The organism is Erwinia sp. Eh17-17 (genome assembly GCF_039675725.1).
Lineage (GTDB): Bacteria > Pseudomonadota > Gammaproteobacteria > Enterobacterales > Enterobacteriaceae > Erwinia.
Genome location: NZ_JBDFQT010000005.1, coordinates 1 through 230686, shown reverse-complemented (window position 1 = coordinate 230686; position 230686 = coordinate 1). Strand labels below are relative to the sequence as shown.

The following is a 230686-nucleotide window of genomic DNA, read 5'->3' as shown; positions in this document are numbered from 1 at the left end:
ATTTCGCTAGTCACACTGTTCACCGTACCTCTGTAAATGCTGGCGATCGGCTTTTTCAGCCTGCTGGGCGAGGGCCGCAAAATCGTGATAGCCGTACATCAGGTCAGGAGCGGGGAGTTTCGCCATATCCTCGCCCTGCCAGATTTCCAGCCGGGCAAAATCAGCAAGAGGCTGGTGGTTAAACCGGTCGGGCAGCGTTAACCACAGTTCAGGAACCGTGTCTGCCGGGCGAGTGGGCAGTCGGCGGTCGCGGGTACTGTAGTTGCGCATGCGCAGGAGGAATTTATCCGGCAGGCGGCAGTGGCTGTTCCACCATTTGCCATCCACCATATCAAACTGAAAGCGGGTATCTTTGGGGCTGACCGCCTGCAGCTGTTTTAGCGCCTCCGCAAGCATCTGCGCCATCGACTGTTGATACTGCGCCATTGACACGCCGCCGCCGGTGTTAAGCAGGTCGATAGCAATGCGCGCACCCAGCAGATTGGAGTACAGATCTTCCAGTGAGAATGCAGACACTCCTTCAGGATACCCCGGTACCGACTGATAACCGTACCACTGAGCCACTTCATGCCAGACAGCAAGCTGGAAGGCCAGTTGCGCAGCCAGCCTGACCGCCAGATTGTAGCGATCCAGTTCGCTGTCAGGCGCGGGGAATGACGATAGCCGGATAATGCGCTGCCCAAGTTCATCGGGGAGTTTGATGGTTCCGGCATGGCCGAGCTGCGGTAAGATCTGGTTAAACAGCCAAAGCGTGTTATCGGCAGTATCCCGCACGTGGGCAAGATCGATAAATCCGCCGCGGCGCGTATAAATAATCCCGTCATGCTCGCTGTTCATGCCCGTCAGCGTCATGATCATGCTTATCCAGCTGTCGTTATAGTGATGTTCACCCGTATTATCCGGGTCCACCACATTGTTGAAATGAATAAAGGGGACGGGAATGCCCAGTAATTTAGCGCGCACCTCATAGCCGAAGGCGCAGCAGGGGCGCAGGCCATCCGGTGCCGTCAGCGAGGGAAGGGTCGGCCAGACCTGTTTCGCCTGTGCCGCAGGTAACTGTAAATCACCCTGTTTTAAATCTGACTCCGGCTGCGGCGGCGCCTGGCAGGCGCTTAATACCAGACTTAACATCAGCCATGTTTTTTTCATTAAAAGGCTTCCCCAACCTGAAAATAGAAACCTGAACTTTTCTGACCCACGCCATAGTCGAGACGTAAGTTCATTCTTTGCTTAATCTTAAAACGATAGCCGAGGCCCACGGAGGGAAGCCAGTGACCGTCTGCAACATCTCTGGCTCTGGAGGACATACTGCCTGCGCCAGCCCAGGCAACGATGCCATGGCGCCAGTTCAGTTTTTTGCGTAATTCAAGCTGTGTGCTCACCACGTTGCGATCGCGATAACGCCCCTGGTAATATCCCCGCAGATGATGGCTGTCACCCAGGGAGCCGTCCATCGTCCAGGGGACGTGCCCCCCGGCGAAGCGACCATAAAGCTCCCACGCCAGCAGGGTTGTCGGGTTGAGCGAGTGGTAAAGGTCGTACTGCATATCCCAGACATTAAGACGGTTATCACTGCCCAGCGTTGGGGTGTAATCGGTATAGCTAATATTGAGCAACTGGCCATGAGACGGATTAAGGGTGAAATCCCGTGTATCGTAGCTGAAAAGCAGGCTGACACCTACGTTCAGTTCACTGAGCCTGACCGGATGCTGAAAGAAGCTCCCTGTCGCCTTGTGTTGTAACCCGCTGGCCTTCTGATAGTTCAGGGACCCGCCGATCCCGGCATAGGTATGCGGCCTCAGCCGGTACAGGATCTGGGGGGCCATGTTGATGGCGCGCGAATTGTAGGATTGTTTGCCGCGCTTATGGTGCCCGGCGGAATATCCCTGGCCCCAGTAATCCAGCGGGCGGTGGCTGATGTCACCGAAGAGATTCAGGCGCCAGCGATCGTTGTGCAAAAAGGTGTAGTTTTCGAAACCTAATCCGAAGGCTCCCGTCGAGCTGCCAAACCCGGTCAGTGACAGCGACGATGGCGCCAGCTGCTGGCGGGAATTATCCGGCCGGTAAAACCCGACCGCCGCAACCCCAATCCCCACGCCGAGCTCGGGAGTGTAAAACGGCCCCGGCACCACGCTCCAGTCGATGCCATTACGCATATCTACATCGTGTGAGCTCAACTTACCCAGGTAGCGATCGACCGTTGCCTGGCTGGGGAAAAGCGCGGCAGGGGACAGGGGCGAGATCAGCAGCAGTGCCGTCAGTAGCCCAAGGTTAGCGCGCATATTTAGAAACGAAACTCGCCACCAACCATCAGACTGTTGCGCTTCTCAAAGCCGACTTCAGTAATAACGTTGAAATTGCGGGTGAGTTCGTATTGCCCACCGACCAGGACATTCCAGGGCGACTTGAGGTGCTGTTTAACGCGAAAGCGGCCCTCTTTATCAAGGTTAACGAAGTTCACCAGCTCAACCAGATTTTGCGGCATATGCAGGTTGCTCAGGCTGCCGTTAAAATTCTGTGTGACATCCTGATACATGCTGCCCACCCACAGGCTGGCATGAGACACCGGGATCGAAAATTTTTCAATACCGGGTACGGTAAAGCGATAGCCGACACGCGGGGTGAAGGTAAATGCTGAAGTGCTGCCGTCAAGGATATCGAACTTAGTGCGGGTATAGTTGAAGTCCAGCGTGCCAAACCAGTTGTGGTAACCGTAGGCAATCGTAGTGCCTCCGCCATAGGTCGTTCCCTTAAATTTCAGCGTAAAGTCCAGGTTTTTAAGTTCCCCCGGACACTCCCCGGACGTACAGACGGAAACATCAGACACCGAGCTGCCTTTGGTGTGGCCAATAATGCCGTAAACACTCATAAAGGGAAATAACCAGGTGTCCAGTCTGGCATTTTCGGTTTTGGATCTCTCCCTGGTGTGACCAACGTTAATATTAAACATATCGCTGGGAAGAGGGATGGGCTCCATGCCGGGATACAGTGCGGGAATTTTAAGGTTAGTAAAACCGATGCTATTTACCTTAATGTCCTGGCGCATATTCATGTAATTAAAACCAATCCCGTAAGGGTCGGGTAAATCATAACCACGCTTACGGATTTCTTCACCAAAGAAGGGCAGTGGACCGGTTGTTTCGCCAAAAAAGTCATAGCCCCTCTGCGGTTGCTCTTCTTCCTTAGCCAGAGGGGACAAGGGGTCACTGTGATAGTCCAGCGATGGGGGAGCGATAGCGTTAGGGACTTCAGCCAGTGCAGGCATGAACGGAGCAGAGGACACAATAAACCCGGCGAAAATTTTCGCCATTGTGTATGGCAGTTTCTTCATCATTACAATCCGTGTATCTAAGGAGAAGTGGTCGGGGAGCATAGCGATTCCCTGACGCATTTTCATTCCAGAAAATGCGATATTTAAGCGCCAGCATAGTATTACCTGCGATTATAACTTTTCGCTCCACGATTAAATATAGGGGGGTTCTTAATGGTCGTTGAAATACGTATATTCTTAAATGGACAGAGAGAGGATTGATAATTAATGTTTTTCACAATTTGTTGTTAAATTGTTTTTGTCAACTCCCTGACCGCCGTCAGGGAGTGATTAGCCGTCGATTGACGGACAATATCAGGCCCTGCCGGAGGGCGTTTTCAGATCTACTGCGTTAAGGCCGCCTGCGCCTCGTTGAGTTCATCGCGCGCCTCATCCAGCTTTGTCAGCTGCTTGTCGATTTTGCTCTGCCTGCCATCGGCCCTGGCCTCTGCCAGCTCCTGCTCGCGCTGCTGCACCTTGCGTTGCTTTTCTTCCACCTTCGCCTGACGCTGTTTCAGCAGGCTGCTGTCGGAACAGTGGTCAGTCACCTCCTGCAGGGCTCTGTTCAGGCCGGCGAGGCGGTGCTGGTTAGCGTGCGTTTCCGCATACTGAATTTCTTGTTTAATCTCCTGCTGCTTTGCCGCACAGCCGGTCAGCGTGCTGCTGGCCTGAGCGGTGAAGCAACTGCTGGCAATAAGAGTGGCGGTGAGCAGGACAAAATAGCGGTTCATTGTTTTTCCAAAAGTGATGTTCTGATGGACGCTATTATACCTGGAGTTCTTAAGGGATTCTTACCGTGGAAAAATGACGGCCATGCTGGCGGCTGAAGGGGGAAATGGCAGAGATAAAAAAGCCCACCCGGAGTGAACCTGGTGGGCTGGGCGACGGCAGTTACTCTTCGTCGCGTTCTTTGCTGGCCCGCTGACGTTCGTAGAACTCATCTTCGGCGGCAATGATTTCATCCATCAGAGAATCCACATCCACTTTATGAGTGGCTTCAACAAACCGGCCTGTTAGCGGCGTTTCCGGCGTTAACTTTCCATCTTCATAAAGCATCCAGATTTCTTTCGCATAGCGCGTTTTCAGTAACTGCGGAGCGAACTGGCCGTAGTAAGCGGTGATGTTATTGACATCACGCTCAAACATCGACTCAGCCAGGTTGTTAGCGGCCGCATCGACCGCCTGCGGCAGGTCGATAATCACCGGCCCCTGAGCATCGAGCAGGACGTTAAACTCCGATAAATCCCCATGTACAATGCCTGCACACAGCATGCGTACGATATTGCGGATCATCGTATTGAAATCGGCAACGGCGCTTTCTTCCGTCGAGGTGACATCACTGAGGCGTGGCGCAACGGCCCCTTCTGCATCAGTGACCAGCTCCATCAGCAGCACGCCCTCAACACAAATATAGGGCTGGGGTACACGAACGCCGGCGTTAGCCAGACGGAACAGCGCGTCAACCTCTGCATTTTGCCAGGAGTCTTCCTGCTGCTTACGTCCGAATTTTGAGCCTTTTTTCATTGCGCGGGCGTCACGCGTATTGCGAACTTTGCGCCCTTCCTGATACTGCACAGCCTGTTTAAAGCTACGCTGCGTAGCTTCTTTGTACACTTTGGCACACTGGATTTTGTCACCGCACAGCACTGTATAGACGTCTGCTTCTTTGCCGCTCTTGAGGCGTTGAAGCACATCGTCTATCAGACCATCGTCGACCAGCGGTTGGATTCGTTTTGGGATTTTCATGCGGCTTTATACCTTATTTCAGCCGCTTTTCGTATCAAAAACAATGACGGCGATACTGAACAAATGGCAGAGTCTGACTGAGATGCTTCCATTTTAGCGAAAAAATGGTTTGGCAAAAAGCCGTGTCTTGCGTGCTGTGCAATTTGTCGGAAGAAGAGAGGGGAAAAGGCACAGAAAACGCATGCAGGAACCAGCCGGCCGTCATGGGGAATGGAAACTTTACTCCATGCTCACTCGGACACCCCGATAGCGCTGATCGGGGGGACCGAAAAGCGGACGCCCGAAAATGCCATTTTTGACTGAATGTAAATGGCCCCGCATTACTTCACGGGGCCAATTTTAATTAGAGCGACGGATGGGATCCTTTCACCGGGCTGACGGCTTCAAGCCGTGAAGCGATATGTAAAATAGTGCTCTCTGCATGCCATTTTCCGACGATCTGAACGTTAATCGGCATCCCCTCCCGACTTTTTCCGAAGGGGAGTGCTATGCCGGGTAAGCCCGTAACGTTAAGCGGAACAGTCGCGCCCTGCAGATAGGTTGCATCCACCTCCTGTCCGTCAATCACAAAGCGCTCCACGCCGTGCTTGTGTGCCGGAACAGGAAGGACGTGGGTAATCAGCGCATCAAACTGTGAGAAGTATTCCGCAAAACCATCCCTCAGCCTTTCTGCTGCCTGCTCCGCATCTATAAAGTCAGACATTGACGTATCCGGCAGTGACAGCATGGTTTTTGCCATTTTATATAACTCATCAGGGTTACGGCCTGCCGTTGCCGCAGCAAATGCTGGTTTCATTTCCATCACGTGCAGCCTGTTGAACACATCCAGCGCAAAGTCCTGTTCCAGCGCCGGAATACCCACGTGCTCCACGACCACGCCGGGCCCGTGCAGGGCATCAGCCGCTGACTTAACAACGGCTGCGACCTCCGGATCAACGGGACCAAAGCCGGGACCGGTCATCCAGCCAATTCGCAGCGGACGTGATGACGCATATGTCAGCCCCTCTGTATAAAGGGGCGCGTGACTGGAAAAACCGTCGTGCCCGTCAGGACCAGCCAGCTGTGAAAAGGCCAGGGCAATATCACGCACGGAGCGGGCCATAGGGCCCACGTGCCAGAAACGGCGTGGAGCACGCGGCCAGATCCCCGTCATTGGTACGCTGCCGTGCGTGGCTTTCATCGACGTGATACCGGTCTGAGCAGCGGGCCCGCGCACGGAAATAGCCAGATCGGTACCCAGACCCAGCGGCGACATTCCCGCAGCAATAGCCGCTGATTCACCTCCGCTGGAGCCACCCGGTGTCCGGGTCAAATCCCAGGGGTTATTTGAGCGGCCGGAAAGCAGGTTATCGCTCTCGATCCAGTATGAAAACTCAGGCAGGTTGGTTTTCGCCAGCAGGATACCGCCTGCCTTTTTAAGGCGCGCTACGCTGGTCGCATCCTCATCAGGGCGACGATTTTTAAATACAGGCGAGCCACGCTGCGTGAGCACTCCGGCAGTGTCTATCGAATCTTTTACCGTGAAGGGAACGCCATGCAAGAGGCCGAGATTATCTCCCCTCATTACGGCGGCTTCCGCTGCGACTGCCTGCTTCATCGCATCATCCGCCATCGTAACGATGGCATTTACGTGCGGATCAGTGGCTGCAATTCGGTCAATGTGCGCCTGCATAACTTCAACGGGGGAAATATCACGGCTGCGGATCAGGCTGGCCAGCTGAGTTGCGTCTGCATAAAAGATGTCGTGGCTCATTATTACCTCTTTGAGAAAAAAACTAACTAACAGTTGGTAGGTAAACAGTAGGCGCAAGAGATTGCGCTGTCAATAACTAACTAACGGATGTTAGAATTAGTGCTTTCTTCAGGAGAAAAAAATGAGCAAGACATCCAGAGATGAAATTCTGAACGCCGCCCGTCTGACAGCCCAGGCCCATGGTTACACCGGCCTGAACATTCGCGCCCTGGCTGATGACGTGGGTATCAAGGCGGCAAGCATTTATTACCATTTCGCCAGCAAAGCAGATTTGGGAGCGGCAGTTGCACAACGCTACTGGGAGGACACGGCGCGGGATCTTCAGGCGTTGCGTGAAACGGAAGGGGACGCATTAAAAAGTCTCAGCCGCTATCCTCATATATTTCGGCGTTCGCTGGAAAGTCAGAACCGGCTGTGCATGGGGAGCTTCATGTCCGCCGAATATGACGACCTGCCAGATCCGGTCAAAACAGAGGTACAGAAATTTGCCGATGTCAATGTGGCGTGGCTGAATGCGCAGCTGCAAGAGGCCCAGGTTACCGGGCCCGGCGACAGTGAAACGCGGGCGCGGGCTATTTTTTCCGCGATTGCCGGCGCGCAGTTAATGGCCAGAAGCCGGAACGATATTAACCTCTTCGATGAACTTATCGAGGGGTATTCACAGGCAGGATTGCTGCCTGCCGTTCGGAAATGAGTGTGGTTTTCAGTTGTGGGAGCAGGATTTCGGGTCAGGGTCAGCCTGTGGCCTTCTCAAACAGAAACTATCGCACTCTCACAGCAGTGGCGGCGGTAGCTGACCGTTAACGCCACACCGGCAGAGAGTCTGGAGGGATGGCGTCAGGGAATGTCTCTACCGCTGCAGCTTACCACCCAGCTCAACGGCCTGGATGGCGCTGGTATCCAGCATGAGAATAAAGCGTGTTCTCATCCTGTTAGCTCTTTTTCACCTCGTAATCCGGTAGCGAGAATTGAGTGATAAAGGTATTGAGCGCGTTGGTATCAGGTAGCGCGGTCAGCGCCCCTTTGCGCGTTGTCGCGAGGGCACCACAGGCGCTGGCCTGAGCAATGGACTGGTGGAGTTGTTCAACGTTCTGCGGCATCCCGCTATGCGCAATCCAGGCCAGAAAACCTGCTACAAACGCGTCGCCAGCCCCGGTTGTATCAACACTGTTGACGGTATAACCATCGAAATGAATAACGCTGTCGCGCCAAAGCACCATGGCACCTTGCTCACCGTAGGTCACGACTTTGAGTTGCGCGGGCAGAGCGTGGAGGGCATTAAGCGCACGGGAAAAATCATGAGTACCCGTCATCCAGTGCCATTCTTCTTCCGAGAGTTTAAGAATGTCGGCCTGGGAGGCAAAATGGCGCACCGTCTCAAGCATTTCATGCTTATCGAGCCACATTTGCTCCCGTAAATTTACATCGAAACTCAGTAATCCCCCACGCTGCTTTATATGGCTGATGGCGGTGATGAGCGTATTACGACACGTTTCAGCGACCAGGGCCAGAGAGCAGAAGTGCAGAATATCGTCGCTAAAGTCGGGCAGCGCATCGGGCGTTAAAAATTGATCTGCGGAGGGGTTGGTTAAAAACGTAAATCCACGCTCGCCAGAGCGGTCCAGAGAAACCAATACCGTGCTGGTTCTGTGCTGATTATCCAACTGGAGACTTTCGGTTGAGACGGCTGAGTCAGACAGCGTTTTTTTCAGAAAATAACCAAAGTCATCATCACCAACCCGGCCAATAAAACCGCTCTGGCAGCCCAGACGCGCAGCGCCAATTGCCACATTGTACGGAGCTCCTCCTGCGCAGGCCTGATATTGCATGTCTGAAAGCGGCAGAAGGTCCACCACTGCATCGCCAAGAGTCCAGATATTCATGACATTTCCTCAATAATAATTAACTTATTTTTTTAACGCGACCTGCGGGAAGGTCAGTTTTTTAATAGTGCTTAAGCGTGTTTTGATGCCATGGATTATCCAGGCGTACGATTTAAAAGTTATAATCCAGCATCAGTTTATATTCGGTGGTAATAGCCTCACCGTGAGTGACCCAGCTTCCGTCCTGTTTTATCAACGAGCCAGTCACCTCTCCGGACACGGTAAAGCGAGAGGTAAAAGGATAATTCGCCGATACCTTCAGGAAGCGATTGCGGGTATTCTGGAAGACTTCGCCATCTTCAGGCTGTGCATTGTATTTATTATAATGGCCATACCCGCCGCTGAGCGTTGTGGATAGTTTTCCCCAGTTGCGCCAGACGCCGACTGACGTGGTCCAGCTTTTTTCGTCGATATCGCCCCACTGCGCCCTGTCTAAAATGGCAGACGCAAATTGCTGGCGGAACCAGACCCCGGTGGTGTTATTAATAATATATTGCACACCAGGCTCAATCTGAAATGAACGTACGTCACGGTCATTTTGCGACCCACCACTGCGGCGGTGATCGATCTGCTGATACACGTAGTTAAAGAATGAGAAATTGTCCGTAACACGAAGATCGGTAAAGAACTTAACGCGTCCTTGCCAACGGTCCTCGATTGACGCGCTTCCGCCCATCACATCCCAGCCATAGCGCAGACGTTTGTAAAAATATTCATGGCCGATAATCAACTGAGTCCACTGGTTTTGGCTCAGGTAAGACTGATCCTCCCACGTCCCGTTATAGTGGGTGGTTCTGCCCTCAGAGAAAGCCAGATACCAACCGGGTAACGCATCGTGCCGCATCACCCCTTGTACAAACGTCAGCGAATCATTCCCGTTGTGGAAATGGCTGTTACGCCAGTTATTATCCTCAATGGCATATTTCATTTTCAGTTGGCCATGAACGCGGCCACCGGCAGGATTGGAGGAGCGGGCTGAGGTCCACATAACCTCTTCGTCCAGATATGACCACGGGTCCACGGCAACAACCTTTCCCGACGGATCCTTCATGATGCTCATGCTCGCATTCGCCAGCATGGGAAACAGGAGAGCAAAAATAACAGACAGGGCATGATAGTTTTTCATAATAATATCCCGTTAAATCATTTCTTTTATTTTCAACGTCGCGTGAAAATTGTCATTTTGAGGCAGGCTAATACTCCACGGTTTCTCCTGCATGGAATACATCCGGGTACTGAATGCCGCTTTATTGTTTATATAGAAGACAGCAATTGAGTTTTGAATCAGAACGCGTAACTCAATTTTTTCCCCGATCGGAACATCCACCCAAGATTCCGCGTTAGCCTGATGAAGCGACGCGAGCGGCGCGTTGAAAAAATAGACTTTTCCTTTGCTCTTATTGAACACAACGTTAAGCATTGCATCACTGACTCTGTCTCCGGTCAGACCAAAGCTCATAACCATTCCGGCAGAAGGAACATCGATGGTTGCGCTTAACTCACCATGCTTAGGCAACGCCGGGTACAGCGCCGACTGTAAGGGGCCGAACGGCATGGCCGTTTTAAGCATTTTAGTGCTCGTTAAGGGGGTCACCGGACCCGGATTCTCACTGATGACCTTCTGAAGCTCCTGGGGAAGGATGCTGTTGAGCTGGCCCCGGTTATCTGCGGTGAGCTCATGAGCAACCAGATTTCCTGCCCAGTCAATGTTGCCGCTGTCACTGTGCCCGGCTTTCGTCGGGATCCAGCCGAAAACAAACAGGCGATCGTTTTTGAGTACCAGTTTACCCGCGTAAAAACCCGAGCCGTCGACCACATAATTGTCCAGTTTTCGCCACGGACCATCCGGATTATCCGCAACCCGGTATTGTGTCAGGCGTAACGGCCATTGGTCGCTAAAGCTGAGATACCAGCGTCCGTTGAAGTAAACCAGTGTCGGGCATTCCAGGTTGGCATTGCTGGTGATGGTATCGTTATCAAAAAATACGCCGCGATCTTCCCAGTGCGTTAAATCCGTTGAACTGTATCGGGCAATAACCCCGCGACCGTTACTGCGCGTGGTAATTAACATCCAGTATTCTTTCTTTTCCTCAACCCAAACGACGTGAGGGTCCCGGAAATCATTACCCCGATAATTACCGCCGGGTAAAATAGTGTCCTGCGGGTGTTTCACCCAGTGAAGGCGATCCTTACTGGTCGCGTGCATAATAGACTCAACCGGGAACACATTTTCATTGTGTGCGGTGTACCAGGCATGCCAGGTATCGCCGACTTTAATAATCGAACCGGTTCCCAATAGCAGTTCAGGATCGTCAACGTCGTTAACGTAGGGGATAACCTCCGAATGGTTCTGATAATCATATAAGTTGGCGCTCGACAAGAGATGAAAGGCATGCACCCCTAAATCGCTGCCGCCGCGAACATCATTAAGATAATAAATATCAAATTTGCCATCGTTAAAAACGGGCATTGGGTCACCCACAAATGAACCTTCAACCCGCGGGAAAAAACCCGTAATATGGCTGATGCTTTTATTTTGTAATGTCTCTTTAGATGGCTGCGACCAGGCAGGATTATTGCCGAGCGAAAGCGCAAGCAGGGCGACAGATGCCGCTAATATTAATTTTTTCATGCTACACCTGAATGTCAGAAGTTATAATTCACGCCAACTACGGTGAACGGATTCCATGAGTGACCAGCCGATGTCCAAAGCCCGCTTTCTTTGGTAAATTGTGCTTTAAATTCACCGTACAATCGCACTTCACCAAATACCGGATAACTCAGCGTGCCACCGATAAATTTGTACCGGCCGTCATAGAAAACTTCACTGGCATTGCTGGCGTTATCTATTTTGTCCTGTCCAAATCCAACATACAGGGAGGTTAATAACGGATACCAGTTTCGCCAGAGCCCGGCCGTGACTTTCCATTCTTCTTCTACAATGTCACCCCAGCTTTGACGCTCCTGGCGGTTATGGTAATAATAGGGCCGCAAATAGAGTCCCATATCCGGATTCACGCGGTATTGAATGGCTGGCTCAATTTCGAAAATGTACTGCTCCAGATCGCCATTCCCCGGTTCGTTACCCTGAGGCTGATATTCGCCATAAGCATATCCGGCCAGACTCCATTTGTTGGTCAGTCGAAGGTCCTGCCAGACTTTGAAGCGGTTTTTCCAGCGCTTTGTTGCCGTTTCGGAACCGACCATGACTTCCGTACCGATATTACCTCGCCAGGTTTCAAAAATATGTCCCACAAAAATTTCATTGATGGTATTAGTGCCTTTGACGTCCTGATTACTGAATTGTCCATTATAACTGTCTTCTCTGGCATTCCAGAATCCGAAATACCAGTTAGGCAATTCATCGTGCCTTAAAAAAGCCTGAATGGTGGCGAGTTTAAACTTCCCGCTGTTTTTCTTATTATCGCTCCAGCGAACATCGTCAATTTCTATCTGAGACCCGATGTTTCCATGCAGGCCACCCACTTCCATATTACGACCGATACTGTTCCAGTGAACCGGCGGATCTTCATTTCTTAAACGCAACAGGCTGACGTCTTCAGAGTTATCTACTTTATGACTCTCTTTCACTTCTGCTTTTTTATTCTCCGCTGGCGCGGATAACGTCACGAGCTTTGACGGCGTCGTGAGTTCAGGTTTTTGACCTGTAACAACCGGAGAGGGTGATGCGTTAACAGACGATTGTTCATTGCCTTTATTGGCGGATGATGCATTCGTTCCGTTGGTGTCTGATTCATCCTGAAAATAGCTTTGATAGTTTCCTGTAGCGTCTTCAGCAATGGCAGGAAATACCGCTAATGTTACCATTAATGCCAGCGTCTTTTTCCCTGGAACAAATATGTTTATATCTTTCGAGTTAATGCAATTTTGAGGTGTTACGCTTTCATCCATTTTGCTCTCTCATTATTCCAGACAATAACATGCCAGCCAGAGACTGGCAGAAATAAAAAACTCACCATGCAAGAAACAGGTCGTAACTGAGAATTATTTATCCAGAGACCAGTACCCGGCCTCGTGTAATGAGGCCACACCCTGATTGGCAAACAATGCAATATCGCGTTCGCCCGGCTGCGGATAAATACGGCTGCTTAAGCAAGCGTCACCATCGTTAACAAAAATCTCCACCGATGAGCGGTCAATAAAAATTCGCAGTGACAGAACGTCGTCTGCTGGTAGCGGAATACTGCGAGTGCCTTCCAGCGAGTATTCCGGATAGCGACGCTCCACCACCAGACGCCTGGCCTGATCATCGACGTAAATTCTCAATCCGTCGCCCAACGCAATACCAAACTGTTCAGCCGTCGATGCGCTCAGATCCCATGCCAGCTGTACTTCGACCGCGTCGGCATCTGCCGCGACAAGGACGTTCTGGCTATTCAGACAGCGGACAGGGGTGGGATAATAGCTGCCACGCAGCGCAGTCACTTCGGCAGCAGGTTTCATCCTCACACGGCCATCATCGCCAGCGCTTAATTCGCGCGGAAGCGAGAGCATTCCGGCCCAGCCATCCTGCTGCTCGGGCATCGGTGATTCCCACATATCCAGCCACCCGATGACAATGCGTCGGCCATCCGGGGTCACGAAACTCTGCGGTGCATAAAAGTCGTGACCGTGGTCCAGCTCAGTAAATTGTCCGCTGTGGGTGAACGGTTGACCTGGCTGCCAATCGCCAAGTAAACAGCCACTCTGGAACAGATTGCGATAGTGATACCCTTCCGCCGCCATGCCCTGTGGTGAGAACATCAGGACACGCTTCTCTCCCAGGGTGAAGAAATCCGGGCATTCCCACATAAAGCCCTGGCCTTCATCAGCCTCGGCGAAAATGCCTTCGTCATGCCATTCGCGGAGATCGGTGGAACGGTACAGGCGCACCTGGCCGGTATTCTCCACGCGGGAACCGACAACCATGTACCAGAACTCACCTTCGCGCCACACCTTCGGATCGCGAAAATGATGCAGTCCGGGCGGGGTATCAATCACCATGCCATGCCGTTCAAAATGGATGCCGTCACGACTGGTCGCCAGACACTGCACCTGGTAGAGGTTGTCGTCTGTGTCCGCCGGGCCGTGAAATTTATGTCCGGTATAGATGAGCGCCAGCTTATCGCCGTCCACCACGGCGGAGCCGGAGAAACAGCCGTCTTTGTCTGCCGGGCCTTCCGGCGCTAGCGCGACGGGCAGATGTTCCCAATGCACCAGATCTTTGCTTCGGGCGTGCCCCCAGTGCATCGGGCCCCATTCCGGGGAATAGGGATGGTGTTGATAAAAGGCGTGATACCAACCGTCAAACCATACCAGTCCATTAGGATCATTCATCCAGCCTGCACGAGGGGCAAGGTGATAGCGCGGATACCAGCGCGGATTAATCCCGGAATGTGCTTTTTCAAGCACCTGTTCAGCCTGTTCTATTAAGGATGTCATCGTCTTTACTCTCAGTACATTACACAGCGTTTTGCTGCAGAAAAGATGGCTCAGATGAGGATTTAGTTGAGCGCAAAAGGAAAATGGAAATAAACGTAGTGCTGAATACCATGATGCCCATGATCAGATAGGATTGGGCGAAGCCAAATCTCTCATAGCTAAAGCCTGCCAGCGGGGACAATACGGTGCCAATGACGGAGCTGGTGCAGGCGAATCCCACCAGATAAATGGTGGAGGAGAGACGTTTGTCGAAATGCAGACTGTTATATTTAAATATGGCGACTAACAATATTGGCAGTTCGACCGCGTGAAGTAGTTTGGTAATGGAGATAAGCAAGGGGCCTTCCACCAGCCCGGAAGCAATCATGCGCAGTGCCATCACCATTCCTGCGAATATCAGACCATTTTTAGCGCCAATGCGATTAACCAGCCACGGCGCACAAAACATACCCGCGGCCTCGAGAAAGACCTGGAAAGAGTTTAAATAGCCAAACATCTCGTTTCCTTCTCGTAATGTCGGGAACTGTGACGAGAAATAGACCGGGAATTGCTGATCGTATACGCCGTAAATGCAGGTTCCGACCACGAAAAATATCAGTGCCCAGAAGCGCGGCAGAGTGAGCAGACGCAGGGCGTCATCCAGAGAAACTTTTTTAGCGCCGATTTCAAGTTTCTCCATGCTTGCCGGCGCGGCCACTTTTAAGCGGGCCAGCAGAAAGAGGAAGATTAACCCTGAGCAAGAGGCCACCAGGAAGTTAAGGTCAGGGTTGATATTAAACAGTAACCCGGCAAAAAACGTGGCGACCGCCCAGCCCAGAGACCCCCACATACGTGCCCGCCCAAACTCAAAGGTACTCTGACGCGCAACGCGCTCGGTATAGGACTCCAGAACGCCGATACCGCCATTAAACGTCAGCCCGATAAATAAGCCCCCGAATACGCTACCCAGCAGAATATTAACGCTCAGCAAATAGCTAAAAAGCAGATAAGCCGGGCCGGAGAGGATCAGTAGGGCGGTGATTAACCATAACAAATGTTTGCGCAGACCAAGTCGGTCCTGGATAAAGCCATAACAGACCTGCGCGAAGAGCGCCGAGACGGATAAAACGGAAAAGATAATGCCGGTTTCCGATGCTTTTAGCCCCACTTCCTGGTGAAGCCAGATTGAGAGAAGTGAACTTGATGAGGACCAGGTCACAAAGAAAAAGAACAGCAGGGCGCTGAGCAGCATGTAACTTCGAGTAGGCCGTTTTTTCATCTACGTAATCTCGCAAGAAGGATATACTAAGATGGTAACGTTAACATTTCGCGCGTACACTCGATTTTGATGTGATACTCGATGTTAATCACAAAAGTTAACGTTAACATTAATGTGTTGAGATCGCGCTCAAACTTTTGAGCGCGAATTGCGTAACCCTGTGTGTCGGTGACTAGAATAGGACATTCGCATTGGCTCACAACACCTTACCGGGTCGAATGCATTCAGATAATGGAAAGCTATGGTGTCGTTAAAAGATGTGGCCAAACTGGCCAATGTATCGCTCATGACGGTTTCACGGGTGCTGAATGACCCGAAACGCGTAAAGCCTGAAACCCTGGCACGGGTGCAGGAGGCGATCCTGGCGTTAAATTACGTGCCGGACCTTTCAGCCCGGCAGGTTCGTCGTGTCGGCTCCCGGAACAAAACCATTGGTGTGCTGGCACTGGATACCGTCACCACCCCTTTTTCGGTAGAAATCACGTTGTCTATCGAAGAAACCGCACGGGCGTATGGCTGGAACAGCTTCGTGGTGAATATGTTTACCGATGATAATCCTGACGATATTGTAGACCTGCTGCTCGCCCACCGACCCGGAGGGATCATTTTCACCGCCATGGGGCTGCGTGAAGTGAATATCCCGCCCCGGTTACTGGAACACCCTTGCGTTCTGGCCAACTGCGAGAACAAGGGGGAACCGGTTGCCAGCTATATACCTGACGATGAACAAGGCCAGTATACGGCCATACAGGCGCTGCTGACTGCGGGATACAGCCGCCCCCTCTGCCTGCATTTACCGGTCAATCATCTGGCGACGCGTCGCCGCCGTCGGGGGCTTGATCGCGCCTGCCGTGAGGCCGGTATCGATCCTGACACGCTTGAGCACTGCTATATGCAATATGGCGATGAGCACTACCGGGATATTCCTGAGATGCTGCTGGCGCATATCGATCAGGGGAAACCGCGGTTTGATTCGGTCATCTGTGGTAACGACCGTATTGCATTTATGGTGTATCAGACGCTGTTAACGCAGGGTATCCGAATCCCACAGGATATTGCCGTTCTTGGCTACGATAATCTTGTGGGCATCGGAAATTTGTTTTTACCCCCGCTATCCACGGTCCAGCTGCCGCATTATGAGATTGGGCGCTTAAGTACATTGCACATTATCAATGGCGACACCCACCGGGACAAGGTGCTGGTCGAGAGCCCCTGGCTCAGACGCGAATCATTTTGAGCACGCAGTTCCGCAATTTTGATAGCCATCACTCACTGTGCCTGCAACGCAATCATTATTTTCGCGTTAACTGGCCCAACGCCCGCCAGACAAAACCAGACGCGGGCAAGAGAATGCGAACTGGCAGGCCGCAAACTGACTATCGTTTGATAGTCACTCCATCACATGTCGTGGGGACATTATGCAAAACGAATTTTACTGGATAAACGAACCTGCCGAATGGCATAGCGAGAGCAACACGTTATCAGTAGTGACAGACGACCATACCGATTTCTGGCGCCATACGTGGTACGGATTCGAGCGTTTTTCAGGCCACATCTACGCGACTGACGTGGCGGGTGATTTCACCTTTCAGACTAAAATCCGCGCTGATTTCAGCACGCTCTATGATCAGGCAGGAATAATGCTGATGTCGGACGAGCGACACTGGCTCAAGGCCGGGATTGAATACAATGATGGCGCGCCAGCTATTGGCAGCGTACTGACGTTAGAGGGATCGGACTGGGCCACCGGTATCTTTCCGGGCAACCCACGGGAATTCTGGCTTCGCCTGACCCGCAAGGGAGGCGCGTTGCGGTTACAGTACTCATCAGACGGGCTTTCGTGGCCTTTGCTACGTTTATGCCATTTCCCGTCGGGGCCAGTGAAAATCGGTGTAATGTGCTGCACGCCTGAACGCAGCGGCTTAGCTGTCGAGTTTAGTGATTTCAGCCTCTCTCCGGCCATGGATAAAGCGCTGCACGATCTCAGCTGATTTGCATCGCGCCATCCGGTTCTACGATCCGTTGATGGCGCCGCCTGTGCTTCTGTAAATAGACCCGTTTTAGTTCCTGGCATTTTTTGAGATCCCGGCCAAATAATGGTGTTGTCGATATTCCTCCGGCGTCATATTGTTCAGTGATTAATGCGGGCGTTCACAGTTATATTCTGATAACCATTTCTCCGTGATTTCACGCACTTCATTCAGCGTTCTGCGTCGGCTTACCCGGCTGGATATCCAGTTTTAATGCATGTTTCTCTGCCCATTCAGCCAGTGCCAGTGAGATAAATTCCGCACCATTATCCATGCGTAGCATGACCGGATAGCCGCGATCCTGTCGAGCACGCGGACCACTCGCTGGGCTGGTAGATTCAGATCGATTTCAATCGACAACGCCTCACGCTTAATTCAGCTTCAGCAGACAGTAAATACGGTGGATCCTTTTGTGATTCCACGGGTATCCCTGCCGCCGCAAAACCTGGAAAAGTTTTGGAAAACCGTATCGTGGGTATCGCCCGGCCACTGCCTGCAACGCGACAATAACGGGTTCGTCAAGTGTGGTATCCGGGCGGTAATGGTAAACCGTTCTGCTCAGGTTCAGACTCCGGCAGGCCTGACGGATACTGAGTCCGAACGTTGTTATCAGTTGAGTGACCAGCTCACGCTTACAGGCTGGTTTTAAAGCTTTTTTTCGATAACGTCTTTCCGCGCCCGGTTCTCAAGGATCAGGTTGGCAAACATCTGTTTGAGACGCCGGTTCTCATCCTCAAGATCCTTGATCTTTTTAATATCAGAAGCCTCCATGCCGCCGTTTTTACGTCGTGCGGAGAATCCTTAACAACGGGGATACATTAAGCCCGCAATGCATAAATATTACGGACTTGTGGTAATAGATATCAATTAATTAGCCTAAAATTTGAAATTCGGAACAAAGACCCCGGCAGGGAACATAATGCTTGATGATGTACCCGGCTTCCAACATGAATTTGCAGCATCAATCCATGAACCCATATTCTGGCCACGAAGATCTATAATATTTGTTGATTCCCTGTATCCCTGCCATTTCATTCCGCCAGCAGTTTGATGAATTTCATTACTGTTTAATTTTTTCATCTACACTCTCCTTTAGTTACATCCATGGGATTTAATCCCGTTAAAAATCTCGCCTAGATTTTCTTTTCTAAGAATGTCGCCTTTTAATACTGTGACCTCCTTGTTTAAAAACGTCTCATTTAGGGTGAGTTCTTTCAATTGGTTATTTTTCCAAAGTCCGCAGGCAGCGTAAGCCTTGCTTTCAGGTGTGGAAGTAGGGTTATGTAATATTTTTTTAAATATTAAATTTGAGTTGTTGTCCTTTAGTGCTTCTTCATAAATGAGTTGCTGTGGCATTTTTTTTGCCACAAATCCATTAAAGCCTGAGGAGAATAATTTGACGGAAGATAGTTTTTTTTCAATGTCCTGACTGGCATGCACTGAAGTAGCAGCCAGCAGTAAGGTGCTAAAAAAGTAGATGAATATCCATTTCATTTCAACCTCCAGTTAAATATGCTATTTTTTATTAAAGCATCAATTCGGTTTTAATATTAGAGTGATAGTGTTACTGAAAATTTAGTCGTTAGAACGGTGTGATCTCTTCCTGATCTCCTCCCAATATCGGTGCCAGGGTAAATAGAGGTCCGGCCCTTTTGATCTCCTCCCAATATAGGTGCCAGGGTAAATCAGAGATCCGGGCCTGTTTGCAGGCTTCGAATAAATTCTTCCGGAGTCTGGTGATTTAACGAGGAATGTGGCCGGTACTGGTTATATTCCTGCCGCCAGTGCTCGATCTTCTCCTGAGCATCTTCCAGTGACAGGAACCAGTGCACGTTCAGACATTCATCACGCAGGCTGCCGTTAAATGACTCAACCAGGGCGTTATCCGTGGGCTTCACGGGGCGGGAGAAGTCCATCGTTACCCTGTTTTCATACGCCCAGCGATCCAGCGTTTTCGAGATAAATTCGCTCCCGTTGTCCGTCTGTAGCCGCTGTGGTACACGCTGCTGTGTCTGCCTGAGCCGTTCCATCACGGTGACCACATCGTCACCGCGAAGCCCCTGGCCTACCTCGATCGCCAGGCATTCACGACTAAAATTATCGACTACAGTTAGGGCACGGATCCGGCGTCCGTTGAACAGATTATCAGCAACGAAATCCATGCTCCAGCACTGATCCACCGCGGTCACAGCCGGGCGGATACGCCTGTGCCCGGTAATCGCGGCAGCTGCGGTAGTTGTAGACCGTTCGGCTCTGCATCATCAGCCGGCATCCCCTGCGAACCCCGATGCGGTACGCCGCCAGAAGGTATTCGACCGCCTCGCGTTTCTGCACTGGCGTCAGAACTTTTTTTGGATGACGTCCTGCAACATTTCCTTGTCCAGGCTGAGATCGGCGACCAGCCGTTTCAGGCGGTGATTCTCTTCTTCCAGCTGGCGCAGTTCCGTCACGCCCATGCAGCCAAACTTCTTCTTCCAATTGTAAAAAGTAGCCTCGGAAATCCCCATATTTTTGCAGACTTCCTCCAACCGCGTACCTGTTTCTGCCTGCTTCAGGGATAAAGCGATCTGCTCTTCGGTATAACGTGTCTTTTTCATGCCGTATGACCTCATTTGTTCAGGGAAAGAAAGGCCGGAAACCCCACTTTACGCCGGTACTGAACGAAGGGAAGAGATCAACACCAGCTTTGCTGTTGGTGCAGTGGCACTTCCGATCAGAGCATTGAGTAGTGTCTCAGGTTCAAATCGCTAGCGCCGAAGTAGCTGATAGATAAAGAAGAAGACCATATTCAACGAAGCAATATGCCCTTCTTAATGTGTGGTTAGTTCTGTCTTGGCTTATCTACATTTCGGACACAGCCCAACGCATTAAGTTTTTCTCAAAGCCTGTCAGTTGGAGACTCTCTACTCTGGGAGCCAGGGCCCGAAGTTTCGCCAGTAGATCGTTCAGATGTTCCGATGGCAAGATGAGGTTCTTGATCTGGGCCGAGATCTGAGTGGGAATTCCGTATTCGTCCAACGCGGTGAGTAGTGGGTCGAGGAACATATTTTCAAGCTGCTCAGCAAAAAAGCTGAAATCGCCAGGCTCGATCCCTTTTTTCGCCAGCACGTCGGCCTGAATGTTATTTATGGCCATGATGTCCCGAGGCAATCGGAAACACACCATATTTCGGATGAATTTCAGGCGTAGGTTGATCGCTTCGCTGGGTGTGTGTTCCTGTCGTCGATTCTCCACTGCATCTCTTAGGTAAGCAGGCAGGTTTTTCTGAGTTCGGAGCTCATTGATGTGCCACACCAATTGCAAACTGGACGATATCCCATAGTCCATCAGATTACCGCCCTCCAGACTGTAGACCAGCTCACATAGGTAATTGAGCTGGTTCGGCTCAGGGATGCTTTTCCAGTCCAGAAGTTTGCTGCTGTGCAGTAGGTCACGGATGATCGTTTCTGCTACTTCGACTTGCCGCTCAATCGGAACGTGCCGGTTCTCTATCAGAGTTGTCGGTGACAATACCGGATTGGCATATGCATCTTGGAGCCGACCACGTGAAATATCAGTAAGGTATTCGTTCTCCAGTTGCATTAGGAGTCCCATCGGGGAATTTTCATCCTGATGACCAATAGGGTATTCGACTGTGAGGCCCTGCTCAAGGGGAGGCGCTTCGAGCATGAAGACTCTTCCAATGAAGTACTTATTCATACGGCCTGCGCGACCGGAAATATTCTTGTAGGTAAAGTAGTCGAACGTTGAATTCTTCAGGCGGCGGTCGTAAATGATCACGTTCTCTGCCGATGTATTGACGCCTTCGATCATCGTAGATGTACAAATAATTCTCTTGATGATGCCATCGTTGAATAACTTGACGATGTACTGCTGCAATGCACGTGGCACTCCTCCATGATGAATCCCGATACCCAGAGATATTGCTTTGGCAACGTTCCATTCAGGGTGGTAGTGTTTAGAGATCCATGCGGCTATTTCCTGCATCTCTGGTAATGGCGTCAACCCAGCTTCCTGAATCAAATACTCGGCGACTCTGTTCGCACTAGGGGGCGCCTGACAGTAGATTAAGGTAGGCGAGTCTAGAGTTGTGACCAACTCGAGCAATTTTTCCTTTCGCTCTTCGGAACGCATCTCCAGATTGAAATTCTGAATGTCGACCGCGACAGTGCTGTAGTCGGATGGGATGAAGTGGTACTCATAGTCATCCAAACCAGAGATCTTCTGAATGTGAGGCCCGAGCATGTAGAACTGAGCACCAGTCTTTGCAAGCTTGTGGAATGCTAAGCTCAGGTCAACAGCGCGAGTGCTTTCGTCAGGGGAGTTCCCCAAGTCGATTTTGTAGAACTCGTCTAAGACAAAGAACTCCACATTAGCAAGATCAGGGCGCTGGATGACACGCTCTTGGGTGAGCAGGTAGACGTTGGTTGTCTCAACCACGGATTCTTGGCTCGGATGCGTGATCAGGTTGAAGTCCTTAAAACGTTTGACTAGTCGACGGCGGGTTTCGTCGATCAGCGCAATGGTCGGAACAATCACTACCACCTTTTTGAACCGTCGCTGTGCTAGTACAGCGTCAATGACTAGACTTTTTCCGACGCTTGTAGAAGCACTGAGTACTACGTTCCGGCCTTGCATGATCAAGCTGAAAACATGGGCCTGCAGATGATGAAATACCATGCCTTGTTCTACACCCTCGACCCTGTGAGCTTCGTAAGCTAAGCGGTCAGAAATCGCCATGCTGCTGAGGTGAGGAGTGATATAGGGGAATAATCCGACAGCTCGTACCATGTTTAGCAGGAGTGACTGTTCGACAGAGTCAAAAAACTCAAATTTGTCGAGTGCTCGGATCACCAAATCGCGGCCCTCCCACTCTGAATTGCTTCTGTTGACGATGGTATTGATGGCGAGCAGCACATCGACTGTCTTTGCATTCTCTTCACCGAGTTTCGCCAAGATATTCTTGATTATTTCGTAGTTCATAGCCGATTCGTTCCTTGAGATATCCGCTGCTGAGTGATCTGCCTGGGATACCTTCATCTTCGTATATCTTCAACTCCGTTATCTGGGGAGCATGTATCAGTTATGCCTGCAATTCTTCCAGCTTTTCGCAGCGAGCGTTGAAAGCTTTGGTCAGAAGTTCAATACTTTCCATAGGCACCAAGAAGATGAGCACCTTCACTTGTTTGATGTTCTCCGAAAGTTCAGAAGTGAACGTGCTGAAGTGGGTTTCGATCTCTTTCTTGAGGTTGTCTACGTAATCTACGAGCCATCCTGATGAAAGAGCTGCACTGTCGTAGGTCAGCAAGATGGGAAAGCAGAGAATATTCAGCATGTCATCGACAGGAGAATTCCGATGCAGAGCTTGATTGAAGGAGTCTGCTTTTGGCTGGTGATGTAATGGTTCGCGTAGAGAAATAATGATTTCGCGCTCTGCCGACAGCACTGTTTCTGAGATAGTTTCGTCAAGAATTTCTCGAATTTGCTCTAGAGTTGTATCCATGTTACTCGCTTTGATCATGCGGGCAAGACCTAGCCACAATTGGTCATCCTGATCAGGCATTTGAACGATGTGAGCATTGCCAAATTCGGAAAGCTTACCAGCAGATTTGTAGAAGACTTTACACGCAACGGGCTCGCTGTTTTGTCGGCTGCGCAGGATGGAATGGAGAATTAATTCTGCAATGAGCCTGTCGCGCGAAAGCTCACTGTCGCTGAAGGTACTGATTGACCTAGCCAATATCGTTTCGGCGTTATGCGCAAGGATGTTTACGATTTCACTGGCCTTTAGGGAAAACTCGGGTAGCCATTCGATGAGATGCTTTGCGTAATTTTCATGCCGCCATTTCTTAAGCGAATAGCGCACGTCAAAACCAGAAAATGAGTGCAACAAGCTCTCCGTTGTGTTGGAGTGAAACTCGACTAAGAACGGGGCCGGACGCTTTTTGTATGGTTTGGATGTGGCTGTTGACATGTCATCAGCCTCGTCTAATAATTTCTTGAGGTGATCCAGCGTCTGAGCTCGAAGGATGATCTTAGATGCTGTGGCTGTCTTTACGCTAGCTGTGGCCGCTTTGTCAGCAATCTCTAAAAATTCTTCGTAAATTGCCTTAAGCTGCGTGAAGTTGGGGCGATTTCCAAGCCCCTCCGCAAGCTGGAACAAAGACTTTATATTGACAGCCTCCAGCGCCTCGACATCACCGTATACCTGCCAGACAAAGTTTTCAGCCCAGTACAAAAAGTCACGTTTTTGAGGTGATACAAATTTTTTAAACTGCTTGCACAGTGCCACACCTCGGGTTGTGGTTACGTCAGGTAGAATTCGCTTATCTATCTCTTTCTTGAATCCATCAAGAATTTTTGCGACGTCGCGCTTGGTCACGATTCGGAAGCGGGCAATACCTGAGCGAACGTCACATTTCAGCGATTTGTGTAGCAGCGAAGAATTGGCCTTGGTGCCGTGTAACGCTGTTATCTCTTTCAAGTTCCATTTGCCATCATTTTCAGTTGTTTTGACCTGAATGTATTCATTTACTATCTGGCCCGCGCATTGGAATACCGCCACGATGTCATCCGCTGTCTCGCATTCCACTTGTGAGTAGTTACTGTCCTGGAGCATCTTGAAGATGAAGCTGACAGCTACGTGATCTTGATACTTGAAGCCCTGCCTTGCCGCAGGCCCACCTGCATCGGATAGGCTAGTAATACTCATCATGACATCCTTGCATTGCGAGAAGATTTGCAGAAATTGGACATCAGCTCAGCTAATCAAGACAATACATGCGAAACCTGCTAATACTACAGCGCTAATCCTATAGCAGGTATTGGTAGATCCTATGCAATATTTATTGTCACTTTATGCTGCTCTCAATAGTCCAGGTTAAAAGCAATATTTCGATTGAATCATCACAGAGTCGTAAACACAAGTTAACCGCTTTTGGCCGAAACTATAGGGCCGTATCAGTCCAATTATTTTAACTTCCTGTCCAGAGATAAAGTTGCCAGATGGCTACAAGTAACCCAAAGATAATTGAGATCAAACCTAGCGATTTAACTGTGCGACTTTCAAAAAGTTTATCGAGCCGTACTCCATATCCTTTTGAGGCGGTTTTGAGTTTGCCACTGACAAACTTACCCATGGCAGAGCTAAAAAATCCTACCTTAGATAGTGTGGATGTATGCATGCGTAGAAACTCCTTATTTTCAAAAGCTTCCACCTCTTCCTTACCACCAAGGAAATCTTTATGCCTGCCGCCATTTTGATCCATCAATGAAAGCATCTTAGGATGCTTAGCATAGTCGGCTCCGTATCGATCAGCTATAAGGTCGTTTAGGTTCAGTCTACGCTCAACGGCAATAACACAGGCATCAGTCCCACCTAGTACTCGATACCGGTGCTCTAAATGCTCAAAACCATATGTTAGATTTCGCATGTTCCAATGAACCCAAAATTTGTCACGTCGATCTCTAATAAACTTATAAAACAGGGTTAACAACTCTAACTCTACTTCATCAAATCGATCTAAGACGTCATCACGTGGGATGTGCATCTCCTCTGAGATTGAATGAGTCGAAAAGCTAACCGATTGGCCTGAAGAGAAGTGATTTATAGCGATAGAAGTTATACGTGGAGAAAGAGCATCATTATCGTCATTTAGGTTCTGACACGAGTAGTGAATGATGAAAAAATTCTCAGGATTCTGCTTAACCGATTTAATGAACTGACGACTATCCACAATACCCACGGCATACCTCGTTTTTTTCTACAATCTCTTTGGGCTACCATGTGAGCAGGGGGAAAATCTTGTCCACACACCGGGTATTTTTACTCTTAATATTCCAAAATCCATTAAGAGTCAACTCACTAAACACAGAATCTTTTCGCTGAGTCAGGAGTAAATGGCTTGCTCCAGTGTTGAAAGCAACGTCCGCATTTGGCGAGCCCAGAAGACAATCTTGTATACAAAACTGTAGTGTGCTAGGAAGTGGCACAATGTAATGCTATGCGTTAGTGTAAGTCGTAGTAGGTCGCGAAACCGCATACGGCGACGCTTCCGAACCTCTAGTAAAAAGCAGTTTTTACGTTAGAACTTCGTCAGCCAGCGAGGGGAAAATGCCTAATTTTTTCAGGGGTTCGAATGGTGCTCTGAATCTAGCCGCGCAAAAGTTAGTGCCCAACCAAGGCTTTCGTGCGGGTCAACTCGGTGCCCTACATGCTACGGCTTTAATAACATCAGACGGAAACCCTTGCTCATTGAGAGCCGTACTTGCGATAGAACGTAAACCGTGTGATACGAGAACACCTCCTAACCCAGCACGCTTGAGTGCTGCGTTCACTGTTTGGCTGTTCATTGGTTGGGTTGGTTTGATGCGACTGGGAAAGATAAACTCTCGGCCACCACTTAGTGACTTCATCATTTCCAGAATAGAGAGAGCCTCATCGGATAATGGAACCGTATGATCCCGGTTCATCTTCATTCGAGCTGCTGGAATTTTCCATTCGTTATCATCAAAATCGATCTCATCCCATCGAGCTTCAGCTGCTTCGGCGGGACGGGTTATGGTGAGAAGTTGCCACATGAACAAGCACCACGTTGACATACTGATGCTAGCCGTACGCATAGTTTGCATTAACTCCGGTAGTTACTCCGGGCGGATACTTGGCATGTTTTTCTTCTGTTGTTTCTCGAAGGCTTTACCGATATTAATGCTGGGAACAGCATCAATCAGGCCCGTGTTCTGGGCATAGATCATCACTTCATTAATTCGCTGGCAAAGGCGACGGACTGTTTCCAGTGCTCCTCTGGCCTGAACCGGTTGCACGGCCTGGACCAGTGTATGAGCTTTAATATCTGTAACGCTAACGTCGCCAATCGCAGGAAAGACATCTCTTTCAAGAGAGCGCCAGATATCTTCCGCATAGTCCTCCCTCTGTCACACTAGCTTTCTTCACATTCCACCAACGCTCGGCAACGAGCTGGAAAGTATTGGTTTTAGCTTTAAGCGAACTGCGAAGTTGTTCTTGCTGATTTTCCTGTGGATCGATTTGTTTCGTAAGGAGAGAGCGAGACTCTGCTCGATAGTTTCTGGCATCGGCAAGCGTAACTGACGGGTAGGGGCCTATGCTCTTCTTCGCACGTTTCTTGGTGACAGGGCGAATGTAGCGAAACTGCCAGATTTTACTCCCGCTGGATTTGATAAGTAGCTCAAGGCCATCGCCATCATAGAGAACGTAGTCCGCTTCTTTGGGTTTGGCTGATTCGATTTCCTTCACGGATAGAGGTTTGGTTTATCTTGCCGTTGTGGGGTTTACATAGTTTTAGGCATCTCAAAAACTACAATGCTTTATGAGGTGCCTAACAAGGTGCCTAAAAGTTTCGGATTCAATGAGTTGGATTCAGACTTCCCAGGACAAATTACAGGCACAAAAAAGCCCGCAGGGCTTACGCCTTGCGGGCTTTCAGGACTTCTACGCGGTCGGCTCTGGAACCGCCGCGAAAAGATTTGGTGGAGCTGGCGGGAGTTGAACCCGCGTCCAGAATTACTACACCGTCGGCACTACATGCTTAGTCTGTCTTTACATTCGCCGGTCAGCTGCGAACAGACACGCCACTGACAAACTAGCCTGATTGGATTTAATGCTTCAACCCCAGGCCGGGTATCCACACGAGTTCTTTTAGGTTTGACCTCTCTTGAATCCCCGTCTTAAGAACGGAAGCTAGGGAGAGAGGGCTCTGAGCAGGTTATTAAGCTGCTAGTGCGTAGTTTTCGTCGTTTGCAACTATTTTTTTGCGGCTTTTAACGAGGCAAACCGCCCCTCGGCATGCTCCTAGGGCTTCGCAAATCCTGTCGAATCCAGAATCAGCCCCAAGTACTGTTTCGCAGTATATCAGAAAAACCTGTCGCTGTACCAGTAGGTTAGCGATTTGAGTGTTTCATGATACGTGCTTTGTCTAATTTCCACTCACGATCTTTAATGTCGTCGCGCTTGTCGTGCTCTCTCTTACCTTTGGCTAAGCCGATTTTCAGCTTGGCCCAGGCATTTTTCCAGTACATCGACAGTGCCACGATGGTGTAACCATCGCGGTTGGCTTTGCCAATCAGAGTGTCGAGCTCGCGCTTTTTCAGCAGCAGCTTGCGGCTGCGCGTCGGGTCGCAGACATAATGCGATGAAGCAACGCTCAACGGCTGGAAAGTTGACCCGAACAGGTAGGCTTCGCCATCGCGCAGCATAATGTAGCTGTCGCTGATATTGGCCTTACCGGCGCGGAGAGATTTGACTTCCCATCCCTGGAGCGAAAGCCCGGCTTCGAACTCATCTTCGATGAAATATTCGTGGCGGGCGCGCTTGTTCATGGCAATGGTCGCGGAACCGGATTTATGTGCTTTTTTCTTTGTCATAGTGCCACTTAGTGTACATGAAGCAGTGATTAATCGCATCCCCTGTTACGCTACTGGCGGGGGAAACGGGTATTCTAGCAGATGCCCGTCAGGAGAGAATTTTTGTTTGATTGCCTGCAATGGTATTATTACTTCGTTATAAAAAATGACAGGAATAGATATGTCCCAGATTAGTCGTTCGGCGCTGGTGCCGTATAGTGCGGAACAAATGTACCGGTTAGTGAATGATGTCGACAGCTACCCGCAGTTTCTGCCGGGTTGTACCGGCAGTCGGGTGCTGGATGCCAGTGACGATCAGATGACCGCAGCAGTGGATGTCTCTAAAGCCGGTATCAGTAAAACCTTCGTAACACGTAATACCCTGACCGATAATCAGAGCATCCACATGCAGCTGGTCGACGGGCCATTCCGTAAACTCACTGGCGGCTGGCGCTTTACTGCGCTGAGCGAAGAAGCCTGCAAGGTGGAGTTAAACCTGGATTTTGAGTTTACCAATATGCTGGTCGAACTGGCGTTTGGACGCATCTTTAAAGAACTCGCCAGCAGCATGGTGCAGGCATTCACTCAGCGTGCTAAAGAGGTTTACAGTGCCTGATATCGCTGTCGAAGTGGCTTATGCCTTGCCCGACAAACAGTATCTTTACAGCGTCAGGGTGGAGGAGGGCAGTACCGTTGAGCAGGTTATCCTGGCCTCCGGCCTGCTGGAGCTGCGTAGCGATATCGACCTGCAGGAAAACAAAGTAGGGATCTTCAGTCGCCCGGTGAAACTTCATGATGTGGTGCAAAGCGGCGATCGGGTTGAAATCTATCGCCCGCTGATTGCCGACCCGAAAGATCTGCGCCGTCAGCGAGCGGAACGTGCAGCAAAAAAATAAGGCGCCTTCTGGGCGCCTTATTTTTTGACCGGGGTCAGCAAAAATTAACCTTCGTTTTTGCTTAATGCCGGTTTGTTATCAATGTTGGTCAGCGTACCGCTCTGATCAAAGGTCAGCGTCAGCGTCTGCTGTTTCACCGGCTCGTGGCCTGGCTCCTGACGGAACACGTAATACCACACGTTGTTACCAAACGGGTCATGCATCATCGGCGTACCCAGAGTGTAAGCAACCTGCTGTTGCGTCATGCCAGTGTGGATCTTGGCAACATCGTTGGCGACCAGATAGTTGCCCTGGTTGATATCCGGGCGGTAAACCACGCGCTCCAGAGTGGAACAACCAGCGGTCATCATCAGAAGAACCACTGCGGCAGCAGTCAGCGTTTTACAGCGCATAATCAATGTTTATTCCTTTGTGGCTATATTCGTTTCCCCTGAAACCGCAGCTCCGGGTCTTTCGGGTTTATCAGTATGCAACGATGATACCAGTGTAACTTGCCGATGATAATAAACCTTTCCGCAGTTTAAAACCTCTGCGAAGCAACGATATGACCACAATCCGCTTAAAAAGTGCAATGGTCAGGCGGCTAAAAGTTCTTTTGCGTTCGCCAGCGTGTTGCGTGTGACCTCGCTGCCGCCCAGCAAACGGGCCAGTTCCTGCAGGCGGGAACGCTTGTCCAGCGCGCGCATATGCGTCTCTGTCATGGCGCCATCGGTCTCTTTGCTGACGTAGAAATGCTGATGTCCACAACCTGCCACCTGCGGCAGGTGCGTAACGCACATCACCTGCGTTGATTCTCCCAGCTGGCGCAGCATTTTGCCAACCACGGCTGCCGTTGGTCCGCTGATGCCGACATCCACTTCGTCGAAAATCAGTGCCGGGGTATCCATCTTACGGGCGGTGATCACCTGAATGGCCAGCGCAATACGTGAAAGCTCACCACCTGAAGCCACTTTCGCCAGCGGCTGAACCGGCTGGCCTGGGTTGGTGCTGACGCGGAAATCAATGCGGTCGGCGCCTTCTGCCGTCAGGTGGTCAGGGTTGAACTGAATGTCGATGGCTAAACGACCGTGCGGCATCGATAGCGTATGCATACTCTCGGTGATTAACCCGCTCAGCTCATCGGCAAAGTGTACGCGGCGCTCGTGCAGCTGCCGCGCACAGCTCAGGGCTGCGGCATAGTGTGTGTTGACCGCCTCGCTCAGTTCGTCCTGATCGCTTTCCTGCTGGTCCAGCAGCTGCTGTTCTGCCAGCAGCTGCTGATGGAATGCCGGTAGCTCTTCCGGAGCGATGTGGTGCTTGCGGCCCAGCCCAATCTGACGGGACAGGCGTTGCTCCAGCTCGTGCAGCCGGTTGGGGTCCAGATCCAGCCGATCGCAGTAGTGACGAAGTTCATCGCTGGCTTCACTGATCTGGATGGCCGCTTCTTCCAGCATGCCAGAGACACCGCTGAGTTTATCGTCCATCTCAATCAGCTCTGTCATCAGCTGGCGCACCGTATACAGCTGGCTTTGCAGATTATTGTCTTCGCCATCGGCCAGCATCAGCAAAGTCTGCTGACTGGTTGAAAGAAGCTGGCCGCTGTTGGCAAGGCGTTTGTACTCTTCGTCGATCTGTTCATATTCGCCGCTGACCGGGGCAAATTCATTCAGCTCTTTCAGCTGGTACTGCAGCAGTTCACGGCGGGCTTCACGCTCCTGTGACTGCTGCTGATGCTGTGCCAGCATGCGGCAGCTGTGGTGCCACTGGCGATAGTGCTGCGCCATGCTTTGCATGAGTACCGGTTCGCCCGCATAGGCATCCAGCAGCGTTTTCTGATGGTCGGGTTTCAACAGCAGCTGATGGGCATGCTGGCCGTGGATCTGGATAAGGGTCTGGCCGAGATCGCGCAGCTGGGACAGCGGAACCGCAGTGCCGTTAATAAAGCCGCGCGAACGACCATCGCTGCTAATTACCCGGCGCAGCAGACACTCGTTGCCGTCGTCGAGCTGGTTATCGTTTAACCAGCGCTGCGCTGAAGGGGTATCTTTCAGTGAGAAGCGCGCACAGATATCGGCACGCGCTGCACCCTGACGCACCATATCTGCATCGGCACGACCACCCAGGCATAAACCCAGAGCATCAATAGCAATGGATTTACCTGCACCGGTCTCGCCGGTAATCGCCGTCATTCCACGCTGAAAGTCGATCTCCAGCTCGCGTACAATCGCAAAATTACTGATGGTCAGTTGTGCCAGCATGATGATATTCCTGTATGGAAACACAGATATGGGTTTTCATACAGTATATACTGGTTTTATAAACAGTAAACCAGCTGAAAGCAGTTTTAGAATAATTTTTTTGACCACCCGAGCTTTGAACTTAGCGTGTTGAAATAATTGTAATTTTTCGGGTGTATCAGATTGAGATGGTAATCGCTGCGGCGGATTAACACATCCTCCCCCTGCTGGATAGGCAGTGCTATCTGGCTGTCGCAGCTGATCTCCAGGTCGCTGCGCATGTGGGAAAAACGCAGGCGAATAGTGCTGCTGCTGTTAATCACCAGCGGGCGCGCTGACAGCGTATGCGGGAACATGGGCACGATGGCGATAGCATCCAGCGTCGGCATCAGAATGGGGCCTCCGGCCGACAGTGAATAGGCCGTGGAGCCGGTCGGGGTGGAAATGATCAGCCCGTCAGAACGCTGAGAGAAGGCGAAGTTTTCATCAATATAAACTTCGAATTCGATCATATGCGCCACTTTACCGGGGTGCAGCACCACTTCGTTGATCGCGGTGCCAATGCGTGGCGCGCCTGTCTGACGGCACACCTGGGCTTCCAGCAGGAAACGGCTCTCGACAAAATATTCCCCTTCCAGCACATCGGCGAGCTGCTGCTGGGCGTTATCCGGGTCGAGGTCGGTAAGAAAACCAAGGTTACCGCGGTTAATCCCGATCACTTTAATGTCGTAACGCGCCAGCACTCTGGCGGCGCCCAGCATATTGCCGTCACCCCCGACCACCACCGCCAGGTCGGCATTGCGGCCAATTTCTGCCAGCGTACCGGTTTGTACACCTTCCAGTTTTAACTCACGCGCAATCTGCTGCTCAATAATCACCTTATAGCCCTTTGCCGTCAGCCAGTGATACAGCATTTCGTGGGTGGTGAGCGCGGTAGGATGGCGTGGATGGCCCACGATCCCGATGCAGTTGAAGTGGTTATTCATGTTCCTGGCATTCCTCACGAGGTAAACTCCCCCGACAATGTGACTGGTTCCCTTGAAACCGCGATTCTGATCCCCATAATAAGCGAACCAGCGAGATGAATATGCACAAACGCGGAGAAATTCATGAGTAGTAAAGAACAGAACACACCTAACGAGCAAGTCTCAGACGAAATTGAGATGGAGCAGGCCCAGAATCAGGACGCGGAGACAGCAGAAGTGGTGGACCCGCGTGATGAGCGTATTGCAGAACTGGAAGCGCAGCTTGCCGAATCTCAGGGTGGCGTGCGTGAAGCCCAGCTGCGCGCTCAGGCGGAGATCGAAAACATCCGTCGTCGTACTGAACTGGATGTAGAAAAAGCGCACAAATTTGCGCTGGAAAAATTTGCCAATGAGCTGCTGCCAGTGATTGATAGCCTGGAGCGCGCGCTGGAAGTTGCAGATAAATCCAATCCTGAGCTGGCCTCAATGATTGAAGGTATCGAACTGACCATGAAATCCCTGCTGGGCGCGGTGCGCAAGTTCGGCGTGGAAGTGGTAGGCGATACGAATGTTCCGTTTAACCCGGAAGTTCATCAGGCCATGTCGATGATGGAGTCAGAAGATGTGGCGCCAAATCACGTGATGATGGTGATGCAGCGTGGTTATACGCTGAATGGTCGCCTGCTGCGCCCGGCGATGGTAGCCGTCGCCAAGGCCAAAGGCTAATTCTTGCCGGGGTGACCTTTTTCCGGCCACCCCGTATTTCAAATAGCCGCTCCGTGCGGCTATTTTTTTGCCCTGAATCTTAGCTAAAGGCCGGTTCATTCACTTTAAATGCGCGAATGGCCAGCGAAAGTTGTTCCGCCTGCTCCTGCATGGACTGCGCCGCGGCTGCCGACTGATTCACCAGGGCTGCATTCTGCTGGGTGACCTGGTCCATCTGCGTAATCGCCATGTTGATCTCATCAATACCGGTGCTCTGTTCGGCGCTGGCAACCGTGATTTCTCCAATAATTCCGGTGACATTTTTCACGCTGTTGAGCACCTCATCCATGGTGAGGCCCGCTTTAGCCACCTGGCGGCCACCTTCATCCACGCGGGAAACCGAGTCCTGAATCAGCTGTGCAATCTCTTTAGCGGCAGAGGCTGAGCGCTGTGCCAGGCTGCGAACCTCCGAGGCAACGACGGCAAAGCCACGGCCCTGTTCACCGGCTCGTGCGGCTTCTACCGCCGCATTCAGGGCCAGGATATTGGTCTGGAAGGCAATACCGTCAATCACACTGATAATATCGACGATTTTCTTCGACGAGCCGTTAATCATCTCCATGGTGCTGACCACCTGCTTCACCGCATCACCGCTCTGTACGGCAACCTGAGAAGCCTGTACCGCCAGCTGATTGGCCTGGCGCGCATTGTCGGCATTCTGTTTCACCGTGGCGGTGATCTGCTCCATCGCGGAGGCGGTCTCTTCAAGCGAACTGGCCTGCTGTTCGGTGCGGGAAGAGAGGTCCATATTGCCCGCTGAAATTTCACTGGATGCGGTAGCGATCAGGTCAGTACCGGAGCGAACTTCATAAACAATTTTCAGCAGATTTTCGTTCATGTTCTTAAGCGCCAGCATCAGCTGGCCGGTTTCGTCGGTGGAGGTGACATCAATCGTGGTACGCAGGTCACCGGCAGCCACATTTTCCGCCACGCTGACGGCCTCGCGCAGCGGGCGCACGATCGAGCGGGTGAGAATAAAGCCGAGCAGGATGGCCAGCGCAACCGCCAGCATTGAGAAGATTAGCGTGACCTGGATCGCGGTAGAAGCGTCACTGACGGCCTTTGCTCCTTCGGCCTGAAGCTGCCCTGACTGCGAGTTAGCAAAGCTGACCACGATATCGAGAAACGCATTCTGACTGGTGGTGATTTTTCTCAGAACGTACTCGGTAGCGGGTTGCACCTGTCCGGCACGGATCAGCGTCAGCAGCGTTTGTTTCTCTTGCTCGAAGCGCTGTGCCGCCTCTTTCACATCCTGGATTTTCTTAATCCCGACTTCGGTACTTTGCAGACGGGCAATGTTATCAATCGCCACGTTGGTTTTCTGCGTGGCACTCTCAAGCTGATCGAAGCGTTTAACATTTTTTTCCGGGCTGGCAGCATCCAGCACCATGCCGCGTAAAAACTTGATCTGATCGTTAACGCCGTCGCGCACGTCAAAGGCCAGGCGGACCTTGAGGTAACGATCGCTGACAATGCTGTCAACCGACTGATTGATGCTGCCAATCTTAATCGTTGCTGTGGCGCTGACGACAATCAGCAGCAGTATAATCAGGGCAAATGCGGCCCCCAGGCGAACACCTACTTTCATATTCTTCACAGATAACATCCGTTCTTCTCCCCTGAATGAATTCCAGCCCATACCGGGAGCATGAATTTGCTCCCTGAAGCCGATCAGATCGGCAGGGAAGGGGAAATCTTGATAAGAAATTGTGATGTAAATCGCATTTTTTCGTGTGCGGATGTAAACAGGGGAAAGGCGTTGACGCTAAAGGGGGCGCTGCCCCCTGGCGAGGTTGGTTACTGTGCGGGGAGCTGTGGAAGCCAGTCAATCGGCTGTTCGCCGTGCTCGCTCAGCCACTGGTTAGTCTTTGAAAAATGGCCACATCCGAAGAAACCGCGATGGGCCGACAGCGGGGAAGGGTGCGGTGCCTGCAGTACGTGGTGGCGGCTGCGATCGATAATGCTGCCCTTTTTCTGCGCGTGAGATCCCCACAGCAGAAATACCACACCTTCGCGATGCTGGTTAATGGCCGCGATAACGTTATCCGTAAAGGTTTCCCAGCCAAATTTCGCATGAGAATGGGCGTGACCGGCTTCCACCGTCAACACCGTGTTAAGCAGCATCACCCCCTGGCGCGCCCAGCTTTCGAGAAAACCATGCTTCGGGCGTTCAAAACCGGGGATGTCAGTCACCAGCTCTTTGTACATATTGACCAGCGAAGGGGGAACGGCCACGCCGGGCAGGACAGAGAACGCCAGTCCGTGTGCCTGGTTCGGGCCGTGATAGGGATCCTGGCCCAGGATCACCACTTTCACTTCACCCAGTTCGGTCAGACGAAAGGCATTAAAAATGTCTTTTTGCGGGGGATAGACGGTTTTACCGGCCGCACGCTCTGCCGCGACCTGTGCCAGCGTTTCCCTGAAATAAGGTTTCTCTTTTTCCTCTGCCAGCACATCGTGCCAGGTCATGGTATTGACCATTACCGTCTCCTGTTAGTCATCAAAGGGCGTAGCTTATCGCGCTTTGCTGCAAGGGTGTACTTAAAAAATAATTGAAAATTTGCAAAAAAAGAATAATTTCAGACTTTGATAAAATTGATATAAAACAGAAAGTTGCTGTTTTTATGCGGTATCCGCCGGGCCTCAGGTTGATTTGTATCAAAGAGACACCATTCTCGTGCTGGTATACAGATCCCAGAAGAATAAGGGTTTATCCATCAACCAGGCGCTGAACGTTGGTTTAGTGCCCATTGCCTGGGAGGCAACAATATGATTACCGGAATTCAAATTACTCAAGCCACCAATAGTGCGTTACTGAACTCTTTCTGGCTGCTGGACAGCGATAAAGCCGAAGCGCGTTGCGTGTGTGCGAAGGCGGGTTACAGCGAAGATCAGGTTGTGCCTGTCAGCGATCTCGGCCAGATTGAATATCGTGAAATTCCACTGGAAATGAAACCGCAGGTGCGTGTCGAGGGTGGCCAGCACCTGAATGTGAATGTTCTGAGCCGCGAAACGCTGGAAGACGCAGTCGAACATCCGGAAAAATATCCGCAGCTGACTATCCGTGTTTCAGGTTATGCCGTGCGTTTTAACTCACTCACGCCAGAACAGCAGCGAGATGTGATTACCCGCACCTTTACTGAAAGTCTGTAACCACCATCAGCCAGAGATCATTGAGCGGAAGGTGATTAAGTCACCTTCCGCTTTATTTATTTAACACAATGATAACAAAAGGCGGTCTGGCTTTTTTTTAACGCCGCTCTCTGCTCAACGTATCACTTTGTGTGAAAAGGGCCAGTTTCTGGCCAGACTCTGCGTTTTGATGTTTTTACGGCAATAAAAAACCGCCCCTGGAGGGCGGTTTTTTGTCGTGCAGTGTGATTATTCAGCACTGTTCGTTTTAGCGGTCGGCTTACGGCGTTTACCCACGTTCTTGCTGTCGCGGTGACGCTCTTTGACGCGCGGTTTTTCTTCCTGCTTCTCTTTGTCTTTCAGCTCTTTGCGTTTAGCCAGCACTTTCTTCGACGGCTTGCCTTTCAGCTTTTCATTCGGCGCACGCGTGGTCGGACGCAGTTCATCAATGGTGCGCGGCTTCAGCGGCTCTTTGATGTAACGGATGATGCGTCCCAGCAGCATATTGTCGTGCGCTTCCACCAGTGAAATAGCGATACCTTTCTTGCCCGCACGGCCGGTACGGCCAATACGGTGCAGGTAGGTGTCTGCGGTCAACGGCATATCGAAGTTAAACACATGGCTGACATCATCAATGTCGATGCCGCGTGCGGCGATATCGGTCGCAACCAGCACGTTAACACGGCCTTCCGCCACGCGCTTAATGGCCTCGTTACGCTTCGCCTGAACCAGTTCCCCTTCCAGGTAGCTGGTGTTGATGCCCGCTTCACGCAGCCAGCCGCACAGCTCGTGCACACGCTCACGCTTACGCACAAAGACCACCGCACGGGTCATTTCCGGCTGTTTCATCAGGTGGATCAGCAGCGCGGTTTTGTGTTTGATATCATCCGCACGGTAATACCACTGCTGAATCTTCTTGCGTTCGCGCCGCGCCGGGTCGGCCTCGATTTCGATCGGCTCGTTCAGAATGCGCTCGGCAAAATCTTTGATCGCTTCGCCTTCCAGCGTGGCGGAGAACAGCAGAGTCTGTTTGCGCCAGCGGGTTTCGGCCGCGATGGTTTCGATGTCCTGAGCAAAGCCCATATCCAGCATGCGGTCGGCTTCATCCAGCACCAGCGTCTCAACCGCACGACAGTCAAAGTTCTCTTCTTTAATATATTGCAGCAGGCGACCGGTGGTGGCGACCACGATATCCTGGTTTTCGCTGAACACTTCAGCGTGGTTCATAAACGCCACGCCGCCGGTGATCGTGGCAATATCGAGGTGCGTGTGTCTGGCCATTTCACGTGCCTGGTCCGCAACCTGCATGGCCAGTTCGCGCGTCGGCGTCAGGATCAAAATACGCGGCGGGCCGGACTTCTTACGCGGGAAATCGAGCAAATGTTGCAGTGCGGGCAGCAGGTAGGCCGCAGTCTTGCCTGTACCGGTTGGTGCCGAACCCAGAACGTCGCGACCCTCCAGTGCTGCCGGAATAGCTTCTGCCTGGATGGCAGTAGGGCGCGTGTAGCCTTTCTCCTGCAGGGCTTGCAGTAGGCTCTCGTCTAATTCGAGTTCGGAAAAAGTGGTTACAGTCATGGTCTACCTCAGTTTGGGGCGCTGATTATAGACAGATTGAACACGATCTTCATCTGTTTGTGTGGAGTTAATGACTTTTCCTTCGTCACGGATTGTCCTATGCTAGCGCCGTTTCCCTTTCAGGTCAGTCAAATGTCACAGCAGAAAGCCATTCTCCGCGCCAACGGATTTACCTTCAAACAGTTTTTTGTCGCCCACGATCGCTGCGCCATGAAAGTGGGCACCGATGGTGTTCTGCTCGGTGCATGGGCACCTGTCGCGAATGTTCAGCGGGTACTGGATATCGGCAGCGGGAGCGGTCTGATTGCCCTGATGCTGGCGCAGAGAACCGCAGAGTCGGTAGCAATTGATGCCGTGGAACTGGATCCTGCTGCAGCGACCCAGGCGCAGGAAAATGTGGCGGAATCACCCTGGCCGGACAGAGTTCACGTCCACCAGGCGAACATTGTTGAATGGGCGCAGCGCTGTGAACAGCGCTATTCGCTCATTGTCAGTAATCCTCCCTATTTTTCTCCGGGGTCGGACTGCGCTTCTCCTGAACGGGCGTCGGCACGTTACACCCATGACCTGACCCATGACGTGCTGCTGCGCTGCGCTGAAAACCTGATTGCCGAAGAGGGGTTCTTCTGCGTAATCCTGCCGGAAGCTGCGGGCAGTCAGCTGGTGGAACTGGCGCGGCAGCGCGGCTGGCATCTGCGTTTTCGTACTGACGTTGCCGATAATGATACCCGGCCGCCTAACCGCGTCCTGCTGGCGTTATCACCCAAACCCGGTGAGCAGCTGCTGGACCGCATGACGATACGCGGGCCGGACCACCAGTATTCTGACGCCCACTGCAGCCTGACCCGCGACTTCTATTTGTTCCGTTAATCACGGGGCGAGGATGGTCGGCAGCGCCTCACCCAGCGCTTCAGGGTAGTCGAGAGTGTAATGCAGACCGCGGCTCTCTTTGCGCGCCATGGCGCAGCGCACCATCAGCTCTGCGACCTGCACCAGATTTCGCAGCTCCAGCAGGTTATTGGAGATGCGGAAGTGGGCATAGTATTCGTCAATCTCCTGTTGCAGCGTGTTAATGCGGCGCAGCGCCCGTTCCAGTCGTTTCGTGGTGCGCACAATTCCCATATAGTCCCACATAAATAACCGCAGCTCATGCCAGTTGTGCTGGATCACCACGCGTTCGTCGGAGTCGTCCACCCGGCTTTCATCCCAGGCGGGAAGATGCTCCACCATCGCCACCTGTGGCAGGCGACGGCTGATATCTTCAGCCGCTGACCAGCCGTAGACCAGGCACTCCAGCAGGGAATTGGATGCCAGGCGGTTTGCCCCGTGCAGGCCGGTATAGCTGACCTCGCCAATGGCATAAAGCCCGTTAACATCGGTTCGTCCCTGCTGGTCGACCATTACCCCACCGCAGGTGTAATGCGCGGCCGGAACAATCGGAATCGGCTGGGTCGTCAGGTCAATGCCCAGGGCCAGCAGCTTTTGGTAGATAGTCGGGAAGTGAGCGCGCACAAACTCTGGCGGCTGGTGGCTGATATCCAGATACATGCAGTCCGCCCCAAGCCGTTTCATTTCGTGGTCAATCGCCCGCGCCACGATATCACGCGGGGCCAGTTCACCGCGCTCGTCGAAGTCAGGCATAAAGCGGGTGCCGTCAGGGCGTTTCAGCACCGCTCCTTCGCCGCGCAGCGCTTCGGTCAGCAGGAAATTACGCGCATCCGGGTGGAACAGACAGGTCGGATGGAACTGATTGAATTCGAGATTGGCCACGCGGCAGCCCGCACGCCACGCCATTGCGATGCCGTCACCGGAAGCCACATCGGGGTTAGTGGTGTACTGATAGACTTTCGCCGCGCCGCCGGTAGCCAGCACGACGGCACGTGCGCGGCAGGTCTCAACCATTTCCCGTTTGCGGTTCCAGATATAAGCCCCCACCACGCGGCGTTCACCCGGCAGACCGATCTTATCGGAAACGATCAGGTCAACGGCGTTGCCGCGTTCAATCAGGGTAATGTTGGGGTGGCTCAGCGCCTGGCTCACCAGGGTGGTTTCTACGGCTTTTCCGGTGGCATCCGCGCTGTGCAGAATACGGCGGTGACTGTGGCCGCCTTCGCGCGTCAGGTGGTAACGCTCTTCGCTGTTTAGCGGCGTTTCTTTATCGAACAGAACGCCGTTATCAATCAGCCACTGTACGCAGTGGCGCGCGTTACTGGCAATAAACGACACGGCCTCACGTTCACACAGGCCGCCCCCGGCAATTAAGGTATCTTCGACGTGTGATTCAATGCTGTCGGTTTCATCAAACACCGCCGCGATCCCGCCCTGAGCATAGAATGTCGAGCCTTCGCTGACCGGGCCTTTGCTCAGTACGGTGACCTGGTGTTTTTCTGCCAGGCGTAATGCCAGTGACAGACCCGCAGCGCCGCTACCAATAATCAACACATCACAGCTGTAATCAGAAGAAAGGGTCATGTTGTTTAATTTACTAAACAGAGTGTTTGTTGAGCATAGCACTCAACTTCTCCAGGCAAAAACGCTTTTTACCCTGTACACCTCCCCCGCTGCGCTAAATCAAATATTGAGTGGAAAATAAGACGTTCTGCGGATGGAAAAATGGCGACTTAGCGCGTTTAATATTACGAACTGTCACTTAATGACGCGATAATAAGATGAAAAAGCTGTCTTCTTGCGTTACTCTGCGGGCGTCGTCAGGCTCCTGAACCAGGACGTTCCGGGAGTTCAAAGAGAGGCAGTGGCCGACAAATCCATCAGAATGCAAAAAAAAGCGTGCGGGTTTGTAAATGTCCCCTGATGACACCACAAAAATAATGGCGTAATGGAACTTTCCTGATGAAAATGACTCAGATTGCATGCTCGTCCATAAAGATTGAGTTTTTACTGGAAGTGCGATTACGCGTGGAGACAAGTTTGGGGAGACCTTACCTCGGATGAGCGAGCAGTTAACGGATCAGGTTCTCGTTGAGCGAGTGCAGAAGGGAGATCAGAAGTCATTCAATTTACTGGTAGTTCGCTATCAGCATAAAGTGGCGAGCCTGGTTTCCCGCTATGTGCCGTCAGGAGATGTCCCTGATGTAGTGCAGGAGTCGTTTATTAAAGCCTATCGTGCGCTGGAATCTTTCCGGGGCGACAGTGCTTTCTATACCTGGCTCTATCGGATTGCCGTCAATACGGCCAAAAATTACCTGGTGGCTCAGGGCCGCCGTCCACCGTCAAGCGACGTGGATGCTATCGACGCCGAAAACTTTGAAAGTGCGGGAGCGTTGAAAGAAATTTCGAACCCTGAGAACTTAATGTTGTCGGAAGAATTGAGACAAATAGTTTTTCGCACCATCGAGATGCTACCCGAAGACTTGCGTATGGCGATCACCTTACGTGAACTCGATGGCCTGAGCTATGAAGAGATAGCCGTGATCATGGATTGCCCGGTGGGTACGGTACGTTCCCGTATTTTCCGCGCCCGTGAAGCTATTGATAATAAAATTCAACCGCTTATCCAACGCTAGCGATAGCGAAACAGGAAGGGTATTGAGGCATGCAGAAAGAACAACTTTCCGCTCTTATGGACGGTGAAACGCTGGACAACGAAGTGATGTCCGCGCTGTCTAAAGACGTTGTGCTGCAGAAAAACTGGGAAAGCTATCACCTGATCCGCGATACGTTGCGCGGTGACATCCCACAGCAGCTGGATTTTGATATCTCTGCCCGTGTTATGGCTGCGATTGAAAATGAGCCAGCAAAAAATATCACGCGTTTGATCCCGGAAGCGCAGCCAAAACCTGAGCAGGCCGCTGCTATGCCGTTCTGGGCCAAACTGCGTCCGTTTGCGGCACAGATTACGCAGATTGGCGTCGCGGCCTGTGTATCACTGGCGGTCATTGTCGGTGTTCAGCAGTACAACAAGCCTGTTGAGGGGCAGTCCCAGGACTCTCCGGTCTTTAATACGCTGCCGATGATGGGTCAGGCTTCCCCTGTCAGTCTTGGTGTCCCGGCTGAAAATGCCAGTGCACCGGTCAATGCGAATCAGCAGGTCCAGGATCAGCGTCGCCGTGTGAATGCGCTGCTGCAGGACTATGAATTGCAGCGCCGTCTGCATGCTGAACAGCTGCAGTTTGAACAGAGCCCTGACCAGCAGGCTGCTGCTCAGGTTCCTGGTAATCAGTCGTTAGGAATGCAACCGCAGTAATGAAGCAGCTTTGGTGCGCCGTCAGCCTTATGGCTGGCAGCCTGATTTACTCCTCTGTCGCCCCGGCCGCTCAAACGCCATCCGGGGCGTTGTTACATCAGATGGAGCAGGCCAGCCAGTCACTCAGCTATGAACTTGCCTATATCAATGTCTCCCGCCTGGGCATTGAGTCTTTACGCTACCGTCATGCTGTCATCGATAACAAAACCTATGCGCAGCTGTTGCAGATGGACGGCCCGCGCCGTGAAATCATCCAGCGTGGCAAAGAGGTGAGTTATTTCGAGTCGGGTTTAGAGCCCTTTACGATGGCGGGAGATCACATTGTCGATTCCCTGCCTTCGCTGGTGTATGCCGACTTTCAGCAGCTCTCTGCCACCTATGATTTTGTCTCCGTGGGACGGACGCGCATCGCCGATCAGCTGTGTGAAGTGATCCGCATTGTGCCGCGTGATGGCACCCGCTATGGCTATATTGTCTGGCTGGACAGCGAGACCAAGCTCCCTCTGCGGGTTGATCTGCTCGATCGCGATGGTGAAACGCTGGAGCAGTATCGCGTAGTGAGTTTCGCCGTAGATGATGGCGTACGCAAATTGATGCAGGGGCTGGAAAGCGCCAAACTTCCTCCGGTGTCATCTGTGCCTACGGGCGGTAAGGTGACCTTTAACTGGAAGGCTGGCTGGGTGCCGGCGGGGATGAAAGAAGTGGCGCAGAGCCGTCGGCAACTGCCATCCCTGGATCGTCCTGTTGAGACGCGTCTCTATTCCGATGGCCTGTTCAGTTTCTCAATCAACATTACGCTTGCTGATAAAACCAGTTCGCCGCAGCAGCTGCGCACCGGGCGTCGTACGGTTCAGACAGAAGTACGCAATAATGCGGAGATCACCGTGGTCGGTGAACTTCCTCCGGCGACCGCCAAACGTATCGCTGATAGTGTAATTTTAGGTACTGCGCCATGATGAGAGAATGGGCAACCGTAGTGTCGTGGCAGAACGGTATTGCCACGCTACACTCCGAAATCAAAACGTCCTGCAGCAGCTGTTCGGCCCGTAAAGGCTGTGGCAGCCATATGCTGGATAAGCTGGGGCCAAAAAATGCGCACGTGATGAAAATCGCCAGCGCGGAACCGCTTTCTCCGGGGCAGAAAATCGAGCTGGGCATTGCGGAAACCAGCCTGCTCAGCTCAGCGTTTCTGGTCTATATGACTCCGCTGATCGGGCTGTTTGCCCTTGCCGGCGTGTTTCAGATGCTGTTCCACAGCGATCTGGCCGCCGCCTCTGGCGCACTGCTGGGGGGCATAGGTGGATTTATCATTGCGAAAGGTATCTCGAATGTACTGGGGCGTTCCGCTTCATTTCAGCCGGTGATCCTGAGCGTTTCACTTCCGCCTGATGCTATTCGCGTCACTACCGATGCCTGACCGGCGAACAGACGGCTGGCTGCATTTGCCTGCTATCCGTCTTAATTTACCCCGTCTTATTGCCCGTTTCCCTTTCGTTAAGGCAGCCCGGACATTATTGCCTGCCTGCGACGATTCCACCCCTTTGATATGTAGTGTAGAATGCTGCCTTTCGGGCCAGTATTCGCCTGTTATATCGCGCTCTTCTGACTGCGTGTCGTAAGAGTTCCAGAATTTGTAAGGCAGAAAAATCTCAATAATGAAGCACATAAGAAACTTTTCTATCATCGCCCACATCGACCACGGTAAATCAACGCTGTCAGACCGTCTGATCCAGATTTGTGGCGGGTTGACCGAACGTGAAATGGCTGCGCAGGTTCTGGATTCTATGGATTTAGAACGCGAGCGTGGCATCACCATCAAAGCGCAGAGCGTGACGCTCGATTACCATTCACCCGATGGTAAAACTTACCAGCTCAATTTTATCGACACCCCCGGCCACGTGGACTTCTCATATGAAGTATCCCGTTCGCTGGCCGCCTGTGAAGGCGCATTGCTGGTGGTAGATGCCGGGCAGGGCGTAGAAGCTCAGACCCTGGCAAACTGCTATACCGCGATGGAAATGGATCTGGAAGTCGTACCTGTACTGAACAAAATCGATCTGCCCGCTGCCGATCCGGACCGCGTTGCCCAGGAAATTGAAGATATCGTGGGGATTGATGCCACCGACGCGGTGCGCTGCTCCGCGAAAACCGGTATTGGCGTTCCTGACGTGCTGGAGCGACTGGTGCGTGATATTCCGCCGCCAGAAGGCGACCCGGAAGGCCCGCTGCAGGCGCTGATCATCGACTCCTGGTTCGATAACTACCTGGGTGTGGTGTCGCTGGTGCGTATCAAAAACGGCACCATGCGCAAAGGCGAAAAAATTAAGGTGATGAGCACCGGTCAGACCTATAACGCTGACCGTCTGGGCATCTTTACGCCGAAGCGCGTTGATACTGACGTGCTGAACTGTGGTGAAGTAGGCTGGCTGGTCTGTGCTATTAAAGACATCCTGGGTGCGCCGGTCGGGGATACCCTGACGCTGGCACGTAACCCGGCGGATAAAGCGCTGCCTGGCTTTAAAAAAGTGAAGCCGCAGGTTTACGCCGGTCTGTTCCCGATCAGCTCTGATGATTACGAAGCCTTCCGTGATGCGCTCGGTAAACTGAGTCTGAACGATGCTTCCCTGTTCTATGAGCCAGAGAGTTCTACCGCGCTGGGCTTCGGCTTCCGCTGTGGCTTCCTCGGCCTGCTGCACATGGAGATCATCCAGGAGCGTCTGGAGCGCGAATACGATCTGGAGCTGATCACCACAGCGCCAACCGTAGTCTATGAAGTTGTGACCACGGATAACCAGACCATCTATGTTGACAGCCCCGGTAAACTGCCGCCGCTGAACAACATCGAAGAGCTGCGTGAGCCGATTGCAGAGTGTCATATGCTGCTGCCACAGGAGTTCCTGGGTAACGTCATCACGCTGTGTATCGAAAAACGTGGCGTGCAGACCAACATGGTTTACCACGGTAATCAGGTTGCGCTGACCTATGAAATTCCGATGGCCGAAGTGGTGCTCGACTTCTTTGACCGCCTGAAATCAACCTCTCGCGGTTATGCCTCACTGGATTACAACTTCAAACGTTTCCAGGCTTCCAACATGGTGCGTGTCGATGTATTGATCAACTCAGAGCGTGTTGATGCGCTGGCGCTGATTACGCATAACGACAATGCGCCATACCGCGGTCGCGACCTGGTTGAGAAGATGAAAGAGCTGATCCCGCGTCAGCAGTTCGACATTGCGATTCAGGCGGCGATTGGTAACCACATTATCGCCCGTTCTACGGTCAAACAGTTGCGCAAAAACGTTCTTGCCAAGTGTTATGGCGGTGACGTCAGCCGTAAGAAAAAGCTGCTGCAGAAACAGAAAGACGGTAAGAAACGCATGAAACAGGTGGGTAACGTTGAGTTACCGCAGGAAGCGTTCCTTGCCATTCTCCACGTGGGTAAAGACAGTAAATAAGCCTGCCTTCGGGCTATGAGGGAACTGGAATGGCTAATATGTTCGCCCTGATTCTGGCGATAGCAACGTTGATTACCGGGATTATCTGGTGCATCGACAAATTTAAATGGGCACCCGCCCGCCGCGCGAAACGTGCGGCAGCGCAGGCCCAGGGCATTGAAGCGACCAAAGCTGAAAAACAGCCGGGCTGGGTGGAAACCACCGCATCGGTATTCCCGGTGCTGTTCGTGGTGTTTGTGGTGCGTTCGTTTATTTATGAACCGTTCCAGATCCCCTCCGGTTCAATGATGCCGACGCTGCTGATCGGTGATTTTATCCTGGTGGAAAAATATGCCTACGGCATTAAAGATCCGATCACCCAGACCACGCTGATCGCAACCGGTCATCCAAAGCGCGGTGATATCGCGGTATTTAAATACCCGAAAGATCCGAGCATGGATTACATCAAGCGTGTCATTGGCTTACCTGGCGACCGCGTGACTTACGATCCGCTGAGTAAGACCGTGTCGGTGCAGCAGTCTGCTACTGCTGCACTGCCGGTAACCTACTCTGATGTTGAAGAGAGCGACTTTATCCAGACCTTCAGCGGCTTTAGCGGCAATGAGGTGGGTAATGGTTTCTTCCAGGTGCCAAAAGGTGAATCAATGCAGGGCGGCGTACGTCTGGCCACGCGTAACGAAACGCTGGGGGATGTGACCCACCGTATTCTGATGATTACCCAGGCACCCAGCCAGCCGGGTTCATACTACCGCCAGCCAGGCCAGCCGCAGTCCAGCTGGGTGGTGCCGCAGGGTATGTACTTCATGATGGGCGATAACCGTGATAACAGCGCTGACAGCCGTTACTGGGGTTTCGTTCCGGAGCGTAATCTGGTGGGCAAAGCGACCGCGATCTGGATGAGCTTTGACAAGCAGGAAGGGCAATGGCCTACTGGCGTTCGCCTGAGCCGTATTGGCGGCATTCACTAATGATCGCCTGCGGGCGACATTAACGACGAGTGGTCTGCCATGTTGGCAGGCCACTGCACACGAAACAGATCGTGTTGGTATTCAGGTCCAGCCCTGTTCCGTGTGCAGCATAATTGACGCATTAAGAAATTGGTAACGCATGAACCCCATCGTAATTAATAAGCTTCAACGTAAGCTGGGCTACACTTTTACTCATCAGGAATTGTTGCAGCAGGCACTGACCCACCGTAGTGCCAGCAGTAAGCACAATGAAAGACTGGAATTCCTTGGCGACTCTATCCTTAGCTATGTGATTGCTAATGCCCTTTATCAGCGCTTCCCTCGCGTCGATGAAGGCGATATGAGTCGTATGCGTGCCACGCTGGTTCGCGGTAACACGCTGGCAGAGATGGCGCGGGAATTTGACCTCGGCGAGTGTTTACGCCTGGGTCCGGGTGAACTAAAAAGCGGCGGCTATCGTCGTGAATCGATTCTGGCTGACACCGTAGAAGCGCTGATTGGCGGGGTTTTCCTCGACAGCGATATTCAATCGGTCGAGCAACTGATCCTGAGCTGGTACGCCAGCCGTCTCGATCAGATCAGCCCAGGTGATAAACAAAAGGATCCAAAAACGCGTCTGCAGGAGTTTCTGCAGGGTCGCCATCTGCCGCTACCTTCTTATCTGGTAGTACAGGTGCGTGGCGAAGCGCACGATCAGGAATTTACTATTCACTGTCAGGTAAGCGGCATGGCAGAACCGGTTGTGGGAACCGGCTCAAGCCGTCGCAAAGCTGAACAGGCAGCAGCCGAACAGGCGCTGATTAAGCTGGGAATTGAATGAGCGAACAAACTACCCATTGCGGCTTTATTGCTATTGTAGGCCGTCCGAACGTTGGTAAATCTACCTTACTGAACCAGTTACTGGGGCAGAAGATTTCCATTACCTCGCGTAAGCCACAAACCACGCGCCACCGCATTATGGGCATCCATACCGAAGGGGAGCATCAGGCGATCTACGTCGATACCCCAGGCCTGCATATGGAAGAAAAACGGGCGATCAACCGCCTGATGAACCGTGCTGCCAGCAGCTCGATCGGTGATGTCGAAATGGTGATCTTCGTGGTCGAAGGCACCAAGTGGACCGCCGATGATGAAATGGTACTCAACAAGTTGAAAGACGGCAGAGTGCCGGTGCTGCTGGCGATCAACAAGATCGACAACATTACCGATAAAAGTATCCTGCTGCCGCACCTGCAGTTCCTGGGTTCGCAGATGAACTTTATGGATGTGGTACCGATCTCAGCCGAAAAAGGAACGGGCGTTGATACCATCGCCAGCATCGTGCGTAAACGCCTGCCGGAAGCCGAACATCACTTCCCGGAAGACTACATCACTGACCGTTCCCAGCGCTTTATGGCGTCGGAAATTATTCGTGAGAAGCTGATGCGTTTCCTCGGTGCGGAACTGCCGTATTCCGTCACGGTAGAGATAGAACAGTTCCTCACCAACGAGCGTGGTGGCCTGACGATTAATGGTTTGATTCTGGTTGAACGTGAAGGCCAGAAGAAAATGGTGATCGGTAACAAAGGTGCCAAAATCAAAGTCATCGGTACTGAAGCTCGCAGGGATATGGAAGATATGTTTGAGGCGAAAGTCCACCTTGAACTGTGGGTGAAAGTGAAGTCCGGCTGGGCGGATGACGAACGCGCCTTACGCAGCCTGGGCTATACCGACGACCTCTGAACCTGATGGAAGGCTGGCAACGCGCATTTGTCCTGCATGGACGTCCCTGGAGCGAAACCAGCCTGCTGCTTGACCTGTTCTCTGAACAGCACGGCAGGGTGCGGGTGCTGGCTAAAGGCGCCCGTTCCAAACGTTCCAGTCTGAAAGGGGCGTTGCAACCCTTCACTCCGCTGCTGGTGCGCTGGGGTGGCCGTGGCGAGGTCAAAACCCTGCGCGGTGCTGAACCTGTCTCACTTGCCCTCCCTCTCAGCGGTACCTCTCTCTACTGTGGTCTGTACGTCAATGAACTGCTTTCGCGCGTGCTGGAACATGAGACGGCGTTTAGCGAACTCTTCTTTGACTATCTGCACTGTATTCAGGCACTGGCGGCGGATGCCGGATCGCCAGAGCCGGCACTCAGGCGCTTTGAACTGGCCATGCTCGGCCATCTGGGTTATGGCGTTGATTTCCTGCACTGCGCCGGCAGCGGTGAAGAAGTGGCCGACGGCATGACCTACAGCTACCGTGAAGAGAAAGGCTTTATCGCCAGCCTGGTTGTCGGGCACCGCAGTTTTACCGGTCGTCATTTACGCGCCCTCTACCAGCGCGAATTTCCGGATGCCGATACCCTGCGCGCCGCCAAACGCTTTACCCGTATTGCCCTGAAACCCTATCTGGGCGGTAAACCGCTGAAGAGTACCGAGCTTTTTCGCCAGTTTCTGCCGAGAAAACGACCAGATGCAGCGCTTCCCGGTGATGAATAGCCACAAGCCATACCCCTGTATACAGCGATCGTTGTACACTTCTTAAAACCTTTCGCGATTTTCTGAGGACTATCATGGCAGAGCTTTTGTTAGGCGTTAACATCGATCACGTCGCTACCGTGCGTAATGCGCGCGGCACGCATTATCCCGATCCAGTCCAGGCAGCATTTGTCTCTGAACAGGCTGGTGCCGATGGGATCACCGTACATTTGCGTGAAGACCGCCGTCATATCACCGATCGTGACGTGCGTATTCTGCGCCAGACTATCCAGACCCGGATGAACCTCGAAATGGCCGTCACCGATGAAATGGTCGGCATTGCCTGTGAAATCCTGCCGCATTTCTGCTGCCTGGTGCCGGAAAAGCGCGAAGAAGTGACCACCGAAGGTGGGCTGGATGTCGCCGGTCAGCAGGATAAAGTGACGGCCGCCGTAAAGCGCCTTAATGACGCCGGGATCCTGGTTTCCCTGTTTATTGATGCCGATCGCCGCCAGATTGATGCTGCCGTCGCGGCGGGTGCGCCCTATATTGAAATCCATACCGGTGCCTATGCTGAAGCGCAGGAAGGCCCGGAGCGCGAAGCCGAACTGGCGCGCATCGCTGAAGCCGCCACCTATGCAGCAGGTAAGGGCCTGAAGGTCAATGCCGGGCACGGTCTGACCTACCATAACGTGCAGCCGATTGCCGTTCTGCCGGAAATGCATGAGCTGAATATCGGCCATGCCATTATCGGACGCGCCGTATTTAGCGGGCTGGCGGAAGCGGTGAAAGAGATGAAGCAGCTGATGCGGGAAGCTCGTCGTTAATGGCTATTCTTGGCCTTGGAACGGATATTGTAGAGATCGCCCGCATTGAAGGGGTGATCTCACGCTCCGGCGACCGTCTGGCAAAGCGCGTGCTGAGTGAGAACGAGTGGGCGCAGTACCAGGCGCACCAGCAGCCGGTGCGTTTTCTTGCCAAGCGTTTTGCGGTGAAAGAAGCGGCGGCGAAAGCCTTCGGCACCGGTATTCGCGGCGGTCTGGCGTTTAATCAGTTTGAAGTTTACAACGATGAACTGGGCAAGCCTGGCCTGCGCTTTTTCCAGCACGCGCAGGACGTTGCCCATAAGCTTGGGGTGGTGCATGTGCATGTGACGCTGGCCGATGAACGCCACTACGCCTGTGCCACTGTGATTATTGAGAGCTAAACGACGGGGTGCAGTTCGACAAATTTGTCCCACAGCTGTTCGTTACTCTCGATATGCTGTGGGTCAGTGATGATGGTGTGATCGATAGGGCAGACCTGCTGACAGGTGGGCGCGTCGTAGTGACCAATGCATTCCGTACAGCGGTCGGCGTCGATTTCGTAGAACTCATCCCCCATGGAAATCGCCTCGTTAGGGCACTCCGGTTCACACATATCGCAATTGATACAGCGCTTAGTAATTAATAATGACATTTCAATATCCGTCAGGATTTTTTATGAAAGGACGATAGCACAATCCTTCCCCGTCACCAACGATCCGCTGTTTGCGCTACCCTTCAAAAAAGGGAGGGCACTGTAAACCGCTATATACAAAATCAAATCTTACTGCCCTTAAAATGATAAGGAAGAGAGGTTTCTGCGCGTCAATTAAATCCAGTGAAAACCACTGGCGGTGCATTCAGTCTGATTCTGACCGGATAATTGAAAAAAGAAAAAAGAAGTTATCACTAATCAGTCAGCGACGGCTGTTAGCTGCCCTGAGCAACGGTGCGGATAATCAGTTCCAGTGATATTGGGAAAATTTAAAGGCGGCCTGACGCGGCGTATATTTTCTCCAATCCCTTATATTATCTGAAGATATTTTCCATAAAATCAATTCTGACTTTGTTTCTCTTTTGTTTAAAATAGAGCGCAGATGGTGCCTGAACTTAATTTTCCATAAAATAAAATTAATCTTTTCAATCATTGTTCACCGCCGTGGCTAAACATGCCCTTGGTTTTAACGCATGATATCGTTTTATTTCATTGTTAAGAAGTGGGCGTGGGGTAACAGATGTGACTTAATAGAATGTTCTTACTTTTTTCAAATATAGCCGATGAATAAAAAAGGCCAGCAGAGGCCTTTTTATTCATTCATATAAATCTGTTATTCAGACCAGCTTTTTCACCAGGGCTTCACTGTGACGAATGTGGCTGGAAGCGCGTTCCGGATCGCGCTGAATCAGCGCCATAAACAGCAGGTCAGTCAGGGCCAGCTGCGCCGTTGTTGATGAGATGGCGGCGCTGCGGGTGGTCTGTTCTTCAGCCACGGTATACAGGCAGTGGCTGGCAGATTGCTGAAGCGTATTCGGTGTAAAACCGGTAAAAGCCAGCACGGTAGCCCCGATGCGCTGAGCTTCCTGGGCAGCAAGATTAATCTCGCGGCGTTCCCCCGTATAGGAGATAGCCAGCAGCACATCGCCAACCTCTAACGCCTGCACGCTGGCCAGCAGCGCGTGCATGTCCTGCTCGGCCACCGCGCTGATACCTATCTTCATCAGTTTCCAGGAGAAATCCTTGGCCACCAGACCGGAAGCGCCGATGCCGACCAGCACAATGCGCCGGGCCTGTTTGAGCAGGCGCAGCGTTTCCAGCAGCATCTCTTCGCTGTTGATATCGAGCGTGGCGCGGATCGCCGAGGTTTTCTCAGTAAACAATTTTTCACCGACAATCTTCAGCGCGTCATCGCTGAGAATATGATTGTGGACGGTGATCGCATCTTTCTCCGTCAGAGATTCACTCAGCGCCAGCTTTAGCGCCGGGAAGCCCTTATAGCCCAACTTCTGCGCAAATTTCACTACGCTCGACTGGCTGACCCCTGATTCATCAGCCAGTTTTTGTGAACTCAGGTGACGTGCACGGTCCGGCTGCGACAGCAGGAAGTCAGCCAGCCGACGTTCGTTCAGTGCCAGGCTCGGATAAAGCTGACGGATACGCAGCAGTGCACTCATCATTTTTCCTCTTACGAATTCGGGGCCATCATATTGAATTATCTGTAATGATAACATTCAGTGCCCTAAGTCTAACGCGGCATTTGAGGGTTTCCATGATTAAGACGGGTAAAATGTCTTACCGCAAAGAATAAAATATTCGTATACAATAAGCATTGTATGAATTAAAAATTCAAAAAAGGAGAAGTAATGAATCTTGGTGCACTGGTATCAGAAACGCGCAACCCGCAAACGCTCGACCTCGATAACCTGTCGACGCTGGAGATGGTGACTAAATTCAATCAGCAGGATGCCACGGTGGCGGCGGCCGTCAGCCTGACGTTACCGCAGGTGGCAGAGGCTGTGGATGCCGCCGCCGCTGCGCTGGCAGCTGGCGGTCGCCTGATCTATATGGGCGCGGGTACCAGCGGCCGGCTGGGCGTGCTGGATGCCTCCGAGTGTCCTCCTACCTTTGGCGTACCTCACGGCGTGATTGTCGGGCTGATTGCCGGGGGACCGGGCGCTTTACTGAAAGCGGTAGAGGGCGCAGAAGATGATGAACAGCTGGGCATCAGCGATTTGCAGGCGCTGAATCTGACGGTGAACGATATGGTGGTGGGTATTGCGGCATCCGGCCGTACGCCTTATGTCATCGGCGCACTGCGCTATGCGCGTCAGCAGGGCTGCCGCACGGCGGCTATCTCCTGTAATCCGGATTCGCCGATTGCCCGCGAAGCGGCGATTGCCATCTCTCCGGTTGTCGGCCCGGAGGCGCTGACCGGATCGACGCGTCTGAAATCGGGGACGGCGCAGAAACTGGTGCTGAATATGCTGTCCACCGGCGCGATGGTGAAAACCGGCAAAGTGTATCAGAACCTGATGGTGGACATGCAGGCGACCAATATTAAGCTGGTCGATCGCGCACGGCGCATGGTGTGTGAAGCCACGGGCTGTGACGATCAACAGGCTGAAGCGGCCCTGGAGCAGGCAGGATATGAAGTGAAAACCGCAATTTTAATGATTCTGGCCGATCTCCCGGCAGATCGGGCGAAACAGCGTCTGATTGCCCATCACGGTTTTTTACGCGCCGCACTGGCTGACGCATAACTCAAAAAGGATCACCCATGGATAAATCTGTCCGGCTGGCAGAAGCGCTGCTGCGGGGTATTGGCGGATCGGCCAATATTCTTCGTCTGGAAAATTGTATGACGCGGGTACGCGTGGAGGTCAGCGACGACAGTCTGCTGCACCCGGACGACCTGCGCCAGTTGGATGGGATAAAAGGGTACGTTAAGCAGGGAAGCCAGCATCAGTTTATTGTCGGGCCCGGTGCGGCTGCAAAAGTCACGGATGCGATGCACGCATTAATCTCATCCCCCGTCGCTGGCGCAGGGGTGGGGGATGTAACGCATAATAAAGCGCAGGCAAAAGCCCGCTATCGCGCGCCGCTCAGTGACGCACTGCGTCAGCTGGCCAATGTGTTTATCCCCCTGATCCCGGCGTTCATCGCTTCAGGCTTGATCACCGGGTTAATCAATATCGTTAAGCGCCCGGATGTGGTGGGAGATATTGCCACTCAGTACCCCAACGTCATCGGGCTGCTGGCGATATTTGGCAGTGCGGTGTTTACCATTATGAATATTCTGGTCGGGGTCAATACCGCCAAAGTGTTTGGCGGCTCCACGGCGCTGGGGGGCGTGATGGCGGGGATCCTCTCCAGCCCGGCGCTGGCACAGATTACCCTGTTTGGCGAGCCGTTAGTTCCGGGGCGCGGCGGGGTGATTGCGGTTCTGCTGGTGGTGGTGCTGATGTGCTGGATAGAAAAACGTCTGCGTCAGCATCTGCCAGAATCACTGGAACTGATCCTTAACCCGCTTCTGACTACACTTATTACAGCCTCGCTGGCGATACTGCTGCTGCAACCGTTGGGCGGCATGATTTCTGATGTGATTGCCCACGGGGCGACGCTGGCAATTGACCGGGGGGGTGTCCTGGTCGGCGCCGTGCTGGCAGGAACCTTTTTGCCGCTGGTACTGACCGGGCTGCATCAGGGAATGGTGCCGATACACGTCGAGCTGGTACAGGCGCATGGCTATAACGCGCTGCTACCCATTCTGGCCATGGCCGGGGTGGGGCAGGTGGGGGCATCGCTGGCGGTATTAATGAAAACCCGCAATGCCCGACTGAAAAAGCTGGTCAAAGGGGCGTTGCCGGTGGGTATTCTCGGCGTGGGTGAACCGCTGATCTTCGGGGTGACGCTGCCGCTCGGGCGGCCGTTTATTGCCGCCTGTCTTGGCGGTGCTATTGGCGGAGCGGTTATCAGCTATGCTAAGGTCGCCACCCTGATTACGTTTGGGCTTTCCGGTCTGCCGCTGGCGCTGACCATTGTTGCCGGGAAAGTAGTAATGTATCTGACAGGCTGGCTGGCCGCCGTTATCGGTGGCTTCCTGTTTGCCTGGTTTATGGGATTCAATGACCCTGAGGAGTAAGCTTTGGTAACCAGTCGGGAACGACGTGTCGTATTTTTTGATCTCGATGGCACGCTGCATCAGCAGGATATGTTCGGCACATTTATGCGCTGGCTGCTCTGGCGCCAGCCGCTGAATCTGCTGCTGGTCGTGCCGCTGTTGCCGGTCATCGGGCTGGGGCTGCTGTTGAAAGGACGCGCCGCGCGCTGGCCAATGAGCCTGCTGCTGTGGTCGATTACCTTTGGCCACAGCGAAGCGCGCCTGACGCAGCGCGAGCAACAGTTTGCACACTGGTTTCGTCAGCGCGTCACGGCGTTCCCCGTGGTGCAACAGCGGCTCACTGACTACCTGAGCAGTGAAGATGCTGACGTCTGGCTGATCACCGGTTCGCCGCAGCCGCTGGTTGAGCAGGTTTACTTTGACTCGGCGTTTCTGCCACGGGTCAAACTGATCGCCAGCCAGATGGCGCGCGGCTGGGGAGGCCGGGTGCTGGCGATGCGCTGCCTCGGCCATGAGAAGGTGGCACAGCTGGAAGAGCAAATCGGCACGCCGTTACAGCTTTACAGCGGTTACAGCGACAGCAAGCAGGACAACCCGCTACTGTTTTTCTGCCAGCATCGTTTCCGCGTCACCCCGGTGGGTGAGCTACAGCAACTGGAATAAGCGGCAATTAAAGATATAATGTCGCGCTTTTTTTGCTGGAGATGCAGGTGACTGACAATAACGATGAATTCTGGATGCGCCATGCGCTTCAACTGGCTAAGCGCGCCTGGGAAGAGGGCGAAGTGCCGGTCGGTGCCGTGCTGGTGCACGAAGGGCGGGTCATTGGCGAAGGCTGGAACCGCCCGATCGGTCACCATGACCCGACGGCGCACGCTGAGATGATGGCGCTACGTCAGGGCGGGAAAGTGATTGAGAATTACCGTCTGCTGAACACCACGCTGTATGTCACGCTGGAGCCCTGCATCATGTGTGCCGGTGCGATGGTGCACGGCCGCGTCGGTCGTCTGGTCTTTGGTGCGCGCGATGCGAAAACCGGGGCAGCGGGTTCGCTGCTTGATGTGCTGGGGCATCCGGGAATGAATCATCAGGTGAAGACTGAACAGGGTGTGCTGGCGGAAGAGTGTGCCGCGCTGTTGAGCGACTTCTTCCGTCAGCGCCGCGCCGAAAAGAAAGCGCAGCGCAGGGGCTGATGCTCTTTTCCGGCCCGCCGGTTTACCACGCCGATCAGTTTAACGCGACTTTCGCTTCCACAGTGGGGTAGCCGCTACCCAGTTCGGCTTCCATCGCGGCTTGCTGCGCCTGCTTCCTTTCCTGATCCTGCAAATAACCTACCAGGCTTATCTCATACTTACGGATGTTTTCCACATAGGCATAGGCCTCGTGGCCGCGCGCGTAACCGTAATTAGTCTGGCTGTAGTAACGTTTCTGACTGAGCATCGGCAGCCGGACTTTTACGTCAGCCCAGCTATCCGGATTAGCCTTCTGTTTTTCCGTCAGCTTGCGGGCATCAAGCATATGGGCATACCCCATGTTATAGGCGGCCAGCGCAAACCAGATGCGTTCGTCTTCGGGGATGGTCGGCGGTACTTTTTCCATCATGCGCACCAGGTACTCACTACCGCCGCGAATACTCTGTTCGGGGTCAGTACGGTCGGTCACGTTGACGCTGTCGGCGGTGTTACGCGTCAGCATCATCATGCCGCGTACCCCGGTGGGCGACGTGGCCTGGGGGTTCCAGTGTGATTCCTGATAAGAGATGGCGGCCAGCAGGCGCCAGTCTATGTTCCGGGCATATTTTTCGAATAAGGGCTTAATATCCGGCAGGGTCGCGTCGATGGCGCGCAGGAAGGTTCGGGTATCAACGTAGTCAAAGGTGCCGACGTGGCCTAGATACTTCTCATCCAGTCGCGCCATGGCTCCCTCCTCACCCATCTGGTTGAAGAAGTCGAGCAGCGCCGCATTCATGCTGTCGTCCTGCTCCTGCTGGATATACCAGGTGACCGGCTCTTCATCAGTGATATCAAATGCCACCGCCAGCTGCGGATGAATGCGTTGCATTAAGGCAATAGTGACAGAATCGCCCACGGTATAGTCGAGCTTGCCGTCAGCCACGGCCTCCAGCAGGCCCTGAGGCGTCTGGTCAGTTGAAATCGCCCAGTCGAGGTCAGGGTACTGTTGCGCTTTCACGTTACGCAGAGTCGATAGATAGGCCGAGCCTGAGGCCGCCGTCAGACGCCCCTTCAGATCGCCCAGATTTTTTGGCCGTGGCGAACCAATGCGATAAACCAGCTGTTGGGAAACCGAATAATAAGAGGGACCGGCACGAAAACGCGTGAGCCGTTCATTGTTGTAGATTAAGCCTGCCGCCAGCAGATCGGCTTTATCGTCTTCCAGGTCGTCAAAAAGGTCGCCAAGGTTCGGGCGCACGGTGACTTCCAGCCTGACCCCCAGATAACGGGCGAAGCGTTTCGCCAGCTCATAGTCCATCCCCGCTGGTAAATGATTGACGGTGTAGTAAGTCAGCGGAGAGTTTATGGTGCTGATGCGCAGCACTCCCCGTGATTTTATCTGTGCAATACGGTCGGTCGAACCGCCGTACCACGGGATCGAGGGCCACAGTGCCAGCGCAAGAAGCACGGTGATCAACCCGACCAGAAGATAATTAAATTTAAAGCGTTTCAAATAGTTATCTCTCGGTGATTCTCAGGTATCTGTCTTCTATGGCAGTATTTGTGATCTATAATTGGTCCTGAGCGTGGGGCATTCTGCGCAACTCCGCGCAGCTCCGCAACTGAAATCCACCTGTTTTGTGCGTTTTTCAGGCAATTCCTTATCGCGATTAAATCTGCGCAAACGGTTTCGTAACGGGTGCGGATTCACTATAATACCGCCCGTTTTCCCCTGTTGCGCCCAATGAAGCGTCGCCCGGCGCTTCGAGACGAGAGATCTTTAATGATGGAAATTCTGCGTGGTTCGCCCGCTCTGTCGGCATTTCGTATTAACAAATTGCTGGCCCGCTTTCAGGATGCTCACCTGCCGGTGAGTGACATTTACGCTGAGTACGTCCATTTCGCTGATGTCAGCGCGCCGCTTACCGGGGATGAGAAATCCCGCCTGCAACGCCTGCTGAAATACGGTCCCTCTCTCGCGGAACACACCCCGCAAGGCCGCCTCCTGCTGGTGACGCCGCGTCCCGGCACGATTTCACCGTGGTCTTCTAAAGCGACAGATATCGCCCATAACTGCTCCCTGCCGCAGGTTCTGCGTCTTGAGCGCGGCCTGGCCTTCTACGTGCAGGCACCGCAGCTGACCGACGCACAGTGGGGGGCGCTGGCCGCTCTGCTGCATGACCGCATGATGGAAACCGTGTTTACCGACATGAACCAGGCGGAAGCACTGTTTGCTCAGCATCAGCCTGCGCCCGTGCAAAGCGTCGATGTGCTGGGTGAAGGGCGCAACGCGCTGGTTCAGGCCAACATCAAACTTGGCCTGGCACTGGCCGATGATGAAATCGACTACCTGCAGGCGGCGTTTGAAAAACTGGGGCGCAACCCGAACGATATTGAACTCTACATGTTTGCTCAGGCCAACTCTGAGCACTGCCGTCACAAAATCTTCAACGCCGACTGGGTGATCGACGGCCAGGTTCAGCCGAAATCGCTGTTCAAAATGATCAAAAATACCTTCGAGAAGACCCCCGACCACGTATTGTCTGCCTACAAAGACAATGCGGCGGTGATGGAAGGTTCTCAGGTCGGGCGCTTCTACGCCGATCCGCAGGGCAACTATGATTTCCATCAGGAAGACGCACATATTCTGATGAAAGTGGAAACCCATAACCACCCGACCGCGATTTCTCCGTGGCCGGGAGCCGCGACCGGTTCCGGCGGCGAAATCCGTGATGAAGGTGCCACCGGGCGCGGGGCCAAACCTAAAGCGGGTCTGGTCGGTTTCTCGGTTTCCAACCTGCGCATTCCGGGCTTTGAACAGCCGTGGGAAGAAGATTTCGGCAAGCCGGATCGCATTGTTACCGCACTGGATATCATGACCGAAGGCCCGTTGGGCGGCGCGGCGTTTAACAACGAATTTGGTCGCCCGGCGCTGAACGGCTACTTCCGCACTTACGAAGAGCGCGTTAACAGCCACAATGGCGAAGAGCTGCGCGGCTACCACAAACCGATCATGCTGGCGGGCGGTATCGGTAATATCCGTGCTGACCACGTGCAGAAAGGTGAAATCACCGTGGGTGCCAAACTGATCGTCCTGGGTGGCCCGGCGATGAACATCGGCCTGGGCGGCGGTGCGGCCTCTTCAATGGCCTCCGGCCAGTCTGATGCTGACCTTGATTTTGCTTCCGTACAGCGCGACAACCCGGAAATGGAGCGCCGCTGTCAGGAAGTGATCGACCGCTGCTGGCAGCTCGGTGAAGCGAACCCGATTCTGTTTATCCACGACGTCGGCGCGGGCGGCCTGTCCAACGCCATGCCGGAACTGGTGAGCGACGGCGAACGCGGCGGGCGCTTCAATCTGCGCGACATTCTCAACGACGAGCCGGGCATGAGCCCGCTGGAAGTGTGGTGTAACGAATCGCAGGAGCGTTATGTGCTGGCGGTGTCCCCGGACAGCCTGGCGCTGTTCGATGCGCTGTGTCAGCGTGAACGCGCACCGTATGCGGTGATTGGTGAAGCGACCGAAGAGATGCATCTGTCGCTGTCCGACAGCCATTTTGACAACACGCCAATCGATATGCCGCTGGACGTGCTGCTGGGTAAAACCCCGAAAATGACCCGCGACGTCGTCACGCTGCAAGTCAAAGGGGATGCACTGGTGCGTGACGGGATCACCGTAGCGGATGCGGTTCACCGTGTGCTGCACCTGCCGACCGTGGCAGAGAAAACCTTCCTGATCACCATCGGTGACCGTTCGGTAACCGGTATGGTTGCCCGTGACCAGATGGTCGGCCCGTGGCAGATCCCGGTCGCCAACTGCGCGGTGACCACCGCCAGCCTCGACAGCTACTACGGTGAAGCGATGGCTCTGGGTGAACGTGCTCCCGTTGCGCTGCTGGACTTCGCCGCTTCCGGCCGTCTGGCCGTGGGTGAGGCGCTCACTAACATTGCCGCCACCGAGATTGGCCCGCTGACGCGCATTAAGCTGTCGGCAAACTGGATGGCTGCGGCCGGTCACCCGGGTGAAGATGCCGGTCTGTATGAGGCGGTGAAAGCCGTCGGCGAAGAGCTGTGCCCGGCGCTGGGGATTACCATCCCGGTCGGCAAGGACTCGATGTCGATGAAAACCCGCTGGCAGCAGGGTAACGAGCAGCGTGAGATGACCTCGCCGCTGTCGCTGGTGATCACCGCCTTTGCTCGCGTAGAAGACGTGCGTAAAACCGTGACTCCGCAGCTGCAGACGGGGGAGAACGCGCTGCTGTTGATCGACCTGGGTAAAGGCGTTAACGCACTCGGTGCGACGGCGCTGTCACAGGTTTACCGTCAGCTGGGCGACAAGCCTGCCGACGTGCGCGATGTGCAGCAGCTGGCAGGCTTCTATAACGCCATTCAGGCGCTGGTGAGCGAGCGCAAACTGCTGGCCTACCACGACCGTTCCGATGGCGGTCTGCTGGTGACGCTGGCAGAGATGGCCTTTACCGGTCACTGCGGTGTGGCGGTAGATATCGCCGCCCTGGGCAGCGACAGCCTGGCGGCATTGTTCAACGAAGAGCTGGGCGCGGTGATTCAGGTGGCAGCGGCTGACCTTGCCGCTGTGCAGCAGGTGTTTACCGATCATGGCCTGAGCGACTGTGTGCACGTCCTCGGCCAGGCGGTGGAAGGGGATCGCTTTGTCATCACCTCGGGCGATTCTGCCGTGTACAGCGAGAGCCGCACCACGCTGCGTACCTGGTGGGCAGAAACCACCTGGCAGATGCAGCGTCTGCGCGATAATCCGAACTGTGCCGATCAGGAGCATGACGCCAAGAAAGATGACCGCGATCCGGGCCTGAATGTCGCGCTGACCTTCAAACCGCAGGAAGACATTGCCGCCCCTTACATTGCCACCGGCGCACGCCCGAAAGTGGCCGTGCTGCGTGAGCAGGGCGTTAACTCCCACGTTGAAATGGCGGCGGCCTTCCATCGTGCCGGGTTTGATGCGGTTGATGTGCATATGAGTGACCTGCTGGCAGGACGTCGCGGCCTGGATGACGTACAGGCGCTGGTGGCCTGTGGCGGTTTCTCCTACGGTGACGTGCTGGGTGCAGGTGAAGGCTGGGCGAAATCGATTCTGTTTAACACCCGCGTGCGTGACGAATTCGAAACCTTCTTCCACCGTCCGCAGACCCTGGCACTGGGGGTCTGTAACGGCTGCCAGATGATGTCTAACCTGCGTGAGCTGATCCCCGGCAGCGAAGAGTGGCCGCGCTTTGTGCGTAACCAGTCAGAGCGTTTTGAAGCGCGCTTCAGCCTGGTCGAAGTGGCGGCCAGCCCGTCGCTGCTGCTGGACGGCATGGCCGGTTCGCGGATGCCGATCGCGGTTTCTCACGGTGAAGGTTTTGTTGAGGTCCGCAGCGATGCGCACCTGGCACAGCTGGAGAGCAAAGGCCTGGTGGCGCTGCGTTTTGTTGACAACTTCGGCAAGGTGACCCAGCAGTACCCGGCCAACCCGAATGGTTCCCCGAACGGTATTACTGCGGTGACCAACGAAAGCGGTCGTGTGACCATCATGATGCCGCACCCGGAGCGCGTGTTCCGCACCGTCAGTAACTCCTGGCACCCGGCAGAGTGGGGCGAAGACAGCCCGTGGATGCGCATCTTCCGCAACGCACGTAAACAGCTGGGGTAACCCTTACGTTAAGCGCAGCGAATAATAAACCGGCCTGATTTGAGGCCGGTTTTTTTTTGCATTGATTCAGTGGCCAGAGTGTTGCCATTTCACTACAGAAGCGTATTTGCACTGTCTCCAGATGGTGACATTTAACTTACTGATTTATCTTATTTTTGATTTTTCATGCAGCAGATGTCGCTAAATGAAGACACTCAGGTGGACCAGTTGGTCAGAAATCGTGCTTTCTGACGTCGGATAAATATAAAATCTGAGGATTATCGGGGGGTAAGCGGCGTATTGCAAAGTTGGCACAACAATTGCTATACTCTGTGCAGTGGCTCATTCACCTGGTTATGACAGCCCTGCGCAAGCGGACAAGTGCCCATAACGCCCAGAATGACGCACAATACGGTGCCTGTCGTCCACCCCATCGATAATCGTTCACTTTGTGACGTTATCAAACATCGGACGCAACGTTGAGTTAGGCACCACCTCTTCAGATGGCCGGTTCTTTGAACCGGCCATTGTCATTTCTGGCACAGCCCTTTCATCGCATCCCACTCTCCGTTAGCATCACGCTAACGTATATCAAGAGACTCTTCCGTGAAGAAATGGCGTCTGTTACCACGATCGCTGCGTCAGCTGGTGCTGATGGCGTTTTTACTGGTGCTGTTACCGCTGCTGGTTCTGGCGTGGCAGGCATGGGAAAGCCTGTCAGCGTTGAGCGACCGTGCGGCAGACACCAACCGTACCACCCTGACCGACGTACGCCGTAGTGAAGCCATGGCCCGCACCGCGCTCGAGCTGGAGCGCAGCTATCGTCAGTATTGTGTGCTGGATGACCCGATGCTGGCGAAGCTCTATCAGACGCAGCGCAGCCGCTATTCACAAATGCTGGATGCGCACGCTCCGGTATTGCCGGACATTCGTATCTTCCAGAGCCTGCGTCAGAACCTGACCCAACTGAGCCAGATGAAATGCCACAGCAGCAGCCCGGTCCCGCTGGCAGCAGATCAGCTTGAGGCATTCTCTGCGGCGAACGGTCAGCTGGTCGAGGCGACGCGGGAAGTGGTGTTTTCACGCGGGCTGCAACTGCAGCGCGAAATTGCTGAACGCGGCCAGTATTTCGGCTGGCAGGCCCTGATCCTGTTTCTGCTCAGCCTCGGCCTGGTGATGCTGTTTACGCGAATGATCATCGGCCCGGTAAAGGCGGTGGAGCGCATGATCAATCGTCTGGGTGAGGGGCGCCCGCTCGGAACCGGTCTGGCCTTTAAGGGGCCGCGTGAGATCCGCTCACTCGGTCAGCGCATTATCTGGCTGAGTGAACGGCTGGCCTGGCTGGAATCTCAGCGCCATGAGTTTCTGCGGCACATTTCCCACGAGCTTAAAACGCCGCTGGCCAGCATGCGAGAGGGGACGGAACTGCTGGCAGACCAGGTCGCCGGACCGCTGACAGCCGACCAGAAAGAAGTGGTCAGCATCCTCAATGACAGCAGCCGTCACCTGCAAACGCTGATTGAACAGCTGCTGGACTATAACCGCAAGCTGGCGGATGGTCCGGTGGCGCTGGAAGATGTTCCTCTGCGCCCGCTGGTGGATAAGCTGGTTTCCTCACACAGCCTGACCGCCCGCGCTAAACGTCTGAATATCCATATTGATTTACAGGCTGAAAGCTGTCGCGCTGAACCGACTTTGTTGTTAAGGGCAATCGATAATCTCTACTCCAATGCGGTACACTATGGTGCAGAATCCGGAGATATCTGGATCCGCAGCCTGCAGCAGGGGAACCGCGTGGTGATTGAAGTCGCCAATACCGGTACGCCTGTTCCCGCCGCTGAACGGGCGATGATCTTCGAGCCGTTCTTTCAGGGGAATTTGCAGCGCAAAGGTGCGGTCAAGGGAAGCGGGCTGGGTCTGAGCATTGCTAAAGACTGCCTGCGTCGATTGCAGGGAGATTTGCAGCTGATCGACAGCGACGAAGCTGATGTCTGCTTCCGCATCGAATTAAACACCATCGCCGGGAAGTCATCATGATGTATTTATTGCGTTTTTCTGCCTCACTGCGGCAGGGATGTTTCGGCAGACTGACCGGTGCTGCTCTGCTGGCCTTTGGCCTGCTGGGCTGTAGCCAGCAACCGTCACAGACGATAACCCACCGTGCCGAGACTGCCCTGAGTGAACCTGACGTTAAAATCGTCGACTACCAGCTGGTGTCCTGTGATCAGATCTGGGCTTTTAACGACGCTACCGCAACGGGAAATCCCCTTTACTGGCTGCGCGCTGTTGACTGCGGCATCCGGCTGTCGCCTGCGGATGCCCGTGCAGAAGCGCGCCGCTGGCCGGCGGATAACTGGCAGAGCGCCTTTAAGCAGGCCGTTCTGTTGAATAACGGCAACGTGACGCCGGTCGAGCGCCGCCAGTACCTCACCCGACTCGATGGCTTCAGCTATGACTATCCGTCTGCGGTGCGCCCGCTGATGATGCTGTGGCGTGAAGGGCAGGGATCGCTGCTGCAGCTTTCCGAAGAGCGTTCGCGCTATGCCCGCCTGCAGGAGAGCAGTGACGGTCAGCTGGACGCTCTGCGTCGGCAGCAAATTGCGCTGAAGAACGATCTGGCGGTGACCCGCCGTAAGCTTGATACCCTGACCGATATTGAACGCCGTCTCTCTTCACGTCGTTCGCCGGATGCGACAGACACCAACAGCCACGCGGATGACAAATCCAGCCCGGCTGATAACCCGTCACAGGATGATGCCAACCCATGATCAAAAAATCGGCAAGGCTGCTGCTGGTAGACGACGATCCCAGCCTGTTGAAACTGCTGGGGATGCGCCTCAGCAGTGAAGGATTCAGTATCACGACCGCAGAAAGTGGCCCGGAAGCGCTGCGGGTGTTAAATCGTGAGACCATCGACCTGGTGATCAGCGATCTGCGCATGGATGAGATGGACGGCATGGCGCTGTTCGTTGAGATCCAGAAACTCCAGCCGGGGCTGCCGGTGATTATCCTCACCGCCCACGGATCTATCCCTGATGCGGTCGCCGCTACCCAGCAGGGAGTGTTCAGCTTTCTTACCAAGCCGGTGGATCGCGATGCGTTATACAAAGCAATCGATGATGCGCTGATACATCGCGCGCCCGCCAGTGACGAAGCGTGGCGTGAAACGATTGTGACCCGCAGCCCGCTGATGCTGCGTCTGCTGGAACAGGCGCGAATGGTAGCACAGTCGGATGTCAGCGTACTGATTAACGGTCAGAGCGGCACCGGCAAGGAGGTGCTGGCACAGGCCATCCACGCCGCCAGCCCCCGTGCGGGTAATGCCTTTATCGCCATTAACTGCGGTGCGCTCCCGGAACAGCTGCTGGAGTCAGAGCTCTTTGGCCACGCCAGAGGCGCCTTTACCGGGGCCGTCAGCAGCCGTGAAGGACTGTTCCAGGCCGCAGAGGGCGGCACGCTATTTTTGGATGAAATTGGCGATATGCCACAGGCGCTGCAGGTTAAGCTGCTGCGCGTGCTGCAGGAGCGTAAGGTGCGCCCGCTCGGCAGTAACCGCGATCTCGACATTAACGTGCGTATTATTTCTGCCACCCATCGCGACTTGCCTAAAGCGATGGAAAAAAAAGAGTTTCGTGAGGATCTGTTCTATCGTCTCAACGTGGTGAATCTCAAGATCCCGGCCCTGCACGAGCGCGCTGAGGATATTCCCCTGCTGGCGAATCATCTGCTGAAGCAGTCGGCCGAACGCCATAAACCCTTTGTCCGCAGCTTCTCGACTGATGCGATGCGCCGCCTGATCGCCGCCGCGTGGCCGGGAAATGTGCGCCAGCTGGTGAATGTGATTGAGCAGTGCGTGGCGCTGACGTCAGCCGCAGTGATCGGGGAAGCGCTGGTGGAGCAGGCGCTGGCGGGGGAAAACACCGCGCTGCCGACCTTTGCCGAAGCGCGAAATCAGTTCGAGCTTAACTATCTGCGTAAACTGCTGCAGATGACCAAAGGCAATGTCACCAACGCCGCACGGCTGGCGGGGCGCAACCGTACCGAATTTTATAAATTGTTGTCGCGTCACGAACTGGATGCTGCCGATTTTAAAGAATAATTTTCACTGCGGTAACCCTGCCCGAATATGGTAGGTTATCTGCCTGAAAAGAGACGGACCGCACAGCGTGACCTGTCCGGCAATGTAAACTAATCTCCGTCCTGATGCGCAAGGGGATAAAAGGGTCTGCCATGAAAAAAATTGATGCAATTATCAAGCCGTTCAAACTGGACGACGTGCGTGAGGCGCTGGCGGAAGTCGGCATCACCGGGATGACCGTGACCGAAGTGAAAGGCTTTGGTCGCCAGAAGGGCCACACCGAGCTGTACCGTGGTGCCGAATATATGGTCGATTTTCTGCCGAAGGTAAAAATCGAAATCGTGATTGCTGACGATATCGTGGATACCTGCGTGGATACCATCATGCGCACCGCGCAGACGGGTAAAATCGGCGATGGTAAAATTTTCGTCTTTGATGTGGCGCGCGTAGTACGTATCCGTACCGGCGAAGAAGACGAAGAAGCGATTTAACCGCAATTTTATCTCATTTTATATTCACTAAGGGTCTGATTTATCAGGCCCTTAAGATTATTAATCTGTTAATTATTCCGCTAATTCCCCTGCCTTGTTTGACAATAATATCCCAATCCTGACAATAGCCTCCCCCTGAAGCCACTCAGGCTGAGCAGACTATTAAGGACGTTTTATGGCTATTACCCGCCGCGATTTTCTCAACGGAGTCGCCATTACTGTCGCCGCCGGGCTGACCCCCATGCAGATTTTGCGGGCGTCGCCACAGCAGGCAAATACCGCGCTGTATTATCCACCGGCGCTGAGCGGACTGCGGGGCAACCATCCGGGATCGTTTGAAAATGCCCACCGCCTGGGGCGGGATGGCGTTAATTTCGACTTTTCATCTCTACCGGTCACGGAAGAGTTCGACCTGGTAGTGGTCGGTGCCGGCATCAGCGGGCTGTCTGCCGCCTGTTTCTGGCAGCAGCTACAGGGTAAACAGCAGCGTATTTTGCTGATCGACAATCACGATGATTTCGGCGGCCATGCCAAACGCAATGAGCTTCATAGCAGCAGCGGGACGCTCCTCGGCTATGGCGGCAGCGAATCCTTCCAGTCCCCGCACTCGAACTTCAGCCCGGTGATGATGGGGCTGATTAAAACGCTGGGCATCAATCTGGATCAAATGGAACGCGGCTTCGATAAAACCTTCTACCCCGACCTCGGCCTGAGCCGCGGTGTCTACTTTGATAAGAAAAACTTTGGCGTGGATAAAGTCGTCAGCGGCGATCCGGGCAAAATGGTGGCGGATGATATCCCGCGTGACCGTCTCAACGGGCGCTCGTGGCAGGCATTTATCAATGACTTCCCGCTGCCGCAGAGTGACCGCGACGCACTGATTGAACTGCATACGGTGGCGAAAGATTATCTGCCGGGGCTGAATCAGCAGGAGAAAATGGACTGGCTGGACAAGCACAGCTACACCACGTTCCTGCGCGAAAAAGTCGGCCTGAGCGAGCAGGCGATCCGCTATTTCCAGCAAACCACTAACGATTTCCAGGCTGTCGGCATTGATGCCACGGCGTGTAGCGATGCGCGCATCTGCGACCTGCCCGGCCTTGACGGCATGGGGCTGCCACAGATGGATGCCGAATCGCAGGCCGACCTCGACGACCCTTACGTGTTCCATTTCCCCGATGGCAACGCGACTCTGGCGCGCCTGATGGCACGCCAGCTTATTCCGGCGGTGGATCCGGCCGGACACGATATGAATGACATCGTGCGGGCGAAATTTGACTACAGCCAGTTAGATCGGGCGGATTCCCGCGTCAGACTACGCCTCAACAGCACCTGCATGCAGGCGGTGAACGTCGGTGAGGGCGTGGAGGTCAGCTATATGACCGGCGACACACTGACGAAAGTGCGCGCCGGAAGGGTGGTGATGGCCGGTTACAATATGATGATCCCCTATCTGGTGCCGCAGATGTCGCAGGCACAGCAGGAGGCGCTGAAACAGAATGTGAAAGCCCCACTGGTCTACAGCAAGGTCACCATCGCTAACTGGCAGTCGTTTATGAAACTGGGAGTGCATGAGTTCTATGCGCCGGGTGCGCCTTATTCCCGCGTCAAACTGGACTATCCGGTCAGTCTTGGTGGGTATCAGCACCCGCACGACCCGAATCAACCGATCGGGCTGCATATGGTGTACGTCCCGACCCTCCCGGGCAGCGGCCTCAGCGCGCGCGAACAGTCGCGTAAAGGGCGGGCGATGCTGCTGGGAACCTCGTTTGACGTCCATGAAAAGATGATCCGCGAACAGCTGCAGGCGATGCTGGGCGGGGCAGGCTTCGACCATCAGCGCGATATTCAGGCGATTACCGTTAACCGCTGGTCGCACGGCTACTCCTATGCCATCAATGGCTTATTTGATGATGAAGAGGAGGCGCAGCAAATTATTGAGCGTGCCCGTACGCCGGTCGGCAATATCGTCATTGCTAACTCCGACTCGGACTGGAGTCCGTATGCCCACTCAGCGGTAGATCAGGCGTGGCGGGCGGTGAACGAGCTGGTCAGTGGTAAACCATCAGCGGAGGAAAAAGCATGAAATACTCTCTGTTAGCGATGGTACTGATGTTGAGTAGCGGTACGGCCGGGGCGATGTCGCCGGGGGAATATGTCGCCAGGGCGGCAGATTGCACCGCCTGCCACACCGCGCCCGGCGGCGGAGCGCTGGCGGGAGGACTGCGTTTTCCTACGCCGATCGGGGATATCTACAGTACGAACATCACGCCGGATAAACACCAGGGCATCGGCAGCTATACGTTTGCCGAGTTTGACCGCGCGATGCGTCAGGGGATTGCGCGTGATGGTCATCATCTCTATCCGGCGATGCCCTATACCGCTTATGCCAAAATGAGCGATAAGGATATGCAGGCGCTCTATGACTACCTGATGCATGAAGTCCCGGCCAGCGATCGGCCCGACCGCGACAGTGATATCGTCTGGCCGCTGTCGATGCGCTGGCCGCTGGGCATCTGGAACACGCTGTTCCATGAAGACCGCCGCTATCAGCCTGATACGCAGCAAAGCGAAGAGTGGAACCGGGGGGCTTACCTGGTGCAGGGGGCCGGACACTGCGGCAGCTGCCACACGCCGCGCGGCTGGGCCATGCAGGAGCAGGCGCTGGATCAGAGCAGCAGCACCTACCTGAGCGGTGCCGAGCTTGATGGCTGGTATGCGCCGTCGCTGCGCGGGATGCCGCAGAAGGACGTGGTCGCGCTGCTGAAGCACGGGCGCAGCGAGCGGGCAGCGGTGTCCGGCCCGATGGCGGAGGTGGTGACGCACAGTACGCAGTATCTCAGCGATGCCGATCTCAACAGTATCGGGACCTATCTGCGCAGCCTGCCACCGGTGACGGCCCCGGCAACGGACAGCGCTGTTGCCGCCTCCACCGCGGCGGGTGCAAAGACTTACGCGATGTATTGCTCAACCTGTCACGGCAGCGAGGGTAAGGGGAGTGCTAACGTCATTCCTGCGCTGGACGGTAACGCCACGCTGACAGCAGATAATCCGCTGACCGCGCTGCGCGTGGTGCTGGATGGGGCGAAGACGCCGGTGACAGAGCAGGACATGGCGCTGGCGATGCCGGGCTATGGCTGGACGCTGAATGATGGACAGATAAAGGATCTGATGAACTATCTGCGCAACAGCTGGGGCAATCAGGCTCCGGCAGTCAGCACAAAGCAGGTGGCTGAAGCGCGCAAACTGAAGGAGTAAAAACCACAGGCGGGGGGCTGGCATCGGCAACCCCGCCTGAGAATGACGTCCGGCAGCGGGCTTACAGCGCCTTATGCGGGCCAAATACCTCGTAGTGAATGCGATCCCTCTCAACGCCCAGTTCCAGCAGGCGTTTTTCGATTATCTCCATAAACGCCAGCGGACCACACAGGTAATAGTGCATGGTCGGATCGCTGAGGCGTGACTCCAGCGGCAGCAGATTCATCAACCCGCGATGCTGGTATTTCCCCTCATCCTGCGCCTGCGGATGGTTGTACCAGATCTGCTGTGAAAACTGCGGAAGCTGTTGACCCAGCTGTGCCACTTCATCGGCAAACGCATGGGTGGCGCCGTTTTCCGTGGCGTGGAACCACTGCACCGCTGCCGGATGTTGATCCTCCGCCAGTTTATGCAGCATCGCCAGCATCGGCGTCAGACCTACGCCGCCCGATATCAGGGTGACCGGGGTATCTGCCGCGACATCAATAAAGAAATCGCCTGCCGGAGGGGCCAGGTGCAGATGCACGCCGGGCTGTTGCTGATGCAGCCAGCTGGAGAGTGTCCCGCCCTGTTCATGGCGTACGGCAATACGGTAATCACGCCCATTCGGCGTGCGCGTCAGTGAATACTGGCGGATTTCCTGATTGGCAAAAGAGGGATCGCGCACCCACAGGGCGATATACTGCCCGGCCTTATAATCGGCAACCGGCTTACCGTCGGACGGGGTCAGCAGAAAGCTTTTAATCATCGTGCTTTGCGGTGCGATCTCGCTGATGATGAATTCGCGCTTGCCGCCGCGCCAGCCACCGGTTTTGAACTCGCCTTCTTCATAGATCTCTTCTTCGCGCTGGACAAAAATCCCTGCCAGCACCCCGTAGGCTTTGCGCCAGGCTTCCAGCACTTCCTCACCCGGATGCAGCATTTCGTCAATGCTGGCCAGCAGATGCTTGCCGACAATCGGATACTGATCCGGACGGATAGCAAAGCTGGTATGTTTCTGCGCGATTTTCTCTACCGCAGGGCCGAGGGCGGCCAGATTATCCAGATGGCTGGCGTAAGCGCAGACGGCATTAAACAGCGCTTCAGGCTGATTACCGCTGCTCTGATTGCTCATATTGAAGATATCTTTCAGCTCAGGATTATGAGTGAACATACGCTGATAGAAATGCGAGGCGAGGCGCGGGCCAAGCGCCGCGATGGCGGGAATGGTCGATTTCACGGTAGCAATAGTCTGACTGTCCAGCATGATCGTGCTCCTTATCAGGAATAAAACATGTATATTAAATGCATCTTATAGCCTGATGGCAGAGTCTGTAAATACCCCCTGAGAGTCAACGGATATTTTTCGCACGTTACCTCCGCTCCTGATGAAAAATCAGCATCTGGCAAATGAGGAAAACTCCGCATCAGGCGTTTGCAGGAAACTGTAACTAACCCTTGCCAATCCTGAAGCCAATCGTTTGCGTAAAAAGGCGGTCGCCAAGCTATTCAACAGGCGGGTAAACAGTTTAAACTGTTGGCATCACCCCCCTGCGGGGGCATTCATTATTGAAAGTCAGTTGAGTCAGGAGATGCAGATGTTAAAGCGTGAAATGAACATTGCCGATTACGATGCCGAACTGTGGCAGGCAATGGAGCAGGAGAAAGTGCGTCAGGAAGAGCACATCGAGCTGATTGCCTCAGAGAACTACACCAGCCCACGTGTCATGCAGGCTCAGGGATCTCAGTTGACTAACAAGTACGCTGAAGGTTATCCGGGCAAGCGTTACTACGGTGGCTGTGAGTATGTGGATATCGTTGAGCAACTGGCGATTGACCGTGCAAAAGCGCTGTTCGGTGCCGATTACGCTAACGTGCAGCCGCACTCCGGTTCCCAGGCTAACTTCGCGGTATACACCGCGCTGCTGCAGCCGGGCGATACCATTCTGGGCATGAACCTGGCACACGGTGGTCACCTGACTCACGGTTCTCCGGTGAACCTGTCCGGTAAACTGTACAACGTCATCCCTTACGGCATCGACGAAACCGGTAAAATTGACTACAACGAACTGGCTGAGCTGGCGAAGCAACACCAGCCGAAAATGATCGTGGGTGGTTTCTCTGCCTATTCAGGTATTTGCGACTGGGCAAAAATGCGTGAAATCGCTGACACCGTGGGCGCTTACCTGTTCGTCGATATGGCGCACGTTGCCGGTCTGATTGCCGCAGACGTCTACCCTAACCCGATCCCTCACGCGCACATTGTGACCACAACCACTCACAAAACGCTGGCGGGCCCGCGTGGTGGCCTGATCCTGGCGCAGGGCGGAAGTGAAGATCTGTACAAGAAGCTGAACTCAGCTGTCTTCCCTGGCGGCCAGGGCGGCCCGCTGATGCATGTGATTGCGGGTAAAGCGGTTGCGTTCAAAGAAGCGATGGAGCCTGAGTTCAAAACCTATCAGCAGCAGGTCGCTAAAAACGCGAAGGCGATGGTAGAAGTGTTCCTGGCGCGCGGTTACAACGTGGTCTCCGGCGGTACGCATAACCACCTGTTCCTGCTGGACCTGGTGGACAAAAACCTGACCGGTAAAGAAGCGGATGCTGCCCTGGGCCGCGCCAATATTACCGTTAACAAAAACAGCGTACCGAACGATCCGAAGAGCCCGTTTGTCACCTCCGGTATCCGTATCGGTTCTCCGGCCGTGACCCGTCGTGGCTTTAAAGAAGCAGAAGTCCGCGAACTGGCCGGCTGGATCAGCGATATTCTCGACAATATCAATGACGAAGGCGTGAGCGAACGCGTGAAGAAGCAGGTACTGGATATCTGTGCCCGCTTCCCTGTATACGCATAACGTCAACGGCTCCCCCTGAATCACGGGGAGCATGATGCCTGATAGCGGGACACGAAAGTGTTCCGCTATTTTTTTATCCCGCGTCGCAGTGTACATTAGCCTCCACTTTGTTGGAGGGACCATGACAATACGCTCCACCTACTGGCTGGGACTCAGCTACTTCACCTATTTCTTCGCCTATGGCGTGTACCTGCCTTTCTGGGGTGTCTGGCTCAAAGACAGCGGCTTAGCGCCGGAAAAAATCGGTCTGCTGCTGGGCTGCGGCATGATTGCCCGCTTTGCCGGTAGCCTGATTATCGCCTCACGCGTGACCAATCCTTCCCGACTCATTAGCGTACTGCGGCTGCTGGCTTTACTGACGCTGCTGTTTGCTCTCGGCTTCTGGGCGGGATCGCAGTGGGTGTGGTTACTGCTGGTGATGATTGGCTTTAATCTGTTTTTCTCACCGCTGGTGCCCCTCAGCGACGCGCTGGCCGCGACGTGGCAGCGACAGATTGCACTGCCTTACGGCCCGGTCCGGCTGTGGGGGTCGCTGGCCTTTGTCATCAGCTCGGCGCTGACCGGGGTGCTGGTCACGCACTTTTCCTATCACGCTATCCTGATGCTGCTGTGCGTTGGCTGCGGTGCGATGCTCGCCGGGATGATGCTACGTCCGGCGGTCATGCCGAAGGGGGCGGAGAAGTCGATCAGCCATTCCGGCTGGGCGCAGTGGAAGCAGATGCTCAGTGAAACCACCGTCTGGCGCTTCCTGCTGTGCGTGACGCTGATGCAGGGTGCGCACGCCGCTTACTATGGCTTCAGTGCGATCTACTGGCAGGAAGCCGGCTATTCATCCAGCATTGTTGGCTATCTGTGGTCGCTGGGTGTGGTCGCCGAAATTATCGTCTTTGCCGCCAGCAACCGACTGTTTCGCCGCTGGAGCGCGCGCGACCTGCTGCTGCTCTCGTGTGTTTGTGCGATAGCGCGCTGGAGTATCATGGCGTCATCCACGGAGCTGGGCTGGCTGATTGCCGCGCAAATCCTGCACTGCGGCAGCTTTACCGTTTGCCACCTGGCGGCGATGCGCTTTATTGCTGCCCGCGACGGTAGCGAAGTGATCCGCCTGCAGTCGGTTTATTCTGCGCTGGCGATGGGCGGCGGCATTGCGCTGATGACGATGGTGTGCGGCGTGTTGTTCCAGCACATGCAGGGCGGGGTGTTCTGGGTGATGGCGCTGCTGGTGCTGCCGGTGTTGTTCCTGCGGCCCAGGGTGGCCTGATTACGACTCCAGCAGCGTGCGGATGCTGCGCTGCTGGTGTTCACCAAGCGGCAGCTCCGCGTGGATCAGCGGCGGTGAATAGAGCGGCAGCGGAGTGGCGTAAGGCGTGATCACCAGCGCAATGCCCTTCGGCGCGCTGTGGCGCTGGAAGTCAGCGACATCCTGATATTTGATATTCAGCGGCAGCAGCGTCAGTTCGCGCAGCTGCTGCTCTACCTGGCGCTCCAGCTCACGGTCATGACCAATCAGTAACAACACCTGTTTTTCCTGCAGAGCGCTCTCCTGCATCAGCCACGCGCCAAAGATAATCGCAATCAGCCCCATCTCTTCATCCGAAAATTGCACGCCGTACTGCTGCTCAAAGGCGGCGATCGCTTCACGCGTGGTGCGCAGCAGGCGCGGATACTGCCGGGCAACGTCTTCAACCAGAGTGTGGTCGATGCCGATAGTAAACAGGCAGCGCTCCAGCGCCTGGGCGAGATGGGTATACAGCTGGGTACTTAAACCGGCATCGTTGCTGAAGACCATCCCGGAAAGTGCCTGAAAACGCTGAATCAGCCGCTCCACGGACGCCAGTAACTGCCGTTCCTGAGCGCAGGTGATGTGCTGGGTGGCCGGAATATGTATCTGACTGAACAGCAGCGTCAGCAGGTCGGTTTCATCGGGTGTTGCCTGATAGCCACGTTTGCGCCAGCAGCGCACAATATCCTGCGCCAGCGGGGACTCACTTTTGTCACTCAGCCACTGCTGCTGCTGTGGTGTGAATCCGGGCTGGCAGGTCCAGGCAAACGAGTAGCGCAGCCAGATTTGTAAAAAATGATTATCACGCGGGCTGAACTCACGCCCGAGCTGCTGCGCGCAGTGGTGAACTAATGCCGTCAGATTATGTTCGTCGTAGAGCGCTTTATCGACAGGACGAGTCAGAAGTTGTTGCCGGATGGCGCTGGAAAAGTAGTGTTGAATAAATGCCGGTGACAGCCGCAGTGCGCGACGCAGGCCGTGCAGCAGGCACAGACGCTGATCGAGCGGTGTTCCCGCAAGAGATAACACTCCCGAGCTGTCCTCGACAATAGCAAGGTGGTGATAACGCTGGATTTCCTCTGCCACCTCCGCTATATCTTGCCGGGTTACGGCGTGCTCAACGCCGTTAAGCTGACAAACCGACTCCAGCGTCACGATGGGTTCAGGAAGGCAGAGCATTAAAAGCAGATGGCAGCGGCGCTGTGGACTGGAGAGGACAGAAATTTCTGGTGAGTGTGCACTCATCATCTGCGATCCCAGTAACCTTTGATTACGCAAGAATAGTCTGATCCATCGTAAAATGTCGCCAGGCGTGGCAGTTTTATTCAGAGCTTTTAAGACAGGTCACAAAAATAATCGACAAAAGCCGAAGTGGGGTTTAATTTGTTACGTTATAACAGATGTAGTGTCGTTGGCATCGGGCTGACAGCGCTGGTTTCTCAGGCGGCCTGGTCGCATCCGCACAGTTTTATCGATATGCAGACCACGCTGGTTCATCAGGGGGACCAACTGACCGGACTGAAAATGCGCTGGGTGATGGATGAAATTACCTCCTCAGATCTGTTTTACGACGCGGGAGCGGCAAAACCCGACTCGGTTATCTGGAAGAAACTGGCAGCAGAAGTGATGGCGAACGTGCTGGGTCAGCACTACTTCAGCGAGTTCTGGCACCAGAAACAGCCGGTTAAATTCGACAACCTGCCGCCGGAATACCATCTGTCGCGCCAGGGGCATAAGGCGGTGCTGGAGTTTATTCTGCCGCTGGCACATCCGCAGGCCCTGAAAGGTCAGCGATACAGCTTTTCCACTTTTGACCCGACGTACTTTGTTGATATGTATTACGATTCTGAAAAATCACTGACGATCCCTGCTGAACTGGCGTCACAGTGCCACTTTGAGCTGCACACGCCAAAACCGGACGCCTCTATGCAGGCCTATGCCCTGTCACTGGATAAAGCCGATGCGCCGCCAGAAGAGATGGATTTGGGCCGTCAGTTTTCCCAGACGGTGACGCTGATATGTCAGTAACCGATCTCAGCCGACCGTTGCCTAAAAGAGTGGTGTGGCCCTTTGCCCTGCTGCTGGTTGCCCTGCTGGGGGCCGGGGTGTGGATATGGCAGCACTGGCCGCAGATCCTGTTGCAGAGCATTCTGTGGCAGAAGAGCCTGCATCAACAGATGACCGGGCTGTTGCAGCAGGTTGCCAGCGCCCCTCATCAGGCAGGACTGACGCTGATGGGGTTCAGCCTGCTTTACGGCGTGCTGCATGCGCTGGGTCCGGGGCATGGCAAAGTGGTGATCGCCACATTCCTCGCCACTCATCCGACGAAAATGAAAACCAGCCTGCAGCTGACCCTGGCTGCGGCCGTGGTGCAGGGTGCCGTCGCGATTGCGCTGGTCACCGTGATGCTGGGCGTGCTGAAGCTCTCCTCCCGTCAGCTGCATCTCAGCAGCTACTGGCTGGAGAAGGGGAGCTATCTGCTGGTCAGCGCGCTGGGGCTGTGGCTGTGCTGGCGTGCACTGAAAAAGCTCTGGCTGGCGCTGCGTCCGCGACCAGCCCGCATGACCGTCATCCGCATCCTGCCTGCCGATCACCAGCACAGTGAACACTGCGGCTGCGGGCATCGGCACGTGCCGGACAGTCACATGCTGTCGCAGGCTACAGGCTGGAAGACTAAGGCGGCGGTGGTCCTGTCGATGGGCCTGCGTCCCTGCTCGGGGGCGATTATGATGCTGCTGTTTGCAAAAGTGATCGGGGTTTATCTCTGGGGCGTGCTGTCGGCGATAGTCATGGCGCTGGGGACGGCGTTAACCGTGTCGGCGATGGCGCTGGTGGTACAGCTTTCGCGCGCGCTGGCACAGCGTCTGAGTAAAGCATCTTCCGCACAGGGCTGGCAGACAGTGGCGGTCAACTCGCTGGCGTTGCTGGGGGGGATATTGCTGGTGATGGCGGGGGTGATGCTGTGGCTGAGTGCGCAACCGGCTATGTCCGGTGGCATCCGGCCAATGTTATTACGCTAGGGGCCAGGCAGACCTGGCCCCAGGGCGTGATAGCGAATTAACGCTTCAGCGCTTCGCTCAGTTCGTCACGCATGTTTGCCAGCATCGCTTTCACCACGCGTGGGTTACCCGCGACGATGTTGCCTGAATGCATGTAGCCATGTGCGCCGACGAAATCAGTCACCAGACCACCCGCTTCACGTACCAGCAGTTCACCTGCGGCAAAATCCCATGGTTTCAGGCCAATTTCAAAGTAACCGTCAACGCGACCGGCAGCCACATAGGCCAGGTCCAGCGCGGCAGAACCGGTGCGGCGGAAGTCTGCGCACTGGGTAAACAGTTTGCCCACGATATTGATATAAGGCGTGGCGTGCTGCTTCAGTTTGAACGGGAAACCCGTCGCCAGAATGGTGCCATCCAGATCGCGGGCGGTGCCGCCGCGCAGACGATAGCCATTCAGCTGGGTGCCCTGGCCGCGAACGGCGCTGAACAGTTCATTACGCATTGGGTCATAAACCACGGCGACTTCAGTACGACCTTTGATGCGTACCGCGATAGACACACAGAAGTGGGGGAGGCGTTTGATGTAGTTGGTGGTGCCATCCAGCGGATCGATAACCCATTGTACATCCTGGTCTTCGCCTGGCAGTTCACCGCTCTCTTCAGAGATAATGGTGTGCTGTGGGTAAGATTTGCGGATCACTTCAATAATCTGACGTTCCGCTTCACGGTCAACATTGGTGACAAAGTCGTTGCTGCCTTTCTGGGTGGCTTCGACTGAGTCCGGGGTTTCATAGTGCTTAGCAATTACGTTTCCGGCCTTGCGCGCAGCGCGCACGGCAATGTTGAGCATTGGATGCATATTAAGTATCGTCTCGCTGGATGTTAAAGAACGGTATATCATCTAATCTGATATAAATCGGCGCGTAGTATAGCAGGGCAGAACGGTAAATGTCCTTAAAATATGTTAGCATCGTCAAATAAACTCCCGGACTGCTGAATCCTTATGCTTGAAAATATCCGAATTGTGCTGGTGGAGACGTCTCACACTGGCAACATGGGCTCTGTCGCTCGTGCAATGAAAACCATGGGCTTAACCAACCTTTATCTGGTCAATCCGCTGGTCAAGCCGGACTCGCAGGCGATTGCTCTTGCCGCCGGTGCCAGCGATGTGATTGGCGATGCGAAAATTGTCGATACCTTTGACGAAGCGATTGCCGGGTGTGGCCTGGTGGTGGGCACCAGCGCGCGTTCGCGCTCTCTGCCGTGGCCGATGCTTGACCCACGCGAGTGCGGTCTGAAAAGTGTGGAAGAGGGGCAGCAGGCTCCTGTCGCGCTGGTGTTTGGCCGTGAGCGCGTGGGTCTGACCAACGAAGAGTTGCAGAAGTGCCACTATCACGTGGCGATTGCAGCTAACCCGGACTACAGCTCGCTGAACCTGGCGATGGCCGTACAGGTCATTACTTATGAAGTGCGTATGGCGTATTTGCAGTCGCTGGAAAACGCGCAGAGTGAGCCTGCTGAGTCACCGTATCCGCTGGTCGACGACCTTGAGCGCTTCTATCAGCATATGGAAAAGATGATGACCAGCAGCGGCTTTATTCGTGAAGCCAGTCCGGGCCAGGTGATGAGCAAAATGCGCCGTCTGTTTACCCGTGCCCGCCCGGAGCGCGATGAGCTCAATATCCTGCGGGGAATGCTCTCTTCGCTGGAGAAAAAACGGGGCGAATGAGCCCCGGCTGGTGAATAAAATAGCAGCATAATAGTTGAGTGTTTTACTTGGTTAAATAGTTGAGTGTTTTAGTAGGTTAAATACTTGACCAATTTAGTCGGGAATGTCAGACTTGCGTCTATATTTTGTTAACACCCATCCAGGGTATCACCGAGGTTGTAGACGCCATGAGACTGACATCCAAAGGCCGTTATGCTGTTACCGCTATGCTTGACGTTGCACTGCACTCCCATGAAGGCCCGGTGCCTTTAGCGGATATTTCAGAGCGTCAGGGCATCTCCCTTTCTTATCTTGAGCAGCTGTTTTCCCGTCTGCGTAAGAATGGTCTGGTGGCCAGCGTACGTGGTCCGGGTGGTGGTTATCTGCTGGGTAAAAGCTCTGATGCTATCGCGGTGGGCGCAGTGATTACCGCTGTTGACGAATCTGTTGATGCCACCAAATGCCAGGGCAAAGAAGGCTGCCAGGGCGGCGAGCGTTGCCTGACACACGTACTGTGGCGTGACCTGAGCGAGCGCATCAGCGACTTCCTCAACAACATTACGCTGGCTGAACTGGTCAACAACCAGGAGATCCTGGAAGTGGCAGACCGTCAGAACAGCAATGAAATCCGTCGTGGGCCTAATGGCCGCATGCAGGAAACTATTAACGTCAATCTGCGCGCCTGACCGCAGTCCGGGCGGGGCAAATCCTTCGCCCCCGGAAATGAATAAAAGGCCCATGCAGGCCTTTTATTCATTTCTGCCACCCGTAAAGATTGCAGGGCGCAGAAGGGCGGCAGTCGAAAACCTCCCGGAGCTGAACGAGCAATGAAATTACCGATTTATCTGGATTATTCTGCCACCACACCCGCCGATCCTCGTGTGGCCGCGAAGATGATGCAGTATCTCACCCTGGACGGAACCTTTGGTAATCCGGCCTCCCGATCTCACCGCTTTGGCTGGCAGTCAGAGGAAGCGGTCGATGTGGCCCGCAACCAGATTGCTGAACTGGTGGGCGCTGACCCGCGCGAAATCGTCTTCACCTCCGGCGCTACCGAAGCGAACAATCTTGCTATAAAAGGTGCTGCCACATTCCATCAGGAAAAGGGCCGCCATATCGTTACCTGCACCACGGAACATAAAGCGGTGCTGGATACCTGCGCTCAGCTGGAACGTGAAGGGTTCAGCGTCACCTATCTCAACCCGCGTCATGACGGAACGCTTGATCTGCAACAGCTGACTGCCGCCCTGCGCGATGACACCGTGCTGGTTTCGATCATGCACGTCAACAATGAGATTGGCGTGGTGCAGGATATCGCCACTATCGGTGAGCTGTGCCGTGAGCGCGGCATTATCTTCCATGTAGATGCGACTCAGAGCGTGGGGAAATTGCCCATCGATCTGAACGTGTTGAAAGTCGATCTGATGTCGTTCTCGGCCCATAAGATATACGGACCGAAAGGGATCGGGGCGCTGTACGTCAGCCGCTCGCCGCGTATTCGTCTGGAAGCGCAGATCCACGGCGGTGGCCACGAGCGCGGCATGCGTTCCGGCACGCTGCCGGTGCATCAGATTGTCGGCATGGGTGAAGCCTATCGCATTGCCAGAGAAGAGATGGCGGATGAGATGGCACGGCTGGGCGCACTGCGCAGCCGCCTGTGGGCGGGGCTCAGCGCTATTGAAGAGGTGTATCTCAATGGTTCGCTGGAGCAGGGGGCGGCCAATATTCTCAACGTCAGCTTTAACTATGTTGACGGCGAGTCGCTGATTATGGCGCTCAGGGACCTGGCGGTATCGACCGGCTCGGCCTGTACCTCTGCCAGCATGGAGCCGTCCTACGTTTTACGGGCGATTGGTCTTAACGACGAGCTGGCGCACAGTTCGATCCGCTTCTCTCTTGGCCGTTTTACTACGGAAGAGGAGATCGACTACACCATTCAGCTGGTGCAAAAGTCCATTAGCCACCTGCGTGAGTTCACTCCGCAGTGGAAAGCCTTTAAAGCCAGTGGCGTTACTCAGCCGGGCTGATTGCGCGACTGCACGCCATAAACGGGCCGGATTCTTCCGGCCCGTTTGTAGACAATCCTTCTCCCTGTCGCATCCTGTAAAAACATCCCTGTCATATTTCTGTTAGTCTGACTGTACAATCGTTGCGGTAAAAACTCGCAGCAGCCGGGCAATCCCGGTGTGAAATGAAAAAAATGAAAAGGAGCCATGCGATGACCACCCCGATGAATATTACTCTGTCTACGGCTGCGGCCGATCCGCGCTGGGGCGATAAAGCGATCCTGAGCAGCAATGACAGCGGCTTTACCATCCATATTACCGGCAACGAACCGCTGGTCAGCATTCAGCGCGCTGCGCGCAAAATTGATAATCAGGGCATTCGCCACGTCAGCCTGAGCGGCGAGGGCTGGGATCTGGAGAACAGCTGGGCATTCTGGCAGGGCTATCGCGGCCCTAAAGGCGAGCGTGAAGTGCAGTGGGCGACGCTGGCCGATGATGCACAGCAGGAACTGGATCGTCGCCTGAAGATTATCGACTGGGTCCGCAATACCATTAACCTTCCTGCTGAAGAGCTGGGGCCGGAACAGCTGGCGACCCGCGCTATTGACCTGCTGCGCGATGTGGCCAGCGATACGATCAGCTACCGGATCACCAAAGGTGATGACCTTAAAGCACAAAATTATATGGGCCTGCACACGGTCGGCCGCGGTTCATCGCGCAGCCCGGCCCTGCTGACGCTGGATTATAATCCGGGCGGCAGCGACGAAACGCCGGTTTACGCCTGCCTGGTCGGTAAAGGTATCACCTTTGATACCGGCGGCTACAGCCTGAAACAGAGCGGGTTTATGGATTCCATGAAATCCGATATGGGCGGTGCTGCCACGCTGACCGGGGCACTGGCACTGGCGATCAGCCGTGGACTGAATAAGCGCGTGAAGCTGATCCTGTGCTGTGCGGACAATATGGTCAGCGGTAACGCCTTCAAGCTGGGCGATATTATTCGCTACCGCAACGGCAAAACCGTTGAAGTGATGAACACCGATGCTGAAGGCCGTCTGGTGCTGGCCGATGGTCTGATCGATGCCAGTGCGATGAACCCCGAACTGATTATTGATGCGGCTACCCTCACCGGGGCGGCAAAAACGGCGCTGGGGAATGACTATCACGCGCTGTTCAGCTTTGATGACGCGCTGGCACAGTCATTACTCCACAGTGCTGAAGGTGAAAACGAGCCTTTCTGGCGTCTGCCGCTGGCGGAGTTCCACCGCAGCCATCTGCCGTCAAACTTTGCTGACCTGAACAATATCGCCAGCCCGTCGCATTCTGCCGGTGCCAGCACCGCAGCGGCCTTCCTGTCGCACTTTGTCAGCGATTACCAGCAGGGCTGGTTGCACATTGACTGTTCCGCTACTTACCGTAAAGGTGCCGTAGATCAGTGGTCTGCCGGTGCGACCGGGCTGGGCGTACGAACCGTGGCGAACCTGCTGCTGAGCCGGGTTTAATATCACCGGCCGATCTGAATACGATCGGTCCCCCACAGGGGCGGACCTGCTTTTCCGGTCCGCCCGCTGCGCACACTGGAACATTTGAATGAACGATCTTAACCCGCGTCTGGAAGAAGTATTGAAGCTGGCCGCGACAGAACCGGCACACCGCCCGGAGTTTTTTGCGCTGCTGATGGACGCCAGCGTGGTGGTCCCCGGCGAGAGCGCTCAGCCTGAGCAGGCCATTGATGCCACGACCCCGGTCGATTTACAGCACTGGGAAAAAGATGACGGCACCAGCATTATTCCGTTTTTCACCTCGGCTGAAGCCCTGCAACAGGCGGTCAGCGGTGAGCAGGCGTATCTGGTGATGCCGGTGCGTACGCTGTTTGAGATGACGCTGGGCGAGGCGCTGTTTCTTAATCCGAAACTTCCTAACGGCAAAGAGTTTTCGCCGCGTGAAATTGCCCATCTGTTAGGAGAGGGCAGCAGCGCGCTTAGCCAGCAGACGGTGCTGGAGGGTGGGACATCGCTGCTGCTGACGGAAATAGCGCAACCTCCGGCGCAGATGATCGACTCTCTCACCCAGCTGTTTGCTAAATACAAGACGGTGCGACGGGCCTATGTGGCGCAGATCAAAGAGCATGCTGACCAGCCCGCGAACCTGCTGATTGGCATTGAAGGCGATGGCGATCTGGAGGCGGTGATTCAGGCCGCAGGCAGCGTGGCGACGGATACGCTGTTAGAAGACGATCCGATTGATATCTGTCAGGTGGTAGACGGGGAGAAAGGCATCAGCCACTTCTTTACTGCCCATATCACCCCGTTCTATGAGCGGCGCTGGGGTAGTTTCCTGCGTGACTTCAAAGTGAAAAATATCGATTAAACCTGCAGGGCGGATCGAAAAAAGATCCGCCCCTGCGCTTCGCTCTTACAGCGAATCGTTCACAGTGGGCAGGTCATTGCGCGATCCCCATTCCCCCCAGGAGCCGTCGTACAGGGCAACGTTTTTCACGCCAAGGCTGGTCAGCGCCAGGATCACCACCACGGCGGTCACCCCGGAACCACAGCTGGCAATCACCGGCTGCGACAAATCCACGCCCTGCTGGCTGAAAATAGCCTGCAACTCGTCCGCCGGTTTTAAGCGACCTTCGGTGACCAGCGTATTCCACGGAACGTTCAGGCTGCCTGGAATGCGCCCGCGATGCAGACCCGGACGCGGCTCGTCCACCTCACCGTGAAAGCGGTTGGCGGCACGGGCATCAATAATCTGCGCGCCACCTTCGTGGCTGACCAGCAGCACATCGGTGACGCGTTTAACCTCGCCTTCACCGTGATCGACCTCGAATTCACTTTCCACCAGGTTCACCGGGCCACTCGCCAGCGGCAGCTGTGCCTGCTTCCAGCCTGCCAGCCCGCCAGCCAGAATTGAAATCTGCTTAACGCCAAAATGCCGCAGCATCCACCAGGCGCGCGGCGCGGAGAACAGATTCCCCTCGTCGTAGATCACCAGGTGTCTGTCAGCGGCGATCCCCAGCTCACGCATCGCTACCGCAAAGGTTTCGGCACGCGGCAGCATATGGGGGTAGGCGCTGGTGTGGTCGGACAGGGCCTCAATATCAAAGAAGGGGGCATCCGGCAGATGTTCCGCCAGATATTCTGCCTGCACGTTGCGGGTTTTTTCCTGGCCCGGTGGCAGCATTCGTGCGTCCAGTACCTGGATGTTGTCATCAGTCAGATGCTCTGCCAGCCAGTCAGCAGAAACAAAAAAAGAAGGAGTCGTCATCGCGGCCTCGTTGTCAGTAACATTAAGCTGAGTGTCAGCGATTTCGTCAGCTATCACAAGGCGAAATCACGGGATTCAGAGCCACCGCAGAATTCCTGAAAAATCTTTGTCACCGCCGATAGATATTGCCCTGATAAACTATTACTCTTTCAGCAAAATTGTAACAGGGAAGGTTCTTTCGATGGATGTGCTCAAGTTTCTCCTGCGTTTACCCTTTACAGTGATTAAAGCACTGTGCTGGCTGCTGTCGCGCCTCTTCTGGCTGCTGGGACTGCTGCTGCGTCCGCTGCTGGGTAAGGTTAACTGGCAGGCGCCGCGCTGGTTTTCACCTCTCAGGGCGGGTTTTTCGCGCCTTGAACAGGGCGTTGACCGCCATCCGAAGACGATTGCACTCAGCGTGCTGCTGCTCGTCGCTGCGGGTGTCGCCGGTGTGTACGGCTGGCACTGGTGGCAGAACCGCCCGAAACCGATTGAAGTTGCCCCGCTGACCCTACAGCACGTCAGGGCACAGGTCGTGAATCCGGCAGCGATAGATTACAGCGTCGCCAGGCCTGGCGTGCAGGTGCTGACCCTGAGATTTGACCAGTCGGTTGCGCCAGTCACGCTGGTCGGAAAACCGGTGACGACGGGCATCAGCCTGAAGCCCGCGCTGGCAGGTGACTGGCAGTGGCTGAATGCCTGGACACTGGTCTTCACGCCAAAGCAGGCGTTGCCGATGGGCGCGAATTATGAGGCATCGATAGATCCCGATACGCTGCTGGCACCGCAGTTCCGTATTAAGCAGACCGGATATCCCTTCAGTGTCCCGGCCTTTGACTACCAGATTGGCAGCAGCGAGTACTATCAGGACCCGCAGGACCGCAGCCAGCACAGCGCTATCTTCAACATTAAATTCAACGCTCCGGCCGATGTACAAAGCGTCGAAAAACAGCTATCGCTTGGCCTGAGTGCGGCGCAGGGACAGCCTGAGCAGCCCCTGAAATACAGCGTGACCTGGGACGAGAAAAAACTGAATGCCTGGGTACGTTCCTCTGCATTACAGCCGATGGATCACGGTGGTGCAGTGCATTTGCAGGTCAACAGCGGAGTAAAATCTTCACAGTCTGCCAATCCGGTGGCGCGCAAAAACGACGCCTGGGTGAAAGTACCGAATCTGTTCAGCCTGAGCGTGAGCGATGTTGTGGCAGAAGTGGTGGATAAACCGGGGAGTCAGGGCGAACGAGCGCTGATCGTTGGCTTCAGCGATGCCGTGCGCGATCGTGACGTCAGCCAGGGGGTACGTGCCTGGCTGCTGCCAGAGAAAGATCCTCGCCGTCCCGCCAGTGAACAGCCCGACGACGTATTTATGGCCTGGGATCGGGACAATGTTGATCAGAGCGTGATCGATCGTTCTCCGGCGCTGCCGCTAAACCTGAATGATGCGGAAGAAACCTGGCAGCCACAGTTCAGCTTCAAATTTTCCGCCCCGGCTAAACGTTACCTGCTGGTGTCGATTGACAACACAATGACCTCTGGCGGCGGCTATAAAATGCCGGAAAAAGTATGGCAGGTGGTTCAGGTACCGGATTATCCGAAACTGTTACAGTTTGCTGCCCAGGGGGCGCTGCTGTCGGTCAACGGGGACAAGCGCATCAGTGTGGCGGCACGAAACGTACCGGGGCTGCGCGTGGACATTAAGCGGGTGATCCCGAGCCAGTTACAGCACATCGTTTCGTTTAAAAGTCGCCAGTACGCGTCGGCCGATTTTAATCGCCTGAACGACGAATATTTTACCGAGCGCTTCCGCTATCAGACCGCGGTCAGTAATGAAAAACCGGGGGAGGTCAGTTATCAGGGCATCGATCTGTCACGCTATCTCTCAACCCGCCCTGACTCGCATCGCGGCGTGTTTCTGCTGACTCTGTCTGAATGGTCACCGCAGCAGAAGGAGGCTCAGCCTGGCGAAGAAGAGTACCAGGAAGAGGACGGACAGCAGGAGAGCATCGGGGATTCTCGCTTCGTGGTGGTCACCGATCTCGGCATCATTGCCAAACGTTCGCAGGATAAAACCCGCGATCTGTTTGTACAGTCGATCAGCAGTGGCCAGCCGGTCGCCGCTGCGCAGGTTTCCGTCGTGGCGAAAAACGGCGAGAAACTGCTGACCCGCCAGACCGGCAGCGACGGTCACGTCAGCTTCCCGTCGCTGGAGGTGTATACCAGCGAACGCGAACCGGTGATGTTCCTGGTGGAAAAAGAGGGGGATGTCTCCTTCCTGCCAACCGGGCGCGATAACGATCGTGGCCTCGATTTCTCGCGCTTTGACGTCTACGGTGAAACCACCCCGGACGACACCCGCACCCTTGGCAGCTATCTGTTCTCTGACCGTGGTGTTTATCGTCCCGGTGATACGTTCCATATTGGCCTGATCACCCGTGCCGCTGACTGGTCAGTGCCGGTGGGGGGCATTCCGGTACGTGCCGAAATTCGTGACCCGCGCGACAAGCTGATGCGCACGGTGCCGCTGACCCTCAGCGCCAGCGGTTTTAATGAACTGAACTTCACCACCGAAGAGAGTTCTCCGACAGGCGAATGGAATATTTATCTCTATCTGCCGGGTAAAGATGATGATTCAACGCGTCTGCTCGGCAGTACGTCTGTCAACGTCAAAGAGTTCGAGCCGGACCAGCTGAAGGTGAAGCTGACGCTGACGCCAGATCGGCAGCAGGGTTGGGTCAAACCGGATGCACTGAAGGCCAGTATCGACGTACAGAACCTGTTTGGCACCCCGGCTCAGGGGCGGCGCGTGGCTTCGAAAATGACGCTGCGCCCGGTCTATCCGGCGTTCGACCGCTATGCAGATTATGCCTTCTACGAAGCGCGCTCCGCCAGCGATGGCTATGAAACCGAACTGGAAGACAGCACCACCGACGATCGCGGTGCGGCAGACATTAAGCTGGATTTAAGCGGTTTTGGCGAATCAACCTACCAGCTACAGCTGCTGTCGGAAGCCTTTGTGGCTGGCGGCGGTCGCTCAGTGGCGGCCACGGCCCGCACGCTGGTCTCACCGTATGATTATCTGATCGGCGTGAAGGCCGACGGCGAGCTGGGTTACATTCATCAGAATGCACAGCGCAACGTTAACCTGATCGCCATTAATCCGGCGCTGGAAACCATTGCCATCAACGGGCTGACGCTGCGTCTGCTGGAGCAAAAATACCTGTCAGTGCTGACCCGTCAGGAATCTGGCGTCTATAAATATCAGTCGAAGCTGAAAGAGATCCCACTGTCAGATACGGCGCTCGATCTGCCTGCCAGCGGCCACTCGCTGTCTCTGGCCACCGACAAACCCGGTGATTATGTGCTGGTAGTGGAAAATGCCAAAGGTGAGGTGCTGAACCGCATTGCTTACAGCGTCACTGGCCAGGCCAACCTGACCCGATCGCTGGATCGCAACGCCGAGCTGAAGCTGAAGCTGAACAGCGACAAGTATCAGCCGGGCGGTGAAATTGAAGTGGCGATCAACGCGCCTTACACCGGCAGTGGATTGATCACCATTGAAAAGGATCGCGTTTACAGCTGGCAGTGGTTCCACACCACCACTACGAACTCGGTGCAGAAGATCCGCATCCCGGCCGGGCTGGAGGGTAATGCCTATATCAACGTGCAGTTTGTACGTGATATCAACTCGGACGAGATCTTTATGAGCCCGCTCAGCTACGGGGTGATGCCGTTTAAAATCAGTAATGAAGCGCGGAAGAACAGCCTGAAGCTTGCCGTGCCTGAGGTGATTAAACCGGGCGAGAACCTGACCATCGACGTCACCACGGACGGTCCGCAGCAGGTGGTAGTATTTGCGGTGGATGAAGGCATTCTGCAGGTGGCACGTTATCGGCTGACCGATCCGCTGGACTACTTCTTCCGCAAGCGTGAACTGAATGTGGAAAGCTCGCAGATCCTCGACCTGATCCTGCCAGAGTTCAGCAAGCTGATGTCGCTGACCTCCGCCCCCGGCGGTGACGGCGGCGAAGGGCTCGATCTGCACCTCAACCCGTTTAAACGTAAACGCGATAAGCCCGTCACCTTCTGGTCAGGGATCGCTGAAGTGAATGGTCAGGCGCAGTTTACCTATCCGGTGCCGGACTACTTTAACGGTAAGATCCGCGTGATGGCGATCTCGGTGACGCCGGATAAGATCGGCAAAGCGCAGACCGGCACCACCGTGCGTGATGACTTTATTCTGACGCCGAACGTTCCGGCAATGGTGGCTCCGGGTGATGAGTTTGACGTCAGCGTTGGCGTCAGCAATAACCTGGAAGGTCAGGGCGAGGGCAAACTGCCGGTGACGATCAAAGTCACCCCGCCGCCACAGCTTGAGGTGGTGGGGCAGGCTGAACAGGCGATCCAGCTGGCAGCCAAACACGAGGGCGTGGTTAATTTCCGTCTGCGTGCCAAAGCTGAACTGGGCGATGCGCCGCTGGTCTTCAGCGCGCAGTATGCGGACAAGACCAGCCGACGTACCCTCAGCACTTCCGTGCGTCCGGCCATGCCGTTCCGCATCCAGACGGTAATGGGGCGGATGAACGGCGGTCAGCAGCAGGTGGATAACCTGCGCCAGATGTTTGACGCCTATTCACAGCGGCAGGCTGCGGTATCGAACTCGCCGCTGGTACTGACCAGCGGGCTGGCAAGCTACCTGGCGAACTATCCGTACTACTGCTCAGAACAGATTGTCAGCCAGTCAATCCCGCTGCTGCTGCAAAGTGCGCATCCGGAGCTGCGTAACGGGATGGATGCTGACAAGGTACGTCAGCAGCTGAAAGGGATCCTCGACGTGCTGCGTTCGCGCCAGAACGGCGACGGCGCGGTCGGGTTGTGGATGGCTTCTCCGCAGGCCGATCCGTTTATCACGCCATACGTAGTCCAGTATCTGCTGGAGGCAAAAGACGCCGGATATCCCCTGCCTGCCGGGATGCTGGACGATGCCAACGTCGCTCTGCGTACTCTGGCGGCCAGCGGTTATGACGATCTCTACCACCTGCGCCTGCGAGCCTGGGCAGTCTATTTGCTGACGCGTCAGGGGGAAATCACGACCAACGCGCTGGCTTCGGTACAGGAGACGCTGAAAAAACGCTACCCGGACAGCTGGCAAACCGATCTCAGCGCGCTGTATCTCGCCTCGTCATGGCGACTGCTCAAGGCCGATGACGAAGCGCAGAGGCTGTTAGATCCGGGCTGGCAGGCGCTGAACAAAGCTTACAACAACAGCTGGTGGACGCAGAACTACTACGATCCGCTGGTGCAGGATGCCACCCGACTGTATCTGATCACCCGTCACTTCCCGGAAAAAGTGGCCGCTATTCCGCCGCAGCTGCTGGAGAATATGGTGATGGCACTGCGTGAGGAGCGCTACACCACCTTCTCAGCGGCGATGAGTATCCTGGCGCTGGAGAGCTATTCAGAGCAGGTGGCGAGACAAAATGACCCGCAGGCGCTGACCATCAACCAGATTGGGCGTGATAATAAAGTTCCGCAGCTGATTTCTGCACTGCAGGGCCGCTTTGCCCAGGGGGATTTCACTGCTCAGGCGGAGGCGGTTCAGTTCCGCAATGCCGGAAATGCCCCTGCCTGGTACGTGGTGACGCAGGCCGGTTACGACCGCAGTGCCCCGCAGCAGGCGATTAGCCGTGGTCTGGAAATCAGCCGCGACTATACCGATGATGCCGGAAAAGCGATAAGCAAGGTAACGCTGGGACAAACCATCAACGTTCACCTGAAAATCCGCGCTAACTCAAAAGCGGCACTGAGCAACCTGGCGATTGTTGACCTGTTGCCCGGGGGCTTCGAAGTGGTTCAGCAGACGCCGCCAGCGCCGGAAACCGGCGATGAGGAAGCACAGGATGCAACGTCAGCGGGCTGGCAGTCGCCGCTGGCCGCCAGTGGTTCAACCTGGGCACCGGACTTCAGTGATATTCGAGAAGATCGGGTCATTGTCTACGGCAGCGCCAGCACCGAGTTGCAGGAGTTTGTCTATCAGATTAAAGCGACGAACACCGGCAGCTTTACGATCCCTCCGGCGTATGGCGAGGCGATGTACGATCGTGAAATCCAGGCCATGTCAGCCAGCAGCGGAAAAATTACGGTGGTTGCGGCTGAATAATCTGGTAACGGGCCGCGCGGCATGATGAAACGGCTGCTGCAAAATCTGGCGGTGGCGCTGGGATTACTGGCGCTGCTGCTGGCAGGTTTCCGACTGTGGCCGCATCCGCCGCTGTCTCAGGGCGTGCCGCTGTCAACGGCGTGGTATGACCGTCACGGCACGCTGCTGCGGCTGTCGCTGGCCAGTGACGATCGCTATCGCCAGTGGACGCCGCTGGAAGCCATCTCCCCGCTGGCGGTTGACGGGCTGTTGCTGCATGAGGATCGCTGGTTTTACTATAATCCCGGCGTGAATCCCCTGAGCCTGGTGCGGGGCTTCTGGCGCAGCTATGTGCTGGGAGGTAACAAGCAGGGCGGTTCTACCATCACCATGCAGCTGGCGCGTATGCTGTGGCAGCTGAATACCCGATCGCCCGGCGGCAAAATCGTTCAGGTGCTGCGCGCCATCCAGCTGGAGCTCAGCTACTCCAAGCACGATATTCTGGAAGCCTATCTTAACTACGCGCCTTACGGGCGTAACATTGAGAGCATTGGCGCGGCCAGCCTGATCTATTTTGATAAACCGCCTGCGCAACTGACGCTGGCAGAGGCGCTGACCCTGGCGGTCCTGCCCCAGTCCCCCAGTTTACGCATCAACCCGCGCAGCGGTGAGGTCAGCCCGCCGCTGATGCAGGCGCGCAATCGCTTGTTCCGGCGCTGGCAGCAGCACTACCCGACCGATCCCGTTCAGCAGGCGCTGTTTACGCTGCCGCTGGCGTTGCGTCAGCCACAAAATTTACCCTTTACCGCACCGCATTTTATCGAGCAGTTACAGAGCGGGGAACGGCGGTCGCGGGTTGACACAACGCTGGATGTCACCCTGCAACGCCTGGTGGAGAAACAGGTTGGGGCATTTATTCGTCGTAATCAGAGCCGGGGCATTCACAACACGGCCGTGCTGCTGGTCGACAGCCGTGATATGGGCGTGCGGGCGATGGTTGGTTCGGCCGACTACTACAACCGCCAGATTCAGGGGCAGGTCAACGGCACCAGCGCGAAGCGTTCGCCGGGATCGGCGCTGAAACCCTTTATCTACGCGCTGGGCATGGAGCAGGGGATCTTACATCCGATGACGGTGCTGAAAGACGTGCCGTTTTCCTTTGGCAGCTATGCGCCAGAGAACTTTGACCGCCGTTTCCTCGGCCCGGTTACCGCCACTGATGCGCTGAACTTCAGCCGTAATATACCGGCGGTGACGATTGCATCACGGCTGCACCAGCCGGGCTTTTACCAGTTTCTGCAGCTGGCGGGCATCAGCGGCCTGGCTAGCGAAAAGCATTACGGGCTGTCGCTGGTGCTCGGCGGGGGAGAGGTGACCGCGCAGGAGCTGGCGAAACTCTACGCGATGCTGGCGAACCGGGGTGAGCTGCGAGCGTTGCGCCTGAGAGAGCAGGACCCGCAGCCGCCCGCATTTCGTCTGCTCAGCGAAGAAGCCAGCTATATGACGCTGGATATTCTGCGTCAGCACCGTCGTCCCGGCGATACGCTGGCCCAGCGCCCCTCGTCATTACCGGTTTACTGGAAAACCGGCACCTCATGGGGGTTTCGCGATGCGTGGAGTGTCGGTATTTTCGGCCCGTATGTGCTGGTGGTCTGGCAGGGGAATTTCAACGGTCAGGGCAACAATGCGTTTGTTGGTGTGGAAGCCGCCGCACCGCTGTTCTTTAACATTATCGACAGCGTGATTGCCAGTTATCCGGGGTTGAGCGAGCCGCAACACCGTTTTCCTGCGCATCTGAAGCGCGTGGATATCTGCCTGCCCAGCGGCGATCTGCCTACCCAGTGGTGCCAGCAGCGCGGGCGCAGCTGGTTTATCCCCGGAAAATCCCCAATAAAAGTCGATACCGTTTACCGCCCGTTACGCATCGACAATCAGAGCGGGCAGCCGGTCTGCCCTCCGTGGGATGCACACACCAGCCATGTGGAAGTTTTTGAGTTCTGGCCTTCCGACCTGGCCCAGGTCTTTATGCAGGCGGGCCTGCCTAAGCGCCCGCCGCCGCCGGTAACCTGCCAGCAGGGCGCGGTGAGCGGCGAGGCCCCGCGTATTACCTCACCGTTGAAACATACCACCTACCAGCTGCGTCAGTCGCAAAAAGGGCGCGACAATATCAGTTTCAGCGCCGTCACCGACGCGGACAGCGCCACTGTTTTCTGGTTTGTCGATGATGTTTATCTGGGTTCCAGCGCCAGTAAAACGCCGCTCGACTGGCGACCTGCGCGTCCGGGGAAATATCGTATTCGTGCGGTGGACGATCGGGGGCGTGCGGACAGTCGTTTGATCAACGTGGCGTTAATCAACTAATTCAGACGGATCCCAGAGGGCTTTTCTGGTCATCCATCATCGGGCTGCGTAAAATAGCGGCAGTCAGGGAAAAAGTCGCGATAAGGATCGGATTTTTCGATAAATAATTGAATCTCCGGTAGGCATCTTTCACGATGCCCCCTATAATCTGCGGCCATTTTCCCGGCCGGGAACCATTTTCGCGGCTAAACTCGAAAGATAATACAGGGGTCAATAATGACTATTGAGCGTACATTTTCCATCGTAAAACCAAACGCTGTGGCAAAAAATGTGATCGGTGCCATCTTCAACCGTTTTGAAAGCGCTGGCTTCAAAATCGTTGGTAGCAAAATGCTGCACCTGAGCAAAGAGCAGGCTGAAGGTTTCTACGCTGAGCACCAGGGCAAGCCATTCTTTGATGGCCTGGTTGAGTTCATGACTTCTGGTCCGGTAGTTGTTTCCGTGCTGGAAGGCGAAAATGCCGTGCAGCGTCACCGTGACCTGATGGGCGCAACTAACCCGGCCAACGCGCTGGCGGGCACTCTGCGTGCAGATTACGCCGACAGCTTCACCGAAAACGCGACCCACGGTTCTGATTCTGCGGAATCTGCTGCCCGTGAAATCGCGTATTTCTTCGGCGAAGGCGAAATCTGTGCGCGCACCCGTTAATTCGGCTGCCTGACGGAAAGGGTTTACAAAAAAAGTGTGTTTGTTGCTTTAACCCTTATGAAGTCATGAGTACAATAATGCGCCCCTGACGTTTTGTTCAGGGGCGTTTCTATTTTATTCACTCCAAAACCAGCGCCATAACGTGTAACAACGAGGCCAGAGAATATTATGTCCGAACTTATTGTGACTCCATCGTCTGCATCACCTGCCATCGCCACCCCTAAAAAAGAAAAAATCAATCTGCTCGATCTCAATCGTCAGCAGATGCGTGAGTTTTTTGCCGGTATGGGAGAAAAGCCGTTTCGTGCCGATCAGGTCATGAAGTGGATTTATCACTACTGCTGTGATGATTTCGACGAAATGACCGACATCAACAAGGTCTTCCGTAACAGGCTGAAAGAAGTCGCGGAAATCCGCGCGCCGGAAGTGGCTGAAGAGCAGCGCTCGTCTGATGGCACCATCAAGTGGGCAATCCAGGTGGGTGGCCAGCAGGTCGAAACGGTCTACATTCCGGAAAAAGATCGCGCTACCCTGTGTGTTTCTTCCCAGGTGGGCTGTGCGCTGGAGTGTAAGTTCTGTTCCACCGCGCAGCAGGGCTTTAACCGCAACCTGCGCGTGTCAGAAATCATTGGCCAGGTATGGCGTGCCGCGAAAATCATCGGTGCCGCCAAGGTCACCGGTCAGCGTCCTATCACCAACGTGGTGATGATGGGCATGGGTGAACCGCTGCTCAACCTGAACAACGTCGTGCCAGCGATGGAAATCATGCTGGATGACTTCGGTTTTGGTCTGTCTAAACGCCGCGTGACGCTGTCAACGTCAGGCGTGGTCCCGGCACTGGATAAGCTGGGGGATATGATCGATGTGGCGCTGGCCATTTCGCTGCACGCCCCGAATGACACAATTCGTGACGAAATTGTGCCAATCAATAAAAAGTACAATATTGAGACCTTCCTGGCCTCGGTCAGCCGCTATATCGGCAAGTCAAACGCCAACCAGGGACGCGTCACCATCGAGTACGTTATGCTCGATCACGTCAACGACAGCACTGATAACGCGCATGAGCTGGCCGCGCTGCTGAAAAATACGCCATGTAAGATTAACCTGATCCCATGGAACCCCTTCCCGGGCGCACCTTATGGTCGTAGTTCGAACAGTCGCATCGATCGCTTCTCTAAAGTGTTGATGGATTACGGATTTACTACTATTGTGCGTAAAACGCGTGGTGATGACATTGATGCCGCCTGCGGTCAGTTAGCGGGCGATGTGATTGACCGAACCAAGCGTACCCTGAAAAAGAAAATGGCCGGTGAAGCAATATCTGTGAAGGCGCTCTGAAAGCCAGCGCTTTCTGACGCCAAACCGTGTTGACCCTGAAGATATTGGCGTACCATAGTGTGCTGATGGAGACAGGGAGTGACAGGGATGTGGGCAGGAAAGATCGCCGTTTTGCTGCCAGTGCTGGTGGTGGGGTGCCAGACAGCGCACCCGCCGGAGGCGCTGGTTGAAACACGGATTCAGCTGGGAATGGCTTACCTGGCGCGAGGCAACAACGATGCGGCACGCCGTAATTTACAGCGGGCGGTCGATCTCGCTCCAGGCGATTACCGCAGCCAGCTGGCAATGGCTCGCTACCGGCAGCAGACGGGCGACACCGACAGGGCGCAGCAACATTATCGCTCTGCCCTGAAATTAGCAGCGCAAAACAGCTATGTGCTTAATAATTACGGTGCGTTTCTCTGCGGATTAGGGCAGTATGATGCGGCACAACGGCAGTTCCGCAGGGCTATGGATGATTCAGCAAACGGGCTTCGTGCCGACAGTGTTGAAAATTCCGGCTACTGTTTTTTGAATGCCGGTCAGCTTGAAAAAGCACGTAACGTATTGATGGACGCGTTGCGGATTGATCGAACCAAAGGAATGCCCATGCTAGCAGAAGCCGAAAGGCGATTTGGAAAAGGGAAACGTGCGGAATCACGGGTCCTGTTAGATGTTTATCAGCACAACTTTCCTGTTTCGGCAGAAAGCCTGTGGTTAGAGATTCGCTTCGCCGCGCAGGCAAATCAACTCGATGACGTACAACATTATGGGGTGCAACTTGCGCGAATTTTTCCACAATCGATACAGTACCAGCATTTTTTAGCTAATGAATACTGAAGCCACTCAAGAAAAATCTAACGTAAATTCAACAGGCGAGCGCCTGCGCGGTGCCCGTGAACTCATGGGCCTGACTCAGCAGAATGTTGCTGAACGCCTCTGCCTGAAACTTTCCACTGTTCGTGATATTGAAGAGGACAAGTCGCCTGCCGATCTGGCGTCGACATTCTTGCGTGGCTATATCCGTTCTTACGCACGTCTGGTTCGCGTGCCGGAAGAAGAGCTGCTACCGATGATGGCGAAACAAGCCCCGGTCAGAGCCGCAAAAGTAGAACCGATGCAAAGCTACTCCCTCGGTAAACGCCGCAAAAAACGCGATGGCTGGTTGATGATTTTCACCTGGCTGGTGCTGTTTGTGGTCGTCGGACTGACGGGGGCCTGGTGGTGGCAGAATCATAAAGCCGCTCAGGACGATCTGGTCAATATGGCCGATCAGAATGCTTCGTCTGCTGGGGACAACAGCCAGTCGATTCCATTGACTGACAACAGTGCCAGCAGCGGGTCCGACAGTGCTGCTCAGACAGCGATCCCGTTAGAGACTACGCCTGCAGATTCAGCGAACAGCGGCAGTGCTCCTGCTGCTGCCGCTCCCTCTGCAACCGCGCAGCCCTCTGCGGCCAACACCCAGGCTGATAATAATCAGCCTGCGGTGGTTTCACCCAGCCAGGCTCCGGTCGATTCCGCCGCTGGTGGTCAACTGCCGACCAGCAGCGCCGGCATCAGCCAGCCTGCTGTCGATCCGAACGCTGTCGTCATGAATTTTTCCGCTGACTGCTGGCTGGAAGTGACCGATGCTGCAGGTAAGAAACTGTTCAGCGGTATTCAGCGCAGCGGCGGCAAACTCAGCCTTGCCGGCACGGCACCGTATCATTTAAAGATTGGTGCACCGGCCGCAGTACAGATCGAATATCAGGGTAAACCTGTCGATCTGAGTCGTTTTATCCGTACTAACCAGGTTGCTCGCCTGACTTTAGGTGCGCAATAACGCATCTTCTCTGGTCTCGAGTAATTGTGGAGAAAGAATATGCATAACGAAGCACCCATTATCCGTCGCAAATCCAAACGTATTTACGTCGGCAAGGTGCCCGTGGGTGACGGTGCCCCTATCGCCGTTCAGTCCATGACTAATACCCGAACGACTGACGTAGCTGCAACCGTCGCTCAGATCAAAGCGCTTGAGCGCGTTGGTGTTGATATCGTCCGCGTATCCGTGCCGACGATGGATGCCGCAGAGGCGTTCCGTTTGATCAAACAGCAGGTCAATGTCCCGCTGGTCGCCGATATTCACTTTGACTACCGCATCGCCCTGAAAGTCGCCGAGTATGGCGTTGATTGCCTGCGCATCAATCCCGGCAACATCGGTAACGAAGAGCGTATTCGCTCAGTCGTTGACTGCGCACGTCACTACAACATCCCGATCCGCATTGGGGTGAACGGCGGCTCGCTGGAAAAAGATCTGCAGGAAAAGTACGGTGAGCCTAACCCTCAGGCGCTGCTGGAATCCGCCATGCGTCATGTGGATATCCTCGACCGACTGAACTTTGACATGTTTAAAGTCAGCGTCAAAGCGTCCGATGTATTTCTTGCCGTTGAGTCTTATCGTCTGCTGGCGAAGCAGATCGATCAGCCGCTGCATTTAGGCATCACCGAAGCAGGCGGCGCCCGTGCGGGCGCGGTGAAATCGGCAATAGGCCTGGGGCTGCTTCTGTCCGAAGGCATTGGCGATACCCTGCGTATCTCGCTGGCAGCTGACCCGGTGGAAGAAGTTAAAGTTGGCTTCGATATTCTCAAGTCCCTGCGCATTCGTTCGCGTGGCATTAACTTTATCGCCTGCCCGACCTGTTCACGTCAGGAGTTCGACGTCATTGGCACGGTGAACGCGCTGGAAGAACGGCTGGAAGATATCATCACCCCGATGGATATCTCCATCATTGGCTGCGTGGTCAATGGTCCGGGTGAAGCGACGGTTTCTACCATGGGCGTGACCGGCGGCAGTAAGAAAAGTGGTTTCTACGAAGACGGCGTGCGTCTGCGCGAACGTCTGGATAACGACAATATGATCGACCAGCTGGAAGCGCGCATTCGTGCCAAAGCCACCATCCTGGACGCATCACGCCGGATTGATATCCAGCAGGTTGAAAAATAATTTGTTGTTCTGATCCCTGCAGGGGGTGACCTTCGCTTTTGGTTGCCCCTGCTGAATCAAATTAATGGAAGAGACAGTGGCTAAAAATATCCAGGCCATCCGTGGCATGAACGATTACTTACCCGCTGACACCGCAGTGTGGCAGCGCATTGAACAGATCCTGAAACAGGTTCTGGGTAGTTATGGCTTCAGCGAAATTCGCGTGCCGATTGTAGAGCAGACCCCGTTGTTCAAACGCGCTATCGGTGAAGTCACCGACGTGGTTGAAAAAGAGATGTATACCTTTGACGATCGCAACGGTGAAAGCCTGACGCTGCGTCCGGAAGCGACCGCTGGCTGTGTACGCGCGGGCATTGAACACGGTCTGCTGTACAATCAGGAACAGCGTATGTGGTACATCGGTCCGATGTTCCGCTACGAGCGACCGCAAAAAGGCCGCTATCGTCAGTTCCATCAGATTGGTGCTGAAGTCTTTGGCCTGCAGGGCCCGGACATTGATGCAGAACTGATCCTGATGACGGCCCGCTGGTGGAAAGCGCTGGGTATTACCGACCACGTCAGCCTGGAGCTGAACTCGATCGGTTCTCTCGAAGCCCGCGCCAACTATCGTGATGCGCTGGTTGCTTTCCTTGAGCAACACGTAGACGTGCTGGATGAAGACTGCAAACGCCGCATGTATACTAATCCGCTGCGCGTGCTGGACAGCAAAAATCCGGACGTGCAGACGTTGCTGAATGATGCACCGACGCTCGGTGACTATCTGGATGAAGAGTCGAGAGAACATTTTGCCGGGCTGTGCAGCCTGCTGGATGATATGGGTATTGCCTATACGGTGAATCAGCGCCTGGTGCGTGGTCTTGATTACTACAACCGCACGGTGTTTGAGTGGGTCACTACCAGCCTGGGTTCACAGGGTACAGTCTGTGCCGGTGGGCGCTATGATGGCCTGGTCGAACAGCTGGGCGGGCGTGCAACGCCAGCCGTCGGCTTTGCGATGGGCCTGGAGCGCCTGGTCCTGCTGGTGCGGGCGGTGAATCCGGAATTTGAACCGACGCGCGTTGTTGATGTCTATGTTATCGCTTCGGGTCAGGGCGTACAGAGTGCGGCGATGTTGCTGGCAGAACAGCTGCGTGACGCGCTGCCGGAACTGAAGCTGATGACCAACTTTGGTGGGGGTAACTTCAAGAAGCAGTTTGCCCGTGCAGACAAGTGGGGCGCCCGTATTGCCCTGGTGCTTGGCGAAGATGAAGTGGCTAACGGCCAGTTGGTCATCAAAGATTTACGTAACGGCGAACAGCAAACGCTGGCACAGAGTGATGCGGCAGCTACGCTGGCATCGATGTTACAGCGGTAAGCCCCTGCGGCTGCATGATTTTAAGGAGTAGGATTGCGTGGAAGTATATAGCAACGAAAACGAACAGGTAGATGCGCTGAAGAACTTCTTTGCCCAGAATGGCAAAGCACTCGCTGTTGGCGTCGTGCTGGGTGTGGGTGCTCTGCTTGGCTGGCGCTACTGGAGTAACCACCAGGACAGCGGGTCGCGTGAAGTTTCTGCTTCTTACCAGCAGGTGACCTCTGCGCTGGATGCCAGCAAACCGGCCTCGCTTGACGCAGTCGCTAAGTTCGCCAGTGAAAACAGCAATACCTACGGGGCGCTGGCTTCTCTCGACCTGGCAAAACGCTATATCGACAACAATCAGTTAGATAAAGCGGCAGCGCAGCTGCAGGACGGCCTGAAAAGTACCAAAGATGCCAACCTGCAGGCGGTGCTCAATCTGCGTCTTGCCCGTATTCAGTTACAGCAGAAACAGCCTGATGCCGTGTTAAAAACACTGGAAAGCGTTAAAGGTGATGGCTGGGCGGCAATCGTGGCGGATGTGCGCGGTGAAGCGTTACTCAGCAAAGGCGATGCGAAAGGTGCGCGCGATGCATGGACTAAGGGCATTGATGCTGACGCCTCCTCATCTCTGAAAGAGATGCTGCAAATGAAAGTGAATAATCTGCCGGGCTAATAGCTCTTATATTTGGCATTTAGCCTGAACAGGCACAAGAGGGATTTCATGGAATTGCGTAAGTTACTTCTGCCGGGACTGATGTCAGTCACCCTGCTCAGCGGATGTTCATGGTTCAGCGGTGAAGAAGACGTGGTTAAAATGTCGCCGTTGCCTACCGTACAGAATCAGTTCGAACCAGAAAAAGTCTGGAGCACTTCGGTTGGCAATGGTGTGGGTGATTTTTACTCTAACCTGCACCCGGCGTGGGCCGAGAACACCGTCTACGCCGCTGACCGCCGTGGTGTGGTTAAAGCGCTGAATTCCGGCGACGGTAAAGAGCAGTGGAAAGTTGACCTGGCAGAAAAAACCGGTTTCTTCTCCAGCAATATTCCGGCGCTGCTTTCCGGTGGCCTGACCGTTGATGCCGGTCATGTGTATGTCGGCAGCGAGCGCGGTCAGGTGTTTGCACTCAACACCAGCGATGGTTCCATTGCCTGGCAGACCAAAGCCGCGGGTGAAGTGCTGTCCCGCCCGGTTGTCAGCGATGGCCTGGTTCTGGTTCATACCAGCAACGGCATGCTGCAGGGTCTGGACCAGAACAGCGGTACTATCAAATGGACTGTTAACCTCGACGTACCGGCGTTAAGCCTGCGCGGCGAGTCTGCCCCCGCTACGGCCTTTGGCGCAGCCATTGTCGGTGGCGATAACGGCCGCGTCAGTGCGGTGATTATGAACCAGGGTCAGATTATCTGGCAGCAGCGTATCTCTCAGCCAAGCGGCGCGACAGAAATCGATCGCCTGGCGGATGTCGATACTACCCCGGTTATTGTCAACGGTGTGGTCTACGCGCTGGCCTATAACGGCAATCTGACAGCGCTGGACCTGCGTTCAGGCCAGATCCTGTGGAAACGCGAAATTGGTTCTGTTCACGATATGATCGTCGACGGTGGCCGCATCTTCCTGGTGGATCAGGACGATCGCGTGATTGCCCTGAACACTGACGGCGGCGTCAGCATCTGGCGTCAGAGCGATCTGCTGCACCGCAATCTCACTTCACCGGTGCTGTATAACGGCTACCTGGTGGTGGGTGACAGCGAAGGTTACCTGCACTGGATTAATACTGACGACGGTCGCTTTGTGGCTCAGCAGAAAGTGGACAGCTCCGGCTTCCAGACTGAACCTGTTGTTGCCAGCGATAAGCTGCTGATCCAGTCTAAAGACGGTGAGGTTTACGCGATTACGCGTTAATCCCTCTGCAAGTCTGAACCCGACAGATTGCCGCCTGCCAGAACCCTGGCGGGTGGAAAGATGAAGGGTAAACGGCTCCTGAAAGTTCAGGGGCCGTTTTGTTTTGTCCAAGGCGTGTTATTCTAGGCGCCATCGGCCTGAGTACAGCGGCAGTTTATCTGTCTGCACGGCGATTAAACTCGCAGCCAGGCGCTTATTTTTTAGTTATGAGGCTTCACTATGGTACCTGTGGTCGCGCTGGTCGGGCGTCCCAATGTGGGAAAATCCACCCTGTTTAACCGTTTAACGCGCACACGAGATGCGCTGGTGGCGGATTTTCCTGGGCTTACCCGAGATCGCAAATACGGTCGCGCTGAAATAGAAGGGCGTGAATTTATTTGCATCGATACCGGTGGTATCGACGGCAACGAAGAGGGCGTGGAAACACGTATGGCGGAGCAGTCGCTGCTGGCGATTGAAGAGGCTGACGTCGTCCTTTTTATGGTCGATGCGCGTGCCGGGCTGATGCCTGCGGATACGGCCATTGCCAAACATCTGCGCTCGCGCGATAAGCCGACTTTCATCGTCGCGAACAAAACCGATGGCCTGGATGCCGATTCAGCCGTGACTGACTTCTGGTCACTCGGCCTCGGTGAAATCCATGCGATTGCGGCTTCTCACGGGCGTGGCGTCACCAGCCTGCTGGAGCTGGTGCTGCTGCCGTGGATGGATGTTGTCGCTCCGGAGCGTGAGCTGACGGAAGAAGAAGAAAACGAAGCCTACTGGGCAGAGTTTGCGGCGAAAGAAGCGAAAGACAACGGTGAAATGCCGCCAGACGAAGAAGATGACTTTAACCCGCTGGATCTTCCGATCAAGCTGGCTATCGTGGGTCGTCCTAACGTCGGTAAGTCAACGCTTACTAACCGCATTCTCGGCGAAGAGCGCGTGGTGGTTTACGATATGCCGGGTACCACTCGCGACAGTATCTACATTCCGATGGAGCGTGACGGACGTGAATACGTTCTGATCGACACCGCCGGGGTGCGTAAGCGCGGGAAAATCACAGAAACCGTTGAAAAGTTCTCGGTGATCAAAACCCTGAAGGCGATTGAAGACGCCAACGTGGTGCTGCTGGTGATTGATGCCCACGAGGGGATTTCCGATCAGGATCTCTCTCTGCTGGGCTTTATCCTCAACAGTGGGCGCTCACTGGTCATCGTGGTTAACAAGTGGGATGGCCTGTCACAGGAAATCCGTGACGAGGTGAAAGAGCAGCTGGACTATCGTCTGGGCTTTATCGATTTCGCCCGCATCCACTTTATCTCCGCCCTGCACGGCAGCGGCGTGGGTAACCTGTTTGAATCCGTGACGGAAGCCTACGACTGTTCCACGCGCCGCGTGAACACCTCGATGCTGACGCGTATTATGAACATGGCCGCTGACGACCATCAGCCACCGCTGGTGCGCAGCCGCCGCGTGAAGCTGAAATATGCTCACGCCGGGGGGTATAACCCACCCATTGTGGTGATCCACGGTAACCAGGTGAAAGACCTGCCGGACTCCTACAAACGTTATCTGATGAACTATTTCCGCCGTTCGCTGGAAATTATGGGTACGCCGATCCGTATCCAGTTCAAAGAGGGTGACAACCCGTATGAAGGCAAACGTAACCTGCTGACGCCAAATCAGCAGCGTAAGCGCCAGCGCTTAATGAGCCATCTGAAAAAGAACAAGCGTTAATCCATAAGGGGCCGATCGAAACATTGATCGGCCCCCGGAACGTTATCAGGGCTGACCGCTTTTTGGGTCAGCCCTTTTTTATTGCCCGTTGCCCTTTGTTGCCGCACTTCAACTCACCCCAATAAAAATAGCGCGACTCATTTTAAACGGCCGCCTCAGTGTCAGGGTTAACCGTGAGCAGCTTGTTAATTTTCTGTTTATCAAATTATGAACCTGGTGGTACAATTCTGCCGCTTGCTATGGGGGCTCTGCCACGCCAGCCGTGACTTAAGAGCACCAGTGGCAAAAGCAGGACGGGATCGCTCCCGTGTAACATGTTAATAAAAATAAGGTATTCACCAAAACTGCCTTATTTTCTCCAGGAGTATTTCTGCTATGCCTCAAATAAATGCCGGGTCATCCAAATGGCTGGGCCTGTGGTGTTTCCTGCTGGGTTTAATTTTACTGGCAACGGGCCTGTATTTTGTTATCGGTGGTGGAAAGTTAGTTTCACTGGGCGGTAGCTGGTATTTCGTCATTGCCGGTCTTTTTACCGTGCTGTCGGCTATCCAGTTCTTCCGTCGCCGGGCCTCAGCCGTGGTGATTTTTTCCCTGGTGTTTATTGGCTCCGCTATCTGGGCCGTGCTGGATGCCGGTATCGACTTCTGGCCGCTGGTTTCCCGCCTGATGTTCCTGGCCGGGATGCTGTTGCTGACGTTGATCACCTGGCCATTCCTGCGCAGGCATGAAGGTAAAGCCTCCTGTGCTAAAGGCGCTTACGCACTGAGTGCCGTTACCATTGTGGGCCTGCTGGCAACGGTGTATGGCATGTTCCAGCCGCACCCGACGGTCGCGAACGGTCAGGAGTTGCCGCTGGTGCCGGTGGATAAGTCTGCCGAACAGAAAAACTGGGATAACTACGGCAACACCGCAGGCGGCAGTCGCTTTGTGGCGCTGGACCAGATCACCCGCGATAACGTGAAAGATCTGAAACCCGTGTGGACTTACCGCACCGGTGATATCCCTGAAAGCCCGACCGGCAGCGGTGCTGAAGATCAGCAAACGCCGTTGCAGGTAGGTGACCGCGTATTCCTGTGTACCCCGCATAACAACGTGATTGCTCTGGATGCCGATACCGGTAAGCAGCTGTGGAAAACGGAAATTAACGCCCAGTCTCAGGTGTGGAACCGCTGCCGTGGCCTGGCGTATTTTGATGCCAGCAAACCGTTACAGCAGCCAACCGTGCCTGACTCAACGCCGGTCACTCCTGTGACGCTGGCAGCGGGGGATACCTGTCAGCGCCGTATTCTGATGAACACCATCGACGCACGTCTGGTTGCCATTAATGCCGACAACGGCGAAATGTGCCAGAACTTCGGCAATAAGGGTTTTGTTGACCTGAAAGCCGGTCTGGGCGACGCCGGCGATCCGAAATACCAGTTAACGTCCGCACCGACGCTGGCCGGGACAACGGTTGTGGTGGGTGGCCGCGTGGCGGATAACGTGCAGACCGATATGCCTGGCGGCGTACTGCGCGGCTTCGATGTGATCAGCGGTGAAATGCGCTGGGCGTTTGACCCCGGTAACCAGGACCCGAACGCGAAACTGGAAGAGGGGAAAACCTTCGTTCGCAGTACGCCGAACTCCTGGGCGCCGATGTCTTATGATGCCGCTATGAACACCGTGTTCCTGCCAATGGGCAGCTCCTCGGTTGACCTGTGGGGCGCAAATCGTAACGCGCTGGACCACAAATACGGAGCCTCTATCCTGGCGCTGGATGCGACTACCGGTAAAGAGAAGTGGGTTTATCAGACCGTGCATAACGATCTGTGGGACTTCGACATTCCGATGCAGCCAAGCCTGGTCGACTTCCCGCAGAAAGATGGCAGCACTAAGCCGGCGGTGGTCTTTGGCACCAAAGCCGGTCAGATCTTCGTGCTTGACCGTATGACCGGGCAGCCGCTGACGGAAGTGAAGGAAGTGCCGGTGAAACCGGGCAACATCCCGAACGAGCAGTACACCCCAACGCAGCCGAAATCTGTCGGCATGCCACAGATTGGTGCCGAAACGCTGAAAGAGTCTGATATGTGGGGCGCAACGCCGTTCGATCAGCTTGCCTGCCGTATTGGTTTCAAATCCATGCGTTACGATGGCCTGTACACCGTACCGGGCACTGACCTCTCTCTGAGCTTCCCGGGATCGCTGGGCGGCATGAACTGGGGCAGCCTGTCGACCGACCCGAACAACCACTACATCTTCGCCAACGACATGCGTCTGGGCCTGTGGGTGCAGATGCTGCCGGTCAAAGCCGATGCGAAAGCCAGCAACGGTGGTGAAGCCGTGAATACCGGCATGGGCGCAGTACCGTTAAAAGGTACGCCGTATGCGGTCAATAAAAACCGCTTTATGTCGCCAATGGGCATTCCCTGCCAGAAGCCGCCGTTTGGTACGCTGTCTGCCATCGACCTGAAAACGCAGAAAGTGGTATGGCAGGTTCCGGTGGGCACCGTGCAGGATACGGGTCCGTTAGGGATTAAAATGCATGCACCAATGCCAGTCGGGATGCCGACGCTGGGTGGCACGCTGGCAACGCAGGGCGGCCTGGTCTTTATTGCCGGCACTCAGGATTACTACCTGCGCGCTTTCGATACCTCAACCGGTAAAGAAGTGTGGAAAGCCCGTCTGCCGGTTGGCAGCCAGGGTGGCCCGATGAGCTACAAGTCACCGAAAACCGGTAAGCAGTACATCCTGATCTCAGCCGGTGGCGCACGCCAGTCGCCGGATCGCGGTGACTATGTGATTGCTTACGCCCTGGATAAATAAGGCGCGGCGAGCCCCTCGCTGAGCTGACGTTAAAAAGCCCCTTCATTGTTGAAGGGGCTTTTTTATTTGTTATTATCATGCCGGCCTGAACGGTGGCTACAGATCTGGCGAGGGTGGCGTTATCGTGGCGGCGCGTTCAATGTAACGCATAATGAATAACAGGAAATGTTAATGGAAAAGATACAGAATCTGATCGCTGTTCTGAAGCAGTGTATTCCGCAACTGGACATCGCGCCCTTACAGAGTCATACCCCGGAAAACAGTGATCAGTTAACGGTTTTAGACTGGCTTTATCAACAGCTTAGCGCACAGAACCTGATGGTTTATGAGGAGTGGAGTGAATATAACGGCTATATTCCAGAGCTGAAAACGCTGTCTGATTTGTCAATTCCGGAAGATCCGGCGAATTTTATTTTCTCCGCGATTGAAGAGATCGACTGGTCAACCGCCAGCATTGATCCTGCTGAAATTGTCTATTTGCTGCCCTGGCTTGAACATATTAACTTTTATCTCAAGCCACACGCGGTCAGACTGGTCGATCTTCTGCCGTTAGAAAATGCCTATATTATCGCTGTGCGGGATGATGAAACCTTACTGCAGAAACTTCATGCCAGCCTGGAAGCTTTTGATATGGGCATCAACGAGCGGCAGCCAATGGATCAACAGCAGGTTTTAGCCGATATCAGACAGATGATTGCCGGGTAACAACCCGCACTCATCAGCCAGCCTCAACCGTCATTCAGGGCGCGCGGCGTTTACGCGGTTTTTTCACCGGGGTGATGGCTGTGACCTCACTTTCCACCCAGCCGTCATCCAGGCGGGTTTTCAGCGTATCGCCGGGGTGCAGCTGTTGGGTCTTTTTCACCACCTGACCATCGGCTGCCGTCGTCACGCTGAAGCCGCGCGCCAGCGTTGCCAGCGGGCTGACGCCCTCCAGCTGGGCTGCGAGGTTGCCGAAGCGCTGCTTATTGGCACTGAGCTGCTGCTGCATCGCCTGTTGCAGACGATACTGCCACTGCTGCAGCTGCTGCCCGGCGCGCTGTACGCGCATCTCCGGGCGAATGGCGCTAAGGCGCAGACCCACGCGCTCCTGCTGGCGCGCCGCCTGGCGCAGTTTTAGCTGCATCGCATCATCAAGACGCCGCTGTAATTTCATCAGAGCGGTCTGCTGACGGGCCAGACGCAGCTGCGGGTGCTGCTGCTGCAGGCGGTGCTGGATGCGGGTGAAGGTGCGCTGCTTCTGCGCAAGGTAGTAATCCATCGCCATTTCCAGACGCTGCTGCTGCGACTGTAGCTGACGCAGCAGTTCCGTCTGATTGCGGCTGACCAGTTCCGCTGCGGCGGAGGGAGTCGGGGCGCGCAGGTCGGCGACGAAATCTGCGATAGTCACGTCAGTTTCATGGCCGACGGCGCTGACGATCGGGATGCGGCTGGCATATATCGCCCGCGCCACGCGCTCGTCGTTAAAGCTCCACAGATCTTCCAGCGAGCCGCCGCCGCGTCCGACAATCAGCACATCGCACTCGTTGCGCGCGTTCGCCAGCTCAATCGCCCTCACGATGCCTGAGGGCGCTTCTGCGCCCTGTACCGGCGTCGGGTATATCACCACCGGCAGTGACGGGTCGCGTCGCTGTAGCACGCGCAGCACGTCGTGCAGTGCGGCACCGCTGGCAGAGGTGATCACCCCGACCTGGCGCGACGGATCCGGCAGGGCCTGTTTATGGCTCTGCTCAAACAGCCCCTCTGACATCAGCCGCTGCTTCAGCTGCTCGAACTGCTGCTGTAACAGGCCATCTCCGGCGGGCTGCATACTTTCGGCAATCAGCTGATAGTCGCCGCGCGGCTCATACAGGGTGATGGTGGCACGTACCAGAACCTGCTGGCCATTCTGCGGGCGGAAGGTCACGCGGCGGTTGCTGTTACGAAACATCGCGCAGCGCACCTGGGCACCATCATCCTTCAGAGTGAAGTACCAGTGACCGGAAGAGGGCTGGGAGAAATTCGAGATCTCCGCGCTCAGCCAGACCTGGCCCATTTCCATCTCCAGCAGCTTGCGCACTGTCGTATTGAGACGGCTGACGGTAAAAATATTGGCGGTTGGCGGTAGCGACATGTGATGAAGATCAAACTTTAAATCAGAGGGTTAATTAACCGATACTACATGGCCCACGCAGGGGATCAAGCATTTTTCTTAAAATAATGCTGGAGGCAATCGATTACGCCCTGTATAATGCCGCGGCAATATTTTACAAGTTCTCATTCACCCTGAGGTTGAGATATTGCCATGCTAAGAATCACTAAAGAAGCCCTGACTTTTGACGACGTTCTGCTCGTTCCTGCCCACTCGACTGTCCTGCCAAATACGGCCGACCTCAGTACCCAGCTTACTAAAACCATCCGTCTGAACATTCCTATGTTGTCCGCTGCTATGGATACCGTGACCGAAGCGGGTCTGGCCATTGCACTGGCGCAGGAAGGTGGTCTGGGCTTTATTCACAAAAATATGTCCATCGAGCGCCAGGCGGAAGAAGTGCGCAAGGTGAAGAAGCACGAAAGCGGCGTGGTGACCGACCCGCAGACCGTGCTGCCAACTACCGCCCTGAGCGAAGTGAAAGCGCTGACCGAACGTAACGGCTTTGCCGGTTACCCGGTGGTCAACGGCGAAAACGAACTGGTCGGCATCATCACCGGTCGTGACGTGCGCTTTGTCACCGACCTGAGCCTGCCGGTCTCTGCGGTGATGACGCCGAAAGAGCGCCTGGTCACCGTCAAAGAAGGTGAAGCGCGTGAAGTGGTGCTGCATAAAATGCACGAAAAACGCGTCGAGAAAGCGCTGGTGGTGGACGACAGCTTCCACCTGCTGGGCATGATCACCGTGAAAGACTTCCAGAAAGCCGAACGTAAACCTAACGCCTGTAAAGACGAACACGGACGCCTGCGCGTCGGTGCTGCCGTGGGTGCCGGTGCCGGTAACGAAGAGCGCGTGGATGCACTGGTTGCGGCCGGTGTTGACGTGCTGCTGATCGACTCCTCACACGGTCACTCAGAAGGCGTACTGCAACGCATCCGTGAAACCCGTGCGAAATATCCTGACCTGCAGATTCTGGGCGGCAACGTGGCGACCGGCGCTGGCGCACTGGCGCTGGTGGAAGCCGGCGTAAGCGCGGTGAAAGTGGGTATCGGTCCTGGTTCAATCTGTACCACCCGCATCGTGACCGGCGTGGGCGTGCCGCAGATCACCGCCGTTTCTGACGCGGTAGAAGCACTGGAAGGCACCGGAATTCCGGTTATCGCTGATGGTGGTATCCGCTTCTCTGGTGACATCGCCAAAGCGATCGCCGCCGGTGCAGCCGCGGTTATGGTGGGCTCCATGCTGGCCGGGACCGATGAATCTCCGGGTGAAATCGAACTCTACCAGGGGCGCTCGTTCAAGTCCTATCGCGGCATGGGTTCCCTGGGCGCGATGTCTAAAGGATCTTCTGACCGTTACTTCCAGACTGACAATGCCGCCGACAAACTGGTGCCGGAAGGTATCGAAGGCCGCGTGGCATACAAAGGTTACCTGAAAGCCATCGTGCACCAGCAGATGGGCGGCCTGCGCTCCTGTATGGGCCTGACCGGCTGTGCTACCATCGACGAACTGCGTACTAAAGCGGAATTTGTGCGCATCAGCGGTGCCGGGATTCAGGAAAGTCACGTCCATGATGTGACCATTACGAAAGAGTCTCCGAACTACCGCATGGGTTCCTGATAACCCCGCGCCCGGCTAAACAGCCGGGCGTTTTAATATGCCCTTAGGGTATAATCACCAAAATTTTGTACTACTTCGCCTGGAATAGCCCAATGACGACGGAAAATATTCATAAACATCGCATCCTGATCCTCGACTTCGGTTCGCAGTATACGCAGCTGGTTGCCCGCCGCGTGCGTGAACTGGGTGTCTACTGTGAACTGTGGGCGTGGGATGTTACCGAAGAGCAGATTCGTGGTTTTAACCCGAACGGCATCATCCTCTCCGGTGGCCCGGAAAGTACCACCGAGCACGACAGCCCGCGTGCGCCAGACTACGTGTTTAACGCAGGCGTTCCGGTGCTGGGCGTGTGCTACGGCATGCAGACCATGGCGATGCAGCTGGGCGGTAAAGTGGAAGGCTCCAGCGAGCGTGAATTTGGTTATGCTCAGGTTGAAGTTCAGACCAACAGCGCGCTGATCCGCGATATTGAAGATGCGATCAGCCCGGCCGGTAAGCCGCTGCTGGACGTGTGGATGAGCCACGGCGACAAAGTGACGGCCATCCCGTCTGACTTCGTCACCGTTGCCAGCACTGAAACCTGTCCGTTCGCCATTATGGCCAACGAAGAGAAGCGTTTCTACGGCGTACAGTTCCACCCGGAAGTGACGCACACCCGTCAGGGCCTGCGTCTGCTGGAGCGTTTCGTACTGGATATCTGCCAGTGTGAAGCGCTGTGGACTCCGGCGAAAATCATTGAAGATGCCGTTGAACGCCTGCGCGTGCAGGTGGGTAACGATAAAGTGATTCTCGGCCTGTCCGGCGGTGTGGATTCCTCCGTCACCGCAATGCTGCTGCACCGTGCGATTGGCGACCGCCTGACCTGCGTCTTTGTTGACAACGGTTTGCTGCGTCTCAATGAAGCCGAGCAGGTGATGGAGATGTTTGGTGACCACTTCGGTCTGAATATCATCCATGTGGAAGGTGAAAAACGCTTCCTCGATGCGCTGGCGGGAACGGATGAGCCGGAAGCCAAGCGTAAAATCATCGGTCGCGTATTTGTCGAAGTGTTCGACGAACAGGCGCTGAAGCTGCAGGACGTGAAGTGGCTGGCACAGGGCACTATCTATCCTGATGTGATCGAGTCTGCCGCTTCTGCTACCGGCAAAGCGCACGTCATCAAGTCACACCACAATGTCGGTGGCCTGCCGAAAGAGATGAAGATGGGCCTGGTTGAACCGCTGCGAGAGCTGTTCAAAGACGAAGTGCGTAAAATCGGTCTGGAGCTGGGCCTGCCGCACGCCATGCTGTTCCGCCATCCGTTCCCGGGGCCGGGTCTGGGCGTACGCGTACTGGGCGAAGTGAAGAAAGAGTACTGCGACCTGCTGCGTCGTGCGGATGCCATCTTCATTGAAGAGCTGCATAAAGCCGACCTGTACAACAAAGTCAGCCAGGCCTTCACCGTCTTCCTGCCGGTACGTTCCGTAGGCGTGATGGGCGATGGCCGTAAGTACGACTGGGTGGTTTCCCTGCGTGCGGTTGAAACCATCGACTTTATGACGGCACACTGGGCGCATCTGCCTTACGACTTCCTGGGGCGTGTGTCTAACCGCATCATCAATGAAATCGACGGCATCTCCCGCGTGGTTTACGACATCTCCGGTAAACCACCGGCGACCATCGAGTGGGAATGATCCCGCGTCCTGCCACGGCGGGTTCGAACTGAGATTAACGCTTTCTAAGCCCGCTAACTGCGGGCTTTTTTCTCACTGCTATTTATCCCCATAACCGGGGATCGTCAAACAGATCGCCGAAGCGCTGCGACTGCGATATCGGAAAAGTGGTATAAATGGCTTTCTGGGATTTGTTTGAATTAAAATTCATGATGTTCAGATTGTTATAAAATTCATAACCCAATACATACCCCAACAGATAACCAATAAATAATTCCCTGCCTGTTTTACTGACTAACTTGTCATCAATAAACACTCTGGTATAGATATCGAGTGAGGAGTTTATCTCTGAGGCGATGATTTCATCATCAGACTTCGCTCTCATTGAGGAGATGTTTTCTCTTACCCAGTTCAGATAGCTTTCGGCGTCATGGATTATGTCGCCATTTTTTCTGTTGAATTTAGGGTACTTGAATAAATCCAGCTGCCGCAGACGGGAAATGACATTCATCTGGAAGCTTTTCTTGTGCGGATCATGCCCGGATGAGGCATACACTCTGTCAGGTATTTTAGATGACTTGATTTCAAAGGTGTAAATTTTGTTTTTTCTACAAAAATCCAGTGTGGCGTCATCTAAATAACCATACTGGTTCGCAGCGATGGATTGATTTATCCTGGCTATGGCGATATCAATTTGTGGGTTGCCCTGTTCGAAAAGAAGTCCATCGAACGGCGCATGCTTGTGAAATGAATCCTGTCTGATCGCATCATAGGTAATGTAAGATAATACCCGGCTGTGAGTACCTTTACTGTTTTCGTAATGAATGAGATCAATAAACAGCTCTTCAACAATTTTACCCTGCAGGGTGTTTTTATTTGTCTCCGCCTGGCTTCTGTTGCGCTCCCAGGTGTTTTCAGTGTGGGCGGCTATTTTATTTAAATTGAGTTCTGCATCCTGTAACTCATCTTTATAAGCAAAGATGATGAGGTCATCACCTGAATGAATCAGGTTGAAACGCTCAGTTTTTATGATATCCGTCATTTGTCATCTCATCGTTTGGCCGTTGAGGCGGTTTCCGGGCGTCAGGCCTTATCTACGCCCTCTCAGTACATCCATTTTTCGACGATCGCATCACCCAGACGCGCACGCAGCAGCTCTTCATTGTCTTCCTCTCCGTGAACTTCCAGCAGGCACTTAAACATCAGAACATCAAGGTACTGGCCGACGTCGCTGAAGATCTGCGTCAGCATCGGTGAACTGTCGTGATCGAAGTACCACACCTCGCCCGTTTCCCGGTGAAAGCACCACTGATTGCCGTTACCCAGGTAGTCGCCGAAGACCACCAACTGACTGACCAGCGCCCACTGAGTTTCTGCATCGGGAGCATCTTCCAGGATGTCAGTAATGCCGGGACAGGCATTGTGCAGCGGTTCGATGCTGGCGTATTGAGCCGGAGGCACACTGCACAGCGTTTCAGCCAGGTCCAGCGTGCCAATCTGCTGGTGATAGGTGCGAAGTAAGGGGGGAAGGGCACAGCCCAGGCGCTGTTCGAGCGCGTCAACCTCTGTGGGATTAACCGGTGCGAGGGGCGACGGGTTTTCCCACTGCGCGAGCCAGGCCAGCACGCAGCTACGCCACCAGCTCAGCCGTGCGCTGTCATCGGTAAATTCTGGCCAGGTCAACGGTGGAAGGTCGCTGTCTGAGACGTCTTTATCGGTTTCTGCATTCATATCTGTTGTTAACCTCAGAATTAATAAGTGCTGCTGTCAATAGTAAAGCGGTGGTTGATATCAACCTCTGACGTCATCTGAGCGCGTTCCGTTTTTCTGAAAACGAACTCAAAGGCGGGCTCATAGTATTCGCCTCTGAGCACTTCGCCCCCCAGGATCTCGACATCATACAGGCCGTTTTCAATCTCGATCCGGGGGAGGTTCGCCTGGCAATAGTGTTCCTGAAGCAGGCCGATCTCCTTATCGGTAAAGTTTTGCAGAATCCGCCAGGTGAAGAGCAGGATCTGTTGGTTTTCGACCTGCAGGAGATAGCCAGCGCACCGGTGCTGTAAACGACTCTCCGGTCTAAGCAGTTCCGGTGTGTCGTGTGCAAGGTTGAAAATAATCGTGTACGGATAATTTTCAATTCCCGCTAAGGGAATGATGATACCGCTTTCGACCGCCCTGTCCGCGCTATAGTTGCTGACAAACTCGGAAGCCAGGTCGTCACTGAGGCCATTCTCTTGCTTAAATTTTTGCAGCAGGCGAATATCGCCAAGTAGAAAATAATCAATCAGGTCGTTAAGGACCTCTGTAAATTCATAGCGCATTCATTCTGTCCTTTCTGTCATTGCCAATTATCTTAACGTAATGAAATGGTGTGTAAACACCACGCTTGTGAACAGGCTGTGCGCTGTGCAGCCCCGGACAATCAGGTATGCTGACAGGCCACTTACCCAGGAATCCGCCACAATGTTCTCACTGAAAGCCCTGAGCCTGATTATGCTCTGTATTACGCTGCTGTCGCTGGGAGCCAGTCTGGCGCAGGCCACGCGCCACAATGAGTCAGGCGGGCAGGGTGGCTGGGCTACGGCGCGCCGTGACTCTTCCGGCCAGGCACCCGATCCCCATCGCTTTGCCAAAATGGCCATCGTGCAGATTTACGCCGCGCCGACCTATGGCTGGAAGGGCGCGGTGGCGGTGCATCCGTGGATCATCTATAAACGTGCCGGAGAGACCCGCTACACCCGCTATGAAGTGATCAGCTGGGGCAGCGACGACAAAGTGCGCCGCAACAGCAACGTAGCGGATGCCTACTGGTACGGTGCCCGTCCCCGTTTACTGGTGGAGCACCGTGGGGCGGAAGCCGCCGCGATGATCCCTCAGATTGTCGCGGCGATTGCCTCTTATCCCTGGCCGCAAACCTATCACGCCTGGCCGGGCCCTAACAGCAACACCTTCCTGGCGCATATCGGCCGTGAAGTGCCGACGTTAAAACTGAATCTTCCGGCTAATGCCATCGGTAAAGACTACCGTTCGCTGCTGAATCCCGTCGGGTTGCCGCCTTCCGGACGCGGGCTGCAGGTGTCAGTGCTGGGCGTGGCTGCGGTGACCCTGGGGGCCGAAGAGGGCGTGGAAATTAACGTACTGGGGCTGAACCTTGGGCTGGGTTTTTCCCCGCTGCAGCTGCGTTTACCGTTTATTGGCGGCCTGGGCGGCGATAACCTGCAAAAAGAGAATCCCGGCCTCTGACGGCATGACCGACCCGCACCTCCCTGCTGGTGATACTGATTGCGGGCCGGCACGCAGAATTTTCTTCCCGTCCTGCAACACGGCATGTTAACGGTCAGCCTGTCCCGCATTACTGAATATCACCGCTGGTGCCACTTATCTGCCTGACGCAAGATGACGTTATTGCAACAAGGTTGTCAGTTGACAACCTTATCTCTGCGTTAGATACTGGAGGGAAATATGGCGCGTCGTTCTCACACCATCAGGGAAATTGAAGCAGTACTCAGACACGCTGAACGGCTGGGATGGCGGGTAGTTTGCGGTGGCAGCCATGCCTGGGGGAAAATTTACTGCCCGTGGAATAACGTGCAGTGTCGCTGCGGCGAGTTTTGTATCAGCTGTGTCTGGAGTACGCCGAAAAATCCGCACAACCACGCCAGGCAGCTCAGACGTGTTGTCGAACACTGTACGATGCGCCAGCAATTTGAACGTAATGGAGGCCGGGAAACGCCATGGAATATACCTTTACACTAAAATATCAGCTTACCGATCGCGCGGAAGGGAGCGATGTGCTGATAGAACAGCTGGCAGAGGCGGGCTGTGACGATGCGCTGATCGGCGTGGGGATCCCAGGGCGGATTGCCCTTGAGTTTATTCGTGAAGCTCCCTCGGCTTTGCAGGCCATGGAAGGGGCGTTACAGCAGGTAGCCCGCGCATTACCCCAGGCGCGGCTTTTTGAAGTCTCGCCTGATTATGTCGGCCTGACGGACGTCGCGGATTTAATCGGGGTCACGCGGCAAAATATGCGCAAGCTGATGCTCACGCACTTTCAGTCATTTCCTGCACCGGTGCATGAAGGTGCGGCAACCCTCTGGCACCTTGCCGAAGTGCTGACATGGCTGAGCCAGCGGGGAGGCTACCGTGTGCCTGGCGATATTCAGGAAACGGCAGCCGCAGCGCTCAATCTCAATCTCAGTAAAGAGATTAAACGGCACGGTTCTCAGCCAGATATTCTCTGACCATCTCATCAAATGAGGAGTTAGCCTCAAAGCCCAGGCGGTGCGCATAGCTGGCGTGGAAATCACCGGGCCAGGAGTTGACGATATTGACGATCGCGCTGTCGGGCTGATGGCTGATACGCAACAACACCTCATCGCCGCCGATCCGCCTGAGTGATGCCAGCATCTCGTCAACGGTGACATCAGCCACAGGCGGGTGGTCAGGCTAACCGCAGATGTCGGAGAAAGAACCGGTGCAGGTGAATTCACAGGGCTTCCTTTGTCGGGTAGGAAATACGGAGCGTTTATTTTTCAGGCAACAGTCATCCTGCTCCGGCATTCACGGGAGAACCCGGAAACGCTGGAGAGGTGACTTCACGAGAAGATTTGTTTTTTTGTTAGGTCAGGGGGCGGGAGGGAATTTCACTGCGCTATAAATCACACTAATGACCATTAATTATCGCTTTATAACAAATTGCATTTTCTCTTACTGTTCAGTGCAGCAGGAAGATCGTGGCAAGCCCAAGAAAGATAAAAAAGCCGCCGGTGTCGGTCAGCGCGGTGATCAGCACGCTGGAGCCGACGGCGGGATCGCGCTTCAGTTTGGTCATTAACAGTGGGATGAGTACGCCCATCAGAGCGGCCAGCAGCAGGTTAAGCACCATTGCCAGCATCATAACGCCGCCGAGGGCGGGATTATCGTACATCGCCCAGGTGATGCCCCCCATAATGCCGCCCCAGAAAAGTCCGTTGATCAACGCCACGCCCAGCTCACGCCCGATCAGGAATGAGAAGTTACCCGGCTCCACCTGGTGCAGTGCCAGCGCACGCACAATCATGGTGATGGTCTGATTACCGGTATTACCGCCAATCCCGGCCACAATCGGCATCAGCGCCGCCAGCGCCACCAGCTGTGAAATGGTGGCCTCAAACAGGCCGATGACGCGTGAGGCAATAAAAGCGGTACAGAGATTAACTGCCAGCCAGGTCCAGCGGGTACGCACTGATTTTCGCACCGGGGCAAACACATCCTCTTCGGGATTGACCCCGCCCATTTTACGAATATTGCTGTCATTGGCTTCATTGACCAGATCGACAACGTCTTCAATGGTAACGCGCCCCATCAGCTTGCCTTTGGCATCAATAACGGCGGCAGAAATCAGGTTATAACGTTCAAAAGCCCCGGCAGCATCTTCGGCTTTATCATCAATCAGGAAGGTGGTGGGTTTCGCGTTCATCACTTCTGAAACCCGCTTGTCCGGGGTGTTCAGCAGAATTTCCGTCAGCGGCAGCTCGCCGAGCAGTTTATTGTTCTTACCGGTGACAAACAGTTTATCCGTGCCGTCAGGAATGGTTTTCTTCGCGCGCAGAAAACGCTGAACGGTCGCCAGCGTGACATCTGCGCGCACCGTTACCAGTTTAAAGTCCATGATGCGACCCACTCGGTCGCGGTCAAAGTCCACCACGTCGAGCACGCGCGAACGCAGCTCCGGGTCGAGAGAGGTCAGCAGGCGACCGGTTAAGTCACGTGACAGGTACTTCGCAAGGAAGACCTGCTCATCGATATCCAGCGGCTTAATGGCGCGCAGCAGATCGCGATCGCTCATCTCCTCAATCAGGCTTTCCCACACGTTTTCAGACGCTTCAACCAGCACCTGACCACGGCGGTCGTTGCCAATCAGCCGCCACAGCGCCAGGCGTTCATCTTCGGGCAGCGCTTCCAGCAGGTCGGCAATATCGGCGGCGTGCAGCACCGGCAGAGTGGCTTTAATCTCCTCAACCTGCTGGCGATGCGCTTCTGCTTCTGCTTCGGACTCGCGCAGCGGGCGTTCAAGCAGGGTATCGACGAGATCTTTATCATTAAGAAGCAGATTAAGAATGCGACTACGAACTTCAGCCAGTTGCTGAACATGAGAAGATGCTACAGACATAAAACATCCTTTTGTCTGGCTAAAAGAATCAGGCGAAATGAGGGAGTAGTTTAGCTTATTTCACAGACAAGCGGACCCGCAGCGCTCCGAAAAGCGTCTGTTCACTCTTGCCACCTGGCAGCGGCTATTTTTCGTTAATGACGGTGACCGGGATAGCAGGGGCGTTTTTTTTCTGCTGATGGTGCTCAATTGCACCGGGAACCACAAAAATTAGCCGTCCCAGCAAAATGATGAAGCTAACCAGTAAAATGACACGGGTGATATGCCCGGTTTTCTGACGTTTTCTAAATGACATAGCGCTGTTCACGCAACTTTTCCTCTGACTGGCCATCAAGGCGATGAGTAATTTACGCACAGTGGCGTCGTGAGGTCAATCATCATGGGAGGTCTGAAGTGTGCCGCCGCAAGAAACAGGGGGCTTAGGATTATACTGAGCACTAACGTCATCTGCTGTCTATCATCTTAATCGCGGGTATTTTGATTTAGATCAATCTAAGGTGAGCTTTAACCTCTACTATAGCGCGGTATTTCATAAAACATCTAAGCCCAAAAGCCATATCATAATGGGGCATATCACACTAAAACCTGCAGATAACTCTTATAAAACATCATAATCTAATGAATAAATCGGCACTGCTTACAACATTTACCCGCCGCTGGTGGGGGCTGCCCTTCGTGCTGGCACTGCTGCTGATGCCGCTGGCTTCCGTGCTTTCGGTGCGCCTGTGGTTACCGGAGGGCTACGTCTATCTGATCTATTTGCCGCTGGCAATGATGATTGCCATGCTGATGTTATTCGACTGGGCCGCCTTACCCGGCATTTTTGCGGCGTTATGCTGGCACTATTTTTACCGCTATACCGGCCCTCAGGCGATGATCATCATCACCATTTTTATGGCTACGCTGGTGCTGGGTTGGGGCGGCTATCGCAGTCAGGAGAAGACCCGCTGGGGCGTCAGTTTTGGCGTTCTGAGCCAGGTCAGGCTGCGCCTGTTTTGGCTGGCCTTTGCGATTCCAACGCTGTTTATCCTGTTTTTCCAGGCGGTCATGCCTGTCGATATTTTGCCTGAGTTAAATTCAGTCTTTGCCAGAAATTCCTTTTCAGTGCATACCCTGCTGAACTATCAGTCGGTGCTGATATCCTCGATTGCCATGGTGCAGATGTTCTACTTTTTGATTCGCATCCTGCGTAATCCGCATTTTTTTTTCATACTAAAAGCGCGCTGTAAGCAGCAATTTTCCCCCACGGTGACCCTGCGCGAGTGGCTGATATGGGGCGTAATGCTGATGACCAGCGTGACGATGCTGACCCAGTTCAGGCACAGCCCGGATAACCTGCTGACCACGGAGTACGGCATTCCGTTTTTACTGCCGCTGATGCTGTGGAGTGCACTGCGTTTTGGCTATCTGTTCACGTCTCTCTCGTGGGGCGGGGCGCTGATCGTGATTTATCAGCTACATCACTGCTTCATGAATCCGCTAGTCGAGCCGCACGATCTGGCCGTTATCTCAGCCAACCTGCTGGTCTTTACGTTAACCATTTTACTGATGTCGGCCATCAGCACCCGGCAGCGACGGCTGCTGGCGAAAGCCCGTGAAATGGCGCTGACCGATCCGGTGATTGGGCTGCCAAACCTGCGTGCGTTAGGGAAGGATCTGGCCGCCAGCTCCGGTTCTGCACTCTGTTTCCTGCGTATCCCGGATCTTGACCGCCTGAGCCGCACTTACGGTCTTCAGCTGCGTATTCAATATAAACGCAGTCTGGCTGTTCATCTTCAACCCAGTCTTCTGGCCGGCGAGGCGGTTTATCAACTGCCGGGGTTTGACCTGGTCCTGCGGCTGGAGACGGCAGGCCATCAGTCGCGCATTGAGAGGCTGGAAGCCCGGCTTAAGGACTATCACCTCAGCTGGGACGGACTGCCCATCCATCCTGACGTTGGCTTAAGCTACTGCACCGTGACTCCGCCTGTCCTGCATCTGTATGAACTGCTGGGAGAGATGAGTGCAATGGCTGAAATGTCACTGCGCAGCGGTCATGCGGAAAATATGCAACAGACTCCCAATGTACCGGTTCAGCGGCAAATAACGGAAAAACTGGCGATTCTGCATGACGTTCAGTGGGCGTTACAGCAGGGGGGATTTCGGCTGATGGCGCAGAAAATACGCGGTGTGCGCGGTGACGACTATTATGAAATCCTGCTGCGCATGGTCAACATGCACGGCGAGCAGATGACTCCCCCGCGTTTTCTGCCGGTGGTGCGTGAGTTTGGTCTGACATGGGACGTGGATAGCCAGATGCTCGATCAGGCACTGGCCTTTATCCAGCGCAACCGCGAGCCGCTTCCCGGCATCCGTCTGGCGGTTAATTTGTTTGCTGCCACGCTGTGTCGCCCGCAGTTTGTGGAGGAAATTGCTGCACGTCTGAAGTTCCACGGCGTTGAGCCGTGGCAGCTGATTATCGAAGTGGAAGAGTCGCCAATGCTGAGCGACCACAGTTGGGGTAACCGCTCCATTGCCCAGCTGCGCCAGCTGGGATGTCGGGTAGCGATTGACGATTTTGGCACCGGCTATGCCAGCTATTCACGGCTGAAGCTGGTGCAGGTTGATATGTTGAAAATCGACGGCAGCTTTGTGCGCAATATGCTGAGTAACAGCCTGGATTATCAGATTATCGAATCGATCTGTGTGGTTGCGCGCCTTAAGCGGATGCAGATTGTCGCGGAGTGTGTTGAAACAGAAGAAAATGCTGAGGCGCTGCGCAAACTGGGCGTGGATTATTTACAGGGCGATGCTATTGGCGCACCGCTGCCCTTGTCTGAACTGGCCTCTGCACAAACAGCGGCCAGTTCAGCGGTCAGGCCTTAATACTGGCTTTTTGCGCAAGCAGCGTGGCAAAGCGCAGAGAAATGCGCTGGCCGTGCTCATCAACTCTGTGCAGCTGGCCGACATTTTCGTTGTATTTAACGATATGCCATTTTCGGTAGTAGTGGCTCAGTTCACCGGACTGAAAGGCAAACGGAAAGCCCTGATGACAGGGGTAATCCGGCGTGTCCATCGCCGCGACAATCAGGTTATAGCCGTCCCTCACCGTGCTGGCCTGCATATCAGCAATCAACTGCGGGATGGTTGCCGGCTGCAGGAACATCATCACTACCGTCGACAGGACCAGGTTATAAGCACCATTAAAACGGTGCTGGTTGAGATCCTGTACTGAGGGGTGAATACCGCTGAGGTTTTCCGCGCTGATAATCTGTTCCAGCCGCGTCAGAGACGCCGGATTGATGTCCCAGGCGGTGACGTCAAAACCGTGGTTGTTAAGGTAGAGCGCATTGCGCCCGCTGCCGCAGCCCACATCCAGGGCTTTACCCCCTTCAAGGTGGTGCAGGGCTGCCACGACTTCAGAGTGCGGGGCCGTGAGCTGGTATTTCTCGCTAAAATAGTTGTCTGTGCGTGATGTCATAGTACCCATTTCGCCTGATCATGTGAGGATTGACCGCCAGGGTTGAGCGAAACAGAAGGTTAACCCCTACGGTTTCGATCTGCCCTGTGAGCGGTCATCCCGACAGGATTACTGTTCTTCCTGAATCGTCAGCTGCCAGCCGGTAATCTCATTCCAGTAGATCTGCTCGCGCTCAAGGTCGAGCTGGACCAGGTTATTCTGGCTGAAGTAGTCACGCGGGAAGGTTAATGTCCAGTGGCCTTCGTCGGTTTGCAGCTGCAGCTCTTCGGGCTTGGAAGTGGCCTGGCGCTGGTTGTTCAGCAGCGTACCGAGGCGTAACAGAAACACCAGCGGCAGGAACTGTTTACGTTTAAACAGCGTCAGACGCGGCATTTCATCCACTTTAACGGCTTTGCGGTGATAACGTACCAGCGTAGCCAGCAGAGCCTGTTGATCCTGGTTAAATCCTGGCAGGTTAGTGTTTTGCAGGATGTAAGCAGAATGGCGCTGCATACCGCTGTGGTTGATGGTCAGACCCACCTCGTGCAGCATGGCCGCCCATTTCAGCAGAGCCGCCAGCTGTGGATTGGCCTGTCGGCTATTCTGGTCACGCCACTGGTTGTAGAGCATTTCAGTGGTTTCCAGCACTCTGCGCGCCTGATCGCTGTCGATAGCGTAATGGTTCGCCAGGCTTTGTGCGGTGCGGCTACGAATATCCTGATGACGGAAGCGGCCTTCCATTTCGTACAGCACACCTTCGCGCAGCGCACCGTCTGACAGGCGCAGTTCACGGATCGCCAGCGCATCGAACACGCCGCACAGGATCGCCAGACCCGGCACAAACACCCCTTTACGCTCCTCTGACAGGCCCGGCAGGCTGAGGGCATCAAACGATTTATGTTTAATCACCTCGTCGTACAGTTTTTCCAGCCGTTCTGGCGTGATCAGCTTGTCCTTTTCGCCCATCGCCTGCAGAACTTCACAGGTGGCCTTGATGGTGCCGGAAGCACCAAGAGCAAACTGCCAGCCCATCAGACGATACTGCCACGCCAGCGTTTCCAGCTTTTGCACTGCGGCGAGGCGGGCACGGCGGAAGTTCTCTTTACTGATGGCACCGCCGGGAAAGTAGATATTGGCAAAGCTGACGCAGCCCATACGGCGGCTTTCAACCAGCTTAGGTTCGAAATCCTCGCCGATCACCAGCTCGGTAGAACCCCCGCCGATATCAATGACCAGCTTGCGGCCTTTCTCCGGCTGCGTATGTTCCACGCCCATAAAGATCAGGCGGGCTTCCTCGTGGCCGGAGATAACTTCAATTGGATAGGGAATAACATCGGCTGCGCGCTGAAGAAAATCTTCCGCGTTTACCGCCTGGCGCAGCGTATGCGTACCAACAATCGTGACGTTCGCCGGGCTGAAGCCCTGCAGGCGTTCGGCAAACAGCGCCAGGCAATTCAGCCCGCGCTCGATAGCTTCTTCACTCAGCACATTGTTGCTGTCCAGGCCGTCAGCCAGATGCACGCGCTGCTTCAGGCGACCGAGCACCTGCATGGCACCGTCCACTACGCGGGCAATCACCATGTGAAAACTGTTCGAACCCAGGTCGATGGCAGCAAATTCCTGCGGTTTCGGCGTACTTTTATGGGAAATTGGCATAGTGATTAATCAGGTTGCTCGAGTGATTTAATGTAATCGTAAATTGCCAGCTGTGCCCGAACTTTGCGACGGTTGCCGCGCGGAACATATCGGTTGCTTAACTCTTTATCGACGAAACGTGCTTTCAGCGTATCACTTAACAGGATGGCAATAATATCCAGCACGCGCTGTTTCAGAATAGGGTCAAGAATGGAGACCGCGACTTCGATACGGTAATCGATGTTGCGCGTCATCCAGTCAGCGGAGGAGAGGAAGACTTTTTTATCGCCGCCGTTATCAAAAATATAGACCCGATCGTGTTCCAGGTAGCGGTCCACAATACTGATCACGCGAATATTATCGCTGATGCCTTCCAGATTCGGTATCAGGGAGCACATGCCGCGCACCAGCAGATTGACCTTCACGCCAACGCTGGAGGCAGTGTAAAGACGATCCACTAACCCTTTATCGACCAGGTTATTGATCTTCAGAGTGATCCCGGCCGGAATGCCATTTTGCGCATTGGCAATTTCAGCATCAATAAGCTGATACAGCATCTTACGCGAGTTCTGCGGTGACACCATCAGATGCTCAAAACTCACCGGCCGGTACGGGTTCTCGATAAAGTTAAACACCCGGCGCACTTCGTTGGTGATGCGTGCATCCGCAGTCAGCAGCGAATAGTCGGTATAAATACGTGCGGTTTTTTCGTTGAAGTTTCCGGTGCCGATGTGCGCATAGCGGGCAATCTCACCGTTTTCACGGCGTGAAATCAGGAACAGCTTGGCGTGGATCTTCAGGCCCGGCGCCGAGAAGATCACGTGTACCCCGGCTTCGGTCAGACGTTTGGCCCAGTGAATATTGGCCTCTTCGTCGAAACGCGCCTGTAACTCAACCACCACGGTGACTTTTTTACCGTTGTAGGCCGCATGGATCATCGCATCAATGATGCGCGAGTTTTTTGCCACACGGTAGATATTGATTTTTATCGCCAGCACTGACGGGTCAAACGAAGCCTGACGCAGCAGTTCGAGCACGTGCTCGAAGGTATGGTAAGGGTAGTAGAGCAGCACATCACGGTTACGGATGGCGTCAAAGCCGTTGCGGAAGCGGTCAAACCAGATGTGGCGCAGCTGCGGCAGCGGTTTGTTGACCAGATTGGCTTTGCCAACATTTGGGAAGCCGATGAAATCTTTGAAGTTATGATAACGCCCACCGGGAACGATGGAGTCATAGTTGGAAATGTTCAGCTTCTTGCGCAGCAGTTCAACCATCGCATCGGGCATATCGCGCTGATAGACAAAGCGCACCGGCTCGGCATTCAGACGCTGTTTCAGGCTGGAAGACATCAGTTCCAGCAGGCTGGACTCCATCTCCGTAACCAGATCGTATTCCGCATCGCGCGTCATTTTCATTGAGTAGGCGTTCAGCGCGTCGTAGTCGAAGAAGCCGCGGAAAATTTCACCCAGACAGTAGCGCAGGATGTTATCGAGCAGGATCATCGGTTTTCTGCGGCGCGGGGTTTCTGGCGGCAGATTGACGAAACGCGGGACTTTATCCGACGGGATCTCAAGCAGCGCATAGCGGATGTCATCGCCACGAATAATCTCGACGGCCAGATAGGTGTAGTCGTCTTTCAGGAACTCAATCAGATCGGTGTCATGGTTGATCAGGATCGGCGTGATGTGCTGGCGCAGGTGGTGTTTAAAGTAATGGCGCAGCCAGCTTTGCTGATTCGGTGAAAGCTGACGTTCATTAATCAGGAAGATCTGATTACGAGCCATCTCCAGCAGCAGGTCATTATACAGGCTGTCAAATTCCTGATCGGCTTTCAGCACCCTGGCCTGAATTTTTTTCAGCAGATGGCGTGGAGGGTTAGGCGACCCCTGTTCTTCACCAATCAGAATGCGACGCTTAAGGTCGGCGAAGCGGACTTTGTAAAACTCCTCCAGGTTATTGGAGTAGATGCCAAGAAAACGCATACGCTCAATTAGCGGGTTGCTTTTGTCAGCCGCTTCCTGCAAAACGCGTTCATTAAAGGATAACCAACTTAACTCTTTCTCTATGTACAGCTTTTCCTGACCCATTTTTACTCCGTCGTCTGATTCAGGATGAAGGTATCCATTGTTCTGAAACATTATGGCGAGAGTATGGCAGCAATGTCCAACGCTCGGTGAATGTCGATTGTCTTATGAATCACATACGGGCAACATAGCGGCTTTGAAGCACAATGGAAACCCACTCTGATATGACTGACCGCCCAATCCCTGTTCACGACAACGCCGGGCGCCGCCGCTTTATGGATCGGCTGACGCGACGTGTGGTAACGGCGTGCGGGGTGGCTATCCTTCTGGTGATGATGCTGCTGTTCTTCTGGCTGATTTGGGTGGTGGTGCCGCTTTTTGTCAGCCCCGGCCTGCACGCGGGAAATGACATCAAGCTCTGGCAGAGTGCCCCTGCGGTGGCTATCGGCATGGACAAGCCGCAAACCTGGGGCTGGCGCATTGATAATCAGGGGCGCGGAAGTTTTATACCGCTGAATGCCGAACCCCCCTCTTCTGGATTCTCACTGCTGCGCGGTGCGACTGTCCGCGCCAGTGCCAGCGCCGACCATTCCAGCGTGATGCTGCTGTCAGACAGCGGGGCGATGGTGGTGGTGCAGCCTGATTTTCCTAAAGGTGAAGAGCCACGCTGGAAATTTCCGTTAGGCGATGTTCCGCTCTCTACCGGTGAGGATAATGTGCGCCAGTTCAGTCTGGCGCAGAGTGGGGAAAACCGCTGGCAGGCGGCGCTGGCCAGCGCCGATCATATTACGCTCTGGCAGCTGCAGGGGCAGCAGCCCGCGCTAAACTACCGGCTAAACGTTCGCGATGTTGACCACCTGCTGTTATCTCCCGACGGTAACCTGCTGTTCGCGCTCTCCGGTGCGCAGCTGCGCGTGTGGCGCGTTGGCAACGGCGAGCCACAGCTGCGTGACTCCCTGATGCTGGCCTCAGCACCCAAGAGCATGGCGCTGCTCAGCGGCGGCAGTTCGCTGCTGATCGCCGATGATAACGGCATTGCCCAGTGGTTTGATATTGCCAGCTCCAGCGGGCCACATCTGCGCTATATTCGCCAGTTCGAGGGCGCTCGCTGGCAGCCTTTACTGTTTACCGAACCGCATCGCCGCGTTTTTGCCACGCTCAGCCCGCAGGGTGAACTTAACCTGTTCGCCAGCAAGCAGGAGGGGGCGATCCTCAGCCGTTCGCTACAGCCGGGGATCACCCTGGCCCAGTTTTCCCCGGAAGGGGACGGGCTGCTGGTGGAGCGGGCCGGATACTGGCAGCACTATCATCTGACTAACCCCTGGCCGGACATCAGCTGGCGCAGCCTGTGGCAGAAAGTCTGGTATGAAAACTACCCCGAGCCGGACTACGTCTGGCAGTCAACCTCGGCGAATGACTATTATCAGGGAAAATTCAGCCTGATACCGATGGTGGTGGGGACGCTGAAGGCCGCAGGTCTGGCTATGCTGTTTGCCACGCCGCTGGCGCTGGCGGCGGCGATGTATACCGCCTGGTTTATGACGCCTTCGCTGCGGCGCTGGGTTAAACCGGCCATTGAAATGATGGGCGCACTGCCGAGCGTGGTGATTGGCCTGATTGCCGGTCTGTGGCTGGCACCGAAAATAGCCGATCGGCTGCTCGGGGCGCTTCTGCTGCCGCTGCTGCTGGCGGTGGTGCTGTTGCTCTGCGGCTGGGTGATGCAAAAATTGCCGCCTCACTGGCGCAGGCGCTGGTTGGCTGAAGGGCGCGAAATCCTAATTCTGTTACCGCTGCTGCTGCTGACGGCGATTTTCTCCCTGTGGGCCATTCCGCTGCTGGAACATGCGCTTACCGGGCAGGGGCTGGCGGACCGTATCAGCGCAGACTATCAGCAGCGTAACCTGCTGGTGGCAGGGGTGGCGATGGGCTTTGCGCTGGTGCCGTTAATTTTCACCCTGGCAGAAGACGCGATTTTCAGCGTTCCGGCCTCGCTGGGGCAGGGGTCGCTGGCGCTGGGGGCAACGCCGTGGCAAACCCTGACGCGCGTGGTGCTGCCGGGAGCCTCATCCGGAATATTTGCGGCTCTGATGATCGGTTTTGGACGTGCGATAGGGGAAACGATGATTGTCCTGATGGCGACCGGAAATACGCCGGTCACCGACGGCGGGCTGTTTGAGGGACTGCGCTCACTGGCGGCCAACGTGGCCGTTGAAATGCCGGAAGCTGCGGCCGGAAGTGCCCACTACCGCGTACTGTTTTTATCCGCCCTGGTCCTGCTGGTGTTTACGCTGGTGGTCAACACGCTTGCCGAGATGGTGCGGCAGCGGCTGCGGCAGCGCTTCAGCCAGCAGGAGGTTGAGGGATGAGCGCTTTAAGCAATAATCACCGCTGGCGCTGGCTGACCGGTGGCGCCGTCGCCGTCAGCCTGCTGGCATTTATTCTGCTGATTGCGCTGCTGGCCTGGCAGGGGTTGCGCTACTTCTGGCCGCAGCCGCTGATACTGTTCAGCCTGAATACTCCTGATGGCCAGGTGCAGATGCTGGGCGAAGTTACACAGCAGCAGGCGGTATCACGCCAGCAGCTGCTGGAGGGGGGCCAGCGTGACGCGCAGAGCCTGCCAGACAGCGTAACGCGCTACCTGGTGAAAACCGGGAATCGTGACTTCGATGCCCCTGATTTTCGCACGATTCTTTCCAGCGACATCGTTTCCAGGGAAACACCCCCGCAGGTGATCGTTCTGCAGCGGCGCTCCGGCGGTAATGCCTACGGCTGGTTTGAAGGCCTGCGTGAAGATCGTCACCCCCTGACGGCGGAGGATATCGGGCAGACGCTGCAACAGCGTCTGATCCAGACGCGCGAGCGCATTGATGAAGCCGAAAAGCTGCGCCGGAAAAATATGGCGCGGCTGAATGCTCAGATGGAGGCGCTTGAGCAGCAGCGCCAGCAGCAGCGCACTGAACAGCGTTACACCCCGGAGGCACAGTCGGTTTACCAGGCCGATCGCGCCGAGCTGCAGCGCCAGTTCGCCCGCCAGGCGGCAAGGCTGGCAACCTTACAGCGTGAGAGCGACAGTACGGTGCTGTTACTGCGCGACGCCAGTGGCATCACGCAGCAGATATCGCTGGCGCAGATTGTTGATGCCTGGCAGCCGAACGCCATGACCCTGAGCATGAAGTGGCAACACTTTGGCAGCCAGCTGTGGCACTTCATCAGCGACTCCGGCGGCGGTAGTCAGGGTGAGGGCGGCGTATTCCCGGCGATTTTTGGCACGGTACTGATGGTGCTGCTGATGTCGGTTGTGGTGATGCCGCTGGGGGTGATCGCGGCTATCTGGCTTCATGAGTACGCCGGGCGTAACCTGCTTACGCGGCTGGTAAGGATTGCGGTGGTGAATCTGGCGGGGGTGCCGTCCATCGTATATGGCGTCTTTGGCCTGGGATTCTTTGTCTGGCTCATGGGGGGCAGCCTCGACCGCCTGTTCTTCTCCAGTGCGCTGCCGAATCCGACCTTTGGTACGCCGGGCCTGCTGTGGGCGTCTCTGACGCTGGCGCTGCTGACGCTACCGGTAGTGATCGTCGCGACGGAAGAGGGGCTGTCACGCATTCCGCCATCGTTGCGTCAGGGATCGCTGGCGCTGGGGGCAACCCAGGCCGAAACGCTGTGGCACGTCATTCTGCCGCAGGCAATGCCGGCGATGCTGACCGGGCTGATCCTGGCGGTGGCACGCGCTGCCGGGGAAACCGCGCCGCTGATGCTGGTGGGCGTGGTGAAAATGGTGCCGGAGCTGCCGATTGATTCGCTGTTCCCCTGGTTACATCTCGATCGTAAATTTATGCATCTTGGTTTCCAGATTTACGATCTGGCCTTCCAGAGTCCTAATGCCGAAGCTGACCGTCCGCTGGTCTTTGCCACCGCGCTGCTGCTGGTACTGCTGATTCTGGGGTTGAATTTGATGGCAATGATACTTCGCCATCGTCTGCGCGAGCGCTACCGTGCGCTGATGCATTAACACGGAATTCCGTTATGAATGTAATCTTTGATGATAACGATACCGCACTGGAGCTGGACAACCTTAGCCTGTGGTATGGCAATAAACCTGCGCTTAACGCCATCAGCCTGCGGGTACCCAAAAACCGCATCACGGCGCTGATTGGCCCCTCCGGCTGTGGGAAATCCACCCTGTTACGCTGTTTTAACCGCATGAACGACCTGATTGATGGCTGTCGCATTGAAGGGGATATCCGCCTGCAGCAGCAGTCGATCCTCGGCCATCATCAGGATCTCTCCGCCCTGCGTCGCCGCGTGGGCATGGTATTTCAGCGCCCGAATCCGTTTCCAAAAACAATTTACGATAACGTGGTGTACGGGCTAAGGCTGATGGGGGTACGCGACCGGCGCGTGCTGGATGAAGCCGTGGAGCGAGCCTTACGTGCGGCGGCGCTGTGGGGGGAGGTCAAAGATAATCTGTGGCAGAATGCTCTGACGCTGTCGAGCGGGCAGCAGCAGCGGCTGGTGATTGCCAGGGCCATCGCGATCGAACCTGAGATATTGCTGCTGGATGAACCCACCTCGGCGCTGGACCCGATCTCGACGCTGGTGATTGAGGAGCTGATGACGTCGCTGAAACAGCACTTCACGCTGATTCTGGTGACCCACAATATGCAGCAGGCGGCCCGCGTATCGGACTATACCGCGTTTATGCATCAGGGGAGTGTGGTGGAGTTTGGCGAGACTGATGAACTGTTTACTACGCCGCGTCAGCGTCGCACAGAAGATTACATTACCGGCAGATATGGTTAATTGAGTAGGGGTCGACCTTTTTTCGGTCGACCCGCAAACGGGCGAAAGACTCGACCCGCAAACGGGCGAAAGACTCGACCCGCAAACGCTTATTCGAATGCATGTCCTTCAACAGGCAGTTGCTGCCCGTCCAGCCACGCGGCACCATCGCGCATCGCCAGCCTGCCATCCATAAACCAGCCAACGACCAGCGGGTAAATGGCGTGCTCCTGATGCTGAACCCGCGCGCTGACATCCTCTTCGCGGTCATCGCTAAAGACCGGGACTTTTGCCTGCAAAATCACCGGGCCACCGTCGAGCTCTTCGGTGACAAAATGCACCGAGGTGCCATGTTCGTCGTCGCCGTTGTCGATTGCCTGGCGATGCGTATGCAGGCCGGGATATTTCGGTAACAGCGAAGGATGGATATTCAGCATTCTTCCGGCGTAGTGCTGCACAAAATCCGGGCTGAGGATGCGCATATAGCCTGCCAGCACCACCAGATCCGGTGCGTAAGCGTCAATTTCCAGCATCAGCTGGCGGTCAAACGCGGCACGGTCGGCAAACTGTGCGGCAGAGAGTGCATGAGCCGGAATACTGGCATCGCGTGCGCGTTCCAGACCATAAGCATCAGCCTTATTGCTGAACACGGCAGCAATGCTGCCGTTTATCCGCCCCTGCTGGCAGGCATCCAGGATTGCCTGTAGATTGCTTCCATTACCGGAAACCAGCACGACTATGCGTTTCATGCGTTAATGACCACACGTTCTTCAGCGTCAGAAGCTTTGATCACGCCGATTTTCCACGCTTTCTCGCCTGCATCGGTCATCAGCTTAACCGCTTTGTCAGCGTCAGCCGGGCTCAGCGCGATCACCATGCCCACACCGCAGTTAAAGGTGCGGTACATCTCGAAGCGGCTGACGTTACCGGCCTGTTGCATCCAGCCGAACACCGCTGGCCATTCCCAGCTGGACTCTTCCAGTACCGCCTGGGTGTTATCTGGCAGGACGCGCGGGATATTTTCCCAGAAGCCGCCGCCGGTCAGGTGGGCGATAGCATGCACATCGACCTGTTCAATCAGGCTGAGGATGTTCTTCACATAGATACGGGTTGGCGCCAGCAGATGGTCAGACAGGGTTTTGCCTTCCAGCTGGGTGGTTTCCGGGTCAGTTTTGCTGACTTCCAGAATTTTGCGCACCAGTGAGTAGCCATTGGAGTGCGGGCCGCTGGAACCGAGCGCGATAAGCACGTCGCCATCGGCGACTTTGCTGCCGTCGATAATTTCAGATTTCTCAACAACGCCGACGCAGAAGCCGGCAACATCGTAATCTTCACCGTGGTACATGCCTGGCATTTCAGCGGTTTCACCGCCCACCAGCGCACAGCCCGACTGCGAACAGCCTTCAGCAATGCCGGTGATTACGCTGGCAGCCGTATCGACATCCAGCTTGCCGGTCGCATAATAATCAAGGAAAAACAGCGGCTCTGCGCCCTGTACCACCAGATCGTTAACGCACATCGCGACCAGATCGATACCGATAGTATCGTGGCGTTTCAGGTCCATCGCCAGACGCAGCTTGGTGCCGACGCCGTCAGTGCCGGAAACCAGAATCGGCTCACGGTATTTTTGCGGCAGTGCACAAAGCGCACCGAAACCGCCCAGTCCACCCATCACTTCAGGGCGACGCGTCTTTTTCACTACGCCTTTGATACGGTCGACTAAAGCATTACCTGCGTCAATGTCTACGCCGGCGTCTTTATAGCTGAGAGAGGTTTTGTCGGTCACTGCGAATCCCCACGCGGTTTGCGGTTGGTGGTTTGAAAATAAAGCGCGGCAATTCTAACAGTGCAGGCAAACGTTTGCGAGTGCCTTCTTCCATGCATTGCGCCGCGACAGATTTTAGCTAATTCTTATCAGGGATGCAGAGGATCGCTAAACTATTGCACTAAGTCATATGGCGCGGAGGATAAATGGCGCTATAATCTCGCGATTTTTTTTTGCAGCTTAACACTCCGGGAGTACAACAATGAAGATCGTGGAAGTCAAACACCCGCTGGTCAAACATAAACTGGGTCTGATGCGGGAACATGACGTAAGCACCAAGCGTTTCCGTGAACTTGCGTCAGAAGTGGGAAGTCTGCTGACTTATGAAGCCACCGCCGATCTGGAAACCGAAAAGGTGACTATCGAGGGCTGGAATGGCCCGGTAGAAATCGAGCAGATTAAAGGTAAGAAGATTACCGTAGTGCCCATTCTGCGTGCCGGGCTTGGCATGATGGAAGGCGTGCTGGAGCATGTGCCAAGCGCCCGTATCAGCGTGGTAGGGGTTTACCGCGACGAAGAGACGCTGGAGCCGGTGCCGTATTTCCAGAAGCTGGTGTCCAACATTGAAGAGCGTATGGCGCTGGTGGTTGACCCGATGCTGGCGACCGGTGGCTCCATGATTGCGACCATCGACCTGCTGAAAAAAGCCGGCTGTAACAGCATCAAGGTGCTGGTACTGGTGGCGGCACCTGAAGGGCTGGCCGCGCTGGAGAAAGCCCACCCGGATATCGAAGTGTATACCGCTTCCGTCGATCAGGGCCTGAACGAGAAAGGCTATATTATCCCCGGCCTCGGCGATGCCGGTGATAAGATCTTTGGTACCAAATAAGCCCGTATTTTTGTAGGGGCGGGCATGCCCGACCCGATAAGCGTTAAGCCGACCGCAGAGTCGGCTTTTTTATGGCAAACACTCAAGGGGTATTCACATTATGACGCGTCGTGCAATTGGCGTACACGAGCGGCCACCGCTGCTGCAAACGATTCCACTCAGTTTCCAGCATCTGTTCGCCATGTTTGGCGCAACGGTACTGGTGCCAATCCTGTTCCATATCAATCCGGCCACCGTGCTGCTGTTTAACGGCATCGGTACGCTGCTTTACCTGTTTATCTGTAAAGGGAAGATACCGGCCTACCTCGGTTCCAGCTTTGCCTTTATTTCCCCGGTACTGCTGCTGTTGCCGCTTGGTTATGAAGTGGCGCTGGGCGGTTTTATTATGTGCGGTGTGCTGTTCTGCCTGGTGGCGCTGATTGTCAAAAAAGCCGGGACCGGCTGGCTGGACGTGATGTTCCCTCCGGCAGCGATGGGTGCCATTGTGGCGGTGATCGGTCTGGAGCTGGCAGGCGTGGCGGCGAATATGTCCGGTCTGTTACCTGCTGATGGCAGCGCGGCCGACAGCAAAACCATTATTATTTCCATGGTGACGCTGGGCGTGACGGTATTTGGTTCGGTACTGTTCCGCGGTTTCCTGGCGATTATCCCCATTCTGGTTGGCGTGCTGGTGGGTTATGCGCTCTCCTTCGGCCTGGGTATCGTGGACTGGACGCCGGTACGTGAGGCTCACTGGTTCGCCCTGCCGACTTTCTATACCCCGCGTTTTGAATGGTATGCCATCTTCACCGTCCTGCCTGCGGCGCTGGTGGTGATTGCAGAGCACATCGGTCACCTGGTCGTTACGGCAAACATTGTGAAAAAGGACCTGCTGAAAGATCCGGGCCTGCATCGTTCGATGTTTGCCAACGGCATCTCGACCATTTTCTCCGGCTTCTTTGGCTCAACGCCCAACACCACCTACGGCGAAAACATCGGCGTGATGGCCATCACCCGCGTTTACAGCACCTGGGTTATCGGAGGCGCGGCGATTCTGGCGATTCTGCTCTCCTGCGTGGGTAAACTGGCGGCGGCAATCCAGGCCGTTCCGGTGCCGGTGATGGGCGGCGTATCTCTGCTGCTGTACGGGGTGATTGCCGCGTCGGGTATCCGCGTACTGATCGAATCAAAGGTGGATTACAACAAGGCACAGAACCTGATCCTGACCTCGGTGATCCTAATCATCGGCGTCAGCGGAGCAAAAGTTCATATCGGCGCCGCTGAACTGAAAGGGATGGCGTTAGCCACCGTGGTCGGTGTGGGGCTCAGTCTGATCTTTAAGGTCATCAGCCTGTGCCGCCGTGAAGAAGAGATCATCGATGTCGCGGAAGAGCGCGACAGCGGCAAGTAAACCTCCAGAGGGTGGGCTTTTTAGCCCACCTCTTTTCACTGGCTATTGCAGCCGCTGCTGTTCGACGACAATCCAGTTTTTATCTGCATCAGGCGTTACACCGGCATTTTTTTGCTCGCTGACCATTTTTTTAAGCAGCCCGTCGAGCTTTTTAAGGGTGTCATCACTGCGACTAATCCACAACCGGTATCCGGACCTGGCGACATCGCTGCTGTTTAACAGCATAAAAGTGTCAGAGTAAAGTGTATCGCCACCCACCAGAATCGGTTTGCGCCACTGGTCGATGTACGCCAGCATACTGCCCGCTTTTCCCTCGAACCAGGTCATCGGACTGGTCAGAAATGATGTGAACTGCAACGGCTGGTTTTTAGCGGGCTGGTAATGACCCTCGCGGATCTGTTTACGCGATGTCGTCAGTTCATGAGTGGTGGAATTGCGGAGCAAGGTATTAATACCAATAACATTTTCTGGCTTCACGTTGTAACCATAAGCAGGATCGCTGGCGACCATGCGGGCCAGCTCTTCATGCGCCGCGCTCATGATATAGACGCGAATGCCATTTTCCTGTAATCGGGCGAACAGCTCCTGCATTCCGGGCAACATTTTCGGTGGCTGTACTGATGAAGAAGTTTGCCGGTGGTTGTCGTTCAGCATCACCGGGATGGCGGCCTGCTGCGCCAGCATCGCGTCGACCTGCTGTTTCACCTGCTGCACCGTCATGCCGGAAAAAATCTGCGCAGCCCAGGGATAACAGATCAACGCATCAATGTTACACAGGCGATGATAATAACTGTAAAGGCTCTCCGGTTTGCCCGGCAGGTCATTAAACGGGATCAATTTCAATGAAGGGTCGAGGGTTTCTCGCGTCAGCAGTTGATGATTTTCCAGCCACGGGATCAGGGCTTCCTCCAGATCGTTGACGTAAGTGGTGTTATCCATATCAAACACCGCATAATCGCCCTGGTGGCGGTGACTGAGGATCAGCTGGTTGAGCGCTTTAGCCTGCTCTTCAGGCCAGTGTTTCAGTTCGGTTGCGTGGCTGATGGCCGCCGCCAGCAGACCGACAATCAGAACAATGAGACGAGACGATCTTCGCTTTGACATAAACACTCCATGTTAACAAAAGCCTTAAAAATAGTAAGGGTAATGATCCCTTCTCTGCGATGCCAGACTGGTGGAAAGGGATCGCACTTATTGCCTGTTCACCCTGGCACTCACCCTTACAGGGATCGCGTCTCGCTAAGCGTTTCATGATCTTCACCGAGTTGTGTTAGAATTTTCGCGTTTTCTGCCTGCTCAAACCCTGAGGTGAATCTGAACACGCCGGCACAGCTCTCACTGCCACTTTACCTGCCCGACGACGAAACCTTTGCCAGCTTCTGGCCAGGGGAAAACCCGTCGCTGCTGGCTGCGCTTCAGGGCGCACTACACCAGGAACACGGTAGCTATTTCTACTTCTGGTCCCGCGAGGGTGGGGGACGCAGCCATCTGCTGCACGCCGCCTGTGCCGAACTGTCGGCCAAAGGGGAAGCGGTGGGCTATGTTCCGCTGGATAAACGCACCTGGTTCGTGCCTGAAGTGCTCGACGGCATGGAGCAGCTCGCGCTGATCTGTATTGATAATATCGAGTGTATTGCCGGGGATGAGCCCTGGGAAATGGCGATCTTCGATCTGTATAACCGCATTCTGGAAACCGGAAAAACGCGCTTATTGATCACCGGAGATCGTCCCCCGCGCCAGCTCAATCTGAAGCTGGCGGATCTGGCATCGCGTCTTGACTGGGGGCAAATCTACAAGCTGCAACCGCTATCAGATGAAGATAAAGTCCAGGCTCTGCAGCTGCGCGCCAGGCTGCGCGGCTTTGAGCTGCCGGAAGATGTCGGCCGCTTCCTGCTGAAACGGCTCGACCGTGAAATGCGAACGCTGTTCGTCACGCTGGATCAGCTCGATCAGGCGTCAATCAGCGCTCAGCGTAAACTCACCATCCCCTTTGTCAAAGAGACGCTGGCGCTTTAGTCTGCTGCGCCGGGTTTATCCTTACAGGATCTCCAGCACCTGCTCTGGCGGCCTGCCGATACGTGCCTGACCGCCAGCGACGACTATCGGACGTTCAATCAGTTTCGGGTGTGCCACCATTGCCTTCAGGCGCTGTTCTTCACTCACCGCGGGATCGTCGAGTCCCAGCGCTTTATACTCCTGCTCTTTGGTGCGCATCAGTTCCCGCGCGCCGCCAAAGCCTAGTTTTTCCAGCAGCGCCTGCAGCGTGGCAACATCCGGTGGTGTATCGAGATACAAAATAACTTGCGGTTCAATTCCCTGCGCCTGCAGCAGCGCCAGAGTTTCGCGACTTTTGGAGCAGCGCGGGTTGTGATAAATCTGTACGTCAGACATCGATCCTTTCCTTATGATTTTTGATACTGGCGGAAACGTTGCTGCAGCTGGCGCAGCTGGTCGATGCGGGCATCGTAGCGCGCCTGCTTCAGGCTGCGGAGTGGCACCGAAGCGCTGGCACTGCTCAGGCTGCGAATCGCCTGATCGAGCTGGCCTGCCAGCGCCAGACTCTCGGCCTGTGCCGCCTGTTCTTCATCGCTCAGCCCCTGGGCCGCAGACGCCTGCGCCAGCAGGTCCCAGCCGTTCGGGTCATCTTTGTTCGCCCAGGTATAGCGATAAAGCACCTTGCTGGCGTTTGCCGGTTGTTTCGCCTCGACATAGGCGTTGGCAAGGTTGAGTTGCAGTACCGGGTTACTGTTCACGCCTTTCACCGCCAGCAGCCGGTTGATGGCCTGCTGGGGCCGTTTTAAGCCGATGTCGATATCGGTCATGATGTCCAGATACCAGAGGCTATCGGGTTGTTTCGCCAGTAATGGCGCAACGATCGCGCCGGCCTCTGCGAATTTATTTTCTCCCAGCAGCAATACCGCTTTGCCATACAGCGCGGCAGCCTGCTCGCGGCTGTTGCCGTGCGTCAGTGTGGTGAGCAAATCGCTGGTCAACTGATTCTGCCCCGTCGAAAACATGCCCAGCGCCCGCACTTTCGCCATGTAGTAATCCTGGGAAGATTGCACCACCACGGGCTTCATCTGATTGGCGCGGTTGCGGGCATCGGACAGTCGGCTGTCGGGTAAGGGGTGCGTCAGCAGTATTTCCGGGGGTTTTGAGGCAAAGCGTGAGGCATCGGCCAGCTTTTGCAGAAAGTCGGGCATCGCTTCCGGGTCAAAACCGGCGCGTTGCAGAACCTGAATACCAATGCGGTCTGCTTCCTGTTCATTCTGCTGGGTAAAACTGATGACTCCCTGCTGGGCACCAGCCAGCGTGCCGCTTAACGCCGCCATTCCCGCCTGTGGGCTGGCCATCGCCAGCAGAATGGATCCCAGCGCGCCGACCCAGGTGAGCGGAGCGTTACGCTGCTGCTCTTCCATGGCGCGCGCCAGATGGCGCTGGGTGACGTGGGAGATTTCGTGCGCCATCACCGAAGCCAGCTGGCTTTCATTATCACTGTAGCGGAACAGCGCAGAGTGCAGCACCACATTGCCGCCAAAGAAGGCAAACGCGTTAATTTCATCGTTGCGGATCAGGTAAAAATGGAAGGGGGTTTTAACCGACCAGGCGTGATTGACCAGGCGCTGACCCAGCTGATTAATATACTGATTGAGTAGCGGGTCATTAATAATCGGCGCACTGGCACGCAGCTGGCGCACATAGAAGTCGCCCATCGCCAGTTCCTGATTGATCGACAGTGTGCCGCCCGCCGTGGTGCCAATATCGGGCAGATTATCGCTAATATCAGCACGTGCCGGAAGCAGGCTGCCCGTCAGCAGAGTCACCATCAGGGAAGCCAGCAGGCTTTTCTTTAATCGGATGAACATACGTAAACCCTAACAAGGAAGTCCAGTTTCTGACCGGCAATGTGCCGAAATGTTCTTCTGCGTGCGTAAAGATAGCGCACTAATTTTACATCTTAACCACAGGCCGTGCCGAATGAAATGGCTTAATAGAGCCTTACGCAGCGGCAGCTCTCTTATTGCGGCAAAAAACTGAACGGGGAAGGGCAGGCCATCTGGCCCTGCTCCGCTGGCGAAATGACCTGACAGTCCGTATTACAGGGAACGTTGAATCTAAAGTTAAGTAAATTTATTCAAATTTACTGACAGTGGCACGACAATTGATAGGGCTTACTCTGAAAAAAGATGTGAGACGCCTTTGCTGTTACCCAGGGTTACTTAAGCTAAATTTCACTGACCTGGCCGGAATGGCGGGCACTTCAGATCCAGCGGTTCAATTCACCACAGGGCGCTTTCATCTCTGCCCCTTATTCACCGTTGCGAGATGCTTGCCACCTCTGTAAATAAGGGTGGTAGTAAGCTGAAGCCGGGAGGAATGCCGATATATCACCTTATTCACACAGTAGCGAAGGCATATTATTTCCGCAGGAAACTAATCAGCACGGCTCCTGAAAATAGCCGATAAACCTTTGTGTAAGGGCTGTGTTATACCTCACTCATTACTGTGCTGTTGCGGAGAGTTTGTTATGCGTCCTGTGGTTTCTTACGTGCTGATTGCCGCCGTTGCCGGCTTTGTCGGCGCCAGCTTTTCTAAAGCGCCTGAACTGATCGATAAAATCGCCAGCCGGGTTGATCCGGTCAGCGATCCGGCCGGTTTCTGGTCCACGCCGGCGATTGAAGGTTACGGCAAAATGCACTACGAGGCGGATGTGGCCTATAAGCCGAATGTTAATGACAGCAATAAGATCGTGTTCCAGATTACCAAAGCTGAAAACGGCCCCAACGATCCAAACCTCGGGCTGGAACGCGTGGCCCGCGTGGTCAACCTGTATGTTGCCTCCGGGGTTCCCGTAGAAAAACTGAAGTTTGTCGTCTCGGTTACGGGGGACGGTACGCCTGCCATGCTCAACAATCAGCAGTACCACAAGCTGTTTGGCATGGATAATCCGAACCTGAAGCTGATTGCCGCGCTGCGTGAGAAAGGGGTTGATGTCTCGGTGTGCGACCAGTCTGTGGCATTCCACCATTTCAAAAGCGAATGGATTGATCAATCCGTTACCCACGCGCTGTCTAGCCCGACGACCGTTTCCACCCTCGAAAATCAGGGCTACGCCTTCCTGTCGATGTAATTCTTCCTGGCGGGCTTCTGGCCCGCACCTCATCAAAACATTTTTCGCTTTAAGTGAAATATTTATCGGACCTGAAGGCCTCAGAATATTCCCAAATTGGCTGAGAGGTGTACAATTGCCGCGTGCTTTACCAGGGCATAACCTGCACTTTCAAACGTACCCTTCGTCTTTCGGGTATCAACGCGCATAAAAAATGTATAAGGCGCTGATAATGATGCTTCTCACCGGGGTGAGTTCATGTTGAGGCTTAAGCGGCCCAAAACGGACTTGCGCACCCTGATTACCTTACTGGCGGTTGCCAGTATTGTGATTACTCTTGCCAATTCTCTGTACGCCAGCTGGCGTGTACAGCGCGATGTATTGATTGGTAACACGCTGGAATCTAACCGGGTTTATGCCACCAAGCTGGCCTCGACCACGGAAGTGTTTTTCCAGCTGGCAGAATCACAGCTCTCTTACAGCGCCAAAGTGCTGGGCGACGGGCTGGATAACGATGCCACTTTGCAGAACGAAGTAGACCGCCTGCGTGAGCAAACCAACAGTTTTAACTCCGTGGTGATTGTTGATGCCAATGGCTGGGTGCGCGCGATTTCTCCGGAATCCCTGATGCTGAAAGGGATGCACCTGAGTTCCAGCGCCGCGAAGCAGGCGCTGAAAGAGCGTAAACCGCTGATCAGCCAGCCGAGCCTGTCTGCGGCGAATAATCTGCTGGTGTTTGTCTCCTGGCCTGTCTGGTCAAAAACCGGCAGCTATCTGGGCTATGTCGGTGGCTCTATTTATCTGAAAAAGAAAAGTATTCTTAATGTTCTGCTCGGCGAGCAGTTCTATCGCGACGGCTCCACGCTGTACGTTATCGACGGTAAAAACCAGGTGCTTTATCACCAGGACCGCCAGATGGTGGGGAAAATTATCGATCCGTTGATCAGTAATGCCACGCGCAGTAAGTCCGGCAATGGCAACCAGAAGGTTACCACCGAAAACGGTGAGTCGATGCTGGCAGGCTATGCCAATGTTCCGATAGCGGGCTGGACCATCGTTACGCTGAAACCGACTCAGGCCACGCTCGCTCCGCTGAACAGCCTGCTGCTGAAAGTGCTGAAACATTCGGTGCCGTTTGCGCTGCTGACGCTGATTATTGCGCTAATTCTCGCCCAGCGTATTGCGCTGCCGCTCTGGCAGCTGGCGCGTAAAGCCAGTCAGATGGATACGCAGAGCGTATCGAAAGAGATTAACGGCATCCGCTCCTGGTATTATGAAGCCTCGCAGATCAAACGGGCGATGCTGGCCGGGATTGCGCTGATGCAGGATAAAATTGGTCGTCTGAAAAGTGAAGTGCAGACCGACCCGATGACCGGCCTGCTCAACCGGCGTGGCCTGAATGCGGTACTGGATTACTTTCAGACCACCCGCCAGCCGTTTGCGGTGCTGGCACTGGATATCGACTACTTTAAACGCGTCAATGACACCTTTGGCCATGATGCCGGTGACCGGGTGATCCTGGCGGTGGCGCGGCAGCTGGAGCAGGGCGCGCGCCAGACGGATGTGATCTGCCGTAACGGTGGGGAAGAGTTTATGATGATCTTGCCGGGGGCCGATCGCGACGTGGCGATAACGATCGCCGAGCGGGTGCGAAAACGCATTGAACAGTTCCCGCTCGATCCTGTTGGCCACATTACTACCTCCATCGGCGTCGCTTTCTGGTCTCCTGACACCAACAGCAGTATGGATGACACCCTTAAACAGGCCGATGATGCCCTTTACCAGGCAAAAAATGCCGGACGTAATCAGGTGGTCGTTGCCAGAATCACCGCAGAACCGCCTGCCGTCGCGCAGGTGTTGCCGCAGTAGTTTTTACGCCCGTCCTGCATGACGCAAGGACGGGCCGTATCAGGTACACTCTTCCCATCTTTTTTTCAGGCAAGGACTCCCATGCTGGAACTTCTTATGCAGTGGTATCGCCGTCGTTTTAGCGATCCTCAGGCGATTGCGCTGCTGGCGATTTTAATCGCGGCTTTTTGCATTCTTTTCTTCTTTAACGGCCTGCTGGCCCCGCTGCTGGTCGCTATCGTGCTGGCCTATCTTCTGGAGTGGCCGACGGTGCGGCTGGAGCGGCTGGGCTGCTCGCGCACCTGGGCGGTGACGCTGGTGCTGATTGTCTTTGCGACGCTGCTGCTGATTTTGATGCTGGTGGTGGTGCCGGTGGCGTGGCAGCAGGGAATTAACCTGACCCATGAGCTGCCCACTATGCTGACCCGGCTGTATCAGTTTGCCACGCGTCTGCCGGAGCGTTTCCCGACGCTGATGGATGTGGGCATTGTCGATATCGTGGTGGAAAACCTGCGCAGCCGCCTCAGCGGGCTGGGCGATCAGCTGGTGAAGTATTCACTGGCGTCGCTGGTCGGGCTGATGACGCTGGCCATTTATCTGGTGCTGGTGCCGCTAATGGTGTTCTTCCTGCTGAAAGATAAAGATCAGATGCTGAACGCTATCCGTCGCGTGCTGCCGCGTAATCGTGGTCTGGCAGGGCAGGTGTGGGTGGAGATGAATCAGCAGGTGTCCAACTACATTCGCGGCAAGGTGCTGGAGATGGTGGTGGTTGGTGTCGTCAGCTGGGTGGGGTTCCTTGCCATTGGCATGAACTACGCGCTGCTGCTGGCCGTGCTGGTCGGTCTTTCGGTGCTGGTGCCCTACGTCGGGGCGATGGCGGTGACGATTCCGGTCATTGGCGTCGGGCTGGGGCAGTGGGGGCTGTCCGGAGACTTCTGGACCATGCTGGTTGTCTATCTGGTGATTCAGGGGCTGGACGGCAATATCCTGGTGCCGGTGCTGTTTTCGGAGGCGGTCAACCTGCATCCGCTGGTCATCATCTTATCCGTGGTGGTTTTTGGCGGACTGTGGGGGTTCTGGGGAGTGTTCTTTGCTATTCCACTGGCGACGCTGGTGAAAGCCGTGGTTCATGCCTGGCCGGATGAGCTGGCCAAATCGTAAAGATTACAGGGGGCGACCGGTAAAAAGTCGTCCCCTGTTCGCATATGGCGATTACGCTGACTTCAGGTAATCCATCACGATGTCGTGGTGGTTGCTGGTTTTAAAATCGTCAAACACCTTCTCGACTTTGCCATCCACGCCAATCAGGAAACTGATGCGGTGAATACCGTCATAGGTTTTGCCCATAAAGGTTTTCTCACCCCAGATACCAAACTGCTCGCAGACTTTGTGGTCTTCATCAGAAAGCAGGGTGAAGTTCAGCAGCTCTTTCTCGACAAAACGCGAGAGTTTCTCCGGTTTATCGGTACTGATACCCAATACGTCAACTCCGGCTTTTTTCAGCTCATCCATGCTGTCGCGCAGACCGCAAGCCTGGACGGTACAGCCTGGCGTCATCGCTTTCGGGTAGAAATAGACCAGAACGCGCTGTCCCTGGAAGTCGGTCAAATTTACTTGTTCGCCGTCCTGATCGGGCAAGCTAAATTTCGGTGCGGTATCACCGGCTTTCAGTGGATTCATTACTACTCTCCGTTTTTATCATCATGCTGTGGGGAAATTTACGCACTTTCTCACGCGGTTGGCATAACTACGCGCCGTGATGAGAGACGACCTTAATAGTGCCCTGAGCATGCAGCTCTGTACAGAGTCGGTTGAACGCCATTTCAATAAAAGAGGCATCCTGGCTTGCCGGGCTGTGCGCAGTCAGTTGAATATAAAGCTGCGGCGGCTGATTTTCTTGTGCAGGTTGAGTGCGCGAGATCAGTTCCGCGATGTTCATTTGATGCGAATCAAACAGATCGGTAAAGCGTTCAATGATGTGTGGTGAATCGGTGACCTCAACCTGAACCCAGACCGTCACCGGCATCGGCGGGGTTGTGCGGGCACTGGTCCGCTTCATGACAATCAGTAGTTCCATCTCTGCCCCTTTAAGCGGCAGAGTGGATTCAATCAGCGTAATGGCATTCCAGCTGCCTGACAACAGCATGATAAACGTGAACTCATCGCCCAGCATGGCCAGGCGGCTATCTTCAATATTGCATCCACAGCTGCTGACATGACGGGTGATCGCATTGACGATCCCAGGGCGGTCAACCCCAAGGGCAGTGATAACCAAATGGTGTTGCGATGACTGCGGCAAAATCAAGCTTCCTGTTCAAATACTAATAACTATAAGGTAAACATAAAAAAAACTGCTGACAAGCGCTTGAGCCGCCCTCTGCGCTTGCTTTTATTGCTGTTACAAACGTACCATGAAGCACTTGTTTGTCGAGGGGATGGCTAATGTTCACGGGAAGTATTGTTGCGCTTGTAACGCCGATGGATGACAAAGGTAATGTCTGCCGTGCGAGTCTGAAAAAACTGATTGATTACCATATTGCCAGCGGAACGGCGGCAATTGTTTCTGTAGGAACCACCGGCGAATCTGCCACCCTCAGCCATGATGAACATGGTGACGTGGTGATGCTGACGCTGGAGCTGGCAGATGGTCGTATTCCGATTATTGCCGGAACCGGTGCTAATGCCACGGCCGAAGGCGTCTCTCTGACCCGACGCTTCGAAAATTCTGGCGTTGTCGGCTGTCTGACTGTCACCCCTTATTACAACCGTCCGACGCAGGAAGGGTTGTATCAGCATTTCAAAACCATCGCCGAAAGCACCGCGCTGCCACAGATGCTGTATAACGTCCCGTCGCGTACCGGCACTGATTTACTGCCGGAAACCGTGGGTCGCCTGGCCGAAATAAAAAATATTATCGGAATCAAAGAGGCGACCGGGAACTTATCGCGGGTAAGTCAGATCAAAGAGCGGGTAAATGAAGATTTTGTGCTGGTGAGTGGCGATGACGCCACTTCGCTGGACTTTATGCACCTGGGCGGGCACGGTGTCATCTCCGTAACAGCCAATATTGCTGCGCGTGAGATGGTTGAACTCTGTGCTCTGGCACAGCAGGGCAACTTTGCTGAGGCTCGCCTTCTGAACCAGCGCCTGATGCATCTGCATCACAAGCTGTTTGCTGAACCGAATCCTATCCCGGTAAAATGGGCCGCGAAACGATTAGGATTGATAGCAACCGATACGCTGCGTCTGCCAATGACGCCGCTGACCGATGCCGGTCGTCCGGTTGTTGAGCAGGCACTGAAAAACGCTGGCCTGCTTTAAATTTAGGGAGAATTAATGGCTTACTCAGTACAAAAGTCCACGGTAGCGAAAGTGGTGGGACTGTCGTTAGTGATGCTGCTGGCAGCATGCTCTAACGATCAACGTTACAAGCGTCAGGTGAGCGGTGACGAATCCTACCTGCAGGCAGCCGATCTCAGCGATCTGCGCGCACCTGCTGGCATGATCCTGCCGCTGCAGAATGGCGACTTTGATATACCAAACGTCAGCAGTAACGGGCAGGTGGGTAAGCAGTTGGATATTCGTCCACCAGCTCAGTCGCTGGCTCTGATGAATGGCACACGCACTCAGTTTGCCGGTAACTCCGGTACGCTGCTGGTTGATACTCGCAGTGGTGCACTGTGGCCTCAGGTGGTTGATGTGGTTCAGGCCGCGAAGTACCCGATCGCCGACCGCCAGGACGCACGTCAGTCCCTGACGACCGACTGGGTGCAGTGGAACCGTGCGGATGAAGATAACCAGTATCGTGGTCGCTATCAGTTAAGCGTTCAGCAGCAGGGAGGTCAGCAGGCGCTGATCGTCAAACTGCTGGAACTGCAGCAGCAGGATAAAGTGGTGACGTCTCCTGTTCAGATCCAGCGCTACACCGCGCAGATGCTGAATGCCGTCAGTGAAGGTCTGGATAAGATTGAATCCACGCGTGAAAACGCGGTGGCCAGCCGCAGCCCGACCCAGATCGACGTGCAGAGCGGTGCCGATGATACCGGCCTGCCAAACCTGATCCTGCGCGCGCCGTTCAACGTGGTCTGGCAGCGTCTGCCCGCCACGCTGAAACGTATTGGTATGGACGTGAGCGACAGCAATCGTTCCCAGGGGAGTCTGAGCGTGACGTACAAAGCGCCGGGTAGCGATACCTTTGACCAGCTGGGTGCGAAAGATCCGGAGCTGAAAAATGGTGACTACAAACTTCAGGTCGGTGACCTGGATAACCGTAGCAGCCTGCAGTTCCTCGATCCGAAAGGCCACCCGCTGACCCAGTCGCAGAATGATGCGCTGGTGGCGGTGTTCCAGGCCGCATTCAGCAAGTAAGCCAGAAGGCCGGAGATGCTCCGGCCTTTTTTATTTGGCATTACGTAAACGATTGCTTCGGTTTTTTACCCGCGGAACATATAATTCCGCCAGCAAAATTTTAACGGGACGGTACTGCCGGCCTGATAGTGACACTTATATCGTTTGGAGTTAAACAAGATGCAGAAAAAAGCTGAGTTGTATCGCGGCAAAGCGAAAACCGTTTACAGCACCGAAAACCCGGATCTGTTGGTACTCGAATTCCGTAACGATACGTCAGCGCTGGACGGTGAGCGTATCGAACAGTTTGACCGTAAAGGAATGATTAACAACAAGTTCAATTATTTCATTATGACCAGGCTGCAGGAAGCCGGCATCCCGACGCAGATGGAAGCCCTGCTCTCTGATAACGAAGCGCTGGTGAAAAAACTGGATATGGTGCCGGTAGAGTGCGTGGTACGTAACCGTGCGGCTGGCTCTCTGGTAAAACGCCTGGGTGTGGAAGAGGGGATGATCCTCAATCCACCGCTGTTTGATCTGTTCCTGAAAGACGATGCTAAACACGACCCGATGGTCAACGAATCTTACTGTGAAACCTTCGGCTGGGTGAGCAGAGAGAACCTGGCGCGCATGCGTGAGCTGACCTACAAAGCTAACGACGTGCTGAGCAAGCTGTTCTCTGATGCCGGCCTGATCCTCGTTGATTTCAAGCTGGAATTCGGCCTGTTCAACGGCGAAGTGGTGCTGGGCGATGAGTTCTCGCCGGACGGTGCGCGCCTGTGGGACAAAGAAACCCTGAACAAGATGGACAAAGACCGTTACCGTCAGAGCCTCGGCGGCCTGATTGAAGCCTATGAAGAAGTGGCGAACCGCCTGGGCGTTAAGCTCGACTGATGTGCTATGTGGGGTCGGGCCTGCCCGACCCCTTAGTGTTTTACGCAAAATCCTCCTCTGTTACCGCGTTTTCTGGTTTTCCCCGCAGCGTCAGACTAAAATCCACAGATAGCGTTTCAGCGATAACGAGGATAAAGGTATGCGTTGGCAAGGGCGTCGCGAAAGCGACAATGTAGAAGACCGCCGTAATCAGTCAGGAACGGTTGGCGGCGGGCGCATGCGCATTCCCCGTGGTAAAGGCGGTGTGATTCTGTTGATCGTGGTGGTGGTGGCCAGCTATTACGGCTACGACCTCTCTCCGCTGCTCGGCGGTGACGGCAGCCAGATGACGCAAACGTCTCAGCAGCAGCGTCGCACCAGTCCGAAAGAAGATGAAGCCGCGCAGTTTACCCGCACGGTGTTTGCCCTGACGGAAGACACCTGGCAGAAGCTGTTCCAGCAGATGGGTAAACCCTGGCAGCCCCCGACGCTGGTGATGTACCGTAACCAGACGCCGACCTCCTGCGGCAGCGGCCAGTCGGCGATGGGGCCGTTCTACTGCCCGGCCGACAGCAAAGTGTATATCGACCTCTCTTTTTATGACGAAATGACCACCAAACTGGGTGCCGGGGGCGAATTCGCTCAGGGTTACGTGATTGCGCATGAAGTGGGCCACCACGTACAGCATCTGCTGGGCATTGAGCAGAAAGTGCGTCAGATGCAGCAGGGCGCCAGCCAGGTTGAGATCAACCAGCTGTCGGTGAAGATGGAACTTCAGGCGGACTGCTTTGCCGGCGTCTGGGGTCACTATATGCAGCAGGAAAATGTGCTGGAAACCGGTGACCTGGAGTCGGCGCTGAATGCAGCGCAGGCGATTGGCGATGACCGCCTGCAACAGCGCAGCCAGGGAAAGGTGGTGCCGGACAGCTTTACCCACGGTACGTCGCAGCAGCGCTATACCTGGTTTAAGAAAGGTTTCGACAGCGGCAATCCGGGCCAGTGTAATACCTTTGCCGGGTAAACCGGCGTGAAGACGCTTATCGCGGCAACCGCCTGCAATGAACGCCAGGGCTGTCGCCGTCTGCTGACGATCAGCGGTGATGCGTCCTGGTGCGCGCAGCAGGCCGCTGAGGTGATGTCTGAATTGCCCGGTGACTGGCTGTGGGTGGGAAGCCACGCGACTGCCCCCCTGAGCTGCGAGCCTGCGGCCTTGCGCACGCTGCTGGGGCGCGAATTTCACCATGCCGTGTTTGATGCCCGTGACGGTTTTCATGCCGAGGCTTTCGCCGCGCTGGCGGGTACGCTGCGCGCCGGGAGCTGGCTGCTGCTGCTGGTGCCGGAATGGCAGAGCTGGTCACAGCGGCCCGACAGTGATTCACTGCGCTGGAGCGAGGGCGATAGCGCCTGCGCCAGCGCTCATTTTGTCCATCGTCTGCAGCAGCTGCTGCTGGCCGATCCCGCCGTAGCGATCTGGCGTCAGCATCATTCCCTTTCCCCACCCGCACCGATATCGCTGCCTGACTGGCAGAGCGATAATCACCAGCAGCAGCAGGTGCTTGACCAGCTGCTGAACGCTCCACCGGGTATTTACGCGCTTACCGCCGCCCGTGGCCGGGGGAAATCTGCCCTGGCGGGCCAGCTCGCAGCCCGCTGGCCGGGACGCTGCCTGGTGACGGCACCGGCTAAAGTGTCCACCGATGTGCTGGCACAGTTTGCCGGCGGATATTTTCAGTTTGTGGCCCCGGACCGCCTGCTGGCCGACGCTGAACAGTGGATCCCCGGCGTTGACTGGCTGCTGATTGATGAAGCTGCCGCCATACCCGCGCCGCTGCTGCAAAAGCTGGTGGCGCTGTTTCCCCGCGTGCTGTTAGCCACCACCGTGCAGGGCTATGAAGGCACCGGACGCGGTTTTATGCTGAAGTTCTGCGCCGGTCTGCCGGGCGTCACGCATTATCAGCTTGATGCGCCGCTGCGCTGGGCGGCAGACGATCCGCTGGAACGGATTGTGGCGGACGTGCTGCTGTTTGACGATGCGGTAGCGCCGCCTCTGGCCGGGGCGCTGCATTACGTCGCGCTGGAGCAGCACGACTGGCTGCGTCAGCCTGCGCGGATGGCGGCAGTTTATCAGCTGTTAACCAGCGCCCACTACCGTACCTCACCGCTCGACCTGCGGCGTATGATGGATGCGCCGGGTATGCACTTCATTGCCGCGATGCAGGCTGACCGCGTACAGGGGGCACTGTGGCTGGTGGACGAGGGCGGTCTCGGCGCAAAGCTGTCGGCGTCGATCTGGGCCGGGACGCGCCGCCCGCGCGGTAACCTGGTGGCGCAGTCACTGGCGGCCCATGCCGGTGAAACTGACGCCCCGCAGCTGCGCTCGCGGCGCATCAGCCGTATTGCGGTCGCGGCGCAGCTGCGCGGGCAGGGCGTGGGCCGTCAGCTGATTGAGCGCTGCCGGCAGCACACGCAGGGGCTGGATTTCCTCTCTGTCAGCTTTGGCTTTACGCTGCCGCTGTGGCGTTTCTGGCAGCGCTGTGGATTTCAGCTGGTGCGTTTCGGTACCCAGCTTGAGGCCAGCAGCGGCTGCTACACGGCGATGGCGCTGCTGCCCCTCAGCCCGGCCGGACAGCGGCTGACTGAACGGGCTACGCGGCGGCTGGCGCGGAATGGGTACTGGCTGCGCCAGCAGCTGGACGCACAGTCGCTGCCGCTTGCCAGCGATTTTGACCCAGAGCTGACCGATGATGACTGGCTGGAGCTATCCGGTTTTGCCTGGGCACAGCGCCCGTTCGAGGTCAGCCATGCTGCACTCGGTCGTCTGGTCAGCCAGGAAAAGGGGACACTGCCGCTGCTGCACGCGGCATTGCTGGCAAGGCTGAGCGCGGCAGAAATCTGTACGCAGTTCCGGATCGGCGGGCGTAAAGCGCTGCTGGCGGCCTGGCGCCAGGAGGCGCAGCAGGGGCTGATGGCGCGGGATCCCCTGCGCGCGCAGCAGTGTCAGCAGTGGGTCAACTCGTTGCAATAAATCCAACATCATCGTCAAAAATTCACCCTGTTCTTCATCGCTCAGCGGCGTATGATCGCGCTATTGCCTGAGGAGGACGTTATGAAATATCCCCATGTTGTCATTCAGACCCCGTCGTTACCGGCGACACAGCTGTTTCTGCTGTATCACGCCGCCGGAGATAATCCGGTGGCGATGGGTGAGATTGGCCACTGGTTTGCCGGAGCCTTTCCCCACGCGCTGGTGGTCAGCGTCGGCGGGCCACTGCAGGATGATGACGGTGGATTTCAGTGGTATGCCCCGTCAGCGGGTAATCACCAGCAGCAGGTGGATGCGGCAATGGACGGATTTATCGCCAGCGTACGCCACTGGCAGCAGCAGAGTGGCGTAAGCGCACAGGCTACGGCGCTGGTTGGCTTTGCTCAGGGGGCAACGATGGCGCTGGAAGCGCTGAAGGTGCAGGCGGGGCTGGCAGGACGAGTGGTGGCCTTCAGTGGCCGGTACGCGACGCTGCCGCAGCAGGCCGGTACGCGCACCACTATCCATCTGATCCACGGCGATAACGATATCGTGCTGCCGCTGACCCACGCGCTAGCGGCGGAGGAGCGTTTAACCGCGCTGGGCGGGGATGTGACGCTGGATATCGTTGACGACCTGCCGCACGCCATTGACGATCGTGCCATGCAGTTCGCGCTTGAGCGCCTGCAGTTTACCGTCCCGCGCCGTTATTTCGACGAAGCCTTAAGCGGGGGTAAGCCGGGCGGAGAGGATGTGATTATGTTGATGTAATTTTTACCGGGGCCGATCGTCTGTTTCGATCGGCCCCGCTGCATGACGGGATTATTTCTTCTTCGGCCAGTCGTCTTCATCATCCCACTTATCGTTAAAATCACGATGCGGCGGGAGTTCAGGTTTGTTATCGAGAAACTTTTTGTGATCGATACGCTTCAGATCTTTATAGACGTTCATCAGAATACCGATCATCAGCAGGATCACCAGGATCCACCAGTAGTGCTTTATAAATTCCATCATTTCACCTTTATGCGATCAGCTGTTCCATGATCCGCTGGTACATGCGGCTGAGTAGCTGCAGGTCGGCGGCTTTTACGCACTCATTGATTTTATGAATGGTTGCGTTCACCGGGCCTAGTTCCACCACCTGTGCCCCCATGCGGGCGATAAAGCGTCCGTCTGAGGTGCCTCCGGTGGTCAGCAGCTGCGGGCTGATTTCATTATAGTGCTCAACGGCGTTTACCACCGCATCGACCAGCTTGCCGCGTGAAGTCAGGAAGGGCTGGCCGGAAAGTTTCCACTCAATGCTGTAGCGTAGCTGATGGCGGTCAAGCAGTTCCTGCACCCGCTGCTGGATCAGAACGTCGGTCAGCTCGGTGCTGAAGCGGAAGTTGAACTGTACAAAACAGTCGCCCGGTATCACGTTGTTGCTGCCGGTCCCGGCCTGCACGTTAGCAATCTGCATGCTGGTCGGCGGGAAGAACTCGTTTCCGCGATCCCACTCGGTGGCTACCAGCTCATTCAGGGCTGGCATTGCGCGATGTACCGGGTTGTCGGCCAGGTGCGGATAGGCAACATGGCCCTGCACGCCGTGGATCGTCAGGTTAGCGGTAATCGACCCGCGACGACCGTTTTTCACTACGTCGCCTACCACTTCGGTGCTGGACGGTTCACCGACCAGGCAATAATCCAGACGCTCATTGCGCGCCATCAGCGCCTCGACCACTTTCACCGTGCCGTTAGCCGCGCTGGCCTCTTCATCTGAGGTGATCAGGAAGGCCAGGCGGCCTTTGTGCTGCGGATGAGCGGCAACAAAGCGCTCAGCGGCCACCACCATCGCGGCCAGTGAGCCTTTCATATCGGCAGCGCCGCGACCAAATAACATGCCATCGCGAATGGCCGGTTCAAACGGCGGATTGATCCAGCGGTTGGCATCGCCGGTGGGCACCACGTCAGTATGGCCCGCAAAGGCCAGCGTTTCGCCTTCGCCACGCCACGCCCAGAAATTCAGCGTGTCGCCAATATTCATTGGTTCAATGGTGAAACCCAGCGCCTGCAAGCGGGCAATCAGAATAGCCTGGCAACCGGCATCATCGGGGCTGAGGGAAGGGCGACGAATAAGCTGCTGCGTCAGCTCAATGACCGGACAGTACATAATGATCACTTCTCCTGGATAAACGGCGAATAGGTGGCTTCACTGAAGCCCAGCAGCATAGAGCCGTCCGCTGCGCAGAGCAACGGGCGTTTGATGATTGCAGGCTGTGCCAGCATCACTTTTAGTGCAGCTGCCGGATTATCCACCGCATTGCGCTCTGATTCCTCCAGTTTACGCCAGGTGGTGCCGCGCGTATTGAGCAGCGCCTGCCAGCCGAGAGTATCCATAAAGCGCTGAAGTAACTCTGCGTCTACCCCGTCTGCGCGGTAGTCGTGGAACTGATAATCCATGCCCTGGGCGTCCAGATATTTGCGGGCTTTTTTAATGGTGTCGCAGTTTTTGATGCCATACATCGTTAACGGACGTGTTGAGGTATTTTCTGCCATAAGTTTTCGTTTCCTTTGCCGGTGAATAAGCGCTGGCAAACAGTTTACAGGGGATGGCGTCAACAGACAGCCCTTGAAACAGGGAAAGTCCACGATGGACGAGGCTGTTTGATGCGCAACAGACAAAAGTCAGACTTGTGTACCCTTCTGTTTTTTGTGGGATTCATCTATATTCGGATAAGCTCCGCGTAAGACACTCGCGGCGAACAGCATATTCAGGGCAGAGGCCCGCTATCAGGAGGAGGGGAGCGATGAACTATATGAAAGAGTCTGCCGCGCATACGGTGGAAGAGACCCAGTCGACGATCGTGCTGAAACGTAAAAAGAAAACCCGCTGTGAAGACTTTTCGCATGTTGTCGAAGCGGTGATGCGCGAGCACCCGGATGCCAAAACGCATATTGATAGCGAAAGCGGCGGTTACGACAAAGTGATCATTCTGAAGTAACAATGCATCCGACCCCGCCAGGGGTCGATGATATCCTTGATTCTACGAAAATAGTTTTATCCTTCCTTTATTTGAAGTGGTTCATATTCTCTCCGTCCCTTCTTTGCCACACTGGCCCTGCATTAACTGGTCAGTTAATGGCTCGTGCACATTAATAACTGAATAAAAAGGAATTTCTTCGTATCTTTCAGATATTAAGAATCATGTGAATCGTTGATAAGGAATGTTGCTAATGAGAGAGTTAAATCACGTTGAGATTGCAGAAGTTTCCGGGGGTATTGGCCTGCTGACTCTTCCTGCTTTATTGGGTCTGGGCGTCTTTATTCCCGGTATCGCCCTGAGTGCAGTAGCCCTGGGGGTAACGATAGCGGGTACTGCCATTTCAGGCCTCGGTCTGTTAGCCAGCCTGATAATCTGACGGTATTGATGGCAGCGCAAGCTGCCATTTTATGCTACGGCTAATAATACCCTGAGAAATCATTGCATACGAACTGTGCGTTGCCGCACAAATCCCTCTGAATCCTGCAGACAGGCTTCTGCCGATGACAGCAATTGTGAGATCCATCTATCTTTTACTTAGGAATCGTCTTAAAATTAACCTACAAAATAAGAGAGTGAGAGAGGATATTATGATTGATTTAGAACTGGGGAACTGGAAGGACTTTATCGAGACAATGTTACGCAAGTAATGAGTTTCAGCAAAGACAAGCATGTTGATGTATCAACCTGCCTGACCTTCAGTGACATCTTAATAAAAGGCAGCCCGATAAAGGCTGCCTTTTTGCTTTATTTACCGGGGCTTATCTTTTAGCGGGAAGCGCCGACGCACCAGCACGAAGAACAGCGGCACAAAGAAGATGGCCAGCACCGTGGCGGAGATCATACCGCCCATTACGCCAGTACCGACGGCATGCTGGCTGCTGGATCCGGCACCATTACTGATCACCATTGGCAGCACGCCAAAGATAAAGGCCAGCGAGGTCATCAGGATCGGACGCAGGCGCTGGCGTGAGGCTTCCAGCGTCGATTCCACCAGATCCCGCCCGCGACTGTTGATCTCATTGGCAAACTCGACGATCAGGATGGCATTCTTTGCAGACAGCCCAATCACGGTCAGTAATCCCACCTGGAAATAGACATCATTTTCCAGCCCGCGCAGCCAGGTGGCGACCAGCGCGCCCATCACGCCCAGCGGCACTACCAGCATCACCGAGAACGGGATAGACCAGCTCTCATACAGCGCCGCCAGGCAGAGGAACACCACCAGCAGAGACAGCGCATAGAGTGCCGGGGCCTGTGCGCCGGTCATACGCTCCTGAAGCGATGCGCCGGTCCACTGCAGGCCGATCCCGGTGGGTAACTGGCTCACCAGCTTTTCCATCACCTGCATCGCTGCACCGTTGCTGACTCCGGCGGCCGATTCCCCGACAATCTCGACGGCTGAATAGCCGTTATAACGTTCCAGTCGGGGCGATCCGCTCTCCCAGTGCGAGCGGGCAAAGGCGGTAAACGGCACCATTTCTCCACTGCTGTTGCGCACGTACCACTTGCTGATATCGTCCGGCAGCATACGGAACCGGGCGTCTGCCTGAACATAGACTTTTTTCACCCGTCCACGGTCAAGGAAGTCATTCACATAGGTTGATCCCCAGCCGGTTTGCAGAGTGGCATTAATATCATCCAGCGACACGCCTAACGCCTGCGCTTTACGCTGGTCGATATCAATGCGCAGCTGCGCACTGTCGTCCAGACCGTTATGGCGAACGCGCGTCAGTGACGGATTTTTCTGCGCCAGCTCCAGCAGGGTGTCACGTGCATTCATCAGGGCGCTGTGCCCCAACCCGGCATGATCCTGCAGTTCCATATCGAACCCGGCGGAGTTGCCCAGCCCGGTAATCGCCGGGGGGCTGCTGGCAATCACTTTGGCCTCGTTGATTTTGCGGAAGGCGTTGGTGGCGCGTTCGATAATCGCAAAGGCCGTGTTGTCAGCGCCGTGGCGATCCTGCCAGTCCTTCAGGCGCACAAACATGCGCGCGACGTTCTGCCCGTTGCCGCCGGGTCCGGCACCGACCGTCGCGAAGACTGACAGCACGTTGTCTTTCTCATCGGTCAGGTAGTATTGCTCGACTTTTTCCACCACTTTCATCGTCTGTTGCAGGGTGGAACCGGGCGGTAACTGCACCTGGGTGGTGAAGATCCCCCGATCTTCCAGCGGCAGGAAGGAGGTCGGCAGGCGTATGAAAAGCAGCGCCATGACGGCGATCAGCGCGACATAGAGCAGCAGCCAGCGGCCACCCCTGGCAAGAATTTTCCCCACGCCGCGCTCATAGCGTTCGGCATTGCGGTTAAACACGCGGTTAAACCAGCCAAAGAAACCGCGTCGTCCGTGATGATGGCCTTTTGCCAGCGGCTTCAGCAGGGTGCTGCACAGGGCAGGGGTGAGGATCATCGCTACCAGCACCGACAGCACCATTGCCGAAACAATCGTCACCGAGAACTGACGATAAATCGCGCCGGTGGTGCCGCCAAAAAAGGCCATCGGAATAAAGACTGCCGACAGCACCAGCGCAATGCCGACCAGCGCCCCCTGTATCTGCCCCATCGACTTGCGCGTGGCGTCCCGCGGGGACAGGCCCTCCTCACTCATAATGCGTTCGACGTTTTCCACCACCACAATCGCGTCATCCACCAGCAGGCCGATGGCCAGCACCATGGCGAACATCGTCAGGGTGTTGATGCTGTAGCCAAAGGTGTACAGCACGCCGAAGGTGCCGAGCAGTACCACCGGGACGGCAATAGTGGGGATCAGCGTGGCGCGGAAGTTTTGCAGGAACAGGTACATCACCAGGAAGACCAGCAGCACCGCTTCAAACAGGGTTTTGACGACATCTTCGATAGAGGCTTTGACAAACGGCGTGGTTTCGTAGGCAATTTCTGCCTTTAAGCCGTGGGGAAAATAGTGTGAAAGCTCATCCAGACGGGCGCGAACCAGGGTATCCGTTTGCAGTTCGTTAGCGCCGGACGCCAGTTTGACGCCCAGGCCGGAGGCAGCCATACCGTTATAGCGGCTGAGATAGTCATATTTTTCGGCCCCCAGTTCGACCTGGGCGACATTTCCCAGCGTAACCACGGAGCCATCGGCATTCACCCTGAGGGTAATATCCCGGAACTGTTGCGGTGTCTGTAGCAGCGACTGCGAATTGATGGTGGCGTTCAGCGCCTGACGCTCGACAGACGGCAGCCCGCCGAGCTGCCCGACGGCTACCTGACTGTTCTGAGATTTGATGGCGCTGACCACATCACTGGTGGTCAGCGCATAGTTAATCATCTTGTTCGGATCGAGCCAGATGCGCATCGCATACTGCGAACCGTAGGCATCCACCTGGCCCACGCCGTCGATGCGGCTCAGCGGGTCCTGGATATTACTGGCGACATAGTCGGAGATGTCCTGCTTATCCATGCTGCCATCGGTAGAGACGAAGGCGACCATCAGAATATTGGTGTCACCCGTTTTGTTGACCGTCACGCCCTGAGACTGTACATCCTGGGGCAGTTTTCGCAGCGCCGTCTGCAGCTGGTTCTGCACCTGCTGGCGGGCTTCATCCGGATTAGTCCCTGCTTCGAAGGTCAGCGTGATCGTCGCCTGGCCGGTATTACTGCTCTGGGAAGACATATACATCAGGTTGTCGATGCCGGTCATGTTTTGCTCAATGACCTGGGTAACCGTATTTTCGAGGGTTTCGGCAGAGGCGCCCGGATAGTTAGCGGTAATACGCACATTGGGGGGAGCAAGATCGGGATACTGTTCAATCGGCAACGAAAAGATCGCCAGCCCGCCGGTTAAGCACATCAAAATTGCCAGCACCCAGGCAAAAATCGGGCGGTCGATAAAGAAGTTGGCCATCTCAAGCTCCGCAGCACATGATCTGAAAATAGTAAAAAAAGTGCCTGTGTTCCCTGCGGCGTTTGAGGCAGATGTCCCGCCGGGACATCTGTTTTGTACGGAACAAATTTATTAATTTATTCAACATGCTCCGGCAGTGAATCACTTTACCTGCCGTCGGGGAAACAATCGTGGAGAAAATGAGGAGAATGTGTAAATTATCTCGCAGCCCGCCTTGCTGCCGGTTACAAACCCGTGCGGTGTGACTCCAGCCAGAGAACGGTGGCGGCGACGCGCGAACGCACGTTCAGTTTGCGCAGCACATTACGGATATGCACTTTTACCGTTTGTTCCGAAATTGCCAGGTTCTCAGCCACCTGCTTATTAGACAGCCCACAGGCGACCTCCTTCATCACTTCCTGCTCGCGTTCGGTCAGGATGATAAATGGGTCGGCCTTCCATCCATCGCCGTTGCGCAGCGCGTGCAGCGGTGCGCCAAACGCCACTCCGCCTTCAGCCACCTGAATAATCTGGTTGAGCAGATACTCCGGATCGCTGTCTTTGAGCATATAGCCGTTAACTCCGGCATCCAGCAGGGCGGAAATATCGCTGCGCTGGTCAGAGACGGTCAGCACCACAACGCGCGAGTTGACGGCATTCGCCCGCAGTAAATTGAGTGTTTCAAGGCCCGACAGACCTTTCATTTTCAGATCCAACACAATCAGATCGGGAGGCGACTGCCGGGCCATCTCCAGCGCTTCGTTACCATTGCTGGCCTCGGCAGTAACGTTAAAACGAGGGTCCAGCGCCAGCAGGTGGCGAATACCGTGACGCATCAGGGGATGATCGTCGACGATCATCACGCTAATTAACTGTTCTTCCATGATATAACTCCTTGTCAGACCTGATCTCGGTCAGCGGTTTAAAGTGCAAAGATACGCAGGTTCCTCTACTACCGGCATGTTGGCTAATCTCCAGTCTGCCGTTCAGACGCGCAGCGCGCTCATGCATAATACTCAGACCGTAGTGCCCGTCTGGTTCTTCCGGCGTGGCCATTCCTACGCCGTTGTCGCTCACCGTTATCGTCATCCCGGTTTCCGGATGGTAGTGGCCGCTTACGTTGATTTCCGTGCCGTGTGCATGGCGTACCGCGTTAATCAGCGCTTCACGCACGATCTGTAACACATGAATATGCTGCTGTGCCGGCAGCAGCACCTCCAGCTGACAGGTCAGCGTTATCTGTGCCGTAGTCTGCTGGCGCAGCGGGGCAATGACCTGCTCAAGGGCTCGCGGCAGATTTGCCGGTTCAATCGTCAGCCGGAAGGTCGTTAACAGCTCGCGCAGCTGGCGATTGGCCGTAGTCAGTGCCTGCTCGAACTCAGTGACGATTTCCAGCACCGGCGCCGCCGTAGTGTTAAGCGTACGCTTTAGCCTGACCAGCTGAATGCGCAGAAAAGTCAGCGACTGGGCGAGGGAGTCGTGCAGTTCACGGGCAATAGTTGCCCGCTCTTCCAGCAACAGCAGGCTTTGCACCTGCTGCTGGGCCTGCCACAGCTCCAGGGCGTGCTCCATTAAAGATGCCACGTTCTTCATCAGGGGAAGCTCACTCTCACCGGCCTGCCAGCGCAGTTCACCACCGGGGGGCTGGTCAGGCTGCGGGCGTAACGGCAGCGTTTGCCAGCCCTGGTCAGGTGCGAGGGTTCCGGCGCTCAGGGAACCAAACTCCGGGGTTACAAACTCGATATAGCGGTGGTTTTCATGGTCTGAGATCAGCTGCAGTGTTTGCTGAAACGCCTGCTGCCCCTTTACGCTGTGGCTGAGCTGCTGCGAGCAGGCATACAGCAGCCTGAGGCGACGGTTAGCCTGGGTCAGATCGGCGGTTTTTTCTTCCACATTCAGCGACATGGCCCGCCACGATTTTTCCAGCTCTCCTGACATGCGGGTAAACGCCCGCGCCAGCACACCCAGCTCATTCGGCAGGCCGGTACTGAGTACGGGAAGGCAGAACTGCCGTTGTTCAATGGCTTCGCTGGCGCTCACCAGCTGCCGTAACGGACCCACCACCCGCTGCCTGATGTGGCGCAGGATGAAATAGACCCGCAGCGTAATCGCCAGAAATCCTAACAGGCAGGCGAGGGCTGCCATGCGCATTTTTAGCTCGGCCCAGTGCTGTAATGCCAGCACGAAATGATCGATCTGCGCCACCTGGCGCGTCACCTGCTGGGGGTTGCCTGCCATCGATAGTGTGGGCTGCAGGGCGGCAACCCGCAGGGCGCGATAGCGCTGACGAACGGTGTCAGGGACGTAGAAGCGATCGAGCGCCTGCAGGGCCGGGGAGTTGAGCGTGTGCTGGTAATCGGCAATGTGCTGTGCCGCAAGGGAAGAGTCGGTAGTGATGTCCCAGTTCAGGCGGTAGACCTGCATACGCAGTGAACCCGCCAGGTTAACTGCTTCTGCATCGCGCTGGCTGCCAGAAAGCGTCAGTAATGCCAGGCCGCTGGAGATCACGGACAGCAGAAGTATCGTCAACAGCGCGCGGGCCAGACTGTGAGTCAGGGAGCGTGACATAGTCAAAGTAATCATCCTTAATTTAAGGAGGGTTATTATAACGGCACACTATCGTTTACTGAAGGGAAGAACGCCCGCCAGTCATCTGCGGTTACATCCCACCGGATTTGACATACTCCTTTACGTTTACTGGCATAACCACGCGCTACGCCAACATTGTTTTAATGCTTTTACGCTGCGCTCACTCTGCTTTTCATTGCATCGGTAATAATCAGTCTCAGTAACCCGGTGCTTCCAGCCTGTCCCTGGCAGCGCAACGATTTATTGTTAACCCTGCAACACCCTCATCCCTGTATGTCCCTGTGTAGTACTTAGTGTCCTCACTATCCGGCCGCCAATAGCGGCCGGTTTTTTTATGCGCCACTCGACAAAAATTACAAAAGGTCACGATTTCCGGCGTGGATTTTTTGCGTCGTTTAATCAGAACGGTTAGGATGCATCGCCGCGATTTTCCTGCTTGCGTCATGAATAAAACTACAGCAATCAGGGAAATTGGCCACGCTTGCATCGGACAGCGCAATCGTTTGGTTGGCCTATAAGAAAACAGGATACCCGGTAGAGGTAGCCGCATCACTTTGTGGACAGGACAATAGGATAGAAAATGAAAGCTGAAAAGAAAACGGGCGCAGAAAAACGCGCAGCAAGACGACGCTGGTTGAACTCTCATGATTCTGGTTACCATAAAGCGATGGATAACCGTCATGTGCAGATGATTGCCATCGGCGGTGCGATTGGTACGGGGTTGTTCCTCGGTGCCGGTTCCCGTCTTCAGGCTGCCGGACCTGCGCTGGCCATTGTGTATCTGGTCTGTGGCATCTTCTCTTTCTTCATTCTCCGTGCGCTGGGTGAGCTGGTATTACACCGTCCATCAAGCGGCAGCTTCGTTTCTTACTCTCGTGAATTCCTCGGTGAAAAAGCCTCCTATGTGGCGGGCTGGATGTACTTCGTTAACTGGGCGATGACCGGGATTGTGGATATCACGGCCGTGGCGCTGTATATGCACTACTGGGGCGCGTTTGGTGATGTGCCGCAATGGGTGTTTGCCCTCGGTGCGCTAGCCATTGTCGGCACCATGAACATGATCGGCGTAAAGTGGTTTGCCGAAATGGAGTTCTGGTTTGCCCTGATTAAAGTGCTGGCGATTGTGGTGTTCCTGGTGGTGGGCGTGGTGTTCCTCGGCAGCGGCAAGCCGCTGGATGGCAATGCGACCGGCTTCCATCTTATCAGTGATAACGGCGGCTTCTTCCCGAATGGTCTGATGCCGGCGTTAGTGCTGGTTCAGGGGGTGGTGTTTGCTTTCGCCTCCATCGAACTGGTGGGGACGGCGGCAGGGGAGTGTAAAGACCCGAAAACCATGCTGCCAAAAGCGATTAACAGTGTGATCTGGCGTATTGGTCTGTTCTACGTCGGTTCTGTGGTGCTGCTGGTGCTGCTGCTGCCGTGGAATGCCTACCAGGCGGGTCAGAGTCCGTTTGTGACTTTCTTCTCCAAGTTGGGCGTGCCTTACGTCGGTAGCATCATGAATATTGTGGTACTGAGTGCGGCGCTTTCCAGCCTGAACTCCGGCCTCTATTCCACCGGGCGTATCTTGCGTTCGATGTCGATGGGCGGCTCTGCACCTAAGTTCATGTCAAAAATGAGCGGACAGCAGGTGCCTTACATGGGCATCCTGGTGACTATCGGTGTGTACATCATCGGCGTCTATCTGAACTATGTGGTGCCATCGCGCGTGTTTGAAATTGTGCTGAACGTCGCGGCGCTGGGGATCCTCTCTTCCTGGGCGTTTATCGTGGTGTGCCAGATGCGCCTGCGTAAAGCCATCAAAGAAGGGAAAGCGGAAGACGTCAGCTTCAAGCTGCCGTGGGCTCCGTTTACCTCATGGCTGACGCTGCTGTTCCTGTTCAGCGTACTGGTGCTGATGGCATTTGACTACCCGAATGGCACCTACACCGTGGCGGCGATCCCGCTGATTGCCGTGGTGCTGGTACTGGGCTGGTTTGGCGCACGTAAGCGCGTCAACGCTCTGGCCCAGGAAGAGCATAACCATTAAGTGTGACGGACGCGGCATGCCACCCTCTTCGTAAGGGGGGCATGCCTGACCCGTTTTCCCTCAGCGTTTCAGATAGTTTTCCTGGCTGATGCGTTCTAAGATAACCGGCTCCTGATTCACTCCTACGGGGCCTGTATGTCAGCCAAGATCGACGTCATTAAAAAAACCATTCTGTCAGAGAACTGGTTTATCCTGCACAATTTCACCTACGATCTTACCGCCAGCGATGGCTCTGTTATTCGTCATAAACGTGAAGTCTATGACCGTGGCAATGGTGCCACTATCCTGCTGTACAACCGCGAAAAAAACAGCGTGATCCTGACGCGCCAGTTCCGTATTGCCACCTGGGTAAACGGCAACCCCAGCGGGATGCTGATTGAAGCCTGTGCCGGACTGCTGGACGATGACTCCCCGGAAGCGTGCATCCGGCGCGAAGCCATTGAGGAAACCGGCTACGTGGTCGGCGAAGTGGAAAAACTGTTCGAGCTGTACATGTCACCCGGCGGCGTCACCGAAATGGTGCACTTCTTTGCTGCTGAGTACAGCGACGCTCAGCGTGAAAGCGCAGGCGGTGGCATTGATGACGAAGATATTGATGTGCTCGAAGTGACCTTCCCGCAAGCCTGGGCGATGATCAAAGAGGGTCGCATCAAAGATGGTAAAACCGTCACTCTGTTGCAGCATGCGCTGCTGGCGGGCTGGCTGCACCTCTGAAGCCGCGACGATCCGGCCTGAGCGGCCGGACAGCCCGGCTTCTGTTGGTTTTCTTTATCTTTCAGGGTGTCGGTAATTAAAAAATCAACGTCGCGTTAGTGATCAATACCGGCAAGCGACGGCTGAAGAAATTTACTGGCGTCAGGCAACAGATATTTTCGTTCACACGCTGACGAAAAACCAGACCGTGCTCATGTCGTTCACTGTGCCGGTCAGGCATTTTCCCTGCTGAGTGAGTGTTTCGATTATTTGCCGCTGACGTTCAATCGGCATCATACGACCCGCCGCCACGGTGAGACGTTGCGTAGTTAAGCGATCGGTCTCTAAATAAATGAAGGTCTATTACTGTTTTTTCTTATTTAAAAGTGATGAACATCTCATTAATAATGCTATTTGCCCTGACTGCGGGTGAAACGTAATTCCATGCAGTCCGTCGGCTATTGAAAATAGCATGACCGTTAATGCCCGATTATCTGGATCTGACCGATTGGCCCGGCCAGCGGCGACTGTCCGATAAATCTGATTGAGGCGATGGCGTTAACTGCGCATGATAAAGGGGATAAACGGACTGTCCGTCATACTGATTTTTTACTGTATTACCTTACAGGGACCTCATCGAGCAATGTCTTACTGGACGAAATGGTTATGGCTGCTTTCGCTCTCTTATGTGGCTTCTGTTCAGGCCCAGCCGTTGCAGAAGACCTTTTCTGACTGGCAGATCACCTGTAACAACCTCAACAGCTGCGAAGTGCGCAGTATCCCCGGAAATAACGGCCTGGCGATGACGTTACAGCGTGAGGCTGGAAGCGATGCCCCGGCACAGCTGCGTATTGACTACGGTAACCGCTACAGCGGCAAACTGCCGGGTGGGGCGCTGCAGGACAACCTGTTACTCGACGGGCAGCGGCTGAAGCTCGATCTCAAACACTGGGAGGTCGAAACGCATCATCTGCTGACCACCCACGGTATTTCTATTGATGAATTCCTGGCGCAGGTGATGGATGCCGACGCTATCCAGCTGCTGTACCGGGCCAATGCAACCATTGGACTGCGCGGGCTGAAGGACGCACTGATGTTGATGGATGAGATTCAGGGGCGGGTTAACAGCACCAGCGCCTGGATACAGCGCGGCGATCGGGCGGGCAGCAACGTTCCCCCCGCCCCGGAGCTGCCGCAGGTGAGGTTACCGCTGCGCATCCCGCAGGCACTCACCCAGGAAGAGTCGAGCGGGCTGATTGATTTCGGCACCTGGCGGGTCAACAGCGACAACTGTTCGCTGAACCCGCTGCGCCGTGAGGTCAGCGTTTCACCGCTGAGTGATGATAAGGCGCTGCTGCTGGTGAGCTGTGAAATGGGGGCTTATAACGTCATAGACCTGGCGTTTGAGGTCAGCCGTGCGCCGCCTTATGTGTCGAAAAGCATTACGCTGACCCTGCCATTTTCCCCGCCGGACCGCAGCGATAATCAGCTGGAGCTGGTGAATGCCGACTTTGACGCCGTACACGGCGAGCTGTTGACGTACAGCAAGGATCGTGGCCTTGGGGATTGTGGCGTCGCGACGCGCTGGCAGTACAATGGCCGCCAGTTTGTGCTGGCAGAGTATGCCCAGGAGAGCACCTGCGATGCATGGCACAGCAGCGATCAGTGGCCGATACTGTGGGAGAGCCAAACCGTGGTGCCGCAGGACAGCGGCAGCGTGGAGATGCAGCAGCTGAGATAAAACCTCTGCTGGCAGGGCCGGGGGCTCTTTTTGGAAAATGCATTAAAGCAGCGTTAATTTGATTTAAACCTTATTTAAGTTAAATTTAAATAGTTAGCGCTGCTTTTCTCATTATTCTCTTCTCAGAATCGACTTCATCTTGACAAAATCTCGACTCACGATTGATAATCTTGCGCCACCGTTAGCTTGATATTAGCAGGTGTTAAGTCGTCGATTTCTGATGGCAGCCGCTCAGTGACAAAATTTCGGGTAATATAAAATTATAATGATTATTGATTAAATTAAATGCTGGGGTGATTTGCTTTTTATTTTACCTGGGGAACAGGAATGAGTGCTAAGGATATAAGGACTGCTGTAAACACTTTTAATTATCCGGATAAGGTAAAAAAGAAAGTGGTTGTCTATGCATCATTGATTTCTTTTGCGATCGTTACTGCGCTGTTCTTCTTGTCGGGGTGCATTGTCAATGAAATGGGTATGCATTTAAGAAGCCAGGATCTCTCCCTGGTCGTTAAGAATATCGACGCTGTTATTGATGGTGTAAAAAAAGATATTGGCGATGATATTCAGCGTGACGTCTCGTGCTCTTCCGGTAAGATAAAAATCCTGCAGAGTAAAGTGCAAAAAAGCTCTTATGTTCGCTCCGTCACTCTGTACGATGCTGAGGGCAACATCTACTGTTCTTCATCACGTTGGGATGAGTTTATTCCCCACCGTCAGGTGAGTGAGTCTGTCAGGGGCGATATTGAACGTATCCTGAAACAGGAAACCTCCGCCGTTACGCTAAAAATCATTCAGGGGTCGACGCGCGTGCCCGGAAAACCGGCCGTTGTTATCTTTATTCCGTTTAACGGTGGGGTGATGACGTCGGCGATAGACGGTCAGAGTGTGATTAATTTACTCAATAACTTTTACTTTGGCAGCAACTATTACCATGCTTTTTCAGTAGGGGAGAGTGTATTAACCTCCGCAGGTGTCCGGCAGCGGAATACTCTGGGTAAAAGTGTTATTTTTAAAGACTCTGATGATTATGACTACCGCATTTATGAAATAGAATTAAATAATCCGGTCAGTGGTTGGGGGATATTCTCCCTGATGCTGATTTTTCTCGTTGCTTTTTTCTTCTGTTTTACGGTTGTAAAAAAACAGCTGAATAAAATCTATTCACGGGCACGCTTCATTGAATCTGCGCTGAAAAATAAACATTTCTCTTACGACATTCAGCCCTGCTTTACTCTCGCTGGGAAACAATCCAGGGGCGGTGAAGTTCTGGCTCGCTGGCGGCTTGATGATGCCAACGTGATTTCGCCCGGCGTATTTATTCCGGTCGCAGAAAAGCACGGCCTGGTCAATCAGATAGCCGAGTATCTGATCGCGGATGTAGCAGAGAAGGTGGCTTCGGGGGAGATCCTCATCCCGGCCGGATTCTGTTTAGGCTTTAATGTGTATTCCAGCCACTTTGAAAGCCTGTCGCTGGTGACCGCCTGCGAAGACTTTTTTGCAAAAACACAGCACAAAATAAAGCTGATGCTGGAGTTAACCGAGCGCCAGGAGCTGACGCTGAATGAAACCGTTAATACGGTTCTCCTGCGTCTGAAAACTATGGGCGTGGAGATTGCCGTGGATGACTTTGGCACCGGCAGCTCCGGGCTTCGCTATTTATATGATGATTCGTTCGACTGCATAAAAATAGACAAAATTTTTATTGAGGAAGCCTTGCTGAATGTTCGCGCACGTATGGTGCTGGAAGCGAGTATGCAACTGGCGCACAGGCTGGGAAAACGCATCGTCGTGGAAGGGATTGAAAAGGAAAGCCAGATTACCCTGCTGAAAAGTTTTCCCCTGACCGGCGAGGTGATCATACAGGGCTATTTATGGTCCAGGCCGCTGTCGCTGGCGAATTTCACCCACTGGCTGCGTCAGGAGTGGGCCGCAGAATAATGCCGGCACTCAGTATGCCATCAGGTAATAGAGTAATAAATGTGCCAACACCACCACGCCCAGCATCAGAAGAAAAAACCGGATGTCGCTGTCAGGGAAGAAAATCGCCCGGCAGGTGTGAAGAAATTTATTACTCTTTTTCATCAGGATTTAAAAGGTATAGGTAATGGCTGCCGTGGCCGTGGCTTCGTTACGACGGAAGACAATCGGGCTGTCGGCCGCGTGGTCGCTCAGCCACGTGTAGCCTGCCACCAGCGTCGTGCCCCACTGCGGGGTAAACTGGTGTCCCCATGTCACACTATTTTCTACGCCATACAGCCCGCCGGGTGCCGCGTGGCGCGCGTAGCCGCTGCGGGCACTCTGTGCGCTGCTGACGCCGTAAAAGGTGTTCATGTAGCGACTGTCGCCGAATAAGGCCGCAGACTGAAAGGCAATGGTGTCGCTGTCGTTCTGTAGCGGGATCAGCGATACCGACGTCTGGTACTGCACGCCCTGACTGTCACTGAGGGGCAGCGTAGCTTTACCTTCCACGGACAGCCACGGTGCAATCGTCCAGCCAACCGCCACCGCCGTGTTCAGCGCCGCATCAATGTTTCCCATGCCTTTGAGCTTGTCGGAGCCGTCGCGCCATGAGGCGTTTTTATCTGAACGGCCCAGACTGTAGCCCAGAGTATGTTCAAGATAGAGCCCCGAATCGGCCTGCAGGTCATATCCCACGCCTTTCTGCGAGTCAAAAAACACCGCGCCGTCACGGGCTTGTATGACCGGCTGAAACTGCCACTGGCGCTGATCGGAGCCGCTATAACGCGGCGCGCTGGTTGCCCCAATGCCTACCGTCAGGCTTTTCGGGTCCGGATCGGCAGCATTTGCGGCAGCCATCAGCGAGATATTGGCTAATGCGATACAGGTAATGCACAGGCTAAATTTTCTGGTTATCATCGTCGCTCCTCAGCACCGAATCATTACGGCTCTCAAGTGGCCGCACATCTGATAGCGAATGATGAACAGGCAGTGTCAATTTACTGCCAGGGTTTTATTGAGAAACAGTCAAGGTCCATTAAATGCAGATGAAACGTGTACTGATTATCGAGGATGATGCGGATGCGGCTAACGTGCTTGAAGCTTATTTACGCCGGGAAAATTATAACGTCGCCATTGCCAGCGACGGTCTGGCCGGACTGGAAATGGCGCAGAGCTGGAAGCCGGATCTGATTTTGCTGGATATTATGTTGCCGGGCATGAACGGCAGCGAGGTGCTGGCGGCCGTGCGGCGTAAAAGCGATGTTCCGGTTGTTATGGTCTCCGCCATGGGCGATACGCCGGATAAAATCGGCGCGCTACGCTACGGGGCCGATGACTATGTGGTGAAACCCTATAACCCTGGCGAAGTGGTGGCCCGCGTTCATGCCGTACTGCGGCGAACGGCCAGCCGCAGCGGGCAGAAAGAGATCCTCAGCTGGCAGGGGCTGGAGGTGGATATGGAATCCCTCACTGCCGTCGTCAGAAACGACGGAGAAAATGCGCTCTGGCTGGAACTGACCCCAACGGAATTCTCCCTGCTGACCACCCTGATGCAATCTCAGACTTATCCCTTCTCCCGCCAGCAGCTGCTGGAGCGCTGTCTGCCAGAGAGCGAGGCTCTGGAGCGCGTCGTGGATACTCACGTCTATAACCTGCGCAAAAAGCTGGAAAACGCCGGTATTGTCGAGGTGTTGCATAACGTGCGCGGCGTCGGCTACCGGTTCAGACAGCCATGAGCCAGCCAAAACAACAGTCGCTCTGGCGCTGGATCTGCGTGCGGATACTGGCGCTGGCCATGGGCTCGGTGGTGCTCATTGCCTTCAGCATGTGGCTGCGCTTTGTTATTCAGAATCTCTGGGTGCTCCATCACATGCCTGCCTCACAGCGCGAGGAGCTGGCGCTGCTGCTTAAACACCCGGAGCGGGATGTTGAGCGTTTTCATCATCTGGTCGATGCCGGCTGGGGCATCCGTTATTCCCTGCCCGATGTCGCCTCTTCTGACTGGCTGACGCTGGCGGCGCTGATCGTCATTGCCTTACCCATCATTGTTTTTCTGGGATTGCGCACCGCCCGGCCGCTGTCGGTGCAGTTCAGCCGGCTGGCGACGGCGGCGCGATCGGTCGCGCGCGGGGAGTTTGGCACCCGTGCCGTAACGGTGGATAACGCTCCTGCGGAACTGGCGCAGTTTACGGAAGATTTTAATCTGATGTCGCAGCAGCTGGCGCGCTACGATCGTGAACTGCGGGCCTCCCACGTGGCGATGGCGCACGAGCTGCGATCGCCGCTGACGGCCGCTATCGGGCGGCTTCAGGGCATGATCGACGGGGTATTTGAACCGGACCCGAGCCAGCTCAAGATGGTGATGAAACAGCTTCATCACCTGAACCGTCTCACCGATGAGCTGCACCTGCTCTCCCTTGCCGATGCGGGCCAGCTGTCATTTACGCTCAGTGCTTTTGATTTAACCGAGCTGCTGCGTGAGCGCGTGCTGTGGATGAAGCCTCAGGCTGAAGCCGCCGGGCTGCAAATGCAGGTCAGCGCCAGTGCGGCGGCCCCTTTTACCGGCGATCCTTTTCGCCTGGGGCAGGTGTTTACCATCCTGATGGAAAATGCGCTGCGCTACGCGGCGGAAGGCAAACTGCTGAGCATCGTCGTTGAGTCCAGACCGCAAGGGTATCTGATCACCTTTACCGATCGGGGGCCGGGCGTGGCGCCTGAGTTTCTGCCGGTGATGTTTGAGCGGTTCACCCGTGCTGACTCCTCCAGGGCGCGGCATTCCGGCGGCAGCGGGCTTGGGCTGTCGATTGCCAGGGCGATCTGTGAAGCCTGTGGCGGGCAGCTGGTTGCCTCGCTTTCGCAGGAAAAAGGCCTGATCATCAGCCTGCACTTACCTCTGGCCAGTCCGCAGGTGGCTATAAAAAATCGCATGAATTGACGCTTTCTTGATGATACATGCAGCAAATCTGGACAGTTGCGCGCTGGAATAGGGCGATTAACGTTCAGGAACAGCGCCATGACCGATACCTTCACCGACACTGCCCGTCATATTTTGCATCATCTCAATCTGCCGGGCCGCCTTTCTCCCCACTGCCTGTGGATTATTCTTTTTCCCGCCGTGTTTCTTGTTTCCGCCTGCGGCGACAAGGAAAAAACGGTTTCCCCTCCGGCGCGCCCGGTGCGGTTTGTGATTGCGCCCGCCGCCGTCACAGACCATACGCTGTCGCAGACCGGTGAGATCCGCGCGCACGATGAAACCTCGCTGGCATTCCGTCTGGAGGGACGCATGGTGTCGCGTCAGGTAGACGTGGGGGATAAGGTGAAAGCCGGACAGCTGCTGGCCACGCTGGACAGCAGCACCGGGGTGAATCAGCTCGGCAGTGCGCGCGCCGATCTCGCCAGCGCACAGGCCGCAGAACGGGTAGCGGCACTGAATCTGCAGCGGATGAACACGCTGGTGCGCAGCGGGGCGATTGCCCGCGTGCAGCTGGATACCGCGCGGTCAGACTGGCAGGCGGCGACCTCCAGAAGGCAAAGCAGCGAAGCTGCGCTGAAAAATGCCCAGGACAGCCTGAGCTGGACCCGCCTGACGGCCCCGACCGACGGTATCATTACCGCCGTCAGTGCCCAGCCCGGTCAGGTTATCAGCGCCGGGCAGGCGATCTTCACCCTCGCCGCAGGCAGCGGCCGTGATGCGCTATTCGACACCAGCAACCCTCAGGCCCTGACAGAGATCAGCGATACGTCTTTTACTGTTTCTCTGCTCAGCGATCCGAGCGTTCAGTCGCAGGGAACGCTGCGTGACGTCAGTCCTCAGGCCGACCCTCAGACGCGCACCTGGCGCGTACGCGTGACGCTGAAGGACCCGCCGCAAAGCCTGGCGCTGGGCGCCAGCGTACAGGTGGGCTGGCAGCGCGAAGGGAAAAGTAGCATTGTGCTGCCTGCTTCCGCACTGACCCGCCAGGGCGACCGGCCCGCTGTTTTCGTGGTTGACCGTAAGCATCTGCGCGTTGCACTGCGCCCGGTCAGTCTGGGGGTGTTTACCGTGGCGGACATTTCTGTCACTGGCGGCATTCAGCCGGGTGATACCGTGGTGACCGCCGGCGTCAGCAAACTGCGCGACGGTGAAAAAGTGACGCTGCTGGAGGCAGGAGAATGAATCCAGGTAACCAGAAGCAGGGCGTAAACCTGTCAGCGTGGGCGCTGAAAAATCAGCAGCTGATCGTCTTCTTTATGCTGCTGATTATGGCCGCCGGGGTGCTGAGCTATCAACAGCTGCCGAGAAATGAAGACCCGGTATTCACTATCAAGACCGCCGTCGTGTCGGCTACCTGGCCGGGCGCCGATGTGAAAGACACGGTCAATCTTGTTACGGATACGCTGGAGAAAAAGTTACAGGAAGTTCCCTGTCTTGATTACGTCGAGAGTGAAACCCGCGCCGGGCAGTCAGTGATTTTTGTTAATCTGCGTGACGATACACCACCCGCCTCGGTGGCGGGGATCTGGTATCAGGTGCGCAAGAAAGTGCAGGACATCGCGCCTTCGCTTCCCCAGGGGGTGCAGACCCCCCAGGTGAATGACGAGTTTGATGACACCTTCGGGACGATTTACGGCTTCACGGCGGAAGGCTTTTCGTCGCGTGAGCTGCGTGACCGCGTTGAGGATGTTCGTCGTAGCCTGATGTCGCTGCCGGATATCGGGAAAATCATCCTGACCGGCGTTCAGGAAGAGCAGCTGGTGGTTGCTTTCTCACCGCGTAAAATGGCCGGTCTCGGCATCGATTTGCAACAGGTAACGGACGCCATCAGGGCGCAGAATGCCGTGGTGCCTGCCGGGGAAATACGCAGCGACAGGGAAAATATTGCCCTGCGCGTCAGCGGCGCGCTGGGGTCAGCGCGGAGCCTTCAGGCGGTGGTGTTGCACATCGGGCAACGGTATATCCCGCTGAGCGACATCGCCACGGTGAGCCGTGAACAGGCGCAGCCGCCGGCATCCGCCTTTCGGGTGAATGGCCAGCCGGCGATTGGCCTGGCGATTTCGATGGCCGCCACCGGCAATATGATCCACTTTGGCCAGGCGCTCAATCAGCGTATGGACGCGATCCGGGCGGGCCTGCCGCACGGTATTGAGATGGTGAAAGTCGCCGATCAGAGCACCGTGGTAAAGCAGGCGGTTAGTGGATTTACCAAAGTGCTGGCGGAAGCGGTAGTGATCGTACTGGCGGTTTCATTTATTTCGCTGGGCATGCGCGCCGGGCTGGTGGTGGCTCTGGCGATCCCGCTGGTGCTGGCGATGACGTTTACCGGCATGATGCTGGCCGGGATCGGTTTACAGCGTATCTCTCTGGGGGCGCTGATCATTGCGCTCGGGCTGCTGGTGGATGACGCGATGATCACCGTCGAAACCATGGTGTCGCGTCTTGAGGCGGGTGACAGCCGCTGGAAGGCCGCCAGCTATGCGTTCAATACCACCGCCTTCCCGATGCTGACCGGAACGCTGGTGATGATTGCCGGGTTCATTCCGGTCGGTTTTGCGGCTTCCAGCGCCGGGGAATACTGTTTGTCCCTGTTTGCCGTGGTGATGATTGCGCTGCTGAGCTCGTGGGTCGTGGCAATCCTGTTTTCTCCCCTGATGGGGACCTGGCTGCTGCCCGCCACCCTCAGCGCGCACCAGAACGGGCCGGGCAGGCTGGCGCGGGGCTATCATCGCCTGCTGGCGCTGGTGTTGCGACACCGGCTAAAGACCGTCGCCGCAGCGGTGAGCCTGCTGGTGCTGGCGGGCTGGAGTACCACCCTGATGCAGGGAGAGTTTTTCCCGGCGTCGGACCGCCCGGAGCTGCTGGTCAGCCTGACGCTACCCGGCAACGCCTCGCAGACAGAAACCGAACGTCAGACGGAGCGGCTGGAGCAGGCACTGCGTGCTAACCCGAATATCGACCATCTTTCCAGCTATATCGGCACCGGGGCGATCCGCTTTTATCTGCCGATGGACGTGCTGCTGGATAACGAAAACACGGCTCAGCTGGTGGTGGTGGCGAAAAGCCTGGAGGATCGTGAAGCGCTGCGCGTGCAGCTGGAGAAGATCCTGTCGGACGGGTTCAGTGATATCGCCACGCGTGTGTCACCGCTGGAGCTGGGGCCGCCGGTCGGCTGGCCGATTAAATACCGGGTCAGCGGACCGGACTATCACAGGGTGCAGTCGATCGCCCGCCAGCTGGCGGCGACCCTCGGTGACAGCACCGTCACCCGTGAAGTGAATCTGACCGCCGGTGAACCGGAGCGGGTCATTACGCTGGAGATGAACCAGACCGCCGCGCGCGCGGCGGGTGTCTCCTCTGAAAGCGTGGCCAGCGCGCTGAATACCATCTGGTCGGGCAGCGTGTTAACCACGGTACGTGACGGTAATCGCCAGGTGGATGTGGTGCTGCGGGCGAACGAGGGCGAACGTCAGGATCTCAGCACGCTTTCAGGCCTGCAGCTGACCACCAGCGGCGGCCTCAAGGTGCCATTAAGTCAGGTGGCGACGCTGAAGTGGGGCGTACAGGACCCGGTGATATGGCGTCATCAGCGGATGCCGTTTATCACGGTTCAGACCGACCTCGCGCCGGGTTTAAGGGCAGAGGGGGTTTCACAACAGCTGGCGGCATCGGTTTCTCGCCTGCGCGCCACGCTGCCGGCAGACTACCGGATAGAGGAGGGCGGCGCGGTTGCCGAATCCGATAAGGGAAACAGCTCGGTATTTGCCGTCCTGCCGGTGACGCTGTTTGTTATGCTGATCCTGCTGATGATCCAGCTTAAACGCTTCTCCCGCATGCTGCTGGCGCTGTTAATGGCACCGTTTGGTCTGATCGGTATCGTGATGGCGATGTTACCTACAGGCACCCCGATGGGCTTTGTGGCGCTGCTCGGCGTCATTGCGCTTGCCGGAATGATTATTCGAAATGCGGTGATTTTAATCAGCGAGATGGACAGTAATCTGCAGAAGGGCATGAAAAAACAGCAGGCTATCATTGCTGCCGCGCAGCACCGCTCACGGCCCATCATGCTCACCGCCTGTGCCGCCATCCTTGGGATGATCCCGATTGCGGAACAGGTGTTCTGGGGGCCGATGGCCTACGCGATTATCGGTGGGCTGTTGATTGCCACCCTGGTCACGCTGACGGTGCTGCCCGCCTGCCTCAGCCTGGTCATTAAAGAGCCGACGGAACAGCAGCCATAAAAAAACCGCCGGTTAAGGCGGTTTTTATCACACTCTGTCTGTGTATCAGTGCGGTTTCAGCAGCGCTTCGGCATGGCTGACGATGTTTTCCACCGTAAAACCAAATTCCGGGAACAGCTTCTCGGCCGGGGCCGATTCACCGAAGCCGGTCATGCCGACGATAGATCCGTTGAGACCGACATACTTGTACCAGTAGTCGGCGATACCCGCTTCCACCGCCACGCGCGCCGTGACGCCGGAAGGCAGCACAGATTCGCGGTAGGCGGCGTCCTGGGCGTCGAACAGGTCGGTAGACGGCAGCGAGACCACGCGCACCTTGTGGCCGCTGGCGGTCAGCTTGTCCGCTGCGCCCAGGGTGATTTCCACTTCGGAACCGGTAGCGATCAGGATCACATCCGGAGTGCCGTGACTGTCTTTCAGCACGTAACCGCCGCGTGAAATATTGGCCAGCTGCTCTTTAGTGCGCTCCGGCTGCGCCAGATTCTGACGTGACAGGATCAGCGCGGTCGGACCGTGATGGCGTTCGACGGCATGCTTCCAGGCGACGGCGGTTTCCACCTGGTCGCACGGACGCCAGACGCTCATATTCGGCGTGACGCGCAGGCTGGCAATCTGCTCTACCGGCTGATGCGTCGGGCCATCTTCACCCAGACCGATAGAGTCATGGGTGTAGACCATAATCTGACGCGCTTTCATCAGTGCCGCCATACGTACGGCGTTACGCGCATATTCCACGAACATCAGGAAGGTGGCGGTATAAGGGATAAAGCCGCCGTGATGGGCCAGCCCGTTGGCAATTGCCGTCATACCAAATTCACGAACGCCATAGTGGATGTAGTTACCGGCCTCATCCTCTTTGATCGACTTCGAGCCGGACCAGATAGTCAGGTTGCTTGGCGCCAGATCGGCAGAGCCGCCTAAAAACTCTTTCAGCAGCGGGCCGTAAGCTTCCAGCGCGTTTTGCGAGGCTTTACGGCTGGCAATTTTCTGCGGATTAGCCTGTAACTTCTCGATGTATTTTTGCGTTTCGGCCTGCCAGTTTTCCGGCATGTCGCCGTTCATGCGGCGGGTGTACTCTGCGGCCAGCTCCGGGTGTGCGGCCCGGTAGGCGGCAAATTTCTCGTCCCACGCTTTTTCCGCTTTCGCTCCGGCTTCTTTTGCATCCCATGCGGCGTAGATCTCTTTCGGGATTTCAAACGGCGGGTAGTTCCAGCCCAGCGCTTTACGCGTCAGCGCCACTTCTTCATCACCCAGCGCCGCGCCGTGAGCTTCTTCTTTACCCGCCTTGTTCGGCGAACCGAAGCCAATCACGGTTTTACAAATCAGCAGCGATGGCTGGTCGGTAACGCTCTGCGCTTCTTTTATCGCACGGGCAATCGCATCCGGGTTGTGGCCGTCAATATCACGGATCACATGCCAGTGATAGGATTCGAAACGCTTCGCGGTATCGTCGGTAAACCAGCCTTCCACTTCGCCATCAATTGAGATGCCGTTGTGGTCATAGAAACCAATCAGCTTGCCTAAGCCCAGCGTTCCCGCCAGCGAGCAGACTTCATGGGAGATGCCTTCCATCAGGCAGCCATCGCCCATAAATACGTAGGTGTGGTGATCGACAATCTCATGCTCAGGGCGGTTAAACTGCGCGGCGAGGGTACGCTCGGCAATCGCCAGACCCACGGCATTGGCCAGGCCCTGGCCCAGCGGGCCGGTGGTGGTTTCCACGCCCGGCGTGTAGCCCAGCTCCGGGTGACCGGGGGTTTTCGAATGCAGCTGACGGAAGTTCTTCAGCTCTGACATCGGCAGGTCATAGCCTGACAGGTGCAGCAGGCTGTACAGCAGCATGGAAGCGTGGCCGTTTGACAGAATAAAGCGGTCACGGTCGGCCCAGGCCGGATTATTCGGGTTGTGATGCAGGAAGTCACGCCACAGGACTTCAGCAATATCAGCCATGCCCATAGGTGCGCCGGGGTGGCCAGATTTGGCTTTTTGCACCGCGTCCATGCTCAGCGCGCGGATGGCATTTGCCAGTTCTTTACGTGAAGACATTATTTCCTCCAGAATGCGTGATGGCGGACAGAGGTCCGCCAGGGGAACAGAGTTGGAAGGTTTGGGAATTACAGGCGTGCCGCCAGCACATCTTCCAGCTTCTGCTGGTCAACGGCGAACTGGCGGATACCTTCTGCCAGTTTTTCCACAGCCATTGGATCCTGGTTGTGTTCCCAGCGGAATTCGGCTTCAGACAGCGGCGCTGGCTGGTGGAAGCCCTGGGTGGATGGCGTCAGCTTACGCTCAACCGGCGCGTTGCTGGCCTGCAGCTCTTCCAGCAGGTTGGGGGCGATGGTCAGACGGTCGCAGCCTGCCAGTGCCAGAATCTGCTCGGTCTTGCGGAAGCTGGCACCCATGATCACCGTGTTGTAACGGTGCTGCTTGTAGTAGTCATAGATGCTGCGCACGGATTTCACACCCGGATCTTCATCCACCACGTACGGGTCAAGCGGTTTACGGCTGTTGTACCAGTCGTAGATGCGGCCAACGAACGGCGAAATCAGGAAGACGCCCGCTTCGGCACAGGCACGCGCCTGAGCGAAGGAGAACAGCAGCGTCAGGTTACACTGGATGCCGTTTTTCTCCAGCTGTTCAGCCGCTTTGATGCCCTCCCAGGTGGAGGCCAGTTTGATCAGAATGCGCGAACGGTCAATGCCGTGTTCTTCGTACATCCTCACCAGTTTTTCCGCTTTGGTGACACACATACCGCGGTCAAAGGAGAGGCGGGCGTCGACTTCCGTCGAAACGCGGCCAGGCACGCTTTTCAGGATCTCCAGACCCAGGTTAACGGCGACTTTGTCGCTAGCGTTGATAATCTGGGTTTCTTTGCTGCCACCCTGTTTTTTAGCGTAGTCGATGGCGTCGGTAATCAGGTGTTTGTAGGAGTCGAGGCCAGAGGCTTTCAGGATCAGAGACGGGTTGGTGGTGGCATCTTCCGGATGGTAATTGCGGATGGATTCAATATCGCCACTATCAGCCACCACGGTGGTGAATTGTTTCAGTGCGTCTAGCTGGTTCATCTAAAGCTCCTTGATAAGCAATCTGTGATGCAAATTTGACCGTGACGCGATGGTTGCACTGTTTTTGACAGGCAATACGCAACAACTCTATCCGACACGGTTGAGTATTCTTAGGCGAAACATTGCATCAGACCTGCGACAATGAAAATGCGTTTTCTCTGATTGTTGCGATGGGTTCGCCCAATGGACAGGCTACAGGGGGTAATTTTTTACTCCGGTGCTTAAAGTGTAGCAGTTCAGTTTGCGGGCACAGCGAAAAAGAGGGGCAGCCCCTGCTGCAGGTGCCGATCGTTTTTTCGATCGGCGCTTATCACGCGATTGCCAATTCTATGCACTTCCTCATGTTTTTCACCCGCCCGGCACTCCTATACTGAATGGTTGTACCCCTACAGAAAAATAAGGATCCTGCTAATGGACGATCAGTTAAAACAGAGTGCTCTCGATTTTCACCAATTCCCGGTTCCCGGAAAGATTCAGGTTTCCCCTACCAAACCCCTCGCCACCCAGCGTGACCTTGCTTTGGCTTACTCGCCCGGTGTGGCCGCGCCGTGCCTGGAGATCGCCGCCGATCCTCAGGCCGCAGACAAGTATACCGCCCGTGCTAACCTGGTGGCGGTGATCTCCAACGGGACGGCGGTGCTGGGCCTGGGGAATATCGGGGCGCTGGCCAGTAAGCCGGTGATGGAAGGCAAGGGCGTTCTGTTTAAGAAATTCGCCGGTATTGACGTGTTCGATATCGAAGTCGATGAGCTGGACCCGGACAAATTGATCGATGTGGTTGCCGCGCTGGAGCCCACCTTCGGCGGCATTAATCTGGAAGATATCAAGGCGCCCGAGTGTTTTTACATCGAGCAGAAACTGCGTGAGCGCATGAACATCCCGGTATTTCACGACGACCAGCACGGTACGGCGATTATCTGCACCGCCGCCGTACTGAATGGCCTGCGGGTGGTGAAAAAGAGCATTTCCGACGTGCGGCTGGTGGTGTCAGGCGCCGGTGCTTCTGCCATTGCCTGTCTCAACCTGCTGGTGGCGCTGGGAATGCAGAAACACAATATTGTGGTCTGTGACTCGAAAGGGGTGATTTATCAGGGGCGTGAAACCCCGATGGCGGAGACCAAAGCGGCCTATGCGGTGGCAGACAGCGGTAAACGCACCCTGGGAGAGGTGATTAACGGTGCGGATATCTTCCTCGGCTGTTCCGGGCCAAAAGTGATGACGCAGGAGATGGTGAAGGTTATGGCGCGCGACCCGCTGATCCTCGCGCTGGCCAATCCGGAACCGGAAATTCTGCCGCCGCTGGCGAAGGAAGTGCGCCCGGATGCGATTATCTGTACCGGCCGCTCGGATTTCCCTAACCAGGTGAACAACGTGCTGTGCTTCCCGTTTATCTTCCGCGGCGCGCTGGACGTGGGCGCCACCGCCATCAATGAAGAGATGAAGCTGGCGGCGGTGCATGCCATTGCCGAACTGGCGCTGGCAGAGCAGAGCGACGTGGTGGCTTCAGCTTACGACGATCAGGAGCTGTCATTCGGGCCTGAGTACCTGATCCCCAAACCGTTCGACCCGCGTCTGATTGTGCAAATCGCCCCGGCGGTTGCGAAGGCGGCGATGGACTCCGGCGTGGCGCGGCGACCGATTGCTGACTTTGACGCCTACCGCGAAAAGCTGATGGAGTTTGTCTACAAAACCAATCTGTTTATGAAGCCCGTATTCTCACAGGCGCGTAAGGATCCGAAACGCGTGGTGCTGGCCGAAGGGGAAGAGGCGCGCGTGCTGCATGCGACCCAGGAGCTGGTGACGCTGGGGCTGGCGAAACCGATCCTGATTGGTCGCCCAAGCGTGATTGATATGCGTCTGCAAAAGCTGGGGCTGAAAATCGAGGCGGGCAAAGATTTCGACGTGGTGAATAACGAATCCGATCCGCGCTTTAAAGAGTACTGGAACGAGTATTATCAGATCATGAAGCGACGCGGCGTGTCACCACAGCAGGCGCAGCGCGATGTGATCGGTAATCCAACGCTGATCGGGGCAATTATGGTTCACCGTGGCGAGGCGGATGCGCTGATCTGCGGCACCGTCGGCGATTATCGTCAGCATTACGATGTTGTGGAAAAGCTGTTTGGCTTCCGCCCGGATGTGAAGGTGGCCGGAGCGATGAATGCGCTGGAGCTGCCGAGCGGTAACACGTTTATTGCCGATACTTACGTTAACGAAGACCCGACGCCGGAACAGCTGGCCGAGCTGACGCTGATGGCCGCCGAAACCGTGCGCCGCTTCGGCATTGAGCCGAAAGTGGCGCTGCTGTCGCACTCCAGTTTTGGCGCTTCCGATGCGCCTGCCGCACGGAAAATGCGCGACACGCTGGCGCTGGTCAAAGCACGGGCACCCGATCTGGAGATTGACGGCGAGATGCACGGTGATGCCGCGCTGGTAGAAAGTATTCGTCAGGACCTGATGCCGGACAGTCCGCTGAAAGGGTCGGCGAATATCCTGATCATGCCCAATGTGGAAGCCGCCCGTATCAGCTATAACCTGCTGCGCGTCTCCTGTTCTGACGGCGTGACCGTCGGGCCGGTGCTGATGGGGATGGCGAAGCCGGTACATGTGCTGACACCTATCTCATCGGTCAGGCGCATCGTCAATATGGTGGCACTGGCGGTGGTGGAGGCGCAGACGGCCCCGCTGTAGCGGTGGCCAGCGGCCGGGACGCTTCCCGGCCGTTCAGAATGTGCTGCGCCAGCCACGAAAATATCGGGGATTAGCCAGCCATGCGGGAAGAAATAAGGAGGGCATTAAAGGTACAACGACCGGGGCGTTGCACCTGAAGTCCGTCGTTTAAATCCACTCTCTGACTACGATGAAATCACGATAAAGTGCCGCTTCCGGGCTGCCTTCTTCAGGCTGATAGTCATATTCCCAGCGCACCAGCGGCGGCATTGACATCAGAATGGACTCCGTGCGGCCGCCGGTTTGCAGGCCAAACAGCGTGCCGCGATCCCACACCAGATTAAACTCAACATAGCGACCACGACGATAGAGCTGGAAGTTGCGCTCGCGCTCGCCCCACGGCATCGCTTTACGCCGCTCGACAATCGGCAGGTAAGCATCGGTAAAGCCGTTGCCCACCGCCTGCATAAAGCGGAAGCTGTGGTCGAAGTCAGGGGTGTTCAGGTCGTCAAAGAACAGCCCGCCAATGCCGCGCTGCTCGTTACGGTGCCTGAGATGGAAGTAGTCATCGCACCATTTTTTATAGCGCGGGTAGACGTCCTCGCCAAACGGCTGGCAGAGATCGGCGGCGGTCTGATGCCAGTGTACGGCGTCTTCTTCAAAGCCGTAAAACGGCGTCAGGTCAAAGCCGCCGCCAAACCACCATACCGGCTCAGCCCCCGGTTTCTCGGCAATAAAGAAGCGCACGTTGGCGTGGCTGGTTGGCAGGTAGGGACTCTCCGGATGGATCACCAGCGAGACGCCCAGCGCTTCAAAGCTGCGCCCGGCCAGCTCGGGACGATGTGCCGTTGCGGAGGCCGGCATCGTGTCGCCATGCACGTGGGAGAAGTTAACCCCTGCCTGTTCGAACACCCGGCCCTGACGCAGAACGCGGCTGCGCCCGCCGCCGCCGCCGGGGCGCTGCCAGCTGTCTTCGGCAAAACTGCCTGCGCCATCGGCCTGCGCCAGCTTGCGACAAATTTCATCCTGAAGGTTGAGCAAAAACGCTTTTACCTGGGCAATATCCGGTGTGTTCATGTAAGGGTCCTGTGACAAAAAAATACGCGTGGATTATACGCTATCTGCTTCAGCCTGTGCGCCTGCCCGCATCATACTCGTTAAAAAAGCTGACGATGCCGTCGGCAATCGCTCCGGCAATCTTCTGACGAAACGCGGTCGTGCCCAGCAGTTTTTCCTCTGCAGGATTGGTGATAAACGAGGTTTCGACCAGTACCGACGGGATGGAAGGGGACTTGAGTACGGCAAACGCGGCCTGTTCGGTATGCTGGCTGTGCAGATGATGCACCGGACGGATCTGCCCGAGTATATGTTTGCCGAGGGTCAGGCTGTTCTTAATGGTGTCGGTCTGTACCAGGTCGAACAGTACCTGTTGCAGGTAGTGATCTTTGGCTGCCGCTTTCACGCCCCCTACCTCATCCGCGGCATTTTCCCGCTGGGAAAGGTAGCGGGCCATGGTGCTGCTGGCACCGCGGTTCGACAGGGCAAATACCGAGGCGCCGTTGGCCGTCGGGCTGGTGAAACCGTCTGCATGGACGGACATAAACAGATCGGCACCGTGCTGGTGTGCGATTTCTACCCGCTCACCCAGCGGAATAAAATGATCGGTTTCGCGCGTCAGGCGTACCTCAATGTGGGCGTGCTCGCTCAGCAGCTGGCGAATATGCTGGGCGATTTCCAGCACCACATGTTTCTCCTCTGAGCCCTCGTGACCCACGGCGCCGGAGTCAATGCCGCCGTGACCCGGATCAATCATTACGATCCTCTTGCCGCTGGCCGGACGAGGCGGCGGCGGGCTGACGGCATGATGCTGTCGCTGACGGATGTGCAGCGTGGCATCTTCTTCTGCGGCGCGGGCCGGGCGGTTGGCCAGCAGGGCCAGCGCCAAGCCGGAAAGCAGAAACCGGCGGCGGCTGGTCAGCGGCGTCAGTTGGGTTATTTTTTTCATGGGAAATCCTGGGGCAAAAAGTGCTTATTGTTATATCGTAACAGTGGCACCACGGCGAGAAGGGAACTATTTCAGGTTTTTACTATTTATTTCAGTGGAATAACCTGCACCCTTATCTTTTTTTGCCGTCAGCCATGTTAACGGGCTTGCACCGCCAGAAGAATGCGTGATAATCAGCAAATTATGCTTAACCACAGGGCAAATTCCATGGAAATCCGCGCATTCCGGCAAGATGATTTTGAAGAAGTAATAACGCTTTGGGAGCGTTGCGATCTGTTACGGCCGTGGAACGATCCTGAGATGGATATTGAGCGCAAGATGAACCACGACCCGGATCTGTTTATGGTGGCGGTGGTCGGGGGGGAAATTGTCGGTACGCTGATGGGGGGCTACGACGGGCATCGCGGTTCTGCCTATTACCTTGGCGTACATCCCGATTATCAGGGGCGTGGTTTTGCCAACGCGCTGATTAACCGCCTTGAGAAGAAGCTGATTGCACGGGGATGTCCGAAGATTAACGTGATGGTGCGTGAAGAGAATGATGCGGTGATCGGCTTCTATGAGAAGCTGGAGTATGAAACCCAGGACAGCCAGCTGCTCGGCAAGCGCCTGATCGAAGACCGCGAGTATTAATCTTTTAACCGCAAAGGCGGCTTTCCGGCTGCCCCGGCACGTTCTTATTGAGTTATTATTTTGACCTATTCCCCCGATGACTACGACGCGAAAGGGCAGCTGCGTCTGCCGCTCTCCTTTTGGGCGATCCTGCTGCTGCTGGGGCGAACCTGGGTACTGTTTATCGCAGCGGGCGCCTCCCGCCAGCAGGGCGATAGCCTGCTGGCGCTGTTTTACCCGGATAATCACGCTTTCTGGCTGGGGCTGGCGTCAGGGCTCCCCGCCGTGCCGGGCCTGTTGCTGACCGGCTACCGTCAGCGACTGCCGCGTCTCTGGCAGGCCTGGCGCTGGGTGCTGGTGCTCAGCCTGATGCTGACGCTGGGTATGCAGTCAGCCTCGCTGTGGCAGGACGAGGAGCAGGCCTCTTCACTGGTACTGATGGCGTCGCTGCTGGATATTCTGGCCCTTGCGGCGCTGCTGTTTTACCGCCGGCTGCGTGACTGCTTTGATCCGGCTGAAAATCATTAAAAAGAATAACCAAACTTTTACGGCGATCCACACTCAAACCAGTACGGAAGCCCCTGATAATGCATACTGGAGTCGCAATGAAAACTTTTCGCCCGGCGTTACTGCTGGTCACTTTTATTCTCGCGGGCTGCGCCGGCTCGTCTTCTCAGCCTGAGCAGGCTTCGACCTCGACCTGGTGGAATCCGATCTCCTGGTCATGGTCCAGCCTGTCGCCAGTGCGCTGGTTCAGTTCATCGCTGACCCTCTCGGAGCAGGGCCTGGGCGACGTTAACGGCACCACGCTGATGCAGCGCGACGTGCTGAACGATGCGCTGGACGATCGCTATTATCTGCGGCGGGGAGTGCGCACTGCTGACGGTAACATCGTTCATTTCTGGCAGGGCGTTAACAGCGACAAACAGGTGAAAGTGGAGCTGGTGGGCGATAGCGCCGTCAGCCGCATTGATGTGATGGATAGTGACGTCAGCACCGCGAGCGGCGTGAAATTCGGCAGTTCATTCAGCGAACTCTACAGCAAGGCCTTCGGCGTGTGCCAGAAAGGCAGTGGCGCTGACAGTGCCAGCGTGGAGTGTAAAGCCCCCGGCAGCCAGCACATCTCTTATGTTTACAGCGGCGACTGGCACGGTCCGCAAGGCCTGATGCCCTCTGACGATATGCTGAAAAGCTGGACCCTGAGCAAGATGATCTGGCGGCGTTAATCGTGCGCATTTAAACACCACAGTAAACCTGCGTTTAAACACTCTCCTGGCCCTGACTTCAGGTAATATGTTCGGAAAAACCGATCAGAAATACCCTGAACGCCAGGAGAGAGAAACATGTCCCATTTTCAGAGCGGCATCTTATTAGAGCATCGCCGTTTTGCCATTTATCTTGAAGCCATGGTTGAAGGGGATATTGACGCCATCCGCCACGGCAGCCAGCAGTTTATTCAGCAGCTCACCGGGTTACAGCAGCGCTACCCTGATGCCGGGTTAGGGGCGGTGATCGCCTTTGGTAACGGGCTGTGGAACGATCTCTGCGCGGGTCACAGCTGCGCAGAGCTGAAAGACTTCCAGCCGCTTGGCAAGGGTATGGCACCGGCCACCCAGCGCGATATGTTGATTCACATTCAGTCACTGCGCCATGACGTGAATTTCAGCGTGGCGCAGGCCGCACTGGCCGCGTTTGGTAGCGCCATTCGCGTTGTTGAAGAGACCCACGGCTTCCGCTGGACGGAAGATCGCGATCTGAGTGGGTTTGTCGATGGTACAGAAAATCCGCAGGGCGAGCAGCGTCAGGCGGTGGCGATTATTGCCAGCGGTGATAATGCCGGGGGCAGCTATGTGTTCAGCCAGCGCTGGCAGCATAATCTGGCGATGTTTAACCGCCTTCCGGTGGCTAAACAGCAGCAGATTATCGGGCGCACGAAAGAGAGCAATGAAGAGCTGGAGGGCGAGGCGCGTCCTGCCACTTCGCACGTAGCCCGCGTCGATCTGAAAGAGAACGGTAAGGGGCTGAAAATTCTGCGTCAGAGTCTGCCTTACGGCACAGCCAGTGGGACAAACGGGCTGTTCTTCCTTTCCTACTGCGCCACGCTGTATAACATTGAACAGCAGCTGTTAAGTATGTTTGGTGAAACGGACGGTAAGTTTGATGCCATGCTGCGTTTCACCAGGCCGGTTAGCGGCAGCTATTTTTATGCCCCGTCCCTGACTCAGCTGGCGGCATTGTAAGGGCCTGAGACGCCCCTTATCGCGCGACGATCCGCAGGGGGCGACCTTGGTTGCCGGTCTACCCGACCGGCATGACACGTTTTTTCCGCCCGATCCGCCTCATTCCCGTGCCCTGCATAATCAATTCCACACGCTTATAGCGTTTTCTGCTTGTAAAGCACCAAACGGTATATAAAACCGTTACAGCTTTTACCCTGGTTATAAATAAACTGAACAGACTTCAGGCCGGTTAACCGGTGATTTACTCAGGGTGCATAATGACGTTACCGACGGTAAAAAAATTTGTTACAGCCTCCGCGCTGTCGCTGCTGCTGAGTGCGGGCGCGCAGGCAACCGAGCTGCTGAACAGCTCGTATGACGTATCACGTGAGCTGTTTACCGCCCTGAATGCGCCGTTTGAAAAGCAGTGGGCCCAGCAGCATCCTGGCGATCCGCTGACCATCAAACAGTCTCATGCCGGATCGTCCAAACAGGCGCTGGCGATTTTGCAGGGGCTGAAAGCCGATGTGGTGACCTATAACCAGGTCACAGACGTCCAGATACTGCACGACAAAGGCAATCTGATCCCGGCTGACTGGCAGCAGCGTCTGCCCAACAGCAGTTCACCGTTCTACTCCACCATGGCTTTCCTGGTGCGAAAGGGTAACCCGAAGAACATCCACGACTGGAACGATCTGGTGCGTGATGATGTAAAACTGATTTTCCCGAATCCTAAAACGTCAGGCAATGCCCGTTATACCTATCTGGCTGCCTGGGGTGCCTTTGACCGCGCCGACGGTAAAGATAAGGCGAAAACGCAACAGCAGATGACGCAGTTCCTGAAAAATGTCGAGGTATTTGATACCGGCGGGCGCGGAGCGACAACGACGTTCGTGGAGCGCGGTCTGGGGGATGTGCTGATCAGCTTTGAGTCGGAGGTGAACACCATCCGCAACCAGTACGCCAAAGACGGCTATGAAGTGATCGTGCCAAAAACCAATATTCTGGCGGAGTTCCCGGTAGCGTGGGTCGATAAGAATGTCGAAAAGAACCACACGGAGGACGCCGCGAAAGCGTACCTGAACTATCTCTATACGCCGCAGGCGCAGCAAATTATTACCCAGTTCTATTACCGGGTGAATAACCCTCAACTGATGGCTGAACAGAAAGAGCGTTTCCCGCAGACCGAGCTGTTCCGCGTAGCAGATGAATTTGGCGGCTGGGATCAGGTGATGAAAACCCATTTCGTCAGCGGTGGCGAACTGGATAAGCTGTTAGCGGCGGGGCGGTAGGCATGTTTTCAACCCGCAGTAAACGCGTACTGCCCGGATTTGGTATCAGCCTGGGCAGCAGCCTGTTTTTCACCTGCCTGATCCTGCTGCTGCCGATCAGCGCGCTGCTGATGCAGCTGTCGCAGATGACGCTGGCACAGTACTGGGAAGTGATTACCAACCCGCAGGTGATGGCGGCGTATGAAGTGACGCTGCTGGCGGCGGGCGTTGCCTCTGTGTTTAACGCGCTGTTCGGCATGCTGATGGCGTGGATACTGACGCGCTATCGTTTTCCCGGCCGCGCGCTGTTGGATGGTCTGATGGACCTGCCGTTTGCGCTGCCGACAGCGGTGGCCGGTCTGACCCTGGCGGGACTGTTCTCGGTCAACGGCTGGTACGGTGAGTGGCTGGCGCAGTTTGGTATCAAAGTTTCCTATACCTGGCTCGGCATTGCCGTGGCGATGGCTTTTACCAGCATTCCGTTTGTGGTGCGTACCGTTCAGCCGGTGCTGGAAGAGCTGGGGCCGGAGTATGAAGAAGCGGCAGAAACGCTGGGCGCATCACCGTGGCAGAGCTTCCGCCGCGTGATCCTGCCGGAAGTTGGCCCGGCGCTGTTGGCGGGGACGGCACTCTCCTTTACCCGCAGTCTGGGGGAGTTTGGTGCGGTGATCTTTATCGCCGGAAATATCGCGTGGAAAACCGAAGTGACTTCACTGATGATTTTTGTGCGTCTGCAGGAGTTTGACTACCCAGCCGCCAGCGCGATTGCCTCGGTGATTCTGGCAGCATCCCTGCTGTTGCTGTTTGCCATTAACACCCTGCAGAGCCGCTTTGGCCGTCGTATTGGAGGTCACTAATGGCTGATGTCAGCGATTTTAACGGCGCAGAGCGTGCGCGGGTTCAGTGGGGTAAGTGGGTACTGATCGGGCTGGGGATGCTGATCTCCCTGCTGCTTCTGGTGATCCCGCTGGTGGCGATTTTCGCTGCGGCATTATCTGAAGGGCTGATGGCGACGTTTGCCAACCTCGGCGATGCCGATATGCTGCATTCCATCTGGCTCACCGTACTGATTGCGCTGATTACCGTGCCGGTTAACCTGGTATTTGGCACGCTGCTGGCCTGGCTGGTGACGCGTTTTACCTTCCCCGGCCGCCAGCTGCTGCTGACGCTGTTTGATATCCCGTTTGCCGTCTCGCCGGTGGTTGCCGGGCTGATGTACCTGCTGTTCTGGGGTGTCAACGGGTCGGCGGGGGGCTGGCTCGATGCGCACAATATCCAGCTGATGTTCTCGTGGCCGGGAATGGCCCTGGTCACTATTTTCGTTACCTGTCCGTTTGTGGTGCGCGAGCTGGTGCCGGTGATGTTAAGCCAGGGCAGCCATGAAGATGAGGCAGCCGTGTTACTGGGTGCATCGGGCTGGAAGATGTTCTGGCGCGTGACCTTACCCAATATTCGCTGGGCGCTGCTGTACGGCATCGTGCTGACCAATGCCCGCGCTATCGGTGAGTTCGGTGCGGTATCGGTGGTTTCCGGCTCGATTCGCGGTGAAACCTATACCCTGCCTTTGCAGGTTGAATTACTGCATCAGGATTACAATACGGTCGGCGCATTTACCGCTGCCGCTCTGCTGACCCTGATGGCTATAGTGACGTTGTTTTTGAAAAGCGCAGTGCAGTGGCGGTTAGAGAGCCAGCAGAAGCGTTTGCAACTGGAGGGGAAGGATGAGCATTGAAATCGGCAACATCAATAAATTTTTCGGCAAGACGAAAGTCCTGAACGATATTTCTCTGGATATCCCTTCCGGGCAAATGATGGCACTGCTGGGACCGTCGGGTTCCGGGAAGACCACATTACTGCGCATTATCGCTGGCCTGGAAAATCAGAACAGTGGACGCCTGAGCTTTCACGGTAAAGACGTCAGCCGGGTTCATGCCCGCGACCGTCAGGTAGGCTTTGTGTTTCAGCATTATGCCCTGTTCCGCCACATGACCGTGTTCGACAATATTGCCTTTGGCCTGACGGTGCTGCCGCGCCGTGAACGGCCGTCCTCCGCAGAGATAAAGCAGAAGGTGACGCGCCTGCTGGAGATGGTGCAGCTCGGCCATCTGGCGGGGCGCTTCCCGTCGCAGCTTTCCGGTGGACAGAAACAGCGCGTTGCGCTGGCACGTGCGCTGGCGGTTGAACCGCAGATCCTGCTGCTGGATGAACCTTTCGGTGCGCTGGATGCTCAGGTGCGTAAAGAGCTGCGCCGCTGGCTGCGTCAGCTTCACGAAGAGCTGAAGTTCACCAGCGTGTTCGTCACTCACGATCAGGAAGAGGCGATGGAAGTGGCCGATCGCGTGGTGGTCATGAGCCAGGGGAACATTGAGCAGGTCGGCACGCCGGATGACGTCTGGCGTGACCCGGCAACGCGCTTTGTGCTTGAGTTTCTCGGTGAAGTGAACCGCTTTGATGGCGAAGTACACGGCTCGCAGTTCCACGTCGGGGCGCATCACTGGCCGCTGGGTTATACGCCTGCGCATCAGGGGCCGGTAGAATTGTTCCTGCGCCCGTGGGAAATAGACGTCAGCCGTCAGAGCAGCCTGGAAACGCCGCTGCCTGCTCAGGTACTGGAAGTCAGCCCGCGCGGGCATTTCTGGCAGCTGGTGGTCGCACCTGCTGAATGGAGCGGTGAGCCGATTACCGTGGTTATGGAAGGGAACCAGGTCGCTCCGGTTCGCGGTGAACGTCTGTTTGTCGGCCTGCAACACGCCCGCCTGTATAATGGTGATACGCCGTTACGGCCTGTTGCCTTTGCGCAAAGCGCCTGATATTTTTCTCAGATATTATTTAGCGTATAAAGGGTCGGTTTTTCCGGCCCTTTGCCATTTCATGCCGGGAACCCCACCTTGACCACACTCGAAAATACCATCGGGAATACGCCGCTGATTAAGCTGCAGCGCCTGACGCCGGACAACGGGAGCGAAATATGGCTGAAGCTGGAGGGAAATAACCCCGCCGGTTCGGTGAAGGATCGCGCGGCACTGTCGATGATAAACCAGGCTGAACGGCGCGGTGAAATCCGCCCCGGCGACGTGCTGATTGAAGCGACCAGCGGGAATACTGGCATTGCGCTGGCGATGATTGCCGCCATGAAAGGGTATGTACTGAAGCTGCTGATGCCAGACAATATGAGCATTGAACGCCAGGCGGCGATGCGCGCCTACGGGGCTGAGCTGATTCTGGTGAGCCGCGAACAGGGAATGGAAGGGGCACGCGATCTGGCGAATGCCATGGCCGCTCGTGGTGAAGGCCGGGTGCTCGATCAGTTTAATAACCCGGACAACCCGCTTGGTCACTACCTGACGACCGGGCCGGAAATCTGGCAGCAAACGGCGGGGCGGTTAACGCATTTTGTCTCCAGTATGGGCACCACCGGCACGATTACCGGCGTGAGTCGTTACCTGAAAGAGCAGAGTTCCACGGTGAACATTGTCGGGCTGCAACCCTCTGAGGGCAGCAGTATTCCCGGCATTCGCCGCTGGCCTGCCGCCTATCTGCCCGGTATTTTCCGCCCTGAGCTGGTGGACCGGGTAATGGATATGTCGCAGCGGGAAGCCGAAGAGACGATGCGCCTGCTGGCACGGCGTGAAGGTCTGTTCTGCGGCGTCAGCTCCGGCGGAGCTGTGGCGGGGGCAGTGCGTATTGCGCAGGAAAAGCCCGGCAGTATTATTGTGGCGATTATCTGCGATCGAGGAGACCGCTATTTATCCACCGGCGTCTATTAATCGCATTACAGCGTTCCTTGTTTGCTCACGGTCGTAGTGAAAGGACACTTCATTGCGGTTGGGGTAGGTTGAAATAGACAAGATGATTTGTCAGTTAAACTTACGGATAACAAGAACGATCTCATGAGTATTCAGGTTTCTGCCGATGCGCCTGCCTGCTGCTGGCGCATACCATATTGTCAGACTGTAAGGATTGGGTAAAAGCGGCTGCGAACCCGTTAATAACAGGTGAAAATAGCGGCTGTATCATTGAGAGCTCCCCTATGAAAATTTTACTGGTCGATGACGACCTTGAGCTGGGCACCCTGCTCAGCCAGTACCTGATTGCCGAGGGCTTTGATGCCTCTCTGGTGTTAATGGGCAGAGCCGGTGTTGAAGGTGCACTTTCCGGCAACTACAGCGCCATGATCCTCGATATTATGCTGCCCGATATGAGCGGCATAGATGTGCTGCGCCAGGTGCGTCAGCACGGCAGACTGCCGGTGATTATGCTGACGGCAAAAGGCGATAATATTGACCGGGTGATTGGCCTGGAAATGGGGGCTGATGACTACATGCCGAAGCCGTGCTATCCGCGCGAGCTGGTCGCCCGTCTGCGGGCCGTGCTGCGACGCGTTGAAGAGCAGCCGGCAGTGCCGGATAATAAAGAAGTGGCTGGCTGGGGGGAGCTGACGCTCAACCCGGCAACGCGCGTCAGTGAATGGCAGAAAAAGCCGTTCGATCTGACCGCCTCAGAGTTTAACCTGCTGGATCTGCTGCTGCGTTCCCCTGACCGCGTGGTATCAAAAGACGAACTCTCAGAAAAAGGGCTGGGGCGACCGCGCGAAGCCTATGACCGCAGCGTTGATGTGCACATCAGCAACATCCGCCAGAAGCTGGCTGCGCTGACCCATGACACCATCAATATCGAAACGGTACGCAGCATCGGCTACCGTATCCGATGAAGCACGGGTTCCGCGGTTTTCTGTTCTGGAAGATTTTGCTGGGATTCTGGCTGACCTATATTGCGATTACTCAGCTGCTGTGGCTGGGTTTCAGCCTGTATGGTAAACATCATGAACCGCCGGAAAATCACGCCATCAAACGTATTGTCAATCTGCAGATGACTTCGGCCGTGTCGGTGCTGCAGCGCGGTGGGCTGGATGCGCTGAATGACATGATGGTGGACTGGCCGCCAAACGATCGGCGTTTTTTCTCTGTACAGCCAGTGGCTGAGCCGGAGCATCAGGCGACCGCGCGCGGTGAGTTAAATCGCGAGCCTGCCCCCGGTGAGTTTCCAAAAGAGGTGACCGAACGGGTGACCGGCGCCGATGGTCGCCAGTATCAGTTGAGATATGACGTGGCGGGCCTGCGCGCTGACAGCCGGATGGGCGGTCATCCACACAGTATTCTTAATATGCCAGAGCCGCTTTTTATTGTGGGGGCGGTGTGTGGGCTACTGTTCAGTCTGTTTCTGGCATGGAACCTGACGCGCCCCATGCGTCAGCTGCGTGCCGGTTTTGCCCGCGTCTCCGGCGGGGATCTTTCCGTTCGCCTTTACCCACAGATGCGTCGTCGCCACGATGAGTTTTCAGTGGTGGCGCAGGACTTCGATGCGATGGTTGAGCGGTTATCCGTCCTGGTGCAGGCGCGGGAAGAGCTGTTGCACGATGTCTCTCACGAGTTACGTTCGCCGCTGGCCCGTCTGCAGCTGGCGACCGGGCTGGCGCGGCAGACGCCAGAAAGCGTGAACAGTTCTCTTGACCGTATTGATGAAGAGGCTCGTCGTCTGGATAAAATGATCGGTGAGCTGCTGTCGCTGTCGCGGGCGGAACATCAGAGCCTGCCGGATGAACAATATTTTGATTTGCTGGGACTGCTGAATGCGGTGGCTAACGATGCGCGCTATGAGGCACAAATTCCCGGCGTTGAAATTGTGCTTAATGCCGATGAGCAACTGGATTATACGGTCAGGGGCGATGCTAACCTGATTCGCTCTGCGGTGGAGAATGTGGTGCGTAATGCGCTGCGCTTCTCCCAGCACGGGCAGCAGGTGCGCATCACCCTCGGACAGGAAAATGACTGGCTGGCGATTGGCGTACGCGACTATGGGCCGGGTGTGGATGCCGACAAGCTTTCCAGTATTTTTGATCCTTTTGTCCGGGTTAATTCACCCTTATCGGGCAGGGGATACGGACTTGGGCTGTCGATTGTGCGCAAAGTGGTGATTGCCCATCAGGGAGATGTCAGCGCACAGAATGCCCGCGATGGCGGGCTGGAACTGACGATCCGCCTGCCGCATTGGGTGGGGTGAGCGGCAGTTTGATATTTTATCGAGGTAAGAGATGAACAGTGTGTCCAGCGCCAGACAGCAGGAAATTCAGCGCATCGTTGATGCGCTGTCGATGGCCATTGCGCAGCACAAACTCAGGCCCGGTACGCGGCTGGTCGAGGCGCAGATTGTGGAGGTGCTTTCTGCTAACCGCAATCACGTGCAGGCAGCACTTCAGCGGCTGGCATTGCAGCATATTGTCACCATCTCCCCTAATCGCGGGGCAAAAGTAGCGCGCCCTGAGGCGCGTGAAGCGCGAGAGGTCTTTATTGCCCGTCGGGCGATTGAGCACGCCATGATTGCAGGGATCAGTGTTGATAAGATGGCGCAGTATCATGACGAGATGGAGGCCCACCTGCAGGGAGAGCAGGAGGTCATTGCCTGTAATGATCGGCGTGAAATTGTGCGTCAGCTGAGTCAGTTTCATATGCTGCTGGCTAAAATCAGCGACAACCGGGTGCTGACGGAAATGCTGTCAAACCTGATAGTGCGCAGTTCGCTGATTGTGGCTTTATATCAGCGTAACGACACGCCTGCCTGCCAGTGCAGCGAACACCGCGCGCTGGTGACAGCGCTGCGGGCAGGGGAGGTGGTACAGGCGCAGCGGTTAATGGACGACCATCTGTGCCAGCTTGAGAAACAGCTGGAGCTGGCAGAGACTCCAGCTGCCACGTTCAGCCTGCGCGATGCGCTGGTGGTCAGCCAGTAATTTAGCCATAAAAAAAGCCCCCAGGCCGAAACCAGGAGGCTTATTAACAACGCCAGCCGTTACTTCTTGATACGAATAACCGGGGTTTCACCCACAACAACGTTACCCGTCAGCTTAATCAGCTCTTTGATCTCATCCATATTGGAGATCACAACCGGAGTCAGCGTGGATTTTGCTTTCTCTTCCAGCAGCGCCAGATCAAACTCGATCACTACGTCGCCTTTCTTAACTTTCTGACCTTCTTCAGCGATGCGTTTAAAGCCTTCGCCTTTCAGTTCAACCGTATCAATTCCGAAGTGGACAAACAGCTCAATGCCGTTGTCTGACTCGATGGAAAAAGCATGATTGGTTTCGAAAATTTTACCGATAGTACCGTCAACCGGCGCAACCATTTTATTGCCAGTAGGTTTAATGGCGATACCGTCGCCGACAATTTTCTCTGCAAACACGACATCTGGAACGTCTTCGATATTGACGATCTCACCCGACAGCGGGGCGACAATCTCAATGATGCCCGACGCGGAATCAGACTTATCGCCAAAAAGTTTTGAAAACAAACCCATGTTATTCTCCTAAGCAGTTATATTGGGCCAGCGTTTCTGGATCTCAGCAGAGTGTTTTTTCTTCAATGAACTTGTTGACCAGGTTCATCAACTCGTCCGCTGTAGGTTGAGCCAGAGCCTGCTCTGCCAATGCCTTCGCATCTTCAAAATTCGTATTACGAATAATTTTCTTGATGCGTGGGATAGAAATGGCACTCATGCTGAATTCGTCCAGCCCCATTCCCAATAACAGTAGTGTAGCACGTTCGTCGCCAGCCAGCTCACCACACATGCCAGTCCATTTACCTTCGGCATGAGAAGCATCAATAACTTGCTTGATCAGCGTCAGAACAGAAGGCGACATTGGGTTGTAGAGATGGGAGATCAGATCGTTTCCACGGTCAACTGCCAGAGTATACTGCGTCAGGTCGTTTGTCCCAATACTGAAGAAATCGACTTCTTTCGCCAGATGGTGGGCAATCACTGCCGAAGCAGGGGTTTCTACCATGATTCCCACTTCAATGCTCTCGTCGAAGGCCTTGCCCTCTTCGCGCAGCTGGGCTTTCAGCGTTTCCAGTTCAGCTTTCAGGAAGCGAACTTCCTCAACGGCGATGATCATCGGGAACATGATACGCAGTTTACCGAACGCAGAAGCGCGCAGGATAGCACGTAGCTGAGCATGCAGAATTTCAGGACGGTCCATCGCGATGCGAATCGCACGCCAGCCGAGGAACGGGTTATCTTCTTTTGGCAGATTCATGTACGGCAGGTCTTTATCACCGCCGATATCCATAGTACGCACGATAACAGCCTGTGCGCCCACGGCTTCAGCCACGGCTTTATAGGCCTGGAACTGCTCATCTTCTGTTGGCAGCGATTCGCGGTCCATAAACAGGAACTCGGTGCGGTACAGGCCGACACCCTCTGCGCCGTTACGCTCAGCGCCGGCGACGTCACGCACGGTACCGATGTTAGCGCAAACTTCAACCTGATGGCCGTCGAGGGTGATTGCCGGTAGATCTTTCAGTTTCGCCAGCTCGGTTTTCTCGCTGAGGTACTGATGGGCTACGGCTTTCAGCTCTTCGATTTTTTCCGGTGTCGGGTTTACATACACCTGGTTATTCACGCCATCGAGGATCAGGAAATCGTCATTTTTTACCTGGCTGGTCACATCACCGGTGCCGACAATGGCAGGCAGTTCAAGCGAACGGGCCATAATCGAGGTGTGTGAAGTGCGGCCACCGATATCGGTGATAAAGCCGAGCACTTTATTCAGGTTAAGCTGTGCGGTTTCTGACGGAGTCAGATCTTTCGCAATCAGCAGCACTTCTTCATTGATAGCGCTGAGGTCAACGATATGCAGGCCAAGAATGTTTTGCAGCAGGCGCTTACCGATATCACGGACGTCGGCAGCACGCTCTTTCAGATACTCGTCATCGAGTTCTTCCAGTGCTTTTGCCTGACCTTCAATCACAGAAAAGGCAGCAGCATCCGCAGTGGCATGCTCGTCTTTGATCAGGGCGATGATTTCCTGCTCCAGTTCTTCATCTTCCAGCAGCATGATATGCCCTTCGAAGATCGCTTCTTTCTCTTCACCGAAGGTTTCCCCGGCTTTGATTTTGATCGCTTCGAGCTGCACGGCAGCTTTTTTACGACCATCAAGAAAACGCTGAACTTCCTGATCGACCTGGTCGGCAGAAATCTTTTTCCGGTTGATGATAATCTCATCTTCTTTCAGCAAAAGCGCCTTGCCGAAAGCGATACCCGGTGATGCTAAAATGCCTGAAATCATAACCCTACCTTTTCTTTCTCTGATAATCATCTGAGGCGGAGAACCGCGGATGACTGCATCGGTTAATCCACTCAGCGAGCCGGACGGAGCATACCGTTTTTTTCGTCAGCGTTTGTCTACTTTACGAAAACAACATCGCGAACGTACTGTTCGCGATCAATATTGCATAACTCTGTCCGGTAACACTTCGCTGGACAAGCTGGAAAGCGACTGAATTACTCCAGTTCTGCCATCAGTTTAACCAGATGTTCAACGGCTTTCTGCTCGTCTTCGCCTTCAGCAGACAGCGTCACCACGGTGCCCTGAGTCAGACCCAGAGTCTGTAATTTGAACAGGCTTTTCGCGCTGGCAGATTTACCGTTAGAGGTCACAGTGATTTCTGAAGCAAAAGCTTTTGCTTCTTTCACGAACTGTGCTGCTGGACGAGTGTGCAGGCCGTTTGGTGCGGTGATAGTAACTTCTTGCTGGAACATTATGTTTCCCCAACTTAATTTGGTTTGGTGTTATTGATCTAAAGTCTAGCCTGGTGGCGAAACTTTAGCCTGTAGTGAATCGCGCTGGCATGATACGAGACTGGCCAAAAAATGCGCTGGTAAGGTGGAGTGAAGACGGGAAAAAAACGCGGGATTCCCCTTAACTTTTCCACTTCCCATTATGCCGCTTTTTCTCTTTGTGCGCCAAACCAGTAAATCGATTCAGCTTGATCCAGTTCACGCAGCGATTAATTTTACGGATCGAAATAATTGCCAGCTTAAATACCAGACACCAGAGGGTAAAATCAATCTTCAGGGTGGTAAAAGTTTGACGTACCCCACAAAAAAGCACCCTTACGGGTGCTTTTTCAGACAATATCGCCTTTATGGCACTACTGTTGCAGTTCTTTTTCAGTGAACAGATCGGCAAACAGTGCGGTTGACAGATAACGCTCGCCGGAAGAGGGCAGGATCACCACAATATTTTTGTCGGCAAAAGCGTCGTCTTCCTGCAATTTCAGTGCAGCAGCAACGGCCGCCCCCGAGGAGATACCGGCGAGAATACCTTCTTCTTCCATCAGACGGCGTGCGGTTGAAATCGCCTCTTCGTTAGAGATGGCGACAACGCGGTCCACCAGGTTGAGATCGAGGTTACCAGGGATAAAACCTGCACCGATGCCCTGAATTTTATGCGGACCGGGTTTAATTTCTTCGCCCGCAATCGCCTGGGCGATGACCGGTGAATCCGTTGGCTCAACCGCCACGGTAATCAGCTCTTTTTTGCCTTTGGTGTTTTTAATGTAGCGGCTCACACCGGTCAGCGTTCCGCCGGTACCGACGCCAGCGATAAAGACATCCACTTCGCCATCGGTATCTTCCCAGATTTCCGGGCCGGTGGTTTTTTCATGAATTTCCGGGTTGGCCGGGTTACTGAACTGTTGCAGCAGGAGAAAACGATCGGGATCGCCCGCCACAATTTCTTCCGCCTTGCTGATGGCACCTTTCATGCCTTTGGCGCCTTCGGTCAGCACCAGATTCGCCCCAAGGGCTTTCAGCAGCTTACGGCGCTCCACGCTCATGGTTTCCGGCATGGTCAGGGTTAATTTGTAGCCGCGCGCCGCTGCCACATAGGCCAGTGCGATACCGGTATTACCGCTGGTCGGTTCAACCAGTTCAATACCCGGTTTCAGAATTCCGCGTTTTTCTGCGTCCCAAATCATATTGGCACCGATACGGCATTTGACGCTGAAGCTAGGGTTACGCGACTCCACTTTTGCCAGAATGCGTCCATTACCGATGCGGTTCAGTCGAACCAGCGGCGTATGACCGATTGTTAAAGAATTGTCTTCATAGATCTTACTCATAGCCTGTCCTTAACTGTATGAAATATTGGGAACGCTTAGAGCATACCTTGTTCATTTAGCCAGTGAAGTGAAGAAATCGTATATAGATATGTTCTGCAGAAATAAGCCCTGACGAAATGGCATAAGCAGGGCGTGGCGGGGCGAAGCAGAAAAAAAGGTGAAACGTCACGAGCCAGTTTCGTGGCTCGTGCGCCAGGCATTTATCGATTGAGGGCTAACTGCGAACGATATTTGTCTACCCACATGGCGGTCGCGCCACAGACAGCGACCGGCATAATCACCAGGTTCAGCAGGGGGATCATGGTGAACAGGCTCACCAGAGCGCCGAACTGCATGTTGACGGTTTTATTCTGGCGCAGCGCGGAACGCATCTGCCGGAAGTTGACCTTATGGTTATCAAACGGGAAGTCACAGTACTGAATAGACAGCATCCAGGCGCTGAACAGGAACCACAGCACCGGCGCTACCGTCTGTCCGAATCCAGGTACAAAATAGAGTATCAGCAGCACCAGCGCGCGCGGCAGATAATAAGCCAGCTTCTGCCACTCTCGTTTCATGATACGTGGCAGGTCCTTCGCCAGTCCGCTCCAGCCATTATCAGGCAGCGGTTTGCCGGTCAGACGGCCTTCCAGCTGCTCGGCCAGCAGACCGCAGAAAGGAGCCGCTATCCAGTTGGCAATGGTGGAGAAAAAATAGCTAAAGACTAAAATAATGGAGAGCACCGTCAGTGGCCAGATCAGATAGCTCAGCCACTGTAACCAGCCGGGTATCATTGCCATTAATTCCGGGATCCAGTGACCCAGCCGGTTGAACAGCCAGAGAAAGGCTCCCCCCATTAAGACAATATTGACCAGCAGCGGAAGGATAACAAAACGCCGGATGCCAGGCAGCAGGATCAGCTTCCATCCCTGGGCAAAGTAGTGGACTCCGTTATGAGAAGTACCAGGATTGTGATGTGACATGTACTGCGTTTCTCCTTTGAACGGGCAGACGATGGCTATCATAACGCAGCTTTTTCCACTTACCAGGGGGGCTTTGCGCGAAAAAACAGCAAAAAAGCGTCCTCATAGCGGGATATTTGTCAGAAAATACTGCGCAGACTTGCACTTGTGTACCTGGGCAAATACAGTTAGAGGATAAAGTTTGCCGCGGTGGCAAGGTATTGGAACAACAGAGAATACAATGATGCAGGATTTGCGTCTGATATTAATCGTTGTTGGCGCGATCGCCATAATAGCGCTTTTACTGCATGGCCTGTGGACCAGCCGTAAAGAGCGCTCATCTGTTTTTCGCGATCGCCCTCACAAGCGTTTAAAACAGGACAGAGAAGAAGCGTTCGAAGATGACGAAGAAGGCGTAGGTGAAGTGCGCGTGCAGCGTAGCCAGCCGGACCCGTCGGAGCCTTCCCTGGGTGGATTTAATGCCGGGAATGAGCCGCCGCGTCAGCCCAATATTCGTCAGCCTGAACCGGTGCGCCATCAGCCTGTGGTTGATGAGCAGCCTGAAGACGATCCGCTGTTTGGCGGAGACTTCCAGCATGCGCCGGAGCCGGAGCGCGAAGCCCCTGAACCCGTGCGCCAGCCTGAGCCGGTTCGTCCGGTACAGACGGCCCAGGTGCCACCTGTCCAGCCTCAGCCTCAGCCTGAAGTCGTGCAGCCGCCGTCAGACGCAGAAATTGCTGAAGCGAAGCGGGAAGAAGCGCGTCGTAAAGAGACGGTGCTGGTGCTGCATGTTTCCGCCCATGCGGGGGGCAGTATCAGCGGTGAAGCGCTGCTGCAGGGCGTATTGCAGGCAGGTTTCCAGTTTGGCGAAATGAATATCTTCCATCGTCACCTGAATCCGGCGGGCAGCGGCCCGGTGCTGTTCAGTCTGGCAAACATGGTCAAACCCGGCTCGTTTAATCCGGACAACATGTCTGATTTTACCACCCCTGGCGTGTCGATCTTTATGATGGTGCCGTCCTACGGCGATGCGCATCAGAACTTTAAACTGATGCTGCAATCTGCACAGCGTATCGCTGATGATGTCGGTGGCGTGGTGCTGGACGACGAACGCCGCATGATGACGCCGCAGAAGCTGGAAACGTATAAATCGCGTATCCGCGATGTGATTGACGCCAACGCCCGATAATTTTTATATAATCATAATCTTCCCAAACCCCCGACCTTCGGGGGTTTTTTATCTCTGATGGTGCCGCTATGGAATCCGTACAAGACAAAATCACCCATTTGCGAACCCTGCTTCGCCACCACGAATATCAGTATCACGTACTGGATGCTCCGGAAGTACCGGATGCGGAGTACGATCGCCTGATGGGCGAACTGCGTGAACTGGAAAGCGCACACCCTGAGCTGATTAGCTCTGACTCCCCGACCCAGCGCGTTGGCGCCGCGCCGCTCAGTGCATTTGAGCAGGTACGCCATGAAATACCAATGCTGTCGCTGGATAACGCCTTCGATGAAGAGAGCTATCTGGCGTTTAACAAGCGCGTGCAGGATCGTCTGAAAAGCAGCGATGACATCACCTTCTGCTGCGAGCTGAAGCTGGACGGACTGGCGGTCAGCCTGCTGTATGAAAACGGCGAGCTGGTGCGTGCAGCGACGCGCGGCGATGGTACCACGGGGGAAAATATTACCGCCAATGTGCGCACAATTGGCGCTATTCCGCTACGGCTGCGCGGAGACAATATCCCGGCCCGAATGGAAGTGCGTGGTGAAGTGTTTATGCCGCAGTCCGGTTTTGAAAAAATGAATGACGAGGCGCGGCGCACCGGCAGTAAAGTATTCGCCAACCCGCGTAATGCTGCCGCAGGCTCTCTGCGTCAGCTTGATCCGCGCATCACTGCTAAGCGTCCCCTGACGTTCTTCTGTTACGGTCTGGGTCTGCTGGAAGGGGGCGAGATGCCGCGTAGCCATATGGGCCGGCTGCAGCAGTTTAAAGCCTGGGGCCTGCCGGTCAGCAACCGGGTACGTCTGTGCCATAACGCGGACGAGGTGCTGGCATTCTACCGGGAGATTGAAGCCGACCGCCCTGCGCTGGGATTTGATATTGACGGCGTGGTCATCAAAGTGGATTCGCTGGATCTCCAGGAACAACTCGGCTTTGTAGCCCGTGCGCCGCGTTGGGCGATAGCCTTCAAATTCCCCGCCCAGGAGCAGATGACCGTGGTGCGTGACGTCGAGTTCCAGGTTGGCCGCACCGGTGCCATTACGCCGGTGGCACGTCTGGAACCGGTGCTGGTTGCCGGGGTGATCGTCAGTAATGCCACGCTGCACAATGCCGACGAGATTGAGCGCCTGGGGCTGAAAATTGGCGACCGCGTGGTGATCCGCCGTGCGGGAGACGTGATCCCGAAAGTGGTGAGCGTGGTAGAACACGCAGAAGATGCGCGCGACGTGGTGTTCCCGATCCACTGCCCGGTTTGCGGCTCTGACGTTGAGCGGGTGGAAGGCGAGGTTGTGGCCCGCTGCACCGGCGGCCTGATCTGCGGCGCTCAGCGCAAAGGCGCGTTAAAACACTTTGTCTCGCGCCGGGCGCTGGACATTGACGGCATGGGCGAGAAAATTATCGATCAGCTGGTTGATAAAGAGTACGTTCTGAATCCGGCCGACCTGTTCAATCTTACCGCAGGCAAACTGACCGGGCTGGATCGTATGGGACCAAAGTCAGCGCAGAATGTCGTTGATGCGCTGGCGAAGGCGAAGCACACGACCTTTGCCCGTTTCCTGTATGCGCTCGGCATCAGCGAAGTGGGTGAGGCGACGGCGGCGAACCTGGCTGCACATTTCGGCACGCTTGAGGCGCTGATGGCGGCAGATCTGGAGGCGCTGATTGCGGTGCCGGACGTCGGTAAAGTGGTCGCCAGCCATGTGCGTAACTTCCTGGATGAAGAGAGCAACCGCGAAGTCATCCATCTGCTGGTGGAAAAAGCCGGTATCAGCTGGCCTGATGTTGTGGTGGTAAAAGCAGAAGAGATCGACAGCCCGTTCGCGGGAAAAACCGTGGTGCTGACCGGTTCCCTGACCATTTTGTCGCGTGATGAAGCGAAAGATCGGCTGGTAGCGCTGGGCGCCAAAGTGAGCGGCAGCGTATCGAAGAAAACCGATCTGGTGATCGCCGGTGAAGCGGCCGGCTCCAAGCTGGTCAAAGCGCAGGAGTTGGGTATTCAGGTTATCGACGAAGCGGAAATGATACGTTTACTGGGTGAGTGAAATGGAAAAGCAGCACCTGATTGAGATCGCCAACACTGAAATGCCTTTTGGTAAATACAAAGGGCGGGCGTTGATCGACCTGCCGGAAGAGTATCTGCTGTGGTTTGCGCGTAAGGATGAGTTTCCTCAGGGTCATCTGGGGGAGTTGATGCAGATTACGCTGGCAATCAAGATTGAGGGGCTGGAAGGGCTGGTGAAACCGTTAAAACGGGGCCATACGGCCCCGTAATATTTACGATTTCTGCGACTCCATTACGGCAGGTTTACTGTGACTTGCCTTATGCTGTGCGGCCAGCTTTTCACCCGCTTTTTTGTAGCGCTGTGCCAGCATAGAGCAGACCATCAGCTGAACCTGATGGAAGATCATCAGCGGCAGCACGATAATCCCCACGGCGGCTGAAGGGAACAGAATGTTCGCCATCGGTACGCCGTTTGCCAGGCTCTTTTTCGACCCGCAAAACAGAATGGTAATTTCATCTGCACGGTTAAAGCCAAACAGCTTCGCTGCCGCCAGGTTAATCGCCAGCACCACGAACAGCAGCCCCAGGCTACCCACCACAATCCAGACCAGCGTCATGGCGCCTACGCGGTGCCAGATACCGTTTACCACGGCTTCACTGAAGGCGGAATACACCACCAGCAGAATAGACGCCTGGTCCGTTTTGCCAATCAGACCCCGGTTTCTTTCCACCCAGTCGGCAATCCAGCGGCGGGAAATATGCCCGATGACAAACGGCACCAGCAGCTGCAGCATGATTTTACCAATCTGTTCCAGACTCCCACCCGGCACGTCGCTGTGTACGTTCATCAGCAGGCCGACCAGCAGCGGGGAGATAAACACACCCAGCAGGCTGGATGCCGAGGCGCTGCAGACCGCGGCGGCGACATTACCCCCGGCCAGCGAGGTCAGGGCAATCGACGACTGTACGGTAGCAGGCAGGATCGACAGGTACATAAACCCGGTGTAGATTTCGGTGCTGAGGTTCAGCGGGTGCCACCAGACAAACAGCATCCCCAACGCCGGGAACAGCACAAAGGTGCTGAACATCACCCACAGGTGCAAACGCCAGTGGCCGCCCCCGGCAATGATTTTTTCCCGCGACAGCTTGGCGCCGTGCATAAAGAACAGCAGGGCGATAGCGGCGGTGGTCAGCCATTCAAAGAAATCAACAAAATGACCGCGTGCGGGCAGGAAAGAGGCCAGCAGTACGGTGATGATCAGTTTCAACATCAGTGGGTCGATACGAAAGATACGCATGTTAATGCCTGGTTAAAAAAACATGCGGCTATTGTGCGCTGGCAGGGTTTAGAAATAAAATTAATTTATTGAATTCATATATGAGCATAATCGATGAATTGTACGCTTCGTCAGTTACGGGTCTTTGTCGCCGTAGCGCAGCAGGGGAGTTTTAGCCAGGCGGGGCAGCTGATTGGACTCAGTCAGTCTGCGGTCAGCCACAGCATTAAAGAGCTGGAAACAGAGATGGGCATTCGCCTGCTGGATCGCACCACGCGGGAAGTGTTGCTGACGGAGGCGGGCGAGCAGCTCTCCAGCCGCCTTGAGCGCCTGCTGGAGGAGCTTAACACCACGCTGCTGGATGCGCGCAGCTATGGGCAGCAGCGCAGCGGTACGGTGCGTGTGGCGGCCAGCCAGACCATCTCTGCGCATCTGATGCCGCAGTGTCTGGCTGCCGGGCAGTTACACTATCCGGAAATTAAAGTGATGCTGCGCGACCGCCCTCAGCAGTGGGTGCTGCAAAGCATCCGTAATGCCGAAGTGGACTTCGGCATTGTGGTTGGCCCGCTGCAGTCTGACGATCTGGAGTGTGAGGCTATTCTTGCCGAGCCGTTTCTGCTGCTGTGCCGTCAGGACGACCCTTTGGCGCAGCAGCAGACCATTCACTGGCATATGCTCAACCAGCGCACGCTGGTGCTTCAGGATTATGCTTCAGGCAGTCGGGTACTGATCGACGAGGCGCTGCGTGTGCAGCAGGTGCAGGCGGAGATTGCCCAGGAGATAGGTCACCCCGCGACGCTCTATCCGATGGTGGAAGCCGGGATAGGCATCAGCATTTTACCCGCGCTGGCGCTGCCATTACCGCAGGGCAGGCCGCTGCTGGTTCGCCGGATTGTACCGGAGATCAACCGGAGCATTATGCTGGTCCGGCGTAAGAATCGTTCGTTAACACCCGCCGCAGAGGCGATTTGGCAGGAAGTGCGCCAGCAGGCAGAGCTGCTGACGCAACAGCGCGCGAACGCGTCACCGTTCTAGATATATACGTTCAGCTGATTATCTTCCGTCGGACGATTAACGCCGTCAGCCATTTTGCTGCTGCCGCTGTCGGCGGCTTTACTGACTTCCTGCTGCTCAGCAGCCTTTTCTGCCTGCTGCTGCTGGATTTGTGCCAGCTGTGCTTCCAGCATCATGATCTGATTTTCGATCATCTGCTGCTGTTTCGCTTTCTGATCTTCATCCAGCGTTGTATCGCCGGCCATACTTTTCAGCTGTTCCTGTAGCCTGACAATCTGCTTAGCGATACTGGCGGTTTGTGAAACCGAATCTCCGCCGCCCGAGCCGCCAGATACACCAGAACTGGTATTGATGGTTGTCATTTCTGTCTCCTTTGTATTTAACCAATACGGGTTATCGGAACGGAGTGCTGAAGACTTGAGGGCGGAATGCGTAAAAGTGGTGATAAGAAGGTGAAAAGAGAACCGTAGGGGCAGGGGATCTTCTTTTTCGGTCAGTCCGGATGTTGCGAATGTTCGCGTGTGAAAACGGAAAATGTATGGGCGACCGTTTCTGTTGGATGCAACCATCAACACGGGACGACCGGAAAAGAAGGTCTTCATTACGTTTGGTGCACATCATCGGCACGGGACGACCGGAAAAAAGGGTCGTCCCCTACATGGATCTGATGTAGGGGCTGACCTTCTTTTCCGGTCAGCCCGCCCGAATGACAGATAGCAAAAAGGCGCCTTTAGGGCGCCTTTTTACATTGGTGGGTCGTGCAGGATTCGAACCTGCGACCAATTGATTAAAAGTCAACTGCTCTACCAACTGAGCTAACGACCCGATATGGTGGGTGATGACGGGCTCGAACCGCCGACCCCCTCCGTGTAAAGGAGATGCTCTACCAACTGAGCTAATCACCCATATCGTCATGCTTACCAGATACTTCACTGAGATATGGTGGGTGATGACGGGCTCGAACCGCCGACCCCCTCCGTGTAAAGGAGATGCTCTACCAACTGAGCTAATCACCCACATCTCAAATCTCTGGGTACTGCTTTTTCGCGGGCATCATTCATATCATGAATGGTGGGTGATGACGGGCTCGAACCGCCGACCCCCTCCGTGTAAAGGAGATGCTCTACCAACTGAGCTAATCACCCCCGCTGTGTGGAGTCGCATTATAGGGAACCGCGGAAATGAGTCAACGCTTTTTCCGTGTAAAATGTGTGTTCGTCGTAAAAATAGTCAGGATGTTCTCATTTCAGGCAAAAACAGAGGCTTGCTGACTGAAAGTCCAGCCAAACGCCGTCGGCAAACAGGGATTGGCGTTGAGGATTCGCCCGCAGGTGATAGAATGTGCCCCACTAAAAGTTTGTTCTGACCAGGCCAAAGCCTCCGCGTAATTAAGGCATTCATTAATGAAAATCAAAACCCGCTTCGCTCCCAGCCCAACTGGTTACCTCCACGTTGGCGGCGCTCGTACCGCACTTTACTCCTGGCTCTTTGCCCGTAATCACGGCGGTGAGTTTGTGCTGCGTATTGAAGACACCGACCTGGAGCGTTCAACTCAGCAGGCGATCGATGCCATTATGGATGGCATGAACTGGCTAAATCTCGACTGGGATGAGGGCCCGTACTACCAGACCAAACGTTTTGACCGCTATAACGCGGTGATCGATCAGATGCTGGAAGCGGGCAGCGCTTATAAGTGTTACTGCTCGAAGGAGCGCCTGGAAGCGCTGCGCGAAAACCAGATGGCTAACAATGAGAAGCCACGTTATGACGGCCGCTGCCGCGACAGCCATGAACACCATGCCGATGATGAACCTTGTGTGGTGCGTTTTCGCAACCCGCAGGAAGGCTCCGTTATCTTTGATGACCAGATCCGTGGCCCGATTGAGTTCAGCAACCAGGAGCTTGACGATCTGATCATTCGCCGTACCGACGGTGCACCAACCTATAACTTCTGCGTGGTTATCGATGACTGGGATATGGAAATCACCCACGTTATCCGCGGTGAAGACCATATCAATAACACCCCGCGTCAGATCAACATTCTGAAAGCGATTGGTGCGCAGGTGCCGGTGTATGCACACGTGTCGATGATCCTCGGCGATGACGGTAAAAAACTGTCAAAACGCCACGGCGCGGTGGGCGTGATGCAGTACCGTGATGACGGCTATCTGCCGGAGGCACTGCTGAACTATCTGGTTCGCCTTGGGTGGTCGCACGGCGATCAGGAAATTTTCACCCTCGATGAGATGAAAAAGCTGTTCGACCTGGATGCGGTCAGCAAATCTGCCAGCGCATTTAATACCGAAAAGCTTCAGTGGCTGAACCATCACTACATCAACAGCCTGGCACCTGAATATGTGGCGACGCATCTGCAGTGGCATATTGAACAGGAAAATATCGACACCCGTACCGGCCCTGAGCTGGCGCAGCTGGTGAAACTGCTCGGTGAGCGTTGTAAAACGCTGAAAGAGATGGCCGCTTCGTGCCGCTATTTCTACGAAGAGTTTGACGAGTTTGATGCCGATGCGGCGAAAAAACACCTGCGCCCGGTGGCGCGTCAGCCGCTGGAAGTGGTACGTGACAAACTGGCGGCAATAACTGACTGGACGACAGAAAACGTCCATCAGGCCATTCAGGCAACGGCTGATGAGCTGGAAGTCGGGATGGGGAAAGTCGGAATGCCTCTGCGTGTTGCTGTCACCGGTGCCGGGCAGTCCCCTGCGCTGGATGTGACCGTACAGGCTATCGGGCGTTCGCGCAGCGTAGCGCGTATTGAGAAAGCGCTGGCGTTTATTTCCACGCGCGAAGTCTGATCGCAGAAAAAATAAAAACCGGCCAGTTTACTGGCCGGTTTTTTTTTCAATTGCTGATACCCAGTCGTTGTAAAATCCCCTGAATACCTTCACGCAGCAGCATCGCTGCCAGTTTATCTTGTTCTTCACTGCTCAATTGCTGCATTGAAGTAATTAACAGCGCGGGAAGCGAATTTTGGCTCACACGATATTGGGCATTAGGCTCTGCAGCATGGCGTGTGGATTTAAGAAATACTTTCACGCGTTCATCAATATGAATCATTCGTGCCTTTCCACCCTGAACACCGGGTTTAGGTGCGGTGGTCCAGTTCTCTTTCTTAACCCACTTATTAATCGTCTGTCTGCTAAAACCTGTTTGCTGTGCCAGTTCTTCCGGCGTTAACCAATCCTTTTTCACATTCATGTCCCTTTTTGCCGAATAAAGTCATTAGCATATTACAACAATTCATCACGCGAACAACTAACACAAATTACTAACCTTGGCATAATGAAGAGCAAAAAATAGGGGCTGGATCGCGAAATAGGGGCTGGATCGCGAAATACCCCCTGCAACCGCAGGGGATAAGGGGGTTAGCGTGAAACGGGGCTTTCTGCCAGAGGTGCACGAAATGCGACAAAGTAGGCCAGACCAACAAATATGGCCCCGCCAATGGCATTACCGAGGAATACCGCAACAAAGTTAGGCAAATATTCACCCCAGCTCAGGTATCCGGCAAAAATGGCGGCAGGAACGATAAACATGTTCGCCACCACGTGCTGGAAGCCAATCGCGACGAAGGCCATGATCGGGAACCACATCCCGAAAATCTTACCGACCACATCCTTACTGGCAAACGCCATCCAGGTCGCCAGGCACACCAGCCAGTTACAGCCGATGCCAGAAATAAAGGCATGCAGGAAATCAGCATTCACTTTCGCACTGGCTATTGCGACAGTTTTTTTCAGGTAGTCACCTTCAGTCATGCCCAGCATATGGCCAAAGAACCATGCGATAGTGACGCTGCCAATAAAGTTGGCCAGGGTCACCCAGAACCAGTTACGCATAACGCTGAGCGCGCTTATCTGGCGTGCAAACCAGGCGACGGGCAGCAGCATCATATTACCCGTCAGTAATTCACCACCGGCCAGTACGGTAAGGATGATTCCTACCGGGAATACAGCTGCACCCAACAGTGTTCCAAATGAACCCCAGTCCGCAGGCAGTTGGTTAACCACGTGAATATAGAGTAAGAAGCCAAATGCGATAAAAGCACCGGCAAGGAATCCCAGAATAAGGAGGGAAGAAACGGGGGTACGGCTTTTGATCACGCCCGCCTGAACGGCGACGGCTGAAATCTCTTTTGGAGTGTGCAAAGACATGTTCGCTCTGGTGTCATAAATACTGGAAAAAGCGCCAAATTCCGCAGAGCGCTGAAACAGGCTTTCATCCAGCGCAGAGCGGGCGTGGCAACAAAAAATCCGGCGCAGTTTTGCATGGTCGTTTAACAAAAACAAGTAGCTTTTAACCTTGTTATTAACGTGTAATTAACAGAATAAGGCGAACGACGATGTGCTGATTGCCGGGGGGTATCTGAAAACAGTGAGTTAGCGCTTTTAGCACCGCGTTGGCGGCTTTTTCAACGATCAATCGCAGATTGTTATTTTGCCGTTGACACCAACCCCGCTGTTTCATATTATCCCCGCCGTCAACACGACACGGTTTTTCGGCTTGGGGGTATAGCTCAGCTGGGAGAGCGCTTGCATGGCATGCAAGAGGTCAGCGGTTCGATCCCGCTTATCTCCACCAAATCTTTACCAGAAGATGAGGCGGCAGCGAAAAACCGGGAATTTAGATGTGGGGGTATAGCTCAGCTGGGAGAGCGCTTGCATGGCATGCAAGAGGTCAGCGGTTCGATCCCGCTTATCTCCACCAAATTCTTAATCTATCTGCTTTACCCCATAATCTGCTCAGGCGGATTTTTTTTCGTCTCTATTTTCCCTCGGATTCATCTCCTGTGACAGGCGCCATCTTTTCATCCCTTATTTAAGCGGCAGAGTGACGTGTTAAAGCAGGGAAGAGGAGCAGATGAAGGAAAGGGCAGGGGCAGGAAAGAAAACGGGGCCAGAGGCCCCGTCAGGACGTTACAGAACCAGACCGGCAATCGATGCAGACAGCACGCTCACCAGGGTGGAACCGTACAGCAGTTTCAGACCAAAGCGGGAAACTACGTTACCCTGCTCCTCATGCAGACCTTTAATCGCACCGGCGACGATACCGATAGACGAGAAGTTAGCGAAGGAGACCAGGAATACCGACAGGATGCCTTCACCGCGTGGTGACAGCGTACCGGCAATTTTCTGCAGGTCCATCATCGCCACAAACTCGTTAGACACCAGCTTGGTAGCCATAATACTGCCCACCTGCAGGGCTTCATGGCTCGGTACGCCCATCATCCAGGCAAACGGGAAGAAGACATAGCCGAGGATCCCCTGGAAGCTGATACCGAAAATGGTATCGAACAGGGCGTTGATCGCGGAGATCAGGGCAATAAAGCCAATCAGCATGGCGGCAACAATCACGGCCACTTTGAAACCGGCCAGAATGTATTCACCCAGCATTTCAAAGAAGCTCTGACCTTCATGGGTGTTACCCAGCTTCAGGTCTTCTTCGCTGTCTACGCGGTACGGGTTAATCAGTGACAGCACGATAAAGGTACTGAACATATTCAGCACCAGCGCGGCGACCACGTACTTTGGCTGCAACATAGTCATATAAGCGCCGACAATTGACATGGAAACCGTCGACATTGCCGTCGCTGCCATGGTGTACATGCGGCGCTCAGACATTTTTCCGAGGATATCTTTATAAGCAATAAAGTTTTCTGACTGCCCCAAAATCAGCGAACTTACTGCGTTGAAAGATTCCAGTTTACCCATGCCGTTGACCTTCGACAGCACGGTACCGATCGCGCGGATGATGATCGGCAGGATACGGAAGTGCTGCAAAATACCAATCAGTGCTGAAATAAACACGATAGGGCAAAGGACATTGAGCCAGAAGAACGCCAGTCCTTTATCACTCATATTGCCGAAGACGAAGTTGGTTCCCTGCGCCGCATAGTGCAGCAGCTTTTCGAACAAATCGGAGAAACCTTTGACAAAACCCAGGCCAGCTTCAGAGTTGAGGAAGAACCAGGCCAGCAGTACTTCGATAACTAAAAGCTGTAAGACAAAACGCACACGGATATTTTTACGATCGCGACTGACCAACAGGGCCAGTACGGTGATCACCGCCAGTGCCAAAGCAAAGTGTAGAATGCGGGACATGTTTGCTCCAAATTTGAGGGCTGTTATATTTCGTTGCACATTCTATGTAACAAGACCGGGAAAAACGAGATCTACACCGCAATATAACAATTCCCTATTGCAGTAGATTGCAGAAAAGCATGAGCCGTCACATGTTTTCACCAAACTTTAACAGGCCAGACCTTTTTTAAGCATGTTATCCCCGATCTGGCCCTCACTGGCAATCGTTGTTTGTTTAAAAAATAACCCTTTAGCTGGTAAGTGATTTCCGAATAACCTACAGTAAAAAGAGTTGCTCATTTTTTGAGTTTCCCGTAGTTTATTTTGGAGTATAGCCTTTGCTATAACTTATAGCGCGGGCTATCACAACGATAGAAACAACCCATCTGGCTGGACTTGATGATTGTCGTCAATTTGCAGCAGGATGGTCGCCAGGCGTATTGCATCAGGGGTAATCACTATGTTCGGAAGCCGCACTGCGGAGCAGAACATTCGCAGTAGTCGTAAAATCAAGTTTGCCTTAATGGGGCCAGCCTTTATCGCGGCAATTGGCTACATCGACCCCGGCAACTTTGCCACCAATATTCAGGCTGGTGCCTCCTACGGCTATACCCTGCTGTGGGTGGTGGTCTGGGCCAACATTATGGCGATGGTCATTCAGCTGATGTCAGCCAAACTCGGCATTGCCACCGGAAAAAACCTGGCCGAGCACATCCGCGATCGCTTCCCGCGTCCGGCGGTATGGTTTTACTGGGTTCAGGCCGAGATCATCGCCATGGCGACCGATCTGGCGGAATTTATCGGTGCAGCGATCGGCTTTAAACTGGTGTTCGGCGTCAGTTTGCTGCAGGGCGCGATGCTCACCGGGGTCGCGACCTTCCTGATCCTGATGCTGCAAAGCCGTGGGCAAAAGCCGCTGGAACTGGTCATCGGCGGGCTGCTGCTGTTTGTCGCAGCGGCCTATGTCATAGAGCTGTTTTTCTCGCAGCCCAAAGTTGTCGATTTGATACACGGCATGGCGGTGCCTTCGCTACCGACGGCCGATGCCGTCCTGCTGGCGGCAGGCGTCCTGGGGGCGACGATTATGCCTCACGTCATTTATCTGCACTCGTCGCTAACGCAAAAGGATGAGGGCGGTACGCGTGCCCAGCGTTATTCCTCTACCAAGCTGGATGTGGCGATTGCCATGACGATTGCGGGCTTTGTTAACCTGGCGATGATGGCGACGGCCGCAGCAACGTTCCACTTCAGCGGTCACAGTGGTATTGCCGATCTTGACCAGGCTTACCTGACGCTTGATCCTTTACTGGGCAAAGCGGCGGCGATGGTATTTGGCCTGAGCCTGCTGGCGGCGGGGTTATCATCCACGGTGGTGGGCACGATGGCCGGGCAGGTGGTCATGCAGGGGTTTATTCGTTTCCATATCCCACTGCTGGTGCGCCGCGTCGTGACCATGCTCCCTTCCTTTATTGTGATTATGGCGGGCTGGGAACCGACACGCATTCTGGTGATGAGCCAGGTGCTGTTGAGCTTCGGGATTGCTCTGGCGCTGGTGCCGCTGCTGGCATTTACCGGCAACCGCCAGCTGATGGGGGATATGGTGAATTCCCGGCTGATGCAGAATATTGGCTGGGGGATTGTGGCGGTGGTGGTGGTGCTTAACGGTTACCTGCTGGTCGCCATGGCGATGAATCTGTAGGGGCGGCGGCATGCCGCCGCCCAGTGCAATTAAGGTTACCAGCGGTCGTGGCGGTCGCGGTCGTGATGACGGCGTTCATCTTCATGATGGCGCCATTCGCGGCGTCGGTCATGGTCGCGCCAGCGACGTTCCCTTTCCCATTCATGATGGCGGCGCATTTCTTCATGGCGTCGCCACTGTTCATGTCGCCACCAGCGTCCTTCATCGTAGCGATAGTTATTGCGCCACCAGTGATTGTCGCGCCAGCGGCCACCATCCCAGTAGCGGCCCCGATCGTCGCGATCGCCTAAATGCAAAGTAATGCCCGGAGCCAGAGTGATACGAGCGCTGTCGGCGTAAGCTGTGTGTACCGCCAGCGGGGATAAACTTGCCAGCAAAGTGGCAACAAGCAATAAGCGTTTCATATTATCTCCTTTATCGGTGGCCTGACTTCTCCACCGTAGCTGCACAATATAAACAGATGTGCGCCGTTACGCCTGGCGAACTCCGAAAAAAAGTGAAACGCGTTGCTTTGGGATTTATCTGGAAGAGGGGAACGGCGGGCTGTAAGGGGCGATCGTCTGTCTGGATGCCCCTTCAGCAGCAGGTGCCGATCGTTTGATCTGACGATCGGCCTTTAATAACAATACTAAGCGAGAATAGCGTCAATCTGCGCCAGCTCTTGCGCGCTGAAGTGGCGGTTATCCAGCATCTGTACGGCATCATCAATCTGGCTGGTTTTACTGGCGCCGATCAGCACCGAGGTCACCCGGTCACCGCGCAGCACCCAGGCCAGCGCCATCTGCGACAGTTTCTGCCCACGGCCCTGTGCCAGCGCGTTCAACCGCTGAACTTTATCCATCTTTTCCGGCGTCAGCTGATCGCCGCTCAGAAAACGGCTGCCGCTGGCGGCGCGGGAATCGTCAGGGATCCCCTGCAGATAGCGGTCTGTCAGCATCCCCCCGGCCAGCGGCGAGAAGGCGATACTGCCGACACCCCGTTCTCCCAGCACGTCCAGCAGGGCAGCTTCCGGAGCGCGTTCGAACAGGGAATATTTCGGCTGGTGGATCAGGCACGGGGTGCCAAGATCTTTTAACAGCGCAATCGCCTGAGCGGCCAGTTCTGCTGGGTAGTTGGACAGGCCGACATACAGCGCTTTACCCTGGCGAACCAGATGGTCGAGCGCGGTCATCGTCTCTTCCAGCGGCGTTTCTGCGTCCGGGCGGTGGTGATAAAAAATATCCACGTACTCAACGCCCATCCGCTTCAGGCTCTGATCGAGGCTGGAAATCAGATACTTACGTGAACCCCAGTCACCGTAGGGACCATCCCACATGGTGTATCCCGCCTTGCTGGAAAGCACCAGCTCGTCGCGATAGCCACGGAAATCTTCGCGCAGAATACGGCCAAAGTTCTCCTCGGCAGAGCCCGGAGGCGGGCCATAGTTATTGGCCAGATCGAAATGAGTGATACCGTTATCAAAAGCATGACGCAGCAGGTCACGACTGTTATCCACGCGCGTGCTGTCACCAAAGTTATGCCACAAACCAAGGGAAATAGCCGGAAGCTTCAGGCCGCTGCGTCCGCAACGGTGATAGGTCATTTTCTCATAACGCTGAGCATCTGCTTGATAAACCATGAATAAATCCTGTGGTGAGAACAAAGGGGCCGTAGAAAAGCATAGCAGTGTATACGGTTACACTCACGGAAAGCGCGGGGTGGATCGCAACTTAAAGATAATTCTGACCGGCGTAACGATCCGTTGCCACCCAGCCCGATGAGTTTCCTGTAACAGGGTAAAAATAATCGTCAATACTCAAGTGAAACTGCCAGCAGGAGCAAACGATGAACAGACACACCGTTGGAGATTATCTTCTTGCGCGTTTAAATGAGATCGGTATTGACCATCTTTTTGGCGTGCCGGGGGATTACAACCTGCAGTTTCTCGACCACGTGATTGACCATCCCCGCCTTGCCTGGGTGGGCTGTGCCAACGAGTTGAATGCCGCCTATGCCGCTGACGGTTACGCCCGCTGTCGCGGCGCTGCGGCGCTGCTGACCACCTTCGGCGTCGGGGAGTTAAGTGCGATTAACGGCGTGGCGGGCAGCTATGCTGAATATTTACCGGTGGTGCACATTGTCGGTGCGCCTTCGCAAACGTCACAACGCCAGGGGGAGCTGCTCCATCACACTCTGGGAGACGGGGATTTCAACCACTTCCTGCGTATGCATCAGGAAATCTCGGTGGCGACCAGCATCCTGACGGCAGACAACGCGGCAGAGGAAATTGACCGGCTGTTGTGCTGCGCATTAACGCAGCGCCGTCCGGTCTATCTGCTGCTGGCGACTAATGTTGCGGAAAGCCCGCTGTCGCCGCCCGCAGCACCTTTAACTTTCCCACAGCAGATTGACCGGCAGCAGCTGGCTGCCTTCAGCGATGCCGCCGAAACGCTGCTGGCGGCAGCCGGTAGCGTTGCGATGCTGGCCGATTTTCTTGCCGATCGTGCCGGGCAACAGGCGCGCCTGCACAGCTGGCTGGCCGAGGTCCCCATGCCGTTTGCCACTCTGCTGATGGGGAAGAGCGTACTGCCGGAGTGGCAGTATGGTTTTGCCGGCACCTATTCGGGGGCCTCCAGCGCAGAGAGTACCCGTGTTGCCATCGAGCAGAGCGATGTGCTCATCGCCATTGGCGTGAAATATACCGATACCATTACCGCCGGCTTCACCCAGCAGATTACCCAGAGCAGAACCATTGAAGTGGGATTACACCAGTGCCGGGTGGCGGAACATCAGTTTGACGGTGTTCCTATGGCGGCGGCGCTGGAAGTATTGCATCGGCTGGCGCGTCAGTATGGCCAGGGCTGGGAGCGGGGTATCGTCGCTCCGCCACAGCTGGAAGCGTCACTCTCCGACAGCCTGACTCAGTGTACTTTCTGGCAGGCCATTCAGGACTTTTTGCGTCCCGGAGATATCGTACTGGCGGACCAGGGAACGGCGGCGTTTGGCGCGGCCGCCCTGCGCCTGCCGCAGGGCGCTCGTCTGCTGGTGCAACCGCTGTGGGGGTCGATCGGCTATACGCTGCCAGCGGCGTTTGGCGCGCAAGTCGCACAGCCGCAGCAGCGGATCGTGCTGATTATTGGCGACGGTTCCGCCCAGCTGACGGTGCAGGAACTGGGGACGATGCTGCGTGACGGCCAGAACCCGGTGATTTTCCTGCTCAATAATGCGGGCTACACCGTTGAACGGGCGATCCACGGTGCGCAGCAGCGTTATAACGATATTGCCAGCTGGGACTGGACGCGCCTGCCGCAGGCGCTGAACGTTAACAGTCAGGCACAGAGCTGGCGTGTCACGCAGACCGTACAGCTGCGGGAGGTGATGGCGCTGCTGGGCGAGACGCCACACCTGTCGCTGGTGGAGGTGGTGCTGCCGCAGGATGATATTCCTCCGTTACTGGCGTCCGTCACGCAAGCACTGCATCAGCGTAACAGTCGTTAAGCGCGTAAAAGCCTGTAATTCAGATGACACCTTGATGCAACGCGAATTTTTTTGGGTATAGTGTGTTTAATTGACTTGAGTGGAGCAGAACAATAATGACCAGCTATGCCCTGGTAGGTGATGTTGGCGGGACAAATGCGCGCCTGGCACTGTGTGACGTTGATAACGGTGAGATATCACAGGCCAAAACGTTTTCCACCGCAGAGTATGACAATCTCGAAGCGGTGATCCGCGCCTATCTTGATGAACAGCAGCAGCAGGATATCAAGCATGGCAGTATCGCCATTGCCTGTCCGATCACCGAAGACTGGGTGGAGATGACCAATCACGACTGGGCATTTTCAACCAGTAAAATGAAAGCCAGCCTCGGTTTTGAAACGCTGGAAATCATCAACGATTTTACCGCCGTGTCGATGGCGATCCCGATGCTGACGGAACAGGATGTGTTGCAGTTCGGAGGCGCAGCGCCGGTGCAGGATAAGCCGGTCGCAGTGTATGGTGCAGGAACCGGCCTGGGGGTGGCGCATCTGGTACATGTGGATCAACGCTGGGTCAGCCTGCCGGGCGAAGGCGGGCACGTTGATTTCGCCGCCAATAGCGAAGAAGAAGATCAGATTCTGGAAGTGCTGCGTGAAGAGCTGGGCCATGTCTCTGCCGAGCGGGTGCTCTCCGGCAGCGGGCTGGTCAACCTCTATCGGGCGATTGTTAAATCAGATGACCGGGTGCCAGAAAATCTGAAACCCCGTGATGTCACCGAACGCGCGCTGCAGGACAGCTGTACCGACTGCCGCCGTGCGCTGTCGATGTTTTGCGTGATTATGGGGCGTTTTGGCGGCAATCTGGCGCTGAATCTTGGCACTTTCGGCGGCGTGTATATCGCCGGAGGGATTGTTCCACGCTTCCTGGAGTTCTTTAAAGCGTCCGGTTTTCGGGCGGCATTTGAGGACAAAGGTCGGTTTAAAGATTATGTCTCAGGCATTCCTGTTTATCTGATCACCCACGATCAGCCAGGCCTGCTCGGTGCGGGTGCACACCTGCGTCAGAAGCTGGGTCTGGTGCTGTAATTCCTGCCGTTTGTCAGCTGGTGCTGCCGCTTACAGCCGCATCAGCTGACGAAACTCTTTGACCTTACTGCGGCTGACGGGCACCTGAAATTCAAGATCGCGCAGCTTGAGAATATAGGTGTTGTTGAACCAGGGTTCGATCTCTCTGATCTTACTGAGATTAATGCAGTAAGAGCGGTGGCAGCGGAAGAAGTATTCATCCGGTAACCTGCTGCAAAATTCGGTGATATTCATCGACATCACATACTCTTCCCGCCGCGTATAAACAAACGTCAGCTTCTCGTGAGCTTCCGCATAGTAGATATCATTGATATCGGTAACGATAATGCGCTCATCTTTCACCAGGTTAATGGTGTGCGGTGCCGCTCGTGCGGCGGTCTGGCTGAGAGCGGGATGACTTTGCGCATGGTTTTCCAGCTTGCGCAGCAGGGTGATAATGCGCATTTCGGACCACGGCTTAAGAATATAGTCGAAGGCTTCCAGCTCAAAGGCTTCCACCGCATGTTCTTTGTAGGCGGTAATAAACACAATCAGCGGTTTACTGGCAAACTTACTGATATTTTGCGCCAGCAGCATGCCGTCAAGCGAGGGGATGTTGATATCAAGGAAGATCACATCCACCTGATGAGTTTGCAAATATTTCAGCACGTCCAGCCCGTCATCAAACGTCGCTTCAATCGAGATCTGACTGTGCTCACGGATCAGCCAGCTTAACTCCTGCTGGGCAAGAAACTCGTCTTCTACAATGATTGCTTTCACACCGTCTCCCGGTTCAGGCTAATGAGGTCGTGGATTTTTCCGGCAGGCCGGCACCGTTTTTGCTGATATAGAAGGCAATTTCAGTGCCCGGATTCAGACGATGGATATGTAGCCCTTCGCCGTACAGCAGTTTTACCCGGTGGTGCACATTGAGCAGACCAATCTTGTTACCCGGCATTTCGTTGTTCTTCACCCGCGCCACCACCTCTTCACTGATACCGTGTCCGGTGTCGCGCACCGCAATACGTATGCGGTCGCCCTGGTCGTGGATGCTCAGCGTGACCACCCCCTTGCCACGGCAGGGATGGATGCCGTGCACAATGGCGTTCTCGATCAGCGGCTGGATCAGCAGGCTGGGCAGGGAGCAGCTCACGTCTTCTTCAATATCGTAGATCACCGTCAGCTTATCGCCGAAGCGCGCCTGTTCAATGGCGATGTAGTCCTTGATTTGATACAGCTCCTTTTTGATGTCGATGATCTCGTCATCGTTCAGCTCAAGGTTATAACGCAGGTAACGTGACAGGTTGGTGATCAGCTGGCGCGCCGTGTCCGGATTAATGCGAATGGATGACGAGATGGCATTCAGGGCGTTAAACAGAAAGTGAGGGTTGATCTTACTCTGCAACGCGCGCAGCTCGGCCTTGTTAGCCATTTCCCGCAGCTGCTCGGCGCGTGATACCTCCAGCTGAGTGGAGATAATCTGCGACAGACCGACCGCCATCTCCTTCAGCGACCAGGTGATGCGGTGAGCGTGACGGTAGTAGATCTTCAGCGTCCCGGTGACCTCGCCTTTCTCCCACAGCGGGATGACAATCATCGAGTGAATTTCCGGGGTGCGGTGGGCTTCGTCGTTATTTTTAATAATGATTTTCCCCTCCGTAATCGCCGCCGTGGTCGTCGGGCTGATGCCGTCGTCCCCGTCGCGGTAGTTCTCTTCGCCCACGCCAACATAGGCGAGGATCTGCCGGGTGTTGGTCATTGCCACCGCATCGGCATTGATGTCGTCGCGGATGATATGACAAACCTGACGCAGAGAATGGCTGTTAATCTGGCGAAACAGCGGCAGGGTTTTATTGGCAATATCCAGCGCAAGCTTCGCCTGGCGTGCCGCGATGGCCTCTTTCTCGCCCTCCACACTCTGCACCAGCAGCACGATCAGACCGATGCTCACGGCACCGAGGATCATCGGGATGGCGATTTCTGAAACAATATCCAGGCCGAGCGAGGTGGGGGAGGCCCATAAAACAATCAGCAGCATGGTCAGTGATTCACAGGCCATACCGCCAATGATCCCCATACTCCAGCGCTTCTCTTTCACCACTTTCAGGTTGATCCAGCCGGAGACGATACCGGCAACAATACTGGTGATCAGACAGGGCACCGAGGTGACGCCATCAATATCAATCAGGAAGCGGTGTAACCCGGCAATGACCCCGGTGGCAATGCCAACCCAGGGGCCGAAGAGGATCCCGCCAGACATGATGGCAATGGTACGTACGTTGACCAGTGAGCCTTCGACATTGACGCCGGTCCAGGTGCTGAACAGGGCAAACAGGGAAAAAATCGCCGTCACGGCGAACAGCTCCTGGCGCGAATGCTCATCTTTTTGCAACAGCTGGCGGAAATGACGGGTACGGGTAATAAAGAACAGGCAGATTAACATCAGCGCTGCGCGGTCAAACACGGCGAGCAACATCTCAAACATCGAATGCACGGGCGTCTCGGCTGGTGGGGATAATGCGCCTATGATAGGGAAAGTGCGGGGGATGTGCCAGTCTGGTTGCCCCGGAGGGCCGGTTCAGTCCGGGCGAGGCGCGCCTCGCCCGTTGCGGCTACGACAGCATCTGTTTTTTACCCAGCGGGGTGAGATCCTGCTCTGTTGCCCGTCCGATAAAATCGACTTCAAAGTTGTCGGCAGCAAAGTCAGGTGGCGAACGTCCGTCAACAAAGGCCGGCCACTGACGTTGCAGATAGGCGGCATTTTTTTCACACCACGGTGCGGCGGCGATATACATCACGTTGCTGTCGAATTCACCCTGATGCTCATTTTCCACGGCGTGAACCACGTCGCAGTGCCAGAATACCGTGTCACCGGGTTCCATATCGGGAATAGAGGAAAAACCTTCAAGTAAAAGAGGATGGAATTTTTCACTCACTGACAGAGCACGGCCCGGCGCGGCACCGCACAGGTCATCCTCAGCGACATCATCCTGTAAGGCGCGCAGTAAAATCCACGCCATCGCATTGGCAATCGGCAGCAGTTTTAACGTACCGCCGTGCTGGCGCTGCGGCGTCAATGCAGTCCAGCCCTGGAAAGTACGGAACATTGAGCAGACGGCGGGGGACGGAAACTCGCGCACTTCGGTGCGCATTTCGGCATCAAAAGGATTGTACTGCTGCCAGTTGCCGCTAAACACATGGCGGTAAACGTGACGGAAATTTTCATCCAACCAGCGCTCCAGCGAGCCGCCGTCAACGTGCGGAGATAAACCGAGCGAGCCGGAGTGCGGCGGACGGCGGCGAATACGGTCGGCATAGCTGACGATGCGCGTCGGGTCGAAGTGTTGCTCACCCTGACTGTCAGTTTGCCAGAGCGAATTGAGGAACACCTGCACTGCCTGCATGCGCGCATCCTGCCGTGCCTGCACCTGCGGCTGCGACCAGTAGACGCCGTAAATCTGCGGTTTTCCCTGCTTCAAATCACCGAAATAGTTGTCTTCCGCCGCATTTTTTAATTTATCGACAAACTGATTGTCGTCAAGATAGCGGCCAATGTCGTCATTCCACGCGCTGGCCTGCGTCCGGGAAAAGACGCCGCGTACCGTGCAGCAGCCGCGCTGGCGGATAAGGTTCTTTTGCTGCTCGCTGACCCGGTGATGGAGGATGTCGTCGGCCTCAAGCTGTGGCACCGGATGTTCACCGCGCTGCTGTTCAGCGTGAAGTGCGTCAATCTGCCGACGCATATCGTTATTCAGTTCGGCAAAGACTTCGCGATAGTGAGGAAGCTGCTGGCGGAGCTGTTTTTTGACGGTGCGAATGGCGTCAGGAATATTGTCAATTTTAAGGTGCGTCATTGTCGTTCTCCTGTAACAAATTCATTATCATGGTGTGAATCTGCGGATCATTACACGGCGAAAAAGCGGCAGATAAAAGAGATGTGTTCTTTGTGGTTTTTCCCCTTTTAGCGAGAAGACTGATGCAACTCACGACTCAGCGACTGATTCTGACCCGGCTGCAGCCTGAAGACTGGCAGCTTTTCCTGGCGGTACACAGCGACGAAACCTGCATGAAATTTATCAGCGCGGTGCCGCAGCTGGCGGAGATTCGCCAGCGTTTTCAGGACCGGCTGGCCCCCTGGCAGGTCACCAGCTTCCATATGCTGTGCCTGGTGGTGCGGCTGAAAAAGAGTGGGCGCGCGGTGGGACTGATGGGGGCGAACCCGGAGTGGGCGCCACATCGTCAGGCCGAAGTCGGCTATTCCCTGTTCAGCGACTGCTTTGGTCAGGGATACGGCAGCGAGGCGCTGGCAGCGCTGTGCGATTTTTTGTTCAGCGACTGCGAGTTCCATAAACTCAAAGCGCAGGTGGTGGAGGGCAACCACGCTTCGCGTCGGGTGCTGGAGAAAAACGGCTTCATGCTGGAAGGGACGCTGCGGGATAATTATCTGTTACGCGGCCAGTGGGTGAATGACTGGGTGTTCGGGCGCATCAATCCGGCCCGATAAAAATTTTATTCTGCCCCTCGACAGGTTACAGAAATGTAAGATATGTTAATTCCTCGACCACCGCAGTGGTCAGCGTCGCTCGGATGGTCCGGGCGCTTACGTGATTCAGAGGATGCTATGCTATGGCTGACAACAGTTCCCCACGCCGTTTTTCCCGTATTGAACGCCTTCCCCCGTACGTTTTTAACATCACCTCAGAACTGAAGATGGCGGCACGCCGTCGCGGTGAAGATATTATCGACTTCAGCATGGGTAACCCGGACGGGCCGACCCCGCCACATATTGTGGAGAAACTCTGCACTGTGGCCCAGCGTGAAGATACCCACGGTTACTCCACCTCACGCGGTATTCCACGCCTGCGCCGCGCCATCTCACGCTGGTATGCCGACCGCTATCAGGTGGACATTGACCCGGAATCGGAGGCCATTGTCACCATCGGTTCAAAAGAGGGGCTGGCGCATCTGATGCTGGCGACGCTCGATCACGGCGACACGGTGCTGGTGCCCAACCCCAGCTATCCAATCCATATTTACGGCGCGGTGATTGCCGGTGCGCAGGTGCGTTCCGTTCCGCTGGTGGCGGGCGTGGACTTCTTCAACGAACTGGAACGCGCGATTCGTGAAAGCTACCCGAAACCAAAAATGATGATCCTCGGCTTCCCGTCGAATCCGACCGCGCAGTGCGTGGAGCTGGACTTCTTCGAGCGGGTGATTGCGCTGGCGAAGCAGTACAACGTGCTGGTGATCCACGATCTGGCCTATGCCGATATTGTCTATGACGGCTGGAAAGCCCCGTCAATTATGGAAGTACCTGGCGCGCGCGACGTGGCGGTTGAGTTCTTCACGCTGTCGAAAAGTTACAACATGGCGGGCTGGCGCATTGGCTTTATGGTGGGAAACAAAGAGCTGGTGTCGGCGCTGGCGCGTATCAAGAGCTATCACGACTACGGCACGTTTACCCCCCTTCAGGTCGCGGCGATTGCGGCGCTGGAAGGCGATCAGCAGTGCGTACGCGATATTGCCGAACAGTATAAGCGCCGTCGCGATGTGCTGGTCAAAGGGCTGCATGAGGCCGGCTGGATGGTGGATAACCCGAAAGCGTCGATGTATGTCTGGGCGAAGATCCCGGACCACTATGCGCATCTCGGCTCGCTGGAGTTTGCCAAGTTACTGCTTCAGGAAGCAAAAGTCTGTGTCTCACCGGGTATCGGGTTTGGTGATTACGGCGACACGCACGTGCGTTTTGCGCTGATTGAAAACAGCGACCGTATTCGTCAGGCGGTCAGGGGCATTAAAGCCATGTTCCGGGCGGAGGGTATTTTAGCGAGCACCGCAAAAAGCAGCGAAGACGAGGTGTAAAACAGTAAGGGTCAGGTTGTCCTGACCCCTTCACTTTTATCCCTACAGCATCAGATAGAAAGTGCCAACCCAGATTAACAGGATAAAAGAGATTCCCATCAAAGCATATTTCACGAAAAATTCCTCTGAACGCCCGGTTTGGGCAGGCTCGGAGGCTAATTTACCCGCATTACCCTGCAAAATAAAGGCCATTGTTATGAGACCTTTCTCACATTAATGCATTTCTAATTCAGGCACCACGGACATGCCAACGCGCAGACGCTCCAGGTTCGACTGGCCCGGCTCCAGCACGATTTTCACCGGCAGACGCTGCACCACTTTGGTGAAGTTGCCGGTGGCATTATCAGCGGCGATAGCGGCAAACGTGGAGCCGGTTGCCGGGGCAATGCTGTCAACATGACCGCGTAGTATCACGCCGGGAAGCGCATCAACGGCGATGGACACCGGCTGTCCGGCCGTCACATTGGCCAGCTGCGTTTCGAGGAAATTAGCCACCACATAGCTTTGTCTGAGTGGCACGACCGCCAGCAGGCGCGTGCCCGCAGCAACCCATGCCCCCTGACGGACTGCACGCTGACCCACACTGCCGGAAATTGGAGCGGTAATCCGGGTATAGGAAAGATTGAGCTGCGCCTGATCGACGCTGGCCTGCATGGCCGCGCTGTTTGCCTGTGCCTGTTTCAGGCTGGCCTGTAATACGGCGACTTCTTTATGCGCTGCGATTAAGGCGGCCTGACTCTGCTTTACCTGCGCTGCCGCGCTCAACATGGTGGAACTGGATTTTTGCTGTTCATCGGCTGTTGCGGTGCCGCTTTTCAGCAGGCGACGATAGCGGTCGGCATTTTGTCCGGCATAGTTCAGCGTCGCCTGGCTGGCGCTGACGGCGGCTTCGGCCTGGGCAATGGTGGCTTTTTGTTGCTCAAGCTGTGCCTGAATGCTGGCCTGACTGGCTTCGCTGACCTGCAGGTTGGCGTTGGCGGTCTCCAGCGCCACGCGATAGTCGCGGTCATCAATGGTGGCCAGCACATCGCCAGCGTTAACCTGCTGGTTGTCTGACACGTTTACCGTGCGGATATAGCCCGACACTTTCGGGGCAACCAGCGTGTAGTCGGCGGTCACTACCGCATCATCGGTACGCAGATGATGGCGGTTCATCGCTGACCAGATAAAAAAAGCGGCGATCAGAAGGACCAGCAGCAGGAGCGCCAGCAAAGCGGTGCGTTTAGCAGGTGTGAAGCTCATTATCATTATCCTGATGTTGGCGGAGCTGAAGTTAACAGGGTTTGCGGTGGCCAGACGCGTTTTGGCAGCCAGGCCGTCAGCAGGATCAGCAGCAGTGCGAAGCCGGTGAGCAGCAGATAGCTGTCAGCGATACTGAGGACTACGGCCTGATGTCTGACCAGCATGCTGAAATGGCTGAGGTTCTCCACCGAGCTGACGGAACCATCCGGCAGCAGCGGCATCAGGCTGCTGGCCGTATCGTTGCCGGTAGCGGTCATCAGCCACGGACGGTTACCCAACTGATCGACCAGCGTGTGGGAGTGAAACTTCTCGCGGTGGGTCAGGAAATTTTCGACCAGCACGCCGGCCGCGATGCTGGAAAAACCGCGTACGGTATTAAACATCGCGGAAGCAAAAGGCCCTTCCGGTGGCAGCACCACACTGGTGGCGCTCATCAGCACCGGCAGGATCATCATCGGCTGGCCGAACGCCTGTAATATCTGAATTAACCAGAAATTCTGACGCGCCCATTCCGCGGTGATTTGCATCCCCAGCAGACAGGAAAGGATCATTAACCCGGCACCTGCCGTCAGCATCCAGCGGCAGTCTATCCAGCGCCGGTTGAGCAAACTGGCAATCAGCGGGGCGATCAGCAGCTGTGGCAGACCAATCGTCAGTGCCAGCGGGGCGAACTGCGCGGTGCGGAACCCTTCAACCTGGGCAAAATACGCAGAGGGCAGGGCCGATCCTGACAGTGACACCATCAGCACCCCCGCCAGCACCAGCAGACCGTGCGTGAGGTTTTTTCGCTCAAGCATCTGCAGTCTGAACAGCGGCAGCGGGTGGAACCATTCATTAATCAGAAACACCAGCAGCAGGGCGGCGGCGCTCAGCAGCATGGCGCTAATCAGCGGTGACTGAAACCAGTCAAGCCGTTCACCCTGAGTCAGCCCAAGTATCAGCAGGGCAATGCCGCTGCAGCCGGTCAGCATTCCCAGCGCGTCAATCTGACGAAAACGCGTCAGCCTGAGCGGGTCCTGCGGCAGTCCCCAGCCCATCAGCAGGGCGGCAATCAGGCACGGGGGGATCACCTGCCAGAATGTAAACTGCCAGCCGACAGAATCGGTCCAGAACGCGGCCAGCGATGCGGCCATATTCGGACCGAACGTTGCCGTCATGGCATACGCCGCCAGCCCGTATAGTTTGATGCCGGGCGGTAAAAAGCGCAGCGCGACGGTCATCAGCATCGGCGGCAGCGCCCCGCCAAAGATCCCCTGGATAACTCTGAGCGCAATAAAGCCCGCTGCCCCGCTGACCAGCGGCTGCAAAGCGGCAATCAGGCAGAAAGCGAGGGTGACGGTCAGCGTAAAGCGGCGCAGTGAAAATGTGACGGCGAACCAGGGGGCGACCATCATCGCGGCGACTTCTGCTGCCTGATACGCGGAGGTGATCCAGCTGGCGGTATCAAAATCAATGCCGAGCGCCGGACGGATATCCGCGAGGGCCAGATCGGTAACGCGGTCGTTAAGACCGGAACTGAGCGCTGCGATCAACACTCCCACCAGACCCAGCGCCAGGCGCAGAGTAAAAGGGTGTGGCGGCGGCATGGCCACCGGTGGGCTGTTCATTGCAGGAACTCCGGATGCTATTATTATCGATGCACTGTATTGCATCGTGATACAAGGCCAGCGATATTACATGGTGATGCGCTGTATTGCAATGTGATACAGCGTGTTCAGTAAGCCAAATAGTGCTACAGTATTTGCCGATGACAAGGAAAGAGAATCCCAATGTTTGAGTCCTCAAACTGCCGCGATGACGAGCGCACCGGCGGCATACAGGTGATCACCCGTGCGGCAAAAATTCTGGATGCGCTGGGTGCCAAACCGAACGGAATGAGCCTGGGCGAAATTGCTCAGGCGGTCGATCTACCGCGTTCCACCGTGCAGCGGATTGTCGCCGCGCTGGACTCGGTGCAGCTGGTTCGCAGCCACAGTGTGGCCGGTGGAGTGCGCCTGGGCCCGGCATTACTGCGGCTGATTGCCAACGTTCACACTGATGTGGTGGCCATCGCCCAGCCCTGGCTCCAGACGCTGTGTGACACCACCGGGGAAACCGTCTCGCTGGCGCGCGCCAGCGGCCTGCAGCTGGCTATCGTGCACTATGTGGTGGCCGACCGTGAGCTGCGGGTCGTCCCCAGGATCGGCATGAACCTGCCGCTTTACAGCACCTCCGGCGGTCGTGCACTGCTGGCTCTGGAAAGTGATGAAACCGCGAGACAGCTGGTGGGTGAGGCTTACCAGGCCATCACGGAACTGACCGTGCGCGATTTTCCCGCGCTGCTGGCTCACTTAACCGAAATTCGCCGTACCGGCCTGGCCTATGACCGGGGCGAGACGTTGGAAGGGATCTCTACCATGGCGGTAGCGATCGATACTATTCTGGGGCGCTTTTCCATCAGCCTTCTGATCCCTGGCGCCCGTTTCCAGCGCCATGAAGCGCGTAATCGCGAGGCGATCCTTAAATGCAAGGAGGCGCTGATCGATGAAATTGGAAAAGCGGCATTACGAGACTGACAGGAGAAGGCTATGAAAACGCTTTTAGTCGCGGTTGATAACTCGGTGGTTGCCCGTAAGGTGGTTTCGCTGGCGACTGAGCAGGCGCTGGCACTGCAGGCCGACGTGGTGGTGGTGTGCTGCGTGGACATCAGCTATGCCGATGCCGGCCCGTTTGAAATCGAAGCGGGGGAAGACCCCGGTGATTTTGGTCTGGCGCTGGATGAGCAGAATACGGCGGAGGCCGTGGTGCGCCAGGCGCTGGCTGAGCTGCATCGCGCCGGGGTTACGGCTCGCGGCAGAGTGGTGGCGGGGGAATCAGCGGAAACGATTGTCTCTGAAGCAAACCGTCTGCATGCGGCGATGATTATTATGGGCCGTCGCCATCTTTCCTCTTTTAATCGCCTGTTAAAAGGATCGTGCAGCGCTGCGGTCATTGAACGCGCCAGCTGCCCGGTACTGCTTGACGTGCGCGCCGACTAACTGTGTTTTGACAGGCCGCCCAGCCGGCCTGATAATTTCAGGAACCTGTTTTGATTTCTCACGCTATTCTTGCCTCGCTGTTCTCCGCTCTGGTCTGGCTGGTGGTCACCGGCATGCTGCGAAAACGCAAAAAACTGTCAACCGCAGCGGCGTTGCTGCTGTTTGTCCTTCCGCTTCTCGCGGGTAATCTTTATTACTTTGGCTGGATGAGGCCGGAACAGCAGCAGCTGGCTAAGATTGACGCCGCTGCGGCACAGCTGGCCACGCTGCCGGTGTGGCGCACGGTCAGGGAGCAGCAGCCCGATCTGTATCAGCAGGCCTATGATGAGCTGCTCAGCCATCTGCGCGCCGGCATGCCGCCGCAGCAGGCGATTGACCGTCTGCGCCCGATGGTGGCTGATCTGCTTAATCAGCGTATTAATGCAGCCCGCGATGAGGACCTGATCGACTATATGCAGGTCTCGCTGGAGCAGATGAAACAGATGCGCAAGCTGGGAGCCGGGCAGTGTTTTCGTTTCCTGTTTCCCCAGGTGAAGGGCGGGGTCAGCGTCAGCGAGCTGTTGCCGAAAGCATTAATCGATCGGGAATTACAGTCGATGGACGTGCTGTTGAAGCACAGTCGGGGCGTTGAGCAACCTGTCGATTTAAAACAGGGAAGGGTTCAGCTTCAGGCGGTTGTCGGAGGATTGTATCAGCGCTGGGGCAGTGATTTGCAGACGCTGAATACACCGGCGGAGAGCGGAGTCAGTGAGAGCAAACTGTGTGATATGACGATTGATCTTTATCAGTCGGTTCTGGCACTTACGGGTAAAGACTCGGCAAATGTCTTACGTATAATTATTAGTGGAACTGGTAATTAGTTCCGGAAAAAAGCCCGCTCGCCGCGGGCATAAGTCATTCTAATTATAACAAAACAATTCCTGGTGTTGCGCAGACACCTCTCGGTGTCTGTAGGCATATTCGCATTGAAACCGCCGTTACGCTAAACGTCTGACTGAATCGATTCCATCGGCAAAACTTTGCATATGAAAAGTAAAATTGTGCAAATGCTCCACCGTCTGATGGATCCGGTAAACGGTATTGTTATGATGCGCCGCTAAAAAGAAGGAAACTATGATGAAAACTAAAATAATCGGCGCATTCGCGCTTTTGCTGCTGGCGGGTTGTACCTCCACCAAACCAGGGGCGTTTGAAAAGGTCGATGAAGATCCGGCCGTCAATACCGTGCAGTATCGTTTTGATCCGACAAGCGTGGATAAAGCGGCGATGGAAAAAGATATTGAACGTTATTGCCAGCAGCGTGGCTTTGACAAAGTGGAGCCTCTGAAACCGCAGAAGAGCCATGTACCGGGTCTGCAAAAGGCCTGGTATCAATGTAATTACAGTATTAAAAGTTAAAAAATAAGGGCGGGAAAATTCCCGCCCAATTTATTGCTACTCTACATTTCTTTTATATTGCTGTGTGCAGGCTTTGCCCACCCAACCCTGAACCCTTAACGAAACACCGTCAGGGTTCAGCGTCTATCAGTGAGTCTCCTCACCGAATTCTTTACCAGCCGCGCCGTGGACCACCACCGTGGTGATAACCGCCGTAGTAACCCCCGCCACCATGATACCCGCCACCGCCGTGGTATCCGCCCCCATCGCGATGATGAGGCGGGGCGATAATACAGCCGCTTAACATAACAATCAGAGCCATTACAGAGGTCGCTTTAATTATTGTTTTCATATTCATCTCCTGCCCTTTTCAATGACTACAACTTTACGAAAGAAAAGTGGAGGAATAATGCCGCGAATGTAGAGTTATTAGAAAATGTATTTCAAAATAATTCAACGAGAAAATTTATTCTAAACGATGATATTAATTGAATCAGAAAAGGATGAAAACATTTTTTGCTGACCAGGAGTCATCTGAAAGTAAGAGTAGGGGAAGGGACGTCTTTCTGCTGGAGAGAATATAACCGGGTGAACTTAAACCAAATAACCACAGCGTTTTTTCAGGGGGAATCTGCTATCTCCTGTTGTTGTCTTTACGCCCGCCGTGGTTGTCAGCGGCGGGCGTGGATGACTCGCTGGAACCATCAGGCGTGCTGCAGCGCTTTTTTCGCCTCTGCCGGTTTATGCGGCATACGGATGGTGGCTGACATCAGCAGGGAGATGACCAGCAGCGCCATAATCAGGCTGAAGGTAACGGTGAAACCACCGAACAGGGAGGCAATCAGCGAACCCATCACGCTGCCGATCCCGAAGCCCAGATAAATTACCCCGTAGTTTTTTGTCAGGTTGTTAAGACCGAAGAAGTCGCTGACCAGGGACGGATAAACGGTAATCGTGCCGCCGAAGCTGAAGGCCACGCAGGCGATGGCGATAAAGAAGCTGCTTTCACTCATATGGCTGAACAGCAGAATACTCATTCCCGCCAGAGAGACCACCTGCGCCAGCGTAATCACCCGAATACGTGCGACCTTATCTGACAGTACGCCCAGTACCAGGCGGCCGCTGAGGTTAGCAATCGCAATGATGGTCACCGCACTGGCCGCCGTCTGCGCGCTCAGGTTGACCATGTTTTCGCCAATGTCTTTCGCCACGCCAATCACGTACAGGCCGCTCATGCAGGCGGTCAGGAACATCAGTGCCAGCATCCAGTACTGGGGCAGACGCATTGACTGGGCCAGCGAGTAATCGCGCGACTGCTGGGACGTTTTGCTGGTGTTCGCCTGCTGTACCGGCGCTTCTTTCATCAGCAGGGCACCAAAGACGATCATACTCATCGCCAGGCCACCCCAGATCATAAAGGTGGTTTCCAGGCTGTAAACACTTAACAGATAGCTACAGATAAACTTGAAACCCAGGCTGCCCAGTCCGTATGCGCCAATGGCACAGGCGGAGATCACCCCTTTGCGTTCCGGGAACCATTTCACACAGTTCGACAGTGTCATCAGGTAACCGGCACCGTCGGCCAGCCCCACCAGTACACCCGCGCTCAGATAGAGCATAAACAGGTTATCTGCCTGCGAGGTCATCATCAGCCCCACCGCCATCAGCAGCCCGGCGGCAATAGTGACGTTACGCACGCCGAAACGTTCCTGTAATTTACCGGCAACGGAAGAGGCCACCGCGAGGCCGAGACTCAGCAGCCCGAACGAGAAGGCCACCTGACTGATACTGGTATCAAGCTTGGTTGAAAGCTGCCCGTTGAACAGGCTCCACGTATAGACCGAACCCAGCGCAAACTGGGTAATGATGGTGCCAATCAGGGTTAACCAGCGGGTGCGGTTAACGCGACTGCCTGCGGTTGCTGTGTTCATGAAAATCTCCCGGTGGGAATGCTAAGAATCTTAAATTAGGCCAATAGTAAGTCAGCCCTCTGAGCGACGGGAGAAAAGGGCATGAACTGCCATTACCAGGGAATGAAATGCCTGTAAAGCGACATGAATGGCCGGATGCCGGGCGCAGATGCAGAATCAACTGTGAGGTGATTTATTGATATATATCAATTTATTAAGAGTAATTAACGTTTCGCTGCGCGTTTATCAAAGCACTACCCTGGTGCTGAATGCGGCCGTTGCAGCCTGGCAGCTGGCGGAGGATTTCCCGGTATTTAAAGTGGTCTGATACCTTAATCCGCCCGTTTTCATCGGGCGGATTAAGTCAGCACTCAGCGAATATAGCCGCGAATCACATCGGCAATGGCTTTATTGGCTTCGCGCCCGTCACGGTGTTCAACTTCTTCCGCAATTTTTTCCAGGTACTTGTTCAGCTTGCCGCCCGTCGGCACATTGCCGTAAGCGATCAGCATCTGCACAATATTTCTCAGGGCAAGAACCTCTAAAGAGAGGCGTTCAACAACGGGATCTTTATCTGGCATAGGGTGCTCCGGTACAACAGTCAACGACAATCCCTACAGATTAACGTTAATAATGACGAATCAATCCGCAGAATATCGCTGTTTTTCGCGGCGATTCCTCTGCTGAAAATCTATTTAGCGCTGACGGGAGCAGACGATGGCCGGTAAGGGTTGAACCTGCCTCTGCCACAGGGCATGATCCCTCCTCGTTCGAAAAGGAGGCGCTATGCAACAGTTGATCGGCTTATTAAAGCAATATGGAATCGAACCGGATCACACCACTTCACTGATTGTCATTTTTGGCATTATTTTTCTCACCGCGGTCATTATTCACTTTATCCTGCACCGTATCGTCCTGCGTACTTTCGAAAAGCGTGCCAGGAACAGCAGTCATCTCTGGCTGCAAATTATTACTCAGAACAAGCTGTTCCATCGCCTGGCGTTTACTCTGCAAGGGGTGATCGTCAATCTGCAGGCTGTCCTGTGGCTGCAAAAAGGGAGCGACGCGGCGCTGATCCTGACGACCTGTGCTCAGCTGTGGGTGATGCTCTATGCGCTGATGTCCTTCTTCTCGCTGCTGGACGTGATTTCCGGTTTATCATATCGGTTTGCTTTCGCCGCACAGTTCCCGCTGAAGGGTATATTCCAGGGCGTTAAGCTGCTGAGCGCCATTGTGATTGGTATCATGATGATCTCGCTGCTGATTGGTAAATCCCCGGCGATACTGATCAGCGGGCTGGGCGCGATGGCCGCCGTGCTGATGTTGGTCTTTAAAGATCCGATCCTCGGTCTGGTGGCGGGCATTCAGCTTTCTGCTAACAGTATGCTGAAGATGGGTGACTGGCTGGAAATGCCAAAATACGGCGCTGATGGCGCAGTGACCGATATCGGGCTGACCACGGTAAAAGTGCGCAACTGGGATAACACCATCACCACTATCCCGACCTATGCGCTGGTGTCGGATGCGTTCAAAAACTGGAGTGGCATGTCCGCATCCGGCGGACGACGCATCAAGCGCTGCATTAATGTAGATACCACCAGTATCCGTTTTCTGTCTGAGGATGAAGTGGCCAGTCTGATGCAGGCACGCCTGCTGAAACCTTATATGGCGGCGCGTCAGGAGGAGATCAACAGCTGGAATGGTGGACAGCAGGAGAATGCCTCATCGGTATTGAATCAGCGCAGGATGACCAACGTGGGTACTTTCCGCGCTTATCTGACCGAGTACCTGCGTCAGCATCCGATGATTCGTCAGGATATGACGCTGATGGTGCGCCAGATGGCACCGGGTGCCGAGGGTTTACCGGTTGAAGTGTATGCCTTTACGAATACGGTGGTCTGGCTGGAGTATGAAGGGATTCAGGCTGATATCTTCGACCATATCTTTGCCGTAATCGGTGAGTTTGGTCTGCGCGTACATCAGGCACCAACCGGCAGTGACGTGCGGGCGATTGCGGGCGTGTCTGCACCCTGAATGATGGCAGGGCCGGTGTGATGTCAGGTCACACCGGCTTGCCTGTGTCAGCAATCTTTAATGTGTCCTCCTTTACTGTGCGGTACGAAACACGGCAACCAGCTCACGCAGCTGCAGTGCGCGCGCAGCCAGCTCATCCGCCGAGGAGGCTGACTGTTCAACCAGCACGGCATTCTGCTGAGTCACCTGGTCCATCTGATTCACGGCAATGTTAATCTGCGATACCCCGGCGCTCTGTTCCTGAGAAGAGGAGGAGATTTCGCTGACCAGCTGCGCGGTCTGCTCAATCGCACCCACACTCTGCTTCACCTTATCACCGGCGTCCTGTGCCATTGAAATGCCCTGACGGGCATTTTCCACTGAGAGGCCGATCAGCTGCTTAATCTCTTTGGCGGCGGTTGCTGAACGTTGAGCCAGCGCCCTGACTTCTGCGGCAACAACGGCAAACCCCTTGCCATGCTCCCCGGCGCGTGCGGCTTCAACGGCAGCATTTAACGCCAGAATATTGGTCTGGAAGGCGATACCGTCGATAACGCTGATAATCTCTTCGATCTGACCGGCGCTGGCGCTGATCTTCTGCATTGATACCAGGACGGATTCCATCGCTTCACCGCCTAACAGGGCGGCATCGGTTGCAGAACTCGCCATGCCGGCAGCATAGCGCGTATTTTCGGCGTTCTGCATGATGATCGAGGAGAGCTCTTCCATGCTGGCAGCCGTTTGTGCCAGTGATGCGGCCTGTTCCTCGGTGCGTGATGACAGGTCACCATTGCCTTTCGCAATCTCCTCAGAGGAGGTGGCAATCGTTGTGGCGTTATCCTTGATATCAGCCACCAACAGGGAGAGGCGCTCACGCATCTGCATCAGCGACATAATCAGGCTGGCCATTTCGTTATTACCGGTCACTTCCAGACTGGACGTTAAATCGCCGGCAGCCACATCGCTGGCAACCTTCGCGGCATCACTGACCGGGCCGGTGATGGAGCGAATAATGTAAACCGCCAGAATAATCACGCTCAGCGCGAGCACCGCCAGGATGCCGAGCAGTTCATACTGAGAGGTGCGGTGGCGATCAATTTGCTCCGATAACATATTGCCGATTTCGTCACTCGCTTCATTGCCAAATTTGTTGTACTGATTGATCGCATTAGTGAAGACAGCAACAAACTCCGCAGGCTGCAGATCGGTTTTTGTGCGGCTGACAAAGACATCCCCGGCGATTTTTAACGCTTCATTCGCCTGTTGCAGGGCGGTATCCGCTTTGGCGCTAAATTTCTCACGCACTTCTTCATCGGTGGTGAACGACTTTGCAAGGTTGGCGTTATACAGTCTCAGGGCATTCTGACCATTGAGGATCTGAAATTCCATTCGCGCATAGTCACTGTCCTGAATCGCTTGTTTGCTGGCCAGTAATGACGTTCCGCGCGCGCGGATCTGGCCCAGCGTTTCCGTTAATTCCGGCAGTCGGCTAAATGAGCTGATAATAAACTGGTAAGTATTTAAATCAGGGTCGAGTGACAGACCGTAAAAATCAATGACTTCAACATTGGCATCAAGCACCATGCGAATCAGTTCAGCGTGGCGGCTCAGGCTGGTCGCCAGAGTGAGCTGGCGGCTGTCGACGTCGCGCTGAAGCTGGTCCCACTGCACGGTCAGCTTGCTAAAGATCTGCACTGCCGCACCCTCGTTACTGGCGGAGCGCAGTGTCGTCTGAATAGCCGCACTCAGCTGGTTAATCTGCTCTTTTAAGGCCAGACGAGCGGGGGTATTAGGGTCATTCTGCGCGATCGCTATGGCTGCTTCCGCACGATGGCGCTGCATCAAATTAAGCAGGTTTAGCATCTCTTTTTCCACAGGGATACCCTGTAACTCTAACTCTTTAGCATTGATCTGTTGGTTACCCTCATGGATAAAAAGCCATGAAGGTACGGCAAACAGCAGCAGCGCGAAGAGTGCCAGAATCAGAAATTTTGCAGGCAAATTAATATTATTAAGTATTTTTTTCATTATTTAATTTCACTTATGTTCAATATGATTTTCAGTCAAACCATTGGTGAGTGAATAAGAATTAACCTCTGGGTTTTGATTAAGCTAAAAAAATCATTCTCTCCATCTGTCCTTTTTCATCACTCAATTATGCGAATGAGTTTTATTATCAGCCTATAAGCAAACTGTCTGGACAGACTGTGAAGTATAGGTTTCGCGGGGTGATTGTCCATGCTTAAAAAAGATTATATTTATTAATGCTGGTGGCGGCGGGTATTAATACATTCTTCTATTTTAAAGCGACTTATCTCGAATTTTCTGCAATTGCATGTTGATAATTAAACCACACGCATTCATTTTTCTTAACATTGGAGCAATGCGTTAAAGTTTCAATTCACTGCGCCGATAAGTGGGTTTTTGAGATTAACGTCTTATTTTAATCCTGATCGGGACAGATTTCAGAATAATAAAACCACAGGCTCAGAGGGGCTATAAATCAGGGCGGGATATCTTTTTCCGGTGAAAGTATTCTCTGCCTGGCCGCTTTGTTTGCCTGTCGACCAGCGGGGCGGCCAGCGGTGATGATGCCGGTGGCTCTTTCGACAGGATGTCGTACTCAGTGTTTTTTAATACGACGCAATGCGAAAAAGGGCTTTATATGACATATCCAACAAGTAAGCTGAATGGTCTGGTCGGTTTTGCAAAAGCAGCCAGTGTAACAGGCGGCTGGAATGGTTCGGTGGTGGAAATTAACTCGCTGGCGCAGCTTAACCAGTATGTCGGGGACAGCACGGCTCGCGTGCTGGTCATCAACAGCAATATTACTGCTTCCACGCTGACGAAGGTAAATCTCGGTTCGAATAAAACGATTGTGGGTTCATTCCAGAATCGCACACTGAACAACATTCATTTCCGCGCCACCTCTGCGTCGCAGAATATTATTTTCCAGAACCTGATTTTCCAGCACTCGGTCAATATTAAAGACAACGATGATATTCAGCTTTACCTGAACTATGGCAGTAAATACTGGATCGATCACTGCTCGTTTGTCGGCCATACCTGGTCCGACGGTGACGGCAGTCTGGATAAGCTGGTGTATATCGGTGAAAAGGCTGACTATGCCACCATTAGTAACTGCTATTTCGGCAACCATAAATATGGCCTGATCCTCGGACATCCGGCAGACGATAATAATGCGGCCTATAACGGTTTTCCGCATCTGACTATCTGCCACAGCTACTTTGATAATATGCAGGTGCGGGCACCGGGATTGATGCGTTACGGCTACTTCCACGTTTACAGTAACTATATCAACAAGTTCCAGCTTGGCTTTACCCTGGCTCAGAACGCTAACATCCTCTCTGAAAATAACTATTTCGGCGAGGGCAGCGCTAACAAAGGCATGCTGGATGATAAAGGGACGGGCACCTTTACCGATACCGGCAGCGTACCTGCCATTACCAATCAGAAGTCGCCTAAGAGTCAGTGGACGGCGGCGTCCAACTACGCTTACAGCGCAAAATCTGCCAATGAGGCGAAAACGTTCGCTGCGGCGAACGCCGGAGCGAAGTCAACAACGCTGGTCTTTGGCGGCTGATTAACGTTAACCCGCCGGGCATGAGTTAACATGGCACTGTGTAACAGCGGCTAATCCCGTTATCTGACCCGTAACGGAAAAGTGAGTCAGTTCAGCCCCGGCCTGGTCCGGGGCTTTTTCTTAGCCGTAAATTACGGGTGTGGGTATTCCGGCGTATTGCCCGCGTAGCGTCGGACTCGCTCCAGCATTGCCGCAGACGGTGCCTCATAATCGTACTCATAAGGCGGAACCGGCACGCGATCGGCCTGATAGTCCCTGAGGACCTGACGTGCATCAGCCAGATAGAGATTGTCCCTGATGTGCAAAAAAGCTCTGGCATCATGCGTATAGCCATACTGCTTTTTTGTCCGCTTATAGCGCTGCAGATCGGCGTGACCATTTTTCAATGCACTGCGCGCCGGGGCTGCAGCAATTGACCCTGACCCAAAATCCTGCTCCATTCAGCAACAGAATTCCGGCATGATAAACACTCCCCTGAACGGAGGTGGTGCCGATGAAAAAGTCACGATTCACCGAAGAGCAGATTGTCTTTGCCCTC

At 55.1% G+C, this 230686-nt stretch carries 197 protein-coding genes, 6 tRNA genes, 1 other RNA gene and 3 pseudogenes; 116 read left to right on the top strand and 91 right to left on the bottom strand.

Annotation, left to right across the window (positions count from 1 at the left end; translation table 11 throughout):
• Window positions 1-6 precede the first annotated feature (6 nt).
• The 6 genes from ABEH87_RS15485 to ABEH87_RS15460 all read right to left on the bottom strand — a co-directional run bounded on the left by ABEH87_RS15485 (window position 7) and on the right by ABEH87_RS15460 (window position 6809).
• Window positions 7-1149 (bottom strand): DUF4056 domain-containing protein, encoded by a 1143-nt coding sequence (locus tag ABEH87_RS15485; protein WP_346577474.1) that lies wholly within the window; start codon window positions 1147-1149, stop codon window positions 7-9.
• Complete coding sequence (locus ABEH87_RS15480; RefSeq protein ID WP_346577472.1) at window positions 1149-2282, bottom strand: BamA/TamA family outer membrane protein; 1134 nt, start codon at window positions 2280-2282, stop codon at window positions 1149-1151. Before ABEH87_RS15480 ends, ABEH87_RS15485 begins: the two co-directional genes overlap by 1 nt.
• Window positions 2283-2284: 2 nt before the next feature.
• Window positions 2285-3334: a hypothetical protein gene (locus tag ABEH87_RS15475; protein ID WP_346577470.1), complete on the bottom strand. Its 1050-nt coding sequence runs from the start codon at window positions 3332-3334 to the stop codon at window positions 2285-2287.
• 320 nt (window positions 3335-3654) lie between these two features.
• Window positions 3655-4041, bottom strand: coding sequence for a DUF1090 domain-containing protein (locus ABEH87_RS15470; RefSeq protein ID WP_346577469.1), 387 nt, complete (start codon window positions 4039-4041; stop codon window positions 3655-3657).
• 160 nt (window positions 4042-4201) lie between these two features.
• The gene (locus tag ABEH87_RS15465) at window positions 4202-5056 is read right to left on the bottom strand and encodes a PA4780 family RIO1-like protein kinase (RefSeq protein WP_346577467.1); all 855 of its coding nucleotides are present in this window, start codon (window positions 5054-5056) and stop codon (window positions 4202-4204) included.
• Window positions 5057-5399: 343 nt separating this feature from the next.
• Window positions 5400-6809, bottom strand: a complete 1410-nt coding sequence (locus ABEH87_RS15460; protein ID WP_346577466.1) for an amidase — start codon at window positions 6807-6809, stop codon at window positions 5400-5402.
• Window positions 6810-6930: 121 nt separating this feature from the next.
• On the opposite strand from ABEH87_RS15460, the gene ABEH87_RS15455 reads away from it, so the two are divergent.
• Window positions 6931-7503, top strand: coding sequence for a TetR/AcrR family transcriptional regulator (locus tag ABEH87_RS15455; protein WP_346577464.1), 573 nt, complete (start codon window positions 6931-6933; stop codon window positions 7501-7503).
• Window positions 7504-7741: 238 nt separating this feature from the next.
• On the opposite strand, the gene ABEH87_RS15450 is transcribed toward ABEH87_RS15455, so the two are convergent.
• From ABEH87_RS15450 to ABEH87_RS15425, 6 genes are all read right to left on the bottom strand, one after another.
• Window positions 7742-8692, bottom strand: coding sequence for an aminoimidazole riboside kinase (locus ABEH87_RS15450; RefSeq protein WP_346577462.1), 951 nt, complete (start codon window positions 8690-8692; stop codon window positions 7742-7744).
• 112 nt (window positions 8693-8804) lie between these two features.
• The gene (locus ABEH87_RS15445; protein ID WP_346577460.1) at window positions 8805-9818 is read right to left on the bottom strand and encodes an OmpG porin family protein; all 1014 of its coding nucleotides are present in this window, start codon (window positions 9816-9818) and stop codon (window positions 8805-8807) included.
• Window positions 9819-9830: 12 nt separating this feature from the next.
• On the bottom strand, window positions 9831-11324 hold the full coding sequence (locus ABEH87_RS15440; RefSeq protein ID WP_346577458.1) for a glycoside hydrolase family 32 protein: 1494 nt from the start codon (window positions 11322-11324) through the stop codon (window positions 9831-9833).
• A gap of 14 nt (window positions 11325-11338) precedes the next feature.
• Complete coding sequence (locus tag ABEH87_RS15435) at window positions 11339-12604, bottom strand: OmpG porin family protein (protein ID WP_346577457.1); 1266 nt, start codon at window positions 12602-12604, stop codon at window positions 11339-11341.
• A gap of 93 nt (window positions 12605-12697) precedes the next feature.
• Window positions 12698-14134, bottom strand: coding sequence for a glycoside hydrolase family 32 protein (locus tag ABEH87_RS15430; RefSeq protein ID WP_346577455.1), 1437 nt, complete (start codon window positions 14132-14134; stop codon window positions 12698-12700).
• A gap of 19 nt (window positions 14135-14153) precedes the next feature.
• On the bottom strand, window positions 14154-15392 hold the full coding sequence (locus ABEH87_RS15425) for an MFS transporter (RefSeq protein ID WP_346577454.1): 1239 nt from the start codon (window positions 15390-15392) through the stop codon (window positions 14154-14156).
• A gap of 241 nt (window positions 15393-15633) precedes the next feature.
• Here ABEH87_RS15425 and ABEH87_RS15420 point away from each other — a divergent pair, with 241 nt between their 5' ends.
• The gene (locus tag ABEH87_RS15420; RefSeq protein WP_346577453.1) at window positions 15634-16629 is read left to right on the top strand and encodes a LacI family DNA-binding transcriptional regulator; all 996 of its coding nucleotides are present in this window, start codon (window positions 15634-15636) and stop codon (window positions 16627-16629) included.
• A gap of 181 nt (window positions 16630-16810) precedes the next feature.
• A complete protein-coding gene (locus ABEH87_RS15415; RefSeq protein WP_346577452.1) occupies window positions 16811-17383 on the top strand; it encodes a DUF1349 domain-containing protein in 573 nt (190 codons plus the stop codon).
• Window positions 17384-17452: 69 nt separating this feature from the next.
• On the opposite strand, the pseudogene ABEH87_RS15410 reads toward ABEH87_RS15415, so the two are convergent.
• The 10 genes and pseudogenes from ABEH87_RS15410 to smpB form a co-directional block, all read right to left on the bottom strand.
• Window positions 17453-18220 (bottom strand): annotated as a pseudogene (locus tag ABEH87_RS15410) (integrase core domain-containing protein); the annotation flags it as partial.
• A 78-nt stretch (window positions 18221-18298) separates the two neighbouring features.
• Window positions 18299-18502: a hypothetical protein gene (locus ABEH87_RS15405; RefSeq protein WP_346577450.1), complete on the bottom strand. Its 204-nt coding sequence runs from the start codon at window positions 18500-18502 to the stop codon at window positions 18299-18301.
• Window positions 18503-18514: 12 nt separating this feature from the next.
• Window positions 18515-18916 carry an MchS3 family protein gene (gene mchS3 / locus ABEH87_RS15400; RefSeq protein WP_346577448.1) on the bottom strand — a complete coding sequence of 134 codons (402 nt, stop codon included), beginning with the start codon at window positions 18914-18916 and terminating at the stop codon, window positions 18515-18517.
• Between the two features lie 194 nt (window positions 18917-19110).
• Window positions 19111-20019 (bottom strand): annotated as a pseudogene (locus ABEH87_RS15395) (transposase); the annotation flags it as partial.
• Between the two features lie 244 nt (window positions 20020-20263).
• Entirely contained in the window at window positions 20264-22405 is a 2142-nt protein-coding gene (locus tag ABEH87_RS15390) for a DEAD/DEAH box helicase (RefSeq protein WP_346577447.1), read from the bottom strand.
• Window positions 22406-22505: 100 nt separating this feature from the next.
• Window positions 22506-24137 (bottom strand): dsDNA nuclease domain-containing protein, encoded by a 1632-nt coding sequence (locus tag ABEH87_RS15385; protein ID WP_346577445.1) that lies wholly within the window; start codon window positions 24135-24137, stop codon window positions 22506-22508.
• Window positions 24138-24396: 259 nt separating this feature from the next.
• The gene (locus tag ABEH87_RS15380) at window positions 24397-25167 is read right to left on the bottom strand and encodes a hypothetical protein (protein ID WP_346577443.1); all 771 of its coding nucleotides are present in this window, start codon (window positions 25165-25167) and stop codon (window positions 24397-24399) included.
• A gap of 475 nt (window positions 25168-25642) precedes the next feature.
• A pseudogene (locus ABEH87_RS15375) lies at window positions 25643-26696 on the bottom strand (integrase domain-containing protein); the annotation flags it as partial.
• 231 nt (window positions 26697-26927) lie between these two features.
• Window positions 26928-27291: a transfer-messenger RNA gene (gene ssrA / locus ABEH87_RS15370) on the bottom strand.
• A 49-nt stretch (window positions 27292-27340) separates the two neighbouring features.
• Window positions 27341-27823, bottom strand: coding sequence for an SsrA-binding protein SmpB (gene smpB / locus ABEH87_RS15365; protein ID WP_346577442.1), 483 nt, complete (start codon window positions 27821-27823; stop codon window positions 27341-27343).
• 160 nt (window positions 27824-27983) lie between these two features.
• Here smpB and ABEH87_RS15360 point away from each other — a divergent pair, with 160 nt between their 5' ends.
• The gene (locus tag ABEH87_RS15360) at window positions 27984-28418 is read left to right on the top strand and encodes a type II toxin-antitoxin system RatA family toxin (protein WP_346577441.1); all 435 of its coding nucleotides are present in this window, start codon (window positions 27984-27986) and stop codon (window positions 28416-28418) included.
• Window positions 28411-28698: an RnfH family protein gene (locus ABEH87_RS15355; protein ID WP_346577440.1), complete on the top strand. Its 288-nt coding sequence runs from the start codon at window positions 28411-28413 to the stop codon at window positions 28696-28698. The genes ABEH87_RS15360 and ABEH87_RS15355 overlap by 8 nt, the downstream gene beginning before the upstream one ends.
• 44 nt (window positions 28699-28742) lie before the next feature.
• On the opposite strand, the gene bamE is transcribed toward ABEH87_RS15355, so the two are convergent.
• The 3 genes from bamE to nadK form a co-directional block, all read right to left on the bottom strand.
• The gene (gene bamE, locus ABEH87_RS15350; protein WP_346577438.1) at window positions 28743-29090 is read right to left on the bottom strand and encodes an outer membrane protein assembly factor BamE; all 348 of its coding nucleotides are present in this window, start codon (window positions 29088-29090) and stop codon (window positions 28743-28745) included.
• A gap of 183 nt (window positions 29091-29273) precedes the next feature.
• Window positions 29274-30935, bottom strand: a complete 1662-nt coding sequence (recN, locus tag ABEH87_RS15345) for a DNA repair protein RecN (RefSeq protein ID WP_346577436.1) — start codon at window positions 30933-30935, stop codon at window positions 29274-29276.
• A gap of 86 nt (window positions 30936-31021) precedes the next feature.
• Window positions 31022-31900 (bottom strand): NAD(+) kinase, encoded by an 879-nt coding sequence (gene nadK / locus ABEH87_RS15340; RefSeq protein ID WP_346577434.1) that lies wholly within the window; start codon window positions 31898-31900, stop codon window positions 31022-31024.
• Window positions 31901-32023: 123 nt separating this feature from the next.
• On the opposite strand from nadK, the gene grpE reads away from it, so the two are divergent.
• Window positions 32024-32605, top strand: coding sequence for a nucleotide exchange factor GrpE (grpE, locus tag ABEH87_RS15335; RefSeq protein ID WP_346577432.1), 582 nt, complete (start codon window positions 32024-32026; stop codon window positions 32603-32605).
• Window positions 32606-32684: 79 nt separating this feature from the next.
• On the opposite strand, the gene ABEH87_RS15330 is transcribed toward grpE, so the two are convergent.
• Window positions 32685-34250: a methyl-accepting chemotaxis protein gene (locus tag ABEH87_RS15330; protein ID WP_346577430.1), complete on the bottom strand. Its 1566-nt coding sequence runs from the start codon at window positions 34248-34250 to the stop codon at window positions 32685-32687.
• 191 nt (window positions 34251-34441) lie between these two features.
• Entirely contained in the window at window positions 34442-35125 is a 684-nt protein-coding gene (gene ung, locus ABEH87_RS15325; protein WP_346577429.1) for a uracil-DNA glycosylase, read from the bottom strand.
• 288 nt (window positions 35126-35413) lie between these two features.
• Here ung and grcA point away from each other — a divergent pair, with 288 nt between their 5' ends.
• Window positions 35414-35797 carry an autonomous glycyl radical cofactor GrcA gene (gene grcA / locus ABEH87_RS15320; RefSeq protein WP_346577427.1) on the top strand — a complete coding sequence of 128 codons (384 nt, stop codon included), beginning with the start codon at window positions 35414-35416 and terminating at the stop codon, window positions 35795-35797.
• Between the two features lie 228 nt (window positions 35798-36025).
• Here the strand turns inward: grcA and srmB are convergent, their stop codons facing one another.
• A complete protein-coding gene (gene srmB / locus ABEH87_RS15315; protein WP_346577425.1) occupies window positions 36026-37351 on the bottom strand; it encodes an ATP-dependent RNA helicase SrmB in 1326 nt (441 codons plus the stop codon).
• 132 nt (window positions 37352-37483) lie between these two features.
• On the opposite strand from srmB, the gene ABEH87_RS15310 reads away from it, so the two are divergent.
• Window positions 37484-38221: a tRNA1(Val) (adenine(37)-N6)-methyltransferase gene (locus tag ABEH87_RS15310; protein WP_346577423.1), complete on the top strand. Its 738-nt coding sequence runs from the start codon at window positions 37484-37486 to the stop codon at window positions 38219-38221.
• Here ABEH87_RS15310 and nadB read toward each other — a convergent pair whose 3' ends face one another.
• Window positions 38222-39823: an L-aspartate oxidase gene (gene nadB / locus ABEH87_RS15305; protein WP_346577421.1), complete on the bottom strand. Its 1602-nt coding sequence runs from the start codon at window positions 39821-39823 to the stop codon at window positions 38222-38224.
• Window positions 39824-40299: 476 nt separating this feature from the next.
• On the opposite strand from nadB, the gene rpoE reads away from it, so the two are divergent.
• The 11 genes from rpoE (at window position 40300) to acpS (ending at window position 49629) form a co-directional block, all read left to right on the top strand.
• Window positions 40300-40875: an RNA polymerase sigma factor RpoE gene (gene rpoE, locus ABEH87_RS15300; RefSeq protein ID WP_062744587.1), complete on the top strand. Its 576-nt coding sequence runs from the start codon at window positions 40300-40302 to the stop codon at window positions 40873-40875.
• Between the two features lie 29 nt (window positions 40876-40904).
• Entirely contained in the window at window positions 40905-41555 is a 651-nt protein-coding gene (rseA, locus tag ABEH87_RS15295) for an anti-sigma-E factor RseA (RefSeq protein ID WP_346577420.1), read from the top strand.
• Complete coding sequence (gene rseB, locus ABEH87_RS15290; RefSeq protein ID WP_346577419.1) at window positions 41555-42511, top strand: sigma-E factor regulatory protein RseB; 957 nt, start codon at window positions 41555-41557, stop codon at window positions 42509-42511. Before rseA ends, rseB begins: the two co-directional genes overlap by 1 nt.
• A complete protein-coding gene (gene rseC, locus ABEH87_RS15285) occupies window positions 42508-42972 on the top strand; it encodes a SoxR-reducing system protein RseC (RefSeq protein ID WP_346577417.1) in 465 nt (154 codons plus the stop codon). The genes rseB and rseC overlap by 4 nt, the downstream gene beginning before the upstream one ends.
• 238 nt (window positions 42973-43210) lie before the next feature.
• On the top strand, window positions 43211-45010 hold the full coding sequence (gene lepA / locus ABEH87_RS15280) for a translation elongation factor 4 (protein WP_346577415.1): 1800 nt from the start codon (window positions 43211-43213) through the stop codon (window positions 45008-45010).
• Window positions 45011-45039: 29 nt separating this feature from the next.
• Window positions 45040-45978, top strand: a complete 939-nt coding sequence (gene lepB / locus ABEH87_RS15275) for a signal peptidase I (RefSeq protein ID WP_346577413.1) — start codon at window positions 45040-45042, stop codon at window positions 45976-45978.
• Window positions 45979-46117: 139 nt separating this feature from the next.
• Window positions 46118-46798, top strand: a complete 681-nt coding sequence (gene rnc, locus ABEH87_RS15270) for a ribonuclease III (RefSeq protein ID WP_346577411.1) — start codon at window positions 46118-46120, stop codon at window positions 46796-46798.
• Window positions 46795-47700 (top strand): GTPase Era, encoded by a 906-nt coding sequence (gene era, locus ABEH87_RS15265; RefSeq protein WP_346577409.1) that lies wholly within the window; start codon window positions 46795-46797, stop codon window positions 47698-47700. Before rnc ends, era begins: the two co-directional genes overlap by 4 nt.
• A gap of 5 nt (window positions 47701-47705) precedes the next feature.
• Window positions 47706-48443 (top strand): DNA repair protein RecO, encoded by a 738-nt coding sequence (recO, locus tag ABEH87_RS15260; protein ID WP_346577407.1) that lies wholly within the window; start codon window positions 47706-47708, stop codon window positions 48441-48443.
• Window positions 48444-48517: 74 nt separating this feature from the next.
• The gene (gene pdxJ, locus ABEH87_RS15255; protein ID WP_346577405.1) at window positions 48518-49249 is read left to right on the top strand and encodes a pyridoxine 5'-phosphate synthase; all 732 of its coding nucleotides are present in this window, start codon (window positions 48518-48520) and stop codon (window positions 49247-49249) included.
• Window positions 49249-49629, top strand: coding sequence for a holo-ACP synthase (gene acpS, locus ABEH87_RS15250; protein WP_346577403.1), 381 nt, complete (start codon window positions 49249-49251; stop codon window positions 49627-49629). The genes pdxJ and acpS overlap by 1 nt, the downstream gene beginning before the upstream one ends.
• Here the strand turns inward: acpS and ABEH87_RS15245 are convergent.
• Together ABEH87_RS15245 and ABEH87_RS15240 are read right to left on the bottom strand one after the other, a co-directional pair.
• Window positions 49626-49880, bottom strand: a complete 255-nt coding sequence (locus ABEH87_RS15245) for a YfhL family 4Fe-4S dicluster ferredoxin (RefSeq protein WP_346577402.1) — start codon at window positions 49878-49880, stop codon at window positions 49626-49628. The two genes, acpS and ABEH87_RS15245, sit on opposite strands and share 4 nt — an antisense overlap.
• A gap of 677 nt (window positions 49881-50557) precedes the next feature.
• Window positions 50558-51397, bottom strand: a complete 840-nt coding sequence (locus tag ABEH87_RS15240) for a MurR/RpiR family transcriptional regulator (RefSeq protein WP_346577526.1) — start codon at window positions 51395-51397, stop codon at window positions 50558-50560.
• A 189-nt stretch (window positions 51398-51586) separates the two neighbouring features.
• On the opposite strand from ABEH87_RS15240, the gene murQ reads away from it, so the two are divergent.
• The 4 genes from murQ to tadA are packed head-to-tail and all read left to right on the top strand — an operon-like array spanning window position 51587 to window position 55037.
• Window positions 51587-52483 carry an N-acetylmuramic acid 6-phosphate etherase gene (gene murQ, locus ABEH87_RS15235; protein WP_346577400.1) on the top strand — a complete coding sequence of 299 codons (897 nt, stop codon included), beginning with the start codon at window positions 51587-51589 and terminating at the stop codon, window positions 52481-52483.
• A 17-nt stretch (window positions 52484-52500) separates the two neighbouring features.
• On the top strand, window positions 52501-53865 hold the full coding sequence (locus tag ABEH87_RS15230; protein WP_346577398.1) for a PTS transporter subunit EIIC: 1365 nt from the start codon (window positions 52501-52503) through the stop codon (window positions 53863-53865).
• A gap of 3 nt (window positions 53866-53868) precedes the next feature.
• Window positions 53869-54507 (top strand): phosphatidylglycerophosphatase C, encoded by a 639-nt coding sequence (gene yfhb / locus ABEH87_RS15225; RefSeq protein WP_346577397.1) that lies wholly within the window; start codon window positions 53869-53871, stop codon window positions 54505-54507.
• 47 nt (window positions 54508-54554) lie between these two features.
• Entirely contained in the window at window positions 54555-55037 is a 483-nt protein-coding gene (gene tadA / locus ABEH87_RS15220) for a tRNA adenosine(34) deaminase TadA (RefSeq protein ID WP_346577395.1), read from the top strand.
• A gap of 34 nt (window positions 55038-55071) precedes the next feature.
• On the opposite strand, the gene mltF is transcribed toward tadA, so the two are convergent.
• Window positions 55072-56529, bottom strand: a complete 1458-nt coding sequence (gene mltF, locus ABEH87_RS15215) for a membrane-bound lytic murein transglycosylase MltF (RefSeq protein WP_346577394.1) — start codon at window positions 56527-56529, stop codon at window positions 55072-55074.
• A 270-nt stretch (window positions 56530-56799) separates the two neighbouring features.
• Between mltF and purL the strand changes: the two genes are divergently transcribed.
• The 7 genes from purL to ABEH87_RS15180 all read left to right on the top strand — a co-directional run bounded on the left by purL (window position 56800) and on the right by ABEH87_RS15180 (window position 68490).
• Window positions 56800-60684, top strand: coding sequence for a phosphoribosylformylglycinamidine synthase (gene purL / locus ABEH87_RS15210; protein WP_346577392.1), 3885 nt, complete (start codon window positions 56800-56802; stop codon window positions 60682-60684).
• Between the two features lie 585 nt (window positions 60685-61269).
• Entirely contained in the window at window positions 61270-62700 is a 1431-nt protein-coding gene (locus ABEH87_RS15205; protein WP_346577391.1) for a HAMP domain-containing sensor histidine kinase, read from the top strand.
• Complete coding sequence (qseG, locus tag ABEH87_RS15200) at window positions 62700-63431, top strand: two-component system QseEF-associated lipoprotein QseG (RefSeq protein WP_346577524.1); 732 nt, start codon at window positions 62700-62702, stop codon at window positions 63429-63431. The genes ABEH87_RS15205 and qseG overlap by 1 nt, the downstream gene beginning before the upstream one ends.
• Window positions 63428-64762, top strand: coding sequence for a two-component system response regulator GlrR (glrR, locus tag ABEH87_RS15195; protein ID WP_346577389.1), 1335 nt, complete (start codon window positions 63428-63430; stop codon window positions 64760-64762). Before qseG ends, glrR begins: the two co-directional genes overlap by 4 nt.
• Before the next feature lie 131 nt (window positions 64763-64893).
• The gene (gene glnB, locus ABEH87_RS15190; protein ID WP_062744629.1) at window positions 64894-65232 is read left to right on the top strand and encodes a nitrogen regulatory protein P-II; all 339 of its coding nucleotides are present in this window, start codon (window positions 64894-64896) and stop codon (window positions 65230-65232) included.
• 175 nt (window positions 65233-65407) lie between these two features.
• Complete coding sequence (locus ABEH87_RS15185; RefSeq protein ID WP_346577387.1) at window positions 65408-67318, top strand: FAD/NAD(P)-binding protein; 1911 nt, start codon at window positions 65408-65410, stop codon at window positions 67316-67318.
• Window positions 67315-68490 (top strand): cytochrome c, encoded by a 1176-nt coding sequence (locus ABEH87_RS15180; RefSeq protein ID WP_346577386.1) that lies wholly within the window; start codon window positions 67315-67317, stop codon window positions 68488-68490. Before ABEH87_RS15185 ends, ABEH87_RS15180 begins: the two co-directional genes overlap by 4 nt.
• 61 nt (window positions 68491-68551) lie before the next feature.
• On the opposite strand, the gene hmpA is transcribed toward ABEH87_RS15180, so the two are convergent.
• Window positions 68552-69736 (bottom strand): NO-inducible flavohemoprotein, encoded by a 1185-nt coding sequence (gene hmpA, locus ABEH87_RS15175; RefSeq protein ID WP_346577384.1) that lies wholly within the window; start codon window positions 69734-69736, stop codon window positions 68552-68554.
• A gap of 331 nt (window positions 69737-70067) precedes the next feature.
• On the opposite strand from hmpA, the gene glyA reads away from it, so the two are divergent.
• Window positions 70068-71321, top strand: coding sequence for a serine hydroxymethyltransferase (gene glyA, locus ABEH87_RS15170; RefSeq protein ID WP_346577382.1), 1254 nt, complete (start codon window positions 70068-70070; stop codon window positions 71319-71321).
• A gap of 121 nt (window positions 71322-71442) precedes the next feature.
• Window positions 71443-72579, top strand: a complete 1137-nt coding sequence (locus tag ABEH87_RS15165) for a 3-phenylpropionate MFS transporter (RefSeq protein ID WP_346577381.1) — start codon at window positions 71443-71445, stop codon at window positions 72577-72579.
• Here ABEH87_RS15165 and csiE read toward each other — a convergent pair whose 3' ends face one another.
• Complete coding sequence (gene csiE / locus ABEH87_RS15160; RefSeq protein WP_346577380.1) at window positions 72580-73848, bottom strand: stationary phase inducible protein CsiE; 1269 nt, start codon at window positions 73846-73848, stop codon at window positions 72580-72582.
• 168 nt (window positions 73849-74016) lie between these two features.
• Between csiE and ABEH87_RS15155 the strand changes: the two genes are divergently transcribed.
• Together ABEH87_RS15155 and ABEH87_RS15150 are read left to right on the top strand one after the other, a co-directional pair.
• A complete protein-coding gene (locus ABEH87_RS15155) occupies window positions 74017-74628 on the top strand; it encodes a DUF1007 family protein (protein WP_346577522.1) in 612 nt (203 codons plus the stop codon).
• Window positions 74619-75620 (top strand): nickel/cobalt transporter, encoded by a 1002-nt coding sequence (locus ABEH87_RS15150; protein WP_346577379.1) that lies wholly within the window; start codon window positions 74619-74621, stop codon window positions 75618-75620. The genes ABEH87_RS15155 and ABEH87_RS15150 overlap by 10 nt, the downstream gene beginning before the upstream one ends.
• A 37-nt stretch (window positions 75621-75657) precedes the next feature.
• Here the strand turns inward: ABEH87_RS15150 and suhB are convergent, their stop codons facing one another.
• Window positions 75658-76461, bottom strand: coding sequence for an inositol-1-monophosphatase (gene suhB / locus ABEH87_RS15145; protein ID WP_346577377.1), 804 nt, complete (start codon window positions 76459-76461; stop codon window positions 75658-75660).
• 144 nt (window positions 76462-76605) lie between these two features.
• Between suhB and trmJ the strand changes: the two genes are divergently transcribed.
• The 5 genes from trmJ to sseB all read left to right on the top strand — a co-directional run bounded on the left by trmJ (window position 76606) and on the right by sseB (window position 81686).
• On the top strand, window positions 76606-77331 hold the full coding sequence (gene trmJ / locus ABEH87_RS15140; protein WP_346577376.1) for a tRNA (cytosine(32)/uridine(32)-2'-O)-methyltransferase TrmJ: 726 nt from the start codon (window positions 76606-76608) through the stop codon (window positions 77329-77331).
• A 167-nt stretch (window positions 77332-77498) separates the two neighbouring features.
• Window positions 77499-77996 carry a Fe-S cluster assembly transcriptional regulator IscR gene (gene iscR, locus ABEH87_RS15135; RefSeq protein ID WP_346577375.1) on the top strand — a complete coding sequence of 166 codons (498 nt, stop codon included), beginning with the start codon at window positions 77499-77501 and terminating at the stop codon, window positions 77994-77996.
• Window positions 77997-78137: 141 nt separating this feature from the next.
• Window positions 78138-79337: an IscS subfamily cysteine desulfurase gene (locus ABEH87_RS15130; protein WP_346577373.1), complete on the top strand. Its 1200-nt coding sequence runs from the start codon at window positions 78138-78140 to the stop codon at window positions 79335-79337.
• A gap of 191 nt (window positions 79338-79528) precedes the next feature.
• The gene (pepB, locus tag ABEH87_RS15125; RefSeq protein WP_346577372.1) at window positions 79529-80818 is read left to right on the top strand and encodes an aminopeptidase PepB; all 1290 of its coding nucleotides are present in this window, start codon (window positions 79529-79531) and stop codon (window positions 80816-80818) included.
• A gap of 88 nt (window positions 80819-80906) precedes the next feature.
• Window positions 80907-81686, top strand: coding sequence for an enhanced serine sensitivity protein SseB (gene sseB / locus ABEH87_RS15120; RefSeq protein ID WP_346577371.1), 780 nt, complete (start codon window positions 80907-80909; stop codon window positions 81684-81686).
• 45 nt (window positions 81687-81731) lie between these two features.
• On the opposite strand, the gene sseA is transcribed toward sseB, so the two are convergent.
• On the bottom strand, window positions 81732-82586 hold the full coding sequence (gene sseA, locus ABEH87_RS15115) for a 3-mercaptopyruvate sulfurtransferase (protein WP_346577370.1): 855 nt from the start codon (window positions 82584-82586) through the stop codon (window positions 81732-81734).
• Window positions 82587-82767: 181 nt separating this feature from the next.
• On the opposite strand from sseA, the gene ABEH87_RS15110 reads away from it, so the two are divergent.
• From ABEH87_RS15110 to ABEH87_RS15050, 13 genes are all read left to right on the top strand, one after another.
• Window positions 82768-88722, top strand: coding sequence for an alpha-2-macroglobulin (locus ABEH87_RS15110; protein WP_346577369.1), 5955 nt, complete (start codon window positions 82768-82770; stop codon window positions 88720-88722).
• Between the two features lie 24 nt (window positions 88723-88746).
• Window positions 88747-91062, top strand: a complete 2316-nt coding sequence (pbpC, locus tag ABEH87_RS15105) for a penicillin-binding protein 1C (RefSeq protein WP_346577521.1) — start codon at window positions 88747-88749, stop codon at window positions 91060-91062.
• A 216-nt stretch (window positions 91063-91278) separates the two neighbouring features.
• Window positions 91279-91710 carry a nucleoside-diphosphate kinase gene (gene ndk / locus ABEH87_RS15100; RefSeq protein WP_346577368.1) on the top strand — a complete coding sequence of 144 codons (432 nt, stop codon included), beginning with the start codon at window positions 91279-91281 and terminating at the stop codon, window positions 91708-91710.
• Between the two features lie 168 nt (window positions 91711-91878).
• Window positions 91879-93048 (top strand): bifunctional tRNA (adenosine(37)-C2)-methyltransferase TrmG/ribosomal RNA large subunit methyltransferase RlmN, encoded by a 1170-nt coding sequence (locus ABEH87_RS15095; protein WP_346577366.1) that lies wholly within the window; start codon window positions 91879-91881, stop codon window positions 93046-93048.
• 87 nt (window positions 93049-93135) lie between these two features.
• Window positions 93136-93867: a type IV pilus biogenesis/stability protein PilW gene (gene pilW / locus ABEH87_RS15090; protein WP_346577364.1), complete on the top strand. Its 732-nt coding sequence runs from the start codon at window positions 93136-93138 to the stop codon at window positions 93865-93867.
• Window positions 93857-94852 (top strand): cytoskeleton protein RodZ, encoded by a 996-nt coding sequence (gene rodZ, locus ABEH87_RS15085; RefSeq protein WP_346577363.1) that lies wholly within the window; start codon window positions 93857-93859, stop codon window positions 94850-94852. Before pilW ends, rodZ begins: the two co-directional genes overlap by 11 nt.
• A 39-nt stretch (window positions 94853-94891) precedes the next feature.
• The gene (gene ispG, locus ABEH87_RS15080; RefSeq protein WP_062744679.1) at window positions 94892-96013 is read left to right on the top strand and encodes a flavodoxin-dependent (E)-4-hydroxy-3-methylbut-2-enyl-diphosphate synthase; all 1122 of its coding nucleotides are present in this window, start codon (window positions 94892-94894) and stop codon (window positions 96011-96013) included.
• A gap of 76 nt (window positions 96014-96089) precedes the next feature.
• Entirely contained in the window at window positions 96090-97367 is a 1278-nt protein-coding gene (gene hisS, locus ABEH87_RS15075) for a histidine--tRNA ligase (protein WP_346577361.1), read from the top strand.
• Between the two features lie 37 nt (window positions 97368-97404).
• Window positions 97405-98025 carry a YfgM family protein gene (locus tag ABEH87_RS15070; RefSeq protein WP_346577359.1) on the top strand — a complete coding sequence of 207 codons (621 nt, stop codon included), beginning with the start codon at window positions 97405-97407 and terminating at the stop codon, window positions 98023-98025.
• A gap of 48 nt (window positions 98026-98073) precedes the next feature.
• The gene (bamB, locus tag ABEH87_RS15065) at window positions 98074-99255 is read left to right on the top strand and encodes an outer membrane protein assembly factor BamB (RefSeq protein ID WP_346577358.1); all 1182 of its coding nucleotides are present in this window, start codon (window positions 98074-98076) and stop codon (window positions 99253-99255) included.
• Window positions 99256-99474: 219 nt separating this feature from the next.
• Entirely contained in the window at window positions 99475-100974 is a 1500-nt protein-coding gene (gene der, locus ABEH87_RS15060) for a ribosome biogenesis GTPase Der (protein WP_346577356.1), read from the top strand.
• 375 nt (window positions 100975-101349) lie between these two features.
• A complete protein-coding gene (locus ABEH87_RS15055; RefSeq protein ID WP_346577354.1) occupies window positions 101350-103776 on the top strand; it encodes a glucose/quinate/shikimate family membrane-bound PQQ-dependent dehydrogenase in 2427 nt (808 codons plus the stop codon).
• Between the two features lie 171 nt (window positions 103777-103947).
• The gene (locus ABEH87_RS15050) at window positions 103948-104481 is read left to right on the top strand and encodes a hypothetical protein (protein ID WP_346577352.1); all 534 of its coding nucleotides are present in this window, start codon (window positions 103948-103950) and stop codon (window positions 104479-104481) included.
• 34 nt (window positions 104482-104515) lie between these two features.
• On the opposite strand, the gene xseA is transcribed toward ABEH87_RS15050, so the two are convergent.
• A complete protein-coding gene (gene xseA / locus ABEH87_RS15045; RefSeq protein WP_346577350.1) occupies window positions 104516-105889 on the bottom strand; it encodes an exodeoxyribonuclease VII large subunit in 1374 nt (457 codons plus the stop codon).
• 171 nt (window positions 105890-106060) lie between these two features.
• Here xseA and guaB point away from each other — a divergent pair, with 171 nt between their 5' ends.
• Together guaB and guaA are read left to right on the top strand one after the other, a co-directional pair.
• Window positions 106061-107527, top strand: a complete 1467-nt coding sequence (gene guaB, locus ABEH87_RS15040) for an IMP dehydrogenase (RefSeq protein WP_346577348.1) — start codon at window positions 106061-106063, stop codon at window positions 107525-107527.
• Window positions 107528-107619: 92 nt separating this feature from the next.
• Entirely contained in the window at window positions 107620-109200 is a 1581-nt protein-coding gene (gene guaA, locus ABEH87_RS15035) for a glutamine-hydrolyzing GMP synthase (RefSeq protein ID WP_346577346.1), read from the top strand.
• Window positions 109201-109282: 82 nt separating this feature from the next.
• Here the strand turns inward: guaA and ABEH87_RS15030 are convergent, their stop codons facing one another.
• The 3 genes from ABEH87_RS15030 to ABEH87_RS15020 all read right to left on the bottom strand — a co-directional run bounded on the left by ABEH87_RS15030 (window position 109283) and on the right by ABEH87_RS15020 (window position 111500).
• Complete coding sequence (locus ABEH87_RS15030) at window positions 109283-110221, bottom strand: hypothetical protein (RefSeq protein ID WP_346577344.1); 939 nt, start codon at window positions 110219-110221, stop codon at window positions 109283-109285.
• A gap of 62 nt (window positions 110222-110283) precedes the next feature.
• Entirely contained in the window at window positions 110284-110910 is a 627-nt protein-coding gene (locus tag ABEH87_RS15025; RefSeq protein ID WP_346577342.1) for an SMI1/KNR4 family protein, read from the bottom strand.
• Window positions 110911-110930: 20 nt separating this feature from the next.
• Window positions 110931-111500 carry a hypothetical protein gene (locus ABEH87_RS15020; RefSeq protein WP_346577340.1) on the bottom strand — a complete coding sequence of 190 codons (570 nt, stop codon included), beginning with the start codon at window positions 111498-111500 and terminating at the stop codon, window positions 110931-110933.
• Window positions 111501-111642: 142 nt separating this feature from the next.
• On the opposite strand from ABEH87_RS15020, the gene ABEH87_RS15015 reads away from it, so the two are divergent.
• The 3 genes from ABEH87_RS15015 to ABEH87_RS15005 all read left to right on the top strand — a co-directional run bounded on the left by ABEH87_RS15015 (window position 111643) and on the right by ABEH87_RS15005 (window position 113420).
• Window positions 111643-112422 carry a DUF3750 domain-containing protein gene (locus ABEH87_RS15015; protein WP_346577338.1) on the top strand — a complete coding sequence of 260 codons (780 nt, stop codon included), beginning with the start codon at window positions 111643-111645 and terminating at the stop codon, window positions 112420-112422.
• Window positions 112423-112641: 219 nt separating this feature from the next.
• Window positions 112642-112935 (top strand): hypothetical protein, encoded by a 294-nt coding sequence (locus ABEH87_RS15010; protein ID WP_346577336.1) that lies wholly within the window; start codon window positions 112642-112644, stop codon window positions 112933-112935.
• Window positions 112914-113420, top strand: a complete 507-nt coding sequence (locus ABEH87_RS15005) for a DNA-binding protein (protein ID WP_346577334.1) — start codon at window positions 112914-112916, stop codon at window positions 113418-113420. Before ABEH87_RS15010 ends, ABEH87_RS15005 begins: the two co-directional genes overlap by 22 nt.
• On the opposite strand, the gene ABEH87_RS15000 is transcribed toward ABEH87_RS15005, so the two are convergent.
• The 3 genes from ABEH87_RS15000 to ABEH87_RS14990 form a co-directional block, all read right to left on the bottom strand.
• Window positions 113386-113610 (bottom strand): hypothetical protein, encoded by a 225-nt coding sequence (locus ABEH87_RS15000; RefSeq protein WP_346577333.1) that lies wholly within the window; start codon window positions 113608-113610, stop codon window positions 113386-113388. The two genes, ABEH87_RS15005 and ABEH87_RS15000, sit on opposite strands and share 35 nt — an antisense overlap.
• 283 nt (window positions 113611-113893) lie before the next feature.
• On the bottom strand, window positions 113894-115330 hold the full coding sequence (mgtE, locus tag ABEH87_RS14995; protein WP_346577331.1) for a magnesium transporter: 1437 nt from the start codon (window positions 115328-115330) through the stop codon (window positions 113894-113896).
• A gap of 124 nt (window positions 115331-115454) precedes the next feature.
• Window positions 115455-115637 (bottom strand): YfgG family protein, encoded by a 183-nt coding sequence (locus tag ABEH87_RS14990; RefSeq protein WP_346577519.1) that lies wholly within the window; start codon window positions 115635-115637, stop codon window positions 115455-115457.
• Window positions 115638-115948: 311 nt separating this feature from the next.
• Here ABEH87_RS14990 and ABEH87_RS14985 point away from each other — a divergent pair, with 311 nt between their 5' ends.
• Window positions 115949-118195 (top strand): EAL domain-containing protein, encoded by a 2247-nt coding sequence (locus tag ABEH87_RS14985; RefSeq protein WP_346577329.1) that lies wholly within the window; start codon window positions 115949-115951, stop codon window positions 118193-118195.
• Here ABEH87_RS14985 and tehB read toward each other — a convergent pair.
• The 3 genes from tehB to ppk1 all read right to left on the bottom strand — a co-directional run bounded on the left by tehB (window position 118185) and on the right by ppk1 (window position 122491).
• Complete coding sequence (gene tehB, locus ABEH87_RS14980) at window positions 118185-118790, bottom strand: tellurite resistance methyltransferase TehB (RefSeq protein ID WP_346577327.1); 606 nt, start codon at window positions 118788-118790, stop codon at window positions 118185-118187. The genes ABEH87_RS14985 and tehB overlap by 11 nt on opposite strands.
• 108 nt (window positions 118791-118898) lie before the next feature.
• Entirely contained in the window at window positions 118899-120425 is a 1527-nt protein-coding gene (gene ppx / locus ABEH87_RS14975; protein WP_346577325.1) for an exopolyphosphatase, read from the bottom strand.
• Window positions 120426-120430: 5 nt separating this feature from the next.
• Window positions 120431-122491 carry a polyphosphate kinase 1 gene (gene ppk1, locus ABEH87_RS14970; RefSeq protein ID WP_346577323.1) on the bottom strand — a complete coding sequence of 687 codons (2061 nt, stop codon included), beginning with the start codon at window positions 122489-122491 and terminating at the stop codon, window positions 120431-120433.
• A 143-nt stretch (window positions 122492-122634) separates the two neighbouring features.
• On the opposite strand from ppk1, the gene ABEH87_RS14965 reads away from it, so the two are divergent.
• Genes ABEH87_RS14965 through pstB form a run of 3 tightly spaced genes read left to right on the top strand, consistent with a single transcriptional unit; the run spans window position 122635 to window position 127228 of the window.
• The gene (locus ABEH87_RS14965; RefSeq protein ID WP_346577321.1) at window positions 122635-124794 is read left to right on the top strand and encodes an ABC transporter permease subunit; all 2160 of its coding nucleotides are present in this window, start codon (window positions 122635-122637) and stop codon (window positions 124792-124794) included.
• Window positions 124791-126437, top strand: a complete 1647-nt coding sequence (gene pstA, locus ABEH87_RS14960; protein ID WP_346577319.1) for a phosphate ABC transporter permease PstA — start codon at window positions 124791-124793, stop codon at window positions 126435-126437. Before ABEH87_RS14965 ends, pstA begins: the two co-directional genes overlap by 4 nt.
• Window positions 126438-126451: 14 nt before the next feature.
• The gene (gene pstB / locus ABEH87_RS14955) at window positions 126452-127228 is read left to right on the top strand and encodes a phosphate ABC transporter ATP-binding protein PstB (protein WP_346577317.1); all 777 of its coding nucleotides are present in this window, start codon (window positions 126452-126454) and stop codon (window positions 127226-127228) included.
• 89 nt (window positions 127229-127317) lie between these two features.
• Here the strand turns inward: pstB and purN are convergent, their stop codons facing one another.
• Both purN and purM read right to left on the bottom strand, forming a co-directional pair.
• Window positions 127318-127956 carry a phosphoribosylglycinamide formyltransferase gene (purN, locus tag ABEH87_RS14950; RefSeq protein WP_346577315.1) on the bottom strand — a complete coding sequence of 213 codons (639 nt, stop codon included), beginning with the start codon at window positions 127954-127956 and terminating at the stop codon, window positions 127318-127320.
• A complete protein-coding gene (gene purM, locus ABEH87_RS14945; RefSeq protein ID WP_346577313.1) occupies window positions 127953-128993 on the bottom strand; it encodes a phosphoribosylformylglycinamidine cyclo-ligase in 1041 nt (346 codons plus the stop codon). The genes purN and purM overlap by 4 nt, the downstream gene beginning before the upstream one ends.
• A 241-nt stretch (window positions 128994-129234) precedes the next feature.
• Here purM and upp point away from each other — a divergent pair, with 241 nt between their 5' ends.
• On the top strand, window positions 129235-129861 hold the full coding sequence (gene upp / locus ABEH87_RS14940; RefSeq protein ID WP_346577311.1) for a uracil phosphoribosyltransferase: 627 nt from the start codon (window positions 129235-129237) through the stop codon (window positions 129859-129861).
• A 100-nt stretch (window positions 129862-129961) separates the two neighbouring features.
• Window positions 129962-131251: a uracil permease gene (gene uraA / locus ABEH87_RS14935; protein WP_346577309.1), complete on the top strand. Its 1290-nt coding sequence runs from the start codon at window positions 129962-129964 to the stop codon at window positions 131249-131251.
• 42 nt (window positions 131252-131293) lie between these two features.
• Here uraA and ABEH87_RS14930 read toward each other — a convergent pair whose 3' ends face one another.
• Window positions 131294-132355 carry an HAD family hydrolase gene (locus tag ABEH87_RS14930; protein WP_346577307.1) on the bottom strand — a complete coding sequence of 354 codons (1062 nt, stop codon included), beginning with the start codon at window positions 132353-132355 and terminating at the stop codon, window positions 131294-131296.
• Between the two features lie 210 nt (window positions 132356-132565).
• On the opposite strand from ABEH87_RS14930, the gene hda reads away from it, so the two are divergent.
• Window positions 132566-133267: a DnaA inactivator Hda gene (gene hda, locus ABEH87_RS14925; RefSeq protein ID WP_346577517.1), complete on the top strand. Its 702-nt coding sequence runs from the start codon at window positions 132566-132568 to the stop codon at window positions 133265-133267.
• Between the two features lie 21 nt (window positions 133268-133288).
• On the opposite strand, the gene arsC is transcribed toward hda, so the two are convergent.
• The gene (gene arsC / locus ABEH87_RS14920) at window positions 133289-133642 is read right to left on the bottom strand and encodes an arsenate reductase (glutaredoxin) (protein ID WP_346577305.1); all 354 of its coding nucleotides are present in this window, start codon (window positions 133640-133642) and stop codon (window positions 133289-133291) included.
• An 11-nt stretch (window positions 133643-133653) separates the two neighbouring features.
• Window positions 133654-135117: a M48 family metallopeptidase gene (locus ABEH87_RS14915; protein ID WP_346577303.1), complete on the bottom strand. Its 1464-nt coding sequence runs from the start codon at window positions 135115-135117 to the stop codon at window positions 133654-133656.
• A gap of 662 nt (window positions 135118-135779) precedes the next feature.
• Here ABEH87_RS14915 and ABEH87_RS14910 point away from each other — a divergent pair.
• The 3 genes from ABEH87_RS14910 to ABEH87_RS14900 all read left to right on the top strand — a co-directional run bounded on the left by ABEH87_RS14910 (window position 135780) and on the right by ABEH87_RS14900 (window position 139370).
• Window positions 135780-136382 (top strand): DsrE family protein, encoded by a 603-nt coding sequence (locus ABEH87_RS14910; protein ID WP_346577302.1) that lies wholly within the window; start codon window positions 135780-135782, stop codon window positions 136380-136382.
• A 237-nt stretch (window positions 136383-136619) separates the two neighbouring features.
• Window positions 136620-138230, top strand: a complete 1611-nt coding sequence (locus tag ABEH87_RS14905) for a sensor domain-containing diguanylate cyclase (RefSeq protein WP_346577301.1) — start codon at window positions 136620-136622, stop codon at window positions 138228-138230.
• A gap of 81 nt (window positions 138231-138311) precedes the next feature.
• A complete protein-coding gene (locus ABEH87_RS14900) occupies window positions 138312-139370 on the top strand; it encodes an AI-2E family transporter (protein ID WP_346577299.1) in 1059 nt (352 codons plus the stop codon).
• A 51-nt stretch (window positions 139371-139421) separates the two neighbouring features.
• Here the strand turns inward: ABEH87_RS14900 and bcp are convergent, their stop codons facing one another.
• Both bcp and ABEH87_RS14890 read right to left on the bottom strand, forming a co-directional pair.
• On the bottom strand, window positions 139422-139889 hold the full coding sequence (gene bcp, locus ABEH87_RS14895; RefSeq protein WP_346577297.1) for a thioredoxin-dependent thiol peroxidase: 468 nt from the start codon (window positions 139887-139889) through the stop codon (window positions 139422-139424).
• A 67-nt stretch (window positions 139890-139956) separates the two neighbouring features.
• A complete protein-coding gene (locus ABEH87_RS14890; RefSeq protein WP_346577295.1) occupies window positions 139957-140508 on the bottom strand; it encodes a glycine cleavage system transcriptional repressor in 552 nt (183 codons plus the stop codon).
• A 143-nt stretch (window positions 140509-140651) separates the two neighbouring features.
• On the opposite strand from ABEH87_RS14890, the gene dapA reads away from it, so the two are divergent.
• From dapA to ypfH, 6 genes are all read left to right on the top strand, one after another.
• Window positions 140652-141530: a 4-hydroxy-tetrahydrodipicolinate synthase gene (gene dapA, locus ABEH87_RS14885; RefSeq protein ID WP_346577293.1), complete on the top strand. Its 879-nt coding sequence runs from the start codon at window positions 140652-140654 to the stop codon at window positions 141528-141530.
• Between the two features lie 15 nt (window positions 141531-141545).
• Complete coding sequence (gene bamC / locus ABEH87_RS14880; protein ID WP_346577292.1) at window positions 141546-142577, top strand: outer membrane protein assembly factor BamC; 1032 nt, start codon at window positions 141546-141548, stop codon at window positions 142575-142577.
• Window positions 142578-142736: 159 nt separating this feature from the next.
• Window positions 142737-143450, top strand: coding sequence for a phosphoribosylaminoimidazolesuccinocarboxamide synthase (purC, locus tag ABEH87_RS14875; protein WP_346577290.1), 714 nt, complete (start codon window positions 142737-142739; stop codon window positions 143448-143450).
• A 139-nt stretch (window positions 143451-143589) separates the two neighbouring features.
• Window positions 143590-144450 carry a neutral zinc metallopeptidase gene (locus tag ABEH87_RS14870; protein WP_346577288.1) on the top strand — a complete coding sequence of 287 codons (861 nt, stop codon included), beginning with the start codon at window positions 143590-143592 and terminating at the stop codon, window positions 144448-144450.
• A 6-nt stretch (window positions 144451-144456) separates the two neighbouring features.
• On the top strand, window positions 144457-146454 hold the full coding sequence (locus tag ABEH87_RS14865; protein WP_346577286.1) for a GNAT family N-acetyltransferase: 1998 nt from the start codon (window positions 144457-144459) through the stop codon (window positions 146452-146454).
• Window positions 146455-146535: 81 nt separating this feature from the next.
• Window positions 146536-147222: an esterase gene (ypfH, locus tag ABEH87_RS14860; protein ID WP_346577284.1), complete on the top strand. Its 687-nt coding sequence runs from the start codon at window positions 146536-146538 to the stop codon at window positions 147220-147222.
• A gap of 51 nt (window positions 147223-147273) precedes the next feature.
• On the opposite strand, the gene ABEH87_RS14855 is transcribed toward ypfH, so the two are convergent.
• The 3 genes from ABEH87_RS14855 to ABEH87_RS14845 are packed head-to-tail and all read right to left on the bottom strand — an operon-like array spanning window position 147274 to window position 148986.
• Window positions 147274-147462: a YpfN family protein gene (locus ABEH87_RS14855; protein ID WP_062744795.1), complete on the bottom strand. Its 189-nt coding sequence runs from the start codon at window positions 147460-147462 to the stop codon at window positions 147274-147276.
• 10 nt (window positions 147463-147472) lie between these two features.
• Window positions 147473-148600, bottom strand: a complete 1128-nt coding sequence (dapE, locus tag ABEH87_RS14850) for a succinyl-diaminopimelate desuccinylase (RefSeq protein WP_346577282.1) — start codon at window positions 148598-148600, stop codon at window positions 147473-147475.
• Window positions 148601-148605: 5 nt separating this feature from the next.
• On the bottom strand, window positions 148606-148986 hold the full coding sequence (locus ABEH87_RS14845) for an ArsC family reductase (protein ID WP_346577281.1): 381 nt from the start codon (window positions 148984-148986) through the stop codon (window positions 148606-148608).
• A gap of 251 nt (window positions 148987-149237) precedes the next feature.
• Here ABEH87_RS14845 and ABEH87_RS14840 point away from each other — a divergent pair, with 251 nt between their 5' ends.
• The 3 genes from ABEH87_RS14840 to ypfM all read left to right on the top strand — a co-directional run bounded on the left by ABEH87_RS14840 (window position 149238) and on the right by ypfM (window position 150121).
• Window positions 149238-149432 (top strand): hypothetical protein, encoded by a 195-nt coding sequence (locus ABEH87_RS14840; RefSeq protein ID WP_346577280.1) that lies wholly within the window; start codon window positions 149238-149240, stop codon window positions 149430-149432.
• 232 nt (window positions 149433-149664) lie between these two features.
• Window positions 149665-149850 carry a hypothetical protein gene (locus ABEH87_RS14835; protein WP_346577278.1) on the top strand — a complete coding sequence of 62 codons (186 nt, stop codon included), beginning with the start codon at window positions 149665-149667 and terminating at the stop codon, window positions 149848-149850.
• Between the two features lie 211 nt (window positions 149851-150061).
• Window positions 150062-150121 carry a protein YpfM gene (gene ypfM / locus ABEH87_RS14830; RefSeq protein WP_118665656.1) on the top strand — a complete coding sequence of 20 codons (60 nt, stop codon included), beginning with the start codon at window positions 150062-150064 and terminating at the stop codon, window positions 150119-150121.
• A gap of 101 nt (window positions 150122-150222) precedes the next feature.
• Here the strand turns inward: ypfM and acrD are convergent, their stop codons facing one another.
• The 3 genes from acrD to narQ form a co-directional block, all read right to left on the bottom strand.
• The gene (acrD, locus tag ABEH87_RS14825) at window positions 150223-153336 is read right to left on the bottom strand and encodes a multidrug efflux RND transporter permease AcrD (RefSeq protein ID WP_346577276.1); all 3114 of its coding nucleotides are present in this window, start codon (window positions 153334-153336) and stop codon (window positions 150223-150225) included.
• Between the two features lie 224 nt (window positions 153337-153560).
• Window positions 153561-154199, bottom strand: coding sequence for a response regulator (locus ABEH87_RS14820; RefSeq protein ID WP_346577274.1), 639 nt, complete (start codon window positions 154197-154199; stop codon window positions 153561-153563).
• On the bottom strand, window positions 154180-155883 hold the full coding sequence (gene narQ / locus ABEH87_RS14815; protein ID WP_346577515.1) for a nitrate/nitrite two-component system sensor histidine kinase NarQ: 1704 nt from the start codon (window positions 155881-155883) through the stop codon (window positions 154180-154182). Before narQ ends, ABEH87_RS14820 begins: the two co-directional genes overlap by 20 nt.
• Before the next feature lie 601 nt (window positions 155884-156484).
• Here narQ and ansP point away from each other — a divergent pair.
• The 4 genes from ansP (at window position 156485) to ABEH87_RS14795 (ending at window position 162308) form a co-directional block, all read left to right on the top strand.
• Window positions 156485-157933, top strand: a complete 1449-nt coding sequence (ansP, locus tag ABEH87_RS14810; RefSeq protein WP_346577273.1) for an L-asparagine permease — start codon at window positions 156485-156487, stop codon at window positions 157931-157933.
• Between the two features lie 135 nt (window positions 157934-158068).
• Entirely contained in the window at window positions 158069-158647 is a 579-nt protein-coding gene (nudK, locus tag ABEH87_RS14805) for a GDP-mannose pyrophosphatase NudK (RefSeq protein WP_346577271.1), read from the top strand.
• Window positions 158648-159269: 622 nt separating this feature from the next.
• The gene (locus tag ABEH87_RS14800) at window positions 159270-160367 is read left to right on the top strand and encodes a DUF1176 domain-containing protein (protein WP_346577269.1); all 1098 of its coding nucleotides are present in this window, start codon (window positions 159270-159272) and stop codon (window positions 160365-160367) included.
• Between the two features lie 327 nt (window positions 160368-160694).
• Window positions 160695-162308, top strand: a complete 1614-nt coding sequence (locus ABEH87_RS14795; RefSeq protein ID WP_346577267.1) for an EAL domain-containing protein — start codon at window positions 160695-160697, stop codon at window positions 162306-162308.
• 150 nt (window positions 162309-162458) lie between these two features.
• Here the strand turns inward: ABEH87_RS14795 and ABEH87_RS14790 are convergent, their stop codons facing one another.
• A complete protein-coding gene (locus tag ABEH87_RS14790; RefSeq protein ID WP_346577266.1) occupies window positions 162459-163247 on the bottom strand; it encodes a MipA/OmpV family protein in 789 nt (262 codons plus the stop codon).
• A 122-nt stretch (window positions 163248-163369) separates the two neighbouring features.
• Here ABEH87_RS14790 and ABEH87_RS14785 point away from each other — a divergent pair, with 122 nt between their 5' ends.
• The 4 genes from ABEH87_RS14785 to ABEH87_RS14770 all read left to right on the top strand — a co-directional run bounded on the left by ABEH87_RS14785 (window position 163370) and on the right by ABEH87_RS14770 (window position 169544).
• Window positions 163370-164065, top strand: a complete 696-nt coding sequence (locus ABEH87_RS14785; RefSeq protein ID WP_346577264.1) for a response regulator — start codon at window positions 163370-163372, stop codon at window positions 164063-164065.
• Window positions 164062-165264, top strand: a complete 1203-nt coding sequence (locus tag ABEH87_RS14780) for an ATP-binding protein (protein ID WP_346577263.1) — start codon at window positions 164062-164064, stop codon at window positions 165262-165264. Before ABEH87_RS14785 ends, ABEH87_RS14780 begins: the two co-directional genes overlap by 4 nt.
• Window positions 165265-165342: 78 nt before the next feature.
• Window positions 165343-166485 (top strand): efflux RND transporter periplasmic adaptor subunit, encoded by a 1143-nt coding sequence (locus ABEH87_RS14775; RefSeq protein WP_346577261.1) that lies wholly within the window; start codon window positions 165343-165345, stop codon window positions 166483-166485.
• Complete coding sequence (locus ABEH87_RS14770; RefSeq protein ID WP_346577260.1) at window positions 166482-169544, top strand: efflux RND transporter permease subunit; 3063 nt, start codon at window positions 166482-166484, stop codon at window positions 169542-169544. Before ABEH87_RS14775 ends, ABEH87_RS14770 begins: the two co-directional genes overlap by 4 nt.
• Window positions 169545-169589: 45 nt before the next feature.
• On the opposite strand, the gene tkt is transcribed toward ABEH87_RS14770, so the two are convergent.
• Together tkt and tal are read right to left on the bottom strand one after the other, a co-directional pair.
• The gene (tkt, locus tag ABEH87_RS14765) at window positions 169590-171590 is read right to left on the bottom strand and encodes a transketolase (RefSeq protein ID WP_346577258.1); all 2001 of its coding nucleotides are present in this window, start codon (window positions 171588-171590) and stop codon (window positions 169590-169592) included.
• Window positions 171591-171658: 68 nt separating this feature from the next.
• A complete protein-coding gene (gene tal, locus ABEH87_RS14760) occupies window positions 171659-172609 on the bottom strand; it encodes a transaldolase (RefSeq protein ID WP_346577256.1) in 951 nt (316 codons plus the stop codon).
• 411 nt (window positions 172610-173020) lie between these two features.
• On the opposite strand from tal, the gene maeB reads away from it, so the two are divergent.
• Window positions 173021-175300, top strand: coding sequence for an NADP-dependent oxaloacetate-decarboxylating malate dehydrogenase (gene maeB / locus ABEH87_RS14755; protein ID WP_346577254.1), 2280 nt, complete (start codon window positions 173021-173023; stop codon window positions 175298-175300).
• A gap of 147 nt (window positions 175301-175447) precedes the next feature.
• Here the strand turns inward: maeB and hemF are convergent, their stop codons facing one another.
• On the bottom strand, window positions 175448-176356 hold the full coding sequence (gene hemF / locus ABEH87_RS14750) for an oxygen-dependent coproporphyrinogen oxidase (protein WP_346577252.1): 909 nt from the start codon (window positions 176354-176356) through the stop codon (window positions 175448-175450).
• Window positions 176357-176405: 49 nt separating this feature from the next.
• Window positions 176406-177284: an N-acetylmuramoyl-L-alanine amidase AmiA gene (gene amiA / locus ABEH87_RS14745; RefSeq protein WP_346577250.1), complete on the bottom strand. Its 879-nt coding sequence runs from the start codon at window positions 177282-177284 to the stop codon at window positions 176406-176408.
• A gap of 207 nt (window positions 177285-177491) precedes the next feature.
• Between amiA and ABEH87_RS14740 the strand changes: the two genes are divergently transcribed.
• The 12 genes from ABEH87_RS14740 to ABEH87_RS14685 all read left to right on the top strand — a co-directional run bounded on the left by ABEH87_RS14740 (window position 177492) and on the right by ABEH87_RS14685 (window position 188173).
• Window positions 177492-177917: a GNAT family acetyltransferase gene (locus ABEH87_RS14740; RefSeq protein ID WP_346577249.1), complete on the top strand. Its 426-nt coding sequence runs from the start codon at window positions 177492-177494 to the stop codon at window positions 177915-177917.
• A gap of 60 nt (window positions 177918-177977) precedes the next feature.
• Window positions 177978-178424: a DUF2919 domain-containing protein gene (locus ABEH87_RS14735; RefSeq protein ID WP_346577247.1), complete on the top strand. Its 447-nt coding sequence runs from the start codon at window positions 177978-177980 to the stop codon at window positions 178422-178424.
• Window positions 178425-178501: 77 nt separating this feature from the next.
• The gene (locus ABEH87_RS14730; protein ID WP_346577245.1) at window positions 178502-179122 is read left to right on the top strand and encodes an RpoE-regulated lipoprotein; all 621 of its coding nucleotides are present in this window, start codon (window positions 178502-178504) and stop codon (window positions 179120-179122) included.
• Window positions 179123-179239: 117 nt separating this feature from the next.
• Window positions 179240-180136 (top strand): Dyp-type peroxidase, encoded by an 897-nt coding sequence (locus ABEH87_RS14725; protein WP_346577243.1) that lies wholly within the window; start codon window positions 179240-179242, stop codon window positions 180134-180136.
• 257 nt (window positions 180137-180393) lie between these two features.
• Window positions 180394-181407 carry a sulfate ABC transporter substrate-binding protein gene (locus ABEH87_RS14720; RefSeq protein WP_346577241.1) on the top strand — a complete coding sequence of 338 codons (1014 nt, stop codon included), beginning with the start codon at window positions 180394-180396 and terminating at the stop codon, window positions 181405-181407.
• Between the two features lie 2 nt (window positions 181408-181409).
• Complete coding sequence (cysT, locus tag ABEH87_RS14715; RefSeq protein WP_346577239.1) at window positions 181410-182243, top strand: sulfate/thiosulfate ABC transporter permease CysT; 834 nt, start codon at window positions 181410-181412, stop codon at window positions 182241-182243.
• The gene (gene cysW / locus ABEH87_RS14710; protein ID WP_346577237.1) at window positions 182243-183118 is read left to right on the top strand and encodes a sulfate/thiosulfate ABC transporter permease CysW; all 876 of its coding nucleotides are present in this window, start codon (window positions 182243-182245) and stop codon (window positions 183116-183118) included. Before cysT ends, cysW begins: the two co-directional genes overlap by 1 nt.
• Complete coding sequence (gene cysA, locus ABEH87_RS14705) at window positions 183108-184196, top strand: sulfate/thiosulfate ABC transporter ATP-binding protein CysA (protein WP_346577235.1); 1089 nt, start codon at window positions 183108-183110, stop codon at window positions 184194-184196. The genes cysW and cysA overlap by 11 nt, the downstream gene beginning before the upstream one ends.
• A gap of 78 nt (window positions 184197-184274) precedes the next feature.
• Window positions 184275-185153 carry a cysteine synthase CysM gene (cysM, locus tag ABEH87_RS14700; RefSeq protein ID WP_346577233.1) on the top strand — a complete coding sequence of 293 codons (879 nt, stop codon included), beginning with the start codon at window positions 184275-184277 and terminating at the stop codon, window positions 185151-185153.
• Window positions 185154-185416: 263 nt separating this feature from the next.
• Window positions 185417-186097, top strand: coding sequence for a response regulator transcription factor (locus ABEH87_RS14695; protein ID WP_346577231.1), 681 nt, complete (start codon window positions 185417-185419; stop codon window positions 186095-186097).
• On the top strand, window positions 186094-187446 hold the full coding sequence (locus ABEH87_RS14690; protein WP_346577229.1) for an ATP-binding protein: 1353 nt from the start codon (window positions 186094-186096) through the stop codon (window positions 187444-187446). Before ABEH87_RS14695 ends, ABEH87_RS14690 begins: the two co-directional genes overlap by 4 nt.
• A 31-nt stretch (window positions 187447-187477) precedes the next feature.
• Window positions 187478-188173 (top strand): GntR family transcriptional regulator, encoded by a 696-nt coding sequence (locus tag ABEH87_RS14685; RefSeq protein WP_346577228.1) that lies wholly within the window; start codon window positions 187478-187480, stop codon window positions 188171-188173.
• A gap of 59 nt (window positions 188174-188232) precedes the next feature.
• Here ABEH87_RS14685 and crr read toward each other — a convergent pair whose 3' ends face one another.
• From crr to cysZ, 5 genes are all read right to left on the bottom strand, one after another.
• On the bottom strand, window positions 188233-188736 hold the full coding sequence (crr, locus tag ABEH87_RS14680) for a PTS glucose transporter subunit IIA (protein WP_346577226.1): 504 nt from the start codon (window positions 188734-188736) through the stop codon (window positions 188233-188235).
• Between the two features lie 43 nt (window positions 188737-188779).
• Entirely contained in the window at window positions 188780-190507 is a 1728-nt protein-coding gene (gene ptsI, locus ABEH87_RS14675; protein WP_346577225.1) for a phosphoenolpyruvate-protein phosphotransferase PtsI, read from the bottom strand.
• A gap of 215 nt (window positions 190508-190722) precedes the next feature.
• Window positions 190723-190980, bottom strand: a complete 258-nt coding sequence (gene ptsH / locus ABEH87_RS14670) for a phosphocarrier protein Hpr (RefSeq protein WP_034916267.1) — start codon at window positions 190978-190980, stop codon at window positions 190723-190725.
• Between the two features lie 392 nt (window positions 190981-191372).
• Entirely contained in the window at window positions 191373-192344 is a 972-nt protein-coding gene (gene cysK / locus ABEH87_RS14665; RefSeq protein ID WP_346577223.1) for a cysteine synthase A, read from the bottom strand.
• A gap of 200 nt (window positions 192345-192544) precedes the next feature.
• Window positions 192545-193306, bottom strand: a complete 762-nt coding sequence (cysZ, locus tag ABEH87_RS14660; RefSeq protein WP_346577221.1) for a sulfate transporter CysZ — start codon at window positions 193304-193306, stop codon at window positions 192545-192547.
• Between the two features lie 220 nt (window positions 193307-193526).
• On the opposite strand from cysZ, the gene zipA reads away from it, so the two are divergent.
• The 3 genes from zipA (at window position 193527) to ABEH87_RS14645 (ending at window position 196784) form a co-directional block, all read left to right on the top strand.
• Complete coding sequence (zipA, locus tag ABEH87_RS14655) at window positions 193527-194474, top strand: cell division protein ZipA (protein ID WP_346577219.1); 948 nt, start codon at window positions 193527-193529, stop codon at window positions 194472-194474.
• Window positions 194475-194542: 68 nt separating this feature from the next.
• Window positions 194543-196555, top strand: coding sequence for an NAD-dependent DNA ligase LigA (gene ligA / locus ABEH87_RS14650; RefSeq protein ID WP_346577217.1), 2013 nt, complete (start codon window positions 194543-194545; stop codon window positions 196553-196555).
• A 1-nt stretch (window position 196556) separates the two neighbouring features.
• A complete protein-coding gene (locus ABEH87_RS14645; protein WP_346577215.1) occupies window positions 196557-196784 on the top strand; it encodes a DUF3820 family protein in 228 nt (75 codons plus the stop codon).
• 3 nt (window positions 196785-196787) lie between these two features.
• Here ABEH87_RS14645 and ABEH87_RS14640 read toward each other — a convergent pair whose 3' ends face one another.
• Window positions 196788-197813 carry a bile acid:sodium symporter family protein gene (locus ABEH87_RS14640; RefSeq protein ID WP_346577214.1) on the bottom strand — a complete coding sequence of 342 codons (1026 nt, stop codon included), beginning with the start codon at window positions 197811-197813 and terminating at the stop codon, window positions 196788-196790.
• Window positions 197814-197906: 93 nt separating this feature from the next.
• Here ABEH87_RS14640 and ABEH87_RS14635 point away from each other — a divergent pair, with 93 nt between their 5' ends.
• On the top strand, window positions 197907-198827 hold the full coding sequence (locus tag ABEH87_RS14635; protein ID WP_346577212.1) for a LysR family transcriptional regulator: 921 nt from the start codon (window positions 197907-197909) through the stop codon (window positions 198825-198827).
• Here ABEH87_RS14635 and ABEH87_RS14630 read toward each other — a convergent pair.
• The 5 genes from ABEH87_RS14630 to ABEH87_RS14610 all read right to left on the bottom strand — a co-directional run bounded on the left by ABEH87_RS14630 (window position 198824) and on the right by ABEH87_RS14610 (window position 199951).
• Entirely contained in the window at window positions 198824-199168 is a 345-nt protein-coding gene (locus ABEH87_RS14630; protein ID WP_346577210.1) for a FlxA-like family protein, read from the bottom strand. The two genes, ABEH87_RS14635 and ABEH87_RS14630, sit on opposite strands and share 4 nt — an antisense overlap.
• A 387-nt stretch (window positions 199169-199555) precedes the next feature.
• Window positions 199556-199631 (bottom strand) — tRNA-Lys (locus ABEH87_RS14625).
• 4 nt (window positions 199632-199635) lie between these two features.
• Window positions 199636-199711 (bottom strand) — tRNA-Val (locus tag ABEH87_RS14620).
• A gap of 35 nt (window positions 199712-199746) precedes the next feature.
• Window positions 199747-199822, bottom strand: a tRNA-Val gene (locus ABEH87_RS14615).
• 53 nt (window positions 199823-199875) lie between these two features.
• A tRNA-Val gene (locus ABEH87_RS14610) sits at window positions 199876-199951 on the bottom strand.
• A 258-nt stretch (window positions 199952-200209) separates the two neighbouring features.
• On the opposite strand from ABEH87_RS14610, the gene gltX reads away from it, so the two are divergent.
• Window positions 200210-201619 (top strand): glutamate--tRNA ligase, encoded by a 1410-nt coding sequence (gltX, locus tag ABEH87_RS14605; protein WP_346577209.1) that lies wholly within the window; start codon window positions 200210-200212, stop codon window positions 201617-201619.
• A gap of 46 nt (window positions 201620-201665) precedes the next feature.
• On the opposite strand, the gene ABEH87_RS14600 is transcribed toward gltX, so the two are convergent.
• Together ABEH87_RS14600 and ABEH87_RS14595 are read right to left on the bottom strand one after the other, a co-directional pair.
• Window positions 201666-202016, bottom strand: coding sequence for a YfeC-like transcriptional regulator (locus tag ABEH87_RS14600; protein WP_346577207.1), 351 nt, complete (start codon window positions 202014-202016; stop codon window positions 201666-201668).
• 173 nt (window positions 202017-202189) lie between these two features.
• Window positions 202190-202978 carry a formate/nitrite transporter family protein gene (locus ABEH87_RS14595; protein WP_346577205.1) on the bottom strand — a complete coding sequence of 263 codons (789 nt, stop codon included), beginning with the start codon at window positions 202976-202978 and terminating at the stop codon, window positions 202190-202192.
• Between the two features lie 351 nt (window positions 202979-203329).
• Between ABEH87_RS14595 and ABEH87_RS14590 the strand changes: the two genes are divergently transcribed.
• Both ABEH87_RS14590 and ABEH87_RS14585 read left to right on the top strand, forming a co-directional pair.
• A tRNA-Ala gene (locus ABEH87_RS14590) sits at window positions 203330-203405 on the top strand.
• A 50-nt stretch (window positions 203406-203455) separates the two neighbouring features.
• Window positions 203456-203531 (top strand) — tRNA-Ala (locus ABEH87_RS14585).
• A gap of 209 nt (window positions 203532-203740) precedes the next feature.
• On the opposite strand, the gene ABEH87_RS14580 is transcribed toward ABEH87_RS14585, so the two are convergent.
• Entirely contained in the window at window positions 203741-204925 is a 1185-nt protein-coding gene (locus ABEH87_RS14580; protein WP_346577203.1) for a NupC/NupG family nucleoside CNT transporter, read from the bottom strand.
• A 439-nt stretch (window positions 204926-205364) separates the two neighbouring features.
• On the opposite strand from ABEH87_RS14580, the gene ABEH87_RS14575 reads away from it, so the two are divergent.
• Window positions 205365-206603: an Nramp family divalent metal transporter gene (locus ABEH87_RS14575; RefSeq protein ID WP_346577201.1), complete on the top strand. Its 1239-nt coding sequence runs from the start codon at window positions 205365-205367 to the stop codon at window positions 206601-206603.
• Window positions 206604-206638: 35 nt separating this feature from the next.
• Here the strand turns inward: ABEH87_RS14575 and ABEH87_RS14570 are convergent, their stop codons facing one another.
• Together ABEH87_RS14570 and mgrA are read right to left on the bottom strand one after the other, a co-directional pair.
• A complete protein-coding gene (locus ABEH87_RS14570; RefSeq protein ID WP_346577199.1) occupies window positions 206639-207007 on the bottom strand; it encodes a DUF2502 domain-containing protein in 369 nt (122 codons plus the stop codon).
• A gap of 224 nt (window positions 207008-207231) precedes the next feature.
• Window positions 207232-208221, bottom strand: a complete 990-nt coding sequence (gene mgrA, locus ABEH87_RS14565; protein WP_346577198.1) for an L-glyceraldehyde 3-phosphate reductase — start codon at window positions 208219-208221, stop codon at window positions 207232-207234.
• 206 nt (window positions 208222-208427) lie between these two features.
• Between mgrA and ABEH87_RS14560 the strand changes: the two genes are divergently transcribed.
• Both ABEH87_RS14560 and glk read left to right on the top strand, forming a co-directional pair.
• Window positions 208428-210080 carry a thiamine pyrophosphate-binding protein gene (locus tag ABEH87_RS14560; protein WP_346577196.1) on the top strand — a complete coding sequence of 551 codons (1653 nt, stop codon included), beginning with the start codon at window positions 208428-208430 and terminating at the stop codon, window positions 210078-210080.
• A 95-nt stretch (window positions 210081-210175) separates the two neighbouring features.
• A complete protein-coding gene (glk, locus tag ABEH87_RS14555; protein ID WP_346577194.1) occupies window positions 210176-211144 on the top strand; it encodes a glucokinase in 969 nt (322 codons plus the stop codon).
• Between the two features lie 30 nt (window positions 211145-211174).
• On the opposite strand, the gene ABEH87_RS14550 is transcribed toward glk, so the two are convergent.
• The 3 genes from ABEH87_RS14550 to ABEH87_RS14540 form a co-directional block, all read right to left on the bottom strand.
• A complete protein-coding gene (locus ABEH87_RS14550) occupies window positions 211175-211903 on the bottom strand; it encodes a LytTR family DNA-binding domain-containing protein (RefSeq protein ID WP_346577192.1) in 729 nt (242 codons plus the stop codon).
• 13 nt (window positions 211904-211916) lie between these two features.
• On the bottom strand, window positions 211917-213599 hold the full coding sequence (locus ABEH87_RS14545) for a sensor histidine kinase (protein WP_346577513.1): 1683 nt from the start codon (window positions 213597-213599) through the stop codon (window positions 211917-211919).
• A gap of 136 nt (window positions 213600-213735) precedes the next feature.
• Complete coding sequence (locus ABEH87_RS14540) at window positions 213736-214977, bottom strand: DUF1479 domain-containing protein (RefSeq protein WP_346577190.1); 1242 nt, start codon at window positions 214975-214977, stop codon at window positions 213736-213738.
• Window positions 214978-215099: 122 nt separating this feature from the next.
• On the opposite strand from ABEH87_RS14540, the gene ABEH87_RS14535 reads away from it, so the two are divergent.
• Together ABEH87_RS14535 and alaC are read left to right on the top strand one after the other, a co-directional pair.
• Window positions 215100-215627 carry a GNAT family N-acetyltransferase gene (locus ABEH87_RS14535; protein ID WP_346577188.1) on the top strand — a complete coding sequence of 176 codons (528 nt, stop codon included), beginning with the start codon at window positions 215100-215102 and terminating at the stop codon, window positions 215625-215627.
• Between the two features lie 122 nt (window positions 215628-215749).
• The gene (gene alaC, locus ABEH87_RS14530; protein WP_346577186.1) at window positions 215750-216985 is read left to right on the top strand and encodes an alanine transaminase; all 1236 of its coding nucleotides are present in this window, start codon (window positions 215750-215752) and stop codon (window positions 216983-216985) included.
• A gap of 42 nt (window positions 216986-217027) precedes the next feature.
• On the opposite strand, the gene ypdK is transcribed toward alaC, so the two are convergent.
• From ypdK to ABEH87_RS14515, 3 genes are all read right to left on the bottom strand, one after another.
• Window positions 217028-217099 (bottom strand): membrane protein YpdK, encoded by a 72-nt coding sequence (gene ypdK, locus ABEH87_RS14525; protein WP_156288194.1) that lies wholly within the window; start codon window positions 217097-217099, stop codon window positions 217028-217030.
• Window positions 217100-217198: 99 nt separating this feature from the next.
• Window positions 217199-218227, bottom strand: a complete 1029-nt coding sequence (locus tag ABEH87_RS14520; protein ID WP_346577184.1) for an HlyD family secretion protein — start codon at window positions 218225-218227, stop codon at window positions 217199-217201.
• Between the two features lie 5 nt (window positions 218228-218232).
• A complete protein-coding gene (locus ABEH87_RS14515; RefSeq protein ID WP_346577182.1) occupies window positions 218233-219834 on the bottom strand; it encodes an MFS transporter in 1602 nt (533 codons plus the stop codon).
• Between the two features lie 162 nt (window positions 219835-219996).
• Here ABEH87_RS14515 and ABEH87_RS14510 point away from each other — a divergent pair, with 162 nt between their 5' ends.
• The 4 genes from ABEH87_RS14510 (at window position 219997) to ABEH87_RS14495 (ending at window position 222642) form a co-directional block, all read left to right on the top strand.
• Window positions 219997-220782: an IclR family transcriptional regulator gene (locus ABEH87_RS14510; protein ID WP_346577181.1), complete on the top strand. Its 786-nt coding sequence runs from the start codon at window positions 219997-219999 to the stop codon at window positions 220780-220782.
• 12 nt (window positions 220783-220794) lie between these two features.
• The gene (locus ABEH87_RS14505; RefSeq protein WP_346577179.1) at window positions 220795-221244 is read left to right on the top strand and encodes a universal stress protein; all 450 of its coding nucleotides are present in this window, start codon (window positions 220795-220797) and stop codon (window positions 221242-221244) included.
• A gap of 50 nt (window positions 221245-221294) precedes the next feature.
• Window positions 221295-222104: a hypothetical protein gene (locus tag ABEH87_RS14500; protein WP_346577178.1), complete on the top strand. Its 810-nt coding sequence runs from the start codon at window positions 221295-221297 to the stop codon at window positions 222102-222104.
• 256 nt (window positions 222105-222360) lie between these two features.
• Complete coding sequence (locus tag ABEH87_RS14495; protein WP_346577176.1) at window positions 222361-222642, top strand: hypothetical protein; 282 nt, start codon at window positions 222361-222363, stop codon at window positions 222640-222642.
• Between the two features lie 151 nt (window positions 222643-222793).
• Here ABEH87_RS14495 and ABEH87_RS14490 read toward each other — a convergent pair whose 3' ends face one another.
• Together ABEH87_RS14490 and ABEH87_RS14485 are read right to left on the bottom strand one after the other, a co-directional pair.
• Window positions 222794-222973: a hypothetical protein gene (locus tag ABEH87_RS14490; protein WP_346577175.1), complete on the bottom strand. Its 180-nt coding sequence runs from the start codon at window positions 222971-222973 to the stop codon at window positions 222794-222796.
• A 352-nt stretch (window positions 222974-223325) separates the two neighbouring features.
• A complete protein-coding gene (locus tag ABEH87_RS14485) occupies window positions 223326-224552 on the bottom strand; it encodes an MFS transporter (protein WP_346577173.1) in 1227 nt (408 codons plus the stop codon).
• Window positions 224553-224727: 175 nt separating this feature from the next.
• Between ABEH87_RS14485 and ABEH87_RS14480 the strand changes: the two genes are divergently transcribed.
• Window positions 224728-224859 (top strand): hypothetical protein, encoded by a 132-nt coding sequence (locus ABEH87_RS14480; RefSeq protein ID WP_346577171.1) that lies wholly within the window; start codon window positions 224728-224730, stop codon window positions 224857-224859.
• 43 nt (window positions 224860-224902) lie between these two features.
• Here the strand turns inward: ABEH87_RS14480 and ABEH87_RS14475 are convergent, their stop codons facing one another.
• Complete coding sequence (locus ABEH87_RS14475) at window positions 224903-225112, bottom strand: hypothetical protein (RefSeq protein ID WP_133841237.1); 210 nt, start codon at window positions 225110-225112, stop codon at window positions 224903-224905.
• 205 nt (window positions 225113-225317) lie between these two features.
• Between ABEH87_RS14475 and ABEH87_RS14470 the strand changes: the two genes are divergently transcribed.
• Complete coding sequence (locus ABEH87_RS14470; protein WP_346577169.1) at window positions 225318-226565, top strand: mechanosensitive ion channel domain-containing protein; 1248 nt, start codon at window positions 225318-225320, stop codon at window positions 226563-226565.
• A 72-nt stretch (window positions 226566-226637) separates the two neighbouring features.
• Here the strand turns inward: ABEH87_RS14470 and ABEH87_RS14465 are convergent, their stop codons facing one another.
• Window positions 226638-228572 carry a methyl-accepting chemotaxis protein gene (locus ABEH87_RS14465; protein ID WP_346577167.1) on the bottom strand — a complete coding sequence of 645 codons (1935 nt, stop codon included), beginning with the start codon at window positions 228570-228572 and terminating at the stop codon, window positions 226638-226640.
• A 637-nt stretch (window positions 228573-229209) separates the two neighbouring features.
• Here ABEH87_RS14465 and ABEH87_RS14460 point away from each other — a divergent pair.
• Window positions 229210-230148 carry a pectate lyase gene (locus ABEH87_RS14460; RefSeq protein ID WP_346577165.1) on the top strand — a complete coding sequence of 313 codons (939 nt, stop codon included), beginning with the start codon at window positions 229210-229212 and terminating at the stop codon, window positions 230146-230148.
• Window positions 230149-230279: 131 nt separating this feature from the next.
• Here the strand turns inward: ABEH87_RS14460 and ABEH87_RS14455 are convergent, their stop codons facing one another.
• Window positions 230280-230588 (bottom strand): hypothetical protein, encoded by a 309-nt coding sequence (locus tag ABEH87_RS14455; RefSeq protein ID WP_346577163.1) that lies wholly within the window; start codon window positions 230586-230588, stop codon window positions 230280-230282.
• Between the last annotated feature and the right edge of the window lie 98 nt (window positions 230589-230686).

Excerpts from the sequence above, each read along its gene's own strand:
- ABEH87_RS15485 (WP_346577474.1), bottom strand. The coding sequence starts at position 1,149 with ATGAAAAAAACATGGCTGATGTTAAGTCTGGTATTAAGCGCCTGCCAG.
- ABEH87_RS15480 (WP_346577472.1), bottom strand. The coding sequence starts at position 2,282 with ATGCGCGCTAACCTTGGGCTACTGACGGCACTGCTGCTGATCTCGCCC.
- ABEH87_RS15475 (WP_346577470.1), bottom strand. The coding sequence starts at position 3,334 with ATGATGAAGAAACTGCCATACACAATGGCGAAAATTTTCGCCGGGTTT.
- ABEH87_RS15470 (WP_346577469.1), bottom strand. The coding sequence starts at position 4,041 with ATGAACCGCTATTTTGTCCTGCTCACCGCCACTCTTATTGCCAGCAGT.
- ABEH87_RS15465 (WP_346577467.1), bottom strand. The coding sequence starts at position 5,056 with ATGAAAATCCCAAAACGAATCCAACCGCTGGTCGACGATGGTCTGATA.
- ABEH87_RS15460 (WP_346577466.1), bottom strand. The coding sequence starts at position 6,809 with ATGAGCCACGACATCTTTTATGCAGACGCAACTCAGCTGGCCAGCCTG.
- ABEH87_RS15455 (WP_346577464.1), top strand. The coding sequence starts at position 6,931 with ATGAGCAAGACATCCAGAGATGAAATTCTGAACGCCGCCCGTCTGACA.
- ABEH87_RS15450 (WP_346577462.1), bottom strand. The coding sequence starts at position 8,692 with ATGAATATCTGGACTCTTGGCGATGCAGTGGTGGACCTTCTGCCGCTT.
- ABEH87_RS15445 (WP_346577460.1), bottom strand. The coding sequence starts at position 9,818 with ATGAAAAACTATCATGCCCTGTCTGTTATTTTTGCTCTCCTGTTTCCC.
- ABEH87_RS15440 (WP_346577458.1), bottom strand. The coding sequence starts at position 11,324 with ATGAAAAAATTAATATTAGCGGCATCTGTCGCCCTGCTTGCGCTTTCG.
- ABEH87_RS15435 (WP_346577457.1), bottom strand. The coding sequence starts at position 12,604 with ATGGATGAAAGCGTAACACCTCAAAATTGCATTAACTCGAAAGATATA.
- ABEH87_RS15430 (WP_346577455.1), bottom strand. The coding sequence starts at position 14,134 with ATGACATCCTTAATAGAACAGGCTGAACAGGTGCTTGAAAAAGCACAT.
- ABEH87_RS15425 (WP_346577454.1), bottom strand. The coding sequence starts at position 15,392 with ATGAAAAAACGGCCTACTCGAAGTTACATGCTGCTCAGCGCCCTGCTG.
- ABEH87_RS15420 (WP_346577453.1), top strand. The coding sequence starts at position 15,634 with ATGGTGTCGTTAAAAGATGTGGCCAAACTGGCCAATGTATCGCTCATG.
- ABEH87_RS15415 (WP_346577452.1), top strand. The coding sequence starts at position 16,811 with ATGCAAAACGAATTTTACTGGATAAACGAACCTGCCGAATGGCATAGC.
- ABEH87_RS15405 (WP_346577450.1), bottom strand. The coding sequence starts at position 18,502 with ATGAAAAAATTAAACAGTAATGAAATTCATCAAACTGCTGGCGGAATG.
- mchS3 (WP_346577448.1), bottom strand. The coding sequence starts at position 18,916 with ATGAAATGGATATTCATCTACTTTTTTAGCACCTTACTGCTGGCTGCT.
- ABEH87_RS15390 (WP_346577447.1), bottom strand. The coding sequence starts at position 22,405 with ATGAACTACGAAATAATCAAGAATATCTTGGCGAAACTCGGTGAAGAG.
- ABEH87_RS15385 (WP_346577445.1), bottom strand. The coding sequence starts at position 24,137 with ATGATGAGTATTACTAGCCTATCCGATGCAGGTGGGCCTGCGGCAAGG.
- smpB (WP_346577442.1), bottom strand. The coding sequence starts at position 27,823 with ATGACAAAGAAAAAAGCACATAAATCCGGTTCCGCGACCATTGCCATG.
- ABEH87_RS15360 (WP_346577441.1), top strand. The coding sequence starts at position 27,984 with ATGTCCCAGATTAGTCGTTCGGCGCTGGTGCCGTATAGTGCGGAACAA.
- bamE (WP_346577438.1), bottom strand. The coding sequence starts at position 29,090 with ATGCGCTGTAAAACGCTGACTGCTGCCGCAGTGGTTCTTCTGATGATG.
- recN (WP_346577436.1), bottom strand. The coding sequence starts at position 30,935 with ATGCTGGCACAACTGACCATCAGTAATTTTGCGATTGTACGCGAGCTG.
- nadK (WP_346577434.1), bottom strand. The coding sequence starts at position 31,900 with ATGAATAACCACTTCAACTGCATCGGGATCGTGGGCCATCCACGCCAT.
- grpE (WP_346577432.1), top strand. The coding sequence starts at position 32,024 with ATGAGTAGTAAAGAACAGAACACACCTAACGAGCAAGTCTCAGACGAA.
- ABEH87_RS15330 (WP_346577430.1), bottom strand. The coding sequence starts at position 34,250 with ATGTTATCTGTGAAGAATATGAAAGTAGGTGTTCGCCTGGGGGCCGCA.
- ung (WP_346577429.1), bottom strand. The coding sequence starts at position 35,125 with ATGGTCAATACCATGACCTGGCACGATGTGCTGGCAGAGGAAAAAGAG.
- grcA (WP_346577427.1), top strand. The coding sequence starts at position 35,414 with ATGATTACCGGAATTCAAATTACTCAAGCCACCAATAGTGCGTTACTG.
- srmB (WP_346577425.1), bottom strand. The coding sequence starts at position 37,351 with ATGACTGTAACCACTTTTTCCGAACTCGAATTAGACGAGAGCCTACTG.
- ABEH87_RS15310 (WP_346577423.1), top strand. The coding sequence starts at position 37,484 with ATGTCACAGCAGAAAGCCATTCTCCGCGCCAACGGATTTACCTTCAAA.
- nadB (WP_346577421.1), bottom strand. The coding sequence starts at position 39,823 with ATGACCCTTTCTTCTGATTACAGCTGTGATGTGTTGATTATTGGTAGC.
- rpoE (WP_062744587.1), top strand. The coding sequence starts at position 40,300 with ATGAGCGAGCAGTTAACGGATCAGGTTCTCGTTGAGCGAGTGCAGAAG.
- rseA (WP_346577420.1), top strand. The coding sequence starts at position 40,905 with ATGCAGAAAGAACAACTTTCCGCTCTTATGGACGGTGAAACGCTGGAC.
- rseB (WP_346577419.1), top strand. The coding sequence starts at position 41,555 with ATGAAGCAGCTTTGGTGCGCCGTCAGCCTTATGGCTGGCAGCCTGATT.
- rseC (WP_346577417.1), top strand. The coding sequence starts at position 42,508 with ATGATGAGAGAATGGGCAACCGTAGTGTCGTGGCAGAACGGTATTGCC.
- lepA (WP_346577415.1), top strand. The coding sequence starts at position 43,211 with ATGAAGCACATAAGAAACTTTTCTATCATCGCCCACATCGACCACGGT.
- lepB (WP_346577413.1), top strand. The coding sequence starts at position 45,040 with ATGGCTAATATGTTCGCCCTGATTCTGGCGATAGCAACGTTGATTACC.
- rnc (WP_346577411.1), top strand. The coding sequence starts at position 46,118 with ATGAACCCCATCGTAATTAATAAGCTTCAACGTAAGCTGGGCTACACT.
- era (WP_346577409.1), top strand. The coding sequence starts at position 46,795 with ATGAGCGAACAAACTACCCATTGCGGCTTTATTGCTATTGTAGGCCGT.
- recO (WP_346577407.1), top strand. The coding sequence starts at position 47,706 with ATGGAAGGCTGGCAACGCGCATTTGTCCTGCATGGACGTCCCTGGAGC.
- pdxJ (WP_346577405.1), top strand. The coding sequence starts at position 48,518 with ATGGCAGAGCTTTTGTTAGGCGTTAACATCGATCACGTCGCTACCGTG.
- acpS (WP_346577403.1), top strand. The coding sequence starts at position 49,249 with ATGGCTATTCTTGGCCTTGGAACGGATATTGTAGAGATCGCCCGCATT.
- ABEH87_RS15245 (WP_346577402.1), bottom strand. The coding sequence starts at position 49,880 with ATGTCATTATTAATTACTAAGCGCTGTATCAATTGCGATATGTGTGAA.
- ABEH87_RS15240 (WP_346577526.1), bottom strand. The coding sequence starts at position 51,397 with ATGAGTGCACTGCTGCGTATCCGTCAGCTTTATCCGAGCCTGGCACTG.
- murQ (WP_346577400.1), top strand. The coding sequence starts at position 51,587 with ATGAATCTTGGTGCACTGGTATCAGAAACGCGCAACCCGCAAACGCTC.
- ABEH87_RS15230 (WP_346577398.1), top strand. The coding sequence starts at position 52,501 with ATGGATAAATCTGTCCGGCTGGCAGAAGCGCTGCTGCGGGGTATTGGC.
- purL (WP_346577392.1), top strand. The coding sequence starts at position 56,800 with ATGATGGAAATTCTGCGTGGTTCGCCCGCTCTGTCGGCATTTCGTATT.
- qseG (WP_346577524.1), top strand. The coding sequence starts at position 62,700 with ATGTATTTATTGCGTTTTTCTGCCTCACTGCGGCAGGGATGTTTCGGC.
- glrR (WP_346577389.1), top strand. The coding sequence starts at position 63,428 with ATGATCAAAAAATCGGCAAGGCTGCTGCTGGTAGACGACGATCCCAGC.
- glnB (WP_062744629.1), top strand. The coding sequence starts at position 64,894 with ATGAAAAAAATTGATGCAATTATCAAGCCGTTCAAACTGGACGACGTG.
- ABEH87_RS15185 (WP_346577387.1), top strand. The coding sequence starts at position 65,408 with ATGGCTATTACCCGCCGCGATTTTCTCAACGGAGTCGCCATTACTGTC.
- ABEH87_RS15180 (WP_346577386.1), top strand. The coding sequence starts at position 67,315 with ATGAAATACTCTCTGTTAGCGATGGTACTGATGTTGAGTAGCGGTACG.
- hmpA (WP_346577384.1), bottom strand. The coding sequence starts at position 69,736 with ATGCTGGACAGTCAGACTATTGCTACCGTGAAATCGACCATTCCCGCC.
- glyA (WP_346577382.1), top strand. The coding sequence starts at position 70,068 with ATGTTAAAGCGTGAAATGAACATTGCCGATTACGATGCCGAACTGTGG.
- ABEH87_RS15165 (WP_346577381.1), top strand. The coding sequence starts at position 71,443 with ATGACAATACGCTCCACCTACTGGCTGGGACTCAGCTACTTCACCTAT.
- csiE (WP_346577380.1), bottom strand. The coding sequence starts at position 73,848 with ATGATGAGTGCACACTCACCAGAAATTTCTGTCCTCTCCAGTCCACAG.
- ABEH87_RS15150 (WP_346577379.1), top strand. The coding sequence starts at position 74,619 with ATGTCAGTAACCGATCTCAGCCGACCGTTGCCTAAAAGAGTGGTGTGG.
- suhB (WP_346577377.1), bottom strand. The coding sequence starts at position 76,461 with ATGCATCCAATGCTCAACATTGCCGTGCGCGCTGCGCGCAAGGCCGGA.
- trmJ (WP_346577376.1), top strand. The coding sequence starts at position 76,606 with ATGCTTGAAAATATCCGAATTGTGCTGGTGGAGACGTCTCACACTGGC.
- iscR (WP_346577375.1), top strand. The coding sequence starts at position 77,499 with ATGAGACTGACATCCAAAGGCCGTTATGCTGTTACCGCTATGCTTGAC.
- ABEH87_RS15130 (WP_346577373.1), top strand. The coding sequence starts at position 78,138 with ATGAAATTACCGATTTATCTGGATTATTCTGCCACCACACCCGCCGAT.
- pepB (WP_346577372.1), top strand. The coding sequence starts at position 79,529 with ATGACCACCCCGATGAATATTACTCTGTCTACGGCTGCGGCCGATCCG.
- sseB (WP_346577371.1), top strand. The coding sequence starts at position 80,907 with ATGAACGATCTTAACCCGCGTCTGGAAGAAGTATTGAAGCTGGCCGCG.
- sseA (WP_346577370.1), bottom strand. The coding sequence starts at position 82,586 with ATGACGACTCCTTCTTTTTTTGTTTCTGCTGACTGGCTGGCAGAGCAT.
- ABEH87_RS15110 (WP_346577369.1), top strand. The coding sequence starts at position 82,768 with ATGGATGTGCTCAAGTTTCTCCTGCGTTTACCCTTTACAGTGATTAAA.
- pbpC (WP_346577521.1), top strand. The coding sequence starts at position 88,747 with ATGAAACGGCTGCTGCAAAATCTGGCGGTGGCGCTGGGATTACTGGCG.
- ndk (WP_346577368.1), top strand. The coding sequence starts at position 91,279 with ATGACTATTGAGCGTACATTTTCCATCGTAAAACCAAACGCTGTGGCA.
- ABEH87_RS15095 (WP_346577366.1), top strand. The coding sequence starts at position 91,879 with ATGTCCGAACTTATTGTGACTCCATCGTCTGCATCACCTGCCATCGCC.
- pilW (WP_346577364.1), top strand. The coding sequence starts at position 93,136 with ATGTGGGCAGGAAAGATCGCCGTTTTGCTGCCAGTGCTGGTGGTGGGG.
- rodZ (WP_346577363.1), top strand. The coding sequence starts at position 93,857 with ATGAATACTGAAGCCACTCAAGAAAAATCTAACGTAAATTCAACAGGC.
- ispG (WP_062744679.1), top strand. The coding sequence starts at position 94,892 with ATGCATAACGAAGCACCCATTATCCGTCGCAAATCCAAACGTATTTAC.
- bamB (WP_346577358.1), top strand. The coding sequence starts at position 98,074 with ATGGAATTGCGTAAGTTACTTCTGCCGGGACTGATGTCAGTCACCCTG.
- der (WP_346577356.1), top strand. The coding sequence starts at position 99,475 with ATGGTACCTGTGGTCGCGCTGGTCGGGCGTCCCAATGTGGGAAAATCC.
- ABEH87_RS15055 (WP_346577354.1), top strand. The coding sequence starts at position 101,350 with ATGCCTCAAATAAATGCCGGGTCATCCAAATGGCTGGGCCTGTGGTGT.
- ABEH87_RS15050 (WP_346577352.1), top strand. The coding sequence starts at position 103,948 with ATGGAAAAGATACAGAATCTGATCGCTGTTCTGAAGCAGTGTATTCCG.
- xseA (WP_346577350.1), bottom strand. The coding sequence starts at position 105,889 with ATGTCGCTACCGCCAACCGCCAATATTTTTACCGTCAGCCGTCTCAAT.
- guaB (WP_346577348.1), top strand. The coding sequence starts at position 106,061 with ATGCTAAGAATCACTAAAGAAGCCCTGACTTTTGACGACGTTCTGCTC.
- guaA (WP_346577346.1), top strand. The coding sequence starts at position 107,620 with ATGACGACGGAAAATATTCATAAACATCGCATCCTGATCCTCGACTTC.
- ABEH87_RS15030 (WP_346577344.1), bottom strand. The coding sequence starts at position 110,221 with ATGACGGATATCATAAAAACTGAGCGTTTCAACCTGATTCATTCAGGT.
- ABEH87_RS15025 (WP_346577342.1), bottom strand. The coding sequence starts at position 110,910 with ATGAATGCAGAAACCGATAAAGACGTCTCAGACAGCGACCTTCCACCG.
- ABEH87_RS15020 (WP_346577340.1), bottom strand. The coding sequence starts at position 111,500 with ATGCGCTATGAATTTACAGAGGTCCTTAACGACCTGATTGATTATTTT.
- ABEH87_RS15015 (WP_346577338.1), top strand. The coding sequence starts at position 111,643 with ATGTTCTCACTGAAAGCCCTGAGCCTGATTATGCTCTGTATTACGCTG.
- ABEH87_RS15010 (WP_346577336.1), top strand. The coding sequence starts at position 112,642 with ATGGCGCGTCGTTCTCACACCATCAGGGAAATTGAAGCAGTACTCAGA.
- ABEH87_RS15005 (WP_346577334.1), top strand. The coding sequence starts at position 112,914 with ATGGAATATACCTTTACACTAAAATATCAGCTTACCGATCGCGCGGAA.
- mgtE (WP_346577331.1), bottom strand. The coding sequence starts at position 115,330 with ATGTCTGTAGCATCTTCTCATGTTCAGCAACTGGCTGAAGTTCGTAGT.
- ABEH87_RS14985 (WP_346577329.1), top strand. The coding sequence starts at position 115,949 with ATGAATAAATCGGCACTGCTTACAACATTTACCCGCCGCTGGTGGGGG.
- tehB (WP_346577327.1), bottom strand. The coding sequence starts at position 118,790 with ATGACATCACGCACAGACAACTATTTTAGCGAGAAATACCAGCTCACG.
- ppx (WP_346577325.1), bottom strand. The coding sequence starts at position 120,425 with ATGCCAATTTCCCATAAAAGTACGCCGAAACCGCAGGAATTTGCTGCC.
- ppk1 (WP_346577323.1), bottom strand. The coding sequence starts at position 122,491 with ATGGGTCAGGAAAAGCTGTACATAGAGAAAGAGTTAAGTTGGTTATCC.
- ABEH87_RS14965 (WP_346577321.1), top strand. The coding sequence starts at position 122,635 with ATGGAAACCCACTCTGATATGACTGACCGCCCAATCCCTGTTCACGAC.
- pstA (WP_346577319.1), top strand. The coding sequence starts at position 124,791 with ATGAGCGCTTTAAGCAATAATCACCGCTGGCGCTGGCTGACCGGTGGC.
- pstB (WP_346577317.1), top strand. The coding sequence starts at position 126,452 with ATGAATGTAATCTTTGATGATAACGATACCGCACTGGAGCTGGACAAC.
- purN (WP_346577315.1), bottom strand. The coding sequence starts at position 127,956 with ATGAAACGCATAGTCGTGCTGGTTTCCGGTAATGGAAGCAATCTACAG.
- upp (WP_346577311.1), top strand. The coding sequence starts at position 129,235 with ATGAAGATCGTGGAAGTCAAACACCCGCTGGTCAAACATAAACTGGGT.
- uraA (WP_346577309.1), top strand. The coding sequence starts at position 129,962 with ATGACGCGTCGTGCAATTGGCGTACACGAGCGGCCACCGCTGCTGCAA.
- ABEH87_RS14930 (WP_346577307.1), bottom strand. The coding sequence starts at position 132,355 with ATGTCAAAGCGAAGATCGTCTCGTCTCATTGTTCTGATTGTCGGTCTG.
- arsC (WP_346577305.1), bottom strand. The coding sequence starts at position 133,642 with ATGTCTGACGTACAGATTTATCACAACCCGCGCTGCTCCAAAAGTCGC.
- ABEH87_RS14915 (WP_346577303.1), bottom strand. The coding sequence starts at position 135,117 with ATGTTCATCCGATTAAAGAAAAGCCTGCTGGCTTCCCTGATGGTGACT.
- ABEH87_RS14910 (WP_346577302.1), top strand. The coding sequence starts at position 135,780 with ATGCGTCCTGTGGTTTCTTACGTGCTGATTGCCGCCGTTGCCGGCTTT.
- ABEH87_RS14905 (WP_346577301.1), top strand. The coding sequence starts at position 136,620 with ATGTTGAGGCTTAAGCGGCCCAAAACGGACTTGCGCACCCTGATTACC.
- ABEH87_RS14900 (WP_346577299.1), top strand. The coding sequence starts at position 138,312 with ATGCTGGAACTTCTTATGCAGTGGTATCGCCGTCGTTTTAGCGATCCT.
- bcp (WP_346577297.1), bottom strand. The coding sequence starts at position 139,889 with ATGAATCCACTGAAAGCCGGTGATACCGCACCGAAATTTAGCTTGCCC.
- dapA (WP_346577293.1), top strand. The coding sequence starts at position 140,652 with ATGTTCACGGGAAGTATTGTTGCGCTTGTAACGCCGATGGATGACAAA.
- bamC (WP_346577292.1), top strand. The coding sequence starts at position 141,546 with ATGGCTTACTCAGTACAAAAGTCCACGGTAGCGAAAGTGGTGGGACTG.
- purC (WP_346577290.1), top strand. The coding sequence starts at position 142,737 with ATGCAGAAAAAAGCTGAGTTGTATCGCGGCAAAGCGAAAACCGTTTAC.
- ABEH87_RS14870 (WP_346577288.1), top strand. The coding sequence starts at position 143,590 with ATGCGTTGGCAAGGGCGTCGCGAAAGCGACAATGTAGAAGACCGCCGT.
- ypfH (WP_346577284.1), top strand. The coding sequence starts at position 146,536 with ATGAAATATCCCCATGTTGTCATTCAGACCCCGTCGTTACCGGCGACA.
- ABEH87_RS14855 (WP_062744795.1), bottom strand. The coding sequence starts at position 147,462 with ATGGAATTTATAAAGCACTACTGGTGGATCCTGGTGATCCTGCTGATG.
- dapE (WP_346577282.1), bottom strand. The coding sequence starts at position 148,600 with ATGTACTGTCCGGTCATTGAGCTGACGCAGCAGCTTATTCGTCGCCCT.
- ABEH87_RS14845 (WP_346577281.1), bottom strand. The coding sequence starts at position 148,986 with ATGGCAGAAAATACCTCAACACGTCCGTTAACGATGTATGGCATCAAA.
- ABEH87_RS14840 (WP_346577280.1), top strand. The coding sequence starts at position 149,238 with ATGAACTATATGAAAGAGTCTGCCGCGCATACGGTGGAAGAGACCCAG.
- ABEH87_RS14835 (WP_346577278.1), top strand. The coding sequence starts at position 149,665 with ATGAGAGAGTTAAATCACGTTGAGATTGCAGAAGTTTCCGGGGGTATT.
- acrD (WP_346577276.1), bottom strand. The coding sequence starts at position 153,336 with ATGGCCAACTTCTTTATCGACCGCCCGATTTTTGCCTGGGTGCTGGCA.
- ABEH87_RS14820 (WP_346577274.1), bottom strand. The coding sequence starts at position 154,199 with ATGGAAGAACAGTTAATTAGCGTGATGATCGTCGACGATCATCCCCTG.
- narQ (WP_346577515.1), bottom strand. The coding sequence starts at position 155,883 with ATGTCACGCTCCCTGACTCACAGTCTGGCCCGCGCGCTGTTGACGATA.
- ansP (WP_346577273.1), top strand. The coding sequence starts at position 156,485 with ATGAAAGCTGAAAAGAAAACGGGCGCAGAAAAACGCGCAGCAAGACGA.
- nudK (WP_346577271.1), top strand. The coding sequence starts at position 158,069 with ATGTCAGCCAAGATCGACGTCATTAAAAAAACCATTCTGTCAGAGAAC.
- ABEH87_RS14800 (WP_346577269.1), top strand. The coding sequence starts at position 159,270 with ATGTCTTACTGGACGAAATGGTTATGGCTGCTTTCGCTCTCTTATGTG.
- ABEH87_RS14795 (WP_346577267.1), top strand. The coding sequence starts at position 160,695 with ATGAGTGCTAAGGATATAAGGACTGCTGTAAACACTTTTAATTATCCG.
- ABEH87_RS14790 (WP_346577266.1), bottom strand. The coding sequence starts at position 163,247 with ATGATAACCAGAAAATTTAGCCTGTGCATTACCTGTATCGCATTAGCC.
- ABEH87_RS14785 (WP_346577264.1), top strand. The coding sequence starts at position 163,370 with ATGCAGATGAAACGTGTACTGATTATCGAGGATGATGCGGATGCGGCT.
- ABEH87_RS14780 (WP_346577263.1), top strand. The coding sequence starts at position 164,062 with ATGAGCCAGCCAAAACAACAGTCGCTCTGGCGCTGGATCTGCGTGCGG.
- ABEH87_RS14775 (WP_346577261.1), top strand. The coding sequence starts at position 165,343 with ATGACCGATACCTTCACCGACACTGCCCGTCATATTTTGCATCATCTC.
- ABEH87_RS14770 (WP_346577260.1), top strand. The coding sequence starts at position 166,482 with ATGAATCCAGGTAACCAGAAGCAGGGCGTAAACCTGTCAGCGTGGGCG.
- tkt (WP_346577258.1), bottom strand. The coding sequence starts at position 171,590 with ATGTCTTCACGTAAAGAACTGGCAAATGCCATCCGCGCGCTGAGCATG.
- tal (WP_346577256.1), bottom strand. The coding sequence starts at position 172,609 with ATGAACCAGCTAGACGCACTGAAACAATTCACCACCGTGGTGGCTGAT.
- maeB (WP_346577254.1), top strand. The coding sequence starts at position 173,021 with ATGGACGATCAGTTAAAACAGAGTGCTCTCGATTTTCACCAATTCCCG.
- hemF (WP_346577252.1), bottom strand. The coding sequence starts at position 176,356 with ATGAACACACCGGATATTGCCCAGGTAAAAGCGTTTTTGCTCAACCTT.
- amiA (WP_346577250.1), bottom strand. The coding sequence starts at position 177,284 with ATGAAAAAAATAACCCAACTGACGCCGCTGACCAGCCGCCGCCGGTTT.
- ABEH87_RS14740 (WP_346577249.1), top strand. The coding sequence starts at position 177,492 with ATGGAAATCCGCGCATTCCGGCAAGATGATTTTGAAGAAGTAATAACG.
- ABEH87_RS14730 (WP_346577245.1), top strand. The coding sequence starts at position 178,502 with ATGAAAACTTTTCGCCCGGCGTTACTGCTGGTCACTTTTATTCTCGCG.
- ABEH87_RS14725 (WP_346577243.1), top strand. The coding sequence starts at position 179,240 with ATGTCCCATTTTCAGAGCGGCATCTTATTAGAGCATCGCCGTTTTGCC.
- ABEH87_RS14720 (WP_346577241.1), top strand. The coding sequence starts at position 180,394 with ATGACGTTACCGACGGTAAAAAAATTTGTTACAGCCTCCGCGCTGTCG.
- cysT (WP_346577239.1), top strand. The coding sequence starts at position 181,410 with ATGTTTTCAACCCGCAGTAAACGCGTACTGCCCGGATTTGGTATCAGC.
- cysW (WP_346577237.1), top strand. The coding sequence starts at position 182,243 with ATGGCTGATGTCAGCGATTTTAACGGCGCAGAGCGTGCGCGGGTTCAG.
- cysA (WP_346577235.1), top strand. The coding sequence starts at position 183,108 with ATGAGCATTGAAATCGGCAACATCAATAAATTTTTCGGCAAGACGAAA.
- ABEH87_RS14695 (WP_346577231.1), top strand. The coding sequence starts at position 185,417 with ATGAAAATTTTACTGGTCGATGACGACCTTGAGCTGGGCACCCTGCTC.
- ABEH87_RS14690 (WP_346577229.1), top strand. The coding sequence starts at position 186,094 with ATGAAGCACGGGTTCCGCGGTTTTCTGTTCTGGAAGATTTTGCTGGGA.
- ABEH87_RS14685 (WP_346577228.1), top strand. The coding sequence starts at position 187,478 with ATGAACAGTGTGTCCAGCGCCAGACAGCAGGAAATTCAGCGCATCGTT.
- crr (WP_346577226.1), bottom strand. The coding sequence starts at position 188,736 with ATGGGTTTGTTTTCAAAACTTTTTGGCGATAAGTCTGATTCCGCGTCG.
- ptsI (WP_346577225.1), bottom strand. The coding sequence starts at position 190,507 with ATGATTTCAGGCATTTTAGCATCACCGGGTATCGCTTTCGGCAAGGCG.
- ptsH (WP_034916267.1), bottom strand. The coding sequence starts at position 190,980 with ATGTTCCAGCAAGAAGTTACTATCACCGCACCAAACGGCCTGCACACT.
- cysK (WP_346577223.1), bottom strand. The coding sequence starts at position 192,344 with ATGAGTAAGATCTATGAAGACAATTCTTTAACAATCGGTCATACGCCG.
- cysZ (WP_346577221.1), bottom strand. The coding sequence starts at position 193,306 with ATGTCACATCACAATCCTGGTACTTCTCATAACGGAGTCCACTACTTT.
- zipA (WP_346577219.1), top strand. The coding sequence starts at position 193,527 with ATGATGCAGGATTTGCGTCTGATATTAATCGTTGTTGGCGCGATCGCC.
- ligA (WP_346577217.1), top strand. The coding sequence starts at position 194,543 with ATGGAATCCGTACAAGACAAAATCACCCATTTGCGAACCCTGCTTCGC.
- ABEH87_RS14645 (WP_346577215.1), top strand. The coding sequence starts at position 196,557 with ATGGAAAAGCAGCACCTGATTGAGATCGCCAACACTGAAATGCCTTTT.
- ABEH87_RS14640 (WP_346577214.1), bottom strand. The coding sequence starts at position 197,813 with ATGCGTATCTTTCGTATCGACCCACTGATGTTGAAACTGATCATCACC.
- ABEH87_RS14635 (WP_346577212.1), top strand. The coding sequence starts at position 197,907 with ATGAATTGTACGCTTCGTCAGTTACGGGTCTTTGTCGCCGTAGCGCAG.
- ABEH87_RS14630 (WP_346577210.1), bottom strand. The coding sequence starts at position 199,168 with ATGACAACCATCAATACCAGTTCTGGTGTATCTGGCGGCTCGGGCGGC.
- gltX (WP_346577209.1), top strand. The coding sequence starts at position 200,210 with ATGAAAATCAAAACCCGCTTCGCTCCCAGCCCAACTGGTTACCTCCAC.
- ABEH87_RS14595 (WP_346577205.1), bottom strand. The coding sequence starts at position 202,978 with ATGTCTTTGCACACTCCAAAAGAGATTTCAGCCGTCGCCGTTCAGGCG.
- ABEH87_RS14580 (WP_346577203.1), bottom strand. The coding sequence starts at position 204,925 with ATGTCCCGCATTCTACACTTTGCTTTGGCACTGGCGGTGATCACCGTA.
- ABEH87_RS14575 (WP_346577201.1), top strand. The coding sequence starts at position 205,365 with ATGTTCGGAAGCCGCACTGCGGAGCAGAACATTCGCAGTAGTCGTAAA.
- ABEH87_RS14570 (WP_346577199.1), bottom strand. The coding sequence starts at position 207,007 with ATGAAACGCTTATTGCTTGTTGCCACTTTGCTGGCAAGTTTATCCCCG.
- mgrA (WP_346577198.1), bottom strand. The coding sequence starts at position 208,221 with ATGGTTTATCAAGCAGATGCTCAGCGTTATGAGAAAATGACCTATCAC.
- ABEH87_RS14560 (WP_346577196.1), top strand. The coding sequence starts at position 208,428 with ATGAACAGACACACCGTTGGAGATTATCTTCTTGCGCGTTTAAATGAG.
- glk (WP_346577194.1), top strand. The coding sequence starts at position 210,176 with ATGACCAGCTATGCCCTGGTAGGTGATGTTGGCGGGACAAATGCGCGC.
- ABEH87_RS14545 (WP_346577513.1), bottom strand. The coding sequence starts at position 213,599 with ATGTTGCTCGCCGTGTTTGACCGCGCAGCGCTGATGTTAATCTGCCTG.
- ABEH87_RS14540 (WP_346577190.1), bottom strand. The coding sequence starts at position 214,977 with ATGACGCACCTTAAAATTGACAATATTCCTGACGCCATTCGCACCGTC.
- ABEH87_RS14535 (WP_346577188.1), top strand. The coding sequence starts at position 215,100 with ATGCAACTCACGACTCAGCGACTGATTCTGACCCGGCTGCAGCCTGAA.
- alaC (WP_346577186.1), top strand. The coding sequence starts at position 215,750 with ATGGCTGACAACAGTTCCCCACGCCGTTTTTCCCGTATTGAACGCCTT.
- ABEH87_RS14520 (WP_346577184.1), bottom strand. The coding sequence starts at position 218,227 with ATGAGCTTCACACCTGCTAAACGCACCGCTTTGCTGGCGCTCCTGCTG.
- ABEH87_RS14515 (WP_346577182.1), bottom strand. The coding sequence starts at position 219,834 with ATGAACAGCCCACCGGTGGCCATGCCGCCGCCACACCCTTTTACTCTG.
- ABEH87_RS14510 (WP_346577181.1), top strand. The coding sequence starts at position 219,997 with ATGTTTGAGTCCTCAAACTGCCGCGATGACGAGCGCACCGGCGGCATA.
- ABEH87_RS14505 (WP_346577179.1), top strand. The coding sequence starts at position 220,795 with ATGAAAACGCTTTTAGTCGCGGTTGATAACTCGGTGGTTGCCCGTAAG.
- ABEH87_RS14495 (WP_346577176.1), top strand. The coding sequence starts at position 222,361 with ATGAAAACTAAAATAATCGGCGCATTCGCGCTTTTGCTGCTGGCGGGT.
- ABEH87_RS14490 (WP_346577175.1), bottom strand. The coding sequence starts at position 222,973 with ATGAAAACAATAATTAAAGCGACCTCTGTAATGGCTCTGATTGTTATG.
- ABEH87_RS14485 (WP_346577173.1), bottom strand. The coding sequence starts at position 224,552 with ATGAACACAGCAACCGCAGGCAGTCGCGTTAACCGCACCCGCTGGTTA.
- ABEH87_RS14475 (WP_133841237.1), bottom strand. The coding sequence starts at position 225,112 with ATGCCAGATAAAGATCCCGTTGTTGAACGCCTCTCTTTAGAGGTTCTT.
- ABEH87_RS14470 (WP_346577169.1), top strand. The coding sequence starts at position 225,318 with ATGCAACAGTTGATCGGCTTATTAAAGCAATATGGAATCGAACCGGAT.
- ABEH87_RS14465 (WP_346577167.1), bottom strand. The coding sequence starts at position 228,572 with ATGAAAAAAATACTTAATAATATTAATTTGCCTGCAAAATTTCTGATT.
- ABEH87_RS14460 (WP_346577165.1), top strand. The coding sequence starts at position 229,210 with ATGACATATCCAACAAGTAAGCTGAATGGTCTGGTCGGTTTTGCAAAA.
- ABEH87_RS14455 (WP_346577163.1), bottom strand. The coding sequence starts at position 230,588 with ATGGAGCAGGATTTTGGGTCAGGGTCAATTGCTGCAGCCCCGGCGCGC.